The 230,686-nt window shown below is 59.7% G+C and carries 204 protein-coding genes, 2 tRNA genes, 1 other RNA gene and 1 pseudogene (2 of these 208 only partly in view); 115 read left to right on the forward strand and 93 right to left on the reverse strand.

Features of this window, described 5'->3' with window-relative positions; all coding sequences use genetic code 11:
• Positions 1 to 2,189 carry the 3' portion of a GGDEF and EAL domain-containing protein gene (locus tag FEZ21_RS01745; RefSeq protein WP_003438895.1) on the forward strand. Its footprint begins 508 nt before the window's first position, so 2,189 of the gene's 2,697 nt are visible here — the last part of the coding sequence; its start codon lies beyond the left edge, outside the window; it ends in the stop codon at positions 2,187 to 2,189.
• A 67-nt stretch (positions 2,190 to 2,256) separates the two neighbouring features.
• A complete protein-coding gene (gene msrA / locus FEZ21_RS01750; RefSeq protein WP_003438892.1) occupies positions 2,257 to 2,907 on the forward strand; it encodes a peptide-methionine (S)-S-oxide reductase MsrA in 651 nt (216 codons plus the stop codon).
• Positions 2,908 to 3,004: 97 nt separating this feature from the next.
• Here the strand turns inward: msrA and FEZ21_RS01755 are convergent, their stop codons facing one another.
• Both FEZ21_RS01755 and putP read right to left on the reverse strand, forming a co-directional pair.
• Positions 3,005 to 3,841: a 23S rRNA (adenine(2030)-N(6))-methyltransferase RlmJ gene (locus FEZ21_RS01755; RefSeq protein ID WP_003438881.1), complete on the reverse strand. Its 837-nt coding sequence runs from the start codon at positions 3,839 to 3,841 to the stop codon at positions 3,005 to 3,007.
• A gap of 188 nt (positions 3,842 to 4,029) precedes the next feature.
• Positions 4,030 to 5,517: a sodium/proline symporter PutP gene (gene putP / locus FEZ21_RS01760; RefSeq protein WP_003438880.1), complete on the reverse strand. Its 1,488-nt coding sequence runs from the start codon at positions 5,515 to 5,517 to the stop codon at positions 4,030 to 4,032.
• 510 nt (positions 5,518 to 6,027) lie between these two features.
• On the opposite strand from putP, the gene putA reads away from it, so the two are divergent.
• Positions 6,028 to 9,981, forward strand: a complete 3,954-nt coding sequence (putA, locus tag FEZ21_RS01765) for a trifunctional transcriptional regulator/proline dehydrogenase/L-glutamate gamma-semialdehyde dehydrogenase (protein WP_160626313.1) — start codon at positions 6,028 to 6,030, stop codon at positions 9,979 to 9,981.
• An 80-nt stretch (positions 9,982 to 10,061) separates the two neighbouring features.
• On the opposite strand, the gene FEZ21_RS01770 is transcribed toward putA, so the two are convergent.
• Positions 10,062 to 10,643: a hypothetical protein gene (locus tag FEZ21_RS01770; protein WP_003438878.1), complete on the reverse strand. Its 582-nt coding sequence runs from the start codon at positions 10,641 to 10,643 to the stop codon at positions 10,062 to 10,064.
• Positions 10,644 to 10,910: 267 nt separating this feature from the next.
• On the opposite strand from FEZ21_RS01770, the gene FEZ21_RS01775 reads away from it, so the two are divergent.
• The 4 genes from FEZ21_RS01775 to trxC all read left to right on the forward strand — a co-directional run bounded on the left by FEZ21_RS01775 (position 10,911) and on the right by trxC (position 18,203).
• A complete protein-coding gene (locus tag FEZ21_RS01775) occupies positions 10,911 to 12,653 on the forward strand; it encodes a potassium/proton antiporter (RefSeq protein ID WP_003438877.1) in 1,743 nt (580 codons plus the stop codon).
• Between the two features lie 35 nt (positions 12,654 to 12,688).
• Positions 12,689 to 16,030, forward strand: a complete 3,342-nt coding sequence (mscK, locus tag FEZ21_RS01780; RefSeq protein WP_029612537.1) for a mechanosensitive channel MscK — start codon at positions 12,689 to 12,691, stop codon at positions 16,028 to 16,030.
• A 94-nt stretch (positions 16,031 to 16,124) separates the two neighbouring features.
• Positions 16,125 to 17,588 (forward strand): protein adenylyltransferase SelO, encoded by a 1,464-nt coding sequence (gene selO / locus FEZ21_RS01785; RefSeq protein ID WP_160626315.1) that lies wholly within the window; start codon positions 16,125 to 16,127, stop codon positions 17,586 to 17,588.
• Between the two features lie 174 nt (positions 17,589 to 17,762).
• Positions 17,763 to 18,203, forward strand: coding sequence for a thioredoxin TrxC (trxC, locus tag FEZ21_RS01790; RefSeq protein ID WP_003438874.1), 441 nt, complete (start codon positions 17,763 to 17,765; stop codon positions 18,201 to 18,203).
• Here the strand turns inward: trxC and FEZ21_RS01795 are convergent.
• Positions 18,200 to 18,973: a ParA family protein gene (locus tag FEZ21_RS01795; protein WP_003438872.1), complete on the reverse strand. Its 774-nt coding sequence runs from the start codon at positions 18,971 to 18,973 to the stop codon at positions 18,200 to 18,202. The two genes, trxC and FEZ21_RS01795, sit on opposite strands and share 4 nt — an antisense overlap.
• A 314-nt stretch (positions 18,974 to 19,287) precedes the next feature.
• Here FEZ21_RS01795 and FEZ21_RS01800 point away from each other — a divergent pair, with 314 nt between their 5' ends.
• The 21 genes from FEZ21_RS01800 to FEZ21_RS01900 are packed head-to-tail and all read left to right on the forward strand — an operon-like array spanning position 19,288 to position 37,807.
• Positions 19,288 to 20,007, forward strand: coding sequence for a beta-ketoacyl synthase chain length factor (locus tag FEZ21_RS01800; RefSeq protein WP_160626317.1), 720 nt, complete (start codon positions 19,288 to 19,290; stop codon positions 20,005 to 20,007).
• Entirely contained in the window at positions 19,983 to 20,789 is an 807-nt protein-coding gene (locus tag FEZ21_RS01805) for a 1-acyl-sn-glycerol-3-phosphate acyltransferase (RefSeq protein ID WP_165439536.1), read from the forward strand. The genes FEZ21_RS01800 and FEZ21_RS01805 overlap by 25 nt, the downstream gene beginning before the upstream one ends.
• A complete protein-coding gene (locus tag FEZ21_RS01810; RefSeq protein WP_003438866.1) occupies positions 20,770 to 21,030 on the forward strand; it encodes a phosphopantetheine-binding protein in 261 nt (86 codons plus the stop codon). Before FEZ21_RS01805 ends, FEZ21_RS01810 begins: the two co-directional genes overlap by 20 nt.
• 9 nt (positions 21,031 to 21,039) lie before the next feature.
• The gene (locus FEZ21_RS01815) at positions 21,040 to 21,294 is read left to right on the forward strand and encodes an acyl carrier protein (protein ID WP_003438863.1); all 255 of its coding nucleotides are present in this window, start codon (positions 21,040 to 21,042) and stop codon (positions 21,292 to 21,294) included.
• Positions 21,291 to 21,836 (forward strand): hypothetical protein, encoded by a 546-nt coding sequence (locus tag FEZ21_RS01820; RefSeq protein WP_003438860.1) that lies wholly within the window; start codon positions 21,291 to 21,293, stop codon positions 21,834 to 21,836. Before FEZ21_RS01815 ends, FEZ21_RS01820 begins: the two co-directional genes overlap by 4 nt.
• Positions 21,833 to 23,542, forward strand: coding sequence for an AMP-binding protein (locus FEZ21_RS01825; RefSeq protein ID WP_160626320.1), 1,710 nt, complete (start codon positions 21,833 to 21,835; stop codon positions 23,540 to 23,542). The genes FEZ21_RS01820 and FEZ21_RS01825 overlap by 4 nt, the downstream gene beginning before the upstream one ends.
• The gene (locus tag FEZ21_RS01830) at positions 23,535 to 24,269 is read left to right on the forward strand and encodes a glycosyltransferase family 2 protein (RefSeq protein WP_160626323.1); all 735 of its coding nucleotides are present in this window, start codon (positions 23,535 to 23,537) and stop codon (positions 24,267 to 24,269) included. The genes FEZ21_RS01825 and FEZ21_RS01830 overlap by 8 nt, the downstream gene beginning before the upstream one ends.
• Positions 24,266 to 25,204, forward strand: coding sequence for a glycosyl transferase (locus tag FEZ21_RS01835; RefSeq protein ID WP_010656276.1), 939 nt, complete (start codon positions 24,266 to 24,268; stop codon positions 25,202 to 25,204). The genes FEZ21_RS01830 and FEZ21_RS01835 overlap by 4 nt, the downstream gene beginning before the upstream one ends.
• On the forward strand, positions 25,185 to 26,729 hold the full coding sequence (hutH, locus tag FEZ21_RS01840) for a histidine ammonia-lyase (RefSeq protein WP_003438851.1): 1,545 nt from the start codon (positions 25,185 to 25,187) through the stop codon (positions 26,727 to 26,729). The genes FEZ21_RS01835 and hutH (FEZ21_RS01840) overlap by 20 nt, the downstream gene beginning before the upstream one ends.
• A complete protein-coding gene (locus FEZ21_RS01845; RefSeq protein WP_003438849.1) occupies positions 26,722 to 27,147 on the forward strand; it encodes a thioesterase family protein in 426 nt (141 codons plus the stop codon). The genes hutH (FEZ21_RS01840) and FEZ21_RS01845 overlap by 8 nt, the downstream gene beginning before the upstream one ends.
• Positions 27,144 to 27,803 carry an outer membrane lipoprotein carrier protein LolA gene (locus FEZ21_RS01850; RefSeq protein ID WP_160626325.1) on the forward strand — a complete coding sequence of 220 codons (660 nt, stop codon included), beginning with the start codon at positions 27,144 to 27,146 and terminating at the stop codon, positions 27,801 to 27,803. The genes FEZ21_RS01845 and FEZ21_RS01850 overlap by 4 nt, the downstream gene beginning before the upstream one ends.
• Positions 27,793 to 30,108 (forward strand): MMPL family transporter, encoded by a 2,316-nt coding sequence (locus tag FEZ21_RS01855; protein ID WP_160626327.1) that lies wholly within the window; start codon positions 27,793 to 27,795, stop codon positions 30,106 to 30,108. The genes FEZ21_RS01850 and FEZ21_RS01855 overlap by 11 nt, the downstream gene beginning before the upstream one ends.
• Positions 30,102 to 31,262 carry a sodium:proton antiporter gene (locus tag FEZ21_RS01860; RefSeq protein WP_160626329.1) on the forward strand — a complete coding sequence of 387 codons (1,161 nt, stop codon included), beginning with the start codon at positions 30,102 to 30,104 and terminating at the stop codon, positions 31,260 to 31,262. The genes FEZ21_RS01855 and FEZ21_RS01860 overlap by 7 nt, the downstream gene beginning before the upstream one ends.
• Before the next feature lie 5 nt (positions 31,263 to 31,267).
• A complete protein-coding gene (locus tag FEZ21_RS01865; RefSeq protein WP_165439537.1) occupies positions 31,268 to 32,500 on the forward strand; it encodes an NAD(P)/FAD-dependent oxidoreductase in 1,233 nt (410 codons plus the stop codon).
• Positions 32,497 to 33,222 carry a class I SAM-dependent methyltransferase gene (locus tag FEZ21_RS01870; RefSeq protein ID WP_003438837.1) on the forward strand — a complete coding sequence of 242 codons (726 nt, stop codon included), beginning with the start codon at positions 32,497 to 32,499 and terminating at the stop codon, positions 33,220 to 33,222. Before FEZ21_RS01865 ends, FEZ21_RS01870 begins: the two co-directional genes overlap by 4 nt.
• Positions 33,219 to 33,761: a DUF3261 domain-containing protein gene (locus FEZ21_RS01875; RefSeq protein ID WP_160626331.1), complete on the forward strand. Its 543-nt coding sequence runs from the start codon at positions 33,219 to 33,221 to the stop codon at positions 33,759 to 33,761. Before FEZ21_RS01870 ends, FEZ21_RS01875 begins: the two co-directional genes overlap by 4 nt.
• Positions 33,758 to 34,945, forward strand: coding sequence for a beta-ketoacyl-[acyl-carrier-protein] synthase family protein (locus FEZ21_RS01880; protein WP_160626333.1), 1,188 nt, complete (start codon positions 33,758 to 33,760; stop codon positions 34,943 to 34,945). Before FEZ21_RS01875 ends, FEZ21_RS01880 begins: the two co-directional genes overlap by 4 nt.
• The gene (locus FEZ21_RS01885) at positions 34,942 to 35,409 is read left to right on the forward strand and encodes a hotdog family protein (protein ID WP_003438831.1); all 468 of its coding nucleotides are present in this window, start codon (positions 34,942 to 34,944) and stop codon (positions 35,407 to 35,409) included. Before FEZ21_RS01880 ends, FEZ21_RS01885 begins: the two co-directional genes overlap by 4 nt.
• The gene (gene fabG, locus FEZ21_RS01890) at positions 35,402 to 36,130 is read left to right on the forward strand and encodes a 3-oxoacyl-ACP reductase FabG (protein WP_003438827.1); all 729 of its coding nucleotides are present in this window, start codon (positions 35,402 to 35,404) and stop codon (positions 36,128 to 36,130) included. Before FEZ21_RS01885 ends, fabG begins: the two co-directional genes overlap by 8 nt.
• A complete protein-coding gene (locus tag FEZ21_RS01895) occupies positions 36,130 to 37,356 on the forward strand; it encodes a beta-ketoacyl-ACP synthase (protein WP_010656284.1) in 1,227 nt (408 codons plus the stop codon). Before fabG ends, FEZ21_RS01895 begins: the two co-directional genes overlap by 1 nt.
• A gap of 19 nt (positions 37,357 to 37,375) precedes the next feature.
• Entirely contained in the window at positions 37,376 to 37,807 is a 432-nt protein-coding gene (locus tag FEZ21_RS01900) for a hypothetical protein (protein ID WP_160626335.1), read from the forward strand.
• A 28-nt stretch (positions 37,808 to 37,835) separates the two neighbouring features.
• Here FEZ21_RS01900 and FEZ21_RS01905 read toward each other — a convergent pair whose 3' ends face one another.
• The gene (locus FEZ21_RS01905; RefSeq protein WP_003438822.1) at positions 37,836 to 38,738 is read right to left on the reverse strand and encodes a LysR family transcriptional regulator; all 903 of its coding nucleotides are present in this window, start codon (positions 38,736 to 38,738) and stop codon (positions 37,836 to 37,838) included.
• 176 nt (positions 38,739 to 38,914) lie between these two features.
• On the opposite strand from FEZ21_RS01905, the gene FEZ21_RS01910 reads away from it, so the two are divergent.
• The gene (locus FEZ21_RS01910; RefSeq protein WP_003438820.1) at positions 38,915 to 40,138 is read left to right on the forward strand and encodes an MFS transporter; all 1,224 of its coding nucleotides are present in this window, start codon (positions 38,915 to 38,917) and stop codon (positions 40,136 to 40,138) included.
• A 64-nt stretch (positions 40,139 to 40,202) separates the two neighbouring features.
• On the opposite strand, the gene hemE is transcribed toward FEZ21_RS01910, so the two are convergent.
• From hemE to pilM, 11 genes and pseudogenes are all read right to left on the reverse strand, one after another.
• Positions 40,203 to 41,270: a uroporphyrinogen decarboxylase gene (gene hemE, locus FEZ21_RS01915; RefSeq protein WP_060695964.1), complete on the reverse strand. Its 1,068-nt coding sequence runs from the start codon at positions 41,268 to 41,270 to the stop codon at positions 40,203 to 40,205.
• A 266-nt stretch (positions 41,271 to 41,536) separates the two neighbouring features.
• Positions 41,537 to 42,955 (reverse strand): FAD-dependent oxidoreductase, encoded by a 1,419-nt coding sequence (locus FEZ21_RS01920; protein WP_003438817.1) that lies wholly within the window; start codon positions 42,953 to 42,955, stop codon positions 41,537 to 41,539.
• A gap of 121 nt (positions 42,956 to 43,076) precedes the next feature.
• The gene (gltB, locus tag FEZ21_RS01925) at positions 43,077 to 47,525 is read right to left on the reverse strand and encodes a glutamate synthase large subunit (RefSeq protein WP_010656285.1); all 4,449 of its coding nucleotides are present in this window, start codon (positions 47,523 to 47,525) and stop codon (positions 43,077 to 43,079) included.
• Between the two features lie 330 nt (positions 47,526 to 47,855).
• Complete coding sequence (locus FEZ21_RS01930; protein ID WP_010656286.1) at positions 47,856 to 49,427, reverse strand: AAA family ATPase; 1,572 nt, start codon at positions 49,425 to 49,427, stop codon at positions 47,856 to 47,858.
• 10 nt (positions 49,428 to 49,437) lie between these two features.
• Positions 49,438 to 50,538, reverse strand: a complete 1,101-nt coding sequence (gene aroB, locus FEZ21_RS01935) for a 3-dehydroquinate synthase (protein WP_003438810.1) — start codon at positions 50,536 to 50,538, stop codon at positions 49,438 to 49,440.
• A gap of 341 nt (positions 50,539 to 50,879) precedes the next feature.
• Complete coding sequence (gene aroK / locus FEZ21_RS01940) at positions 50,880 to 51,398, reverse strand: shikimate kinase AroK (protein ID WP_003438807.1); 519 nt, start codon at positions 51,396 to 51,398, stop codon at positions 50,880 to 50,882.
• Between the two features lie 4 nt (positions 51,399 to 51,402).
• Positions 51,403 to 52,641, reverse strand: a pseudogene (locus FEZ21_RS01945) (type IV pilus secretin PilQ); the annotation flags it as partial.
• Positions 52,642 to 52,776: 135 nt separating this feature from the next.
• Positions 52,777 to 53,307: a pilus assembly protein PilP gene (locus FEZ21_RS01950; RefSeq protein ID WP_160626339.1), complete on the reverse strand. Its 531-nt coding sequence runs from the start codon at positions 53,305 to 53,307 to the stop codon at positions 52,777 to 52,779.
• Positions 53,304 to 53,924: a type 4a pilus biogenesis protein PilO gene (locus FEZ21_RS01955; RefSeq protein WP_160626341.1), complete on the reverse strand. Its 621-nt coding sequence runs from the start codon at positions 53,922 to 53,924 to the stop codon at positions 53,304 to 53,306. The genes FEZ21_RS01950 and FEZ21_RS01955 overlap by 4 nt, the downstream gene beginning before the upstream one ends.
• On the reverse strand, positions 53,924 to 54,487 hold the full coding sequence (locus FEZ21_RS01960; protein WP_003438796.1) for a PilN domain-containing protein: 564 nt from the start codon (positions 54,485 to 54,487) through the stop codon (positions 53,924 to 53,926). Before FEZ21_RS01960 ends, FEZ21_RS01955 begins: the two co-directional genes overlap by 1 nt.
• Complete coding sequence (gene pilM / locus FEZ21_RS01965) at positions 54,487 to 55,458, reverse strand: type IV pilus assembly protein PilM (protein ID WP_160626343.1); 972 nt, start codon at positions 55,456 to 55,458, stop codon at positions 54,487 to 54,489. Before pilM ends, FEZ21_RS01960 begins: the two co-directional genes overlap by 1 nt.
• 207 nt (positions 55,459 to 55,665) lie before the next feature.
• On the opposite strand from pilM, the gene FEZ21_RS01970 reads away from it, so the two are divergent.
• On the forward strand, positions 55,666 to 58,089 hold the full coding sequence (locus tag FEZ21_RS01970) for a penicillin-binding protein 1A (RefSeq protein WP_369826397.1): 2,424 nt from the start codon (positions 55,666 to 55,668) through the stop codon (positions 58,087 to 58,089).
• A gap of 278 nt (positions 58,090 to 58,367) precedes the next feature.
• Here FEZ21_RS01970 and FEZ21_RS01975 read toward each other — a convergent pair whose 3' ends face one another.
• From FEZ21_RS01975 to rpmE, 3 genes are all read right to left on the reverse strand, one after another.
• The gene (locus FEZ21_RS01975; protein ID WP_003438767.1) at positions 58,368 to 59,636 is read right to left on the reverse strand and encodes a malic enzyme-like NAD(P)-binding protein; all 1,269 of its coding nucleotides are present in this window, start codon (positions 59,634 to 59,636) and stop codon (positions 58,368 to 58,370) included.
• 181 nt (positions 59,637 to 59,817) lie between these two features.
• Positions 59,818 to 60,645, reverse strand: a complete 828-nt coding sequence (locus FEZ21_RS01980) for a thermonuclease family protein (RefSeq protein ID WP_160626345.1) — start codon at positions 60,643 to 60,645, stop codon at positions 59,818 to 59,820.
• A 5-nt stretch (positions 60,646 to 60,650) separates the two neighbouring features.
• Complete coding sequence (gene rpmE, locus FEZ21_RS01985; protein ID WP_003438761.1) at positions 60,651 to 60,899, reverse strand: 50S ribosomal protein L31; 249 nt, start codon at positions 60,897 to 60,899, stop codon at positions 60,651 to 60,653.
• A 219-nt stretch (positions 60,900 to 61,118) separates the two neighbouring features.
• Between rpmE and FEZ21_RS01990 the strand changes: the two genes are divergently transcribed.
• The 6 genes from FEZ21_RS01990 (at position 61,119) to FEZ21_RS02015 (ending at position 68,557) form a co-directional block, all read left to right on the forward strand.
• Positions 61,119 to 63,338 (forward strand): primosomal protein N', encoded by a 2,220-nt coding sequence (locus FEZ21_RS01990; protein WP_003438759.1) that lies wholly within the window; start codon positions 61,119 to 61,121, stop codon positions 63,336 to 63,338.
• A gap of 134 nt (positions 63,339 to 63,472) precedes the next feature.
• Complete coding sequence (gene argS, locus FEZ21_RS01995) at positions 63,473 to 65,209, forward strand: arginine--tRNA ligase (RefSeq protein ID WP_010656291.1); 1,737 nt, start codon at positions 63,473 to 63,475, stop codon at positions 65,207 to 65,209.
• A 1-nt stretch (position 65,210) separates the two neighbouring features.
• On the forward strand, positions 65,211 to 65,903 hold the full coding sequence (locus tag FEZ21_RS02000) for an SPOR domain-containing protein (protein WP_010656292.1): 693 nt from the start codon (positions 65,211 to 65,213) through the stop codon (positions 65,901 to 65,903).
• Positions 65,904 to 66,127: 224 nt separating this feature from the next.
• Positions 66,128 to 66,658 (forward strand): ATP-dependent protease subunit HslV, encoded by a 531-nt coding sequence (gene hslV / locus FEZ21_RS02005; RefSeq protein ID WP_003438754.1) that lies wholly within the window; start codon positions 66,128 to 66,130, stop codon positions 66,656 to 66,658.
• A gap of 63 nt (positions 66,659 to 66,721) precedes the next feature.
• Positions 66,722 to 68,056: an ATP-dependent protease ATPase subunit HslU gene (gene hslU, locus FEZ21_RS02010; RefSeq protein ID WP_003438752.1), complete on the forward strand. Its 1,335-nt coding sequence runs from the start codon at positions 66,722 to 66,724 to the stop codon at positions 68,054 to 68,056.
• Between the two features lie 111 nt (positions 68,057 to 68,167).
• The gene (locus tag FEZ21_RS02015) at positions 68,168 to 68,557 is read left to right on the forward strand and encodes a gamma-butyrobetaine hydroxylase-like domain-containing protein (protein ID WP_127195703.1); all 390 of its coding nucleotides are present in this window, start codon (positions 68,168 to 68,170) and stop codon (positions 68,555 to 68,557) included.
• 76 nt (positions 68,558 to 68,633) lie between these two features.
• Here FEZ21_RS02015 and FEZ21_RS02020 read toward each other — a convergent pair whose 3' ends face one another.
• Together FEZ21_RS02020 and FEZ21_RS02025 are read right to left on the reverse strand one after the other, a co-directional pair.
• Positions 68,634 to 69,365: a phasin family protein gene (locus FEZ21_RS02020; RefSeq protein WP_127195702.1), complete on the reverse strand. Its 732-nt coding sequence runs from the start codon at positions 69,363 to 69,365 to the stop codon at positions 68,634 to 68,636.
• A gap of 149 nt (positions 69,366 to 69,514) precedes the next feature.
• Positions 69,515 to 69,790 (reverse strand): polyhydroxyalkanoic acid system family protein, encoded by a 276-nt coding sequence (locus FEZ21_RS02025; RefSeq protein ID WP_003438745.1) that lies wholly within the window; start codon positions 69,788 to 69,790, stop codon positions 69,515 to 69,517.
• A 110-nt stretch (positions 69,791 to 69,900) separates the two neighbouring features.
• Between FEZ21_RS02025 and ubiE the strand changes: the two genes are divergently transcribed.
• The 10 genes from ubiE (at position 69,901) to FEZ21_RS02075 (ending at position 78,116) form a co-directional block, all read left to right on the forward strand.
• The gene (gene ubiE, locus FEZ21_RS02030) at positions 69,901 to 70,671 is read left to right on the forward strand and encodes a bifunctional demethylmenaquinone methyltransferase/2-methoxy-6-polyprenyl-1,4-benzoquinol methylase UbiE (protein ID WP_003438744.1); all 771 of its coding nucleotides are present in this window, start codon (positions 69,901 to 69,903) and stop codon (positions 70,669 to 70,671) included.
• The gene (locus FEZ21_RS02035; protein ID WP_003438742.1) at positions 70,671 to 71,294 is read left to right on the forward strand and encodes an SCP2 domain-containing protein; all 624 of its coding nucleotides are present in this window, start codon (positions 70,671 to 70,673) and stop codon (positions 71,292 to 71,294) included. The genes ubiE and FEZ21_RS02035 overlap by 1 nt, the downstream gene beginning before the upstream one ends.
• Positions 71,291 to 72,895, forward strand: coding sequence for a ubiquinone biosynthesis regulatory protein kinase UbiB (gene ubiB / locus FEZ21_RS02040; protein ID WP_003438740.1), 1,605 nt, complete (start codon positions 71,291 to 71,293; stop codon positions 72,893 to 72,895). The genes FEZ21_RS02035 and ubiB overlap by 4 nt, the downstream gene beginning before the upstream one ends.
• Before the next feature lie 89 nt (positions 72,896 to 72,984).
• Positions 72,985 to 73,386 carry a phosphoribosyl-AMP cyclohydrolase gene (hisI, locus tag FEZ21_RS02045; RefSeq protein ID WP_003438738.1) on the forward strand — a complete coding sequence of 134 codons (402 nt, stop codon included), beginning with the start codon at positions 72,985 to 72,987 and terminating at the stop codon, positions 73,384 to 73,386.
• Entirely contained in the window at positions 73,379 to 73,711 is a 333-nt protein-coding gene (locus FEZ21_RS02050; RefSeq protein ID WP_003438737.1) for a phosphoribosyl-ATP diphosphatase, read from the forward strand. Before hisI ends, FEZ21_RS02050 begins: the two co-directional genes overlap by 8 nt.
• Before the next feature lie 22 nt (positions 73,712 to 73,733).
• The gene (locus FEZ21_RS02055) at positions 73,734 to 74,012 is read left to right on the forward strand and encodes a twin-arginine translocase TatA/TatE family subunit (protein WP_003438734.1); all 279 of its coding nucleotides are present in this window, start codon (positions 73,734 to 73,736) and stop codon (positions 74,010 to 74,012) included.
• A gap of 10 nt (positions 74,013 to 74,022) precedes the next feature.
• Positions 74,023 to 74,439 (forward strand): Sec-independent protein translocase protein TatB, encoded by a 417-nt coding sequence (tatB, locus tag FEZ21_RS02060; protein WP_127195699.1) that lies wholly within the window; start codon positions 74,023 to 74,025, stop codon positions 74,437 to 74,439.
• 4 nt (positions 74,440 to 74,443) lie between these two features.
• The gene (gene tatC / locus FEZ21_RS02065; protein ID WP_003438731.1) at positions 74,444 to 75,244 is read left to right on the forward strand and encodes a twin-arginine translocase subunit TatC; all 801 of its coding nucleotides are present in this window, start codon (positions 74,444 to 74,446) and stop codon (positions 75,242 to 75,244) included.
• Positions 75,241 to 75,951, forward strand: a complete 711-nt coding sequence (locus FEZ21_RS02070) for a 16S rRNA (uracil(1498)-N(3))-methyltransferase (protein ID WP_160626347.1) — start codon at positions 75,241 to 75,243, stop codon at positions 75,949 to 75,951. The genes tatC and FEZ21_RS02070 overlap by 4 nt, the downstream gene beginning before the upstream one ends.
• A 248-nt stretch (positions 75,952 to 76,199) precedes the next feature.
• The gene (locus FEZ21_RS02075) at positions 76,200 to 78,116 is read left to right on the forward strand and encodes a methyl-accepting chemotaxis protein (protein ID WP_160626349.1); all 1,917 of its coding nucleotides are present in this window, start codon (positions 76,200 to 76,202) and stop codon (positions 78,114 to 78,116) included.
• 44 nt (positions 78,117 to 78,160) lie between these two features.
• On the opposite strand, the gene FEZ21_RS02080 is transcribed toward FEZ21_RS02075, so the two are convergent.
• The 15 genes from FEZ21_RS02080 to hutC all read right to left on the reverse strand — a co-directional run bounded on the left by FEZ21_RS02080 (position 78,161) and on the right by hutC (position 97,137).
• On the reverse strand, positions 78,161 to 78,895 hold the full coding sequence (locus tag FEZ21_RS02080) for an amino acid ABC transporter ATP-binding protein (protein WP_003438721.1): 735 nt from the start codon (positions 78,893 to 78,895) through the stop codon (positions 78,161 to 78,163).
• The gene (locus FEZ21_RS02085; RefSeq protein WP_373683713.1) at positions 78,888 to 79,847 is read right to left on the reverse strand and encodes an amino acid ABC transporter permease; all 960 of its coding nucleotides are present in this window, start codon (positions 79,845 to 79,847) and stop codon (positions 78,888 to 78,890) included. The genes FEZ21_RS02080 and FEZ21_RS02085 overlap by 8 nt, the downstream gene beginning before the upstream one ends.
• A gap of 103 nt (positions 79,848 to 79,950) precedes the next feature.
• Positions 79,951 to 80,748 carry a transporter substrate-binding domain-containing protein gene (locus FEZ21_RS02090; protein WP_003438717.1) on the reverse strand — a complete coding sequence of 266 codons (798 nt, stop codon included), beginning with the start codon at positions 80,746 to 80,748 and terminating at the stop codon, positions 79,951 to 79,953.
• Between the two features lie 275 nt (positions 80,749 to 81,023).
• A complete protein-coding gene (gene mdoH, locus FEZ21_RS02095; RefSeq protein ID WP_003438715.1) occupies positions 81,024 to 83,576 on the reverse strand; it encodes a glucans biosynthesis glucosyltransferase MdoH in 2,553 nt (850 codons plus the stop codon).
• Entirely contained in the window at positions 83,569 to 85,290 is a 1,722-nt protein-coding gene (locus tag FEZ21_RS02100; protein WP_010656299.1) for a glucan biosynthesis protein G, read from the reverse strand. The genes mdoH and FEZ21_RS02100 overlap by 8 nt, the downstream gene beginning before the upstream one ends.
• 231 nt (positions 85,291 to 85,521) lie before the next feature.
• The gene (dtd, locus tag FEZ21_RS02105; RefSeq protein ID WP_010656300.1) at positions 85,522 to 85,959 is read right to left on the reverse strand and encodes a D-aminoacyl-tRNA deacylase; all 438 of its coding nucleotides are present in this window, start codon (positions 85,957 to 85,959) and stop codon (positions 85,522 to 85,524) included.
• Positions 85,956 to 86,927 carry a prolyl aminopeptidase gene (gene pip / locus FEZ21_RS02110; protein WP_003438707.1) on the reverse strand — a complete coding sequence of 324 codons (972 nt, stop codon included), beginning with the start codon at positions 86,925 to 86,927 and terminating at the stop codon, positions 85,956 to 85,958. Before pip ends, dtd begins: the two co-directional genes overlap by 4 nt.
• A 148-nt stretch (positions 86,928 to 87,075) precedes the next feature.
• Positions 87,076 to 87,876 (reverse strand): N-formylglutamate deformylase, encoded by an 801-nt coding sequence (gene hutG / locus FEZ21_RS02115; RefSeq protein WP_160626350.1) that lies wholly within the window; start codon positions 87,874 to 87,876, stop codon positions 87,076 to 87,078.
• Positions 87,877 to 87,887: 11 nt separating this feature from the next.
• Positions 87,888 to 89,093, reverse strand: coding sequence for an imidazolonepropionase (hutI, locus tag FEZ21_RS02120; protein ID WP_003438703.1), 1,206 nt, complete (start codon positions 89,091 to 89,093; stop codon positions 87,888 to 87,890).
• Between the two features lie 27 nt (positions 89,094 to 89,120).
• Positions 89,121 to 90,521 (reverse strand): amino acid permease, encoded by a 1,401-nt coding sequence (locus FEZ21_RS02125; protein ID WP_010656302.1) that lies wholly within the window; start codon positions 90,519 to 90,521, stop codon positions 89,121 to 89,123.
• A 74-nt stretch (positions 90,522 to 90,595) separates the two neighbouring features.
• Complete coding sequence (gene hutH, locus FEZ21_RS02130) at positions 90,596 to 92,128, reverse strand: histidine ammonia-lyase (protein ID WP_003438698.1); 1,533 nt, start codon at positions 92,126 to 92,128, stop codon at positions 90,596 to 90,598.
• 69 nt (positions 92,129 to 92,197) lie between these two features.
• Complete coding sequence (locus FEZ21_RS02135; protein WP_160626352.1) at positions 92,198 to 93,667, reverse strand: cytosine permease; 1,470 nt, start codon at positions 93,665 to 93,667, stop codon at positions 92,198 to 92,200.
• 140 nt (positions 93,668 to 93,807) lie between these two features.
• Complete coding sequence (gene hutU / locus FEZ21_RS02140; RefSeq protein WP_060781838.1) at positions 93,808 to 95,505, reverse strand: urocanate hydratase; 1,698 nt, start codon at positions 95,503 to 95,505, stop codon at positions 93,808 to 93,810.
• A 346-nt stretch (positions 95,506 to 95,851) separates the two neighbouring features.
• Entirely contained in the window at positions 95,852 to 96,430 is a 579-nt protein-coding gene (locus tag FEZ21_RS02145; protein WP_003438691.1) for a HutD family protein, read from the reverse strand.
• Positions 96,427 to 97,137 (reverse strand): histidine utilization repressor, encoded by a 711-nt coding sequence (hutC, locus tag FEZ21_RS02150; protein WP_165439545.1) that lies wholly within the window; start codon positions 97,135 to 97,137, stop codon positions 96,427 to 96,429. Before hutC ends, FEZ21_RS02145 begins: the two co-directional genes overlap by 4 nt.
• 145 nt (positions 97,138 to 97,282) lie before the next feature.
• Between hutC and FEZ21_RS02155 the strand changes: the two genes are divergently transcribed.
• Entirely contained in the window at positions 97,283 to 98,647 is a 1,365-nt protein-coding gene (locus FEZ21_RS02155) for a formimidoylglutamate deiminase (RefSeq protein ID WP_127195693.1), read from the forward strand.
• A 65-nt stretch (positions 98,648 to 98,712) separates the two neighbouring features.
• Here FEZ21_RS02155 and FEZ21_RS02160 read toward each other — a convergent pair whose 3' ends face one another.
• A complete protein-coding gene (locus FEZ21_RS02160) occupies positions 98,713 to 100,656 on the reverse strand; it encodes an ATP-dependent DNA helicase RecQ (RefSeq protein ID WP_160626354.1) in 1,944 nt (647 codons plus the stop codon).
• A 260-nt stretch (positions 100,657 to 100,916) separates the two neighbouring features.
• On the opposite strand from FEZ21_RS02160, the gene FEZ21_RS02165 reads away from it, so the two are divergent.
• Together FEZ21_RS02165 and FEZ21_RS02170 are read left to right on the forward strand one after the other, a co-directional pair.
• Positions 100,917 to 101,954, forward strand: coding sequence for a S8 family peptidase (locus tag FEZ21_RS02165; RefSeq protein WP_127195766.1), 1,038 nt, complete (start codon positions 100,917 to 100,919; stop codon positions 101,952 to 101,954).
• Between the two features lie 114 nt (positions 101,955 to 102,068).
• On the forward strand, positions 102,069 to 102,419 hold the full coding sequence (locus FEZ21_RS02170; protein ID WP_160626356.1) for a DUF1493 family protein: 351 nt from the start codon (positions 102,069 to 102,071) through the stop codon (positions 102,417 to 102,419).
• A gap of 66 nt (positions 102,420 to 102,485) precedes the next feature.
• Here the strand turns inward: FEZ21_RS02170 and FEZ21_RS02175 are convergent, their stop codons facing one another.
• From FEZ21_RS02175 to FEZ21_RS02185, 3 genes are all read right to left on the reverse strand, one after another.
• A complete protein-coding gene (locus tag FEZ21_RS02175) occupies positions 102,486 to 104,027 on the reverse strand; it encodes a phosphoenolpyruvate carboxykinase (RefSeq protein WP_003438681.1) in 1,542 nt (513 codons plus the stop codon).
• 179 nt (positions 104,028 to 104,206) lie between these two features.
• Complete coding sequence (gene hslO / locus FEZ21_RS02180; protein ID WP_160626358.1) at positions 104,207 to 105,109, reverse strand: Hsp33 family molecular chaperone HslO; 903 nt, start codon at positions 105,107 to 105,109, stop codon at positions 104,207 to 104,209.
• A gap of 208 nt (positions 105,110 to 105,317) precedes the next feature.
• The gene (locus tag FEZ21_RS02185; protein WP_160626360.1) at positions 105,318 to 105,725 is read right to left on the reverse strand and encodes an RNA-binding S4 domain-containing protein; all 408 of its coding nucleotides are present in this window, start codon (positions 105,723 to 105,725) and stop codon (positions 105,318 to 105,320) included.
• Between the two features lie 256 nt (positions 105,726 to 105,981).
• Here FEZ21_RS02185 and FEZ21_RS02190 point away from each other — a divergent pair, with 256 nt between their 5' ends.
• On the forward strand, positions 105,982 to 106,464 hold the full coding sequence (locus tag FEZ21_RS02190) for an ATP-dependent zinc protease (RefSeq protein WP_003438674.1): 483 nt from the start codon (positions 105,982 to 105,984) through the stop codon (positions 106,462 to 106,464).
• Entirely contained in the window at positions 106,461 to 107,366 is a 906-nt protein-coding gene (gene rimK / locus FEZ21_RS02195) for a 30S ribosomal protein S6--L-glutamate ligase (RefSeq protein WP_003438671.1), read from the forward strand. The genes FEZ21_RS02190 and rimK overlap by 4 nt, the downstream gene beginning before the upstream one ends.
• Before the next feature lie 95 nt (positions 107,367 to 107,461).
• On the opposite strand, the gene FEZ21_RS02200 is transcribed toward rimK, so the two are convergent.
• Both FEZ21_RS02200 and ompR read right to left on the reverse strand, forming a co-directional pair.
• Entirely contained in the window at positions 107,462 to 108,775 is a 1,314-nt protein-coding gene (locus FEZ21_RS02200; RefSeq protein WP_003438670.1) for an ATP-binding protein, read from the reverse strand.
• Positions 108,776 to 108,886: 111 nt separating this feature from the next.
• A complete protein-coding gene (gene ompR, locus FEZ21_RS02205; RefSeq protein ID WP_003438667.1) occupies positions 108,887 to 109,627 on the reverse strand; it encodes a two-component system response regulator OmpR in 741 nt (246 codons plus the stop codon).
• Positions 109,628 to 109,984: 357 nt separating this feature from the next.
• Here ompR and FEZ21_RS02210 point away from each other — a divergent pair, with 357 nt between their 5' ends.
• The 3 genes from FEZ21_RS02210 to gshA all read left to right on the forward strand — a co-directional run bounded on the left by FEZ21_RS02210 (position 109,985) and on the right by gshA (position 114,479).
• Positions 109,985 to 112,309 carry a Tex family protein gene (locus FEZ21_RS02210; RefSeq protein ID WP_003438664.1) on the forward strand — a complete coding sequence of 775 codons (2,325 nt, stop codon included), beginning with the start codon at positions 109,985 to 109,987 and terminating at the stop codon, positions 112,307 to 112,309.
• Positions 112,306 to 112,689, forward strand: a complete 384-nt coding sequence (locus FEZ21_RS02215) for a PaaI family thioesterase (protein ID WP_003438660.1) — start codon at positions 112,306 to 112,308, stop codon at positions 112,687 to 112,689. The genes FEZ21_RS02210 and FEZ21_RS02215 overlap by 4 nt, the downstream gene beginning before the upstream one ends.
• Positions 112,690 to 112,895: 206 nt before the next feature.
• Positions 112,896 to 114,479 carry a glutamate--cysteine ligase gene (gshA, locus tag FEZ21_RS02220; protein ID WP_003438657.1) on the forward strand — a complete coding sequence of 528 codons (1,584 nt, stop codon included), beginning with the start codon at positions 112,896 to 112,898 and terminating at the stop codon, positions 114,477 to 114,479.
• A gap of 54 nt (positions 114,480 to 114,533) precedes the next feature.
• Here gshA and argA read toward each other — a convergent pair whose 3' ends face one another.
• Positions 114,534 to 115,832 carry an amino-acid N-acetyltransferase gene (gene argA / locus FEZ21_RS02225; RefSeq protein WP_003438654.1) on the reverse strand — a complete coding sequence of 433 codons (1,299 nt, stop codon included), beginning with the start codon at positions 115,830 to 115,832 and terminating at the stop codon, positions 114,534 to 114,536.
• A 156-nt stretch (positions 115,833 to 115,988) separates the two neighbouring features.
• Positions 115,989 to 117,131 carry an acetylornithine deacetylase gene (gene argE, locus FEZ21_RS02230; protein ID WP_003438651.1) on the reverse strand — a complete coding sequence of 381 codons (1,143 nt, stop codon included), beginning with the start codon at positions 117,129 to 117,131 and terminating at the stop codon, positions 115,989 to 115,991.
• A 156-nt stretch (positions 117,132 to 117,287) separates the two neighbouring features.
• Between argE and FEZ21_RS02235 the strand changes: the two genes are divergently transcribed.
• Positions 117,288 to 118,676 carry an inorganic triphosphatase gene (locus FEZ21_RS02235; protein WP_003438648.1) on the forward strand — a complete coding sequence of 463 codons (1,389 nt, stop codon included), beginning with the start codon at positions 117,288 to 117,290 and terminating at the stop codon, positions 118,674 to 118,676.
• 49 nt (positions 118,677 to 118,725) lie between these two features.
• On the opposite strand, the gene FEZ21_RS02240 is transcribed toward FEZ21_RS02235, so the two are convergent.
• From FEZ21_RS02240 to FEZ21_RS02255, 4 genes are all read right to left on the reverse strand, one after another.
• Complete coding sequence (locus tag FEZ21_RS02240; protein ID WP_003438640.1) at positions 118,726 to 119,295, reverse strand: lipocalin family protein; 570 nt, start codon at positions 119,293 to 119,295, stop codon at positions 118,726 to 118,728.
• Between the two features lie 19 nt (positions 119,296 to 119,314).
• Positions 119,315 to 119,569 (reverse strand): outer membrane protein assembly factor BamE, encoded by a 255-nt coding sequence (gene bamE / locus FEZ21_RS02245; protein WP_003438636.1) that lies wholly within the window; start codon positions 119,567 to 119,569, stop codon positions 119,315 to 119,317.
• 190 nt (positions 119,570 to 119,759) lie between these two features.
• Positions 119,760 to 120,770, reverse strand: coding sequence for a class 1 fructose-bisphosphatase (locus tag FEZ21_RS02250; RefSeq protein WP_003438633.1), 1,011 nt, complete (start codon positions 120,768 to 120,770; stop codon positions 119,760 to 119,762).
• Positions 120,771 to 121,004: 234 nt separating this feature from the next.
• A complete protein-coding gene (locus tag FEZ21_RS02255; protein WP_003438630.1) occupies positions 121,005 to 123,452 on the reverse strand; it encodes a glycogen/starch/alpha-glucan phosphorylase in 2,448 nt (815 codons plus the stop codon).
• A 265-nt stretch (positions 123,453 to 123,717) separates the two neighbouring features.
• On the opposite strand from FEZ21_RS02255, the gene FEZ21_RS02260 reads away from it, so the two are divergent.
• On the forward strand, positions 123,718 to 124,155 hold the full coding sequence (locus FEZ21_RS02260; RefSeq protein WP_029612548.1) for a YkgJ family cysteine cluster protein: 438 nt from the start codon (positions 123,718 to 123,720) through the stop codon (positions 124,153 to 124,155).
• 905 nt (positions 124,156 to 125,060) lie between these two features.
• Here the strand turns inward: FEZ21_RS02260 and typA are convergent.
• Positions 125,061 to 126,881: a translational GTPase TypA gene (gene typA, locus FEZ21_RS02265; protein ID WP_003438614.1), complete on the reverse strand. Its 1,821-nt coding sequence runs from the start codon at positions 126,879 to 126,881 to the stop codon at positions 125,061 to 125,063.
• Positions 126,882 to 127,020: 139 nt separating this feature from the next.
• Positions 127,021 to 128,475, reverse strand: coding sequence for a tRNA uracil 4-sulfurtransferase ThiI (gene thiI / locus FEZ21_RS02270; protein WP_029612550.1), 1,455 nt, complete (start codon positions 128,473 to 128,475; stop codon positions 127,021 to 127,023).
• A gap of 333 nt (positions 128,476 to 128,808) precedes the next feature.
• Here thiI and glnA point away from each other — a divergent pair, with 333 nt between their 5' ends.
• From glnA to ntrC, 4 genes are all read left to right on the forward strand, one after another.
• A complete protein-coding gene (gene glnA, locus FEZ21_RS02275; protein ID WP_003438610.1) occupies positions 128,809 to 130,215 on the forward strand; it encodes a glutamate--ammonia ligase in 1,407 nt (468 codons plus the stop codon).
• A 218-nt stretch (positions 130,216 to 130,433) separates the two neighbouring features.
• Positions 130,434 to 130,721: a hypothetical protein gene (locus tag FEZ21_RS02280; RefSeq protein ID WP_003438607.1), complete on the forward strand. Its 288-nt coding sequence runs from the start codon at positions 130,434 to 130,436 to the stop codon at positions 130,719 to 130,721.
• Between the two features lie 224 nt (positions 130,722 to 130,945).
• Positions 130,946 to 132,031, forward strand: a complete 1,086-nt coding sequence (gene glnL, locus FEZ21_RS02285) for a nitrogen regulation protein NR(II) (RefSeq protein WP_003438604.1) — start codon at positions 130,946 to 130,948, stop codon at positions 132,029 to 132,031.
• Positions 132,028 to 133,461 carry a nitrogen regulation protein NR(I) gene (gene ntrC, locus FEZ21_RS02290; RefSeq protein ID WP_010656315.1) on the forward strand — a complete coding sequence of 478 codons (1,434 nt, stop codon included), beginning with the start codon at positions 132,028 to 132,030 and terminating at the stop codon, positions 133,459 to 133,461. Before glnL ends, ntrC begins: the two co-directional genes overlap by 4 nt.
• Positions 133,462 to 133,867: 406 nt before the next feature.
• Here the strand turns inward: ntrC and FEZ21_RS02295 are convergent, their stop codons facing one another.
• The gene (locus FEZ21_RS02295; protein ID WP_010656316.1) at positions 133,868 to 134,305 is read right to left on the reverse strand and encodes a hypothetical protein; all 438 of its coding nucleotides are present in this window, start codon (positions 134,303 to 134,305) and stop codon (positions 133,868 to 133,870) included.
• On the opposite strand from FEZ21_RS02295, the gene FEZ21_RS02300 reads away from it, so the two are divergent.
• Positions 134,304 to 134,759, forward strand: coding sequence for a tRNA (cytidine(34)-2'-O)-methyltransferase (locus tag FEZ21_RS02300; protein WP_003438595.1), 456 nt, complete (start codon positions 134,304 to 134,306; stop codon positions 134,757 to 134,759). The two genes, FEZ21_RS02295 and FEZ21_RS02300, sit on opposite strands and share 2 nt — an antisense overlap.
• A 148-nt stretch (positions 134,760 to 134,907) precedes the next feature.
• On the opposite strand, the gene secB is transcribed toward FEZ21_RS02300, so the two are convergent.
• From secB to FEZ21_RS02315, 3 genes are read right to left on the reverse strand one after another with little or no spacing between them, the layout of a single operon-like run.
• Positions 134,908 to 135,393 (reverse strand): protein-export chaperone SecB, encoded by a 486-nt coding sequence (secB, locus tag FEZ21_RS02305; RefSeq protein WP_003438592.1) that lies wholly within the window; start codon positions 135,391 to 135,393, stop codon positions 134,908 to 134,910.
• 41 nt (positions 135,394 to 135,434) lie between these two features.
• The gene (grxC, locus tag FEZ21_RS02310; RefSeq protein WP_003438589.1) at positions 135,435 to 135,689 is read right to left on the reverse strand and encodes a glutaredoxin 3; all 255 of its coding nucleotides are present in this window, start codon (positions 135,687 to 135,689) and stop codon (positions 135,435 to 135,437) included.
• Positions 135,690 to 135,691: 2 nt separating this feature from the next.
• The gene (locus tag FEZ21_RS02315; RefSeq protein ID WP_003438586.1) at positions 135,692 to 136,105 is read right to left on the reverse strand and encodes a rhodanese-like domain-containing protein; all 414 of its coding nucleotides are present in this window, start codon (positions 136,103 to 136,105) and stop codon (positions 135,692 to 135,694) included.
• Positions 136,106 to 136,253: 148 nt separating this feature from the next.
• On the opposite strand from FEZ21_RS02315, the gene gpmI reads away from it, so the two are divergent.
• The 4 genes from gpmI (at position 136,254) to FEZ21_RS02335 (ending at position 141,374) form a co-directional block, all read left to right on the forward strand.
• Positions 136,254 to 137,789 carry a 2,3-bisphosphoglycerate-independent phosphoglycerate mutase gene (gene gpmI, locus FEZ21_RS02320; RefSeq protein ID WP_003438583.1) on the forward strand — a complete coding sequence of 512 codons (1,536 nt, stop codon included), beginning with the start codon at positions 136,254 to 136,256 and terminating at the stop codon, positions 137,787 to 137,789.
• 165 nt (positions 137,790 to 137,954) lie between these two features.
• Positions 137,955 to 139,241: a murein hydrolase activator EnvC gene (locus tag FEZ21_RS02325; RefSeq protein ID WP_003438581.1), complete on the forward strand. Its 1,287-nt coding sequence runs from the start codon at positions 137,955 to 137,957 to the stop codon at positions 139,239 to 139,241.
• A gap of 35 nt (positions 139,242 to 139,276) precedes the next feature.
• Positions 139,277 to 140,590: a S41 family peptidase gene (locus FEZ21_RS02330; RefSeq protein ID WP_003438574.1), complete on the forward strand. Its 1,314-nt coding sequence runs from the start codon at positions 139,277 to 139,279 to the stop codon at positions 140,588 to 140,590.
• Position 140,591: 1 nt separating this feature from the next.
• Positions 140,592 to 141,374: a divergent polysaccharide deacetylase family protein gene (locus FEZ21_RS02335; protein ID WP_003438572.1), complete on the forward strand. Its 783-nt coding sequence runs from the start codon at positions 140,592 to 140,594 to the stop codon at positions 141,372 to 141,374.
• A 127-nt stretch (positions 141,375 to 141,501) separates the two neighbouring features.
• On the opposite strand, the gene FEZ21_RS02340 is transcribed toward FEZ21_RS02335, so the two are convergent.
• From FEZ21_RS02340 to FEZ21_RS02370, 7 genes are all read right to left on the reverse strand, one after another.
• Positions 141,502 to 142,257 carry an ABC transporter substrate-binding protein gene (locus FEZ21_RS02340; RefSeq protein ID WP_010656320.1) on the reverse strand — a complete coding sequence of 252 codons (756 nt, stop codon included), beginning with the start codon at positions 142,255 to 142,257 and terminating at the stop codon, positions 141,502 to 141,504.
• Positions 142,258 to 142,320: 63 nt separating this feature from the next.
• Positions 142,321 to 143,091, reverse strand: a complete 771-nt coding sequence (gene hisF / locus FEZ21_RS02345; protein ID WP_003438568.1) for an imidazole glycerol phosphate synthase subunit HisF — start codon at positions 143,089 to 143,091, stop codon at positions 142,321 to 142,323.
• Between the two features lie 10 nt (positions 143,092 to 143,101).
• Positions 143,102 to 143,839, reverse strand: coding sequence for a 1-(5-phosphoribosyl)-5-[(5-phosphoribosylamino)methylideneamino]imidazole-4-carboxamide isomerase (hisA, locus tag FEZ21_RS02350; RefSeq protein ID WP_003438566.1), 738 nt, complete (start codon positions 143,837 to 143,839; stop codon positions 143,102 to 143,104).
• A gap of 111 nt (positions 143,840 to 143,950) precedes the next feature.
• A complete protein-coding gene (locus FEZ21_RS02355) occupies positions 143,951 to 144,208 on the reverse strand; it encodes a DUF2164 domain-containing protein (RefSeq protein ID WP_003438564.1) in 258 nt (85 codons plus the stop codon).
• On the reverse strand, positions 144,208 to 144,846 hold the full coding sequence (gene hisH / locus FEZ21_RS02360) for an imidazole glycerol phosphate synthase subunit HisH (RefSeq protein ID WP_160626362.1): 639 nt from the start codon (positions 144,844 to 144,846) through the stop codon (positions 144,208 to 144,210). The genes FEZ21_RS02355 and hisH overlap by 1 nt, the downstream gene beginning before the upstream one ends.
• Entirely contained in the window at positions 144,846 to 145,439 is a 594-nt protein-coding gene (gene hisB / locus FEZ21_RS02365) for an imidazoleglycerol-phosphate dehydratase HisB (RefSeq protein WP_003438561.1), read from the reverse strand. The genes hisH and hisB overlap by 1 nt, the downstream gene beginning before the upstream one ends.
• 177 nt (positions 145,440 to 145,616) lie before the next feature.
• Complete coding sequence (locus tag FEZ21_RS02370; RefSeq protein ID WP_003438560.1) at positions 145,617 to 147,278, reverse strand: OFA family MFS transporter; 1,662 nt, start codon at positions 147,276 to 147,278, stop codon at positions 145,617 to 145,619.
• Positions 147,279 to 147,572: 294 nt separating this feature from the next.
• On the opposite strand from FEZ21_RS02370, the gene FEZ21_RS02375 reads away from it, so the two are divergent.
• The 6 genes from FEZ21_RS02375 (at position 147,573) to FEZ21_RS02400 (ending at position 152,870) form a co-directional block, all read left to right on the forward strand.
• On the forward strand, positions 147,573 to 149,786 hold the full coding sequence (locus tag FEZ21_RS02375) for an AsmA family protein (protein ID WP_003438559.1): 2,214 nt from the start codon (positions 147,573 to 147,575) through the stop codon (positions 149,784 to 149,786).
• Positions 149,783 to 150,850 carry an A/G-specific adenine glycosylase gene (gene mutY, locus FEZ21_RS02380; protein WP_003438558.1) on the forward strand — a complete coding sequence of 356 codons (1,068 nt, stop codon included), beginning with the start codon at positions 149,783 to 149,785 and terminating at the stop codon, positions 150,848 to 150,850. The genes FEZ21_RS02375 and mutY overlap by 4 nt, the downstream gene beginning before the upstream one ends.
• Entirely contained in the window at positions 150,847 to 151,119 is a 273-nt protein-coding gene (locus FEZ21_RS02385; protein ID WP_003438557.1) for an oxidative damage protection protein, read from the forward strand. Before mutY ends, FEZ21_RS02385 begins: the two co-directional genes overlap by 4 nt.
• A 104-nt stretch (positions 151,120 to 151,223) precedes the next feature.
• Positions 151,224 to 151,299 (forward strand) — tRNA-Phe (locus FEZ21_RS02390).
• A 165-nt stretch (positions 151,300 to 151,464) separates the two neighbouring features.
• The gene (locus FEZ21_RS02395; protein WP_003438556.1) at positions 151,465 to 151,935 is read left to right on the forward strand and encodes a hypothetical protein; all 471 of its coding nucleotides are present in this window, start codon (positions 151,465 to 151,467) and stop codon (positions 151,933 to 151,935) included.
• 59 nt (positions 151,936 to 151,994) lie between these two features.
• Entirely contained in the window at positions 151,995 to 152,870 is an 876-nt protein-coding gene (locus FEZ21_RS02400) for an alpha/beta fold hydrolase (protein ID WP_160626364.1), read from the forward strand.
• A 246-nt stretch (positions 152,871 to 153,116) separates the two neighbouring features.
• Here FEZ21_RS02400 and FEZ21_RS02405 read toward each other — a convergent pair whose 3' ends face one another.
• The 3 genes from FEZ21_RS02405 to FEZ21_RS02415 form a co-directional block, all read right to left on the reverse strand.
• Entirely contained in the window at positions 153,117 to 154,409 is a 1,293-nt protein-coding gene (locus FEZ21_RS02405; protein WP_003438542.1) for an arsenic transporter, read from the reverse strand.
• Between the two features lie 19 nt (positions 154,410 to 154,428).
• A complete protein-coding gene (locus FEZ21_RS02410) occupies positions 154,429 to 154,782 on the reverse strand; it encodes a metalloregulator ArsR/SmtB family transcription factor (protein ID WP_003438539.1) in 354 nt (117 codons plus the stop codon).
• 76 nt (positions 154,783 to 154,858) lie between these two features.
• Positions 154,859 to 155,107: a DUF1272 domain-containing protein gene (locus tag FEZ21_RS02415; protein ID WP_160626366.1), complete on the reverse strand. Its 249-nt coding sequence runs from the start codon at positions 155,105 to 155,107 to the stop codon at positions 154,859 to 154,861.
• A 207-nt stretch (positions 155,108 to 155,314) separates the two neighbouring features.
• Between FEZ21_RS02415 and FEZ21_RS02420 the strand changes: the two genes are divergently transcribed.
• The gene (locus FEZ21_RS02420; protein WP_160626368.1) at positions 155,315 to 155,920 is read left to right on the forward strand and encodes a biliverdin-producing heme oxygenase; all 606 of its coding nucleotides are present in this window, start codon (positions 155,315 to 155,317) and stop codon (positions 155,918 to 155,920) included.
• Entirely contained in the window at positions 155,917 to 158,190 is a 2,274-nt protein-coding gene (locus tag FEZ21_RS02425; protein ID WP_003438530.1) for an ATP-binding protein, read from the forward strand. The genes FEZ21_RS02420 and FEZ21_RS02425 overlap by 4 nt, the downstream gene beginning before the upstream one ends.
• Before the next feature lie 12 nt (positions 158,191 to 158,202).
• On the opposite strand, the gene gltS is transcribed toward FEZ21_RS02425, so the two are convergent.
• The 4 genes from gltS to gabP all read right to left on the reverse strand — a co-directional run bounded on the left by gltS (position 158,203) and on the right by gabP (position 162,736).
• Complete coding sequence (gene gltS, locus FEZ21_RS02430) at positions 158,203 to 159,411, reverse strand: sodium/glutamate symporter (protein ID WP_003438528.1); 1,209 nt, start codon at positions 159,409 to 159,411, stop codon at positions 158,203 to 158,205.
• A gap of 58 nt (positions 159,412 to 159,469) precedes the next feature.
• Entirely contained in the window at positions 159,470 to 160,408 is a 939-nt protein-coding gene (gene hutG, locus FEZ21_RS02435; RefSeq protein WP_127195685.1) for a formimidoylglutamase, read from the reverse strand.
• Between the two features lie 20 nt (positions 160,409 to 160,428).
• Positions 160,429 to 161,154 (reverse strand): IclR family transcriptional regulator, encoded by a 726-nt coding sequence (locus FEZ21_RS02440; RefSeq protein ID WP_160626370.1) that lies wholly within the window; start codon positions 161,152 to 161,154, stop codon positions 160,429 to 160,431.
• Between the two features lie 190 nt (positions 161,155 to 161,344).
• Positions 161,345 to 162,736: a GABA permease gene (gene gabP, locus FEZ21_RS02445; RefSeq protein WP_010656840.1), complete on the reverse strand. Its 1,392-nt coding sequence runs from the start codon at positions 162,734 to 162,736 to the stop codon at positions 161,345 to 161,347.
• Positions 162,737 to 163,271: 535 nt separating this feature from the next.
• Here gabP and FEZ21_RS02450 point away from each other — a divergent pair.
• From FEZ21_RS02450 to FEZ21_RS02470, 5 genes are read left to right on the forward strand one after another with little or no spacing between them, the layout of a single operon-like run.
• A complete protein-coding gene (locus FEZ21_RS02450; protein ID WP_003438521.1) occupies positions 163,272 to 164,045 on the forward strand; it encodes an ABC transporter ATP-binding protein in 774 nt (257 codons plus the stop codon).
• Between the two features lie 13 nt (positions 164,046 to 164,058).
• Positions 164,059 to 164,811 (forward strand): transporter substrate-binding domain-containing protein, encoded by a 753-nt coding sequence (locus tag FEZ21_RS02455; RefSeq protein WP_003438520.1) that lies wholly within the window; start codon positions 164,059 to 164,061, stop codon positions 164,809 to 164,811.
• Between the two features lie 58 nt (positions 164,812 to 164,869).
• A complete protein-coding gene (locus FEZ21_RS02460; RefSeq protein WP_003438519.1) occupies positions 164,870 to 165,562 on the forward strand; it encodes an ABC transporter permease in 693 nt (230 codons plus the stop codon).
• Positions 165,562 to 166,251, forward strand: coding sequence for an ABC transporter permease (locus FEZ21_RS02465; protein ID WP_003438518.1), 690 nt, complete (start codon positions 165,562 to 165,564; stop codon positions 166,249 to 166,251). Before FEZ21_RS02460 ends, FEZ21_RS02465 begins: the two co-directional genes overlap by 1 nt.
• The gene (locus FEZ21_RS02470) at positions 166,232 to 167,455 is read left to right on the forward strand and encodes a methyltransferase (protein WP_160626373.1); all 1,224 of its coding nucleotides are present in this window, start codon (positions 166,232 to 166,234) and stop codon (positions 167,453 to 167,455) included. Before FEZ21_RS02465 ends, FEZ21_RS02470 begins: the two co-directional genes overlap by 20 nt.
• 38 nt (positions 167,456 to 167,493) lie before the next feature.
• Here the strand turns inward: FEZ21_RS02470 and uraH are convergent, their stop codons facing one another.
• Positions 167,494 to 167,904, reverse strand: coding sequence for a hydroxyisourate hydrolase (uraH, locus tag FEZ21_RS02475; protein WP_160626375.1), 411 nt, complete (start codon positions 167,902 to 167,904; stop codon positions 167,494 to 167,496).
• A gap of 32 nt (positions 167,905 to 167,936) precedes the next feature.
• Entirely contained in the window at positions 167,937 to 168,416 is a 480-nt protein-coding gene (locus tag FEZ21_RS02480; RefSeq protein ID WP_003438506.1) for a heme-binding protein, read from the reverse strand.
• Positions 168,417 to 168,551: 135 nt separating this feature from the next.
• On the opposite strand from FEZ21_RS02480, the gene FEZ21_RS02485 reads away from it, so the two are divergent.
• Both FEZ21_RS02485 and FEZ21_RS02490 read left to right on the forward strand, forming a co-directional pair.
• Positions 168,552 to 169,226, forward strand: a complete 675-nt coding sequence (locus FEZ21_RS02485) for a heavy metal response regulator transcription factor (RefSeq protein WP_010656843.1) — start codon at positions 168,552 to 168,554, stop codon at positions 169,224 to 169,226.
• The gene (locus FEZ21_RS02490) at positions 169,219 to 170,598 is read left to right on the forward strand and encodes a heavy metal sensor histidine kinase (RefSeq protein ID WP_003438498.1); all 1,380 of its coding nucleotides are present in this window, start codon (positions 169,219 to 169,221) and stop codon (positions 170,596 to 170,598) included. The genes FEZ21_RS02485 and FEZ21_RS02490 overlap by 8 nt, the downstream gene beginning before the upstream one ends.
• Here FEZ21_RS02490 and FEZ21_RS02495 read toward each other — a convergent pair.
• Together FEZ21_RS02495 and FEZ21_RS02500 are read right to left on the reverse strand one after the other, a co-directional pair.
• A complete protein-coding gene (locus FEZ21_RS02495) occupies positions 170,547 to 171,290 on the reverse strand; it encodes a DUF72 domain-containing protein (RefSeq protein WP_373683714.1) in 744 nt (247 codons plus the stop codon). The two genes, FEZ21_RS02490 and FEZ21_RS02495, sit on opposite strands and share 52 nt — an antisense overlap.
• A gap of 5 nt (positions 171,291 to 171,295) precedes the next feature.
• Complete coding sequence (locus FEZ21_RS02500; protein ID WP_010656846.1) at positions 171,296 to 171,727, reverse strand: DNA methylase; 432 nt, start codon at positions 171,725 to 171,727, stop codon at positions 171,296 to 171,298.
• A 147-nt stretch (positions 171,728 to 171,874) separates the two neighbouring features.
• Here FEZ21_RS02500 and FEZ21_RS02505 point away from each other — a divergent pair.
• Positions 171,875 to 171,950 (forward strand) — tRNA-Thr (locus tag FEZ21_RS02505).
• Between the two features lie 116 nt (positions 171,951 to 172,066).
• Here the strand turns inward: FEZ21_RS02505 and FEZ21_RS02510 are convergent.
• The 5 genes from FEZ21_RS02510 to FEZ21_RS02530 form a co-directional block, all read right to left on the reverse strand.
• Complete coding sequence (locus FEZ21_RS02510; RefSeq protein WP_003438455.1) at positions 172,067 to 172,834, reverse strand: amino acid ABC transporter ATP-binding protein; 768 nt, start codon at positions 172,832 to 172,834, stop codon at positions 172,067 to 172,069.
• Complete coding sequence (locus FEZ21_RS02515; RefSeq protein ID WP_160626380.1) at positions 172,831 to 173,490, reverse strand: amino acid ABC transporter permease; 660 nt, start codon at positions 173,488 to 173,490, stop codon at positions 172,831 to 172,833. Before FEZ21_RS02515 ends, FEZ21_RS02510 begins: the two co-directional genes overlap by 4 nt.
• A 10-nt stretch (positions 173,491 to 173,500) precedes the next feature.
• Positions 173,501 to 174,148 carry an amino acid ABC transporter permease gene (locus FEZ21_RS02520; protein WP_003438446.1) on the reverse strand — a complete coding sequence of 216 codons (648 nt, stop codon included), beginning with the start codon at positions 174,146 to 174,148 and terminating at the stop codon, positions 173,501 to 173,503.
• 62 nt (positions 174,149 to 174,210) lie between these two features.
• Positions 174,211 to 174,999: an ABC transporter substrate-binding protein gene (locus FEZ21_RS02525; RefSeq protein WP_160626383.1), complete on the reverse strand. Its 789-nt coding sequence runs from the start codon at positions 174,997 to 174,999 to the stop codon at positions 174,211 to 174,213.
• A gap of 156 nt (positions 175,000 to 175,155) precedes the next feature.
• Positions 175,156 to 178,203 (reverse strand): aminotransferase class III-fold pyridoxal phosphate-dependent enzyme, encoded by a 3,048-nt coding sequence (locus FEZ21_RS02530; RefSeq protein ID WP_160626385.1) that lies wholly within the window; start codon positions 178,201 to 178,203, stop codon positions 175,156 to 175,158.
• A gap of 139 nt (positions 178,204 to 178,342) precedes the next feature.
• Between FEZ21_RS02530 and FEZ21_RS02535 the strand changes: the two genes are divergently transcribed.
• The 8 genes from FEZ21_RS02535 (at position 178,343) to FEZ21_RS22570 (ending at position 187,313) form a co-directional block, all read left to right on the forward strand.
• Entirely contained in the window at positions 178,343 to 178,780 is a 438-nt protein-coding gene (locus FEZ21_RS02535) for an Lrp/AsnC family transcriptional regulator (protein WP_003438435.1), read from the forward strand.
• Between the two features lie 174 nt (positions 178,781 to 178,954).
• Entirely contained in the window at positions 178,955 to 180,295 is a 1,341-nt protein-coding gene (locus tag FEZ21_RS02540) for a gluconate:H+ symporter (RefSeq protein ID WP_160626387.1), read from the forward strand.
• A 44-nt stretch (positions 180,296 to 180,339) separates the two neighbouring features.
• Positions 180,340 to 181,692 carry a D-serine ammonia-lyase gene (dsdA, locus tag FEZ21_RS02545; RefSeq protein ID WP_003438432.1) on the forward strand — a complete coding sequence of 451 codons (1,353 nt, stop codon included), beginning with the start codon at positions 180,340 to 180,342 and terminating at the stop codon, positions 181,690 to 181,692.
• Positions 181,693 to 181,792: 100 nt separating this feature from the next.
• Positions 181,793 to 182,743, forward strand: a complete 951-nt coding sequence (dsdC, locus tag FEZ21_RS02550) for a DNA-binding transcriptional regulator DsdC (RefSeq protein WP_003438430.1) — start codon at positions 181,793 to 181,795, stop codon at positions 182,741 to 182,743.
• Positions 182,744 to 182,919: 176 nt separating this feature from the next.
• Positions 182,920 to 183,420, forward strand: a complete 501-nt coding sequence (locus tag FEZ21_RS02555; protein ID WP_003438428.1) for a sigma-70 family RNA polymerase sigma factor — start codon at positions 182,920 to 182,922, stop codon at positions 183,418 to 183,420.
• The gene (locus tag FEZ21_RS02560; RefSeq protein WP_003438427.1) at positions 183,420 to 184,367 is read left to right on the forward strand and encodes a FecR domain-containing protein; all 948 of its coding nucleotides are present in this window, start codon (positions 183,420 to 183,422) and stop codon (positions 184,365 to 184,367) included. Before FEZ21_RS02555 ends, FEZ21_RS02560 begins: the two co-directional genes overlap by 1 nt.
• Before the next feature lie 112 nt (positions 184,368 to 184,479).
• A complete protein-coding gene (locus tag FEZ21_RS02565) occupies positions 184,480 to 186,918 on the forward strand; it encodes a TonB-dependent siderophore receptor (protein ID WP_003438425.1) in 2,439 nt (812 codons plus the stop codon).
• 5 nt (positions 186,919 to 186,923) lie between these two features.
• Positions 186,924 to 187,313 carry a TagA domain-containing protein gene (locus tag FEZ21_RS22570; protein ID WP_238839865.1) on the forward strand — a complete coding sequence of 130 codons (390 nt, stop codon included), beginning with the start codon at positions 186,924 to 186,926 and terminating at the stop codon, positions 187,311 to 187,313.
• Positions 187,314 to 187,406: 93 nt separating this feature from the next.
• On the opposite strand, the gene FEZ21_RS02575 is transcribed toward FEZ21_RS22570, so the two are convergent.
• Positions 187,407 to 188,690: an OprD family porin gene (locus FEZ21_RS02575; protein ID WP_010656855.1), complete on the reverse strand. Its 1,284-nt coding sequence runs from the start codon at positions 188,688 to 188,690 to the stop codon at positions 187,407 to 187,409.
• Positions 188,691 to 188,938: 248 nt separating this feature from the next.
• Complete coding sequence (locus FEZ21_RS02580) at positions 188,939 to 189,637, reverse strand: DsbA family protein (RefSeq protein ID WP_160626389.1); 699 nt, start codon at positions 189,635 to 189,637, stop codon at positions 188,939 to 188,941.
• A gap of 259 nt (positions 189,638 to 189,896) precedes the next feature.
• On the opposite strand from FEZ21_RS02580, the gene FEZ21_RS02585 reads away from it, so the two are divergent.
• Positions 189,897 to 191,969 (forward strand): TonB-dependent siderophore receptor, encoded by a 2,073-nt coding sequence (locus tag FEZ21_RS02585; protein ID WP_003438412.1) that lies wholly within the window; start codon positions 189,897 to 189,899, stop codon positions 191,967 to 191,969.
• A 60-nt stretch (positions 191,970 to 192,029) separates the two neighbouring features.
• Here FEZ21_RS02585 and aguA read toward each other — a convergent pair whose 3' ends face one another.
• Positions 192,030 to 193,136: an agmatine deiminase gene (aguA, locus tag FEZ21_RS02590; RefSeq protein ID WP_003438411.1), complete on the reverse strand. Its 1,107-nt coding sequence runs from the start codon at positions 193,134 to 193,136 to the stop codon at positions 192,030 to 192,032.
• A 459-nt stretch (positions 193,137 to 193,595) separates the two neighbouring features.
• Between aguA and rfbB the strand changes: the two genes are divergently transcribed.
• The 5 genes from rfbB to FEZ21_RS02620 all read left to right on the forward strand — a co-directional run bounded on the left by rfbB (position 193,596) and on the right by FEZ21_RS02620 (position 199,757).
• Positions 193,596 to 194,678, forward strand: a complete 1,083-nt coding sequence (gene rfbB, locus FEZ21_RS02600) for a dTDP-glucose 4,6-dehydratase (RefSeq protein ID WP_010656858.1) — start codon at positions 193,596 to 193,598, stop codon at positions 194,676 to 194,678.
• A 17-nt stretch (positions 194,679 to 194,695) separates the two neighbouring features.
• Positions 194,696 to 195,565: a dTDP-4-dehydrorhamnose reductase gene (gene rfbD / locus FEZ21_RS02605; protein ID WP_003438405.1), complete on the forward strand. Its 870-nt coding sequence runs from the start codon at positions 194,696 to 194,698 to the stop codon at positions 195,563 to 195,565.
• A gap of 518 nt (positions 195,566 to 196,083) precedes the next feature.
• Positions 196,084 to 197,898: a sensor histidine kinase gene (locus FEZ21_RS02610; RefSeq protein ID WP_160626393.1), complete on the forward strand. Its 1,815-nt coding sequence runs from the start codon at positions 196,084 to 196,086 to the stop codon at positions 197,896 to 197,898.
• Positions 197,895 to 199,289 (forward strand): sigma-54 dependent transcriptional regulator, encoded by a 1,395-nt coding sequence (locus tag FEZ21_RS02615; RefSeq protein WP_003438400.1) that lies wholly within the window; start codon positions 197,895 to 197,897, stop codon positions 199,287 to 199,289. The genes FEZ21_RS02610 and FEZ21_RS02615 overlap by 4 nt, the downstream gene beginning before the upstream one ends.
• 12 nt (positions 199,290 to 199,301) lie before the next feature.
• On the forward strand, positions 199,302 to 199,757 hold the full coding sequence (locus FEZ21_RS02620; protein ID WP_010656861.1) for a YiiD C-terminal domain-containing protein: 456 nt from the start codon (positions 199,302 to 199,304) through the stop codon (positions 199,755 to 199,757).
• Positions 199,758 to 199,821: 64 nt separating this feature from the next.
• Here the strand turns inward: FEZ21_RS02620 and cysQ are convergent, their stop codons facing one another.
• Both cysQ and nudE read right to left on the reverse strand, forming a co-directional pair.
• The gene (gene cysQ, locus FEZ21_RS02625) at positions 199,822 to 200,655 is read right to left on the reverse strand and encodes a 3'(2'),5'-bisphosphate nucleotidase CysQ (RefSeq protein WP_010656862.1); all 834 of its coding nucleotides are present in this window, start codon (positions 200,653 to 200,655) and stop codon (positions 199,822 to 199,824) included.
• Positions 200,652 to 201,218, reverse strand: coding sequence for an ADP compounds hydrolase NudE (nudE, locus tag FEZ21_RS02630; RefSeq protein WP_003438392.1), 567 nt, complete (start codon positions 201,216 to 201,218; stop codon positions 200,652 to 200,654). The genes cysQ and nudE overlap by 4 nt, the downstream gene beginning before the upstream one ends.
• Before the next feature lie 88 nt (positions 201,219 to 201,306).
• Here nudE and yrfG point away from each other — a divergent pair, with 88 nt between their 5' ends.
• Positions 201,307 to 201,969 (forward strand): GMP/IMP nucleotidase, encoded by a 663-nt coding sequence (yrfG, locus tag FEZ21_RS02635; RefSeq protein ID WP_003438390.1) that lies wholly within the window; start codon positions 201,307 to 201,309, stop codon positions 201,967 to 201,969.
• 78 nt (positions 201,970 to 202,047) lie between these two features.
• On the opposite strand, the gene lysM is transcribed toward yrfG, so the two are convergent.
• The gene (gene lysM / locus FEZ21_RS02640) at positions 202,048 to 202,488 is read right to left on the reverse strand and encodes a peptidoglycan-binding protein LysM (protein WP_003438388.1); all 441 of its coding nucleotides are present in this window, start codon (positions 202,486 to 202,488) and stop codon (positions 202,048 to 202,050) included.
• Positions 202,489 to 202,603: 115 nt separating this feature from the next.
• Here lysM and FEZ21_RS02645 point away from each other — a divergent pair, with 115 nt between their 5' ends.
• The 5 genes from FEZ21_RS02645 to FEZ21_RS02665 all read left to right on the forward strand — a co-directional run bounded on the left by FEZ21_RS02645 (position 202,604) and on the right by FEZ21_RS02665 (position 208,675).
• Positions 202,604 to 203,491, forward strand: a complete 888-nt coding sequence (locus tag FEZ21_RS02645; protein WP_003438386.1) for a LysR family transcriptional regulator — start codon at positions 202,604 to 202,606, stop codon at positions 203,489 to 203,491.
• 93 nt (positions 203,492 to 203,584) lie between these two features.
• Positions 203,585 to 204,418: a formate dehydrogenase accessory sulfurtransferase FdhD gene (fdhD, locus tag FEZ21_RS02650; protein ID WP_003438382.1), complete on the forward strand. Its 834-nt coding sequence runs from the start codon at positions 203,585 to 203,587 to the stop codon at positions 204,416 to 204,418.
• Positions 204,415 to 206,763: an FdhF/YdeP family oxidoreductase gene (locus FEZ21_RS02655; protein WP_160626395.1), complete on the forward strand. Its 2,349-nt coding sequence runs from the start codon at positions 204,415 to 204,417 to the stop codon at positions 206,761 to 206,763. The genes fdhD and FEZ21_RS02655 overlap by 4 nt, the downstream gene beginning before the upstream one ends.
• A 252-nt stretch (positions 206,764 to 207,015) precedes the next feature.
• Complete coding sequence (locus FEZ21_RS02660) at positions 207,016 to 207,492, forward strand: glycine zipper domain-containing protein (protein WP_003438376.1); 477 nt, start codon at positions 207,016 to 207,018, stop codon at positions 207,490 to 207,492.
• 250 nt (positions 207,493 to 207,742) lie between these two features.
• Positions 207,743 to 208,675, forward strand: a complete 933-nt coding sequence (locus FEZ21_RS02665; RefSeq protein WP_010656864.1) for a hypothetical protein — start codon at positions 207,743 to 207,745, stop codon at positions 208,673 to 208,675.
• A gap of 151 nt (positions 208,676 to 208,826) precedes the next feature.
• Here the strand turns inward: FEZ21_RS02665 and FEZ21_RS02670 are convergent, their stop codons facing one another.
• Entirely contained in the window at positions 208,827 to 209,291 is a 465-nt protein-coding gene (locus FEZ21_RS02670; RefSeq protein WP_003438371.1) for an Lrp/AsnC family transcriptional regulator, read from the reverse strand.
• Positions 209,292 to 209,418: 127 nt separating this feature from the next.
• On the opposite strand from FEZ21_RS02670, the gene FEZ21_RS02675 reads away from it, so the two are divergent.
• The 6 genes from FEZ21_RS02675 to FEZ21_RS02700 all read left to right on the forward strand — a co-directional run bounded on the left by FEZ21_RS02675 (position 209,419) and on the right by FEZ21_RS02700 (position 214,865).
• Positions 209,419 to 209,775, forward strand: a complete 357-nt coding sequence (locus FEZ21_RS02675; RefSeq protein WP_003438368.1) for a hypothetical protein — start codon at positions 209,419 to 209,421, stop codon at positions 209,773 to 209,775.
• A 111-nt stretch (positions 209,776 to 209,886) separates the two neighbouring features.
• Positions 209,887 to 211,650, forward strand: a complete 1,764-nt coding sequence (locus FEZ21_RS02680) for a GspE/PulE family protein (RefSeq protein WP_003438365.1) — start codon at positions 209,887 to 209,889, stop codon at positions 211,648 to 211,650.
• 128 nt (positions 211,651 to 211,778) lie between these two features.
• On the forward strand, positions 211,779 to 212,699 hold the full coding sequence (locus FEZ21_RS02685) for an SPFH domain-containing protein (RefSeq protein WP_003438363.1): 921 nt from the start codon (positions 211,779 to 211,781) through the stop codon (positions 212,697 to 212,699).
• Positions 212,700 to 212,702: 3 nt separating this feature from the next.
• Entirely contained in the window at positions 212,703 to 213,152 is a 450-nt protein-coding gene (locus tag FEZ21_RS02690; protein ID WP_160626397.1) for an NfeD family protein, read from the forward strand.
• Positions 213,153 to 213,218: 66 nt separating this feature from the next.
• Positions 213,219 to 213,533 carry a DUF2388 domain-containing protein gene (locus tag FEZ21_RS02695; protein WP_003438359.1) on the forward strand — a complete coding sequence of 105 codons (315 nt, stop codon included), beginning with the start codon at positions 213,219 to 213,221 and terminating at the stop codon, positions 213,531 to 213,533.
• 189 nt (positions 213,534 to 213,722) lie between these two features.
• Complete coding sequence (locus FEZ21_RS02700) at positions 213,723 to 214,865, forward strand: DegT/DnrJ/EryC1/StrS aminotransferase family protein (protein WP_127195663.1); 1,143 nt, start codon at positions 213,723 to 213,725, stop codon at positions 214,863 to 214,865.
• Between the two features lie 95 nt (positions 214,866 to 214,960).
• Here FEZ21_RS02700 and gcvH read toward each other — a convergent pair whose 3' ends face one another.
• From gcvH to FEZ21_RS02740, 8 genes are all read right to left on the reverse strand, one after another.
• Positions 214,961 to 215,344, reverse strand: coding sequence for a glycine cleavage system protein GcvH (gcvH, locus tag FEZ21_RS02705; RefSeq protein ID WP_003438354.1), 384 nt, complete (start codon positions 215,342 to 215,344; stop codon positions 214,961 to 214,963).
• A 62-nt stretch (positions 215,345 to 215,406) separates the two neighbouring features.
• Complete coding sequence (gene gcvT / locus FEZ21_RS02710; RefSeq protein WP_010656869.1) at positions 215,407 to 216,489, reverse strand: glycine cleavage system aminomethyltransferase GcvT; 1,083 nt, start codon at positions 216,487 to 216,489, stop codon at positions 215,407 to 215,409.
• Positions 216,490 to 216,645: 156 nt separating this feature from the next.
• Complete coding sequence (locus tag FEZ21_RS02715; RefSeq protein WP_003438348.1) at positions 216,646 to 218,262, reverse strand: iron ABC transporter permease; 1,617 nt, start codon at positions 218,260 to 218,262, stop codon at positions 216,646 to 216,648.
• A gap of 147 nt (positions 218,263 to 218,409) precedes the next feature.
• Positions 218,410 to 219,411 (reverse strand): extracellular solute-binding protein, encoded by a 1,002-nt coding sequence (locus FEZ21_RS02720; protein WP_010656871.1) that lies wholly within the window; start codon positions 219,409 to 219,411, stop codon positions 218,410 to 218,412.
• Positions 219,412 to 219,530: 119 nt separating this feature from the next.
• Positions 219,531 to 220,748: a 2-octaprenyl-3-methyl-6-methoxy-1,4-benzoquinol hydroxylase gene (locus tag FEZ21_RS02725; RefSeq protein WP_178092360.1), complete on the reverse strand. Its 1,218-nt coding sequence runs from the start codon at positions 220,746 to 220,748 to the stop codon at positions 219,531 to 219,533.
• Between the two features lie 84 nt (positions 220,749 to 220,832).
• On the reverse strand, positions 220,833 to 222,020 hold the full coding sequence (ubiH, locus tag FEZ21_RS02730) for a 2-octaprenyl-6-methoxyphenyl hydroxylase (protein ID WP_160626401.1): 1,188 nt from the start codon (positions 222,018 to 222,020) through the stop codon (positions 220,833 to 220,835).
• Positions 222,017 to 223,351 (reverse strand): Xaa-Pro aminopeptidase, encoded by a 1,335-nt coding sequence (pepP, locus tag FEZ21_RS02735; RefSeq protein ID WP_003438337.1) that lies wholly within the window; start codon positions 223,349 to 223,351, stop codon positions 222,017 to 222,019. Before pepP ends, ubiH begins: the two co-directional genes overlap by 4 nt.
• 29 nt (positions 223,352 to 223,380) lie before the next feature.
• Complete coding sequence (locus FEZ21_RS02740) at positions 223,381 to 223,944, reverse strand: YecA family protein (RefSeq protein WP_003438334.1); 564 nt, start codon at positions 223,942 to 223,944, stop codon at positions 223,381 to 223,383.
• Positions 223,945 to 224,078: 134 nt separating this feature from the next.
• Between FEZ21_RS02740 and FEZ21_RS02745 the strand changes: the two genes are divergently transcribed.
• From FEZ21_RS02745 to FEZ21_RS02760, 4 genes are all read left to right on the forward strand, one after another.
• Entirely contained in the window at positions 224,079 to 224,288 is a 210-nt protein-coding gene (locus FEZ21_RS02745; RefSeq protein ID WP_003438332.1) for a TIGR02449 family protein, read from the forward strand.
• Positions 224,285 to 224,602, forward strand: a complete 318-nt coding sequence (locus FEZ21_RS02750; RefSeq protein ID WP_003438329.1) for a cell division protein ZapA — start codon at positions 224,285 to 224,287, stop codon at positions 224,600 to 224,602. The genes FEZ21_RS02745 and FEZ21_RS02750 overlap by 4 nt, the downstream gene beginning before the upstream one ends.
• A gap of 31 nt (positions 224,603 to 224,633) precedes the next feature.
• A non-coding RNA gene (gene ssrS, locus FEZ21_RS02755) (6S RNA) lies at positions 224,634 to 224,811 on the forward strand.
• Between the two features lie 82 nt (positions 224,812 to 224,893).
• On the forward strand, positions 224,894 to 225,493 hold the full coding sequence (locus tag FEZ21_RS02760) for a 5-formyltetrahydrofolate cyclo-ligase (RefSeq protein WP_010656874.1): 600 nt from the start codon (positions 224,894 to 224,896) through the stop codon (positions 225,491 to 225,493).
• A 36-nt stretch (positions 225,494 to 225,529) separates the two neighbouring features.
• Here the strand turns inward: FEZ21_RS02760 and FEZ21_RS02765 are convergent, their stop codons facing one another.
• On the reverse strand, positions 225,530 to 225,679 hold the full coding sequence (locus FEZ21_RS02765; protein ID WP_003438323.1) for a hypothetical protein: 150 nt from the start codon (positions 225,677 to 225,679) through the stop codon (positions 225,530 to 225,532).
• Between the two features lie 196 nt (positions 225,680 to 225,875).
• On the opposite strand from FEZ21_RS02765, the gene FEZ21_RS02770 reads away from it, so the two are divergent.
• The 4 genes from FEZ21_RS02770 to FEZ21_RS02785 all read left to right on the forward strand — a co-directional run.
• Positions 225,876 to 226,325 carry an EVE domain-containing protein gene (locus FEZ21_RS02770; RefSeq protein WP_003438320.1) on the forward strand — a complete coding sequence of 150 codons (450 nt, stop codon included), beginning with the start codon at positions 225,876 to 225,878 and terminating at the stop codon, positions 226,323 to 226,325.
• A 146-nt stretch (positions 226,326 to 226,471) separates the two neighbouring features.
• Complete coding sequence (locus FEZ21_RS02775) at positions 226,472 to 227,437, forward strand: HlyD family secretion protein (protein WP_003438317.1); 966 nt, start codon at positions 226,472 to 226,474, stop codon at positions 227,435 to 227,437.
• The gene (gene rbbA, locus FEZ21_RS02780; protein WP_003438315.1) at positions 227,434 to 230,166 is read left to right on the forward strand and encodes a ribosome-associated ATPase/putative transporter RbbA; all 2,733 of its coding nucleotides are present in this window, start codon (positions 227,434 to 227,436) and stop codon (positions 230,164 to 230,166) included. The genes FEZ21_RS02775 and rbbA overlap by 4 nt, the downstream gene beginning before the upstream one ends.
• Positions 230,166 to 230,686 carry the 5' end (the start) of an ABC transporter permease gene (locus FEZ21_RS02785; protein WP_010656875.1) on the forward strand. The gene runs 598 nt beyond the window's last position, so 521 of the gene's 1,119 nt are visible here — the first part of the coding sequence; the start codon lies at positions 230,166 to 230,168; its stop codon lies beyond the right edge, outside the window. Before rbbA ends, FEZ21_RS02785 begins: the two co-directional genes overlap by 1 nt.

Here is a 230,686-nt window from a genome sequence, read left to right on the forward strand (position 1 = left end):
TGGAGCGGGTGCGGGCGCAACAGGATCTGATCCTGCTGCTGGCCCGCCACCGGTATAGCCAGCACAACTCGCTGCAAGAGGCAGCGGAACTGATTACCCGTAGCGCCTGCGAGATTTATCAAGTGGACGGCGCCAGCCTGTGGAACCTTGAAGGCAACCAGCTGCTGCCTATCTCTGCGTATCAGCGCGAAAGCCAGGCCTTTGTCGAGCAGGGAATTTTCGACGCCAGCGCGTTTCCGGACTATCTCGAAGCCCTGCACACCAGTCGCTCCATCGATGCCCAGAATGCCAACCATGACCCGCGCACCCGCGAGCTGATGGCGAGCCCGGGTCGACGCGATGCCAACGCCATGCTCGATGCCAGTATCCGCATCGACGGCCAGGTGGTCGGCGTGCTGTGCCTGGAGCAAACCGGCAAAACCCGGGTCTGGCAGGCGGATGAAATTGCCTTTGCCGGCGAACTGGCTGACCAGTTCGCCCAAGTCATCAACAACCACAACCGACGTACCGCCACCAACGCCCTGCACCTGTTCCAGCGGGCGGTGGAACAAAGCGCCAACGCTTTCCTGCTGGTCAACTGCATGGGAGTGGTCGAATACGTCAACCCCAGCTTTACCGCCATCACCCAGTACAGTTCCGACGAAGTGCAGGGGCACAAGCTGTCGGAACTGCCCGCACTGGAGAACCTCAGCGATCTGCTGTTTGATGCGCACTCAAGCCTGAGCAAAGGCAATAGCTGGCAAGGCGAATTCAAAAGCCGGCGCAAAAACCTGGAGCCCTACTGGGGCCAGATGTCGATCTCCAAGGTCTATGGCGACAACCGTGAACTGACCCATTACATCGGCATTTACGAAGACATCACCGACTCCAAACTGGCACAGCAGCGCATCGAGCGTCTGGCCTACACCGACAACCTGACCAATCTGGGCAACCGCCCGGCGTTCATTCGCAACCTCGATGAGCGCTTCGCCCGCAACAGCACCACCCAGGTATGCCTGCTGCTGGTAGACATCGACAACTTCAAGCGCATCAATGACAGCCTCGGCCACCAGACTGGCGACAAACTGCTGATCAGCCTGGCCAGGCGGTTGCGCAACAGCCTCAACCCCAGCGACAACCTGGCGCGCTTCGCCAGTAACGAATTCGCTGTACTGCTCGATGACACGGGCCTGGAGACCGGGCAGAAAATCGCCAGCCAGCTGCTGATGACCCTCGACAAGCCGATGTTCGTCGACAACCAGCTAATCAGCGTTACGGGCTCGGTCGGCGTCGCCTGCTCGCCCTTGCACGGGCGCGACCCGCAAACCCTGATGCGCAACGCCGGGCTGGCACTGCACAAGGCCAAAGCCAACGGCAAGCACCAGGTGCAAGTGTTCACCGAAGCCCTGAACGCCGAAGCCAGCTACAAGCTCTTCGTCGAAAACAATCTGCGCCGGGCCCTGACGCAAAATGAACTCGACGTGTTCTACCAGCCCAAACTCTGCCTGCGCAGCGGCCGGCTGCTGGGCATGGAAGCCCTGCTGCGCTGGAACCACCCGGAAAAAGGCATGATCCGCCCTGACCAGTTCATCAGCGTGGCCGAAGAAACCGGGTTGATCATTCCGATTGGCAAATGGGTCGCTCGCCAGGCCTGCCGCATGAGCAAACAGCTGGCCGGCGAAGGCCTGGGCAACCTGCAGGTGGCAATCAATTTGTCGCCCAAGCAGTTTTCCGACCCGGATCTGGTGGCCTCGATTGCCAGCATCCTCAAGGAAGAACGGCTGCCCGCCTCGCTGCTGGAGCTCGAACTGACCGAAGGCCTGCTGCTGGAAGCCACCGATGACACGCGCCTGCAACTCGATCAGCTCAAAAAGCTCGGCCTGACCCTGGCCATGGACGATTTTGGCACCGGTTATTCATCGCTCAGCTACCTGAAAAAATTCCCGATCGACATCCTCAAGATCGACCGCAGCTTTATCAATGACATCCCGGACAACCAGAACGACATGGAGATCACCTCTGCCGTGATCGCCATGGCCCACAACCTCAAACTCAAAGTGGTTGCCGAAGGCATCGAAACCGCTGCACAGTTGGCGTTCCTGCGCCGCCATCGTTGCGATGTGGGCCAGGGTTACCTGTTCGACCGCCCGATCCCCGGCAGCGAACTGGTGACCCGACTCAAACGCTATCCGCGTGGCCCCCTGGCCTGACAACGACGTAACACTGGGGCAAACTGCAGATCTTAATTCCTACAATCTGACTGAGAGGACTTGCAACATGGTCTTACGCTCGGAAATCCTGGTGAATAAAAACGTGCTACCTACTCAAGAACAGGCCCTGCCGGGCCGCGAAACGCCAATGGTGTTGCCGGACTACCACTTCGTACACAAAGACACCCCGCTGCTGGGCCCCTTTATCGGCAATGTCGGCTTTGCCATTTTCGGCCTGGGTTGTTTCTGGGGCGCAGAACGCAAGTTCTGGCAGCGTGAAGGCGTAGTCAGCACCGTCGTGGGCTACGCCGGCGGCTTCACCCCGAACCCGACCTATGAAGAAGTCTGCTCGGGCCTGACCGGCCATACCGAAGTGGTTCTGGTGGTCTACGACCAGGACAAAGTCAGCTACGCAGAACTGTTGAAAATGTTCTGGGAGCTGCACAACCCGACCCAGGGCATGCGCCAGGGCAACGACATCGGTACCCAGTACCGGTCGGTTATCTACTGCACCACACCGGAACAGCTGGATGAGGCACTGGCCAGCAAAGCCGCATTCCAGGCCGAGCTGACCAAAGCTGGCCTGGGCACCATTACCACCGAAATCGACCAGGCCCCTACGGTCTACTTCGCCGAGGCCTATCACCAGCAATACCTGGCGAAAAACCCGGAAGGCTACTGCGGTATCGGTGGCACCGGCGTGACCTGCCCGATTTGAGGTGACACAAACAACATCGCGAGCAAGCTCGCTCCTACAGGTTTAGTTGATACCTGTAGGAGCGAGCTTGCTCGCGATTGGTTTTGCCTGATGCCAATTACTCTGCGATCAACCATTCCATCTGAAAGCCGCCCTGGGTCTGCCCCAGATGCTTGGCCAGCCACGGCATCAACTCACGCAGCTCTTCTTCCAGCCCCCACGGCGGATTGGCAATGGCCAGGCCGGAGCCATTGAGGCTGCCAGGGGTGTCCAGAGGGTGCACGAACAACTCGACCTGAAGCAATTTCGGCGCACCTGAACCTGCCAGGTCCTGATAGAAGCGACGCAACTGGCGCTTGTCCTTGATCGGGTACCAGATCGCCACCACGGTTTGACGCATACGGCTGATCGCATCTTTCAGCGATTCGGCGCAGCGCTTCATCTCATCGAGCTTTTCAAACGGCGGGTCGATCAGCATCAGTCCGCGCTTCTCGGCCACTGGCAGCAGTGCCCGCGGCACATGCCAGCCTTCACCCAGATGCACCGCCACCCGCCGATCGCCTTTCATGTTGTCTTTGAGCAACACACCGTCTTCCGGGTGCTTCTCGTTCAGCAACACGCGATCCTGGGAACGGGTCAAACACCGCGCCAGCTCAGGCGAACCCGGGTAGTAGCGCAACTCGCCATCCGGGTTCATTTTGTTCAGCACCTGCATGTAATCGGCAGTCACCGCCGGCAAATTCTTCTTGCCCCACAACCGCGCAATCCCTTCCAGGTACTCACCCGTGCGATTGGCCTGGTCGCCCTTGAGGTCGTACAAGCCGATCCCGGCGTGGGTATCGAGGTAGGCAAAAGGTTGATCTTTACGCGACATCAGGGCGATGAGGCGGGTCAAGACAATGTGTTTAAAGACGTCGGCGTGGTTGCCGGCGTGGAAGGCGTGACGATAGTTCATGGTTGCTCCTGCGCAGGGGGCGAAGTTTACCCTGTGCAGCGAATAACGTCAGGGGTTAAGCCCGTGGCCGCGCCAAACGGTGCAGCCAGGCAGGGCCAGCGGTGCCGCGCAATGCAAAAAAAAGGCCCGCCTCCAAAGGAGACGGGCCTTTTCTCAAGGCCGGCAGAGCTGGCCCTGGCTCAAAACACTTAGCTGTTTTGCTGGAAATCTTTCTCGGCAGCGTCGAAGCGCTCGATCATCTTCTTGCTTGGGCCTTTGCCCATGGAGCTGACCAGCACAATGGCAATGCTGGCAAAGATGAAGCCCGGGATGATTTCGTACAGACCGAACAGGGAGAACTGCTTCCACACGATCACAGTGACTGCACCCACCAGAATACCGGCCAGCGCGCCATTGCGAGTCATGCCTTTCCACAGTACCGAGATCAGTACCACTGGACCGAAAGCAGCACCGAAGCCTGCCCAGGCATAGCTAACCAGGCCCAGAACGCGGTTCTCGGGGTTGGCAGCCAGCGCGATTGCGATCAACGCAACGGCCAGCACCATCAGACGACCGACCCACACCAGCTCTTTCTGGGAAGCATTCTTGCGCAGGAAAGATTTGTAGAAGTCCTCGGTCAGGGCGCTGGAGCACACCAGCAGCTGGCAGCTCAAGGTACTCATCACGGCCGCCAGAATGGCCGACAGCAGGACACCGGCAATCCAGGGGTTGAACAGCAGCTTGGCCAGTTCGATGAACACACGCTCAGGGTTTTCATTCACAGGACCTGCCACTTCCGGGTGTGCCGAGAAGTAAGCAATACCAAAGAAGCCCACGGCGACGGTACCGGCCAGGCACAGGATCATCCAGGTCATGGAAATGCGACGTGCCTTGGCGATCGACTTCACCGAATCGGCGGCCATGAAACGCGCCAGAATGTGCGGTTGACCGAAGTAACCCAGACCCCAGCCCATCAGCGAGATGATGCCGATGAAGGAAGTGCCCTTGAGCATGTCGAAGTTGCTTGGATCGTTGGCTTCGATTGCCAGGAAGGTGGTATCAACGCCACCCGTGGCCAGCAGCACGATAATCGGCGTCAGGATCAGCGCGAAGATCATCAGGGTTGCTTGTACGGTGTCTGTCCAGCTGACCGCCAGAAAACCACCGACGAAGGTGTAAGCGATGGTCGCTGCAGCACCGGCCCACAGCGCAGTCTCGTAAGACATGCCGAAGGTGCTTTCAAACAGGCGGGCACCGGCCACGATGCCGGAAGCGCAGTAGATGGTGAAGAACACCAGAATCACGATTGCCGAGATAATTCGCAACAGTCCGCTTTGGTCTTCAAAACGGCTGGAGAAGTAATCCGGCAGGGTCAGCGCATCACCGTTGTGCTCGGTCTGCACCCGCAGACGGCCGGCAACAAACAGCCAGTTCAGGTAGGCACCGGTCACCAGACCGATGGCAATCCAGCTTTCCGACAGCCCGGACATATAGATCGCGCCCGGCAAACCCATCAACAACCAGCCGCTCATGTCGGAGGCGCCAGCGGACAATGCAGTCACTACGCTGCCCAGGCTACGGCCACCGAGAATATAGTCAGAAAGGTTGTTGGTGGAGCGATAGGCCATAAAGCCGATCAGCACCATTGCCGAGATATAGATCACGAACGTGATCAGGGTTGGGTTACTTACAATCATTGAGTTAAGCCCTGGCATTGTTTTTATGTTTAGCGGCGGTCTGGCCGTACGCTCACAAACGTCCTGTCTGAGACGATTAACCTGGCCGCGCATTTATGACTGATGTTTCCCCAGAAAATCCACCAGCCGATGAACCAATCTGTATTTCGAGGTTGCACCTTAACCGCGGATGCTATGCAACAAAGCAAATAAGGTGCAACCAGTTTTTGCCGTCCTAGTTGCACCTTGTCGCATTTTCAACTCAATTGAGCTTTTTTGCTCCTTTTCGGAGCAAGAAGTCCCTGTTACTGCCTAAATACAACCCACCCTGTAGGAGCGAGCTTGCTCGCGAGTTTTTCCTCACAAGCCCTCAAGATCTCGCGAGCAAGCTCGCTCCTACATTCGGGTTAGACACACCGCCGATTTTTTCCGACAGAAAACGGGTTGCACTAGGTTGCACCTGCTTCAGCGCAGCGCTAATCTTGCCGCCAGCTGCTGCCACGCAAATGTGGCACCCATGAGGATAAAAATATGGCTACCACCACCCTTGGGGTCAAACTCGACGACCCAACCCGCGAGCGCCTCAAAGCCGCCGCGACCTCGATTGATCGCACGCCACACTGGCTGATCAAGCAGGCAATCTTCAATTACCTGGAAAAACTCGAGGGTGGTGCAACCCTGAATGAGTTGAGCGGCATCCCTGGCATTACCAGCGATGACGCCGACGACGCGCACGCCGATCACGCGCATCAGTGCTTCCTGGAGTTCGCAGAAAGCATCCTGCCGCAATCCGTGTTGCGCGCAGCCATCACCTCGGCCTACCGCCGTCCGGAACCGGAAGTGGTACCCATGCTGCTGGAGCAGGCACGCCTGCCCGCGCCAATGGCTGAAGCGACCCAGACCCTGGCGGCCTCGATTGCCGAAAAACTGCGCAATCAGAAGAGCGCCGGTGGCCGTGCCGGGATCGTCCAGGGCCTGCTGCAAGAGTTTTCCCTGTCGTCCCAGGAAGGCGTGGCACTGATGTGTCTGGCCGAAGCGCTGCTGCGGATCCCGGACAAAGGCACCCGTGACGCCCTGATCCGCGACAAGATCAGCACCGGCAACTGGCACCCGCACCTGGGCAACAGCCCGTCGCTGTTCGTTAACGCCGCGACCTGGGGCTTGCTGCTGACCGGCAAGCTGGTCTCGACCCATAACGAAGCAGGCCTGACCTCCTCCCTGAGCCGCATCATCGGCAAAAGCGGCGAGCCGATGATCCGCAAGGGCGTCGACATGGCCATGCGCCTGATGGGCGAACAGTTTGTAACCGGCGAAACCATCGCCGAAGCCCTGGCCAACGCCACGCGCTTTGAAGCCAAAGGCTTCCGCTATTCCTACGACATGCTCGGCGAAGCGGCCCTGACCGCCCATGACGCGCAAAAGTACCTCGCGTCTTACGAGCAGGCCATCCACTCGATCGGCAAAGCCTCCAACGGTCGCGGCATTTACGAAGGCCCGGGCATTTCGATCAAGCTGTCGGCCCTGCACCCGCGCTACAGCCGCGCCCAGTACGAACGCGTAATGGACGAGCTGTACCCGATCCTGCTGTCGCTGACCCTGCTGGCCAAACAATATGACATCGGCCTCAACATCGACGCCGAAGAAGCCGACCGTCTTGAACTGTCGCTCGACCTGCTGGAGCGTCTGTGCTTCGAGCCACAACTGAGCGGCTGGAACGGTATCGGGTTCGTGATCCAGGCTTACCAGAAGCGTTGCCCGTACGTGATCGACTACGTGATCGACCTGGCACGCCGCAGCCGTCACCGCCTGATGATCCGCCTGGTAAAAGGCGCGTACTGGGACAGCGAAATCAAGCGCGCCCAGGTCGAAGGCCTGGAAGGCTATCCGGTCTACACCCGCAAGGTGTACACCGACGTTTCCTACATTGCTTGCGCGAAAAAACTGCTGGCCGTACCTGAGGCCATCTACCCGCAGTTCGCCACGCACAACGCCCACACCCTGTCGGCCATCTACCACCTCGCCGGTCAGAACTACTACCCGGGTCAGTACGAGTTCCAGTGCCTGCACGGCATGGGCGAACCTCTGTACGAGCAAGTGGTAGGCAAGGTTTCCGAAGGCAAGCTGAACCGTCCGTGCCGCGTGTACGCACCGGTCGGCACCCACGAAACCCTGCTGGCGTACCTGGTACGTCGCCTGCTGGAAAACGGCGCGAACACCTCGTTCGTCAACCGCATCGCCGACCACTCGATTTCGATCCACCAGTTGGTGGCCGATCCAGTGAGCCAGATCGAGCAGATGGCGACCGCGGAAGGCGGCTTCGGCTTGCCGCACCCGCGCATCCCGCTGCCGCGTGACCTGTACGGTAGCGAACGCGCCAACTCCAGCGGCATCGACATGGCCAACGAACACCGTCTGGCGTCGCTGTCCTGCGCCCTGCTGGCCTCGGCCCATAACGACTGGAAAGCCGCGCCAATGCTCGGCTGCCCGTCGAGCAACGAAGTGGCTGCAGCGGTACTCAACCCGTCCGACCTGCGTGACATCGTCGGTTACGTGCAAGAAGCCACGATTGAAGACGCCGACAACGCCATCCAGTGTGCCCTGAGCACAGCCCCGATCTGGCAGGCCACCCCGCCCGCCGAGCGCGCGGCGATTCTGGAGCGTGCTGCCGACCTGATGGAAGCCGAGATCCAGCCACTGATGGGCCTGCTGGCCCGTGAAGCCGGCAAGACCTTCGCCAACGCCATCGCCGAAGTCCGTGAAGCGGTCGACTTCCTGCGTTACTACGCAGTGCAGGCACGCAACGATCTGACCAACGACGCCCACCGCCCGCTGGGCCCGGTGGTCTGCATCAGCCCGTGGAACTTCCCGCTGGCCATCTTCAGCGGCCAGGTGGCTGCAGCGCTGGCTGCCGGCAACCCGGTACTGGCCAAGCCTGCGGAACAAACGCCGCTGGTGGCTGCCCAGGCGGTACGCATTCTGCTCGAAGCCGGTATTCCCGAGGGCGTGCTGCAATTGCTGCCGGGCCGTGGCGAAACCGTAGGTGCCCGTCTGGTCGGTGACGATCGGGTCAAGGGTGTGATGTTCACCGGCTCCACCGAAGTCGCACGCTTGCTGCAACGCAACGTGGCCGGCCGCCTGGATGCCCAGGGCCGTCCAATCCCGCTGATCGCCGAAACCGGCGGCCAGAACGCCATGATCGTCGACTCCTCGGCACTCACCGAACAAGTGGTCATCGACGTGGTGTCCTCGGCCTTCGACAGCGCCGGTCAGCGTTGCTCTGCCCTGCGCGTACTGTGCCTGCAGGAAGACTCGGCAGACCGCGTCATCGAAATGCTCAAAGGTGCCATGGCCGAATCGCGCATGGGCAACCCGGAACGTCTGAACGTGGACATTGGCCCGGTGATCGACGCCGAAGCCAAGGCCGGAATCGAACAGCACATCCAGGGCATGCGTGATAAAGGGCGCAATGTCTACCAGATGGCCATTGCCGACATCGAAGAGTGCAAACGCGGCACCTTCGTGATGCCGACCCTGATTGAGCTGGAAAGCTTTGACGAGCTGGAACGCGAAATCTTCGGCCCGGTCCTGCACGTGGTGCGCTACAAGCGCAAAGACATCGACCAGCTGATCGCACAGATCAACGCTTCGGGTTACGGCCTGACGCTGGGCGTGCACACCCGTATCGACGAAACCATCGCCAAGGTGGTCAACAACGTCAATGCCGGTAACGTCTACGTCAACCGCAACATCGTAGGCGCCGTGGTCGGCGTGCAACCCTTTGGCGGTGAAGGCCTGTCCGGCACCGGCCCGAAAGCCGGCGGCCCGCTGTACCTGTACCGCCTGCTGTCGACCCGTCCGGCCAACGCGATCGAACAATCGTTCGCCAAAGTCGACGCCATCACCGTACCGGACACCCAGGCCCGCGAAGCGCTGAGCAAACCGCTGCACGCCCTGCAAGCCTGGGCCAGCAGCAACCAGCAAGCGGCGCTGGCTGAACTGTGCGCCGAGTACGAGGCTCACTCGCAAAGCGGCATCACCCGCCTGCTCAACGGCCCGACCGGCGAACGCAACAGCTACGCCATCCTGCCGCGCGAGCACGTACTGTGCCTGGCCGAAGTTGAAACTGACCTGCTGACCCAGCTGGCTGCGGTCCTGGCCGTAGGCAGCTCGGCAGTCCTGCCGGAAAGCGAACTGGCCAAAGCACTGGTTGCACGCCTGCCAAAAGAAGTGAAGGCGCGCATTACCCTGGTGCCTGACTGGACCAAGGACGATGTCATCTTCGACGCCGTTGTCCATCACGGCGACTGCGATCAGCTGCGTGACGTCTGCCAGCAAGTGGCAAAACGTCCGGGCGCCATCGTTGGCGTACAGGGTCTGTCCCAAGGCGAAACCAGCATCGCCCTGGAACGCCTGGTGATCGAGCGCGCACTGAGCGTCAACACCGCTGCCGCTGGCGGTAACGCAAGCTTGATGACAATCGGCTGATAGCAGGCTGAAACGCGAAAACCGGACGCCCTCACAGGGGTCCGGTTTTTTTATGTCTGCATAAACCTGCGGGTGGCCGTTCAGGCCCGGACGGCGAACACGATATAAACCACCAGCGCCATGCACATCCCGCCCAAGAGCGTCCACAGCACATCGCCGCTGCTGAAACCGTGATTACCCAGGCCCTGCGGGTCATCGGCCAATATATTGATTGCGCGCTGGGCGCCGATGAACAGGAACAGGCTACCTGCCATCAGCACGGCATCCACCACCAACACAAAAACCGTGTCCGAAGGACGATCAAAGAATAAAGACAGCAGAATGCAAATCATGACCACCAGCATGATCAGCAACCCTCTGGCCTCGCAATACCAGAAATACCCCCGCCCCCTGATATCCAGGCTTCGCTGGATGTTGTCAAACAGCTCGAGAATGAAAAAGGGCCAGAACAGGCCGCGCATGACCGGCATGATAGGGGCCCCGCCAATACCTTTGAAGCACGCCCAGTTGCGGTAAGACCAATAGAAAATGTACCCGCCACCGGTCAGAAGATATAACAGTACAAACTTGGTAACTGACACGACGTACAGCGGGTACGGGCCGTCAAACAGTGCCCGCTTTCCATCCGGCGCACACGTGTTATGCGCAGTGGTGGGTTTCATGACTGTGCCACTCCTTAATAAAAAAGAGATGTACAGATACAACCCGCCCAGCCAAAAAAATGCAGGACTTTTCCATTTCTTCCGTATGCAAGTTCCTCTGAGCCGGATGTAAAAGATTTATCAGGTCCTGCCCGCCTCAACCCCTGGCGCAATCATGCCCGGCAAAACCTTTTTGACAGCCCGCCAAGAACGCAGGTTAGAATCGCTGGCACGCAGACTGCATAAGCCGTTTGCGCCCTGTCTTGTAGGTTTCCTGGAGTACTGCCTTTGAATGCGACGACCATCAACAGCCTGTTCTTGATCGGCGCGTTGCTGGTAGGTGCAAGCATTCTGGTGAGCTCACTGTCCTCGCGTCTGGGCATCCCGATTCTGGTCATCATCCTTGCGGTGGGCATGACAGCGGGGGTCGATGGCGGCGGGATTATTTTCGACAATTACCCCACTGCGTATCTGGTAGGCAACCTCGCCCTGGCGGTGATCCTGCTCGACGGCGGCCTGCGCACCCGGGTCTCGAGTTTCCGGGTGGCGTTATGGCCCGCACTCTCGCTGGCCACGGTCGGGGTAATGATCACCACCGGCCTGACCGGCATGATGGCGGCCTGGCTGTTCAACCTGAACATGATTCAAGGCCTGTTGATCGGCGCCATTGTCGGCTCCACCGATGCGGCTGCAGTGTTCTCGCTACTGGGCGGCAAAGGCCTGAACGAACGGGTCTCGGCCAGTCTCGAAATCGAGTCCGGCAGCAACGACCCGATGGCGGTGTTCCTCACCGTGACCCTGATCGACATGCTCGCCAGCGGCGAAACCAGCCTGCACTGGAGCCTGCTGCTCAACTTGCTGCGCGAATTCGCCATCGGCGGCGCGGTGGGCCTGGCGGGTGGCTGGCTGCTGCTGCAAATGGTCAACCGCATCCATCTGGCCAACGGCCTGTACCCGATTCTGGTGGTAGCGGGCGGGCTGGTGGTCTTCGCCCTGACCAACGCCCTGCATGGCAGCGGCTTCCTCGCGGTTTACCTGTGCGGTCTGGTGATCGGCAACAGCCCGATTCGCAGCCGCCACGGCATTTTGCACATGCTCGACGGCATGGCCTGGCTGGCCCAGATCGGCATGTTCCTGGTACTGGGTTTGCTGGTCACCCCCCACGACTTGCTGCCCATCGCGGTACCGGCCCTGGCCCTGGCATTGTGGATGATTCTGTTCGCACGCCCGCTGTCGGTGATGGTCGGCCTGCTGCCCTTCAAGGCCTTCCACGGGCGCGAAAAAGCCTTTATCTCCTGGGTTGGCCTGCGCGGCGCGGTACCCATCATTCTGGCGGTGTTCCCGCTGATGGCCGGCTTGCCCAATGCACAGCTGTATTTCAACCTGGCGTTCTTTATCGTACTGGTGTCCCTTCTGGTGCAAGGCACCAGCCTGCCCTGGGTCGCCAAACTGCTGAAGGTCACGGTTCCGCCGGATCTGGCTCCCGTGTCCCGCGCAGCACTTGAGGTCCACCCCACCAGTGAGTGGGAACTGTTCGTTTACCGGCTCGACGCACAAAACTGGTGCATCGGTGCCGCCCTGCGGGAACTGAAAATGCCGGAGGGCACCCGTATCGCTGCCCTGTTCCGCGATCAGAAATTGCTCCATCCGTCGGGCAGTACCACCCTCGAAATCGGCGATCTGCTCTGTGTGATCGGTCACGAACACAACTTGCCGGCCCTGGGCAAGCTGTTCAGCCTGCCGCCGACCCGAGGCCTGGATCTGCGTTTCTTCGGCGACTTTGTGCTCGAAGGCGACGCCCGGCTGGGTGCTGTGTCGGCGCTGTACGGTCTCAAGCTCGACGGCATCGATCCCGACCTGCCCCTCAGCAGCTTCATTGCCCAGAAAGTCGGCGGCGCTCCGGTGGTCGGCGACCAGGTGGAGTGGAACAACACCATTTGGACAGTGGCCGTCATGGACGGGAACAAGATAGGCAAAGTAGGCGTCAGATTCCCCGAAGGAAGTGCCCCGGGACCGGGGTTGTTCCTCTAAACTCCAACTTTTCGCCCCTTGTCTGACCGGTATCTATGCCAACTCTGCGCACGTTTTTCGCAACAGTCCTGCTCGGCCTGAGCCTTAGTGTCGGGATGCTCCAGGCCGCCGAGCCGCCCTCCGCCGAGGCGGTACAGCAAAGCCTGGACAAAATAGCTGATCGCAAACTGCCAGAGGCCGACCAGAAAGCCTTGCAGACGGTGCTGCAGCAGACCCTCAGTCTGCTGGCCAACAAAGCCGATTACGAACAGCGCCTGAACGATGTCAAAGAACTGCTGGCCAATGCACCACGCCAAACCACTGAAAACCAGCGGGAACTGGCGCGGCTCAAGGCCACCAAACCCCTGCCGGTAGCCCAGCGCTACAGTGGCCTGAGCGTGCCGCAGCTGGAGCAGATGCTGGCGGACCGCACCACACAACAGGGCGAGCTGCAAAAGGCCCTGGCCAGCGCCAACAGCCAGAGCATCGCGGCGCAAACCCGGCCGGAGCGGGCCCAGGCTGAAATCAGCAACAGTCAGACCCGCATCCAGGAAATCAGTAACATCCTTAAACTCGGTCGCGACAATGGCAAATTGCTCAACGCCGACCAGCGCAACCAGCTCAACGCCGAATCCGCTTCGCTCACCGCATTGATTGCCCTGCGCCGTCAGGAACTGGCGGGCAACAGCCAGCTGCAAGACCTGAGCGGTAGCCAGCATGATCTATTGCTGGAAAAAACCACGCGTCAGGATCAGGAAATCCAGGAGCTGCAAACCCTGATCAACCAGAAGCGTCTGGCCTACTCCCAGCAGACCGTGACCGAACAGTCCATCGAAGCGCAAAAATCAGGCAGCAGCAGCCTGCTGGCGACCGAAAGCGCGATCAACCTCAAGCTCTCGGACTACCTGTTACGCAGCACCGACCGTCTCAACGAAGTCACCCAACAGAACCTCGAAACCAAGCAACTGCTCGATAGCGTCACCCAGAGCGATCAGGCGCTGGATGAACAGATCAGCGTGCTCAAAGGCAGCCTGTTGCTGTCCAAGATTCTCTACAAACAAAAGCAGGCCCTGCCCCGCCTGCAGAAAATGGACAAAAACCTGGCGGATGAAATTGCCGATATTCGCCTGTATCAGTTCGAGATCAATCAGCAGCGCGAGATGATCAGCAACCCGACGACCTACGTCGACAACCTGCTGTCGACTCAACCTGCCGATCAGGTAACCCCGCAACTGCGTAAAACCCTGCTGGAGCTGGTCAACACCCGCGGCGACCTGCTGGACCGCCTGAACCGCGAATTGAGCTCGCTGCTCAACGAGTCGATCACCCTGCAACTCAACCAGAAGCAACTGCTCAGCACCTCCCAGAGCCTGCGCGCCACACTCGATGAGCAGATGTTCTGGATCCCCAGCAATAAACCGCTGGACCTGGAATGGCTGCAAGGTGCGCCACGGCAACTGGAGCGGCAGGTCATTACCCTGCCCTGGACTTCAAGCTTCAGCGAAGTCGCCGAGGGTTTGTCCAAGCGCCCGCTGCTGTTCCTGCCATTTTTGCTGCTGATGGTGGCCTTGCTGTGGAAGCGCAGATACCTGTACGGCAAGCTGAATAAAATCCACCAGGACATCGGTCACTTCAAACGCGACAGTCAATGGCACACGCCACTGGCGATCCTGATCAACATCCTGCTGGCGATGCCGGTCTCCCTGGCGCTGGCCCTGTGCGGTTATGCCCTGCAGATTGATGCCCGGGGAATGAACAGCAACACCGGCGCGGCCCTGATTCAAATGGCCGAAGCCTGGTTGGTGTTCTACACCGCGTACCGCATCCTGGCCCCCGGCGGCGTGGCCGAGCTGCATTTCCGCTGGGACAAACCGCTGGTTGAATTCCTCCAGAACTGGATCCGCAAGCTCGGCTTTGTGGTGCTGGCACTGGTGGCCGTGGTCGCCTTTGCCGAACAACAACCGGCCGCACTGGCCGAAGACGTGCTGGGCATTCTCGTGGTCCTGAGCTGCTACGCCGCCATGGCCTGGCTGCTGATGCGCCTGCTACTCAACGACAAGACCGAGAAAAAAGCCTATCGGCTGCGCAAATTCCTCGGTTTTCTGTTTGCCATCCTGCCCATCGCCCTGTTTGTGGCCGTGTGCTTTGGCTATTACTACACCGCCCTCAAACTCAGCGACCGCCTGATCAACACCCTGTACCTGCTGATGCTGTGGATGGTGGTCGAGGCCGCCTTCGTTCGCGGTCTGGCCGTGGCGGCGCGACGCCTGGCCTATCAGCGTGCGCTGGCAAAACGCCAGGCCGCCAAGGAAGCCGGCGAAGGCAATGACATCATCATTGAAGAACCGACCCTGGACATCGAACAGGTCAATCAGCAGTCGCTACGCCTGATTCGCCTGGCCTTGCTCGCGGCCTTTATCGGCGTGCTGTATTGGGTGTGGGCCGACCTGATCTCGGTCTTTTCCTACCTCGACAACATCACCCTCTACGAGTACACCAGCGGCACCGGTGCCAACATGAGCATGGTGCCCATCAGTATTGGCGATATGGTCGGTGCGCTGATCATCATCGGCATCAGCATTGCACTGGCGCGCAACCTGCCCGGCCTGCTTGAAGTACTGGTGCTGTCGCGGCTCGATCTGGGCCAGGGTAGCGCCTATGCCACCACCACCTTGCTGACCTACGTGATCATCGGCATCGGCTTTGTGTCCACCCTGTCGACCCTCGGCGTGAGCTGGGACAAGTTGCAATGGCTGGTGGCCGCACTCTCGGTGGGCCTGGGGTTCGGCATGCAGGAAATCTTCGCCAACTTTATCTCCGGCATCATGATCCTGTTCGAGCGCCCGGTGCGCATTGGCGACACCATCACCATCGGCAACCTGTCGGGCACCGTGAGCAAGATCCGCATCCGTGCGACCACCATCACCGACTTCGACCGCAAGGACATCATCGTCCCGAACAAGACCTTCATCACCGGGCAACTGATCAACTGGTCGCTGACCGACACCATCACCCGCGTCACCCTCAAGCTCGGTGTCGACTACGGCTCAGACCTGGATCTGGTGAAACACCTGCTGCTCAAGGCCGCCCAGGAAAACCCGCGAGTGCTCAAAGAGCCGGAGCCTCACGTGTACTTCCTCAATTTCGGCGCCAGCACCCTGGACCACGAACTGCGCATGCACGTGCGGGACCTGGGTGACCGCAACCCGGTAATCGACGAAGTGAACCGCTTTATCAACCGCGAGTTCAAGAACCATCACATCAACATCTCGTTCCAGCAGATGGAGGTGTACCTGAAAAACCTCCAGGGCCAGGAGTACAAACTGGTACCGGTCGGCCCGGAAGCACCGCCCGAGCCGCCACCGCCGCAAAAGCCGCAACTGGGCAAGCTGGACTGATCACTGCCCCCTGCAGGAGCGAGCTTTTCCATATAGCCGCACAGAGCTCGCTCCTACAGACGACACGCCCCCCATTTCTCACTGGAGACGGTCATTGAAAGCCCTCGACGAACTGACCTTCGATAACCGTTTCGCCCGCCTGGGTGACGCCTTTTCGACCCATGTGCTGCCAGAACCCATCGACGCGCCACGCCTGGTAGTTGCCAGCGATGCGGCCATGGCCCTGCTCGACCTTGATCCGGCTGTCGCCCAGGACCCGGTATTCGCCCGGCTGTTTGGCGGCCACACCCTGTGGGCCGACGCCGAACCCCGCGCCATGGTCTATTCCGGCCACCAGTTCGGTTCCTACAACCCGCGCCTGGGTGACGGTCGCGGGCTGCTGCTGGGCGAGGTATACAACCAGGCCGGCGAGCATTGGGACTTGCACCTCAAAGGCGCCGGCATGACACCCTGGTCGCGTATGGGCGATGGCCGCGCCGTGCTGCGTTCATCGATCCGCGAATTCCTCGCCAGCGAAGCGCTGCATGCACTGGGCATCCCGAGCAGCCGTGCCCTGTGCGTGATCGGTTCCGACACCCCGGTGTGGCGCGAGAAACAGGAGCGCGCGGCCATGGTCCTGCGTCTGGCGCAGAGCCACATACGCTTCGGGCATTTCGAGTATTTCTACTACACCAAGCAACCCGAGCAGCAGAAGCAGCTAGGCGAACACGTCCTGGCGCTGCACTTCCCCGAGTGCCTGGAGCAGCCGGAGCCGTATCTGGCGATGTTCCGCGAGATTGTCGAGCGCAACGCCGAACTGATTGCCAAATGGCAGGCCTACGGCTTTTGCCACGGGGTGATGAACACCGACAACATGTCGATTCTGGGCATCACCTTCGACTTCGGCCCCTTCGCCTTCCTCGACGACTTCGACGCCAACTTCATCTGCAACCATTCCGACCATGAAGGGCGTTACTCCTTCAGCAACCAGGTGCCCATCGGCCAATGGAACCTCAGTGCACTGGCCCAGGCGCTGACGCCGTTCATCAGTGTCGAAGCACTGCGAGAAACCCTGGGCCTGTTCCTGCCGCTGTACCAGGCCCATTACACCGACCTGATGCGCCGCCGCCTGGGTCTGACCAGCGCTGAAGAGGGTGATCAAAAACTGATCGAAACCCTGCTGCAGCGCATGCAAGGCAGCGCCATCGACTACAGCTTGTTCTTCCGTCGCCTGGGTGATGAACCCGCTGCACAGGCCGTAGCCCGGCTGCGTGACGAGTTTGTCGACCTCAAGGGCTTTGACGAGTGGGCGGCGCAGTATGTTGACCGGGTGGCGCGTGACGGCTCGAACGATCAACACGCCCGGCGTGAGCGCATGCACGGGGTGAATCCGCTGTACATCCTGCGCAACTATCTGGCGCAAAAGGCCATCGATGCGGCTGAAGCGGGGGACTACAGCGAAGTACGGCGCCTGCACCAGGTGCTGACCCAACCGTTCACCGAACAACCGGGCATGCAGGGTTATGCCGAACGCCCGCCCGAATGGGGCAAGCATCTGGAGATCAGTTGTTCGTCATGAAATCCATGGGAATGCCCCTGCCCCCGGATTGTGTGCAGATAGATCATGGCCAGTGGCGTGCCAGACCATCATCTGCTGAACTGCACCTTCCAAAGACATGCACATGACCTGTGGCAGCTGGCTTGCCAGCGATTGGTTGGCACCTGCAACCATCCCGATTCCGGAGTATTTGAAATGACAGACCCGCTACTCATCCCCTGCCCCCACTGCAACGGCCTGAACCGCATTCCCGCTGCGCGCGTGGGCGAACAGCCAAAGTGCGGACGCTGCAAGAACGAGATTCTGCTCACCCGGCCTTTCGACTTGAAGCAAGCCGACTACAGCAGTCAGATCAAGGGCGATCTGCCGTTATTGGTGGATGTGTGGGCTGAGTGGTGCGGGCCGTGCAAGGCGTTTGCGCCCGTATTTGAACAGGCCGCCAGCCAGTTGCTGGGGAAATGCCGTCTGGCCAAACTCGACAGCGAAGCCAATCAGCAATTGGCCACGCAACTGGGGATTCGCTCGATCCCCAGTCTGATCCTGTACAAAAACGGCCAGGAGGTTGCCCGTCAAAGCGGCGCCTTCCCCTTGCAGCAACTCAAGGCTTGGCTGCAAAGCCACGGCATCAGCGCTTAAGCGTTCTGGTCCAGGTAGTCGTGCAACTCGACAAATTGCTGGGTCAGTTTGTGTCGCGGATCAAAGTAGACCAGCGGTTGACTGGCCTGATGGGATTCGCGCATACGCACTGAGTTGCTCAGGTACACCGGCAGCACGGGCAGGCCTTCAGCAATCAGCTCATCGAGCATTTGCTGGGGCAGGCTGGCACGGGCCTGGAACTGGTTGACCACTATGCCTTCAACCAGCAGGTCTGGATTGTGGTCTTCTTTCAACTCTTCGATTTCCGCCAGCAGGCCGTACAGGGCCTGACGCGAAAAGCTGTCACAGTCGAAAGGGATCAGTACCCGATCGCAGGCGATCAGCGCCGATACGGCATAGAAATTCAAGGCTGGCGGAGTATCGACATAAATCCGGTCATAGTCTTCGGCCAGTTCATCGAGCAACTTTCGCAACTTGTTGATCTTGTGCTTGGCTTCCAGCTTTGGTTGCAGGTCAGCCAGTTCGCAAGTGGCGGTAATGACATGCAAGTTGTCGAACGGGGTTTCGTAAATATCGACCCGGTTTTTCTTGCTGCCCACACCGGCTGACAAACTGTGCTTAAAGAAGTCGGCGATCCCCATGGGGATGTCCTCGCCCGTGAGCCCGGTAAGGTATTGAGTGGAGTTGGCCTGAGCATCCAGGTCCACCAATAGTGTGCGATAGCCCTCACTGGCGCTGACTGCAGCCAGGTTGCAGGCGATGCTGGACTTGCCCACACCACCCTTTTGATTGAACACCACGCGACGCATTTCAAAACCTCCGTGTATCAATAAGTGCCCGAGTGTAGATGTCATTTGTGACGCTTCGCTACCTTGCAGCGAAATGAGCTACGACTCCAGCGAACATATCTCTGTTTTGGAAGTCATAAACACTATCCCTGGCTCAATAATGGCAAAAAGACAGCTTCTCTCCCGAACTGCGGAAAAAACCCTGCCCAAACTGCAAGGGATGTTTGCTACGAGCCAACTGCACCGGGATAATGCTGCCACTCTGTAATAGGTGCCGCATTGATCGCTGCCTACCTTCGCATCAAGGAAGCCCGCAAGGGCGGGATAGACCTCCAGTGATTAATTTCAATATTGCCGCATGGCGCGCCTGGGCTCCGGGCCTCGACAGCGTGGCCGATTGGCAGGCCTGGAGCCAGCAACCCCGCCTGCTCGACGCCAGCGATAGCGCCCCCGACGTCTCGTTTCTACCCGCCATGCAGCGCCGTCGCCTCAGCCGTCTGGCACGCATGGCGTTCAGCGTCGGCTGGCCCCTGGCAGAAGGTCTCGAAGCCTTGCCACTGGTGTTTGTCTCGCGTCACGGCGAAACCCCGCGCACCTTCGACATTCTCAGCGACCTTGGCGCGGGGCAGCCGCTGTCGCCCACTCAGTTCAGCCTCTCGGTGCACAACGCCGTGATTGGCCTGTGGTCGATCATGCGTGGCGAGACCAGCGAAATGACAGCCGTCGCCGCTGCCGGCGACGGCCTGGAACACGGCCTGATCGAAGCCTGCGCACTGCTGCATGAGGGCGCCCCCGCCGTATTGCTGGTGATCACCGAAGAGCAGCCTCCCGAGGCCTATGCCCGCTGGATCGACGATGTACCCTTTCCCTATGCCGTGGGCCTGCTGCTGACGCCGGGCGAACAATGGCAGGTGTCACTCAGCGCCGCCCCTCCCGGCGCCCCCCGAACCCGCTGGCCCCACGCCCTGGAACTGTTGCGTCACCTGCTCGCCGGGCACACCTCGTTCCAACACGCCTGGAAAAGCCGTGTCTGGAACTGGCAACGCACTCCGTGAGCCCGCGCAGCGACGGATATTACTCGCGCCTGTTTGCCACCGCGGTGAGCTTCACGCTGTTCGGGCTCGGCGGCCTGAGCCTGCGCCTGGTGGTATTCCCGCTTCTGAGTTGCCTGCCCGGCGATGCCGTGCGCCACCGGCAACGTGCGCGTTACACCGTCAGCCGACTGTTCTGGCTGTTTATCCGCTTTATGACGCGCACCGGCGTGCTGAGCTATGAAGTCCATGGCGCAGAGCGCCTGGGCCGGCCCGGGCAGATGATCATTGCCAACCATCCGTCGCTTATTGACGTGGTGTTTTTGATCGGCCTTATGCGCGACACCAACTGCGTGGTCAAACAAAGCCTGTGGCAAAACCCGTTCACCCGCAGCCCGGTGCGGGCCACGCAATACATCAGCAATGACGGCAGTGTCGACATGCTCGACAACGCCGCCGGGGCGCTCAAAGAAGGCCAGACCCTGATTATTTTCCCGGAAGGGACGCGCACCCGGCCCGGCCACGCACCTGCCTTTCATCGCGGCGCCGCCGCCATTGCGCTGCGGGGTGCGAAGATCCTCACCCCGGTGGTGATAACGGTCAATCCAACCTCGCTGACCAAGGCTGAACCCTGGTATCGGATCCCCAATCGACGCATGCACTTCAGCTTTCGGGTCGGGGCCGATATAGATCCACAAACCTTTGCCGCACTTGGCCCGCCGCCCAAAGCGTCGCGCCTGCTAAACGACTTCGTGCATAACTATTTCATTAAGGAGCTCGCCATAGATGAGCGATCTGAACCGTGACATCAAACAGCTGATCATTGACGCCCTGGGTCTGGAAGACATCAGCGTCAGCGATATTGGCGACGAGCAAACCCTGTTTGGCGAAGGCCTGGGGCTGGACTCGGTCGACGCCCTGGAACTGGGCCTGGCGATTCAAAAAACCTACGGCATCAAAATAGACGCCGACGCCAAAGACACGCGCAATCACTTTTCCAACGTGGCCAGCCTTGCGGCTTTTGTCACCGCCAAACAGGCTGCCTGAGACCGAACCATGCAAACCCGTGAAGACATTTTCAATACCCTGCGCGACTCCCTGGTCGAACTCTTTGAACTCGAGCCCGAGCGCGTCACCCTGGACGCCAACCTGTACCAGGACCTGGAAATCGACAGCATCGACGCCGTTGACCTGATCGACCATATCAAGCGCAAAACCGGCAAAAAGATCGCGGCCGATGAATTCAAATCGGTGCGTACCGTCAACGACGTGGTTGAAGCGGTTTACCGTCTGGTTCACCCGGACGCATGAGGCGACTGATTGCCCCGGCACTGCTGCTGGCCGGCCTGCTGTACCCCTTTGCGGTGTATTTCGGCATGGCCCGTTTCGCCCCGTGGCAGTTTGCGCTGCTGCTCGGCGGCCTGTGGCTGGCACGCGCCCTGACCGGCGGACGACGCCCGGCCGATCTGTGGATGGCCGGTCTGGCGCTGGTGTTCTGCGGGTTGCTGGCGCTGTTCAACAGCCCGCTTCTGCTGCGCTGGTACCCGGTACTGATCAGCACGTTCATGCTCAGCCTGTTCGGTCTGAGCCTGAAGTTCGGCCCGCCGGTGATCGAGCGTCTGGCGCGACTGCGCGAACCGGAACTGCCCGCCATCGCAATTCATTACACACGACAGGTGACCAAAGTCTGGTGCCTGTTTTTTCTGTTCAACGGGTTAGTCGCAGCCGGCCTGACCCTGTGGGCACCGCTGAGCTGGTGGACGTTGTACAACGGCCTGATCGCCTACGGGTTGATGGGCCTGTTGTTTGCCATTGAATGGCTGGTACGACAAAAAGTAAGAGGCAGGGCATGAACTGGATAAAACTTGAGCAGCTATTGCTCAAGGGGCACAGCGGCCGAGCGGTCAGTTTCGACCCGGCACTGGATCACGACACCCTGCGCGGGCAGGCATTGAGCCTGGCAGGCGGGCTGCAACAGCGCGGCGTGCAACGTATTGCGCTGCATCTGGAAGATGCCGCCGAGCTGGCGGTCGCCCTGCTCGGTGCCTGGCGGGCCGGCGTCAGCGTACTGCTGCCCGCCGACCTGCAAGCGCAAACCCGGCAACGCTGGGACCCGCAGGTTGACCTGTGGATAACCCAAAGCAGCGAACTGCAGGCCCTTTATGCAAACCCCCTGCCCGGCGCCGGGCTCGATCTCGATGCCTGCCGGCTGAGCCTGTGTACTTCGGGCTCCAGCGGTGAACCCAAGCGCATCGACAAAACCCTGCGCCAGATGGCCAATGAAGTTGAGGCCCTGGAGCAACTGTGGGGCAACGAGCTGGGCGAGGCCTGCATCATCGCCAGCGTCGCTGCCCAGCATATTTATGGCCTGTTGTTCCGGGTGCTCTGGCCGCTGTGTGCCGGCCGCAGCTTTGTGCGCCAGCAACTGGCGTTCCCCGAAGACATGCAGCGCGTCAGCCGCGAGCACCCGGCATTTGCCTGGATTGCCAGCCCTGCGCTGCTCAAGCGCATGGGCGACAACCTCGACTGGCCGGCGCTGAGCCCGGTGCGCCGGGTATTTTCCTCTGGCGGTGCCTTGCCGGCCGAAGCCGCCCAAGCCTTGCACCAGCGCCTGGGCCAATGGCCTACGGAAATTTTCGGCAGCTCCGAAACCGGCGGCATTGCCTGGCGTCAGGGCCCGGGCCTGTGGCAACCCTTTGCCGAAGTACAACTCAGCCAGGGCGAAGACGGGGCCCTGTGCATTGCCTCGGCTTACTTGCCCCCAGGCCATGTCGAACATAGCGCCGATGCGGCACGCATCGAAGCCGACGGGCGCTTTGAATTGCTCGCACGCCTGGACCGCATCGTCAAACTCGAAGAAAAACGTATCTCCCTGCCAATGCTGGAACAGGCACTGGAGGCACACGACTGGGTGCTTGAAGCTCGCTTGGGTGTAGTGCGGGAAAACCGGGCGTCACTCGGCGCCTTGCTGGTCCTGAGCGACAGCGGCCTGTTTGCCTTGCGTGAACATGGCCGGCGCACGCTGACCCAGACCCTGCGCCAGCACCTGAGCCAGCACTGCGAAGCCCTGGCCTTGCCGCGCCGCTGGCGCTTGCTGCGCCAGTTGCCGCTCACCAGCCAGGGCAAACTGCCCCAGGCGCAGGTCGATGCACTGTTATTGGCACCACGGCCCAAACAGCCTGAAGTCCTGAGTCAGAACCAGCTCGATGGTGTTTGGACCCTGAGACTGGCGGTGCCCCCGGACCTGGCATTCTTTAGCGGTCACTTCCCCACAACCCCGGTGCTGCCGGGCGTGGTGCAAATAGACTGGGCCATCAGTCTGGGCCAGCAACTGCTCGACCTGCCACCGCGATTTGGCGGGATGGAAGTCCTCAAGTTCCAGCAACTGGTGCGCCCCGGCGACGAGATTGAGCTGACCCTGGGTTTCGACCCGCAGCGCAGCAAATTGCACTTTGCCTATCGCCATGGCGACGCCGCCTGCTCCAGCGGGCGCATTGTCTGGGCCGCCAATGACAACCTCGGTGGGAGCAGCGACATCAAGGAGCCTCCCCATGCATAACCCCTGCGCCGTGATCCCGGTTTACAACCACGAAACCGCCGTGCCTGACGTGGTCCAAGCGCTGCTCGCTGCCGGCTTGCCCTGCGTACTGGTGGACGATGCCAGCAGCTCCGCGTGCAGTGCCGTCCTGGAACAACTGGCGCAAGGCCCAGGCATCCATCTGATCCGCCTGGCGATCAACCAGGGCAAGGGCGGCGCAGTCATGGCCGGCCTGCGCGAAGCCGAGCGCCTGGGCTTTAGCCACGCCCTGCAGGTGGACGCCGATGGCCAGCACGACCTGCGTGATGTGGCGACCTTTATCCAGGTCTCGCAACTCAATCCCGAAGCGCTGATTTGCGGGTATCCGCAATATGACGCCAGCGTGCCCAAAGGCCGCTTGTACGCGCGTTACCTGACCCACGTCTGGGTGTGGATCAACAGCCTGTCGCTGCAAATTCCCGACTCGATGTGCGGTTTCCGGGTCTACCCGCTGACCCCGACCCTGGCCCTGATCAACTCGGCCCGACTGGGCAGGCGCATGGACTTCGACCCAGAAATCCTGGTGCGTCTGGCGTGGCGCAATCAACCGATGCGCTGGCTGCCGACCAAGGTCCATTACCCGCAAGACGGCCTGTCGCACTTTCGCCTGTTCCATGACAACGCATTGATCAGCGCCATGCATACCCGGCTGTTCTTCGGCATGCTCCTGCGTTTTCCGGTCATTCTCTGGAGGCGCTGGCAGGCATGAGCGAAGCACAACAGCATTGGGCCGAGCACAAGGAGCGCGGCAGTTTCTGGCTGATGAAACTCACCGCCTTCGGCATCAAATTGCTCGGCCGCCGCCTGCTGGCCCCGGTGCTGTACGGCATCGTGCTGTACTTCTTTGTCTTCGGCCGCAGCGCCCGCCGCAGCATCTGGTGCTACCAGCAGCGGCTGGCCGACTGGAGCGGCCAGACCGCCCCGGGCCCTTCCCACAGGCGGGTATTCGGGCAATTCATGGCCTTCGCCGACGCCCTGCTGGACAAGCTCGACATGTGGAATGGCCGCCTGAAGATTGCCGACATCGAAATCGTCGACCCGGCCGGCCTGCGCGATCAACTGCGCGGCGAACGCGGGCAAATGCTGGTGGGGGCGCATCTGGGCAACCTTGAGGTCTGCCGCGCGCTCGCCGAACTGGGCGAAAAGGTCACCATGAACGTGCTGGTGCACACCAAGCATGCCGAGCAATTCAACCGCCTGCTGGGGGAAGCCGGGGCCACCAACCTGCGACTGATCCAGGTCAGCGAGCTCAACCCGGCGGTCATGCTGCAACTGAGTCAGCGTCTGGAAAACGGCGAGTGGCTGGCGATCGCCGGTGATCGCGTACCGCTGCATGGCGGGCGCAATGTGCGGGTCGATTTTCTCGGCCACCCGGCGCCCTTCCCCCAGGGCCCATGGCTACTGGCCGGACTGCTCAAGTGCCCGGTCAATTTACTGTTTTGCCTGAAACGCGAAGGCCGTTACCGGGTCATCCTCGAACCCTTCGCCGACGCCGTGCAGTGGCGGCGCAGCGACCGCGAGCAGGTCATCGCCGAATGGACGACACGCTACGCCGAACGCCTGGGCCATTACTGCCTGGAAGCGCCACAACAGTGGTTCAACTTTTACCCTTTCTGGAAAACCGATGACGACGCAACCCCATGAGCCAGTAACCTTCGGCCAAACCCCGTTGCGCATTGAAGACGTGCTGGCGCTGGCCAATCGTCAGGTGCCGACCCGCCTGCAAGACGACGCCGAGTATCGCGAGCGCATCGCCAAAGGCGCGCGTTTTCTCGATTCGTTGCTGGACAAGGAAGGCGTGATCTATGGCGTGACCACCGGTTACGGCGACTCATGCGTGGTGGCGGTGCCGCTGGAGCATGTCGAAGCGCTGCCCCGTCATCTCTATACCTTCCATGGCTGCGGGCTGGGCAAACTGCTCGATGCCCAGGCCACCCGCGCCGTGCTGGCGGCGCGTTTGCAGTCGCTGTGCCATGGCGTCTCCGGGGTACGGGTCGAGCTGCTGGAGCGGCTGCAGGCTTTCATCGCCCACGACATCCTGCCGCTGATCCCGGAAGAGGGCTCGGTCGGCGCCAGCGGTGATCTGACCCCGCTGTCCTACGTCGCCGCGACCCTGTCCGGCGAGCGCGAAGTGCTGTTCAACGGTGAACGCCGCCTGGCCGCTGACGTCCACCGCGAACTGGGCTGGACCCCGCTGGTACTGCGACCCAAGGAAGCGCTGGCGCTGATGAACGGCACCGCGGTGATGACCGGCCTGGCGTGCCTGGCCTATGCCCGCGCCGATTACCTGCTCAAACTGGCGACCCGCATCACCGCTCTCAACGTGGTCGCGCTGCAGGGCAACCCCGAGCATTTCGACGAACGCCTGTTCGCTGCCAAGCCGCATCCGGGGCAAATGCAGGTCGCCGCATGGATTCGCCAGGACCTGGCCATCGACGCCCCGACCGCACCCTTGCATCGTCTGCAAGACCGCTACTCGCTGCGTTGTGCGCCCCACGTCCTGGGGGTGCTGGCCGACAGCCTGAACTGGCTGCGCGGGTTTATCGAGATCGAACTCAACAGTGCCAACGACAACCCCATCATCGACGCCGAAGAAGAGCGCGTGCTCCACGGCGGTCACTTCTACGGCGGCCATATTGCCTTCGCCATGGACAGCCTCAAGACCCTGGTCGCCAACGTCGCCGACCTGCTGGACCGCCAGCTCGCGCTGCTGGTGGACGTGCGCTACAACCACGGCCTGCCGAGCAACCTGTCGGGTGCGACAGCGCAACGGGCGATGCTCAACCATGGTTTCAAGGCCGTACAGATCGGCACCAGCGCCTGGACCGCCGAGGCCTTGAAAAACACCATGCCGGCCAGCGTGTTCTCGCGCTCCACCGAGTGCCACAACCAGGACAAAGTGAGCATGGGCACCATCGCCGCCCGCGATGCGATCCGCGTGCTGGAGCTGACCGAACAAGTGGCCGCCGCAACCTTGCTCGCCGCCAATCAGGGCGTGTGGCTGCGCAGTCGTGCCGAAGATGCCCGCCCGCTGCCGCCTGCGCTGGCCGCGATGCACACCGAACTGAGCAAAGACTTCCCGCCCGTGGTTGAAGACCGCGCCCTCGAAGCCGAACTGCGCCTGTGCCTGGCCCGGATCGCCCAACAACACTGGAGGCTGCATGCGTAGCAAAGGCGTTCTGCACGTTGACACTGAAATTCTGGTGCCGTTTTTCGACATCGATACCATGCACGTGGTGTGGCACGGGCATTACGTCAAATACCTGGAAGTGGCGCGCTGCGCGCTGCTGGACCACATCGGCCACAACTACACCCACATGCTCGCCGCGGGCTACGCCTGGCCGGTGATCGACATGCAGCTGCGTTATGTGCGCGGCGCCACCTTTGGCCAGCGGATCAATGTACGCGCCAGCCTGGTGGAGTGGGAGAACCGCTTGAAGATCAACTATCTGATCAGCGACCTGGCCAGCGGCGAACGCCTGACCCGGGCCAGCACCGTGCAAGTGGCGGTGGAAATTGCCAGCCGCGAAATGCAACTGGCGTCGCCCGCCTGCTTTACCGAAGCCGTCGCCAGGGTGCTGCCATGAGCCCGAAATCCTGTAGCAGCGAGCTGGCTCGCGAGATGTCTGGCCGCTTTAAAAAGCTCGCGAGCAAACTCGCTGCTACAGGGTTTGTGCTGATGTTTTTATGTTCAACAGCCCAGGCCTTCGACCTGCAACAACTCAGCACACAGCTGGCCAGGCCACAGGTTATCCACGGCGATTTCATCCAGGAAAAACACCTGCGCGCCCTGCCCAAACCACTGATCAGCACCGGTACTTTTGTACTGGCCAAGGACCACGGCCTGCTCTGGCAACTCAAGACCCCGTTGCAACAGGACTACCGCATCACCGCCCAGGGCATAGCCCGGCGCAACGGTTCTGAATGGCAAATGCTCCCCGGCAAGAGTGCCGGAGCCGAGCAGAACCGGCTGTTCCTCGCCGTCCTGCAGGGCGACAGCAGCGGCCTGCAGCGCGACTTCGAGCTGCAACTGCAAGGCGAAGCCAGCCACTGGCAACTGACCCTGACCCCGCGTTCAGTGCTGCTCAAACAGATCTTCACCCGGATCAATATCGACGGCGGCGAACTGGTGCAACGCATCGAGCTGCAAGAAACCCAGGGCGACAGCACCTTGCTCAAGCTGCAAAACAGCGTCAGCAATCAACCCTTGAGCGATGCGGAGCAGCACGACTTTGCCCAGTGAACGCTGGTTGCCCCGTGGCTTTCTGATCCTGCTGCTGGCCGTGCTCGCACTGGCTGCCTGGCAATGGCGTCACGGCGCTCCGCTGTCGGCCAACCTGATGGAACTGGTGCCCGGTGAATCGCCGGACGCCCTGGAACTGAGCGCCGAACAGCGCATGCAAGAACCGCTGAACCGCGAGATGCTGGTACTGGTGGGCAGCGCCGATCGCCAGCAGGCAATCGCCACTGCCCGGCAACTGGGCGAAGCCTGGCAAGCCAGCGGCCTGTTCGAGAAGGTGCAGTGGAACCTGCAAGCCGACCTGCCGGCCCTGCGCCAACAACTGCTGCGCGGACGTCTGGCGATGCTGGCCGAAGCTGATCGTACGCAACTGATCCAGCATCCCGATGCGTTCATCCAGCAGCGGGTGCAGTCGCTGTTCGACCCCTTTACCGGGTTCAGCCTGGTGCCGAGCCAGGACGACTGGCTGGGCCTGACCGGACGCATTCAGAACAGTCAGCCGGCCCGTGGCAGCGTGCAGCTGGATATTGGTAGCGGAGCCCTGATCGCCGATGCCGACGGTAAAAGCTGGGTGCTGCTGCGGGCGCGTACCCTGGGCAATGCCTTTGACATGCAGCTGCCGCTGCAAGTGGCCGGGCTGCTCGAACAAAGCCGCCAGCAAGCGGCCAGCCACGATATGCAATTGCTGGCCGCCAGCGGCCTGCTGTATGCGGCCAGCGGGCAACAGCAAGCGAGCCGCGAAATCACCTGGGTCGGCGGCGGTGCCACCCTTGGCATTCTTCTGCTGTTGCTGTTGGCCTTTCGCCGCTGGCGAGTATTGCTGGCCTTTGTCCCGGTGTTGGTGGGCATGCTGTTTGGCGCCGTGGCCTGCGTCGCCTGGTTTGGCAGCATGCACGTGATGACGCTGGTGCTGGGCTCCAGCCTGATCGGGGTGGCAGTGGATTACCCGCTGCACTACCTGTCCAAAAGCTGGAGCCTGAAACCCTGGCGCAGCTGGCCCGCCTTGCGCCTGACCTTGCCCGGGTTGAGCCTGAGCCTGGCCACCAGCTGCATCGGTTATCTGGCCCTGGCCTTTACCCCGTTCCCGGCCCTCACCCAAATCGCCATTTTCTCCGCCGCCGGCCTGGTGGGTGCTTACCTGAGCGCCGTGTGCTTGCTGCCCGCCTTGCTCAAGGGTGTCGAGCTGCGCCCGGCGCAATGGCCGCTGAGCATTGCGCAAACCCTGCTGGATATCCGTGAAGCCTTGCTCAGAAAGATTCCCACCCCGGCATTGCTGGCCCTGTTGCTGGCGTTTTGCGCCGCCGGGTTGTGGCAACTGACCAGCAAGAACGACATCCGCCAATGGGTCGGCGCACCGCCGCAGTTAATGGCCGAAGCCCAGGCCATTGCGCGAATCACCGGCTACCAGCCCACCAGTCAGTTTTTTCTGGTGCGCGCCGACAATCAACAGCAGTTGCTGGAGCGCCAGGCCGCCCTCAGTGAGCGCCTCGATCAGTTGGTCAACATGGGCAAACTGCAGGGCTATCTGGCGCTCAACCAACTGGTCAACCAGCCTGGCGCGCAACAGCAACTGCGGGCCGCCCTGGATCAACTGCCACACCACTGGCAGCCGCTGCTGGAACTCGGCGTCAGCGAGGCTGCCCTGCAAAATGAGCTGGCCCAACTCCAGGCCTTGCCCGAGCAGCAGATTGACGATGCCTTGAGCGGGCCGCTGGCCGAACCGTGGCGCCCGCTGTGGCTGGGTAACAACCCCGAGGGCGTGGCCGCGATGGTCAGCCTGCAAGGGCTGAACAATGCCAGTCTGCTGCGGGTGCAGGCGCAGGACCTGCCCGGTGTGCAACTGGTGGACCGGCTGGGGGATTTGAACCGGGTGTTCGCCGCCACCCAAATCAGCGCCGCCGAATTGAAGCTGCTGTCCTGCGTCCTGATCGTGCTGCTGTTGATCGCGCCATTCGGTTTTCGCGGCGCGCTGCGCATCGTCGCCCTGCCGTTGCTGGCCGCGCTGTGCAGCCTGGCCAGCCTTGGCTGGCTGGGTCAGCCGCTGACCCTGTTCAGCCTGTTCGGTTTATTGCTGGTGACGGCCATCAGCGTCGATTACGCCATTCTGATGCGCGAGCAGATTGGTGGCGCTGCGGTCAGTCTGCTTGGCACCTTGCTGGCGGCACTGACTACCTGGCTGTCATTCGGCCTGCTGGCCGTATCCAGCACCCCGGCGGTGAGCAACTTCGGGCTGTCGGTGAGCCTGGGGCTGGCGTTCAGCTTCATCCTCGCGCCATGGGCCGGGAAGCAGGAGCACAAACCATGCTGACCCTGCTGTTCTGGCTGATGGCCCTGGCCCTGTTTGCCGGGGCCACCCGGCTGGGCCGCCACTTCGGGGTGATCCCGATTGTCAGCCAGTTATTGTTGGCGTCCATCGGTTTGCCGCTGCTGATGCTGCTGTGGGTCGAACCCCACTGGCAGCTAAGCGGCGCGCAGCTGGTCACGCCAGGGTGGCTGAAAACCCTGTACAGCCTGAGTTTCGCCCTGTTGCTGGGGCATATCCTGAGTGATGTGATTGACCTGCGCATCGACCGCCAGAGCCTGAAAATCGCCCTGCCCAGTTTTGCCATTCCCTTTGTCTGCGGGCTGGCCTGCGCGGTGTGGCTGCTGCCCGCACAACCCTGGCTGAGCTCGCTGGCGGTGGGCCTGGTGTTTGCGATCACCGCGATCCCGGTGCTGTATCTGTATCTGCGCCATATCGACTACCCGCCCGCCGCTGCCCGCCGCCTGGTACAAAGCGCGATCCTGATCGACCTGACCTGCTGGAGCCTGTTCGGCCTGGCCCAGGGCAGCCTCAACCTCAGCAGCCTGCTCCTGCCGCTGGTGGGCGCCCTGCTGCCGTTGTTGCTGCGCGGACTGCGGATTCGCCAACCCCTGTGTTACAGCCTGGGTTTTCTCGCCCTGCTGGTGGTAGCCGAGCATTACCGGCTCAATGCGCTGGTTTTCGGCGTCGGTTACCTGTTGTGCATGGCGTGGCTCAAAGTCCCGCTGGTGATGCCGTTGAAAGCCGCCTGGCTGGAAAGCCTGCAAACCCGCCTGGCGGTGCCGTTGATCCTCACCTTCGGCATTGTGCAGATCAACCTGCACAGCGCCCTGAACAGCATCAGCGCCTTGCAGATAGCGGCACTGTTGCTGCTGCCGATGGCCAGCAAGCTGCTGGGCAACTGGCTGGGGTTGAGCTGGGCCACGCCTTCGTTTACCGGCGCCAGCAAGTGGCGTGAAAGCCTGCTGCTGAATATTCGCGGCTTGAGTGAAATCGTCTTTCTCAACCTGCTGCTGCAACAACAGCTCATCAGCCCCGCACTGTACTTCGCGCTGATGCTGATGGGCCTGATCGCCACGCTGTTACCGGCGCTGGCGGGCATCAACAAAACCCCTGTGAAGTCTGCCGTCCCCCCCGGCAAGGAGCCCGTGTGTCAGTAATAGATATGGAACGTCGTCAGGTCGTGGTGATTGGTGCCGGGCCGTCCGGTGCAATCGCGGCGGCCTTGCTCAAACGCAAAGGGCACGATGTATTGATCGTCGAGCGCCAGCACTTCCCGCGCTTTTCCATTGGTGAAAGCCTGCTGTCGCACTGCCTGGATTTCATCGAGGAAGCCGGCATGCTCGAGGCGGTGCAAGCCGCCGGTTTTCAACTGAAGAACGGCGCCGCCTTCGCCTGGGGCGAGCAGTACAGCGCCTTCGATTTTGGCGACACCTTCAGCAACGGCAAGCCGACCACGTTCCAGGTCCAGCGGGCCGATTTCGACAAGCTGCTGGCTGACCAGGCTGCACTGCAAGGCGTCGAAATCCGCTATGGCGAAACCGTGACCGCAGTGGATATCGAGCGCAGCAAGCCGCTGCTGGATGTGGTGCGCGAAGACGCCAGCAGCTACCGGATCGAGGCCGACTTTATCCTCGACGCCAGCGGTTACGGACGAGTTCTGCCGCGCCTGCTCGATCTCGAAGCGCCCTCCGGTTTCCCGGTGCGCCAGGCGGTGTTCACCCATGTCGAGGACCGGATTGACTGCACGGGTTTCGAGCGCGAAAAAATCCTCATCACCACCCACCCGACCCAGCGCGATATCTGGTTCTGGACCATCCCCTTCAGCAATGGCCGAAGTTCGGTGGGCGTGGTGGCGGCGGCGGAACACTTTGTGGGACGCAGCCAGAACCCCGACCAGTGCCTGCGCAGTTTTATCGAGCAAACCCCAAGCCTGGGCCGGGTACTGGCCAATGCCGTGTGGGACACCCCGGCACGCACCCTCGGCGGTTACTCGGCCAACGTCAAAACCCTGCACGGGCCGGGTTTTGCCTTGCTGGGCAATGCCGCCGAGTTCCTCGACCCGGTGTTCTCTTCGGGCGTGACCATTGCCATGCGCTCGGCCAGCATGGCCGCCGCAGTGCTGCACCGCCAGCTACAAGGCGAAGCCGTAGACTGGCAAACCGAGTTTGCCGAACCGCTCAAACGTGGAGTCGACACCTTCCGCTGCTACGTCGAAGGCTGGTACGCCGGCACTTTCCAGGACGTGATCTTCCACCCCGACAGCTCGCCACAAATACGGCGCATGATCAGCGCGATTCTGGCCGGCTATGCCTGGGATGAAAGCAACCCCTTTGTCAGCGAACCCCGGCGCCGCCTGCGCATGCTGTCGGACATCTGCGCCACGGAGACCCCATGAAACCTCTGAGCGATACCTACGTCGAAGAAACCCGTTTCGGGTTCTGGTTTTTACGCAGTCACACCTGGCAGCATCACGTACTGCGCGTGGCCATCAACGACCTGCGCAGTCTGTTCAGCGCTGAGCTGCCAACGGCGCCGGTCATCCTCGATGCCGGTTGCGGGCAGGGCAAGTCGTTCCAGTACCTGCAACAAACCTTCGCCCCCAGGCGCCTGATCGGCCTCGACGCCGACCCGCTGAGCCTGACCCTGAGCCGCGAAGAAGCGCGGCGTCAGGGCATCGACATTGAACTGATCGGCAGCGACTGCGCCGAACTTGAAATCGCGGACGCCAGCGTCGACATCCTGTTTTGCCATCAGACTTTCCATCACCTGGTGCAACAGGATCGCGCACTGGCCGAGTTTTATCGGGTGCTCAAGCCCGGCGGCTATTTGCTGTTTGCCGAATCTACCGAGGCTTACATCGATACCTGGGTGATTCGCTGGCTGTTCCGCCACCCGATGCACGTGCAGAAAAGTGCCGCGCAGTATCTGGAGATGATCCGCGATCAGGGCTTCGAGTTTACAGCGCAGAACGTGTCATACCCGTATCTGTGGTGGAGCCGCTCCAAAGACTTCGGGCTGCTGGAACGCCTGGGCCTGCGTCGCGCGAAACCGGTGGGCGAGCGCGAGGAAACCCTGGTCAACCTGGTGGCCCGTAAACCTGCAGGACCTGCGCAGTGAGCCTGGCGATGCACAAAACCTGCAGGAGCGAGCTTGCTCGCGAGATTTTTAAAAAGATCAAACAGCTCGCTCCTGCAGGTTTGCTGGCGTGCCTGCTATTGGGCGGCTGCGCGAGCCTGCCACTGCCAGAACAGACCCCGACCCTGGCGCTGCCGATGCAATTGCACATTCAGCGCGAACAGGCCGACCAGCGCCAGGACTGGCTGCTGGTGATTCAACAGCAAGGCGCAGGCTTGCGCTGGTCGTTGATGGACCCGCTGGGGATTCCCCTGGCGCGTCAGGTGTTGCAGGACGGAAGCTGGCATGCCGACGGTTTGCTGCCTCCCAACCCCGAGGCCCGGGAGCTGTTTGCCGCCCTGCTGTTTGCACTTACGCCCCAGGCCGAACTGGCGGCCAATTATCCACAGGCAGAATCGGCGGCCGACGCGCGGTTTCTGAAACCACGCTGGCAAGTCCATTATCAACAGCCACAGGTATTGCGCATTGATATCAAGGGCGATGTGCATTACGCCATCAGCCCGCTGGAGGCGGCACCATGACCGCGTATCTGAATGCCTTGGGCATCATCTGCTCCCTGGGCCGCAGCCCCGATGAAGTGGCGCGCCGGCTGTTTGCCGGTGACTGCTCGGGCATACAGCACGCCAGCGGCCTGGTACCCGGACGCAAGGTGTCGGTGGCCGGTGTGCAGGGCGAACTGGCGGCGATCCCGGCGCAATTGAGTGCGCACGCCAGCCGCAATAACCAGTTGCTGCTCGAAGCGGCATTGCAGATTCGCGAGCCCATTGAACAGGCAATCCGCACCTGGGGCCGTGACCGCATCGCCATTGTGCTGGGCACCAGCACCTCGGGGATCGATGAAGCCAGCCAGGGTATTGCCCACTACTTGCAGCATCAGCAGTTCCCCGAAAATTACGACTATCAGCAACAAGAACTGGGGGCGCCGGCCAGTTTCCTGGCTGACTGGCTGAATGTCAGCGGCCCGGCCTATGTCATTTCTACCGCCTGCACCTCCAGCGCCCGGGCCCTGATGAGCGCCCAGCGCCTGCTGGACATGAACCTGTGTGACGCGGTGCTGTGCGGCGGTGTGGACAGTTTGTGCAAGCTGACCCTCAATGGTTTTTCGGCCCTTGAAGCGGTGTCCGATGAACGCTGCAACCCGTTCTCGGCAAACCGCTGCGGAATCAATATTGGCGAAGCCGGCGTACTGTTCTTGATGAGCCGTCAGCCCGCCGCAGAGCATTCGATAGCCCTGCTCGGCGCCGGTGCCAGTTCGGACGCGCACCATATCTCGGCCCCCGAGCCCACTGGCCGGGGTGCGGTGCAGGCCATGCACAAGGCTTTGCACCGGGCCAGTCTGCAAGCCGGCCAGATCGGTTACCTGAACCTGCATGGCACTGCCACCCGGCACAATGACGCCATGGAAAGCCACGCCGTGGCCCAGGTGTTCCCCCAGGCGGTGCCATGCTCGTCGACCAAGCCCATGACCGGCCATACGCTGGGTGCAGCAGGCGCACTGGAAGCTGCGTTTTGCTGGTTGAGCCTGACCCGCGGCAACCTGCTGCCACCCCATGTCTGGGACGGCCAGGGCGATCCGCAACTTCCGGTACTGAATTGGGTGACGCCCGGCCAGACCCTGGCATCTACACAACAGCGCTGCCTGATGAGCAACTCGTTTGCTTTCGGTGGCAATAACGTCAGCCTGATTATCGGAGACGCCCCATGATTGCTTGGCCGCTCGCCGAATTGCTGCCCCACGCCGGCGACATGATCCTGATCGATCAGGTGCTGGAGTTTGACCAGGAACAGATTCATACCCGTCTCACCGTGCGCCCCGGCGGCTTGTTCAACCGTGAAGACGGCAGCCTCCCGGCATGGGTGGGCATCGAGTTGATGGCGCAAAGCGTGGCGGCCTATGCCGGTTGCCGCGCCCGCAGTGAAGGCAACCCCGTCGAGCTGGGCTTTTTGCTCGGCACGCGCAAATTTGAATGCAATGTCGAACACTTTCCGGCGGGCGCCGAGTTGCAGATTCACGCCCTGCGCTCACTGGAAGACGACAACGGCATGGGGGTTTTCGAGTGTCATCTCACCGCCCCCGGCATTCATGCCAGCGCCCGCCTGAACGTGTTCCGTCCACCCCAGGCACAAAACTATCTTGCTCAAGCCTCCCGGGAGACCCGCCATGACTGAGTCCATTCTGGTTACCGGTTCCAGCCGTGGCATCGGCCGCGCCATCGCCCTGCGCCTGGCCCGGGCCGGTTTCGATCTGGTGCTGCACTGCCGCAGTGGCCGCAGCGAAGCCGACGCCGTGATGGCCGAGGTCCAGGCCCTGGGGCGCACTGCCCGGGTACTGCAATTTGACGTCTCGGATCGCGCCCGCTGCCGGGAGATTCTTGAAGCCGACGTAGAAGCCTTTGGCGCCTATTACGGCGTGGTGCTCAATGCCGGCCTGACCCGCGATGGCGCCTTCCCGGCGTTGAGTGAAGACGACTGGGACGAGGTGATGCGCACCAACCTGGACGGTTTTTACAACGTGCTGCACCCGGTGATGATGCCGATGATTCGCCGCCGCAAGGCCGGGCGCATTGTGTGCATTACCTCGGTGTCGGGCCTGATCGGCAATCGCGGGCAGGTCAACTACAGCGCCTCCAAGGCCGGTCTGATCGGTGCCGCCAAAGCGCTGGCCATCGAACTGGGCAAACGCAAGATCACCGTTAACTGCGTCGCTCCGGGCCTGATCGACACCGCCATGCTCGACGAAAACGTCCCCGTGGAAGAACTGATGAAAATGATCCCCGCACAACGCATGGGCACCCCGGAAGAAGTGGCGGGCGCGGTCAACTTTTTGATGTCCGGCGAAGCCGGCTACATCACCCGCCAGGTCCTGGCGGTCAATGGAGGCCTGTGCTGATGAAGCGCGTTGTCGTCACCGGCATGGCCGGCATCACCTCGCTGGGCAGTGACTGGGCCAGTATCGAAGCCAATTTTTTAGCCGGTCGCAGCGGCATCCGGCGTATGGACGAGTGGGACCGGTTCACCGAGCTCAACACCCGTCTGGCCGGCCCCATCGATGACTTTGTGGTGCCAAAGCACTGGACCCGCAAACAACTGCGCAGCATGGGCCGGGTCTCGCGCCTGGCGGTTGGCGCCGCCGAACTGGCCTTGCAGGACGCCGGCTTGCTGGGCAACCCGATCATTCGTGACGGACGCATGGGCGTGGCCTGCGGCTCGTCCACCGGCAGCACCGACGAGATCAAGGCCTTTGGCAACATGCTGCTCAACTCGGTGGCCGACGGTCTGAACGCCAACAGCTACGTGCGCATGATGCCCCACACCACCGCGGCCAATATCAGCATCTTTTTTGGTCTCACCGGGCGCCTGATCCCCACCTCCAGCGCCTGCACCAGTGGCAGCCAGGGCATCGGCTATGCCTACGAATCGATCAAGTTCGGACGCTTGCCCCTGATGCTCGCCGGCGGTGCCGAAGAACTCTGCCCCACCGAAGCCATGGTGTTTGACGCGCTGTACGCCACCAGCCTGAAAAACGACGCACCGCACACCAGCCCGCGCCCCTACGACCAGGACCGGGACGGCCTGGTGATCGGCGAAGGCGGCGGCATGCTGGTGCTCGAAGAGCTGGAACACGCCCTGGCCCGTGGCGCCCATATCCATGCCGAGATCGTCGGTTTCGGCAGCAATGCCGACGGCCAGCACACCACCCGCCCGGAAGTCAGCACCATGCGCCGGGCCATGGAGCTGGCGCTGGAAGACGCAGGCATCGCCGCGCAGGCCATCGGCTATGTCAACGGACACGGCACCGCCACCGAACAGGGCGACATTGCCGAAACCCTGGCCACCAGTGAATTGTTCGGCAAGCACATGCCCATCAGCTCGCAGAAGAGTTTTCTGGGCCACACCTTGGGTGCCTGCGGGGCACTGGAATCGTGGTTCTGTATCGAAATGATGAACCGCGACCGCTATGTACCGACGCTCAACCTGGACCAGGTCGACCCGCGCTGCGGCGAGCTGGATTATCTGCGGGGCGGGTTTCGCGAGATGCACAACGATTACGTGATGAACAACAACTTTGCCTTTGGCGGGGTCAACACATCGTTGATCTTGCGCCGCTGGTCGTAACGCTTCTGGAGCCAATGGAATGTCTTACCTGCTACGCGTAACCCTGATCGCCCTTGCCCTGCTGAGCACCGTGTCGTGCAGCAGCAAACCCATGCAGACCCCCGACCGCACGCTGCACGCTTCGATTCATGCCGACCGGGCGCAGATGCAGCAGGCGATCGTCAAATCCCTGGTGGGCCGTGGCTGGACAGTGCAAAAAATCACCCCTGACCTGGTGCAGGCGCAAATCACCGTGCGCGAGCAATACCACGCCGAAATCGACATCCCCTACAGCGCCAGCCACTACCAGATCATTTACCGCAACAGCAGCGGTCTGGACTACAAGGACGGCAAGATCCACAAAAACTACATCCGCTGGGTGCGCCTGCTGGACCGCGACATCGTGCGCGATCTCAAGGACAAGCAGAACGAGCGTACGGCGCAACAGCTGTCGGAAGCGGCTACAAAGTGACAATCACCCCCCCTGTAGGAGCTCGCTCCTACAGGGGTTGGTTAACGGTTTTACGCGTCAGCAGTTCGGCAAATGCCGTGGCCATCGGCGAGCTTTGGCCCTTGCGCTGCACCAGCCACACGGCTGTATGGGCGTCGGCATCCAGCAGCGGTCGATACACCACCCCCTTGATCCGCATGTGCTGGAACGACGCAGGTAGCACCGATACGCCCAGCCCTGCCGAGACCAGGCCAATGATGGTCATGGCCTCACCCGCTTCCTGGGAAAAATGCGGGCTGAAACCCGCCTGGCGGGCCAGGCTCATCAGCTGTGCATACAATCCGCTGCCGTAACTGCGCGGGAAAAATACAAAAGGCTCTTCGGCCAGGGCCGCCAGCTGCAAACCTTCTTCGCTGCCTGCAGCCAGCGGGTGATCGGCCTGGATCACAGCCACCAGAGGCTCGCTGAACAGTTCCACCACCGTCAATGACTCCGGCAATGCCAGCGGGCGGATCATCCCGACCTCGATGGACTCGTCCACCAACCCTTCGGCCACTTCGCGGCTGCTCATTTCCTTGAGGTTTAAATGCACCGCCGGGAACGCCTGGCGAAAGGCAAAAATGGCCTGGGGAATGCTCGAGCTGAATGGCGCCGATGAGGTAAAGCCGATCTTCAGTTCCCCCAGCTCCCCCAGCTGTGCGCGCCGGGCCACGTCGGCTGCCTTGTCGACCTGGGCCAGCACCAGTCGCGCCTCCTCCAGAAACAACCGGCCCGCTTCACTGAGCTCGACCCGACGGTTGGTCCGGTCGAACAGGCGAGCCCCCAGCTCTTGCTCCAGGGCCTGTATTTGCTGGCTCAGGGGCGGCTGGGAAATACCCAGCAACTGGGCCGCGCGACCAAAGTGCAGTTCTTCGGCAACAGCGATGAAGTAACGTAAATGACGCAATTCCATAGGAACCCCATTGAGTCGTAAAACCTATCAAACAGGTCGAACAATATATTGGAAAGAATCGTTAGCCACCTATATTCTTTTGCCATTGCCGCTCGGCTTTATGTTTGTCTGAGGTCCCCGTGAAAACTGCTGTCGCCCCTCTCGCCCACGAAATCCCGCCGCCCGCGCAGGATGATATGGGCACGCAACTGAATGACATTTTCATCGAGAAAGGCACACCGCTGTTTATGCGCACGGTGCTGGCACTGTTCTCCGGGGGCTTCGCCACCTTTGCCTTGCTGTATTGCGTGCAGCCGATGATGCCGGTGCTGTCCCATGAATACGGGATCAACGCGGCGCAGAGCAGTCTGATCCTGTCGGTAGCCACAGGGATGCTGGCCATAGGTTTGCTGATCACCGGGCCCATTTCCGATACGTTCGGGCGTAAACCGGTGATGGTGTTTGCATTGTTTTCGGCGGCTGCGTTTACCCTCCTCAGCGCGCTGATGCCCACCTGGGAAGGTGTGCTGATCACCCGGGCGCTGGTGGGTTTGTCACTGAGCGGACTGGCCGCCGTGGCCATGACCTATTTGAGTGAAGAAATTCACCCGCAGCACATCGGTCTGGCGATGGGTCTGTACATTGGCGGCAATGCCATTGGTGGCATGAGCGGACGCCTGATCAGCGGCGTGTTGATCGACTTTGTGAGCTGGCATACGGCGATGCTGGTGATCGGCGGCCTGGCACTGGTGGCCGCCCTGGTGTTTGTGAAGATCCTGCCCGAGTCGCGCAACTTCCGCCCCCGCACCATGAACCCGCGCAGCCTGCTGGACGGGTTCACCATGCACTTTCGCGATGCCGGCCTGCCATGGCTGTTTCTTGAGGCGTTCTTGCTGATGGGCAGCTTCGTGACGCTGTTCAACTACATCGGTTATCGCTTGCTGGCAGAGCCGTACAACATGAATCAGGCGCTGGTGGGCTTGCTGTCAGTGGTGTACCTGTCCGGTATTTACAGCTCGGCGCAAATTGGCGCGCTGGCCGACAAGCTGGGGCGGCGCAGGGTGTTGTGGGCCGTGATCGTGCTGATGCTGGCCGGGATCGCACTGACCATGTTCGAGCCTGTGGCGCTGGTGATCATCGGCATGTTGCTGTTCACCTTCGGCTTCTTCGGCGCGCATTCGGTGGCCAGCAGCTGGATCGGCCGGCGCGCCACCAAAGCCAAGGGCCAGGCGTCGTCGTTGTACCTGTTCAGTTACTACGCCGGATCGAGCATCGCCGGGACCGCCGGCGGTTTCTTCTGGCATTACGCCGGGTGGAACGGCATTGGTTCGTTTATCGTCGCGCTGCTGGTGATTGCATTGTTGGTAGCGTTGCACCTGGCCCGATTGCCGGTGCTGCCGAGGAACGTGAAGAGCATTTGATCCAGGGCCTCGCGCAAGCCAAAAAAAACCCGGCACTGGCCGGGTTTTTTTATAAGGCTTGAGCTTACTCGTGATACTGGCCCGAGAACTCGTGCACGGCGCTGATAAAGGCACCCGCATGTTCCGGTTTCACTTCCGGGGTAATGCCATGCCCCAGGTTGAATACATGGCCCGAACCCTTGCCGTAGCTGGCCAGGATGCGCTTGACCTCGGTGCGGATTGCCTCGGGGTTGGCGTAAAGCACAGTCGGGTCCATGTTGCCTTGCAGCGCAACCTTGTTACCGACGCGCTGACGGGCTTCACCCAGGTCGCAGGTCCAGTCCAGGCCCAGGGCATCAGCGCCGGCATCGGCAATGCTTTCGAGCCACAGGCCGCCATTTTTGGTGAACAGGATCACCGGTACTTTGCGCCCTTCATGCTCGCGGATAAGACCGCTGACGATTTTGCGCATGTAGGCCAGGGAAAATTCCTGATAAGCCGCAGACGACAGGTTACCGCCCCAGGTATCGAAGATTTGTACGGCCTGTGCGCCGGCCAGAATCTGACCGTTGAGGTAGGACGTTACCGACTGCGCGAGCTTGTCGAGCAACAGGTGCATGGCATGGGGGGTGTCGTAGAGCATGGCCTTGGTTTTGCGGAAGTCTTTCGACGAGCCGCCTTCAACCATGTAGGTGGCCAGGGTCCACGGGCTGCCGGAGAAGCCGATCAGCGGCACACGACCGTTAAGCTCGCGGCGGATGGTGCTGACCGCGTTCATCACGTAGCCGAGGTCTTTTTGCGGGTCCGGGATCGGCAGGGCTTCGATGTCAGCCAGGGTGCTGACCACCTTTTTGAAGCGCGGGCCTTCGCCGGTTTCAAAGTACAGGCCCTGGCCCATGGCGTCAGGGATGGTCAGGATATCGGAGAAAAGGATGGCCGCATCCAGCTGAGGGAAGCGGTCCAGAGGCTGCATGGTGACTTCACAGGCGAACTCGGCGTTCTTGCACAGGCTCATGAAATCGCCGGCCTTGGCACGGCTCGCGCGGTACTCCGGCAGATAGCGACCGGCCTGACGCATCATCCAGACAGGCGTGACATCTACGGGTTGCTTGAGCAAAGCGCGAAGGAAACGGTCATTCTTGAGATCAGTCATGTCTGCATCCGGAAAAAAAGTGGGGGCATTTTCTCAGAGACGGACGCAAAAGGCACGGCAAGAGCCGTGCCTTTTATCTATCGGGGCGATTTGTCGCGGGGATTTTGATTTGGCGCAGCCCACAAACCTCATTCTGGAATGAGGTTTGTGTGGGCGCTGGCTTGCCGGCGATGCTGACAACTCGGTCTTTGATCAAGACCGAGGTGATGCTATCGCTGGCAAGCCAGCTCCTACATTTTGATCATGTTTCAAAAATTACAACCGCATCACACGCCCAGGTAATCCATGATCCCTTCAGCCGCGGTGCGGCCTTCGAAGATCGCGGTGACCACCAGGTCGGAGCCGCGCACCATGTCACCACCGGCAAAGATCTTCGGGTGGCTGGTCTGGTGCTTGAACTGCGACTGCTCGGGCGCAATGACACGGCCCTGACTGTCGGTCTGGATCTCGAACTGCTCAAACCATGACGCCGGGCTCGGACGGAAACCAAAGGCGATGATCACGGCGTCCGCCGGGATGATCTCTTCAGAACCCGGGATCGGCTCCGGGCTGCGACGGCCGCGGGCATCGGGTTCGCCGAGACGGGTCTCGACCACCTTCACGCCTTCAACCCGGCCTTCGCCGACAATGGCAATCGGCTGGCGGTTGTAGAGGAATTTCACGCCTTCTTCTTTGGCGTTCTTCACCTCTTTGCGCGAGCCGGGCATGTTGGCTTCGTCACGACGATAGGCACAGGTCACCGACTTGGCACCCTGACGGATCGAAGTACGGTTGCAGTCCATGGCCGTGTCGCCACCACCGAGCACCACAATCTTTTTGCCTTTCATGTCGACGAAGTCTTCCGGCGACTTTTCAAAGCCCAGGTTGCGGTTGACGTTGGCAATCAGGAAGTCCAGCGCGTCATGCACACCCGGCAAGTCCTCACCGGCAAAGCCGCCCTTCATGTAGGTGTAAGTGCCCATGCCCATGAATACCGCGTCGTACTCGGCCAGCAGCTGCTCCATGCTGATGTCCTTGCCGATTTCGGTATTGAGACGGAACTCGATACCCATGCCGGTGAAGACTTCGCGACGGTGGCTCAGCACGGTTTTTTCGAGCTTGAACTCCGGGATGCCGAAGGTCAGCAGACCGCCGATTTCCGGGTTTTTATCGAAGACCACCGGGGTCACGCCACCACGCACCAGCACGTCGGCACAGCCCAGGCCCGCAGGCCCGGCACCGATGATCGCCACACGCTTGCCGGTCGGCACCACCCGCGACATGTCCGGGCGCCAGCCCATGGCAAAGGCGGTATCGGTGATGTACTTCTCCACCGAGCCGATGGTGACCGCGCCAAAACCGTCGTTGAGGGTGCAGGCACCCTCGCACAGACGGTCTTGCGGGCACACCCGGCCGCACACTTCGGGCAGGGTGTTGGTCTGGTGCGACAGCTCGGCGGCGGCGAGGATGTTGCCCTCGGCCACCAGCTTGAGCCAGTTGGGAATGAAGTTATGCACCGGGCATTTCCATTCACAGTACGGGTTACCGCAACCCAGGCAGCGGTGGGCCTGCTCGGCCGACTGCTGGGGTTTGAAAGGTTCGTAGATTTCCACGAACTCTTTTTTGCGTTGACGTAACAGTTTCTTCTTCGGATCTTTGCGCCCGACATCGATAAATTGGAAGTCGTTACTCAGACGTTCAGCCATCTTCAAAACCTCTTTACGACAGCTGCAAGCTTCAAGCTTACAGCTGCAAGAACACGTTTACCGGAACACCCCTGACTGCTTCGAGCTTGCGGCCTGAAGCTTGCCGCCTGCCGCTGCGTCGTCACTGCGGACTACCCAAAGTACTGGCCAGCAGAGATTTCAAGCTCGCCGCCTTGGGTTTGACGAGCCAGAAACGACGCAGGTAATCATCGAGGTTTTCCGAGAGGTTGCGGCCCCACTCGCTGTTGGTTTCCTGAACGTATTCGTCCAGCACGTGTTGCAGATGGTTGCGGTAGGCCTCCATCGCTTCGCCACTGATACGCTGGATTTCCACCAGTTCGTGGTTAACCCGGTCGACAAAGCTGTTGTCCTGATCCAGCACGTAGGCGAAACCGCCGGTCATGCCCGAGCCGAAGTTGTAACCGGTTTTGCCCAGTACGCAGACGAAACCACCAGTCATGTATTCGCAGCAGTGATCGCCCGTGCCTTCAACCACGGTGTGGGCACCGGAGTTACGCACGGCGAAACGCTCGCCCGCCGTGCCCGCCGCAAACAGCTTGCCGCCGGTGGCGCCGTACAGGCAGGTGTTGCCGATAATCGCGCTGTCCTGGGTTTTGTAGACGCTGCCCGCAGGCGGCACTATCACCAGCTTGCCGCCGGTCATGCCCTTGCCCACGTAGTCGTTGGCATCGCCTTCGAGGTACAGGTTCAGGCCGCCGGCGTTCCACACACCAAAGCTCTGGCCTGCAGTGCCTTTGAAGCGGAACGTGATCGGCGCCTTGGCCATGCCCTGGTTGCCGTGGGCACGGGCGATTTCACCCGAGATCCGGGCACCGATCGAGCGGTCACAGTTACAGATGTCCAGGGCGAACTCCGCGCCACTCAGGTCGTTGATGGCAGAAGTGGCCATGTCGACCATCTTCTCGGCCAGCAGGCCTTTGTCGAACGGCGGGTTGCGCTCTACCTGACAGAACTGCGGCTTGTCGGCCGGGATATGGTCGCTGCCCAGCAGTGGCGTCAGGTCGAGGTGGTGCTGCTTGGCGGTTTCGCCCTGCAGGATTTCCAGCAGGTCAGTACGCCCGATCAGCTCTTCGAGGGTGCGCACACCGAGTCTGGCCAGCCACTCGCGGGTTTCTTCAGCCACGTAGGTGAAGAAGTTGACCACCATGTCGACCGTGCCGATGTAGTGGTTTTTACGCAGCGATTCGTTCTGGGTCGCCACGCCGGTGGCGCAGTTGTTGAGGTGGCAAATACGCAGGTATTTGCAGCCCAGGGCGATCATTGGCGCGGTGCCGAAGCCGAAGCTTTCAGCGCCGAGGATCGCGGCCTTGATCACGTCGAGGCCGGTTTTCAGGCCGCCGTCGGTTTGTACCCGCACCTTGCCGCGCAGGTCGTTGCCGCGCAGGGTCTGGTGGGTTTCAGCCAGGCCCAGCTCCCACGGCGCGCCCGCGTATTTGATCGAAGTCAGGGGCGATGCACCGGTGCCGCCGTCATAACCGGAGATCGTAATCAGGTCGGCATAGGCCTTGGCCACGCCTGCGGCGATGGTGCCTACGCCCGCTTCCGCCACCAGCTTGACCGAAACCAGCGCCTTGGGATTGACCTGTTTGAGGTCAAAAATCAGCTGCGACAAGTCTTCGATGGAGTAGATGTCGTGGTGCGGCGGTGGCGAGATCAGGGTCACGCCGGGTACTGCGTAACGCAGTTTGGCGATCAGACCGTTGACCTTGCCGCCCGGCAGTTGCCCGCCCTCGCCCGGCTTGGCGCCCTGGGCCACCTTGATCTGCAGCACTTCGGCGTTGACCAGGTATTCCGGGGTCACACCGAAACGGCCGGTGGCCACCTGTTTGATTTTCGAGCTTTTGATGGTGCCGTAACGCGCCGGGTCTTCGCCGCCTTCACCGGAGTTGGAGCGTGCGCCCAAACGGTTCATGGCTTCGGCCAGGGCTTCGTGGGCCTCCGGCGACAGTGCGCCAAGGGAGATGCCCGCCGAGTCGAAACGCTTGAGGATCGACTCCAGGGGTTCGATCTGGTCAATGGACAGCGGCGTGTCGAGGGTTTTGACCTTGAACAGATCGCGGATCATCGACACCGGGCGCTTGTCGACCAGTGCCGTGTATTCCTTGAACTTGCTGTAGTCGCCCTGCTGTACAGCCGCCTGCAGGGTGGCAACCACGTCCGGGTTGTAGGCGTGGTATTCGCCACCGTGCACGTACTTGAGCAAACCGCCTTGCTGAATCGGCTTGCGCGCGCTCCAGGCTTCGGCAGCCAGCAATTTTTGCTCGGCTTCAAGGTCAACGAAACGTGCGCCCTTGATCCGGCTTGGTACGCCGCGGAAGCTCAGGTCGCAGATTTCTTCAGACAAGCCAATGGCCTCGAACAACTGCGCTCCGCGGTACGAGGCAATGGTCGAGATGCCCATCTTCGAGAGGATCTTGAGCAGGCCCTTGGTGATGCCCTTACGGTAGTTTTTGAAGACTTCGTAAAGGTCGCCCAGCACTTCGCCGGTGCGGATCAGATCACCCAGCACTTCGTAGGCCAGGAACGGGTAGACCGCCGAAGCGCCGAAGCCGATCAGCACCGCGAAGTGATGCGGGTCGCGGGCAGTAGCGGTTTCTACCAGGATGTTGCTGTCGCAGCGCAGACCTTTTTCGGTCAGGCGGTGGTGCACCGCGCCCACAGCCAGCGAGGCGTGAACCGGCAGCTTGCCCGGCGCGATATGGCGGTCGGTCAGGACAATTTGCGTACGGCCGGCACGGGCGGCTTCTTCAGCCTGATCGGCAATGTTGCGCACCGCCGCTTCCAGGCCAACCGACTGGTCGTAGTTGAGGTCGATGATCTGACGCTCAAAGCCCGGCAGGTCGAGGTTCATCAGCGAGCGCCATTTGGCAGGCGAGATAACCGGTGAACTGAGGATCACGCGCGAAGCGTGCTCTGGCGATTCTTGGAAGATGTTGCGCTCGGCACCGAGGCAGATTTCCAGCGACATGACGATGGCTTCACGCAGCGGATCGATCGGCGGGTTGGTGACCTGCGCGAACTGCTGACGGAAGTAGTCGTATGGCGTGCGCACTCGTTGGGACAGCACCGCCATTGGCGTGTCGTCCCCCATCGAGCCCACGGCTTCGTAGCCCTGTTCGCCCAATGGACGCAGCACCTGATCGCGCTCTTCGAACGTGACCTGGTACATCTTCATGTATTGCTTGAGCTGGTCAACGTCGTAAAACGCCGAACCATGGTCATTGTCGTCGATGGTGGCCTGAATGCGCAGGGCATTCTTGCGCAGCCACTGCTTGTACGGGTGGCGCGACTTCAAGCGGTTGTCGATGGAGTCGGTGTCCAGCACCTGGCCAGTTTCGGTGTCAACGGCGAGGATCTGCCCAGGGCCCACACGGCCTTTGGCAATCACGTCCTGTGGCTGGTAGTTCCACACGCCGATTTCCGAGGCGATGGTGATATAGCCGTTGGTGGTGGTAACCCAGCGCGCCGGGCGCAGGCCGTTGCGGTCGAGCAGGCAGACAGCGTAACGACCATCGGTCATTACCACGCCCGCCGGGCCGTCCCACGGCTCCATGTGCATCGAGTTGTACTCATAGAACGCCCGCAGGTCGGGGTCCATGGTTTCAACGTTCTGCCACGCCGGTGGAATCAGCATGCGCACGCCACGGAACAGGTCGATGCCACCGGTGACCATCAGCTCCAGCATGTTGTCCATGCTGGAGGAGTCAGAACCCACGCGGTTGACCAGCGGGCCGAGCTCGTCGAGGTCGCCGATCAGGTCGTTGGCGAACTTGGTGCGACGGGCCAGGGCCCAGTTGCGGTTGCCGGTGATGGTGTTGATCTCGCCGTTGTGGGCGAGAAAGCGGAATGGCTGGGCCAGTGGCCATTTCGGCAAGGTGTTGGTCGAAAAGCGCTGGTGGAACACGCAGATCGCGGTTTGCAGGCGCTCATCGCTCAGGTCCGGATAGAAGGCGGTGAGATCCGCCGGCATCATCAGGCCTTTATAAATGATGGTCTTGTGGGAAAAGCTGCAGATGTAATGGTCGGTATCAGCGGCGTTGGCCACCGACGATCGACGACGGGCGCTGAACAGCTTGATCGCCATGTCCTGATCGCTCAGGCCGGCACCGGCAATGAACACTTGCTCGATCTGCGGCAGACGATCCAGGGCCAGACGGCCCAGCACGCTGGTATCGATCGGCACTTTGCGCCAGCCCACCAGTTGCAGGCCCGCCGCGAGGATTTCGCGGTTCATGTTGTTACGGGCCGCTTCAGCCTTGATCGGGTCCTGGTTGAAAAACACCATGCCGACCGCGTACTGCTTGGGCAAATCACTGCCGAACTGTTCTTTGGCCACGGCACGCAAGAACAGATCAGGTTTTTGAATCAGCAGGCCACAACCGTCACCGGTCTTGCCGTCTGCGTTGATCCCACCGCGGTGGGTCATGCAGGTCAGGGCCTCAATGGCGGTTTGCAGAAGGGTATGACTGGGCTCGCCCTGCATATGGGCAATCAGGCCGAAACCACAGTTATCCTTGAATTCATCGGGGTGGTACAGACCTGCTTTCATAGACACTTTCTCACCAGGCTGCCCCATAAAGGGGCAAATTTCTTTTAATTCAACCACTTGGTCCCCGCGCTGAACGTACGCCAGCTTGGCAGGGCAAAAGGGTGGTCATTCTACACACCGACGTAAGAGCTCACAAATTAAGCGGCGAATTGCCGTAAATTCATGTCGCATTTATGAAGGTTTAAAGCGATTGCCTGTGCTAGTCAAAACATTTTTGATGTTGACCGCCACACGGCGCAGACACCACAAGGCATACGGCCTATTTAGCCGCATGCTCAAGCTGGAATTTTGATGTACGAGAACGGCGGCCTGGGTAAGGCCGCCGGAGCATCAGCGAGCTGCTGCCAGTTCTTGTTGGACGCTGGCGACAGTGCGAGGCCAAGGTTTACCAGCCTGAATCTTCGCTGGCAAGTTCTTGATTGCCGCAGTTGCTGCGGCATGGTTCGGGAAATTGCCGTAGGTGACGACAAACAGGGGCTTGCCGTTGAGCGATTTCTTGAAGTAGCGGGCTTGGCCACCTACTTCCTTGACGACGTTTTGTGCAGAGGCTTCGGAGCTGGTGCCGACAATCTGCACCACGTAGTTAGTTGCTGGCTGGCTGGAATACCAGCTACCGCCCGGTGCCGCCTTGGCCAGTGTGACCGGCTTCTCGGCCGGTTTCACCACAGGCTTTGGAGCCGGGGCCGGAGCAGGCTTGGCAACCGGAGCAGGTGCAGGTTTGGCTGCTGCTACGGCCGGTGCCGGCGCAGGACGTGGTGCTGCCACTGGTGCCGGGCCCGATGCCACGCCTGGAGGCGGCGCAGTGGTGGTTACGGTTGGCGGCTGGGCCACACCACCGTCGACTGCAGGTACGCCGCCGTCATCGCCTTCAGCAATGCCGCCAGCGGCTTCAGCCAGAGGCCCGCGCATGACCGGCTGCGATTGACCCACCAGCGGCAATGGCATTGGCTGCGAAGAACCGGCGAAATCTATCGACGGATTGGCGCCGCCATTCGGCGTGGCCTGGCCCAATTGTGTCTGCTCAGCAGCGGGTGCGGTTGGTGCTTTGCTGCGACCCGGAATCAGAATGGCAGCGGCTACTGCCACCACCACTACGGCACCAATGGCCAATACGTGTTTCTTAGGCATGTTGAACCCCATACTTGGACGTTTGACCGCAGAACGGCTAGCAATCATGGCTTCGATCATTGCATCGCGGGCGACCTGATTGATGATGCCAGGCCAGCCTTCGGAGCTCTCGTGTATATCTGAGATCTGTTGTGCGCTAAAGAGTTCGATTCCACGCCCGGCACCTTCAAGGCGTTGCGCCAGGTACTCGCGGGTTTCTTCCTCGGTATAGGGCTGCAGCTCGATCACATGGAAGCGCTCTTCATCAGCGCTCAACTGCTCAAGCCCGTCAATCATTGACGGCTCGCCAAACAGGAAGACATGCGGCCGGCCTTCCGGCGCACCCGCCGCCAGGGCCAGCAGGGCCTCAAGAGCAGACTCGTCGAGCTGCTCGGCGTCGTCGACCAGCAGGTAGACTTCCTGCCCGGTCAGCGCCAGCTGTACCACTTGCGCCAGAATCGCGCCCACATCGGCCCGGGCAGCGTTCAGGGTCTGCGCCACCTGGCGCAAGATGCCAGCAGCGTCACCGGCACCCCGTGCCGACACCACCACGCTCTGTACTGACTGCTTGTTGGTGCTGGCGACCAGTGCCTGACGCAGCAAGGTCTTGCCGCTGCCCTCAGGCCCGGTCACCACCAACAGCAACTGGCTGTAGCGGGCAAGGTGGTGCAATTGCCCCAGCACCGGCTTGCGCTGGGCAGGGAAAAACTTGAACCCCGGCACCCGTGGTGCAAAGGGGTCATGGTTCAGCTGGAAGTGACCGAGGAACGCCTCGTCGGCATGCAAACTAGTCATCAGGATCTTATTAACCTTTAAGCTGAGCCAGTGCGCGGTAATCCGCACCCAGCGTGGCTTGTAGAACCTCTTGTGGATAATCGTCAGTCACTGTGGCTTCGCCAAGACGGCGCAACAGCACCAGTCGCATACGACCGTCGATCACTTTTTTATCAACTGCCATGTGTTGCATGAAGTCGGCTTCGCTCATGTCGGCAGGCGGCACAACCGGCAAACCTGCACGCTGGAACAAACGGATACCGCGATCACGCTCGGCCTGGTCGATCCAGCCTAAACGGAAAGACATTTCCAGCGCCATCACCGTACCTGTCGCAACCGCCTCGCCATGCAGCCACACGCCATAGCCCATATGGGTTTCGATGGCGTGGCCAAAGGTGTGTCCAAGGTTGAGGGTGGCACGCACACCCGACTCGCGTTCATCGGCGCCGACCACTTCGGCCTTGGCCGAGCACGAACGCTGAATGGCGGCAGTCAGGGCAACCTGATCGAGGCCACGCAGAGCGTCCATGTTGTCTTCCAGCCAGGTCAGGAAAGGCTCGTCGCAAATCAGCCCGTACTTGATGACTTCCGCCAGCCCTGCGGACAATTCGCGGGGCGCAAGGGTATTGAGGGTTTGCGTATCGATCAGCACCAGATTGGGCTGATAGAAGGCACCGACCATGTTCTTGCCCAGCGGATGGTTGATCCCGGTTTTGCCGCCCACGGACGAATCAACCTGCGAGAGCAAGGTGGTTGGCACCTGGATAAAGTCGACACCGCGCTGATAGCAAGCGGCGGCAAACCCGGCCATGTCACCAATCACGCCACCACCAAGGGCAATCACCGTGGTGCGCCGGTCATGGCGGGCTGTGAGCAGGCCATCGAAAATCAGCTGCAGGGTTTCCCAGTTTTTGAACGATTCGCCATCGGGCAGGATGATCGGCAGCACCGAATACCCCGCCAGGCTGCGGGTCAGGCGCTCAAGATAGAGGGGAGCCACGGTGGTGTTGGTCACAATCGCCACCTGGCGACCGGCGATGTGCGGAGCCAGCAGCAGGGGCTGATCCAACAAACCTTCGCCAATGTGAATCGGGTAGCTACGCTCGCCTAGATCAACCTTCAGTGTTTGCATGAATCCCCGCATTGAAAAAGGACAGCCGGCGCCCTGTCTCACAATTATCAAGTGTGGGTCGCGCCGGGAAGTGACACAACCCTATAGCCTTTGGCCATACCGCTGAAGCAAAACAAGCTCTGTCGGAGCGGGCCTGGCGGCGGCTGCATGAACCTGGTCAAACCTTGTGACCGCGGCACCTGCATCGCTGGCAAGCCAGTTCCCTCAATACCTTTGACTGCCTGGCAGCACGCCATGGCCGGCGCCGAGGATAGCGCATTTCGCAACGCACTTTAATGGCCCGGACATGGATACACCGTCAAGGGTGCGATGGTTTTTTGTAACCGCTGTCGAAGCAGCGACTACCGTGGGGCAAGTTGAGCCAGACGTTCGAGAATATTCAGAACCACCATCCGCGGCGGTCGCTCATCGGTTTCGACCACCAGATCGGCGATTTCCCGATAGAGCGGGTCGCGAACAGCCAGCAGGTCCCGCAGAATTTTCTCCGGATTGGCATTGCGCAGCAGAGGTCGGTTGCGGTCACGCGCGGTACGTGCAACCTGCTGCTCGATGGAGGCATGCAAGTACACCACCCGCCCGCCATTACGCAGCGCAAGCCGGTTTTCCGGGCGCATGACCGCGCCACCACCGGTTGCCAGTACCACGCCATCGGCTTCGCAAAGCTCGGCAATCATCGCCGCTTCACGATCACGAAAGCCCGGTTCGCCTTCTTTATCGAAGATCCACGGGATATTGGCACCGGTGCGCAATTCAATTTCCTTGTCGGAATCTTTGAACGGCAGGTGCAGCTCTTTGGCCAGCAAACGTCCGATGGTGCTTTTTCCAGCCCCCATTGGCCCAACAAGAATCAAATTTCGCACAGAATCAATGACTCACAGCAATCGCCTGGTTGTTCATGATACGCGGAGTCAGGAACACCAGCAGTTCGGATTTTTTTTCCTGGACAACGTCTCTCCGGAAAAGTCGGCCAACATACGGCAGATCGCCAAAAAATGGCACTTTATCTATTACTTTGCTTTGAGTATTTGAGAACACGCCCCCAATCACAATGGTTTCTCCGTCTTTAACCAGCACCTTGGCCTTGACCTCGTTCTTTTTGATCGGCGGCACCTCGTTGACCATATTGATGTAGTCAGGCTCGTCCTTGGTCACCACAACTTCCATCAGGACGCTGTTGTCCGGAGTGATTTGCGGCGTCACCTGGAGAGACAAGGAGGCCTCCTTGAATGACACCGAGGTTGCCCCGCTGCCGCTGGTCTGCTGATAGGGAATTTCGGAGCCCTTGAGGATTTTGGCGGTTTCCTTGTCTGAGGTAACGACCTTGGGTTGAGAGATGATTTCACCGTTTCCGGTCTTTTCCATGGCACTGAGTTCCAGATCAAGCAACAGGTTGTTGCTGATGAAGGCGACACCCAACCCCGAGGTATTGCCCCTGACACCGAGATCGACGAAGGGTGAATTCAAGTCTGCAGCCCCGCCTGCTGCATCAATACCTCCTGCGCTCAACCTGCCACCCTGATTGACCGCCCCGCCCCAGCGCACCCCAAGATTCCTTTCAAAGTCCACCCCGGCCTCAACAATACGGGCCTCGATCATGACCTGGCGCACCGGCACATCCAGCTGAGCCACGATGCGCCGCAACTCTTGCAGTTGCTCGCCGGTCTGCAAGGCAATGATGTGATTGGTGCGTTCATCAACCGTGAGCGAGCCTCGCCCCTGGGCGCCGGGCTGAGCAGCGGTCACTGACTGAAACAGGCTGGCAATGTCTGCCGCCCGGGCATGCTTGATCTGCACCAGCTCCCGACGCAACGGTGCATGTTCGGCCAGTTGATTGCGCAGATCCTGCTCATACTGCTGGCGGGCAGCCATTTCTTCGGCAGGCGCTACCAACAGCACATTGCCTTCAAGGCGTTTGTCGAGATCCTTGCTTTTAAGCACCAGGTCCAGTGCCTGGTCCCAGGGCACGTCCTGCAAATTGAGGGTCACACTGCCTTGCACGGCATCACTGACCACCAGATTGAACCCGGTAAAATCTGCCAGCAACTGCAGCACCGTGCGCACTTCGACGCCCTGGAAGTTAAGGGATATGGTTTCGCCCACATAGACCGCCCCGGGCGCTTTTGAGCCTGGGGACTCAAGAGGGCCGGCTGGCACGACCGCCAGTAACTGCTGCGAATTCAGCGCGCTGCATAGCGCCAGTACACACACCGGGAAAGTCCTTTTCATGGCGTAGTTCCGTCAAGACTGCTGTTTTAAAGGGATCGTCAGGGACCGCTCCAGCCAACCGCCCCGACCATCGGAAATAACCTCAAACACCTCAACCCGGGCGTTATTGATCGAGGCAATCTGACCGTTGTTGCGACCCAGGTAATCGCCGATTTTCAACCGATGGACAACACCCTTGGCTCGCAACAAGGCATTGATTCGCAGAGCACTGGAAAGCGTGCCGACCATTTCGAATTGTTCAAGGTCAATGCCTTCCAGAAACTGCCGGGGCCGGTTGCCGTCAAGTTCATCATCGCGCAGAAGACTTGTTTGCCAACTACCGGCGCCAGCTTCTCCTGCAGCCTGAAAAGGGCTGCGCAGAGCCTGGGCCGTGTAGACAAACGGCGGCCGGTCACCAGCCTGCGCAACCGTTACAACCGCATCCCCCCCATGCGTCCGGACTTCCTGAAGCCAGGCCTGCAACTGCACAGGGCTTTGCCCGTTGTCGCATCCCGCCAGGGCCACCGCCCACCCCATGACCCATAACCGGGCCAGAACACTCACGGGGCAGATTCCTGATCGTGGGTGCGGTAAGTACTGGCCAGCAGGGTCATGCGCAATTGGCCGTTTCCCGCATCATTGAGCGGGGCAAGGGTAAAATCCTGCACCGTCACAATGCGCGGCAAGCCAGCAAGGCCGCTGACGAAAAGACCAAAGTCGTGATAAGCCCCGACCAGCGACAACTGCAATGGCAGCTCGCTATAAAAAGGTTGAAGAACTTCGGGCAACCACTGGATGCGTTCGATCATCAGGCCGCTGGTCAGGCCCAGTAGTGAGATCTGGTCAAGCAGCGCGGGGACTTCTGCCTTGCGGGGCAGTTGCGCCATCAAGTGCCTGAAAGAGCTTTCCAGCACCTGCACTTGCTGCAGGTGAGCATCAAGCCCCGAAACATGCGCGGCCATGGACTCAAAACCGGCCTTGAGCACAGTCTCTGTCGCACGTTCCTGCTCGAGCCTGGTGAGCGCAGAATGAATCTGCAGCAGATACCCCGCCAGCAACACAAACCCCACCAACGCCAGCGCCACCAGCGATTTTCGCCGCAGTGACCAGTCACCCGACTGAGCCGGGTTCAACTCGTGCAGCTCAAGGACGCGCAGGCTCTGCAGCCAGTGCGCAGCCATCAGAGCACCCCACCGGCGGGCGCATGCCGGCTGCGTACGGTCATCTGAAATAACCGCTCATTGCCTCCGGTGTGCACCGGCCCCGCTTTAACATCGATCAGTACGGGGGTTTCCAGCCAGTGCGACGCATCCAGGTTGCGCATCAACTCGGCGACCAGTTTATTGGACAGGGCAACCCCCGTGATGACGATGGTGCGCTCGGTCATTTTTACGTCGGTGAAATACACCCCCACCGGCAAGCTACGGGCCAGTTGCTCGAGGATAATCCCGCTGTCCGAGCGGTTGCCCTGAAGCGTCTCGATCGTTTGCATGCGCTCAAGCAATTGCTCGCGGCGCACCTTCAACTGATCGATTTGCCGGGCTCGCCCATCCAGCTGCACCGTGGCGCTGCGGATCAAGTCATTGCGCGCCAGCTGCCGCTCCACGGCGCGGTCGATGAAGCGATCGATCACCAGCAGGCCACCTGCTGCTGCCACAGCCAGGGCGAGCAGTACAATCAAAAAAACCCGGCTGCGCTTTTCACGCAGCAATGCGCGCCAGGGCAGCAAGTTGATTCTCGCCATTAATCAAACCCCCTCAAGGCCAGACCACAGGCAGTCAACAACAGCGGAGCATCGCAGAACAAGGCTTCAGGCGCGAGTGCAGGATTGAGATCCATGAGCGCAAACGGGTTGGCCACCCGCGTCGGTATACCCGTTTGCGCCTCAACCCGCTGATCCAGCCCCGGGCGCGACGCCCCAGCACCCGCCAACAGGATCGAGACCACCCCAGGGCCACTGCCGGACTCGGCAAACTGCGCAAACCCGCGCTGCAGATGCTCAGCCCCAGCGGTGCTCAAGGCTTCATTGCAAAAATCAGCGGAGCCAAACGGCAGCTCTGCGCAGTGGATCACAAGGCCTTGCCGGACGATGCTTAACCCCGTCGTTGCCGCGGCGAAGTCCAGCACGGCCACTGTGCCCGTCACGTCCAAGGGCTGAGGCGGACCAGGGGCCCAGACCGCTCCACGGGCCAGGGCATGGGCCTGAACATCAACCACTCGCGCCTTCAGTCCGGCACCGCTCAACAGTGCCTGGTACCAGGCCAGGGTCTCTTGCCGGCAGGCTACCAGCAATACGCTGACCTGACCCGGGCTGCTGGATACATGCTCTTGAACCTCGAAGTCCAGTGCCGCATCTTCAAGGGCATAGGGCAGATATTGCTCGGCCTCCAACCAGACATGAAGCTCCAGATCTTCCCGGCTCAGCCCCGCTTGCACCTCAAAGGTTTTACCTATGACCAGCGCGTCAGGCACCGCCACGACAGCATCACGGGCCTCTACCCCCGCCCTGCCCAATGCCCCGAGCAGCGCTTGTGCGACACTTTTCGGATCCGCGCCGGTCTGATCATCTGCACCCGGGATCGCCAGCGGTTGAACGGCATATGCCTGCAACCTGAACCTGCCGTGCGCACGGCTCAGTTCGACGATTTTTATCCCGTGCGAACAGATGTCGATTCCCACATATCGCTGGCCGGACTTGTTGAATAATCCGCTCACTGATGTTTTCCCTAATGCAATCCGTGACTTACGGAGGGGTAAAAAATGAGATCCGCTCAAAACCCGTTCTGACATGTGGCCCATGACGCCCATGAGCGAAAAATGCTTATAATGCCGGGCGTTTTTTTCCGTATCGTCGACCCGGCGCACTTGCGCATTACCCTGACGTGCAAACCCATTTCTCAATCTGGAAATCCAAAAGCCTTGATTCGTCTGCTGAAGTTTTTCGGGTGGTCTTTCGTTGCTGTGTTCTGCGGGCTCCTGCTCGTGCTGAGCGGCGCGTTTCTCTATCTTAGTCCTGGCTTGCCGTCCGTAGAGTCGTTGAGAAGCATCCAGTTGCAGATTCCTTTGCGGGTCTTCACCAGCGACGGCAAATTAATCGCAGAGTTCGGCGAAATGCGCCGCTCCCCGATCAAGTTCGCCGACATTCCACCCAATTTCATCAATGCCTTGTTGTCTGCAGAAGATGACAACTTCGCCAATCATTACGGGGTTGATCCCAGCAGCCTGATGCGTGCCGCCACCCAGCTGGTAAAAAGCGGACACATTCAATCGGGTGGCAGCACCATCACGATGCAGGTGGCGAAGAACTATTTCCTCTCCAGCGAGCGCAGCTTTTCGCGCAAAACCAATGAAATCCTGTTGGCTCTGGAGATCGAGCGCGAACTGACCAAGGACGAAATCCTTGAGCTGTACGTGAACAAAATCTACCTGGGCAACCGCGCTTACGGCATCGAGGCCGCGGCGCAGGTGTACTACGGCAAGTCGATCCGCGACCTGAGCCTGGCGCAGATGGCCATGATTGCCGGTCTGCCCAAAGCCCCTTCGCGCTTTAACCCGCTGGCCAACCCGGTGCGCAGTAAAGAGCGGCGCGACTGGATTCTGGGCCGCATGTACAAGCTCGGGAAAATCGACCAGGCCAGCTACGAAGCCGCAATTGCCGAGCCGGTCAACGCCAGCTACCACGTGCCCACTCCGGAAGTCAGCGCACCGTATATCGCCGAGATGGCCCGCGCCGAAATGGTCGGGCGCTATGGCAGCGCTGCCTACACCGAGGGCTACCGCGTCACCACCACCGTGCCGAGCAATCTTCAGGAACTGGCCAACACCGCCGTACATGAAGGCCTGATCGCCTATGACCAGCGCCACGGCTATCGCGGTCCGGAGTCCCGCTTGCCGGGCAAAACCCCGGCGGCCTGGGCTCAAGAGCTGGCCAAGCAACGCCCGTTCAGCGGTCTGGAGCCGGCCATCGTGACCCAGGTCGACAAAAACGGCCTGCAAGTGCTGACCCGCACCGGAGAAGGCCACGTGGCCTGGGACAGCATGAAATGGGCGCGCAAGTTCCTCAATACCAACAGCATGGGCCCCATGCCCAAGCAGCCTTCCGATGTGGCGCAAGTCGGCGACCTGATTCGCGTACAGCCACAAGCCGATGGCAGCCTCAAGTTCAGCCAGGTGCCAAACGTACAAGGCGCTCTGGTTTCCCTTGATCCGGACAACGGCGCCATTCGTGCCCTGGTCGGTGGTTTTGCGTTCGAGCAGAGCAACTACAACCGCGCGATGCAGGCCAAGCGCCAACCGGGTTCAAGCTTCAAACCTTTCATCTATAGCGCCGCGCTGGATAACGGCTACACCGCCGCCACCCTGGTCAACGACGCGCCGATCGTGTTTGTCGACGAGTACCTGGACAAAGTCTGGCGCCCGAAGAACGACACCAATACCTTCCTCGGCCCGATCCGTGTGCGTGAGGCGCTGTACAAGTCGCGCAACCTGGTCTCGATCCGCTTGCTGCAAAGCCTGGGCATCGACCGCACCATCGACTACATCAGCAAGTTCGGCTTCAACAAACAGGACCTGCCGCGCAACCTGTCGCTGGCCCTGGGCACGGCAACCCTGACCCCGATGGAGATTGCCACCGGCTGGAGCACCTTCGCCAACGGCGGTTACAAGATCACGCCGTACCTGATCGACAAGATCGAAAGCCGCAACAGCGAAACCCTGTTCGTGGCCAACCCGCCAAGCGTGCCGAAAGACGCCAGCAAAGATGTGCCGAAAGAAGCCGCAGCGCTGACCATCGACACCATCAACGCCGCACCGGGCTTGCCGACGACTGAAACCCAGGCGGTCGCCGAGCGCATCGTTGACGGGCGTACCACTTACATCCTCACCAGCATGCTGCAGGACGTGATCAAGCTCGGCACCGGGCGCCGCGCCCTGGCGCTGGGCCGTACCGATCTGTCGGGCAAAACCGGTACTACCAACGAATCCAAGGATGCGTGGTTCTCCGGGTACAACGCCGATTACGTGACGACCGTGTGGACCGGTTTCGACCAGCCGGAAAGCCTCGGACGTCGCGAGTACGGTGGCACCGTCGCCCTGCCGATCTGGATCACCTATATGGGCGGCGCACTCAAAGGCAAGCCTGCTCACAGCCAGGCCGAACCCGAAGGCATCCTCAGCCTGCGCATAGACCCGGCAAGCGGCCGTATCGCTTCCCCCGGCACCCCTGGCGCCTACTTTGAGCTGTTCAAGAGCGAAGACACACCACCTACCAACAGCGAACTGGGCAATGGCGTAGCGCCAGGCAGTCCGCTGCCGGCAGATGATGGCGCGCCGATCGATCTCTTCTAACGAGATCGCCAGCCGCAAGCGCCCCGTAACAGGCGCTTGCGGCCAGCCCAGAGTGGCATTGATCCAGGCCAGCGTTCAAAAAGTCATAAACCTGCATGGCTGCTTGCCTGAAGCCAGGTCAAACGGGCAATTGCCCAACGTCGCCAGCTGATAGTGGTCCAGTGCGCAAGATTGCGGGCTGCCTGAGCGCATCGGACACAACGCCCCCAAGCACCCCGAAAACCAAAAAGCCCCGATGCTTCGCAGCATCGGGGCTTCAGGTTTGACGCTAAACGGAATTAGCCGTTAAACACGTCATCCACGCTTTTGAGCGGGTAGTTTTTCGGGTATGGCAGGGTAGCAACACCGGTCTCGATCGCAGCTTTGGCCACGGCATCGGAGATCAGGGTGATCAGGCGGGCATCCATTGGTTTCGGGATGATGTACTCACGACCGAACTCCAGCTTGATACCGCCGTAGGCGTCGCACACTTCCTGTGGCACTGGCAGTTTGGCCAGTTCACGCAAGGCGTTGGCCGCTGCGATTTTCATTTCTTCGTTGATACGCTTGGCACGGACGTCCAGAGCACCACGGAAGATGAAAGGGAAACCCAGTACGTTGTTGACCTGGTTCGGGTAGTCCGAACGACCTGTGGCCATGATCACGTCGTTACGAGTGGCGTGGGCCAGCTCCGGAGAAATTTCCGGATCCGGGTTGGAGCACGCGAACACGATCGGGTTAGGCGCCATGCGCAGCAGGTTTTCAGCGCTCAGCAGGTTCGGACCCGACAGGCCAACGAACACGTCTGCGCCTTCCATGGCGTCAGCCAGGGTGCGCTTCTCGGTAGCGTGGGCAAATACCGCCTTGTACTGGTTCAGGTCGTCACGGCCGGAGTGAATCACCCCGGTACGGTCGATCATGTAGATGTTCTCGATGGCCGCGCCCATGCTCACCAGCAATTTCATGCAGGAGATGGCTGCAGCGCCGGCGCCCAGGCAAACGATTTTGGCATCGGCCAGGGTTTTACCGGCGATTTCCAGGGCGTTGATCATGCCGGCCGCGGTCACGATGGCGGTACCGTGCTGGTCATCGTGGAATACCGGAATATCGCACTGCTCGATCAGGGCACGTTCGATCTCAAAGCACTCAGGTGCCTTGATGTCTTCGAGGTTGATGCCGCCGAAGGTGATGGAAATGCGTTTAACGGTGTCGATGAAGGCTTGCGGGCTTTCGGAGTCAACTTCGATGTCAAAAACATCGATACCGGCAAAGCGCTTGAACAACACGCCTTTGCCTTCCATAACAGGTTTGGAGGCCAATGGGCCGAGGTTACCCAGGCCCAGAATCGCGGTACCGTCAGAAATTACGGCTACCAGGTTGCCCTTGCCGGTGTACTTGTAGGCAAGTTCAGGGTCGCGGGCGATTTCGCGCACTGGTTCGGCTACACCCGGGCTGTAAGCCAGCGCTAGATCGCGGGCAGTAGCGGTAGGTTTGGTGAGCTCGACACTCAGTTTCCCTGGACGGGGCTGGGCATGGTATTCGAGAGCGGCGGTTTTCAAATCAGACATGTGGGCAATCCGCTTTTATGCTGTTGGACAGACGGATCGCCGAGCATACGCGTGTCGCAAAGTCCCGACAAGACTGACCAGTCAGCAGTGTCAAGGGCTTTACCTTAAGACTTTGGGCCAAGAGCCGCGCCCTGCAAGGGCTAGAGTGTTCACAATCACCATTAAAAATTGTCTACAACTTTTAATGCGCAATGACTTTAAACATCCCCGGATCAGTCAAAGGCAGCATCCAGCGCGCCTGCCCGCCTTGCAAACCGCCACGCCTGGCGCGGTCCAGAACCCAGCCACGGGCCTCAATCTGCGCGCCCTGCAGCCTGAGGAGGGCCTTGTGATCAAAGCCGCCCAGCTGATTGGGTGCAATATGCAATACCAGACCGCCCTGCAGATCGATCCAGAGTCCACCGCGATTGCGCTGCACCTTACTGACCGTTGCGCTGACCAGAACGAAACCCGAGCGGGTGATTTGCTGCGGCGTCAGCACCGGCGACTGCCGCCATAGCCCCAGCCCGGATGCCCGGGCGCTTTGCTCGGCCGCTTGCTGGCAATCGAGTAACCGGGTATTCGGGGCGATTGCCACCTGATAGGCCAGGCCATCGGCCAGCAACCGGGCTTCAAGATTACTGCCATCGGCGCCAAACACATGGGCAAGGGTGCGCCCGTAACGGTCCTGAGCCTGCTTGCCCGCGAGCAATCCGACCCGGCCATCGCTTTGCGCCACCAAGTCTTGCAGGCGCTTGCGCGCAGCGTCGGCAAAAGGCTCGGCGGACTGGCCTTGCTTCCCCGTCTCCGGGGCATTGAGGCCGATCATGCGCACGCTGCGGCCGTCCTTGAGGCGCAGGGTGTCGCCATCGACCACCCGCTGCACCTGTGCGTATGACAAGGCTGCCGGTGCAGGGCACAGAGGCTCGGCAGAAACGTCAGCCAGCCAAATCCCGGACACAAAAAAGGCGCCCGCAAGGGACGCCTTTTTCAATAACCCGGCCAGACCAGAAAGCCTGCCCAAGGTCATCAGCCTTACTCGGCTGCTTTGTCTGCTTCTGCTGCTGGAGCTGCTTTAGCGCCGAAAGCACCAAAACGAGTCTTGAAGCGATCAACACGACCGCCAATGTCCAGAGTTTTCTGCTTACCGGTGTAGAACGGGTGGCACTCGTTGCATACGTCAGTGCCCAGTGGCTTGCACAGGTTCGAACGGGTTTCGAACTTGTTGCCGCAGCTGCAAGTTACCAGGATTGTTTCGTACGCTGGATGGATATCGGCTTTCATGGGGTATTCCTCAGGCTAGCGTGCCGCCACTCAACACCATTGTTGAATACCGCACGTAAATTTAGGGCGCCGATAATACCAGACCTTTGCATTGACGCAAGTGACCAATCATGCTCTCCCCAAATTCTTTCACCATTCATTGACCTGCCTTTTAGTCCCGGACCGCGTTGTCTGCTAGGCTCCGGGCCATCTTTGCCGTTCATCACTTGAGAGCCCCGCGTGCCCGACGCCATTTTGCGCCTTGCCCTGCCTTCCCCCTTGCGCCGCCTGTTTGATTACCGGGCGCCTGCGGGCGTGCTGCGCAGTCAATTACAGCCCGGGATGCGCCTGCGGGTACCGTTCGGGCGGCGGGAAATGATCGGGATTCTGGTGGAAGTGGTCGACCACAGCGAAGTGCCGGCCGACAAGCTGAAACCGGCAATCGCACTGCTCGATGCCACACCGCCGCTGCCGGCCTCCCTGTTCAAGCTCTGTTTATGGACCTCGCAGTATTACCAGCACAGCCTGGGCGACACCCTGAGCTGGGCGCTGCCGGTGTTGTTGCGTCAGGGCGAGCTGGCCGAAACCCGCCAGGAGCGGTTCTGGCAGATCGCCCCCGGGGCCAGGCTTGACGACCCGCGTGTCGCCCGGGCCCCGCGCCAGCGCGAGGCGCTGGCCACCCTCGCCCAGCACCCCCACGGCGTGGCCCATCAACTGCTCAGTAAATTGATGTTGAGCAAAGACAGTCTCGACCTGCTGCTGGCCAAAGAACTGGTCACCGTGGAAATCCGCCGTCACGCGCCGAGTGAGCGCCACGAACACTGGCTGGCCCAGCCCGAACTGCCACTCAACAGCGAACAACGGGCCGCCTACGAGGCGATCCGGGCAGGATTCGACCACTTTCATGCCTTTTTGCTGGCTGGGGTGACGGGCAGCGGCAAGACCGAAGTGTATTTGCAACTGATCCGCGAGACGCTCCAGGCAGGTAAACAGGCGCTGGTGCTGATCCCCGAGATCAACCTGGGCCCGCAAACCCTGGCCCGTTTCGAGCAGCGCTTCAACGCGCGCATCGCTCTGGTGCACTCGGCGGTCAACGATCGGGAACGCCTCGAAAGCTGGCTGGCAGCCCGGGATGGCGAAGCCGACATTATTATTGGCACCCGCTCGGCATTGTTCACCCCGATGAAAAACCCCGGGCTGATCATCATCGACGAAGAGCACGACGGCTCTTATAAACAGCAGGAAGGTTTGCGCTATCACGCCCGGGATTTGGCACTGGTACGCGCCCGCCAGGAAAACATCCCGATTGTGCTGGGCTCTGCCACCCCGTCCCTCGAAAGCCTGCACAACGCCTATACCGGTCGCTACGGCCTGCTGCGCCTGAATGAACGCGCCGGCGGGGCCAAACAGCCACGCTTCCTGCGCCTGGATGTGAAAAGCCGTCCACTGGACAGCGGCATTTCCGGGCCGATGCAACAGGCCATCGGCCAGACCCTCGCCGCAGGCCAGCAAGTGCTGGTGTTTCTCAACCGCCGGGGCTTCGCGCCGACCCTGTTGTGCCATGACTGCGGCTGGATGTCGGAATGCCAGCGCTGTGATGCGCGCATGACCGTTCATCAGCGATCCGGCGAACTGCGCTGCCATCACTGCGGCTACGTCGAACCTGTACCGCGCAATTGCCCGCAATGCGGCAAAGTCGATTTACGGCCCGTGGGCGCCGGCACCGAGCGCGCCGAAGAGCGGCTGGGGATTCTGTTTCCGGACTACCCGGTGCTCAGGGTCGATCGCGACAGCACCTCGCGCAAAGACGCGATGAACCAGCTGTTTGCCACGATTCAAAAGGGCCAGCCGTGTATTTTGATCGGCACCCAGATGCTTGCCAAAGGGCATCACTTTCCCCGGGTGACGCTGGTCTCGATCCTCGACGCCGATGGCGGTTTGTTCTCCGGTGACTTCCGCGCCAGTGAGCGCATGGCCCAGCTTATCGTTCAGGTCGCGGGTCGGGCCGGGCGCGCCGAAGAGCCGGGCAAGGTGATCATCCAGACTCACCTGGCCGACCATCCGCTGCTGATCCAACTGACCGAGCAGGGTTACTTCGCCTTCGCCGAACAGGCCCTGAGCGAGCGCCGGGCCGCCGGGCTGCCGCCCTTCGCCCACCTGGCCCTGTTGCGTGCCGAGGCCCACAAGCCGGGACAGGCCGAAGGTTTCCTGGATGAGGCGTGCAGCGAGGCCGAACGTTTACTGGCCGAGCTGAACCTGGGCGGCATCGAACTGCTCGGCCCGGTGCCGGCGCCCATGGAGCGCCGCGCCGGGCGCTATCGTGCTCAGCTATTATTGCAAGCCAATGCCCGCGGCCCCTTGCATCGACTGCTCAGCCAATGGCTGCTGGTGCTGGAGCAAATGCCCAGCGGCCGTCAGGTGCGCTGGTCGCTGGATGTAGACCCGGTGGATTTGTATTGAGCCACCGGCAATTTGCATAAACCCTGAACTACCCGGCCGCCAAGGTTGGCAAGGCTGCTTTCGCAACGGATAATACCCAGTTTTTCCACCTGCGCACTGAGGCGCTACCGCGCTTGCGGTCGACAGAGAAGACCATGAAAGACACCATTCGCCAGCTGATTCAAAAAGCCCTAGCTCAACTCGTCACAGAAGGTGTGTTGCCTGAAGGCCTGACGCCAGCGATTCAGGTGGAAAACGCCCGTGACAAGACCCACGGCGACTTCGCCAGCAACATCGCCATGATGCTGGCCAAACCTGCCGGCATGAAGCCCCGGGATCTGGCTGAAAAAATCATCGCGGCCCTGCCTGCCGATGAGCAAATCAGCAAGACCGAGATCGCCGGCCCCGGCTTCCTGAACTTCTTTCAGAACACCCAGGCCCTGGCTTCGCGCCTGGACGCAGCCCTGGCTGACCCGAAAATCGGCGTGCACAAGGCCACCAGGCCAATGCGCACCGTCGTGGACATGTCCGCCCCCAACCTGGCCAAAGAGATGCATGTGGGCCACTTGCGCTCAACCATCATCGGCGACGGCGTTGCACGGGTCCTGGAATTCCTCGGCGACGAGGTGATTCGCCAGAACCACGTGGGCGACTGGGGCACCCAGTTCGGCATGTTGATGGCGTACCTGGAAGAAAACCCGATCACCAGCGACGAGCTGTCCGATCTCGAGAACTTCTACCGCGCCGCTAAAAAACGCTTCGACGAGTCTCCTGAATTTGCCGACCGCGCCCGCGGCCTGGTGGTCAAGCTGCAAGCCGGCGACCCGGATTGCCTGGCGCTGTGGACCAAGTTCAAAGATATCTCGCTGTCCCACTGCCAGAAAATTTACGAGCAGTTGAACGTCAAACTGACCATGGCTGACGTTATGGGCGAAAGCGCCTACAACGACGACCTGATCAACGTGGTCAACGACCTCAAGGCCAAGGGCATGCTGGTGGAGAGCAACGGCGCCCAGTGCGTGTTCCTCGACGAGTTCAAGAACGCTGAAGGCGAACCGCTGCCGGTGATCATCGTCAAAGCCGATGGCGGCTATCTGTATGCCACCACTGACTTGGCAGCCATTCGCTATCGCAGCGGCGTGTTGAAAGCCGATCGGGCCTTGTACTTCGTCGATCAGCGCCAGGCATTGCACTTCCAGCAAGTGTTTGCAGTTGCCCGCAAGGCCGGCTTTGTAACCCATCCGATGGAAATGGAGCACATGGGCTTCGGCACCATGAACGGGGCCGACGGTCGTCCGTTCAAGACCCGTGATGGCGGTACGGTGAAGCTGGTCGACCTGCTGACCGAAGCCAAGGAACGCGCCTACACCCTGGTCAAAGAGAAAAACCCGGAACTGGCGGAAGACGAGCTGCGCGCAATCGCCAAGGTCGTCGGCATTGGCGCGGTGAAATACGCGGATCTGTCCAAACACCGCACCAGCGACTACAGCTTCAACTTCGACCTGATGCTGAACTTTGAAGGCAATACCGCACCTTATCTGCTGTATGCCTACACCCGGGTCGCGGGCGTGTTCCGCAAACTGGGCAAGAACTTCGACGAAGTTGAAGGTCAAATCGTCCTGGAGGCACCGCAAGAACAAGACCTGGCCGCCAAATTGGCGCAGTTCGGTGAAGTGCTGAACAACGTTGCCGAAAAAGGCACCCCGCACACCCTGTGTACCTATCTGTACGAAGTGGCCGGGTTGTTCTCCAGCTTCTACGAAAACTGCCCGATCCTGACGGCCGAAGACGAAGCGCAAAAACACAGCCGTCTGCGCCTGGCAGCTCTGGCGGGTCGTACCCTCAAGCAAGGCCTGGAACTGCTGGGCCTGGAAACTCTGGAGCGCATGTAAGTTGGCCGCCAAGAAAAAACCTGCACCCAAGCGAGGCGCCAGCCGCTATCAGGCGCCTGCAAAGAAGCCGATCCCGGGCTGGCTATGGATGGCCATCGGCCTCACCGTGGGTGCGTTTATTGTGTTTCTGATGAAACTCGAGCCCGGCAAGGGCGACGATGTAAAACGGGTCAAGCAGGAGCAGCAGAAAGCGGCGCAAGTCGCCGAGGCCAACAAAACTGCGCCTAGCCCGACCCAGCCGGTCAAGCCCAAGTACGACTTCTACACCTTGCTGCCGGAGTCGGAAGTGATAGTGCCGCCGGAGGCCGTACCGGAGAAAACTCCGCCTACGCCGCAAACGGCGCCACTGGCACCGGTGACGCCTGCCGAAGCTGCAAAAATCGATACTGCCCGCGCCCAGGCGGCCTTGAGCGGCATTACCCCGCCTCCTGCGCCACCCGTCGCCAAAGCTGCACCTGTTACCAGATTTTTCCTGCAAGCCGGTTCGTTCCGCAAACAGGCCGATGCTGAACGGGTGCGCGCGCAAATCATTTTGCTGGGCCAGACCGCCACGGTTGAAGCCGGCACGGTGAAAGATGAAACCTGGTATCGGGTACTGGTCGGCCCGTTCAGCAACCGCGAACAGCTGACCGTCGCCCAGAAACAGCTGGCCGGTAGCGGCTTCAACAACCTGTTGTTGCAACAACGCCGCTGACCAAAGGCGGCTCCCACAGAAACTGCAAACAATCTGTGGGAGCCGGCTTGCCGGCGATGGCAGCACCCCATCATCCAATTCGCTGGCAAGCCGGCGCCCGCCCAATTCCCCCTCGTATCCGCGTTCCATTCATCTGCATTCCCTCTGCGCTGTTGAAAAACCGTCTACAACCCCCATATGTATTTCCATCAGGCATTTTCGCCCCGCTGCGTGGAGACTCTCCCTTGACCACCATCGTTTCAGTACGCCGTCACGGCAAAGTCGTTATGGCTGGCGACGGCCAGGTTTCTCTTGGCAATACCGTGATGAAAGGCAACGCGAAAAAAGTCCGCCGTCTCTATCACGGCCAGGTCATTGCCGGTTTTGCCGGTGCTACCGCTGATGCATTTACCCTGTTTGAACGCTTCGAAGGCCAGCTGGAAAAACACCAGGGCCATCTGGTTCGTGCAGCTGTCGAGTTGGCCAAAGAATGGCGTACCGACCGCTCGCTGAGCCGCCTTGAGGCGATGCTGGCTGTCGCCAACAAAGACGCGTCCCTGATCATCACCGGTAACGGTGACGTGGTTGAGCCGGAAGACGGCTTGATCGCCATGGGCTCCGGTGGTGCATTCGCCCAGGCTGCAGCCCGCGCCTTGCTGATGAAAACCGATCTGTCGGCCCGCGAAATCGCCGAAACCGCCCTCGGTATCGCCGGCGACATCTGCGTATTCACCAACCACAACATCACTATTGAGGAGCAGGACCTCGCTGAATAAGCCAACTGCCGGGCCGGCTCACCGGCCCGTTTGCTTGATTCTGCTAGAGGAACGCCAATTACTATGTCCATGACTCCCCGCGAAATTGTCCACGAACTCAATCGCCACATCATCGGCCAGGACGACGCCAAGCGCGCCGTTGCCATCGCCCTGCGTAACCGCTGGCGCCGGATGCAACTGCCTGAAGAACTGCGAGTTGAAGTCACCCCGAAAAACATTCTGATGATCGGTCCGACCGGCGTCGGTAAAACCGAAATCGCCCGCCGCCTGGCCAAACTGGCCAACGCGCCGTTCATCAAGGTTGAAGCAACCAAGTTCACCGAAGTGGGCTATGTCGGCCGCGACGTTGAATCGATCATTCGTGATCTGGCTGATGCAGCGATCAAGCTGCTGCGCGAGCAGGAAATCGTCAAGGTTCGCCATCGCGCCGAAGATGCAGCCGAAGAGCGCATCCTCGACGCCCTGTTGCCGCCTGCCCGTACGTTTGGCGAAGAAGCCGCCACGCCGCAGGACTCCAACACCCGTCAGCTGTTCCGCAAGCGCCTGCGTGAAGGCCAGCTGGACGACAAGGAAATCGAAATCGAAGTCGCAGACATTGCCGGCGTCGATATTTCCGCGCCGCCAGGCATGGAAGAAATGACCAACCAGCTGCAAAGCCTGTTTGCCAACATGGGCAAAGGCAAGCGCAAGAACCGCAAGCTGAAAGTCAAAGAAGCACTGAAAATGGTGCGTGACGAAGAAGCCGGTCGCCTGGTCAATGACGAAGAACTCAAGGCCAAAGCCCTTGAAGCCGTTGAGCAACACGGCATCGTGTTCATCGACGAAATCGACAAGGTTGCCAAGCGCGGCAATGTCGGCGGTGCCGATGTGTCCCGTGAGGGTGTACAGCGTGACCTGCTGCCGCTGATCGAAGGCTGCACCGTGAACACCAAGCTGGGCATGGTCAAAACAGACCACATCCTGTTTATCGCTTCGGGGGCATTCCACCTGAGCAAGCCAAGCGATCTGGTGCCGGAGCTACAAGGCCGCCTGCCAATCCGGGTCGAGCTCAAGGCACTGACGCCGCAAGACTTCGAGCGCATCCTCAGCGAGCCGCATGCGTCCCTGACCGAGCAATATCGCGAGTTGCTGAAAACCGAAGGCCTGAACATCGAGTTCATGCCCGAAGGCATCAAACGCCTGGCCGAAATTGCCTGGCAGGTGAACGAAAAAACCGAGAACATCGGTGCTCGCCGCCTGCACACACTGCTTGAGCGCTTGCTGGAAGAGGTGTCTTTCAGCGCCGGCGATATCGCCAGCGCACAAAAAGACGAGCCTATCCGGATTGATGCTGAATACGTGAACAGCCACCTGGGCGAACTGGCCGAGAACGAAGACCTCTCGCGCTATATCTTGTAAACCCTCACACAACCTGTAGCCGCTGGCGCAGGCAGCGATCGCCGACTCCGTTGCCGATCGCTGCCCGTGGCAGCGGCTACGGTGTGTGTGATGAGAAAAAGGTTTTGTCCCATGAGCTCTACTCCAGCGCCAATCCCCAGCGCCATCAACCTGCACAAAGCCTCAAAAACCCTCACCCTCAAATATCCCTCTGGCGAGCAATACCACCTGCCTGCGGAATTTCTGCGCGTGCACTCCCCGTCCGCCGAAGTTCAGGGCCATGGCAACCCCATTCTGCAATTCGGGAAAATCAACGTAGGTCTGAGCAAGGTAGAACCGGCGGGGCAATATGCGCTGAAAATAACCTTTGATGATGGCCACGACAGCGGCCTGTTCACCTGGGAATACCTCTATCAGCTCGGGGTTCGCCAGGAAGAGCTGTGGGCTGATTATCTGCAGCAACTGAAGGAAGCCGGCAAGTCCCGCGACCCGTCAGAATCCATCGTCAAGTTGATGCTGTAACGCCAGCCCCGGTGGGAGCCGGCTTGCCAGCGATGGCATTGGCATCGCTGGCAAGCAAGCCCAGAGTTGCTATGGACTAAAGCGCTGCGTCAGGTTTTGGCTCTGGAGTAACCACAGAAGACTTGGCGGCGGCCGGCTTTTTGGCTGCGGCCGGTTTTTTAACCGCCGGTTTGGCTGCTGCAGGTTTAGCTGCGGGCTTGCTCGCAGCAGTTGCTGGCTTGGTTGCCGGCTTGGCCGCTGGTTTTGCCTTTGGCTTGGCGGCTGACTTGGCGACTGCTTTAACAGCCGGTTTTGCCACTGGCTTGGCCGCTGCGGGTTTGGCAGCGGGTTTGGCTGCAGCTTTGGCAGCTGCCGGCTTGCTGGCAGACGAAGCCTTGGTGGCAGCAACTTTGGCTGCCGCCGCGGTGAGCTTCTCGATATGTTTGGTCAGGGTCTCGACCTTGGTGTGTAAGGTTTTGACCTCTTCACGGCTCGGAACACCCAAACGTGAAATCGCGCTGTTCAGGCGTTTATCAAACGCCTCTTCGAACTCGCTCCACTTGCCCATGGCCAGGTCTTTAACATCCTCGACCCGGGTACGGGCAGAAGAGGTGGTCGATTTGGCGCTGTCAGCCAGTTTACCGACTGCAGCCTTGGACAGTTTTTCGGCCTTCTCCCCATCTTTGACTAACGAATCAAATAGCTTGCTGCCGTCTGTATCGATCTTCGAGTACACACCCAAACCTGCCAGCCAGATTTTGCGCGAGTACTCTTCGACCTTGCCTACCCATGAATTGCTGTCTTTGGCAGTCGGTTTTTTAGCAGCCATCGTGTTCCCCTCAATGTTAAGTCGCGACGTCAGTGAGCAAGATCGTCGAATCATCAAGATGAACAGAGTGCTCACCTGCATCAGGTTTAGACGCTAAGTGGCCTTGCTGCCAGTCAGAAGCCCATCGGGGCAGGCACAACAGTGCTACTTCACGACAACGCCTTGTCCAGCGAGCGCTCGATTTCCGATTGAATCATGCCGCTCATCGCAGACATCAGCATGCCCAGCTCAACGTCGACCCGAATGGTTTTCTCGCCGATTGCCAGGGTGCCGTTAACCCCCGAACGCTTGAGCTTTACTGTATCTCCGGACCAGTCAGGGGTCAGCCCATACTGCCCCGCCAGCTTCTCAACCAGGGGTAGAGCTTTTTCACGTGCTGCCTCAAGGCCCAGGGTATGGGTCCGTTCAACGCTGATACGAGCCATTGGTTCACTCCGAGTAAATAAGGCCGACACTATACTTACCTTCAGCCTCGCCAAGACAAAGCCGGCCACCGGGATTAGAATGGCCAGCATTCTCTTTTGGTGACAGCGATATGACTGATCAGCGCAAAGGCAGCGATGCCGAACCCACCACCCACTTCGGCTTCAAAAATGTGCCGGAAAGCCAAAAGGCGGAAAAAGTCGCCGAGGTTTTTCACTCTGTAGCCGCTAAATACGACCTGATGAACGACGTACTGTCGGGCGGCATGCACCGCCTGTGGAAGCGTTTCACCATCGAACTGTCCGGCGTTCGCCCTGGCAACAAGGTGCTGGACATCGCAGGCGGCACCGGTGACCTGGCCCGCAAGTTTTCCCATCTGGTTGGCCCGACCGGCCAGGTAGTGCTGGCAGATATCAACGCCTCCATGCTCAAGGTTGGCCGTGACCGCCTGCTGGACAAAGGTGTGGCCGGCAATATCGAGTTCGTTCAGGCCGACGCTGAAAAGCTGCCGTTCCCGGACAACCACTTCGATTGCGTGACCATCGCCTTCGGCCTGCGCAACGTGACCCACAAGGAAGACGCATTGCGCTCCATGCTGCGGGTACTCAAGCCGGGCGGGCGCTTGCTGGTGCTGGAGTTCTCCAAACCGACCAACCCATTGATGTCCAAGGTTTACGATGCTTATTCGTTCGCCTTCATGCCGATGGTGGGCAAGCTGATCCTCAATGACCCGGAGAGCTATCGCTACCTGGCCGAGTCGATCCGCATGCACCCGAACCAGGAAACACTGAAGTCGATGATGGTCGAGGCCGGGTTTGACCGGGTGACCTATCACAACATGACTTCAGGCATCGTTGCGCTGCACCGCGGCATCAAGCCCTGATGTTGCTCCGCGGCCTTCTCGCCAGCGTCGAAAACGGCGTCAATCGCATTTTGCGGCTGGACAGCACGGCCATGGCGCGCTTGCAGCCTTTGACCGGCAAAGTGATTGCTGTCGAATGCGCGGCTCCGGCATTGCAGCTGTTTATCCTGCCCAGCGATGAAGGCCTGCTGCTGGCCACCCAATGGGCTGCAGATGCCGATTGCACCCTGCGTGCACCTGCTGCCAGCTTGATGCGTCTGGTCCTGAGCAAAGACAAGACCGCCGTGCTGCACAGCCCTGAAGTAGACCTTGAGGGCGACAGCCACGTGTTGATGGCGCTTGCCCAGGTGCTGCAAGACCTGGAGCTGGACTGGGAGTATGAACTCTCGCGCTGGCTCGGACCGGTTGCCACGGCACTGATCGGCGGTCATTTGCGCAGCCGCGCCAACTGGTATCAGCAAGGGTTCGCCAGCCTTAATCAGAATCTGGCCGAATACCTCAGCGAAGAAGCCCGCACCTTGGTCGGAGAACGTGAAGCGCAAGCGCGTTTTGACGAACTCGACCAACTCAAACTCGACCTGGACCGCCTTGAGGCGCGCTTTGAGCGCCTTGGCCGATCCCTCAATTCCAGCGATAACGCATGAAGCTGCTTGCCATACGCCGTTTGTTCCGCATCCAGCGCGTCGTCATTCGCTACCGCCTTGATGACTTGCTGTTCGCCCTGCCCTTGCCATGGTGGATGCTCTCGCTGCGCTACGCGCTGCCGTGGCGCTGGTTCCCGCGCAAGAAGCTGGAGCTGAGCCGGGGCGCTGCGCTGCGCCTGGCGCTGCAGGATCTGGGACCGATCTTTATCAAGTTCGGGCAAATTCTCTCGACCCGTCGCGACTTGCTGCCCGAAGACATCGCCGACGAACTGATGCTGTTGCAGGATCGCGTACCGCCGTTCGACCCGCAGGTAGCGGTCAAGCTGATCGAAGAGCAACTTGGCGCCACCATCGGCGAAGTGTTCAGCCGTTTCGACATCGAACCCCTGGCCTCGGCCTCGGTGGCCCAGGTGCACTCGGCCAAGCTCAAGACCGGCGAAGAAGTTGTGGTCAAGGTCGTACGCCCGGGCCTCAAGCCAATCATCGGTTCAGACCTGGCCTGGCTGTTCATTCTGGCCAGGGTTGCCGAACGCCTGAGCGCTGACGCCCGCCTGCTGCACCCGGTGGATGTAGTCAGCGATTACGAAAAAACCATTTACGACGAGCTCGACCTGTTACGTGAAGCGGCCAACGCCAGCCAGCTCAAGCGCAACTTCGAAGGCTCGCCGATGCTTTACGTGCCGCAGATCTACTGGGACTGGTGCCGGCCCAAGGTTCTGGTCATGGAGCGCATCTACGGGGTTCAGGTCACTGACCTGAAAACCCTCGCCGATCAGCGCACCGACATGAAGATGCTGGCCGAACGCGGGGTCGAGATTTTCTTCACCCAGGTTTTTCGTGACAGTTTCTTTCACGCCGACATGCACCCCGGCAACATTTTTGTCAGCACAGTCAGCCCGTGGAGCCCGCAATACATCGCCATCGACTGCGGCATTGTCGGCAGCCTGACCCCCGAGGACCAGGACTACCTGGCGCGCAACCTGTTTGCCTTCTTCAAGCGTGATTACCGGCGGGTGGCGCAGTTGCACATTGATTCGGGCTGGGTACCGGCGCACACCAAGCTCAACGAGTTTGAAGCGGCGATCCGTACCGTATGCGAGCCGATTTTTGAAAAACCGCTGAAAGAAATTTCCTTTGGCCAGGTGCTGATGCGCCTGTTCCAGACCGCGCGGCGCTTCAACATGGAAGTCCAGCCACAGCTGGTGCTGCTGCAAAAAACCCTGCTCAACATTGAAGGGCTGGGGCGTCAGCTGTACCCCGACCTCGACCTGTGGAGCACCGCGCAGCCGTTCCTTGAACGCTGGATGCGTGAACGGGTGAGCCCGAAAACCCTGTTGCGCAACCTGCACAGCCAGGTCGAGCAGATCCCGCATCTGGCGGGCATGACCCGCGACCTGCTGGAGCGCATGTCGCAGCCCCATAGCAAAAATCAGCGGCTGGTGGTCAGCGAACCCCGGGACAGCTGGTTCCTGCGTCTGCTGGGTGCCGGGCATCTGGCCGCCGGGGCCCTGCTGGCCAGTGTCGGGCCGCTGCACACCCTCAGCTACTGGCCGGCCGGTATCTTGCTGGCAGTGGGCCTGTATCTGATCGTACGCAGATAACCTGCAGGAGCTAGCTCTGTCCTGCAGGAGTTCTAGCCACTCTCTGGCGAGGCTGGCAAACTGTTAAATCGCTACGCGCGGAGTCGAACATGAACAACTGGCTGGACGAGATCAAATGGGACAGCGACGGCCTGGTGCCGGCGATTGCCCAGGACCATAAAACCGGGCGCGTTTTGATGATGGCCTGGATGAACCGCGAAGCCCTGAGCCTGACCGCCACCGAGAACCGTGCCATTTACTGGTCACGTTCCCGTGGCAAGCTGTGGCGCAAGGGTGAAGAGTCGGGCCACGTACAAAAGCTGCATGAAATGCGCCTGGACTGCGACGCTGACGTCATTATCCTGATGGTCGAACAAATCGGTGACATCGCCTGCCATACAGGTCGTCAGAGCTGCTTCTACCGCGTGTACGAAAACTCCGGATGGAAGACCGTCGATCCGGTGCTTAAAGACCCGCACGCCATTTATCACGCAGGACACTCCAATGACTGACACCTTGAGCCGCGTAGCCCGGGTACTCGAAGAGCGCAAAGGCGCCTCGCCGGACAGTTCGTATGTCGCCAGCCTGTACCACAAGGGTCTGAACAAGATTCTGGAGAAGGTCGGCGAAGAGTCGGTCGAAACCATCATCGCAGCCAAAGATGCGGCCATCAGCGGAGATTGCAGCGATGTCATCTACGAAACCGCCGATCTATGGTTCCACAGCATGATCATGCTCGCCCAGCTGGGTCAGCATCCTCAGGCCGTACTGGATGAACTGGAGCGTCGCATCGGTACCTCCGGCCACGTGGAAAAAGCCTCACGGCCATCCGCTTAAACTTTTTTGCAAGGAACTCATCATGGGCATTTTTGACTGGAAACACTGGGTCGTCATTCTGGTAGTTGTGGTCCTGGTCTTCGGCACCAAAAAACTGAAAAACCTGGGCACTGACGTGGGCGAATCGATCAAGGGCTTTCGCAAAGCCATGAACGACGACGAGAAGCCTGCCGAACCGGTAGTGCCGCCTGCACAGCCAACGGCCGCACCGCAGCCACACACCACTTCGACCCTCAACGAGCCGCACACCATTGACGTGCAGGCCCAGAAAGTCGAAGAGCCGACCCGCAAAGACGTGTGAGCCAAAAATAATGTTCGGTATCAGCTTCAGTGAACTGCTGCTCGTCGGCCTGGTGGCCCTGTTGGTGCTCGGCCCCGAGCGCCTGCCGGGAGCAGCACGCACGGCGGGGCTGTGGATCGGCCGCTTGAAACGCAGCTTCAATGCGATCAAACAGGAAGTTGAGCGTGAAATCGGCGCCGACGAAATTCGTCGGCAACTGCACAACGAGCACATCCTGTCGATGGAAGAAGAAGCCAAGAAGATTCTGGCCCCGCTCCAGCCGCCTGTGCCGCCTGTGATGCCGACCCAGCCTTTGGCCGCACCTGCGCAGCCGGAGCCCGCAGAGCCGCCGGCCCCTGCTCCGGTCAGCCTGAGCAAGACCGAGTCCGGGCCTGCGCCTCAACCGGCAGTGCCACACGACCCTACCCTGCCACCGCGAGCCCCCTAAGCGCATGAGCGATAAGCCTGAACACGACCAGCCAATGCCGCTGGTTTCGCATCTGACCGAGCTGCGCACCCGCCTGCTGCGCTGCATCGCCGCGATTTTTCTGATCTTCATCGGGTTGTTCGCCTTCACCCAGCAGATCTACACCCTGGTTTCCACGCCATTGCGTGAATACCTGCCGGTGGGCGCCACGATGATCGCCACCGACGTGGCATCGCCGTTCCTCACACCGCTCAAGCTGACCATGATGGTGTCGCTGTTTATAGCGATCCCGGTGATCCTGCATCAGATCTGGGGCTTTATCGCCCCCGGCCTGTACAAGCACGAAAAGCGCATTGCCGTGCCGCTGCTGATCTCCAGCATCTTCCTGTTCTACGCCGGCATGGCGTTCGCCTATTTCCTGGTGTTCCCGCTGGTGTTCAAGTTCTTCGCCTCCGCGACACCGGAAGGCGTGGCCATGATGACCGACATCAGTAGCTACCTTGATTTCGTCATGACCCTGTTTTTTGCCTTTGGCGTAGCCTTTGAAATCCCGGTGGCAGTGGTGCTGCTGGTATGGATCGGAATTGTCGACGTCAAATACCTGCGCAAAATCCGGCCGTACGTGATTATCGGCTGCTTTGTAGTCGGCATGATCCTGACCCCGCCGGACATCTTCTCCCAGACCCTGCTGGCGATTCCGATGTGGATGCTGTTTGAAATCGGCATTCTGTTCGGCAGCCTGATCAGCAAAAACAAGCGTGGCGATCACCCGGACGAACAGCCCGAGAACGACAGCAACGCCCAGCCGCCAGCACCGCAAGCGTGAACCTGCTGCTCCTCGAAGAGGCTGATTTCATTGCCGCCGATCGCGTGATCCTGCGCGATCGGCGCCTGACTCACATGCAGGAAGTGCACCGTGCGGCAGTGGGCGACAACCTGCGGGTCGGACGCATCGGCGGTTTAATGGGCAGCGCCGAACTGGTGCGCCTGGAGGCCAAAGAAGCCGAACTGGTTATCCACAACCTCGACCAGGCGCCGCCCGACAAACTGCCCCTGACCCTGTTACTGGCCCTGCCGCGCCCGAAGATGTTGCGCCGGGTCCTGCAGACAGTTGCCTCGATGGGCGTGCCCAGGGTGGTTCTGGTCAACAGTTACCGGGTCGAAAAAAGCTTTTGGCAGACCCCGTTTCTGGAGCCCGAAGCGATTCGCGAACAGCTGATTCTGGGGCTGGAGCAGTCCCGCGACAGCGTGCTGCCTGAAATCATCATCGAAAAACGTTTCAAGCCGTTTGTCGAAGACCGCCTGCCACAGGTGGTCGAAGGCACACTGGGCCTGGTTGGCCACCCCGGTGATTACCCCGCGTGCCCACGCGGCCTGGATCAAGCCGTGACCCTGGCTATCGGCCCGGAAGGCGGCTGGATTCCGTACGAAATCGACCTGCTGGCCAAAGCCGGCCTGCAACCGGTGCAACTCGGCGCGCGCATCCTGCGGGTCGAAACCGCCGTCACCGCCCTTCTCGCCCGGCTGTTCTGAGCCCTGCCACCTAGTCGCTGACGAGGAGCGAGCCTGCGACAAGCCCCCCGGGGCCAGCTTCGCAGGCCATCGCAACCTCGCTCCTCGGCGACTACGAAGTTGCGCTGCGGGTTTGAGGCCTCGGTCACACATTCAACACCCCCCGCTTCAGTTCCCCTGCGCCACGCCGATGCCCTGATACCCGTGAAGAACGCAAAGCAATGGACGGCTTCCCGTCAGGCTGCTCGCGTCATAAAAGGAGTTTCATCATGTACCGTCAACTGGCCAGACTACTGGGCAATATCGGTGTTAATCGCAAGCTGGGCCTGGGATTTGGTCTGGTGCTGGTTTTAACAGTGCTGATAAGCGCAATCGGTTGGAAGGGTCTGGTTTCAGTGATCGACCGCGGTGACAAGCTGGCCAACATATCAAAGACCATCGAGCTGACCAAAGACTTGCGCATTGCACGTCTGGACTACGAGCGGGACAAGGGTGAAAAAGGCAACGCCGAGGTAAATGGCCAGTTGACCGCCCTGGACCAGACGCTGGACCTGTCGCGCCGCCAGCTCACCGATCCTGCGGAGCTGGCCCTGGTCGAGCAACAGCTCGCCGCGGTGGCCGAATACAAAAGCGCATTCGCCGACTCCGGGCTGGCCACTCAAGCACGTGAAGCCAACCGCGTACTGCTCGGCAGTACCGCCGACAGCGCCGTCGCCAGCGTTGCAGACATTGAGCAGACCTTGCTGCAAAGCGACAGCCTGGCGCAGTACAAGAGCGTCATCGAACTGCAAAAACTGCTTCAGCAAGCCAGGTTCCAGGTGCGTGGCTACACCTATAGCGCCAGCCCCGAGGCCGAGCAGCCCGCCCTGGATGCCATCGACCATGCGCTCAAAGAACTCGACAGCCTGCCCGCCAGGCTCCCCGACGAACATCTGAGCCACTTGCAGCAAGCCACGCTGGCCATGCAAAACTATCGGGCCGCCGTGACCGGCTTTCGCGATGCTCAAGTCGCCAGTGCCCGGGCGCTGACGCGCATGCAGCAGCAAGGCAGCACCCTGATCGATCTGAGCCAGAAGCTTTCGACCCTGCAAACCGAAAAACGCGACCAGGACAGCCAGCAGGCCGAGAACCTGCTCATAGGTTGTACATTACTGGCGCTGGTACTGGGCATCATTGCTGCCTGGGTTATTACCCGGCAGATAGTCATCCCGCTGCAGCGCACGCTCAAGACCGTTGAGTGGATCGCCGCAGGCGACCTGAGCCATGACAACCCCACCGCTCGCCGCGACGAGCTGGGGCAATTGCAGCAAGCCGTGCAAAGGATGACCGAAGGTCTGCGCGAACTGATCGGGGGCATCAGCGATGGCGTGACCCAGATTGCCAGCGCGGCCGAAGAACTCTCAGCCGTGACCGAACAGACCAGTGCCGGGGTCAACAGCCAGAAAGTCGAAACCGATCAAGTCGCTACCGCCATGCACGAAATGGCGGCAACGGTGCAGGAAGTGGCGCGCAATGCCGAAGAGGCCTCAGAAGCCGCTGTTGTTGCCGACCAGCAGTCCCGTGAAGGCGACAAAGTGGTCGGTGAAGCCATTGCCCAGATCGAGAAACTGGCGATTGAAGTGGGCCACTCCACCGAAGCCATGGACCATCTCAAGCGCGAAAGTGACAAGATCGGCAGCGTGCTCGATGTGATCAAGTCGGTGGCCCAGCAAACCAACCTGCTGGCGCTCAATGCCGCCATCGAGGCCGCCCGCGCCGGTGAGGCAGGCCGTGGCTTTGCGGTGGTAGCCGACGAGGTACGCAGCCTGGCGCAACGCACGCAAAAATCCACCGAAGAGATCGAAGAGCTCATTGAAGGCCTGCAAAGCGGTACCCGGCAGGCCTCCAGCAGCATGGACAGCAGCCGTATCCTGACCGACAGCAGCGTTGAACTCACCCGTCGTGCAGGCGAAGCGCTGGGCAGCATCACCCGCACGGTGTCGACCATTCAGGGCATGAACCAACAGATTGCGGCGGCCGCCGAACAACAAAGCGCCGTAGCTGAAGAGATCAACCGCAGCGTGCTGAATGTGCGTGACGTGTCAGAGCAGACGGCAGCGGCAAGCGAAGAGACCGCGGCGTCCAGCGTTGAGCTGGCGCGCCTGGGTGCGCACCTGCAGGCGCTGGTGGCACGCTTCAAGGTCTGAAGTCTGATAACCCTGCAGGAGCGAGCCCCTGCAGGGTTGGGGTTTTACAGCACCTGACGCAGGAACGCCTGGGCCCGCAGGTCTTTGGGCGAGTTGAAGAAGTCTTCCGGGGCGGAATCCTCCAACAGCTTGCCGTGATCAAAGAACAGCACGCGATTGGCCACTTCACGGGCAAAGCCCATCTCGTGGGTCACACAGACCATGGTCATGCCTTCACGGGCCAGGGTCTTCATCACGTCCAGCACTTCGCCGACCATTTCCGGGTCAAGCGCCGAAGTCGGCTCGTCGAACAGCATCACCTTGGGTTCCATCGCCAGGGCACGGGCAATCGCCACCCGTTGCTGCTGGCCGCCCGATAGCCGCGACGGATACTCGTCAGCCTTCTGCCCGATCCCGACCTTCTCCAGCAGAGCCCGGGCCTTGGCCTCGCGCTCGGCCTTGCCGCGCTTGCGCACGACCTTCTGCGCCAGACACAGGTTTTCGAGCACGGTCATGTGCGGGAACAGGTTGAAATGCTGGAACACCATGCCGACTTCACGCCGATAGGCGTTGACGTCAGTTTTCGGGTCGGCCAGGTCCAGACCGTCGATGCTGACCGAACCGGAGTCGAACTCTTCCAGGCCGTTGAGGCAGCGTAGAAAGGTCGATTTACCTGAGCCCGAAGGCCCAATCACCACCAGCACTTCGCCTTTGGCCACTGTGGTGCTGACATTGTCTACCGCACGGACGACTTGCCCGCGGGTATCGAAGACTTTTACCAGTTCGCGAACTTCAATCACTTTGCGCAAGCCTCCGCTCAAGCCGGCTGGCCAAATGCGACAGCGGCAGGTTGATCAACAGGTACAGGCCCGCCACGCAGAACAGAATCTCGAACGGCGAAAACGAAGTGGTGATGACTTCACGGCCACTTTTAAGCAACTCGGTAATCGCAATCACCGACACCAGAGAGGTGTCTTTTACCAGACTGATAAATTGCCCGGCCAAGGGTGGCAGCACGCGCTTGAAGGCTTGTGGCAGAACCACGTGACGCATCGACTGGCTGGCATTGAGACCCAGCGAGCGCGCCGCTTCGTCTTGCCCGCGGGCTATGGATTGCACGCCCGAGCGGATGATTTCGGCCACATAGGCACCGGTAAACAGCGACAACGCGGCAATACCGGCAAACTCGCGGGACAGGTTGAGCACGGTGCCGATAAAGAAGTAAAAGATAAAAATCTGTACCAGCAGCGGCGTGCCACGAACCAGTTCCACGTACAGGGTCGACAGATCGCGCAGGGTCGGGTTTTTCGACAACCGGCAGAGCCCGGTGACCAGGCCGATCAGCAACCCCAGCACACCGGATACCAGTGACAGCCAGACGGTGGTCCACAAGCCCCAGAGCAGCGGGCCTGCCGCCCAATGACGATTGACCCCCACCACATCGCCTTCGGCAACATCGTCACCTTCGGCCAGTTGCAGGCTGTTGTCGGCCACGGTCAGACGCTGTTCGGCGCCATCGTCACCTTTCAACACCACTTCGGTATTGTCGCCCTTGCGCACCAGCTCAATCACGGTGGAGGTTTCGGCTGCCCGCTGGGCTTCTTCAGCCTGGTAGGCGAAGTACTGCGGGACTCGATTCCAGCGCCATTCGTAGGACATCAGCGAGGTGGCGTAGTACAGACCGCCCGCCAGACCGATGAGCACCAGCACGGTCAATACGTGCCAGGGCCACTGGGGTTTTTTTTGTTTGATCACTTTCAGGTTCCACGTTTTGTGTCGCTAGGGAGGCCGTCAATCGCGGGCAGGCTCGCTCCTGCAGGAGTTAACGCAAATGCTCGCGATTGAAGAGTCGGCCTTATTCCATGTCTTTGAGCCAGGCAGTGTCTTTGAACCACTTGTCATGGATGCGATCGTAGGTGCCGTCTTCGTGGATCTGGTGCAGAAAGTTGTTGATGTAGTTGATGCTGTCGTAGTCGCCTTTCTTCAGACCGAAGGCCAGCGGCTCGTAGGTGAATGGCTTGTCGAGGAACACCAGCTTGCCGTTACCGAACTTGTTGACGGCCACAACGTTGTACGGGGCGTCATAGATAAACGCATCGGCCTTGCCGTTTACCACGTCCAGTACCGCTTCCGGTTCGTTGTCATAGCCGTGGTACTGGGCTTTTGACATCAGTTTGCGGGCGACGATTTCACCCGTGGTGCCGATCTTCGAAGTCAGGCGGTATTGCGGGTCGTTGAGGTCTTTGTAGGACTTGACCTTGTCTTCCAGTTCTTTGCGAATCAGCAGGGTCTGGCCCACAACAATGAAGGGTTCGCTGAAATTGAGGCGCAGGTTGCGCTCCTGGGTCAGGGTCATGCCGCTGCCGATCATGTCGAACTTGTTGGTCATCAGGGCCGGGATGATGCCGTCATAGCCGGTGGACACCAGTTCCAGTTTGACGCCCATGGACTTGGCCATGGCTTTGAGCAGATCGACTTCGAAGCCAATGATCTGACCGCGTTTGTTAGTCATTTCGAACGGCATGTAGGTCGGGTCCATGCCCACTTTCAACGTACCGCGCTTGACCGCGTCCTCGATTGCGCCTGCATGAGCGGCGCTCACCGCCAGCAGTGCAGTGACACCGCACAGCAGTTTTGACAGAAACTTCTTCATCATCAACTCCCCTCGACCTGCTTATAAAGGTGTTGGCCAGCGGCGGGCTCGATTCAAAAAGCCAATAAAGCCGGGCACTCACCCATTCGGAGACGGATGCTAACTCACAGAAGGGTTATGAGACGAGTTTTGCGATAGAAAAGCGCGACAGGCGGGGGGGGGGTGCAGGCAGGTGTGATTTATAGCGGGTGATCTGTGTGGCAGCCGGCTTGCTGGCGATGCTATCGCGGACAAGCCTGCTCCCACAAAAGCAGGAGCAGGTTGCTCGCGTTAGATCATGCTGCCGGTTGCAGGGGCAGCAACGGCGCGTGAGGATCGGCCGCAACCGATTCACGCCAGGCGTTCAGCCAGTCTTCGTGGCCTTCGCTCCATACCAGCGCATGCAGGCGGCCCAGTGCAACCGGGTCGCTCAACAACGCCATGCGCTCGTTATTGTTCAGACCCTGAGGCCCGACCTTGAGAGCATGCCGCACGCGCTCGGCCCGCAGCCATTCAATCGGCTCGGCGGCACGGTGACGCGAGGTCGCCAGGCCACAGGCCAGGGCGTTCTGCTGCGGATCAACCACGGCCCGGACAAAGCCGTCATGCAGCGCGCGGTAGCGGTTCTCGTGGGTGTACTCGGCGGTAGCCGACAACTCACGGGGCGGCGCGTATTCCTCAGGAATCAGGAACAGGCTTTCGTCACGGGACTTGAGGCCCAGCTTGACCCGGCTGGAAATCACCGACACCGGAATCGACAGCATCAGCGAACCGACAATCGGCACCAGCCACCACAGAAAACTCGGGTTCAACCACAGTACCAACCCGGCCCAGGCCGCACCCAGCAGGGTTTGCGGGCCATGCCGGCGAACGGCTTCGCTCCATGGGGTGGAGTCGTCGTCGCGTTGTGGCGAGTTCCAGGTCGCAGCCCAGCCAAGGAACGCAGCCAGTACAAAGCGGGTGTGGAAGATCATGCGCACCGGTGCCAGCAGCATCGAGAACAGCATTTCCAGCAACATCGACAACGTGACCTTGAACTTGCCACCGAACTCTTTGGCGCCCTTGGCCCAGATCAGAATGATGCTGAGCAATTTAGGCAGGAACAGCAGCACGATGGTGGTCGAAAACAGCGCCACAGCCTTGTCCGGGTGCCATTGTGGCCACAGCGGATACAACTGGCGCGGTTCCATGAAGTACTGCGGTTCCATCAGCGTGTTGACCGCCAGCAAGGCCGTCGACAGCAACAGGAAGAAGAACCACAACGGTGCTGACAGATACGACATCACACCCGTCAGGAACACCGCGCGATGCACCGGGTGCATACCCTTGACCAGGAACAGGCGGAAGTTCATCAGGTTACCGTGACACCAGCGACGGTCACGCTTGAGTTCGTCCAGCAGGTTTGGCGGCAGTTCTTCGTAGCTGCCCGGCAAGTCGTAGGCAATCCATACGCCCCAACCGGCACGACGCATCAACGCGGCTTCAACGAAGTCGTGGGACAGGATCGCCCCCGCAAAAGCCCCTTTACCCGGCAGCGGCGCCAGGGCGCAGTGCTCGATAAAAGGTTTCATGCGGATGATTGCGTTGTGGCCCCAGTAGTGGGATTCACCCAACTGCCAGAAGTGCAAACCGGCAGTAAACAGCGGCCCGTATACCCGCGTCGCAAACTGCTGCATGCGTGCATACAGGGTATCCATACCCGACGCCCGTGGCGCGGTCTGGATGATGCCGGCGTCTGGCGTGGCTTCCATCAAGCGCACCAGGCTGGTCAGGCATTCGCCGCTCATGACGCTGTCGGCGTCGAGCACCACCATGTACTTGTAATCGCCGCCCCAGCGACGGCAGAAGTCGTCGAGGTTGCCGCTTTTACGTTTCACACGACGGCGCCGACGGCGATAGAAAATCCGCCCGAAGCCTTCTGTTTCGCGGCACACATCCAGCCAGGCCTGTTGTTCGGCAACACAGATATCAGGATCGTTACTGTCGCTGAGCACGAAGAAGTCGAAGCGATCCAGATCACCGGTGGCGGCGACCGACTCGTACGTAGCCCGCAGGCCCGCAAACACGCGGGTCACGTCTTCGTTACAGATCGGCATCACCAGCGCCGTACGCGCCTGCTCCGGGATCGGCTCATTGCCGGCACTTTTACCGGAAATGCGGTATTTGTCATGCCCGGTCAGCAATTCCAGAAAGCCCATCAAGGCCGTCCAGAAACCCGCCGAAACCCAGCAGAACAGAATCCCGAACAAGATCAGGATGCTGGTCTGCAAGGCATACGGCAGCACTTGCTGCGCGGTCTGCATCAATGGCTGGTGCAGCACCTCATCAAGGTCGACGAAGGCCCAGCCCTGATACGGCATGATCCCTTTCATGTACCAGCCGGCGACGATGGTCTGACCCAGCATCAGGACCAGCAGGATGTAACGGCGGATCGAACCCACCGTACGCCAGCGGGCCTTGGGCAGCACCCGCTCGTCGATTACCGGCTTGGGCGGATTGCTGCGCCCGGTCAAACGACGCCAGCCACGCACCAGAATATTGGTCCGCCACGGCTCGGGCACCACTTTGGTACGGCGAATCGGCGGCGTGGCCTTGAGCATCACCCGGCCGCTGGCGTCGAGGGCGAGCATTTCTGCTTCCTCGAGCTCAGCTGCCGAACTCAGGTTAAGCCGCGTGCCCACCGAAGCCTGGGCGGCCTCGGCAGCATCGATGTCCGATTGCGCCGACAAACGCGCGTGCAACTCGGCGAACGAGGTGCAGCTCGCCAGTTCGGCGCGCTGCTCATCGTTCAGTGGCAAGTGCGCCAGATACTCGCCGAGCGAGTCTGGCCGGGCTTGAGCGTTACTCATCGGCGGGCAACTGGTAGCTCCAGGTCTCGGTCAACACTTTCTCAGTCTTGACCGGTTCTGGCGTGGCCGGTGCAGCTTCGGCTTCAGGCGCCTTGGCGTTGTGCTCTTGCTTGTCCTTGACCTTGGCCGCAGCTTTTTCAGCTTTGGTGACAGGCGCTGCAGGTTTGGCCGCCGGGGTTTCTACATCCTGGACCAGTGCCGCACGCATTTCCGTGGCCTTGCTCGGGTCTTTGATCTTCATCCGCAGGGTCAGGCGCCAGCCTTTGGTCTCAGGGTTGTAACGTACGTTGTTTTCAACCAGGTCGGCATTGTCGCCGACACTGACCTGGCTACGCACAGGGGTATTTTCAGGCAGTTTTGCAAGCGACGGGCCTTCGAAATCGACCAGGTACGCCACACTGCCATCCGGCTGACGGATCAGGTTGGACTGCTTGACGTCACCAGTGGAACGCAAGGTCTGCTTGACCCACGCGCTGTCCGTCGGGTGCAGGGCAGCCTCATCCAGGGTCCAGTGCATGCGGTAGGCGAAATCAAACGGCTTGAGCGGCTCTGGCTGTGTTTCCGGGCTCCAGAACGCAACGATGTTGTCGTTGGTTTCGTCGGCAGTCGGAATTTCCACCAGGTTTACAGTGCCCTTGCCCCAATCACCCTGTGGCTCGATCCAGGCGCTCGGGCGCTTGTCGTAGCGGTCATCAAGGTCTTCGTAGTGGCTGAAGTCGCGACCACGTTGCAGCAAGCCAAAGCCCAGCGGGTTTTCAACCGAGAAGTTGCTCACCGACAGGTGTTTCGGGTTGTTCAGTGGACGCCAGATCCACTCGCCATTGCCGGCATGGATCGCCAGGCCCGACGAATCGTGCAGTTCGCGACGATAGTTGAGGACCTTGGACGGCTGGTTGGCGCCGAACAGGTACATGCTGGTCAGCGGAGCGATGCCCAGCTTGCCCACTTTGTCACGCAGGAACATTTGCGCCTTGACGTCCACCACTGTGTCCATGCCCGGACGCAGGGTAAAGCGGTAAGCACCGGTCGCACGCGGCGAGTCAAGCAAGGCGAAGATCACCAGATGCTTGTCGTTCGGCTTGGGCTTCTCGATCCAGAATTCGGTGAAACGCGGGAACTCTTCGCCCGATGGCAATGCAGTGTCGATTGCCATGCCACGCGCCGACAGACCATAGATCTGGTCTTTGCCCACTACGCGAAAGTAGCTCGCGCCGAGCATGGTCATGATTTCGTCCTGCTTGTCCGCCTTGTTGATCGGATACAGCACGCGGAAACCGGCCCAGCCGAGATTTTCGGTGGCCTTGGGGTCGAACTTGACGTCACCGAAGGAGAAACGGCTCGGGTCGTACTTGATCTCTTCGACCTTGGTGGCAGTCACTTCATTGATTTTCACCGGCGTGTCGAAATGCATGCCCTGGTGATAGAAGGACAACTTGAACGGGGTTTTATCCCCGGCCCACTGGGCTTTGTCGCGGTTGAACTGAATTTTTTGGTAGTCCGCGAACTTCATGTCACGGAACTCATTAGGCAAATTGCTGCGTGGCGCTTGGTATTTCTGTTCAGCCAGGGTCTTCGCCTCGGCCGCCACGTCATCCAGACTGAATGCCCACAGTTGACCCGCACCGAACAAGCAAAAGAGCGCAGAGCCCGTCACCAGTGCGTTGCGTAACCGCTTGGCAGACATTTTTGGTGCATTAATTGGACTAACAATCACGAGCAAACCTCGCCGAAAACAGATGATGAAACCAACGGCCAGCGATCTAAATGCCAGGTTGGCGAGCACTCTTCCGACAGCCAAAGGGATGAATGATTCCCCAAGACAGTAGGACAAGACTCTATGTAGCGCAGGATTATCTAGTAGGCCGCGTTACAACGCATCTAGTCTCAGCAAGTATTTATCGCTAAAACCCCCTGTTTTCGGACGAAAACGAGGTTTTTCGGGTTTTTATGTATGTAACAAAAATGTAACCGGGCCGTCGTTGACCAAATGCACCTGCATATCGGCTCCAAAGCGGCCCGATTCGACATTTGGATGCAGACGTTTGGCATCGTTTAACAGGTGATTGAACAGCGCCTCGGCCTGCGCAGGGGGCGCTGCCGTGGAGAAGCTCGGGCGCAGGCCGCTTTTGGTATCGGCCGCCAGGGTGAACTGCGAAACCAGCAGCAAACCGCCGCCGATATCGGCCAGCGACAGGTTCATTTTGCCCTCGGCATCACTGAACACCCGGTAGTTGAGCAATTTGTGCAGCAACTTGGCGGCATTGGCTTCGGTGTCACCCGGCTCGACGGCGACCAGCACCAGCAAGCCCTGATCGATGGCACCGACAGTTTCTCCGCCAACCTCTACCCGTGCGCTGCTGACCCGCTGTAACAGCCCCTTCATGCTTCGTCGGGCTGCAAGCGCAGCAGACGGCGGGCCATTTGCTCGGTGGCACGCACCAGCGCGTCAGTAATACCGGGTTCGGAGGCCACATGCCCGGCCTCCCGAATCACTTGCAGCTCGCTGTCGGGCCAGTTCTTGTGCAGCTCCCAGGCATTGTCCAGCGGGCAGATCATGTCGTAACGACCGTGCACTATTACACCCGGCAGGTGGGCAATCTTGTGCATGTCGCGGATCAGCTGGTTGGACTCCAGAAACGCATTGTTCATGAAGTAATGGCACTCGATCCGGGCAATCGACAGGGCCCGGTGCGGATCGCAGAAGCGGTCGACCACTTGCGGGTTGGGGCGCAAGGTAGCAGCACGCCCCTCCCAGGCCGCCCACGCCTTGGCCGCATGCATCTGGGCAATCTGGTCATTACCGGTCAGGCGCTTATGGAAAGCCGTCAGCAGGTCATGACGCTCTTCTTCGGGGATCGGCGCGACATACTCTTCCCAGTAATCCGGGAAAATCCGGCTGGCACCCGACTGATAGAACCATTCGATTTCTTGTGGGCGGGCCAGAAATATTCCGCGCAGGATCAGGCCCTGTACGCGTTCGGGATGGGTCTGCGCGTACGCCAGCGACAGGGTCGAGCCCCATGAGCCGCCAAACACCACCCACTGCTCGATACCCAGGTACAGACGGATGCGCTCCATATCTGTGACCAGATCCCAGGTGGTGTTGTTTTCGAGGCTGGCGTGAGGGGTCGAACGCCCGCAACCGCGCTGATCGAAGGTAATGATGCGGTACAGGTTGGGATCGAAATAGGAGCGGCTATTGGCATCGCAGCCCGACCCTGGCCCGCCGTGGACAAACAGCACCGGCAAGCCGTCCGGGGAGCCACTTTCATCAATGTAGAGCACATGCGGCTCGTCCACCGCCAGTTCATGCCGGGCGTAGGGTTTGATCTGCGGGAACAAGGTCTGCATTACGCACTCCATGTGGGGCTGAAAAAATGTTGCCGTCTGGCATCATAAACCCGATTGCTGGAATGAGCATGCGCAGATGAATACGCCGAAAAACTCGCAGCAGCGAGCTTTTCCATCCATTGGCAAGCTCGCTCCTGCAGGGTTCAGGTCAAGCGTAGCGCTGCTGGCCCCACTGGATAATCCGCGCCAGCAATTGCTTGAGCACTTCCTGAGTCGGCGCTGCCAGATCCTGGCGATATTTGAACGGCTCGAACTCTTCCATGTAGGTGCTCTGCGCCAGCTCCAGCTGCACGGCGTGGATGTTATCCACAGGGCTACCGTAATGACGGGTGATGTGGCCGCCCTTGAAGCGCCCGTTCAGCACGTGACTGTAGGCCGGATGCTCGGCGCAGATCGCTTGCAGATCGCTGGCCAGGGTCGGGTCGCAACTGGCGCCATTGAAGGTCCCCAGGTTGAAGTCCGGCAGGCGACCGTCAAACAGGTGCGGCACCCGGGAGCGGATCGAGTGCGCGTCGAACAGCAGTGCATAGCCAAACTCATCCTTGAGGCGCTTGAGCTCCTGCTGCAAGGTCTGGTGGTAAGGCTTCCAGATGTGCTCCAGATAGGTCGCCCGTTCTGCCGCCGACGGCACCTGCCCCTCGCGAAACAAGGGTACTCCGTCGAACAGTGTGGCCGGGAACAGACCGGTGGTTGCCCCCACGTACATCGGCGCATCGTCTTCGGGGCGATTGAGGTCAATCACAAAGCGCGAATACTCGGCCGCCAGGGTGCTGGCCCCCAGATCGGCAGCAAAGTCGTAAAGCTGCGGGATATGCCAGTCGGTATCCGGCAGGCTTTGTGCTTCGGGAATCAGACCGGCTTTAACGGCCGGGGTCAGCTTCAGGCCGGCGTGGGGCATGCTGATCAGCAATGGCACGCGACCCTGTTTGAATGTCAGAACCTTATCCACAAGCGTTTCTCCTAAAGCTCAACGTCGGCGCCATTGCGCACGACGCGTTTATCCAGATCACCACCCAGCCAATAGGCCAGGTCTGCCGGCCGATCGATGTTCCAGGCCACAAAATCGGCCACTTTGCCCGGTTCCAGCGAACCGTGGGTCTGGCCCATGCCCAATGCCGTTGCAGCGTGCTGTGTAACCCCGGCCAGAGCTTCTTCAGGGGTCATGCGGAACAGGGTGCAGGCCATGTTCAGCATCAGGCGCAGCGACAGACCTGGCGACGTGCCGGGGTTGAGGTCGCTGGCGATGGCGATTTTAACCCCGTGTTTGCGCAAGGCATCCATGGGCGGCAGTTGAGTTTCGCGCAGGAAATAGAACGCACCCGGCAACAGCACCGCCACAGTGCCCGATTTGGCCATGGCGATGGCGTCGTCTTCGGTCATGAACTCCAGATGATCCGCCGACAGCGCCTGATAGCGTGCCGCCAGACTGGAACCGTGCAAGGACGACAGTTGCTCGGCATGCAGCTTGACCGGCAACTCCAGCGCCTGCGCCACCTTGAACACCCGCTCCACCTGTTCAGGGGAAAACGCCAGGTATTCGCAGAACGCATCCACCGCATCCACCAGCCCTTCAGCTGCCAGCGCCGGGAGCATTTCGCTGCAGATATGCTCGATGTAGTCATCAGCCCGGTCTTTGTATTCCGGCGGCAAGGCGTGGGCCGCCAGACAGGTGCTGCGCACCGTCACCGGCAACTCCTGGCCGAGGCGACGAATCACCCGCAGGATTTTGCGTTCGCTCTCAAGGCTCAGGCCGTAACCGGACTTGATCTCGACGCTGGTCACACCGTCTCGCAACAGACAGGTCAGACGCTGACGGGCACTGGCAAACAACTCATCTTCACTGGCAGCACGGGTCGCCCGCACGGTACTGGCAATGCCACCACCGGCCGCGGCGATTTCGGCATAGCTCACACCTTGCAGGCGCTGCTCGAACTCGCCGCTGCGGTTACCGCCAAAGACCGTATGCGTGTGGCAATCGATCAGCCCCGGGGTGACCCAGGCGCCTTGCAGTTCTTCGGTCCGGGCGTACTCGCCCACTGGCAATTGCAGACGCGGGCCGATCCACTCAATGAAGCCCTCACGGGTCACGATGGCCGCATCCTCGATGATTGAGTACGTGCCATTGGCCATGGTCGCGACATTGCAGTGTTGCCACAGGGTTTTCATTCGCTCACTCCGTCAATGATCAAAAACTCAGGAAAGCTCGGGAGCTTCTTCAACCGCAGCGCCGGCAGCCGGTTTTACCCACAGCAGGTAAGCCACCACCAACAGCACAATCCAGACCGCACCCACCATCAGCGCCGCCTGAGTTTCAGGGAAGTAGCCCAGCACGCCGAAGATAAACACCATGAACACGATGGCGGCAATGGGTGCATAGGGCCAGAACGGCACCGGAAACTTGAGCTCGGCCACTTGTTCACGGGTCATGGAGCGGCGCATGGCTACCTGGGTCACCAGAATCATCAACCATACCCACACGGTGGCGAAGGTCGCAATCGAGGCGATAACCAGGAAGATGTTTTCCGGGATCAGGTAGTTAAGCAGCACCCCGGCCAAAAGTGTGACCCCCATGACCAGAACGGTCATCCACGGCACACCGTGACGGGAGATTTTGGCAAAGCCTTTAGGCGCCTGCCCCTGCTGGGCCAGACCGAACATCATGCGGCCTGCGCCGAAGATGTCGCTGTTGATTGCCGACACGGCTGCCGAAATCACCACGATGTTGAGGATGGTAGCCGCCGAACTGATGCCCAGGCTGTCGAAAATCTGCACAAACGGACTGCCCTGGCTGCCAATCTGGGTCCATGGGTAAATGGCCATCAGCACAAACAGGGTCAGCACGTAGAACAGCAAAATCCGCAACGGGACCGCGTTGATTGCCTTGGGAATGACGCGCTGCGGGTCTTTGGCTTCGCCGGCAGTGATGCCGATAATTTCAATGCCGCCAAACGCAAACATCACCACTGCAAACGAAGCGATCAAACCGCCGATGCCGTTGGGCATAAAGCCGCCATAGGCCCAGAGATTGCTGATCCCGGTTGCTGCTGCGTCCGTGCTGGAGGTTCCGATGCCAAACAGCATGATGCCGAAACCGCCCAGAATCATTGCCACAATGGCGGCAACTTTGAGCAGCGACAGCCAGAACTCCATTTCACCGAAGACTTTGACGCTGCACAAATTCAACCCGCCGATCAGCAGCACGATGCCCAGCACCCAGATCCAGCGCGCCACTTCGGGAAACCAGAAGCCCATATAGATACCGAAGGCGGTGATATCGGCCAGACACACGATGATCATCTCGAAGGCATAGGTCCAGCCGAGGATAAAGCCGGACATCGGCCCCAGGTAGGTACTGGCGTAATGACCGAACGAGCCGGACACCGGATCGCGCACGGCCATTTCCCCCAGTGCGCGCATCACCATGAAGACCGCGGCGCCACCAATCAGGTACGCCAGCAGCACAGCAGGTCCAGCCATTTGGATGGCAGCGGCTGAACCATAAAAAAGACCCGTTCCGATCGCTGAACCCAGCGCCATAAAACGGATGTGACGGGCCGATAGCCCGCGCTTCAAACCTTGAGTTTGACTTTGCATTTCGCGTCCCTAGTTATTTTTGTCGGCGAAAACAGATACGCAGAGCGCTCAACGAGCGCTCTGCGTTTTTTGGGTTACAGGCTTGGAAGAACGTTGGCAGGCACCAGCTCATTCAGACAGCGCGAGGCCAGCAACTGCATGGCGGCTTCGATATCCGGGGCGAAGAAGCGGTCTTTTTCGTAGAACGCGACCTTGCTACGCAAAGTGGTACGGGCAATTTCAAGCTTGACCGAGGTTTTCAGTCCATCACGCAGATCAAGCCCCTGGCACGCCGCCAGCCACTCGACCGCCAGCACGCCACGGGTGTTCTCGGCCATTTCCCACAGACGCTTGCCTGCAGCCGGAGCCATCGAGACGTGGTCTTCCTGGTTGGCCGAGGTGGGAATGCTGTCGACGCTATGGGGATGGGCCAGTGCCTTGTTCTCGCTGGCCAGGGCCGCAGCCGTTACCTGAGCGATCATGAAGCCGGAGTTGACGCCGCCATTGGCCACCAGGAACGGCGGCAGTTGCGACATGTGCTTGTCCATCATCAACGAGATACGGCGCTCGCTCAGCGAACCGATTTCTGCAATGGCCAGGGCCATGTTGTCGGCCGCCATGGCAACCGGCTCGGCGTGGAAGTTGCCGCCCGAGATCACGTCGCCCTGCTCGGCAAACACCAGCGGGTTGTCCGATACGGCGTTGGCCTCAATGCCCAGCACTTCGGCGGCCTGGCGGAACTGGGTCAGGCAGGCACCCATCACTTGCGGCTGGCAACGCAGGGAGTACGGGTCTTGCACCTTGTCGCAGTTTTTGTGCGACTCGGACACTTCGCTGCTGGTGCCCAGCAGATCACGGTAGATCGCAGCGGCGTCGATTTGCCCGCGCTGGCCACGTGCGGCATGAATGCGCGGGTCGAACGGCGAGCGCGAACCCAGTACCGCTTCCACCGTCAGGCCGCCGCAGGCCATGGCGGCGGCAAACAGGTCTTCACCTTCAAACAGGCCGCGCAGCGCGTAGGCAGTCGACACCTGAGTGCCGTTGAGCAAGGCCAGCCCTTCCTTGGCCGCCAGGGTCAGCGGCTCAAGGCCAGCCTGCTTCAAGGCCGCAACGGCATCCAGCCATTGACCTTTGTAGCGCGCCTTGCCTTCGCCCAGCAGCACCAGGGACATATGGGCCAAAGGCGCCAGATCGCCCGATGCACCCACCGAGCCTTTTAGCGGGATGTGCGGATAAACCTGGGCATTGATCAAGGCGATCAAGGCGTCGATCACTACGCGGCGAATACCGGAGAAACCACGGCTCAGGCTGTTGACCTTGAGCACCATGATCAGGCGCACCATGTCATCGCTCAACGGCTCGCCGATACCGGCCGCATGGGACAGCACCAGCGAGCGCTGGAGGTTTTCCAGGTCTTCGCTGGCAATTTTTGTCGAAGCCAACAAACCAAAACCGGTATTGATGCCATAGGTGGTGCGGTTCTCGGCAAGGATTTGCTCGACGCAGGCCACGCTGGCATCAATCTGCGCCGAAGCGCTTTCGTCCAGACTGAGGGTTACCGGCTGCTGATAAATGTCACGCAGTTGGGCAAGGCTCAGTTGACCGGGGATCAGGTTTAAACGGTTCACATTAATGCTCCTTTGAAATTCTTGTTGGCTGCCAGTCACTGCGGGCTTTTTCAAATTGATGTTTGCAGGCTAAATCGTCGCCGGCACTACGGGCAGCACAGCTGCCGTATGGGCGGGCGCATGGGTTTGGGCCGGTAAAATCAGGTGCTCGGGAACCGGCCGCGCCCACTTCCTTGCAGCCCAGTAATACAGGGCTGCAGGCACGACCAGACCGATGATCCAGGAGATATCGGTGCCGCCCAGGCTATCCACCAGCGGGCCGGTGTAAAAATGGGTCGACATAAAAGGCATTTGAATCAGCACGCCAAACACATAGACGCTCAAGCCAACCCGGTTCCAGCGGCCATATCGACCCTCGGGGTTGGACAGCGCCGGGATGTCGTAGCGTTCTTTGGTAATGCAGTAGAAATCCACCAGGTTGATCGCGCTCCAGGGCGTAAAAAACGCCAGCAGGAACAGGATAAAAGCGGAGAAATCCTTGAGGAACGAGTCTTTGCCCAACAGAGCCAGGGTGGTGGCCATGGCGACCATCACCAGGATGTAGAGCAGGCGCACGCCACCGGGAATCCGCCGGCTGCCGCGAAAGCCGCTGACGATGGTGGCGATGGACATGAAACTGCCGTAGGCATTGAGCGTGGTGATCGTCACCTTGCCGAAGGCCACGGCGAAATACAGCAACGCCGCCACAATGCCGGTGCCGCCCAGTCCGACAATGAACGACACTTCGTGGTGGGCGAATTGCGAGCCCGCCAGAGCGGCAGCCAGAACGCCGAACACCATGGCAATCTGGGCACCAATGACGGAACCCAGACTGATCGCCCAAAAGGTTTTGACCGGTGAAGTTTTGCTCGGCAGGTAGCGCGAGTAATCCGCCACATAGGGGCCAAACGCAATTTGCCACGAGGCGGACAACGAGATCGCCAGCAAAAAGCTACTGATGGAGAAATGCTTGTTGGCCAACAGCGCGCCAATGTCATTGCCGGCCAGCAGTTTGTAGAACAGATAGATGAAGGCAATCACCCCCAGCACACTGGCGATCCGGCCAATGCCGTGAATCACCCGGTAACCGAAGATGGTCAGGATCACGATAAAACCGGCAAAGGCGACAATGCCGATCCAGTCTTCAACATGCAGCAACTGGGCAATCGCTTGACCGGCCAGCAGCGAGCCGCTGGCCGAAAACCCGATATACATCAGGCACACCAGCACCAGCGGCACCACCGCGCCATACACCCCGAACTGCACACGGCTGGAGATCATCTGCGGCAAACCCAGTTGCGGACCCTGGGCACCGTGCAGCGCCATTACCGCGCCACCGAGCAATTGCCCGACAAACAGGCCGATCAGCGACCAGAACACATCGCCGCCCAGCACCACGGCCAGCGCGCCCGTCACAATCGCCGTGATCTGCAAGTTGGCTCCCAGCCACAAAGTGAATTGACTGATGAGCCGACCATGACGCTCGGACTCGGGAATGTAGTCGATCGAGCGTTTTTCGATCAGCGGTGTTGCGCCTGCACGATCATCATTAACAGCCATGTGCCCCACCTCAAATAAAGGAAAACGGGATGTGCTCTGAATTTGGCTCGCCAGCGATGCAAACACCTCACTGCATCAGTCATTGCGAGGTGCTCTGATCGCTGGCAAGCCAGCGCCCACATTTATTGCTGCCAGCCGGATCAGCCGTTAATCATCGGCAGGTTCAGGCCCTGTTCGTTGGCGCAGTCGATGGCGATGTCGTAGCCGGCATCGGCATGGCGCATCACGCCGGTGGCCGGGTCGTTGTGCAACACGCGGGCAATGCGCTCAGCGGCTTCGTCGGTGCCATCACACACAATCACCATGCCCGAGTGCTGCGAGAAGCCCATGCCTACGCCGCCGCCGTGGTGCAAGGACACCCAGGTCGCGCCACTGGCGGTGTTGAGCAAGGCGTTGAGCAGTGGCCAGTCGGATACGGCATCCGAGCCATCTTTCATCGATTCGGTTTCGCGGTTCGGGCTCGACACTGAACCGGAGTCCAGGTGATCGCGGCCGATCACGATCGGCGCTTTCAGTTCGCCGCTACGCACCATTTCGTTGAACGCCAGGCCCAGCTTGGCGCGCTGGCCCAGGCCAACCCAGCAGATACGCGCCGGCAGACCCTGGAAGCTGATGCGTTCGCGTGCCATGTCCAGCCAGTTATGCAGATGCGCGTCGTCGGCGATCAGCTCTTTGACCTTGGCATCGGTCTTGTAGATGTCTTCTGCATCGCCAGACAGAGCAACCCAACGGAACGGGCCTACACCGCGGCAGAACAGTGGACGTATATAGGCCGGTACGAATCCCGGGAAGTCGAAGGCGTTTTCAACGCCGACTTCTTTGGCCATTTGACGAATGTTGTTGCCGTAGTCGAAGGTTGGAATGCCGGCCTTCTGGAACGCCAGCATGGCTTCAACGTGTTCGCCCATCGAAGCCTTGGCGGCTTTGACCACGGCAGCCGGATCGGTCACGGCGCGGTCGCGGTACTGTTCCCAGGTCCAGCCTTTTGGCAGGTAGCCATTGAGCGGATCGTGGGCGCTGGTCTGGTCGGTGACCATGTCCGGGCGCACACCACGACGGACCATTTCGGGCAGCAGTTCGGCAGCATTCCCGCACAGGGCTATGGAGATGGCCTTGCCTTCAGCGGTGTATTTCGCGATACGGACCAAGGCGTCGTCCAGGTCGACGGCTTGCTCGTCGACATAGCGGGTGGCCAGACGGAAGTCGATGCGGCTCTGCTGGCATTCGATGTTCAACGAGCAGGCACCCGCCAGGGTCGCGGCCAGTGGCTGCGCACCACCCATGCCGCCCAGGCCTGCGGTCAGTACCCACTTGCCTTTAAGGCTGCCGTTGTAATGCTGACGGCCGGCTTCGACGAAGGTTTCGTAGGTGCCTTGCACGATGCCCTGGCTGCCGATGTAGATCCAGCTGCCGGCGGTCATCTGGCCGTACATGGCCAGGCCTTTGGCGTCGAGTTCGTTGAAGTGTTCCCAGGTGGCCCAGTGCGGTACCAGGTTGGAGTTGGCGATCAGTACCCGCGGCGCGTTGCTGTGGGTCTTGAACACGCCGACCGGCTTGCCCGACTGCACCAGCAGGGTTTCGTCGTCGTTGAGGTTGGTCAGGCTTTCGACGATTTTGTCGTAGCACTCCCAGTTACGCGCTGCACGCCCAATACCGCCATATACCACCAGTTCGGTCGGGTTCTCGGCCACTTGCGGGTCGAGGTTGTTCATCAACATCCGCAGCGGAGCTTCGGTCATCCAGCTTTTGGCAGTGAGCTGGGTACCGCGGGCGGCGCGGATTTCACCATCACGATGACGGGTAAACGCAGCTGGCGATTTAGGGGTAGTTGAAGTCACGGGTAACTCCTCAGCGATGGGCAGATGCGTCGGGGACAAGAGGGTCGACGCACACTTATGTACTTGTACATACAAGCATATGCAAGTAAGCGGCCAAGGTGCGATATCAGCCCGTGAAATTTCAGTATTCAAAGCTGCAAGCCACGAAAATCAAGGCGATGAGGGACGAAGGATTTTTTTGCAGGGAGTAAAGGGCAAAGCGCAGGGATGTTACTGAAGCGGGGGTTTTGCGTCTTTTTGGGGCGTTCGGTAACAAGATGGGGCGCAGCAATGACTCAAACCTTGCAGGAGCGAGCTCTTGGTGGCCGCATTCAAGAGCTCGCTCCTACAGAGGTGTATGTGCGGCTTAGATCCCGCTCAACTCAATCACACAGCAGCGGCCGGTTACCGTGATTTCCAGCAGTTCACTGTTGTCGTTCAGCTGCAGGCAGTCATAACGCCCCAGATGTTGCTGCTGAGTGTTACCCGGGCAGACATGGACTTGCTCATCGACAGCGAAAACCAGCAGGGTCCGGGCCGAGCTGAAGAAACGCTGCGGTGTTACCGCGTCCAGCCACTGCAGGCGCGCACTGTAACGATCCGGGGCGTAGATCAGGTTGAAGTCGCGGATTGGTCCGTCAATCAAGGTGCAACTGACCGCGCTGTCACCTTTGAATGCATAGGCATCGAACGGCAACAGGGCCCGGGTGCTGGCGCCATCGACCTGCAGGTTCATGCCCGCGCCTTGCAGCACGCTGATAATTCGCTGATAGCCATCGAAGCGGGAAAATCCGCCCGACTCACCAATATCGGCAATCGACAGGCGCCAGCCGAAACCTTCAAGGCCTTCCCCGGCGTCACGGGTAATTTCTTCGGTGCTGCCGCCGCCGTTTTTCCACGGCATGCGCGGGTAATCAACAGCGCGTAAAACTTTCAATTCATTCATTTACTGAAGCGTCCTTCCAGGCGATGGCGGGAACCGGGGTGGATCAACCGGGCGGCGGTAACAGGCTGACGCCCGGACCAGGTGCGGCGGCGGATCAGCAAGCAGGGTTCGCCGGGTTCGATTTGCAGCAGTTTGCACTCTTGGGAGTCAGCCAGAATCGCTTCGACAATGTGCTCACCCTCGGTCAGGGGTGCGACCTGGGACAGGTAGGCGTAGGGCGTTTGCAAAGTGAAGTCTTGCTTCAAGTAGTCCGGCGCCACCTGGGCATTGACGAAACGGTCCTCAATTTGCACGGCAATTTCGTTTTCGTAATGCACGATCAATGAGTGAAACACCTTCTGCCCTTCGCGCATGTCGAGCACGGCCGCGCGCTCTGAACCGGCAAGCTCTTCACCCAGGCTGATCACCTTGCAGGAGTGCCGGTGCCCGCGAGCGGCGATTTCATCGGCAATGTTATTCACTTCAAACAAGGCCGACTGGGTTTTGGGCTCGGCGACAAAGGTGCCGACACCTTGCATGCGCACCAGCAGGCCGTCGGCGGTCATTTCACGCAGCGCACGGTTGATGGTCATGCGGCTGAAGCCCAACTGGCTGACCAGTTCGCTTTCAGAGGGCACGCGGTAATGCGGAGGCCAGTTCCCGCTCTGGATTTGCTGGGTGATCATCTGCTTTACACGGGCGTATAGCGGGGCCGGGCTATCGCCCATGTGGGCGGCCAGCGGGGACACGACAGGCGGAGTCGACACAGGCAATCCTTGTTTATGAGTTAGGGGCTTAGATTGCCGGAGTTTACCGAGCAGGCAAACGTCTGTATATGTATATACAAATAACAAACCATGGGATGCCGAACCAATGTCCGTCTTCTTTGCCGAGCGTGCGCTGTTACCTACAGGCTGGGCGACCAATGTCCGAATCGAGGTGGGTGCCGATGGCCGCCTGACCCGCATCCAGGCCAATGCCGACGCCCACGGCGCCGAACGCTTGAGTGGCCCGCTGCTGCCGGGCATGCCGAACCTGCACTCGCACGCGTTCCAGCGCGCCATGGCCGGGCTGGCCGAAGTCGCGGGCAATCCCGATGACAGTTTCTGGACCTGGCGCGACCTGATGTATCGGCTGGTCGGCAAAATCAGCCCCGAACAGCTCGGCGTCATTGCCCGGCAGCTGTATATAGAAATGCTCAAGGCCGGCTACACCTCGGTTGCCGAGTTTCATTACGTTCACCATGACCTCACGGGCCAGCCCTATGCCAACCCGGCAGAGCTGGCACTGCGCATCAGCGAAGCGGCCCGTTCGAGCGGGATTGGCCTGACCCTGCTCCCTGTGCTGTACAGCCACGCCGGTTTCGGCGGCCAGGCGCCCAATGAGGGTCAGCGACGCTTTATCAACAGCACCGAGCAATACCTGCAACTTCAGCAACAGTTAAAGCCGCTGCTGGCACAACAACCGGCCCAGAACCTGGGCCTGTGTTTCCACTCGTTGCGCGCCGTGACCCCGCAACAGATCCACGATGTACTGGCTGCCAGCGACACCACCTGCCCGGTGCATATCCATATCGCCGAGCAGCAAAAGGAAGTCGACGACTGCCTGGTCTGGAGCGGCAAGCGCCCTATCCAGTGGCTGTATGACAACGTCGAGGTTGACCAGCGCTGGTGCCTGGTACACGCCACCCATGCCGATGCGGATGAAGTACGTCTGATGGCACAAAGCAAAGCGGTGGCTGGTTTGTGCCTGACCACTGAAGCCAACCTGGGTGACGGGATCTTTCCGGCGGTGGATTACCTGGCCCGGGGCGGTCGCCTGGGGATTGGCTCGGACAGCCACGTGTCATTGAGTGTGGTCGAAGAGTTGCGCTGGCTGGAATACGGCCAGCGCTTGCGTGACCAACGCCGCAACCGGCTGTATCGCAGCGATCAGCCCATGGTCGGGCGCACACTGTACGACGCGGCCCTGGCTGGCGGCGCCCAGGCGATGGGCCAGCCGGTAGCAGGTCTGGCCGTAGGCCAGCGCGCAGACTGGCTGGTGCTCGACGGCAAAGACCCGTACCTGGCCACTGCCCAGGACGACGCCATTCTCAATCGCTGGTTGTTTGCCGGTGGCGACCGCCAGGTGCGCGACGTACTGGTGAATGGCCAGTGGGTGGTCCGCGACGGCCATCACGCCGATGAAGAAGCCAGCTGCCGCGACTTCACCCGGGTATTGCGCGAGCTGTTGGGCTGACGGAGCGAGGTTGCCTGTAGGAGCGAGCTTGCTCGCGAGCTCTTTCAACCGCCGACAGCTCGCTCCTACAATGACTCTGGGCCTTGATGTTGTGCGGCCCATTCCCGCACCTCGGCATAGGGGTAGTTTTCCAATGCCGCAAACCCGGTAATCCCCCGGGCTTTCATTTTGGTAAACAACGGCACGCTGATCCCGCATAAAAACCGGGTCAGGCGTTCCGGCGGGGGATAACTTGCGGTGAATTCCTGATGCCTGTGGATAAAAGCAGCGCACAGCGCTTCAAAGTTTTTATCCACAAGCGGCGCCAGCGCGGGGGGTTCAGGCAAGTGCGCGACCTGCCCGGCACACACCGAGCAATGCCCGCATTGTTGCGGTGCCTGCCCGTCACCGAAGTAGTGCGCCAGGCGATAGCTCAGGCAGGTGTCACTGGCGAACAATGCCAACATGGCGTGAATGCGCACAATCTCGCCACGCTCATGGGCTGTGAAGTACTCATGCAGCTCCAGGCTCAGCGCCTCGACGTCAAACTCTGTCAGCAACAGGCTGTAAACCTCGGTCATCTGTTTGCTTTCAAGCTCGATCCAGCCCTTTTCCTGGAAATAATCCAGCGCTTTGACCACCCGGTTACGGTCGGCCTGATGCTGGCTGTACAGGGTGTCGAAATTGACCGTGGCCCAGGTGCGGGCACGACTGGAGGTCTGGATAATGGCCGAGACAAACTGCTGGCGCTCACCCTCGAATCTGGCCAGCAGTGCATCGGGCTCAATCAGGAACTTGAAACGGTACTCGGCAAAATACGCATAGCGCGGAGCAATCAGGCCACGCAATTCCAGCTGCACCAGCAGGGTCTTGAGCGGAAGCTGGCGAATATTGCTCTGATCGGCCAAAGGCCCCAGCAAGAATTCCCACTGCCCTTCGGGGATGGCTGCACGCAGTTCTTCAAGCACACAGCGGATGCCCTGCAACTCTGGGGTGTCGCCGTACACAAAATTTTCCAGCACGTTGAGACTGTCACGATTGGCCAGAACCAGGCAGTCCGATGGCTGGCCATCACGCCCGGCGCGACCGATTTCCTGACTGTAGTTTTCGATCGACTTGGGCAAGTCGAAATGCACTACGTTGCGGATGTCGCTTTTATCGATGCCCATGCCAAAGGCGATGGTGGCCACGATGCAATTCAATTGCCCGCCCATGAACTGACGTTGAATGCCCTCGCGCTGATCGTGGGGCAAACCGGCGTGATAAGCGTTGGCGCTGATGCCGTTCTGGTTCAGATGCGCGGCGATCTGCTCCGCAGTCTTTTGCAGGGTGACGTAGACAATGCTCGGCTGGCCGCTGCGCTCGCCCATCCATTGCACCAGGCGCTGGCGCTTGGCGGCCCCGGTGACCGGCTCGACCCACAGGTTGAGGTTGGCGCGATAGAAACCGGTGGTGATCACATCCGCCTCGGCGATCGCGAATTTGCTCTGCATGTCGGCAATCACGTTGGGCGTGGCCGTTGCCGTGAGCAGCAAGGCTTGCGGGATGTTGAACTGACGCTGGTAGTCCGGCAGCTTCAAGTAGTCCGGGCGAAAGTTATGCCCCCACTCGGAGATACAGTGGGCCTCGTCCACAACCAGTAACGAAATCGGCACCTGCTGCAAAAAATTGCGAAAACGCTCGTTCTTCAGGCGCTCAACCGAAATCATCAGGATCTTCAATTCGCCCGCTTTGGCCCGGGCCATGACCGCACTGGCGTCATAACGGCTTTGCGCCGAATCAATGCTGGCGGCGGCAATGCCATGGCGCTGTAAAAACGCCAACTGGTCCTGCATCAGCGCCAGCAGCGGCGACACCACCAGCGTCAGGTGCGGCAGCAGCAAGGCCGGCAGCTGGTAGCACAGCGACTTGCCCGAGCCCGTCGGAAAAATCGCGGCCGCAGAACGCCCGGCCAGCACGGCACTGATCGCCGCCTCTTGCCCGTCACGAAACTGTGGATAACCGAAAACCTGTTCCAGGGTGTTGTGCATAACTGTCACTCCATTGACCGCTGCAAAGCGCAAAACTCTAACCCGAGCCGTGCAGTCGATCGAGAAAAGGCAGCAGGCTTGACGCCACAAATTGATACAGAGAAAACCTGCACGCCTGGACAAAACCACAGACATTAACACGCCTGACCCGACCTGCCGCACGCAGCGACACCACGGGTATTAACCATGGAATTTATCTACAAAAGGACCCACCCATGCCTGAGGCGTTACCCCATCACCGGAATAAAGCATCGGTTTCCATGCTGCAGCGCACCACTCTGCTCGTCCTGCCCGTGCTCCTTTTGGGCTGCGTCACACCAGCGCCCGCGCCGCCGGAACTGGACACAAGTGTCTTTGAAACAACTGAATACCTCGCACAGAAAGCCCTGCCGGTGGTCAAGGCCTCGACGCTCTATGCCCGGGGCGGCACCGGCCAGAACGTCAAGGTTGCCTTGATTGACTCGGGCATGAACGACACCCTTTCCGAGTTCCGGGGGCGTATTGCCGACCCCGGCCATGACTTTGTGCGCAAGCAACCGGGCACCGTCGACATCAAGGGCCACGGGACACAAATGGCCGGCATTATCGCCGCCAACAAAGACGACAAAGGCATGCATGGCATTGCCTTCAACGCCCAACTGATCCCCATGCGCTTTGGCGACGACAAGGAGCCGTTCTATTTCGACACTGAAATTGCCCGGGCGTGGCAACTCAGCCATGACAAGGGCGCACAAATCATCAGCAACTCATGGGCCAACCCGATTGAAGCCAACACCAATGAAGCCATTATTTATGAACGCCTGATGGGCGACTCCCTGGCGGCTGCCAAAAAGCTGGTGGCGGACGGCGCCGTCTTGGTGTTTTCCACCGGTAATGAAGTCAAGCGCGAACCCCTCGCCGAACCGGGCCTGCCCGCGCTGTACCCCGAACTGGAACCCGGCTGGATTGCGGTAATGGCCCTCAAGAGCGACGGCACTGCCATCAACCAGAAATCCAACTACTGCGGTCTGGCAGCACGCTGGTGTATTGCAGTACCCGGGGGCGACAGCGGGGATGGCTTGCTCACCACACGCGAGGACGGCAGCTATGGACCGACTATCGGAACCTCTCCTGCCGCGGCGCTGGTCAGCGGCGCCCTGGCAGCCCTGCAAAGCCGTTACCCGCAGATGACCCCGCAACAGTTGCGCGAGCGCTTGCTCAGCACGGCCAATCGCAGCGGCATCTATGCCAACAGCGAAGCTTACGGGCAAGGCTTGATGGATCTGGAGGCCGCTTCGCGTCCCGCCCCCGGCCAGTAAAGTGAGGACGTCGGCCCACTGGCTAAAGACCCATGGGCCTGCGTACCGTCTTGAGGTATTTTGCTGCTCACCCAAAGCCGATCTCGCCCAAACTGCCATACGGAGACTGCCGCCATGAAACTCGCCGCCGACCTGCCAGATAACCCGACCTTGCGCGAGCTGGTGCAACTGCTGCATGAAGAAATCGGCCTGCCGGAACACAAGACTGTCAGCCTGAAGACATCGATCAACCTTGACCTGGGCTGTAACGGCAGCGACGCCCTGCATTTGATGGAAGTCCTCGAGGAGCACTTCGGTCTGGACCTGGCGGACTACGATGCCTACCGCTATTTCCAGCCGGCAGGCAACGATCCGCGTTTCAAGCGCGATGCCAAGGGCCGGGGCAATAAAGTGCCCCTGACCATCGGCATGCTGTACGCGGCGATAAACAGCGGGCAGTGGGACACGCACACCCTGGAAGGCTAAATTCCAGGCAGAAAAAAGCCGCCCTTGCAGGCGGCTTTTTCGTGGATCAAACAGCTGACCGCAAGCTTACAGCTTAGGGCCGGCAGCCTTGATCGCGTCGCTGACGTCGAACTTCTTGAAGTTCTCTACGAACAGGCCGGCCAGGGCTTTGGCAGCTTCGTCGTAGGCAGCTTTGTCAGCCCAGGTGTTACGCGGGTTGAGCAGCTCGGTGTCAACGCCCGGTACGGTCAATGGCACGTCGAGGTTGATGGTGTCCAGGTGCTCGGTTTCTGCACCGATCAGAGCGCCGCTCTGGATTGCTGCAATCACGCCGCGGGTAGTCGGGATGTTGAAACGCTTGCCAACGCCGTAGCCGCCGCCGGTCCAGCCGGTGTTAACCAGGTAAACCTTGGAGCCGAAGCCACGGATGCGCTTGATCAGCAGCTCTGCGTATTCGCCAGCCGGACGCGGGAAGAACGGTGCGCCGAAGCAGGTGGAGAAAGTCGACTTGATGCCGCTGCCCGAACCCATTTCAGTCGAGCCCACCAGCGCGGTGTAGCCGGACAGGAAGTGGTAAGCCGCCTGCTCTTCGCTGAGGATCGAAACCGGAGGCAGTACGCCAGTCAGGTCGCAGGTCAGGAAGATCACAGCGTTTGGCTCGCCGCCCAGGTTCTTCTCGGAACGCTTGGCAACGTGCTCCAGCGGGTAGGCTGCACGGCTGTTCTGGGTCAGGCTGACGTCGGCATAGTCAGGGTGCTTGGCGTCGTCGATGACAACGTTTTCCAGCACCGCACCGTGCTTGATGGCTTTCCAGATAACCGGCTCGTTCTTCTCGGACAGGTCGATGCACTTGGCATAGCAACCGCCTTCGATGTTGAACACCACGCCTTCGCCCCAGCCGTGTTCGTCGTCACCGATCAGGTAACGGCTTTCATCGGCGGACAGGGTGGTTTTACCGGTACCGGACAGGCCGAAGAACAGAGTCACGTCGCCTGCTTCACCGATGTTGGCGGCGCAGTGCATCGGCAGCACGTCGGCAGCCGGCAACAGGAAGTTCTGTACCGAGAACATGGCTTTCTTCATTTCACCGGCGTAACGCATACCGGCGATCAGCACTTTTTTCTGGGCGAAGTTGAGGATCACGCAACCGTCGGAGTTGGTGCCGTCACGCTCTGGCACGCATTCGAAGTTGGCCACATTGAGCACTTGCCATTCTTCACGACCGGCCGGGTTGTACTGAGCCGGGTTGATGAACAGGCAACGACCGAACAGGTTCTGCCAGGCAGTCTGGGTGGTCATCTTCACGGCCAGGTAGTGGTCTTCGGAAGCACCTACATGAACGTGGGAAACGAAGTGTTCCTGCGCATTGTTGAACGCCTCGACGCGGTCCCACAGAGCATCGAACTTGTCAGCCGGGAACTTGCGGTTGATCGCGCCCCAGGCAATGGCAGCCTGAGTAGTCGGCTCTTCAACAATGAAGCGGTCAGCTGGCGAACGGCCTGTACGGTGGCCTGTTTTAACTACCAGTGCGCCATTGTCGGCAAGCTCGCCTTCACCACGGCTCAGGGCTTCTTTGACCAGATCGTCGATGCTCAGATCGGTGTACACGGCGTTATTAGCTTGCGTCATGAGGTTCCCCGTCGGCCATTGGCCGAGTGCGCCAAACGTTTTGTAGTAGAAAAGTTTGCACTACTACCGCGAAAAAAGTGGGGCGGATTATGCCAGAAATGCCCAAAAAAAGTAGGGCCCACCTGTCAGAACCGCGCAAGAACGGGGTTTGACAGGTGTTTCACCTGGGCTGAAACGTTTTAGTGATGAGTGTCGGAAGGCGACTTTATACCGGCACCGGAGAACAATTGGTCCACATCGGCAGCATCGAACAGGTAGCGCTCATTGCAGAACTGGCAGTCGATTTCGATATGGCCGCCATGTTCGGTGACCAGATTCTGCGCATCTTCAAGACCCAGGCTGGTCAATGCAGTGCCCGAGCGCTCACGGGAGCAGCTGCATTTGAAAACAACGGTTTCGTCGTCAAACAGGCGCACGGTTTCTTCGTGGTACAGGCGATGCAGGATGGTTTCGTTGTCCAGACTCAACAATTCTTCAGCCTTGAGGGTATCGCCCAGCGCCAGCAATGTGTTCCAGCTGTCTACGCGCTCATCTTCATCTTTGGTTTTGTCGGCCGGCAGTTGCTGCAGGAACATGCCGCGGGCACGTTTGCCATCCGCGACCAGCCAGAAGCGGGTCGGCACTTGCTCGGACATGACAAAGTAGTTGGTGAAACAATCCGCCAGGGTTTCGCCGTTCAGATCCACAATGCCCTGGTAACGCTTGCCAACGGTCGGATCGATAGTAATGGCCAGTACGCCGTTGGGCAGCAGGTCTGCAAGGGTCGCATCCGGGGCAATCCGCTCGGCGTCAAAACGGGCAATACCGCGAATTTCACGGTCGCTGGTGCACTCGATCATCAGCAGTGGTACCGGACCTTCAGAGCGCGCCTGCAGGCTCAGAAGACCATCGATTTTCTGGTTGCCCACCAGCAACGCAGCCGCTGCCATCAGCTCACCCAGCAACTGCTGGACCGGCAGCGGATAATTATGTTTGGCCAGCACTTCAGCGTAACTGTGCTCCAGCGAAGCCAGCTCGCCGCGGGCATCACAGGTGTCGAACATGAAGCGTTGGGTGGCATCGGTTTTGTTTAAGTCGGACATAGGAATAAGATTCTAAAAGTGGTTACTAAATGTGTTCGAGCCTGTAAACAGACTGCAGATATTAAGGCTAATAGCCCTATATGGCGTCACACATGAATGGTTACAAGCCCCCGGCTAGCCAGACACGACGCACGGTCGGTGAGCCATTGACGGCCAGGCAGCCCTTGCGGGAGCCAGGCTCCCACAAGGATTGATATAGGGCACAGAGCTAATCCGCGGTGCCAGAATCATGAAACTGATGCAACTGGCGGCGTTGTTTCTTGGTTGGTTTACCATCGCTGATAATGCCCATCGCCCCCGATTTTCGCATCGCTGCCAGGCTTTCGCGCTTGGCAATGCTCTGCCCGGTTTCGGCGTACAGCAGTTGCGCTTCAGGAGCGCCGCGGCGCACCACCGACAAGGCTTTGACCTCCACAGTCCGCTCTTCGAGCCCTACACGGATTTGCAGCTCGTCGCCAATCCGTGGCTCTTTGCTCGGTTTGCAGCGCTCACCACGGCAGTGCACCTTGCCGCTCTCAATGGCGGTCTTGGCCAATGCACGGGTCTTGTAAAAACGTGCAGCCCATAGCCACTTGTCCAGACGGACCTTGTCGTCCTCTTCCTGTTTCTGCGCCATTGGAACCCCCTTCACCAGATATTCGGAACTGTACTACGTCTTTTGATGATCCAAAGAAGGAACCCGCTCGATAGAATTCCGTCTGCTGCAATACCTGTGCTGAAAACACAGCACAGCGTACGCGCAGATAACTGTCGCCATTTACCGGATATTCTGCGTGAATACCGACTTTATGCTTTCGAATCGGCGTTCGCCGATTGTTTTACCTGCAGGGTCTGCCCTGCGGCCTGGATACGTTAATCGCCGGTTACTTATATTGAAGACTTTTGACCATTTGACCGTTGTCGGTCTGCGCGAGTGGGTGGCGCTTCCCGATCTGGGAGTCGCGGGCCTGCGGGCGAAAATCGACACCGGTGCCAGTACCTCCAGCCTGCACGCCACTGAAATCGAGCCGTTTGTGCGTGATGGTGTCGAGTGGGTACGTTTCAATGCCCATTTGGGAACGCTGGTACAACTACGCCACCGCCGGTGCGAAGCGCCGCTGGTGGCGATAAAAACCATTAAAAGCTCCAACGGCCATACCCAAGTGCGTTATGTGATCCGCACCGGCCTGGCACTGGGTGATCGGGTGTGGTCGGTGGAGTTCACCCTCGCCTGCCGCAAATCCATGCGTTACCGCTTGCTGCTGGGCTCAAAAGCGCTGATCGACGGCCAGTTGGTGGTCAATCCAGAGCTTAAATACGTACAAGACAAGCCGGTGTTTCCGGTCACTACTACCTCTGCCACAGGTGTTGCATGAAGATCGCTGTGCTGTCGCGTAACCCGCGTCTGTATTCCACTCGTCGTCTGGTTGAAGCCGGTATCGCACGAGGCCATGAAATGGTAGTGATCGATACCCTGCGCGCCTATATGAACATTGCCAGTCATAAGCCGCAGATCCATTACCGTGGCAAGCCGCTGGAAGGCTTTGATGCGGTGATCCCGCGCATTGGTGCGTCAGTCACGTTTTATGGCTGCGCGGTATTGCGCCAGTTCGAAATGATGGGGGTTTTCCCGCTCAACGAATCGGTGGCAATCGCCCGCTCGCGAGACAAGTTGCGCTCGCTGCAACTGTTGTCGCGCCGCGGCCTGGGCTTGCCGGTGACAGGCTTTGCCCACTCGCCGGATGATATTCCGGACCTGATCGAGATGGTCAATGGTGCACCGCTGGTGATCAAGGTCCTGGAAGGCACCCAGGGTATCGGCGTGGTGTTGTGTGAAACCGCCACCGCGGCCGAGTCTGTGATCGAGGCTTTCATGGGCCTCAAACAGAACATCATGGTGCAGGAGTACATCAAGGAAGCCGGCGGTGCGGATATCCGCTGCTTCGTGGTGGGTGACAAGGTGATTGCGGCCATGAAGCGCCAGGCCAAGCCCGGTGAATTCCGCTCCAACCTGCACCGCGGAGGCAGTGCCAGCCTGATCAAGATCACCCCGCAAGAACGCATGACCGCCATTCGTGCGGCCAAGGTCATGGGGTTGAGTGTGGCCGGGGTCGATATCCTGCGCTCCAACCACGGCCCGCTGGTGCTGGAAGTGAATTCCTCGCCCGGGCTGGAGGGGATCGAAACCACCACTGGCAAGGATGTGGCCGGGCTCATCATTGAGCATCTGGAAAAAAACAGCACGCCGCACATGACCCGGACCAAAGGGAAAGGTTGAAAGCAGCCACCCCTGACAACTCTGCAGGAGCGAGCTTGCTCGCGAGCGGTTAGAAGCTCGCGAGCAAACTCGCTCCTGCAGACAGGCCGAAGGCTTTAAACCGCCCCTCTGGGCAACATCAGGCCCAGCGGCAATCGCACCCGGGCCTCAAGGCCTCCGCCGGCACGGTTACGCAGTTCAACATTGCCGCCGTGCATGGAGGCGATGCGCTTGACGATGGCAAGGCCCAAACCTGTCCCCTTGCCGCCACGCGCACGGTCACCGCGGATAAACGGATTGAAGATGTCTTCAAGCTCTGAAGGGTCGATGCCCGCCCCCCGGTCCATCACACTCAGCACCACATACGGCGCACTGGTGTCGCCGGAGACGTAGGCGGCCACTTCCACGTTATCCCCCGCATGGTGCAAGGCATTGCCGATCAGGTTATTGAGCAAGCGCTTCATCGAGACCCGACGCAGCGCAAACGGCTGAATCGGCTGCAGGCGCAAACTCACTTGATGTTCGTTCTGGTTGTAAGGCGCCACGACTTCGCGAATCAGTTCACACAAATCGACCTCTTCGACCGGCTCATCGCGCCCGTCACGGATAAAGGCCAGGAACTGATCAAGAATCGCGTCCATATCTTCAATGTCGCGCACCATGTCGTCGGACAGGTCGCTGTGGTTGCCCATCAGCTCCAGAGACAGGCGCAAGCGGGTCAACGGCGTTCGCAGGTCGTGGGACACCCCGGCGAGCATCAGCTCGCGTTCACGGCCAGCCTGTTCCACATCTTCTGCCATTTGATTGAAGGCGCTGTACACCTCGGTCATTTCGCTCGGTGTATCACTGATCGGCAGCCGTACACTGCGCCCCTGCCCCAGTTGCCGGGCGGCATAAACCAGACGCTTGAGCGGCTGGTTGAGCTGACTGACGAATATCCATGCCGACGCCGTCGATAACAGGCCGATGGCCAGGAACCAGCCCAGCACACTCCAGATTTTCTGTCCGCGTAACGGATGCGGGTACAGCGGCACTTTCAGCCAGCCATCGCCAAGGCTCGGGGCACGTACCCACAGCGCGGGCGGCGCATGCATGCGCAAGCGAACTTCGGTATCGGCACCCAGCTCTGCCTGCATCTGGCGCTCATAAATCTCACTGTACGGCCAGTGCTGCTCGCCTTCAGGTACGCCACCGCCGACCACCCGGATCAAACCGGCCGCATCGGCAATTTTTTCGCGATTTTCTTCATCGGCTGCCCAATAGGCGCGCAGGGTCAAAGCCACGCCATGGCTGTACTGGCGGTCGACCAGCATGTCTTCGTTCATCAGCAGATAAACCAGGGTCAGGGCCTTGGAGAACAGTACGACAATGAGGACCAGCCACAGGGTGCGGGAGAAAAAACTTTGGGGGAACCACAGAGGGGTTTTCATAGACAGCCGTCTTAACACTTTGCAGGAGCGAGTTGTGAGGCTCGCAAAATTTGGAATCGCGAGCCTTCGGGCATCCGGGTACCGGAAAGGCTCGCTCCTACAAATGATCCGTCACTTGGTCGCGTTGCCGTCCGGCACGAACACATAGCCTACGCCCCAGACAGTCTGGATATAGCGCGGTTTGGACGGGTCAGGTTCGATCATGCGGCGCAAGCGGGAAATCTGAACGTCGATGGAACGCTCCAGGGCATCCCATTCACGGCCACGGGCCAGGTTCATCAGCTTGTCGCGGGTCAACGGCTCGCGGGCATGCATGACCAGCGCTTTAAGCACGGCGAACTCGCCGGTGGTGAGCATGTGAACTTCATCGCCACGCTTGAGTTCGCGGGTTGCCAGCGACAACTCGTAATCACCAAAGGTAACGCTTTCGTCTTCGCTGCCCGGTGCACCCGGTACCGGCGCTGCCTGACGACGCAATACCGCACGCACCCGCGCCATCAGCTCGTCAGGGTTGAACGGCTTGGCCAGATAATCGTCCGCGCCCAGTTCCAGGCCCTTGATGCGGCTCAGTTCGTCACCTTTGGCGGTCAGCATGATGATCGGCACACGGTTGCCCGCAGCACGCAGGCGGCGGCAAGCGGACAGCCCGTCTTCACCGGGCAGCATCAGGTCCAGCACCACCAGGTTGAATACCTCGCGGGCCAGCAAACGGTCCATTTGTTCCACGTTCGGCACAGCGCGGGCGCGATAGCCCTTGCTGACGAAGAAACGTTCCAGCAGGCTGCTCAGCCCCGGATCGTCGTCAACGATGAGAATTTTTTCGCCTTCTGCCGCTTGTGCAATGCTGCTCATTAGATGCTCCTGTGATCTCGGCGCGCATTATGGCTTAGCTGCTGTCATGCGCATGGAGTGCATTGTTAGCAGATTTTTCCTCCGCGAACAGCACGCAGACCAATGTGCGCCGTAGCGTAGCCCCCTGAATTCGGGAACGCTGGTTATAATGCGCCGCCTTTTGTGTCGGGCAACCTTGGATTTTCAAAGATCGCGCCAGAATTTATTTTTTCAAGTCCTGGCGTAATGTGCTGATTTCGCGGGTCAACAGGCCGCCCTTTTGGCCCAGGCAGCGGCCCCGTTAAGGTCGCTCAACCAGCCTCGCAAGCCAAGAAACCCGGGCATGCGAGCCTGCTTCACAATTTGTCAGGTGGTTTTATGGACAGCATCAACAGCCGCATCGCCGAAGAACTTGGCGTGCGCCCGCAGCAGGTCGAAGCGGCCGTCGCGCTTCTGGATGAAGGCTCCACCGTACCCTTCATTTCCCGCTACCGTAAGGAAGTGACCGGCAGCCTGGATGACACCCAGTTACGTCATCTGGAAGAACGCCTGCGCTACCTGCGTGAACTCGACGAACGGCGTATCAGCATCCTCGCCAGCATCGAAGAACAAGGCAAATTAACCCCGGAACTGGCCCGCGACATCAAACTCGCCGAGACCAAGACCCGCCTTGAAGACCTGTACCTGCCGTACAAACAGAAGCGCCGCACCAAGGGTCAGATCGCCCTGGAAGCGGGCCTGGGTGAACTGGCAGACGGCCTGTTCAACGACCCGACGCAAACCCCTGAAATCGAAGCAGCACGTTTTGTCGATGCTGAAAAAGGCGTGGCAGACGTCAAGGCAGCACTCGACGGCGCCAAGTACATCCTCATGGAGCGCTTCGCCGAAGACGCCAGCCTGCTGGATAAACTGCGCAGTTTCCTGAAACAGGAAGCGATCCTCAGCGCCCGGGTGATTCCCGGCAAAGAAGAGGAAGGCGCCAAGTTCCGCGATTACTTCGAACACGACGAGCCGCTCAAAAGCATGCCGTCGCACCGCGCGCTGGCGATTTTCCGTGGCCGCAACGAAGGCATTCTCAGCTCCTCGCTTAAAGTCGGCGAAGAGCTGCCGGGCACCATGCACCCCGGCGAAATGATGATCAGCGAGCGTTTCGGCCTGCAAAACCAGAACCGCCCGGCTGACAAATGGCTGGGCGAAGTGGTGCGCTGGACCTGGAAGGTCAAGCTTTACACCCACCTTGAAACCGACTTGCTGGGTGAGTTGCGCGACGGGGCAGAAACCGAAGCCATCAACGTGTTCGCCCACAACCTGCATGACTTGCTGCTGGCCGCACCTGCCGGCCCGCGCGCAACCCTGGGCCTGGACCCGGGCCTGCGTACCGGCTGCAAGATTGCCGTGGTCGATGCCACCGGCAAAATGCTCGAATACGCCACCGTGTACCCGCACGTGCCGCACAACAAGTGGGATCAAACCATCGCCGTCATGGCCGCCCTGTGCGCCAAGCACTCGGTCGAACTGATCGCCATCGGTAACGGTACCGCCAGCCGCGAAAGCGACAAGCTGGTGATTGATCTGATCAAAAAATACCCGGCTCTGAAAGTCACCAAAGTGATGGTGTCTGAAGCCGGTGCTTCGGTGTACTCGGCGTCAGAACTGGCCGCCAAGGAATTCCCCGACCTCGACGTATCGATCCGTGGCGCGGTGTCGATTGCCCGCCGCCTGCAGGATCCGCTGGCAGAGCTGGTGAAAATCGATCCTAAATCCATCGGTGTCGGCCAGTACCAGCACGACGTATCCCAGCTCAAGCTGGCACGCGGCCTGGACGCCGTGGTTGAAGACTGCGTAAACGCCGTGGGCGTTGACGTGAACACCGCATCGGTGGCGCTGCTGGCCCGCATCTCGGGGCTCAATGCCACACTGGCGCAAAACATCGTCAGCCATCGCGATGAAAACGGCGCGTTCAAAACCCGCGCGGCACTGAAAAAAGTCAGCCGTCTGGGCGAAAAAACCTTCGAACAGGCTGCCGGTTTCCTGCGGGTAATGAATGGCGACAACCCGCTGGACGCTTCTGCGGTTCACCCCGAGGCCTACCCGCTGGTCAAGCGCATTGCCTCGGACACCGAGCGCGACATTCGCTCGCTGATCGGCGACGCGAGCTTTCTCAAGCGTCTTGATCCGAAGAAATTCACTGACGAAACCTTCGGCCTGCCGACGGTCACCGACATTCTCCAGGAGCTGGAGAAACCTGGCCGCGATCCGCGTCCCGAGTTCAAGACTGCCGAGTTCCAGGAAGGCGTCGAAGACCTCAAGGACCTGCAACTGGGGATGATTCTGGAAGGCGTGGTGACCAACGTGACCAACTTCGGTGCCTTCGTCGATATCGGCGTCCATCAGGACGGCCTGGTGCATATTTCGGCCCTGTCCGAGAAATTCATCAAGGACCCGCGTGAAGCCGTAAAAGCCGGTGACGTGGTCAAGGTCAAGGTCATGGAAATCGACATTCCACGTAAACGCGTGGGTCTGTCGATGCGCATGAGCGACACCCCCGGCGAGAAGATCGACGGGGCTCGTGGCGCGCGTCCGGGTTCGGCACCGCGCCAGCAAAACACTGCGCCGCGTAAGGAAACCGTGGCTGCGGCCCCGGCCAATAACGCGATGGCATCGCTGTTTGCCAACGCCAAACAGTTGAAAAAACGCCCATGACGCTCCCCGACGGCCTGACCCAAAGCGCCTTCAGCGAGCTGATCGGTTGCCGCGTGCAGTCGGTGCAAGACGGTATTGCGCAGGTTGCACTAAGCCTGGAACCGCAACTGCGCAACCGGGGCGGCAAACTGCACGGCGGGGTTTTGTTCAGCCTGGTGGATATCAGCATGGGGCTGGCGTGTTCCAGCGTCCATGGCTTTGACCAGCAGAGCGTGACCATCGAGTGCAAAATCAACTACATCCGGGCAGTGTCCGAAGGCGAAGTACTGTGCATCGCCAAAGTCATTCACCCCGGAAGGCGCACCCTGGTCGTCGAGGCAGACGTGCTGCAAGGCGACAAACTGGTGGCGAAAGCCCAAGGCACCTTCGCCGTCCTGTAGCCGCCGGCAGGTGAATTGAGTTAATTTCGGCGCTGCAAGGGGCAACAGGCCCTGATGCAGTGCCGGAATTCGCTTGAAGCGCCGGGACCGAAACAAAGACGGGCGACACATTACAAGCCAGGCGACAACGCCAGTTTCAACTTCACCCTTGTAGACCGTCCTGACCACCCCCATATTGGGGCGACTGACGCGTGAAGGAATCCAACTTGAGCCAACTTCTCAACCGCCGCCTGGCTCTGCTCAGCGAGCGCGCTAACCTCTCACTGCTGGAGCAGTGCCTGCACGGTATCGAGCGCGAATGCCTGCGCGTTACGGCCAATGCCCGCCTGGCGCAGACCCCGCACCCCGAAGAACTGGGCTCGGCACTGACCAACGATCAAATCACCACCGACTATTCCGAGTCGCTGCTGGAGTTCATCACCCCGGCCCTGCCTGATCCGGCAGAGACGCTGGCCAGCCTCGACAAGATTCACCGTTTTGCCTACAGCAAACTCGGCAACGAGTACCTGTGGAGTCCTTCGATGCCGTGCCCGTTGCCGGCCGAAGAAGATATTCCGATTGCCTACTACGGCACCTCCAACATCGGACAGCTCAAGTACGTGTACCGCAAGGGCCTGGCTCTGCGTTACGGCAAGACCATGCAGTGCATCGCCGGCATTCATTACAACTTCTCCCTGCCTGAAACACTGTGGCCGGTGCTGATGAAGGATGAAGGCTTTGTTGGCACCGATCGCGACTACCAGTCCAACGCCTACATCGCGTTGATTCGTAATTTCCGTCGTTACAACTGGCTGCTGATGTACCTGTTTGGCGCTTCCCCTGCGCTGGATGCGGGTTTCCTGCGCGGCCGTTCCCATCAGCTGGAACAGCTGGATGCCGATACGCTGTACCTGCCCTACGCCACCAGCCTGCGCATGAGCGACCTGGGTTACCAGAGCAACGCCCAGGCCGGTCTGACGCCCTGCTACAACGACCTCAACAGCTACACCGACAGCCTGCGCAAAGCTGTGGCCACGCCTTACGCGCCCTATGTCGAGATCGGCACCCACAAAGATGGCGAATGGGTGCAGCTCAATACCAACATCCTGCAAATCGAAAACGAGTACTACTCCAACATCCGCCCCAAGCGCGTGACCTACACCGGCGAACGGCCGATTCAGGCCCTGGTGTCCCGTGGCGTGCAGTATGTAGAAGTGCGCTTGCTCGACATCAACCCGTTCCTGCCCGTGGGCATCGATTTGCCTGAAGCACGTTTTCTGGATGCGTTCCTGCTGTATTGCGCGTTCCAGGAAAGCCCGCAATTCGACACTACGACCTGCAGTGATTGCTCATCGAACTTCCTCAGCGTGGTCAAGGAAGGTCGCCGTCCGGGCCTGCAATTGCAGCGCAATGGCCAGCCGGTCGACATGAAGGAATGGGCGGCAGAACTGCTGGAACAGATTGCGCCACTGGCCGCACTGCTCGATGCAAGCCATGGCGGCGACGCCCACAGCAAGGCGCTGGACGAACAGCTGGCGAAGGTCAATGACGTGTCACTGACGCCTTCAGCCAAAGTCCTGGCCAGCATGATCGAGCACAAGGAAAGCTTCTCCCAGTTCTCGATGCGCCAAAGCCTGGCCCATGCCGAGTTCTTCCGTAACGAGCCGCTGAGTGCTGAAGACCAGGCGGCATTCGAAGAAAAGGCCCGCAGTTCGCTGGTACAGCAAACCGAACTGGAACAGAACGAAGTCGGGGATTTTGATTTGTTCGTCGCCTCGTATCAGGCGAGCATTCTGGCGATCAGTAACTAAAAGCCCTTACCCGGCCCTGTCCTTTGAGACGGGGCCGGGGTGAGGGAGCGCGGGTTACAGCGCCTTCTCGAATATCTTGGAATTACGCTGAAAGTTGTATAGCGACGCACGCGCTGCCGGCAGTCGCTCGACGCTGCTCGGCTCAAAGCCACGTTCGCGGAACCAGTGGGCCGTGCGGGTGGTCAGCACGAACAGGGTTTTTAGCCCCTGGGCCCGGGCACGGTTTTCGATGCGTTCCAGCAGCTCGTCGCCACGACGGCCATGGCGATACTCAGGATTCACCGCCAGACACGCCAGCTCCCCCGCATCCGAATCGGCAATCTGATACAGCGCCGCACAGGCGATGATCATGCCTTCACGCTCAACCACACTGAACTGCTCGATCTCGCGCTCCAGCACTTCGCGCGAGCGGCGTACCAGAATGCCCTGCTCTTCCAGCGGGCTGATCAGGTCGAGCAAACCACCCACGTCTTCAATCGCCGCTTCGCGGGTCACTTCGAATTGTTCCTGGGCCACCAGCGTACCGCCGCCGTGACGGGTAAACAGTTCGGTCAGCAACGCGCCATCTTCGGCGTAGCTGACGATATGGCTACGGGCCACGCCGCCACTGCAGGCCTCGGCAGCCGCCTCCAGCAGTTCGGCCTGGTAATCGCTACCCAGACGCTTCATGTGCGCCGGTACCTGTTGCGGACGCAACTCACGGACCAGATGCCCGGTCTCGTCGAGCAGGCCCGATTCGGCACCGAACAACAGCAGCTTGTCAGCCCCCAGGTCGATAGCGGCGCGGGTAGCGACGTCTTCGCAAGCCAGGTTGAAAATCTCCCCTGTCGGCGAGTAGCCCAACGGTGACAACAGCACGATCGAGCGCTCGTCCAGCAGGCGGTTGATGCCCTTGCGGTCGACCCGGCGCACTTCGCCGGTGTGATGATAATCCACACCCTCGAGCACACCGATCGGGCGCGCCGTGACCAGGTTGCCGCTCGCCACCCGCAGGCGTGAACCCTGCATCGGCGAAGAGGCCATGTCCATCGACAGGCGCGCTTCAATGGCAATTCGCAGCTGGCCGACGGCGTCGATTACACACTCCAGGGTCGGCGCATCGGTAATGCGCATGCCTTGGTGGTAACGCGGCACCAGGCCACGGGCTTCAAGCCGGCTTTCGATTTGCGGGCGCGAGCCATGGACCAGCACCAGCCGCACGCCCAGGCTGTGCAACAGCACCAGGTCGTGAACTATGTTGCCAAAATTGGAATGCGCCACACCGTCGCCGGGGAGCATGACGACGAATGTGCAGTCGCGGTGAGCATTGATGTAAGGGGAAGCATGACGCAGCCAGTTAACGTAATCGTGCATAACCAGAGCCTGTAAAAAAATGAGCAGCCTGAAAAGGGCAAAAACAGCGAACGCACAACGGGCTGGTGGTTATCGTCGAAACATACTTGGCAACACGCGTGTTCTCCTTGTGTATGGAAATGGCGAGAAGCTGGCTTGCCAGCCCCCACCTTTTTGCTAGGTCAGGCAATAGTGTCCGATCAGCTGACTCAATAGACGAACTGTCGGCTGCAAACGTGACATTTCCAGGTGTTCTCCCGGTTGATGGGCGCAGGCGATGTCGCCGGGGCCCAGCACTATGGTTTCGCAGCCAAGTTGCTGAAGATAAGGCGCTTCGGTACCAAACGCCACTGCTTGCGCGCGATGCCCGGTGAGGCGCTCGGCTACCCGCACCAATTCAGCGTCGGCAGCCTGTTCAAATGGCGGCACACCACCGGCAATCGGCGCGAAGTCGATCTGCACTTGATGCCGCTCCGCCAATGGCTGCAGCTTGCTGCGAATGATTGCCCGCAGCTCGTTCGGGTTCATGCCCGGTAAAGGCCGCAGGTCAAACTCCAGCGAACACTGACCGCAAATCCGGTTGGGATTGTCGCCACCGTGAATGCAGCCAAAGTTCAGGGTCGGTTGCGGCACGCTGAACTGCGGGTTGCGAAACTCGTTGAGCCATTGCTGGCGCAGGCCTTTAAGCTCGCTGATGGCATCGTGCATGGCTTCCAGCGCACTGTGGCCCAGGTCAGGGTCCGATGAATGGCCGCTGCGCCCCAGAATATCGATGCGTTCCATCATCACGCCCTTGTGCATGCGGATCGGCTTGAGCCCGGTAGGCTCCCCGATCACGGCAGCGCGCCCGAGGGGACGTCCGGCTTCGACCAATGCCCGGGCGCCTGCCATCGACGTTTCTTCGTCACACGTGACCAAAATCAGCAGTGGCTGTTTGAACGGCTGATCAAGCAGCGGACGCACAGCCTCGATCACCAGCGCAAAAAAACCTTTCATGTCACAACTGCCAAGGCCTACCCAGCGATTGTCGACTTCCGTCAGCTTCAGTGGATCGGTCTGCCACAACGCTTCGTCGTAGGGCACGGTGTCGCTATGCCCCGCCAGTACCAGCCCGCCGGGGCCGCTGCCAAAGCTGGCGAGCAAATTGAACTTGCCCGGATTGACCTGCTGGATATCGCAGTTGAAACCCAGCTCGGCGAGCCAGGTCGCCAGCAAGTCGATCACCCCTCGATTGGATTGATCCAGATGGGGCTGGGTGCAACTGACCGACGCGGTGCCGATCAAGGCAGCGAACTGCTCTTTCATGGAAGGTAAAGGCATGCGCTGACTTCCTGTTGGCTGGGCGAGGCCCATCATAGAGCCATCCAGCAGGCAGAATAAACCCGTGCGACGCGCCGGGGCGGCTTGTCCTGTACACTGCACGGCCTTGGCAGCCACACTTTTCCCGGCTGCGCACCGATCCTGGATTTTCCGGCCATGCAAAAAGAAACTGAAATCAAACTCCGCGTCAGCCGCGAAACCCTCGCCGCCTTGCGCGAGCACCCACTGCTGAAAAAGCGCAACAAAAGTGGCTGGGAAAGCCGTGAGTTGTTGAACCAGTACTTCGACACGCCTGAGCGCGACCTGGCCAAGGCCAAGGTTGCCCTGCGCCTGCGCCGTGATGGCGAAGAAGTTATCCAGACCCTCAAGACCCGCGGCCAGAGCATTGCCGGGCTGTCGGAGCGTAACGAATACGACTGGAAGCTGGCGAAAGCCAAGCTCGACACCAAAAAACTCGACGGCGAATGCTGGCCCGAAGAGTTGGCCGAGCTGGACAAGAAAACCCTGAAACCGATCTTCACCACAGATTTTGTCCGCGAACGCGCTGAAATTTCCTGGGGCCGCGGCAAAGCCAAAGTCGTGATCGAAGCGGCGCTGGACTTCGGCCATGTGATTGCCGGCAAGCAGAAAGAAGAAATCTGCGAGCTGGAACTCGAACTGCGCGAAGGCGAGCCGGCTGCATTGCTGGAACTGGCAGCCGAGCTGGCCGAGAAGCTGGCCCTGATGCCATGCGACATCAGCAAGGCAGAACGCGGCTATCGCCTGTTCGACGCCAACAGCTATGCCGTCAGCCTGCCGGCACCTGTTCTGACCCCGCAAACACCGCTGGACGACGCCTTTGCTGCGCTGGCCTGGCACCTGTTGGGCAGCAGCCAGCGTCTGGCCGAGCAGTACCGTTTCAATGGCCACTGGCGTTTGCTGCAAGACTGGGTTCAGCAACTGACTGACCTGCGGGCACTGGTCAGCAGCCTGGGTCAGGCCGCACCACGTCAGTCCACCAGCGCGTTGCGTGCCGAGCTCGATGCCTTGCTTGAAGACTGGCGCCCGCTGGTACAAATCGGCCAGGACGACGAAGACGTGCGTAAAGCCGCGCCGGAGCAGTTCCTGGAAGAGCTGGAAGATCCACGCTGGGGTCAGTTCTCGCTGAACACCTCGCGCTGGTTGATGGCCCGCAGCTGGACCATTGATCGCGGCACAACCCGTGGCAATCGCCAGGGTGCTGCGCAGCTGGCCAGCTGGTTGCCGCGTCTGCTGTCGGACGAAGCCATCGCCCTGCGTCTGAACCGCTACCAGCAACAACCCGAAGATCTGGCCGAGCAACTGCCACGCATCGAACGGATTCAGGCATGGCTGCGCCTGGCGCGTAACGTGCTGGAAATCCCGGAAATCGATCGTTTGTACGGCGAAATGAACAAACTGCAGGAACTGGCCAACCAGCCAATCTCTGAAGATGCCGAGAGCAACGACTTGCTGCTCAACGCTCGCAAGCAGCAAGCGATTGCGGTGTACCAGAACCGCGCCTGGAAAACCCTGCTGCGCGGCTAAGTACCCGGCCCCTGCAGGAGCGAGCTTGCTCGCTCCTGCAGCTGCAGCCCTACTTCGTGCCTTTGGGCATGTCCGCGTCAGGGGTACGCCAGATCAGCCGTGTGGTGTCATAGCCCTGTTGTTGAGCCTTGTTCAGCAACTCCTCACGGGTTTGCTGATCGATCTGCGGCTTGCGTGACAGCAGCCACAAATAACGCCGGTCCGGATTACCCACCAGCGCCGTGCTGTAGCCATCCCCCAGGTACAACACCCAGTAATCGCCCTTGGTCACCCCCGGCAGCAGGGATGACACCCAGTTGTCGAACTCGACCCACAGCTTGTCGGTTTTCCCCGCAACCTGGGGCGTCGCTGTGCCCGTGGCTTCTTCCCACTTGCCTTCTGCAGTCCGGCAACGGTTCAGTACTGCAACGTTACCGTCCGGCTTGAGACTGTAGTGCGCCTCGGATTGTGCACAGTTGCGCTGGAAGAACATCGGCAACCTTGCCTGTTCGTACCAGGTGCCCTGATAACGCTTGAGATCGACGCTTTCGACGGTTTTGGGGGCCAGCGAATCAGTGTCGGAAGTGGCGCATCCGGCCAACAGCAGCGCAGCGCCGAGCGAAGCTAAAAGACCTTTCATCGCAAACGCTCCTTAATCCTTACTTCAGACCCTGACCCGAGAAGATCAGTACTTTATCGCCCGCATATTGCACGCTGATAAAGCTGGTCTTGTCACCCCAGGTGCAGCTCGACATACCCAGTGCACCGGAACAATCGGTCGGGCTACCCAAGAGTTTTTCGACCTCGGCCTTGGTCATGCCGGCCGACAGTTTTGCGTAATTTTCCTGATTGACCTTGCTGCATGCCGCCAGCAAAACGCAGAACGACAACATCGCCAAAGAACGCAACTTCATGGAAAAGCTCCTGATTGAGAAAGTCGGCCGAGCCGCCTGATGCAAGCTTAGAAGAGAAAAGTGCGGGGTGGTTCCCGGAGGGCGGGGGATTTGTTCCAGGGCCGGAAACAACTGTAGGAGCGAGCTTGCTCGCGAGCTGTTTGAAAAGCTCGCGAGCAGGCTCGCTCCTACAGGAGGGTAACGCGGGGTTTTACTTGGCGTGGTACGAGGTCACGCGCGCCACTTCTTCTTTCGAACCCAGGAACACTGCTACACGCTGGTGCAGGCCTTCCGGCTGGATGTCGAGGATGCGCTGGTGGCCGTCAGTGGACGCACCACCCGCCTGCTCCACCAGGAACGACATCGGGTTGGCTTCGTACATCAGACGCAATTTACCCGGCTTGGACGGCTCGCGGCTGTCGCGCGGGTACATGAACAGACCGCCACGGGTCAGGATCCGGTGTACGTCAGCAACCATCGCGGCAACCCAGCGCATGTTGTAGTTCTTTTCCAGCGGCCCTTCTTCGCCAGCCAGCAACTCGTCGACGTAGCGCTGTACCGGAGCTTCCCAGTGACGCTGGTTGGACATGTTGATGGCGAATTCCTGAGTGGTTTCAGGAATGGTGATGTCTTCGTGGGTCAGCACGAAGCTGCCCATTTCGCGATCCAGAGTGAAGCCTTTGACGCCGTCACCCAGGGTCAGTACCAGCATGGTCTGAGGGCCGTAAATGGCATAACCGGCCGCTACCTGTTGTGTACCTGGCTGCAGGAAGGCCTTTTCATTCAAAGGCTCGTTCTGGGTCAGATATTCGTTCGGGCAACGCAGTACCGAGAAGATAGTGCCGACCGGCGCGTTGATGTCGATGTTCGACGAACCATCCAGCGGGTCGAAAACCAGCAGGTAGGCGCCTTTCGGGTATTTGCCCGGAATCTGGTAGGCATTGTCCATTTCTTCGGACGCCATGCCGGCCAGGTGACCGCCCCATTCGTTGGCTTCGAGCAGGATTTCGTTGGAAATCACGTCGAGTTTCTTCTGCACTTCACCTTGTACGTTTTCAGTGCCCATGCTGCCCAGAACACCACCCAGGGCGCCTTTGGACACGGCGTGGTTGATCTCTTTGCAAGCACGCGCCACCACTTCGATGAGGAAACGCAAATCAGCAGGAGTGTTGTTGCTGCGGGTCTGCTCGATCAAATAGCGACTCAGGGTAACGCGGGACATGTAAGGCTCCGAACAATGGGGAGGGGGCGAAAAACCCGCGCAGTTTAACGCGTGTTGCCGTGCAAATCTTCTAATCAGACTCAGAACCGGCCGAGCGGGTTCAGCTGAATCCTTAAATCAGGCAAAAATCTGTAGCCGCTGCCGCAGGCTGCGATACGTCCCGCAGGGGCCTGGCTCTTGAAAGCACGGGCCCGGCGGTCTCGATCGCAGCCTGCGGCAGCGACTGCAAGCGCTCTACATGGCTTTCCAGATTTCAGTCGCATACTCGCGAATGGTCCGGTCCGAGGAGAACCAGCCCATGCGCGCCGTGTTCAGTACCGCCTTGCGCCACCAGGCGTCCGTGTCATGCCACAGGGTTTCGACCCGCATCTGGGCCGCCCAGTACGCATCGAAATCGGCACAGACCAGAAACCGGTCGTAATCAATCAGCGAATCGACAAAACCGGTGTATCGCGCCGGATCATCGTGGGAGAAGACCCCGCCGCGTATGGCCTGCAATACATCATCAAGTCGATGTGAGGCTGCAATATCGGGCCCGGCGTGAAACTCGCCATTACGCTTGCGGGCTTCGACCTGCTCCGCACTGAGGCCGAAAATAAACATGTTATCGGCCCCCACCCGTTCGCACATTTCCACGTTGGCTCCGTCCATGGTGCCGATGGTCAGCGCCCCGTTGAGACCGAACTTCATATTGCTGGTACCCGATGCCTCGTAGCCCGCAGTGGATATCTGCTCGGACAAGTCAGCTGCCGGAATGATGCTCTCGGCCAGGCTGACGTTGTAGTTGGGGATAAATACCACTTTGAGCAGGCCGCGCACGGTCGGGTCGTTGTTCACAGTACGGGCAATATCATTGGCCAGTTTAATGATGAGCTTGGCCTGCTCATAACTGGCCGCCGCCTTGCCCGCGAAAATCTTGACCCGGGGTACCCAGTGGTTGCCCGGTTCGGCACGAATGGCCTGGTACAGCGCAACGGTGTGCAACAGGTTGAGCAGTTGGCGCTTGTACTCGTGAATCCGTTTGACCTGCACATCGAACATCGCTTCAGGATTGACCACCACCCCCAGCCGCTCATATATGAGCGCTGCCAACGTGCATTTGCTTTGCAGACGCTGCTCGGCGAATTGCTTGCGGAAATCTGCGCGCTCGGCAAAAGGCTCCAGCTTGATCAGCTTGTGCTCGGTTTCATCGAGGACATCAGGCCCCAGCGCGTTAACCAGCATAACGGTCAATGGCGGATTGGCCTGAAACAGCCAGCGGCGGAAAGTAACGCCATTGGTCTTGTTGTTGATCCGGTCCGGGTAAAGCTTGTGCAACTCGGAGAACACCGTGCTGCGCATCAACTGGGTGTGCAGTCCGGAAACGCCGTTGACACTGTGGGAACCGAGAAACGCCAGATTGCCCATCCGCACCCGGCGGCCATGCTCTTCTTCAATCAGGGACACGGCACGCAGCACATCGAAATCATGCACCCCCTGGTTGCGCAGTGAGTCGATGTGATAGCCGTTGATCAAGTAGATGATCTGCATATGACGCGGCAACATGCGCTCCATCAACCCCACAGGCCAGGTTTCAAGCGCTTCGGGGAGCAGGGTGTGATTGGTGTACGACAAGGTATCGACGGTGACTTTCCAGGCCGTCGGCCACTCGATGCCGTGTTCATCAACCAGGATGCGCATCAGTTCCGCAACGGCGATCGAGGGATGAGTGTCGTTGAGCTGGATGGAAACATGCTCGGCCAGATTCAGCAGCGTGTCGTGAACGTGCAGGTGTCTGCGCAACAGATCCTGCAGCGAAGCCGAGACGAAGAAAAACTCCTGGCGCAAGCGCAGTTCCTGCCCGGCCTCGTTGCTGTCTGCCGGATACAGCACACGGGAGATGCTTTCGGCACGCACCACCTCGGCCACTGCACCCAAATGGTCACCGGCATTGAAACGCCCCAGGTTCAAGTCATGCAGGGCCCTGGCCCGCCACAGGCGCAAGGTGTTGACACTGGCACCGCGCCAGCCGACGACGGGTGTGTCATAGGCGATGGCCCGCACCGTCTCGCTGGGTTCCCAGACCTGGCGTGACTGGCCGTGTTCATCCTGCCGGGTTTCAACCGCTCCGCCAAAACCTATCAAGTACGTCACTTCGGCGCGCTCAAACTCCCACGGGTTGCCGAAGTCCAGCCAGTTCTCGGTTTGCTCTTGCTGCCAGCCGTCGACGATGCTCTGGCGGAACAGTCCGTGCTCATAACGGATGCCGTAGCCGTGGGCGGCAACGCTCAGGGTGGACATGCTTTCCATGAAACAGGCAGCCAGCCGACCCAGCCCGCCGTTGCCAAGCGCCGCATCGGGCTCCAGCAGGCGGATACGTTCCAGATCGACCCCAAGCCCGGTCATCGCCTCACGCGCCACCTCCAGCAGCCCCAGATTGTTCAGGCTGTCATAAAGCAGGCGACCGATCAGAAACTCCAGCGACAGGTAATACACCCGCTTCTGATCCTTGCGATAAATCTGCCGCGTGTGGTCCATCCAGTGCTCGACCATATGGTCGCGGGCAGCCAGTGCAATGGCTTCAAACCAGTCATGGTCAAACGCGTGTTCCGGGTCCTTGCCCACCGCGTAAGTCAGTTTGGCTACTACGGCGGCCCGAAAAGCCGCCACCTGTGCGTCACGAACAAGCGGTTCCTGGGGCATCGATACAACCTCGAGCGAGATGGAGCGATTTGAAGAACGGGTGGATTCAGCCTAGACCTTTCGACAGGAACTAAACGCTTTGATTCGGGCTTTTATGGCGGTTTCCATAAAAAAAACTGACGAAATGAACATTGCCCCAAAACGATGCGCATACGAGAAAGGGCGCCTTAAAACATGGCCCTGATCGAAAAACCGGCAAATGGTTGTTCACAGATTCACCAACCCCGGTATGATCGCGCGCCCTGATGCACGCCGGAAAACAAGCCTGATGAAGTCCAACCTGATCGCCGCCGCGGAAATCGACCGTATCGATACCTGGGCCAAATACTCCGCGCCCATGTGCGGCTCCTGCATTTCCAGCTGCTGCACGCTGCCGGTGGAGGTCAAGATCAAAGACCTGATCCGTATCGGCATCGTCGATGAGTTCGAGATGGGCGATCCGCCGAAGAACATTGCCAAGCGCCTGCAGAAAGAAGGGATCGTGGAGCGCTTCAACCAGAAGTCCGGGATTTTCACCCTGCAGCGCATGAGCAATAACGACTGCCTGTACCTGGATCGCAAGTCGCGCATGTGCACCATTTACGAGAAGCGCCCGGACACTTGCCGCAATCACCCGCGGATAGGCCCGCGCCCGGGGTATTGCGCCTATGTGCCCAAAGCGGTTGAACGCAAAAACAGCAGCGAGAAGCTGATGGTGTTTTGACCCGAAGGGGCGGCTTGCGGCGATGATAATCCTGCAACCTGCCCCATCCCTGGCAAGCCAGCTCCCACAAGGCCTGCACTGCACCCAATACCTGTGGGAGCCGGCAGCCGGCGATGCTGACCCTGCAACCTGCCCCATCCCTGGCCTGTGCTGCACCCGATACCTGTGGGAGCCGGCTTGCCGGCGATGCTTACCCTGCAACCCGCCCCATCCCTGGCAAGCCAGCTCCCATCAGGCCTGCACTGCACCCGATACCTGTGGGAGCCGGCTTACCGGCGATGCTGACCCTGCAACCTGCCCCATCCCTGGCAAGCCAGCTCCCACAAGGCCTGCACTGCACCCACTATCTGTGGGAGCCGGCTTGCCGGCGATGCTGACCCTGCAACCCGCCCCATCCCTGGCAAGCCAGCTCCCACAAGGCCTGCACTGCACCCATTACCTGTGGGAGCCGGCAGCCGGCGATGCTGACCCTGCAACCCGCCCCATCCCTGGCAAGCCATCTCCCATCAGGCCTGCACTGCACCCATTACCTGTGGGAGCCGGCTTGCCGGCGATGCTGACCCTGCACCTGCCCCATCACTGGCCTGCACTGCACCCAATATCTGTGGGAGCCGGCTGCCGGCGATGCTGACTCTGCAACCTGCCCCATCCCTGGCCTGCACTGCACCCAATATCTGTGGGAGCCGGCTTGCCGGCGATGCTGACCCTGCAACCCGCCCCATCCCTGGCAAGCCATCTCCCACAAGGCCTGCACTGCACCCATTACCTGTGGGAGCCGGCTTGCCGGCGATGCTGACTCTGCAACCCGCCCCATCCCTGGCCTGCGCTGCACCCAAATCCCGGACACAAAAAAACGCCCCCGACCGCAAGGCCGGGGGCGTTTTTTATTCAGCTAAATAAATAGCTTATTTGCTGCTTTTCTTGCTGGCGCGGGTACGCTCGCTTTCGCCCAGGATCTTCTTACGAAGACGGATGGACTTAGGAGTCACTTCGCACAATTCGTCTTCTTGAACGAATTCCAGAGCTTGCTCCAGGGTGAAGCGGATAGGCGGAACCAAAGCGATGGTTTCGTCTTTACCCGAAGCACGCATGTTGTCGAGCTTCTTGCCTTTGGTTGGGTTAACGCCCAGGTCGTTGTCGCGGCTGTTGATGCCGACGATTTGACCTTCGTACACGTCTTCACCGTGACCCAGGAACAGTTTGCCGCGAGCCTGCAGGGTTTCCAGCGAGTAAGTCAGAGCCTTACCGGTAGCAACCGAAACCAGAACGCCGTTCTGACGGCCGGACATGTCGCCCGACTTCATCACGTCGTAACGGTCGAAGATCGAGGTCAGGATGCCAGCGCCCGAAGTCAGAGTCAGGAACTCGTTACGGAAACCGATCAGGCCACGTGCAGGGATGTTGTATTCAAGACGAACACGGCCCTTGCCATCCGGAACCATGTTGGTCAGATCGCCTTTACGGATACCGATCTGTTCCATGATTGCGCCCTGCGATTCTTCCGGCAGGTCGATGGTTACGTTTTCGTACGGTTCGTGCTTAACGCCGTCAACCATGCGGATGATTACTTCCGGACGACCAACACCCATTTCGAAGCCTTCGCGACGCATGGTTTCGATCAGTACCGACAAGTGCAGCTCACCACGACCCGACACTTTGAACTTGTCAGCGGTGTCGCCTTCTTCAACGCGCAGAGCAACGTTGTAGAGCAGTTCTTTGTCCAGACGTTCCTTGATGTTACGGCTGGTTACGAACTTGCCTTCACGGCCGCAGAACGGCGAGTCGTTAACCTGGAAGGTCATCGAAACGGTAGGTTCGTCAACAGTCAGCGGCTTCATCGCTTCGACGTTCAGTGGGTCGCACAGAGTGTCGGAGATGAACAGCTGGTCGAAGCCGCTGATGCAGACGATGTCGCCGGCAGCTGCTTCTTCAACGTCGATACGGTGCAGACCGTGGTGACCCATCAGCTTCAGGATACGACCGTTACGGCGCTTGCCGTCAGCATCGATAGCCACAACCTGGGTGTTCGGCTTGACGCGACCACGAGCGATACGGCCAACGCCGATGATGCCCAGGAAGCTGTTGTAGTCCAGTGCCGAGATTTGCATCTGGAAAGGACCGTCACGGTCAACTTTTGGAGCCGGAACGTGGTCAACAATCGCCTGGTACAGCGGGGTCATGTCTTCAGCCATATCGGTGTGGTCAAGACCAGCAATACCGTTCAGGGCAGAGGCGTAAACCACTTTGAAGTCCAGCTGTTCTTCGGTAGCACCCAGGTTGTCGAACAGGTCGAAGATTTGATCCAGAACCCAGTCCGGACGCGCGCCTGGACGGTCAACCTTGTTGATAACCACGATTGGACGCAGGCCGGCTTCGAAAGCCTTCTTGGTCACGAAACGGGTTTGCGGCATAGGGCCGTCTTGAGCGTCAACCAGCAGCAGAACGGAGTCAACCATCGACATCACGCGCTCTACTTCACCGCCGAAGTCGGCGTGGCCCGGGGTATCCACGATGTTGATGTGGTAGCCGTTCCAGTTGATAGCGGTGTTCTTGGCAAGAATGGTAATGCCGCGCTCTTTTTCCTGGTCGTTGGAGTCCATCACGCGCTCGTCGTTGAGCTCGCCGCGTTCCAGAGTGCCGGATTGACGCAAGAGTTTGTCTACCAGGGTGGTTTTACCGTGGTCAACGTGAGCAATGATGGCGATGTTACGTAGATTTTCGATCACTTGTGTATCTCGATCAGAGGATTCGGTGTGCTGACAGGTCGTGGCAGCGATTAACAGTAGAGTCAGGTCAAGTCGTTACAACTTGACCTCGGCGTCGGGGGGCCGGTGACGCAGGCCACAGGCATACAGCCCCGGGCTCTTAGCTCGGTCGATAAACGCGCACATTGGCATGCCCCTCACTGAGCAAATGGTGAGCATGCAGGCGACTCATCACGCCTTTGTCGCAATACAACAGGTACTGACGGGTGTCATCCAGTTCCTTGAAGCGGCTGTTCAAAGCATAAAACGGCAACGCTTGTACTTCGATGCCAGCCAGTTCCAGCGGTTGATCTTCCTGAGCATCCGGGTGACGGATGTCAATCACGATCTGGCCCGCCAGCACTTCGCTGACTTCTTCGACTTGCAAGTCCTGGCCCAATTCATCGATCACCCGATCAATCGGCACCAGTTTGGCCCGCTCCAGCGCACGCTCGAGCACGGCCATATCGAACTGTTGTTCTTCGTACTCCACGCGATTGCGTTTGGCGTGGGTCTTGGGGTTGACCGAAATCACCCCGCAATATTCAGGCATGTGCTTGGCAAAATCGGCCGTACCGATTTCAACCGCCTGATCAATGATGTCCTGCTTGTGGCTAGCGATCAGCGGACGCAGAACCAATTTGTCAGTAGCCGAGTCGATCAGCGACAAATTGGGCAGGGTCTGGCTCGAAACCTGGGAAATCGCTTCACCGGTAACCAGCACTTCGATATCGAGCCGCTCAGCGATACGGGTTGCAGCGCGCAACATCATACGCTTCAAAATGACGCCCATATGACTGTTATCGACTTTGCCGAGAATTTCCCCCAAAACTTCTTCGAAAGGAACGCTGACAAACAGCACGCGCTGGGAGCTGCCGTACTTCTTCCATATATAGTGCGCGACTTCCATCACGCCCAGTTCGTGGGCACGCCCGCCGAGGTTGAAGAAGCAAAAGTGGCTCATCAGGCCGCGGCGCATGATCTGGTAGGCGGCAACGGTGGAGTCGAAACCACCGGACATCAACACCAGGGTCTGCTCCAGCGAGCCCAGCGGGAAACCGCCGATGCTGTCGTGCTGGCTGTGAATCACAAACAACCGTTGGTCGCGAATTTCGAAGCGGACTTCGATTTCCGGTTTTTTCAGGTCGATTCCTGCCGCACCGCATTCACGACGCAGCTTGCTGCCGACGTATTTCTCGATTTCCATCGAGGTAAACGGGTGCTTGCCGCCGCGTTTGCAACGCACAGAAAAAATCTTGCCTGCCAGCGCATCGCCGAAGTGCAGTTTGCACTTCTCGACCACGTCATCGAAGTCACCCAACGGGTACTCGTCGACCTGCAGGAAATGCGTGATGCCCGGCATGCAGCTCAGGCGCGCAGTCATCTCCTTCAAGGCTTTGGGGTCGGTCACGCGCGTTTGCAGCTCGATGTTGTCCCACACGCCCGTCACCACCACAGCCGGGTCCAGATCGCGGAGCACAGCGCGGATGTTTTTAGCCAATTGGCGGACGAAACGCATCCGAACCGGACGGCTCTTAATAGTGATTTCGGGGAAGACTTTAACGATTAGTTTCATGAAAACAGCGCGCGAGCAGCCTGCCAAAAAAGGGGGGCGCGGATTATAGCGGAAATTGCTCAAGGTTTAACCAGTTATCGTACAAACGGTTTTCGATGCACCAAAACAGGTCAAAAGCGTCGGTTTTCGCTTCATTTGAGTGCGGCAAGACGCCTTAATCGGTAGTCTGCGGCCCTTATCTGCTTGAGATTGGGGCATTACGCCCAAGTCGGGGCACTGGCATGCAATTTGCTCCCTTGTGAGGCAGGTTGCCTTGGCAGAGTATTCGCGCCGGCATCAACCACCTTTAACGGGCTCTCCACTACCTAGCCCGAAGCCACCCCGGAGGACACTATGTCGAAGTCGGTTCAACTCATCAAAGATCATGACGTCAAGTGGATTGATCTGCGCTTCACTGACACTAAAGGCACTCAGCACCACGTGACCATGCCGGCCCGTGATGCGCTGGATGAAAACTTCTTCACCGACGGCAAAATGTTCGACGGCTCCTCCATTGCTGGCTGGAAAGGCATCGAAGCGTCCGACATGATTCTGCTGCCGGACGACAGCACTGCCGTTCTGGACCCGTTCACCGAACAGCCAACCCTGATTCTGGTGTGCGACATCATCGAACCCTCGACCATGCAAGGCTACGATCGCGACCCGCGCGCCATCGCCACCCGTGCCGAGGAATACCTGAAGTCCACCGGTATCGGCGACACCGTATTTGTAGGTCCGGAGCCAGAGTTCTTCATCTTCGACGAAGTGAAGTTCAAATCCGACATCTCCGGTTCCATGTTCAAGATCTACTCCGAACAAGGTTCGTGGATGTCCGACCAGGACGTGGAAGGCGGCAACCGTGGCCACCGTCCAGGTATCAAGGGCGGCTACTTCCCGGTTCCTCCGTTCGACCACGACCACGAAATCCGTACCTCCATGTGCAACGCCATGGAAGAAATGGGCCTGGTCATCGAAGTGCACCACCACGAAGTGGCAACTGCCGGCCAGAACGAAATCGGCGTGCAGTTCAACACCCTGGTGAAAAAGGCTGACGAAGTTCAGACCCTGAAGTACTGCGTACACAACGTGGCAGACGCCTACGGCCGTACCGCTACTTTCATGCCCAAGCCTCTGTACGGCGATAACGGCTCGGGTATGCACGTTCACATGTCCATCTCCAAAGATGGCAAGAACACCTTCGCAGGCGAAGGTTATGCCGGCCTGTCCGACACCGCCCTGTACTTCATCGGCGGCATCATCAAGCACGGTAAGGCCCTGAACGGCTTCACCAACCCGGCCACCAACTCCTACAAGCGTCTGGTACCAGGCTTCGAAGCTCCGGTAATGCTGGCCTACTCGGCTCGCAACCGTTCCGCTTCGATCCGTATTCCTTACGTGTCGAGCCCTAAGGCGCGCCGTATCGAAGCACGTTTCCCGGACCCGGCAGCCAACCCGTACCTGTGCTTCGCAGCACTGATGATGGCTGGCCTGGACGGTATCCAGAACAAGATCCACCCAGGCGACGCAGCTGACAAAAACCTGTACGACCTGCCGCCTGAAGAGGCCAAAGAGATCCCGCAGGTTTGTGGCAGCCTGAAAGAAGCCCTGGAAGAGCTGGATAAAGGTCGTGCGTTCCTGACCAAAGGCGGCGTTTTCAGCGACGACTTCATCGACGCTTACATCGCACTGAAAAGCGAAGAAGAAATCAAGGTTCGCACCTTCGTACACCCACTGGAATACGAGCTGTACTACAGCTGCTGATCCAGCAACGCCTGCCCGTGCAGGCGTTACCAAGAGGCCTCCTTCGGGAGGCCTTTTTTATGCCCGGCACTTTATCCCTGGCGCCGATTGCGCGGTCACAAAAATTCCGACAGGAACGGCTGCCATTGACCCGGCCGAGAAAGGCCCCGCCCTACATTAAAGCCATCAGCACTGCCCCAGAATGACCGCCTTTTCTTCCCACGGGATGGCGGCCTGCGATGATGCCGAAAGTACTGTTGCTGCTTGTTTTTGCCCACCCGGCTGGCGCGCAGGTCTATCGCCAGGCCCCCGACAACGCCAGCTTGATCTTCAGCAACGTACCCCTGGCAGGAGTCCAGGCAGAGCCGATATCCGTGCAACCCGCAAACCGGATCGCAGCATTCAAGTATTCGTCGACCTTGATCCCCTCCTCCATGCTGTTGCCCGAACAAGAGCCCGGGCCGGCAATCAAACCTGATCGCGACCCGCATCGTCAGGCGGCACAAGACCGTCTCGCAGAGAACTGAATCTATTCAGCAAATCTGCACTATATTGGTGCAACAACAGAGCGAAGACACACTTGCCAGCCCAATTTGGTTCAAAACGACTCACTCCAAGCGCATAAACGCCATCTAAAAGGGCTGCAACCCCCTATTTCAGGCGAATAACGCTTCTTTTCGGAGCCTTGGTTTGTTTTTTGCATTTTCCTAGTCTCAGCGCCTCACCCGCGCATGCAATCCGGGATCGGCCCATGACCATCAGTGATGCCCTGCACCGACTGCTACTCGATAATCTGACCACCGCCACACTGCTGCTCAATGCCGACCTGCGTCTTGAGTACATGAACCCGGCGGCGGAAATGCTGCTGGCCATCAGTGGCCAACGCAGTCATGGGCAATTCATCAGTGAACTGTTCACTGAGTCCACCGAAGCCTTGCACTCGCTGCGCCAGGCGGTTGAGCAAGCGCACCCGTTCACCAAGCGCGAAGCCATGCTGACTTCGCTCACCGGCCAGAACCTGACGGTGGACTACGCCGTGACCCCGATCCTGAGCCACGGCAGCACCATGTTGCTGCTTGAAGTGCACCCCCGCGACCGGCTGCTGCGCATCACCAAGGAAGAAGCCCAGCTGTCCAAGCAGGAAACCAGCAAGATGCTGGTGCGCGGCCTGGCCCATGAAATCAAGAATCCGCTGGGCGGCATTCGCGGGGCGGCCCAGTTGCTGGCCCGCCAGCTACCCGATGAAAGCCTGCGGGACTACACCAACGTCATCATCGAAGAAGCCGATCGCCTGCGTAATCTGGTAGATCGCATGCTGGGCTCCAACAAGCTGCCATCGCTGGCCATGACCAATGTGCATGAAGTGCTGGAGCGGGTGTGCAATCTGGTCGAGGCCGAAACACAGGGCAGCATCACGCTGGTGCGCGACTACGACCCGAGCCTGCCCGACCTACTGATCGACCGTGAACAGATGATTCAGGCAGTGCTCAATATTGTGCGTAACGCCATGCAGGCCATTGGCAGCCAGAACGAGCTGCGCCTGGGCCGCATCAGCCTGCGTACCCGGGCCATGCGCCAGTTCACCATCGGCCATATCCGCCATCGACTGGTGACCAAAATCGAAATTATCGACAACGGCCCGGGCATCCCTCCCGAGCTGCAAGACACTCTGTTCTTTCCAATGGTCAGCGGCCGCCCTGACGGCACCGGGCTGGGACTGGCCATTACCCAGAACATCATCAGTCAGCACCAGGGATTGATCGAGTGTGAGAGCCACCCCGGCCACACACTCTTCTCGATCTTTCTACCACTGGAACAAGGAGCCGCATCGACATGAGCCGAAGTGAAACCGTGTGGATCGTCGACGACGACCGTTCTATCCGTTGGGTCCTGGAAAAAGCCTTGCAACAGGAAGGCATGACCACACAAAGTTTCGACAGCGCCGACGGGGTGATGAGCCGCCTCGCCCGCCAGCAGCCCGACGTGATCATTTCGGACATTCGCATGCCCGGCGCCAGCGGTCTGGACTTGCTGGCCAAGATTCGCGAACAGCACCCCCGCCTGCCCGTGATTATCATGACCGCCCACTCCGACCTCGACAGTGCGGTGGCGTCCTATCAGGGCGGCGCGTTCGAATACCTGCCCAAGCCGTTCGACGTCGACGAAGCCGTGTCCCTGGTCAAGCGTGCCAACCAGCACGCCCAGGAACAACAAGGCCTGGCCGTCCCTCCAGCGCTGGCACGCACGCCGGAAATCATCGGTGAAGCCCCGGCGATGCAAGAGGTGTTTCGCGCCATTGGCCGGCTTAGCCACTCCAACATCACGGTGTTGATCAATGGCGAGTCGGGCACCGGTAAAGAGCTGGTGGCCCACGCCCTGCATCGCCATAGTCCGCGCGCAGCATCGCCTTTTATTGCGTTGAATATGGCGGCCATCCCCAAGGACCTGATGGAGTCCGAGCTGTTCGGCCACGAGAAAGGTGCCTTCACCGGAGCCGCCAACCTGCGGCGCGGCCGGTTCGAGCAAGCCGATGGCGGAACCCTGTTTCTGGACGAAATCGGCGACATGCCCGCCGACACCCAAACGCGCCTGCTGCGGGTTTTGGCCGATGGCGAGTTCTACCGGGTCGGCGGTCATACGCCGGTCAAGGTCGATGTGCGGATCATTGCCGCCACCCACCAGAACCTCGAAACCCTGGTCCAGGCCGGCAAATTCCGTGAAGACCTGTTCCACCGTCTGAACGTGATCCGCATTCATATCCCGCGCCTGTCGGACCGTCGCGAGGATATCCCGACCCTGACCCGCCACTTTCTCAGCAGCGCCGCGCAAGAGCTGTCTGTCGAGCCCAAGCTGCTCAAGGCCGAGACCGAGCAATACCTGAAAAACCTGCCATGGCCGGGCAACGTGCGCCAGCTGGAGAACACCTGCCGCTGGATCACGGTGATGGCCTCGGGCCGCGAAGTGCATATCAGCGACTTGCCACCCGAGCTGCTGAACCTGCAGCAGGACACGTCGCCGGTCACCAACTGGGAACAGGCCCTGCGTCAGTGGGCTGATCAGGCGCTGGGCCGGGGTCAGTCCAACCTGCTCGACAGTGCCGTGCCGACGTTTGAACGGATCATGATCGAGACCGCCCTCAAGCACACCGCAGGCCGTCGTCGCGATGCAGCCGTGCTGCTGGGCTGGGGCCGCAACACCCTGACCCGCAAGATCAAGGAGCTGGGGATGAAGATTGATAGCGACGAGGATGACAGCGACGAGGCATGACTCGGCGGCGCGATGATGGGGGAGCCGGCTGGCCAGCGATGGCACCCCTGTGATCGGCCTGAACGATCGCGAGCAAGCTCGCTCCTGCAGGACCGCACCAGCTTCAGGCAACACGCACTATTTGTGTGCACAGCTCTGGATCAATGGTTACAGCAACATCGACAACCCAAAACAGCAGTCCCAGAAAAGCCCCGGATTCCGGGGCTTTTGCATATCAAGGAAAAAAATCAGGCAGAAAAACCAGAACTGGCATGCACCCTGCAATAACCCTGATAACGCTTTAGGGGACCTTGATACAGGCAGGTCAAGACTCCCCACTTTTACACCCGCAGCCTGATGCCTTATGCATCGAGGCGCACAACGATTTTGGGGAACCGGTACAGGCAGGCCGCAATTCCCTCTTTTATTACTCCCGCAGGTTTACCTGCAGTCGCCAGCGCCCGTCCCGGGACGCTCCGGCCCAGTCGCCCTGCAGCGCACGGGCCGCCACCAAGGTCAGCAGCAACCCGCCATCGGTATGCCGTAGCCGCCAGTTCACCACCTTGTCACCCAGCTTTAACTGGCCGTTCTGCGGCTTGCCCCTGGCATCGAACAGCAACCCCAGCGTGCCATCAACCAGCTCGCCATGCAGCTTGGGCTCATCGCTGAACCACACCACCAGCGCACCGGGCAACACCTCCACTTGCTGCAGCTCAACCGGCACAGGCGCGGTCAAACGCCCGATCATCATGCCCACCATTACACCGACTATCACCAAAGAACCTAAAACCCGTGGCCATAGTTTCGGCCGCGGGTCTTCTTCAGGCGTAGAATGCTGCCTATCTTTAAGTTCGGAGCCGTGCATGTTTCACGTCATCCTTTTTCAACCAGAAATTCCGCCGAATACCGGCAACATTATCAGGCTGTGCGCCAACAGCGGCTGCCACCTGCATTTGATCGAGCCTATCGGTTTTGAGCTGGACGACAAGCGCTTGCGCCGGGCCGGGCTCGATTACCACGAGTACGCGCCGCTCAAGCGCCATGCCGATCTGGCCAGTTGCCTCGAAAGCCTGGGCCATCCGCGACTGTTCGCCTTTACCACCAAAGGTTCACGGCCGTTCCACGACGCCCGGTTTGCCGAAGGTGATGCCTTTATCTTCGGCCCGGAAAGCCGGGGCCTGCCGCCAGAAGTGCTGGATGCGCTGGACGGCGACCACCGCCTGCGTCTGCCGATGCGTGAAGGTTGCCGCAGCCTGAACCTGTCCAACACCGTGGCCGTGGCTGTGTACGAGGCCTGGCGCCAGCTGGACTTCAAGTAATACGCAAAAAAACCTGTAGGAGCGAGCTTGCCTCGCGAGCTGCTGGCGCATGGAAAAGCTCGCGAGCAAGCTCGCTCCTACAGATAGCCTTTGGACAAGGGCAATAAAAAAGCGCCATCAAGGCGCTTTTTTATTGGGCATCGACTGTTTATTGAACAGTCGGGCTGCCTTCTTCCTGCATGCGCTGCAATTCTTGCGCGTACAGGGCATCGAAGTTCACCGGAGCCAGCATCAACGCCGGGAACGAGCCACGGGTAACCAGGCTGTCCAGGGTTTCACGGGCGTACGGGAACAGGATGTTCGGGCAGAACGCGCCCAGAGTGTGGTTCATCGACGCCGGATCAAGGTTTTTGATCAGGAAGATGCCAGCCTGCTGAACTTCAGCAATGAACGCCACTTCGTCACCGTTTTTCACGGTAACCGACAAGGTCAGGACCACTTCGTGGAAGTCGCCTTCCAGCGGCTTTTGACGGGTGTTCAGATCCAGGCCAACGCTCGGCTCCCACTGCTGACGGAAGATCGCCGGGCTTTTAGGGGCCTCGAACGACAGGTCGCGCACGTAGATACGCTGCAGGGAAAATTGTGGAGCGGTGTCTTCATCGCTAACAGCAGCGGTGTTCTGTTGGTCAGTCATCACAGATCCTTGTTGATCTTGGGGCTTATAGAGAATGAGAGTCAGACGTTCAGCAGCGCATCCAATTTACCTGCGCGCTCCAGGGCAAACAGGTCATCGCATCCGCCAACGTGTTTCTCGCCAATCCAGATTTGCGGCACCGACGTACGACCTGCCTTCTGAGCCATTTCGGCCCGTACTTGAGGCTTGCCGTCGACCTTGATTTCTTCAAAGGCTACACCCTTGTTTTCAAGCAAAGCCTTGGCTCGGATGCAGTAAGGGCAATAATCGCTGGAGTAAACGGTGACCTTGGACATTTTTACTTCACCACTGGCAGGTTGTCGGCGCGCCAGCTGCCAATGCCGCCGGACAGTTTGGCAGCGTTGTAGCCGGCCTTGAGCAGCTCACGGGCGTGGGAGCCTGAATGCTGGCCCTGGGCATCAACCAGGATAATGGTCTTGCCCTTGTGCTTGTCCAGCTCGGCAATGCGCGCCATCAACTTGTCTTGCGGGATATTCAGCGAACCCACGATGTGGCCGGCGGCAAAGTCTTTTACCGGGCGAATATCAATCACCACGCCTTCGTCGCGATTGACCAGGCCGGTCAGTTCGCCCGTGCTGATGCTGCGCCCGCCTCGGCTCATCTCGTGGGCGATCAACAGCGCCAACAGGATGACAAACGCGCCTACAAGCAGGTAGTGAGAAGTCGCAAATGCAATCAGGTGCTCAACCATCAGAAGGTTCCAGGGTCGTAAAATGTGGGCCAGTATACACAGCCGCCTTGGTCGGCCAAACCCCGCCCGGCGGTGACGTCACATGAACTTCGCTTTAAACTGCGCGTCTTCTTCACACCTTCCAATAAACCAGCCACAAGTGGGATCTATGACTACCACGCCTAAACCTTTGGTCCTGATCATCCTGGATGGCTTCGGTCACAGTGAAAGCCACAAGGGCAACGCCGTCTATGCGGCCAAAAAACCGGTGCTCGACCGTCTTTGCGCGAGCATGCCAAACGGCCTGATTTCAGGCTCGGGCATGGATGTCGGTCTGCCAGACGGCCAAATGGGCAACTCCGAGGTTGGCCACATGAACCTCGGCGCCGGCCGCGTGGTGTATCAGGATTTCACCCGCGTCACCAAGTCGATCCGCGACGGTGAGTTCTTCGAGAACCCGACCATTTGCGCCGCGGTCGACAAAGCCGTGGCTGCAGACAAGGCCGTGCACATCATGGGCCTGCTGTCCGAAGGCGGCGTTCACAGCCACCAGGACCACCTCGTGGCAATGGCCGAACTGGCTTTCAAGCGCGGCGCCGAAAAAATCTACCTGCACGCGTTTCTCGATGGTCGCGACACTCCGCCAAAAAGTGCAGGTTCGTCCATCGAACTGCTAGACACGGCCTTCAAGGCCCTGGGCAAAGGCCGTATCGCCAGCCTGATCGGGCGCTACTTCGCCATGGACCGCGACAACCGCTGGGACCGCGTATCCCAGGCCTACAACCTGATTGTCGACGGCAAGGGCGAGTTCAACGCCGCCACCGCCCAGGAGGGCCTGGAAGCTGCCTACGCCCGTGGCGAGAGCGACGAATTCGTCAAAGCCACCACCATTGGTGAGCCGGTCAAGGTCGAAGACGGCGACGCCGTGGTCTTCATGAACTTCCGTGCCGACCGGGCCCGCGAACTGACCCGCGTATTCGTTGAAGACGACTTCAAGGAATTCGAACGTGCACGCCAGCCGAAACTGGCCGGCTTCGTGATGCTGACCCAATACGCCGCCAGCATCCCGGCGCCTAGCGCATTTGCTCCCGGCAGCCTGGAAAACGTACTCGGCGACTATCTGGCGAAAAACGGCAAAACCCAGCTGCGCATTGCCGAAACCGAAAAATACGCCCACGTGACCTTCTTCTTCTCCGGTGGCCGCGAAGAACCGTTCCCGGGTGAAGAGCGCATTCTGATCCCGTCGCCGAAAGTGGCGACCTACGACCTGCAACCGGAAATGAGCGCACCCGAAGTCACCGACAGGATCGTCGATGCCATCGAGCACCAGCGTTACGACGTGATTGTCGTTAACTACGCCAACGGCGACATGGTCGGCCACAGCGGTGTATTCGATGCTGCGGTCAAGGCTGTTGAATGCCTGGATGCCTGTGTCGGCCGCATCGTCGAAGCGCTGGACAAGGTCGGTGGCGAAGCCCTGATCACCGCCGACCACGGCAACGTGGAGCAGATGTCCGACGACACCACTGGCCAGGCGCACACCGCCCACACCTGTGAACCGGTCCCGTTCATCTATGTAGGCAAGCGTGCATTCGAGGTCCGTGAAGGTGGCGTATTGGCCGACGTGGCACCGACCATGCTCAAGCTGCTGGGCCTGGCGCAGCCGCAAGAAATGACCGGCAAGAGCATTTTGCTCGACGCTTAAAGCCATGCACCTGCAGGAGCGAGCTTTCAAGGCTCGCGAGCAAGCTCGCTCCTGCAGGAATTTCGCGTACAGGATCTGCAGCTACTATTTCACTTCCATCCATTTCTTATAGGTAACGATGGCGGGCATACTAGGCCGTCCCGTTCCCCAGGTGTCGCCCGCCCCATGCTTCGCGCCCTTATAGCCCTGACCCTCGCATGCCTGCTCCAACCGGCGTTTGCCGACGAGCGCGCACAAACCCAACAACAGCTGGAAGCTACCCGCCAGGATATTGGCGAGCTAAAAAAACGCCTTGGCCAGCTTCAGCAAGAACAATCCGGCGTGCAAAAAGACCTGCGCGGTACCGAAACCGAAATCGGCAAGCTGGAGAAGCAGGTAGAAACCCTGCAAAAAGAACTAAAAAAGAGTGAAGGCGAGCTGCTGCGCCTAGATAGCGAGAAAAAAAAACTCCACAGCGCAAAACTTGAACAGCAACGCCTGATCGCCATTCAGGCCCGTGCCGCCTATCAGGGCGGACGTCAGGAATACCTGAAGATGCTGCTCAACCAGCAAAACCCCGAGAAGTTCGCCCGAACCCTCACCTATTACGACTACCTGAGCCAGGCCCGCCTGGAGCAGCTCAAGAGTTTCAACGAAACCCTGCGCCAACTGGCCAATGTCGAAGCCGACATCAACTTGCAACAGGCCCAGTTGCTGACCCAGAAAAGCAGCCTCGATGAGCAGCGCGCCGCACTGGATAAAGTCCGCGCAGAGCGCCAGCAAGTGCTGGCCAAACTGAATTCCGACGTTAAAGACCGCGATCAAAAGCTGCAGGCTCGCGAGCAGGATCAGGCCGATCTGGCTAAAGTCCTCAAGACCATTGAAGAGACCCTCGCCCGCCAGGCCCGTGAAGCCGAGGCAGCGCGGCAAAAAGCCCTGATCGCCCAGCAGGAAGCAGAGAAGAAACGTCAACGGGAGGCTGAAGCGGTTGCCACCGACGCCCCGCGCAAACCGGTCAAATCGACGCCGGGCGCCCTGGTTTCGAGTGCCGGTGTGTCCTACGGCGGACCTTTTTCTCAGGCACGGGGCAAACTTCCATGGCCAGTTGATGGTCGATTGCTTGCGCGCTTCGGTGAAAGCCGTGGTGATGATGCCCGTACCAAGTGGGACGGGGTGATGATAAGCGCCGGTGCAGGCACCCCGGTGCATGCGGTACATGGTGGTCGCGTAGTGTTTGCCGACTGGCTGCGCGGCGCCGGCCAGCTGGTGATTCTGGACCACGGCAACGGCTACTTGAGCCTGTATGGCCACAACCAGACACTGCTCAAGTCGGCCGGCGATATCGTTAAAGCCGGAGAGGTGATTTCTACCGTCGGTAACAGCGGTGGTCAGGCGACCCCCGCACTGTATTTTGCTATTCGTCAGCAGGGCCGCCCCAGCGACCCTGCACAATGGTGTCGCGCTCAAGGATGAGCCCATCACTTTTAAAACGTAGGAGTTCGTTCAACATGCAGCATTTGTCCCGCCTCAACTCGCTGGCCCTGATGATCGCTCTGGTGATCGGCTCGCCTCTGGCATTTGCTGCCGAGCCGGCTGCTCATCCGGTGCCTGCCAACAGCGCCAAGGCGCCACTGCCGCTGGACGAGCTGCGCACATTTGCCGAGGTCATGGACCGGATCAAGGCTGCGTATGTTGAACCTGTGGATGACAAGACCCTGCTCGAAAACGCCATCAAGGGCATGCTCAGCAACCTTGACCCGCACTCCGCGTACCTGGGCCCTGAAGACTTTGCCGAGCTGCAAGAGAGCACCAGCGGCGAATTCGGCGGGCTTGGCATCGAAGTCGGCTCCGAAGACGGCAATATCAAGATCGTCTCGCCAATCGACGACACCCCGGCGAGCAAGGCCGGGATTCAGGCCGGCGACTTTATCGTCAAGATCAACGGCCAGCCCACCCGTGGCCTGAGCATGACCGAGGCGGTCGACCTGATGCGCGGCAAGATCGGTCAGAAAATCACCCTGACCCTGGTGCGTAATGGCGGCACGCCGTTCGACGTGACCCTGACCCGCGCCAACATTCAGGTCAAAAGCGTCAAGAGCCAGCTGCTTGAAGACGGCTACGGCTATATCCGCATTACCCAGTTCCAGGTCAAGACCGGCGAAGAAGTCGCCGCCGCGCTGTCCAAGCTGCGTCGGGACAACGGCAACAAAAAACTCAAGGGCATCATTCTCGACCTGCGCAACAACCCGGGCGGAGTCCTGCAATCGGCCGTTGAAGTGGTGGATCACTTCATCACCAAGGGCCTGATCGTTTACACCAAAGGCCGCATCGCCAACTCCGAGCTGCGCTTCTCCGCGACCGGCAAAGACCTGAGCGAGGGCGTTCCGCTGGTGGTGTTGATCAACGGCGGCAGCGCCTCGGCATCAGAAATCGTCGCCGGTGCCCTGCAGGACCAGAAACGTGGCGTGGTGATGGGTACCACCAGTTTCGGCAAAGGCTCGGTGCAAACCGTACTGCCACTGAACAATGACCGCGCACTGAAGATCACCACCGCGCTGTACTTCACCCCCAACGGTCGTTCGATCCAGGCCCAGGGCATCGTGCCGGACATCGAAGTCAGCCGCGCCAAGATTACCCGCGAGCAAGACACCGAGTACTACAAAGAGGCCGACCTGCAAGGTCACCTCGGCAACGGTAACGGCGGTGCAGACAAGCCCAGCGGTTCGGGCCCCAAAGCCAAGCCGATGCCGCAGGATGACGACTTCCAGCTGAGCCAGGCCCTGAGCCTGCTCAAAGGCCTGAGCATTACGCGCGGCAACTGAGATGCGTTTTTCGTCGCTGCTTGCCCTGCTCTGCTGCCTGACCGGTGCCGCCCACGCGGCGCCGGCCAGCCCGGCCGCAACACCGCACAAGGCTTACCTGAGCCTGATCATTGATGACCTTGGGCAAAACCTGCCACGGGACCGCCGCGTGCTGGCGTTGCCCGGCCCGGTCACCACCGCCGTGATGCCCGACACCCCCCATGCCGCCGAATTTGCCCGTGAAGCCCACAAGGCCGGCAAGATCGTCATCTTGCACATGCCCATGGACCCGGCGACCGGCCCGTTTGCCTGGCACCCCGACTTGCCGATCGATGAACTGGCAAAGCGCCTCGAGGCTGCCTTCAAGGCCGTGCCCTACACCAGTGGAATCAACAACCACATGGGCAGCCGCATGACCTCACAGCCGCAGGCCATGGCCTGGCTGATGGAAAACCTGCAGCAACGGCACAAGTTCTTCGTCGACAGCCGCACCAGCGCCCAGACGGTCGCCGCGGCCCAGGCGCAGAAGATTGGCCTGGCCAGCGTGTCGCGGGATGTATTTCTGGACGATGTGCGGACCGAAGAGGCGATTGCCGTTCAACTGCAAACTGCGATCAAGCTGGCGCATAAACAAGGATCGGCAGTGATGATCGGTCATCCCTACCCCCAGACCCTTGCCGTACTTGAACGCGAATTGCCCAAGCTCAAGGCCCAGGGCATTGAGTGGATCGATATCAGGCAAATGATCGGCGTGCGCAGCAACAAGGCCATGGCCGGACACGGCAAGGACGGGGTTTACCGCTAAGCCCCCTGCCCTGCCTCCCTCCCTCCCTACCTGTAGGAGCGAGCTTGCTCGCGAGCTCTTAAATGCAAAGCTCGCGAGCAAGCTCGCTCCTACAGATCAGATCAGATCAGGTCAGGTCAGGTCAGGCTCAGAGGTATTTGTCGCTGATCTTGTCGACCACACCTTCGGCCCGCAACTGATCCAGGGCCTTCTGCAACCTGGCCACCACCTCATCCGGCACCTCTTTATTCAACGCCAGATAAAGCTGCGCCTGATTGAAACGCAGTACGGTCTTGAACCCCGAAATACCTACCTGACGCGCCAGAAATCGGCCTGCCGGATCACCTGTGGCCCACAGGTCAATCTGACCGGCCTGCAGCTTTCTGGCGTTGTCCTGATCGCGCAGCACAATCACCGGCGCCATCCCTTTTTCTTCCAGGGCCAGGGCAATGGCATCACCCTTATAGGCGCCTACCTTGTACTGCCGGGCCTGCTCAAGGGAGGTCAGGGTAATAGGGCTATTGGCCCGGGCTAGCAACACCCAGTCATCCGGGCCGATGGGCCCGACCCATTTGAACAAGGCTTCGCGCTCGGGGATCCGGGCCGTGACGAACACGCCATAATCGGGATTATCCAGGGCAAGGTGATAGATGCGCTCCCAGGGGAAACGCAGGGTCATGCTGTAACCGATATCGGCCCGTTTGAAGGTTTCGCGCAGAACTTCGACGGCAATGCCTTCAAGGTTCTGGTTCTGGGCAAAGTTCTTGCCGTTCTTGGCCATGTTGTACGGCGGGAAGTTTTCAGTCAGCAGCACCAGCGAGTAACGCGAAGTATCAGCTGCAAAAACAGCACTCGTCAGGCACAGGGCAGAAGTGGCGAGAGCGAGCAACAAAGGTTTGAACATGACAGACGACCTAAATCCATGGCGTGCCCAAGAGTGCCGTGGGCCCGCCATGCTGTCCAGTGCCTAGCGCACCACAATCCCGCGCTCAGCCATGTAGGCCTTGGCCTCTGGCACGGTGTATTCGCCAAAGTGGAAAATACTCGCCGCCAGTACCGCGCTGGCATGGCCCTCGAGGATGCCGTCCGCCAGGTGCTGCAGGTTGCCGACACCGCCCGAAGCGATCACGGGAATACCCAGCGCATCGCTGATGGCACGGGTCACGCCCAGGTCGAAGCCGCTTTTCATGCCGTCCTGATCCATACTGGTCAGCAGGATCTCACCGGCCCCCAGGCCTTCCATCTTCATCGCCCACTCGACTGCATCGAGCCCGGTCGGCTTGCGCCCGCCATGGGTGAAGATTTCCCAGCGCGGGGTTTCGCCCGGCAAGGAAACCTTCTTCGCATCAATCGCCACCACGATGCACTGGGAACCAAAATGCTGCGCCGCCTCCCCCACGAACTCGGGGTTGAACACCGCTGCAGTATTGATCGAGACCTTGTCGGCACCGGCATTGAGCAAGTTGCGAATGTCTTGAATGCAACGCACGCCACCGCCCACGGTCAGCGGGATAAACACCTGGCTGGCCATGCGCTCGACGGTATGCAACGTGGTGTCACGGCCGTCGACGCTGGCAGTGATGTCGAGAAAGGTAATCTCGTCGGCACCCTGCTCGTCATAGCGACGGGCAATTTCCACCGGGTCACCGGCATCGCGAATGTTCTCGAACTTGACGCCCTTGACGACCCGGCCGTTATCCACGTCCAGGCAAGGGATGATGCGTTTGGCCAGCGCCATGCCGTTCTCCTCAGGCCTTGTAGGCGTCGCAGAAGGCTTGCGCCTCAGCCACGTCCAGGGTGCCTTCGTAAATCGCACGGCCGGTGATGGCACCGACGATACCGGGCGCTTTGGCGTCCATCAGGGCTTTGATATCACCCAGGTTATGGATACCGCCCGAAGCGATCACAGGAATGCTGGTGGCTGCTGCCAGGGCCGCGGTGTAGCTCACGTTGCAGCCCTGCATCATGCCGTCTTTGGCAATGTCGGTATAAACGATGGCCGATACGCCGTCAGCTTCAAAACGCTTGGCCAGGTCGATGACCTGAATGGTGCTCACTTCAGCCCAGCCATCAGTGGCGACGAAGCCGTCCTTGGCGTCCATGCCGACAATGATTTTGCCGGGGAAGGCGCGGCAGGCTTCAGCCACAAACTCAGGGTTCTTCACCGCTTTGGTGCCCAGAATCACGTAGCTGACGCCAGCCTTGACGTAATGCTCGATGGTTTCCAGCGAGCGGATGCCGCCACCGATCTGGATCGGCAACTGCGGGTAGCGCCTGGCGATGGCAGTCACCACCTCGCCATTGACCGGCATGCCTTCGAAGGCGCCGTTCAGGTCAACCAGGTGCAGGCGGCGGCAACCGCCCTCTACCCATTTGGCGGCCATGCTCACCGGGTCATCGGAGAACACGGTGGAGTCTTCCATACGGCCCTGGCGCAGACGTACACAGGCACCGTCTTTAAGATCGATAGCGGGGATAATCAGCATGCTTTTTCCTTCGTCAAAAGAGCTGCAAGCGTTGAGCTTGAAGCTGCAAGAAAGAGCGGAGTGCGATCTTGCCCCTAACTTGCAGCTATAAGCCTGGAACTTGCAACTGACTCAATTCTTTTCGAGTGCCCACAGGTCGCTTTCGATGCTCTCGAACCTCTCTTTGAGGTGCGTCTGCACATCGAAAATCGCGCGATTGTAGTAATGCGGCGCGATTTCGCGGGTGAACAGTTCAAGGATTTCAGCCGCTTCAAATGAACCCAGGTCCAGTTCGAAGCGGTCCTGCATAAAGCGTTTGATCTTGCTGTTGGCTTCGTTCTCTTGCTCGGGGGTGAGCGTGAGAATCGGCGGCTTCTTGCGAGGCGCCATTACCAGCGTCCGTCCCAGGCCGCGAAATTTTCCAGCAGTTGCAAGCCGTGGGTATGGCTCTTCTCTGGATGGAATTGCACCGCGAAACGCGAGCCGTCAGCCAGCGCGGCCGCAAAATCGACGCCGTAGTGCCCGCTACCGACCACCTGGCGAGGATTGCCCGCCGCAATGTAGTAGCTGTGGACGAAATAGAAGCGCGACATGTCAGGGATACCATGCCACAGAGGGTGATCGACCTTCTGCTGCACTTCGTTCCAGCCCATGTGCGGCACCTTGAGGTGCTCGCCGTCTTCGTGCAGATCCTTGCCGAAAAACTTCACCTGACCGGGAAACAGGCCGATGCAATCAACCCCACCGTTCTCTTCGCTGCTGTCGAGCATGGCTTGCATGCCGACGCAAATCCCGAGAAAAGGACGGTCCTGGCTGACTTCACGCACCAGCGAGTCGAAACCCAGGCGACGGATTTCGGCCATGCAATCCCGAATGGCGCCCACACCGGGGAACACCACGCGGTCAGCTTCGCGAATCACATTGGCATCGCTGGTAATCAATACCTTCCCGGCGCCAACGTGCTCCAGCGCCTTGGCCACCGAGTGCAAGTTACCCATGCCGTAATCGATCACCGCCACTGTCTGCATCAGAGCACGCCCTTGGTCGACGGCATTTGCCCGGCCATACGTTCGTCCAGCGCGACAGCCATGCGCAGCGCGCGGCCGAATGCCTTGAACACGGTTTCGATCTGGTGGTGGGTGTTGGTGCCGCGCAGGTTGTCGATGTGCAGGCTGACGTTGGCGTGGTTCACGAAGCCCTGGAAGAACTCCTGAAACAGATCGACATCGAAGCCGCCCACGGTGGCGCGGGTGTATGGCACGTGCATTTGCAGGCCCGGACGGCCCGAAAAGTCGATGACCACGCGCGACAGCGCTTCGTCCAGCGGCACGTAGGCGTGACCGTAACGGGTCATGCCTTTTTTATCGCCGACGGCCTGGCTGAAGGCCTTGCCCAGGGTAATGCCAACATCCTCGACGGTATGGTGATCGTCGATATGCAGGTCGCCTTTGCACTCGATGTCCAGGTCGATCAGCCCGTGTCGGGCGATCTGGTCGAGCATGTGCTCAAGAAAAGGAACGCCGATATCGAATCGGGCCTTACCGGTACCATCCAAGTTGATCGAGGCTTTGATCTGGGTTTCCAGAGTATCGCGCTCGACTGACGCCTTACGTTCGGCCATCACCAGCTCCGCAAAATCATTGGGCGAAAAAGGTGGCCATTATAGGCACGGGTCAGGCAAACAGAAACATGGAAGGGAATATGACTGACGGACTGAGTCATTCGGTAGGAGCGAGCGTGCTCGCGAGCCCTTTAAAAGCTCGCGAGCACGCTCGTTCCTGCGGGTCAGGCAGCGGTATTAATGGAACAACACCGCAGTCTTCTGCACTGTCACCCACACGCCCCACAGCAGCGGAATGCCCACTGCCAGCCAGGCGGCGATGACCAGCGGCAGACTGCCGGAGGCCGCTTTCCACTCCAGCGAGGTGCTGGCATCGGCGCCCTTGTCGTGCCCCAGCGCCTGTTCGGCCGCCAGTTGCGCGTCAGTCATGAAGTACTTGTCAGCCACCGGGCGTACCAGCAAGTTGCAGATAAAGCCCAGTACCAGCAGGCCGGCGAGGATATACAGGGTGATGTCGTAGGCCGCCGCACGCTCGACGCCGATGCTGAGCTGGTACTCACGCAAATAGTTGACCAGCACCGGCCCCAGCACACCTGCCGCAGCCCACGCAGTCAACAGCCGACCGTGAATCGCCCCCACCATCTGCGTACCGAACAGATCCGCCAGGTAAGCCGGCACTGTGGCAAAGCCGCCGCCGTACATCGACAGGATGATGCAGAACGCGGCCACAAACAGTGACACGTTGCCCAGATGGCCCAGGTTCGGGATCAGCGCATACAAGGCAAAACCCAGGGCAAAGAACACAAAGTAGGTGTTTTTACGCCCCAGGTAATCGGAGAACGAAGCCCAGAAGAAGCGCCCGCCAATGTTGAACAGGCTCAACAGACCGGTAAAGCCGGCCGCAATCGCCGCGATTTGCGCCAGCTGCGCCGCATCCAGCTGGCTGAATGTCAGGTCATTACCCAGCAATTTGCCCGCGAACACTTCCTGCAACAACGGCGAAGCCATACCCAGAATGCCGATACCGGCAGACACGTTCAGGCACAGCACCAGCCACACCAGTGCAAACTGCGGGGTTTTCCAGGCAACACTCACATGTACATGGCGCTGGGTAATCATCGCATTGGCGGCTTTTTTCGCCGGCGCAGTCCAGCCCTCAGGCTTCCAGCCGGTAGGCGGCACGCGGTACGACAAGGCGCCACCAATCATGAACACGAAGTAAATCGCGGCCATGACTACAAAGCTCTGCCACACGCCCACGCCGTCCGGGCCGGCAAAATGGCCCATCAGCGCAGCGGCCAACGGCGCGCCCACCATGGCGCCACCGCCAAAACCCATGATCGCCATGCCGGTCGCCATGCCGCGCTTGTCCGGGAACCACTTGATCAGCGTCGACACCGGCGAGATATAGCCCAGACCCAGACCGATACCGCCAATTACCCCCGAGCCCAGCCACATCAGCCAGATCTGGTGGGTATAAATGCCCAGTGCGGAAACCAGCAGGCCACCACACCAGCACAATGCCGAAACCACACCGGCCTTGCGCGGCCCGGCATGTTCAAGCCAGCCGCCCCATACAGCTGCCGAGCAGCCGAGGAAGATGAAAAACAGGGTGTAGATCCAGCCGAGCATGGAGATCGGCCAGTCACATTGCGAAGAGAACACCTGGGCGATAAAACTCATGTCCGGCGCACAAGCCACTGGCGCAGTCACGCCCAGGGCTTTGGACAGCGGCAGCCAGAACACGGAAAACCCGTAGGCCATGCCGATACACAAGTGAATGGCCAAGGCGGCCGGCGGAACCAGCCAGCGGTTGAAACCGGGCCTGGCGATGATGCGCTCCTTTGACAGGAACGCAGGCTTTGAGGCAAGACTGCCTTCAGCGGTGCTGGTACTCATTATTGTTTCCCCCATGGATGAAGTGCTCCCCGGACGCGCGGAACCCCCGACTTTGGTGCCCTGCAGCACGAGTCATTTTTTGTAGGATTCATTTCAAGGCGCGACAATGCGCCGCAGAAGGCCCGAAAAACAGCCGAAGATTACCACTTGAACACAGGAAAATGCCCACGCTGATGCCGTGTTTGCTCAGCGGACCGATCCGGCACTATCCACCCCCAGTCGGCCTGCCCGTGACGCTATACTCTGCGACCAACTTTAAAACTTCCCTTCACTCAGACTTACAAGGACTCGCCCATGAAAGCGTTCGGCAAAATCCTGGGTCTGGTGCTTCTCGGGTTGTTGCTGATCATCGTGGCTCTGGGCTTTGCTCTGAGCCATCTGTTCGATCCCAACGACTATAAAGACGAGATCCGCCAGATAGCCCGCGACAAAGCCCACATTGAGCTCACGCTCAATGGCGACATCGGCTGGAGCCTCTTCCCCTGGCTCGGTCTGGAACTGCACGACGCCAGCGTCGCCACCCTGGCGGCACCTGATAAACCTTTTGCCGACCTGCAAATGCTGGGTCTGTCAGTGCGCGTACTGCCACTGCTGCGCAAAGAAGTGCAGATGAGCGATGTGCGGGTCGAAGGCCTGAACCTGCGCCTGACCCGGGACAAGGACGGCCACGGCAACTGGCAGGACATCGGCAAGCCGGCACCTGCGGGCGTGAGTACCGAGACCCCGGTCGCCAGCACTGAAACCGTGAGCAAGCCGGACAGCGTCAGCCAGCCGCTGAAACTGGATATCGACAGCCTGACCGTGAACAACGCCCGGGTTGAGTACAACGATGAGCAAAACGGCCAGCAATTCAGCGCCGAAAGCATCCAGTTGAGTACCGGCCCGGTTCACGAAGCCACCAGCACCCCGGTCAAACTCACTGCGTTTCTGGGCACCAACAAGCCGGTGATGCGGGTCAAAACCGAAGTCGACGGCAAGCTGCGGTTTGACCGTGTGCTCAAGCGCTATCAGATCGAAGACCTGAAAGTGGTGGGCGAAGCCTCAGGCGAGCCGCTGCAAGGCAAGACCATGACCTTCGCTGCCCAAGGGCAGATACTGGTGGATCTGGCAGCCAACGTCGCCGAATGGAGCGGCCTGAAGATATCAGCCAACCAACTGCGCGCCCTGGGTGAACTCAAGGCCAATAATCTGGACAGCACGCCACAGATCAGCGGCGGCGTGTCGATTGCCCAGCTCAACCTGGCCACCTTCCTCGACAGCATCGGCCACACTCTGCCGCCAATGGCACCGGGTAGCCTGAGCAAAGTCGAACTGGTCAGCCGCCTCTCCGGCAGCCCCACCAGCCTGGCCTTCGACGAACTCAACCTGAAAGTCGATGACAGCAGCTTCACCGGCCGTATCGCCATTGAAGACTTCGCCAAACAAGCCCTGCGCATTCAGCTCAAAGGCGACACGTTCGACGCTGATCGCTACCTGCCGCCCAAATCGGCCGAGGCCAGCAGCGCCAGCGCCGCACGTAAAACAGAAGTGCAAGGCAACGAAGCCGGCGCATTGGCCGCATCAGGCGATACGCCATTGCCAGAGGCTCCAACCAAAAGCGGCTGGAGCACGACCAGGATCATTCCTGTCACGCGCCTCAAGACACTGGACCTGGATGCCGATCTCAGCTTTGGCCAGCTGACCGTAACGAAACTGCCGATCCAGAACGCAGCCCTCAAGGTCAGTAGCAAAGACGGCCTGCTCACTCTGCAGAACCTCAGCGGCAACCTCTACAAAGGCACGTTCGCCGCCAACGGCAGCCTCGATGTACGTCCGATGCTGCCACTGGCCAACCTGCAAACCCGGATCAACAACGTACCGGTGGAAAAAATCCTCCAGAGCCAGGGTCAAAAACCGCCGGTGACCGGCCTGTTGACCCTCAACAGCAACGTTACAGGCAGCGGCGACAACCAGAACGCACTGGTTCAAAGCCTCAACGGCACGGCAAGCTTTGTGCTCAACAACGGCGTGCTGCTCAACGCCAACCTTGAACAACAGCTGTGCAAAGGCATCTCCGTGCTTAACCGCAAAACCCTGAGCGGCACGCCACCGGGCAAAGACACTCCGTTCAAGGAACTCAAGGGCAGCCTGGTATTCCGGAACGGCGTGGCCAGCAACCCGGACATGATCGTGCGCATTCCCGGCATGAGCGTAAAAGGTGATGGCGACATCGACCTGCGCGTGCTGGGCATGGATTACCGCATCGGTATCACCATTGAAGGCGACACCCGCGCCATGCCGGACCCGGCGTGTCAGGTCGGCAAGAACTTTGTCGGCATCGAACTGCCATTGCGCTGTCGCGGTCCGCTGGAGCTGGGCGCCAAGGCCTGCCGTCTGGACAAGGAAGGCCTGGGCAAAGTCGCCGCCAAAGTGGCGGGCAATAAAATCAGCGAGAAGCTTGAAGAGAAACTCGGCGACAAGGTCAGCCCGGAACTCAAAAACGCCCTCAAGGGGCTGTTTAACCGATGAGAGACGAGCAATTTTCTGTGGCGGTACTGGACTGGTATGACCGCCACGGCCGCCACGACCTGCCCTGGCAACAGGGCATCACCCCATACCGGGTATGGGTCTCGGAAATCATGTTGCAGCAGACCCAGGTCAGCACCGTGCTCAACTACTTCGACCGGTTCATGGCCTCTCTGCCTACGGTCCAGGCCCTGGCCGCCGCCCCGGAAGACGAAGTGCTGCACCTGTGGACCGGGCTGGGCTACTACACCCGTGCGCGCAATTTGCAGAAGACCGCGAAAATCGTTGTCGCTGAATATGGCGGCGAATTCCCGCGGGATGTCGAAAAACTGGTGGAGCTGCCCGGCATTGGCCTGTCCACTGCCGGTGCGATCGCCAGCCTGAGCATGGGCCTGCGTGCACCGATCCTCGACGGCAACGTCAAGCGGGTGCTGGCGCGCTATACGGCGCAAGAGGGATATCCCGGCGAACCCAAGGTTGCCAAACAGCTGTGGGCCACCGCAGAGCGCTTCACTCCCCAGGACCGGGTCAACGCCTATACCCAGGCGATGATGGACATGGGCGCCACGCTTTGCACTCGCAGCAAGCCCAGCTGCCTGCTGTGCCCCCTCGAAAGCGGCTGTGAAGCGCACTTGCTGGGCCTGGAGACCCGCTACCCGATCCCCAAGCCACGCAAGACCATCCCGCAAAAACGCACCCTGATGCCAATGCTGGCCAATGCCCAGGGGGCGATTCTGCTGTACCGCCGCCCCTCAACCGGGCTGTGGGGCGGACTCTGGAGCCTGCCCGAACTGGATGACCTTAAAGACATCGAACATCTGGCACTGCAGCACGCCCTTACGCTGGGGCTGCAACAGGAACTGCCCGGCCTGACCCACACCTTTAGCCATTTCCAGCTGGCCATCGAACCCTGGCTGGTCCACGTCGAAGAGTCCGGCCATCACGTGGCCGAGGCCGACTGGCTCTGGTATAACCTCGCCACCCCGCCGCGCCTGGGCCTTGCCGCCCCGGTCAAGAAGCTGCTCAAACGCGCAGCCGAGCTATTGAATCCAGGAGAGTCGTCATGACCCGCACCATCATCTGCCGCAAGTACAAAGAAGAACTGCCCGCTCTTGAGCGCGCTCCGTTTCCGGGCGCCAAAGGCCAGGACATTTTCGATCACGTCTCGGCCAAGGCATGGGCAGACTGGCAAAAACACCAAACGCTGCTCATCAACGAGAAGCGTTTGAACATGATGAACGCCGAAGACCGAAAATATTTGCAGGGCGAAATGGATAAGTTCTTCAGCGGCGAGGAATACGCACAAGCTGAAGGCTATGTTCCGCCGACCGAATAATCCCCGGTTTTATTGGGTTTGGCCCGTAAGCGACGGTAATAGTTAAATATTTTTCAAAAAAGTGTTTGACGGATAATCGAAAAAGGCTTCTAATGCGCCCCGTTGCCCAGATAGCTCAGTCGGTAGAGCAGGGGATTGAAAATCCCCGTGTCGGCGGTTCGATTCCGTCTCTGGGCACCACATTCAGCATTGATGTGGTGTTCGCACCACCTCAAAGCAAACAAGAAACCCGCCTAGTGCGGGTTTTTTGTTGGGCGCGATTTATACCCGGTGGCGCCACCTCTCTTGGCGATTGCAAAGAGATGGGGTTCAATCCTCTCCTCAGCCTGCAAAGGACACACCTTCATGGCAACGCCAAAGAAACAGCAAAAGCACGCGCAGCGGGCCAAATCCAAAGCCAAACAGAACCGCGTCGGCAAACCGGCCAAAGCTTCGGCTGCGACCCTGATCGACAATCCGTTCGATGACGTAAAAATCGACCTCAGCACCTTCAACTTCCAGGACATCCTCGACAACGGCTTTGACCCGGCCGATTACGACGATCTGTTCCAGGTCATGAAGGCCGCCGAAGCCATCAACCTGCAAACCATGTGCACGGTGTTCCTGCAATACCCGGTACTGGAGCTGGTGATCTCGGAAGAGGAAGAAGAACCGGCGACCGACTTCCTGATGGGCCTGCTGATCGAGTACCGGATTGCCATCCATGGCGACGATGAAGACAGTGCCGTGGCCTGGATCGAAACCCCGGCATTCCACAAAGCCTACGTCGAAGCTTCGCGCCTGCTGCAGGAACGCAGCACCCGGAGCGCCCACTGACAGCTGCCCTGCCCCGACCTGTCAGCCGGGCATTCACCGAGCCTGCTGCTGACGGTTACTTGCTGGGCGGTCTTGAATGGCGCCAGCCCGCGGCGGATGCCACGCGCGCCGTCGTCATCATCAACGCCGCCACCTCGGTGCGCTGCAGCTACTACGCGCGCTTTGCCGAGTATCTGTTCAGCCATGGCATGGACGTGATGCTGTTTGACTACCGCGGCATCGGGGCTTCGCGCACAGGATCACTGCGCGGCTTCAAGGCCTCATGGTCGGACTGGGGGTCGCTGGACTTTGAAGCCCTCCTCAAGCGCGCACAGCGCGAATGCCCGGGCCAGCCGATCGATGTGGTCGGTCACAGCTTTGGCGGCTGTGCAGTGGGCCTGGCGGCCTCAGGAGCGGTTATTCGCCACGTAGTGACAGTGGGGGCGCAATTTGCCTGCTGGCGCGACTATGCGCCGGCACAGCGCTGGCAGATGTTCGCCAAGTGGCACGGGGTCATGCCGCTGCTCACCCGGCTCTGCGGCTTTTTCCCCGGTACCCGCCTGGGCTGGCTCGAAGATACCCCGGCAGGCGTGGTGCGGGACTGGGTGACCTGCAGCACGCACTACGGACAACTCCCCAGCGCTCGCCAGCTTGCCACCCTGCCCTTTGCCTCAGTAAGCGCCAGAACCCTCGCCATCAGCCTTAGCGACGATCCGTTCGGCACCGTAGCGGCCATCGAGCGCCTGCTCAGCCATTTCAGCGCCAGCTCCCGCACACATTTGCGCATCAGCCCCGAAGATATCGGTGTAACAGAGATCGGCCATTTCGCGTATTTCCATAGCCGATTCCAGGACAGCCTGTGGCCGATTGCCCTGCAATGGTTACAGGCCGGAGAGTTGGCGAACGATGTACCCGGCGCCATACAACACCCCTTCCGGACGCCAAAAAACCTGTAGGAGCGAGCTTGCTCGCGAGCTGTTGGCAGACTGAAAAGCTCGCGAGCAAGCTCGCTCCTACAGCGCCAGCCCCGCATACATTTGCGCATCAGCCCCGAAGATATCGGTAATGGTTACAGGCCGGAGAGCTGGCGAACGATGTACCCGGCGCCATACAACACCCCCTCCGGACGCCAAAAAACCTGTAGGAGCGAGCTTGCCTCGCGAGCTGTTGGCGGACTGAAAAGCTCGCGAGCAAGCTCGCGCCTACAGGGGGCTGCCTCCCAATCGCACGGCCAGTGCCGCCAAAGTGATCAAGAGCACCGGTAACGTCAGCACGATCCCGACCTTGAAGTAGTAACCCCAGCTAATGCGGATCCCCTTGCGCGCCAGTACGTGCAGCCACAAAAGAGTGGCCAGACTGCCGATCGGGGTGATTTTTGGCCCCAGGTCGCTGCCGATCACGTTGGCGTAGATCATGGCGTCCCTGATCACCCCGCTAGCGTTGCTGGCGTCAATGGACAGGGCTCCGATCAGTACGGTTGGCAGGTTGTTCATCACCGATGACAGCAACGCTGCCAGCAGCCCCGTCCCCAGGGTCGCGCCCCACACACCGTAGCGGGCGAAGCCGTCGAGCCAGCCCGCGAGGTAATCGGTGAGCCCGGCGTTACGCAGGCCGTAGACCACCAGGTACATGCCCAGGGAAAAAATCACGATTTGCCAGGGGGCTTCCCTGAGCACTTTGCGGGTGGAGATTTTGTGCCCGCGAGCCGCGATGCCCAGCAACAAAGCCGCGCACAGGGCCGAGATGGCACTGATGGGAATCCCCAGCGGTTCCAGGGCGAAACAGCCCGCCAACAGGATCCCCAGTACCCACCAGCCCGCCACGAAGGTGGCTTTGTCATTGATGGCGCTGGCCGGATCAGCCAGCTGCGCAGGGTCGTAGGCGGCGGGAATGTCGCGCCGGAAATACCACAGCAGCATGCCCAGCGTGGCAGCCACGCTCACCAGGTTGACCGGCACCATCACCGCGGCGTACTGGTTGAAGCCGATTTTGAAGTAATCCGCCGAGACGATATTGACCAGGTTCGACACCACCAGCGGCAAGCTCGCGGTGTCGGCAATGAAGCCGGCCCCCATCACAAATGCCAGGGTCGCCGCCGGTGAAAATCGCAGCGCCAACAACATGGCGACCACGATCGGGGTGAGGATCAGCGCCGCGCCGTCGTTGGCAAACAATGCCGAAACCAGGGCCCCAAGCAACACCATGCAAGCGAACAAACCTTTACCGCGGCCCCTGCCCCAGCGCGCCACATGCAAGGCCGCCCAGGCAAAGAACCCGGCTTCATCGAGCAACAGGCTGATGATGATCAGCGCCACGAAAGTGCCCGTGGCATTCCAGATGATCGCCCATACAACAGGCACATCGCCCGGCTGCACCACACCAAAGATCAGGGCCAGCAACGCACCCAGAGAAGCGCTCCAGCCCACCCCGAGCCCTCGGGGCTGCCAGATGACCAGCACAATCGTGAACACAAAAATTGCAACTGCAGCCAACATAAAACTCTCCCGACCCGGCTTAGCAGCAGCGGTTGCGTTGAGGGCGATCGCCCATGGCTGCAAGGCGCAGCATATCGTCGCGCAGCCATTGGCCGTTGGCGTTCAGGGTGGTGTCGAGAACCGCCACGACCCACTGCGGCAGCGCCGGATTCAGCCGGTAATAAACCCACTGGCCCTGACGCCGGTCCAGCAGCAGCCCGCTGCTGCGCAATTGCGCCAGATGCCTTGAGATTTTGGGCTGGCTGTCATTCAGCGCGCACATCAGCTCACACACGCACAGCTCACCTTCTTGCACGATGAGCAGCGCCGAGCGCATGCGGGTGGCATCAGCCAGACATTTAAAAATCGCCGGAGGGGAAAAATCGTCCGTCATCTCGCATCGCCTTGCATATGGGAATCCGAATATATGAATTTCCATATGTAATAACAACCAGGATAAACCGCACAGGTCAGTTGCGGGTGCTGCATCCTTCAGGCTTGTTCACTCGGGTTTTGGATGCAGGCTTGTTGCCCAGCTTGTTGTCCGGCCGACGCGGCCGCACCACCAACTCGCCGCCGCAGTTAGGACAAAGCCCGCCCAGCTTTTGCTCCGAACAGGAGGCGCAAAACGTGCATTCGAATGAACAGATCCGCGCAAGGGACGAATCAGGCGGAAGGTCACAATCACAGCATTCGCAATTGGGGCGTAATTCGAGCATGAGCACCTCGGCTGGACGAAAACATTCGTTGTTGCAGTTAAGACGCTTCCAACAAAAAGCCAATCGTTAATTTGCGCGTAAAAATGCCGGAGCTGTGCGTGAGATCAAAACCTTCTATCTGAATGAATGGCACTTTTTGATTTTCACGCCTTCATATCTTGATCAGCGCTCCTTTCAAAGCGTACACAGAGAGCCCCGTCACACGGCATGCCATACGAATCCAGCTCCCCGCCAACGCCTTCGGTTTTGCACGAGCTCCGCTCCGGCACCCAGACCCTGCATGTCGCGCTTGAGAAGCGCCTGCCGTTTTTCTCGGACAGTCTTGACCTGCAACGTTACACACGCTTGCTGGCGGCCTATTACGGGTTCTACCAGGCCATGGAGAGCAGGCTTGCAAACAGCCCCTTGATCCCGCCGGGCTTTGACCTGCACGCACGCCTCAAGACTCAGGCCCTGGAGCAAGATCTGCAGGCCCTGGGCATCAATCCCGGGACACTCTCGCTGTGCCCGTCCCTGCCGCAGTTGAACAGCGAAGCCAGTGTGCTTGGGGTTTTATATGTGCTTGAGGGTGCCACGCTGGGCGGCAATATCTTGCGCAAACAAATATCCGAGCGCCTGGGGCTGCAAGCCCATGACGGTGGCGCCTTTCTCTATGTATATGGCGAAGCCACCGGCCGCAACTGGAAATCGTTCCTGGAGTTTCTCTGCGCAATGCCGCTGGACGCCGGGGCACGCGCCGAGGCCGTCAAGGCGGCCTGTTTTACTTTCAGCTGTTTCGAGCAATGGTTAGAACGTCAGGAGGTGTTGTTATGAACCCACTGGATACTGAAGCTTTTGAAGTCTTGCTGGCCAACTGCGCTGACGAGCCCATTCGTTTTCCGGGGGCCATTCAGCCCCACGGTATTTTGGTGACCCTCTGCGGTCCCGAGCTGCTCATCCAGCAGGTCAGTGCCAATGTCGAGACGCTGTTCGGCATGCTGCCTGCAGCCCTGTTGAATCAACCGCTGTCGATGCTGACCGGCCCGCAGGCAGCCGCCGCGGTGCAACAAGCCAGCCACTTCGTCGAGCAAATCGATATGCCGCCACTGGAGCTGAATCTGCAGGGGCTGACCTGGGAGGGCTTGTTACACCGCAGCAACGGCACCCTGATTCTGGAACTTGAGTTAAAGCCCGATGAAACCGAGCTCAACAGCACGATGGCCAAAGTGCGCAACCTGAGCCGCGTACTGCAACGCCTGCAGGCGGCCAGGACACTGCCCGCGCTGTACGAAATCTGCGTCAGCGAGATTCAGGCCCTGACCGGGTATGACCGGGTACTGATTTACCACTTTCATGAAGAGGGTCACGGCCAGGTCATCGCCGAAGCCTCAGCCCCTGCGATGGAGCTGTTCAACGGCATGTTCTTTCCGGCCTCGGACATCCCGGTGCAGGCGCGCGAGCTGTATCGCACCCATTGGCTGCGCATCATTCCCGACGCGGCCTATGAGCCGGTACAGCTGGTCCCCAAACTGCGCCCAGACACGGGGCAAGCCCTGGACCTCAGCGGAGCGGCCTTGCGCAGCGTGTCGCCGATCCACTGCCAATACATGCAGAACATGGGCGTACTGTCTTCGATGAGTATCTCCCTGATGGATGGCGAACGGCTCTGGGGCCTGATCAGTTGCGGTCATCGCACCCCCCTGCATGTGCCGCACGAGCTGCGCATGGCGTGCCAGACTATTGGCCAGGTCCTGTCCTTACAGATCAGTGCCTTGCAAACCCTGGAAATCAGCCGCCAGCGAGAAGCAAAAATAGACGCTCTGGTGCACCTGAACAGCGCCATGGAGCAAGGCCCGGAAAATGTGTTCGACGGTCTGGCACTGGAGCCACGGTTGTTGATGGAACTGACCCGGGCCAGCGGTGTAGCCATCATCGAAGACAAAGTGCTGCACCGTTATGGCCAATGCCCGCACCCCGAACAAATCCGTGATCTGTACCGATGGTTCAAGCAATCCGGCGACCCTGTATTTTCCACCCACAGCCTGTCGACGGTTTATGCCCCGGCCACCGAGTACAAGGACGTCGCCAGCGGCCTGTTGGCCATGTGCCTGCCCAAGCCTGTGGACAATGCCGTGCTGTGGTTTCGCAGCGAGATCAAAGAAAGCATCCCGTGGAGTGGCGACCCGAATAAACCTCTGAACCTGGAACACAGCGCTACCGGTTTGCGACTGAGCCCGCGCACCTCGTTCGAGCTGTGGAAAGTCGAGGTGGACGGTATCTGCGAAAAATGGAGCCACGGCGATTTGTTCGCCGCCAACGACCTGCGTCGCTCGGCACTGGAAAACGACCTGAGCCGTCAGGTTCTGCGCGAGCAGCAGGCAGTACGGGCGCGGGATGAGTTGGTGGCGGTGGTGTCACACGACTTGCGCAACCCCATGACCATCATCTCCATGCTGTGCGGGATGATGCAGAAAACCTTCAGCAGTGACGGCTCCCATGCTTCACGGCGCATCACAACCGCCATCGACACCATGCAACAGGCCACCAGCCGCATGAACATCCTGCTCGAAGATTTGCTCGATACGTCCAAGATAGAAGCCGGGCGCTACACGATCTCCCCCCAGTCACTGGACGTGACCCAGATCTTTGAAGAAGCGCTGTCGTTGCTGACGCCATTGGCCACCGACAAGGGGCTCGAGCTGACCTTCCACTCAGAGCCCGATCTGAAAATCCATGCCGACCCCGAGCGTCTGTTCCAGGTGCTGTCGAACTTGATCAGCAACGCGATCAAGTTCACCCCTGCTCAAGGCACCATCAAAGTGGCCGCCATAACCAGCGGAGACGACATTGTGTTCAGCGTACGCGACTCCGGCAAAGGCATCCCGGCCGAGCAACTGCCGCACATCTTTGAACGCTACTGGACGGCGAAGGAAGGAAATACCTCTGGCACTGGCCTTGGGCTGTACATCTCTCAAGGGATCATCAAGGCCCACGGCGGCCTGTTGAGTGCACAAAGCACCCTGGGCCAAGGCAGTGAATTCCGCTTTACCGTGCGCCGCGTAGAGCCTGTCGAAGGCAGCCAGCTCCCACAAGAGCTGGCCTGACATCACCTGACCTTAGCTGAACGCGTTGATAAACCAGGTGATCATGGGGATGGCCACAATGTCGATCAGCACTGCGCCGCATAACGGCACGATGATGAAGGCTTTGTAGGAGAACACTTTGTAGTGGTCACAGATGGCACCCATGTTGGCCACGGCATTGGGTGTCGCTCCCAGACCGTGCCCCATGAAGCCTGCACACAGGACTGCAGCGTCGTAGTTGCGGCCAAACAGGCGGAACAGGACGAACACGCAGAGCAGGATCATGATCACCACTTGCACCACCAGGATCACCAGCAGCGGCAACCCCAGCTTCTCCAGTTCCCAGAACTTGAGACTCATCATGGCCATGGTCAGGAACATGCCCAGGCTCACGTCGCCAATGGTGCTCACGGCATGATCGGGCATCTCTACAGCCTGGGTGCGGTCATTGATATTGCGCAGAATGATGGCCACGAACATCGCGCCCACATAGCTCGGCAGTACGATGCCCAAATGCTGCTGCAAGCTGCCGCCCAGCCAGAAGCCCAGGACCATGATCACCACGATGCAGGTCAGCAACCGCAGCAAGGTCGCAGCATCCAGAGCCGCCGGCGGGGTGTGGACCACTTCTTCGAAAGCCTTGAGGTTGCCCACTTCCTCCGCCTTGACCGTCAATTTGTTGCGCTCGATCAACCAGCGCGCCAGCGGACTGCCCAGCAAACCGCCGGCCACCATGCCGAAGGTCGCGGCCGCCAGAGCGGCAGTGGTCGCGCCTACCGCACCGAGGTTCTCGGCAATCGGGCCGAACGCGGCCGCGGCACCGAAACCACCTTCCAGCGACACCGCACCGGCCATGATCCCCAGCAACGGGTCGATACCCAGCAGCTTGGCTACGCTGACACCCACCACGTTTTGCACCAGGGCCAGGCCCCAGCACGCACCCAGGTAGATAAACAGCAACTTGCCGCCCTTGCGCAGCAGCCCCAGGCTTCCCCCCAGGCCGACGGTGGTGAAAAACGCCACCATCAACGGCGTTTGCAGGCTGGTATCGAGGGTCAGGTCGAGCAGTTGCCGATCACGTAACAGCCAGATCACCAAGGCAAAACCAAAGCCGCCAATCACCGGTGCCGGAACACAGAGTTGGCGCAGCCAGTAGCTGCGTTTTTTCAATTGGGCACCCAGGCCCAGCAGGAGCAGCGCGAGAGCAAGGGTGCTCAACGCATCCAGTTCGAATGTCAGCATGGCGAATTTCTCTTTTTCTTATGATTCAACAAGCGGTTTCAGGGATATACGGAAAAACTCAATCAATCAGGCTGGCGAGCAGACGCGCGCCGATACGGGCGGTTCGGTTATCGGTGTCCAGGCTCGGATTGAGCTCGGCAATGTCGGCCATGCGCAATTTGCCGCTGGCTTTGGCATGGCGTACCAGATGCTCGACGATCTGCATGTCCACCCCATGGGCAGACGGCGCGCTGACCCCGGGCGCCTGGCTGGCGGGCAAAACGTCAAGACAGATGGTCATGTAGAGGTGGTCGACCTCTTGCAAAAATTCGTCGATCAGGGCTTCGCAGGCAGAGATGTCCCAGCTGTTCATCTGCCGGTCGAGGCGGTAACGCACCTTCAGTTGCTCGGCCTGTTCAAACAGCGCAGCGGTGTTATTCAGCTGGCTGACGCCCAGGCAACAGTAGGTAAAGGGCATGTCGGCACGCTGGCAATACTCGGCAATCTGCCGGAAAGGAGTGCCCGAGCTGCTTTGCCCGGCATGCCGCAAATCAAAGTGGGCATCGAAGTTCAGAACCCCGATCCGCGCCTGCGGACTGCGCTGACGCAAGTGATCGGCCAGACCGCTGAAGCTGGCAAAGGCGATTTCATGGCCGCCACCCAACCCCAACGGCAAGTGCCCCTGGTCGAGCAGGAAGCTGACGTGGGAGGCGTAGATCTGCTGTGCGCCTTCAAGGTCGCTGTCGGTACAGCCCACATCGCCCGCGTCATACAGCGGCGCCTGGCCGTGCCAGGCCAGATTGGCCAGGGCCTTGCGCAAGGCCGGCGGCCCCAGGCGGGCACCGGTGCGGCCTTGATTGCGCTTGACCCCTTCATCGCAGGCCAGTCCGATCAGTGCCGCGCCCGCAGGCTGGCTCCGGGCAAAGGGCTTGACCCATTGATGCCAGCGCAGTGCGCCCTGCCCTTCGGCAGCGTCTACGCGGCCTGTCCACACCTGCATCTCGGGAACCATGGTCATGCTTGAAACTCCAGTCAAATTCAGTCGAGCCGGGCGCTCAGGCGCAGCGCTACATCCTGGGTCCAGCGGATCAGGCGTTCACTGCGGTGTTGTGCCCGGATGGCCGGGGCCATGAGGCTGATAGCACCCAGCAGGCGGTTGCGGCTGTCGACCACCGGCGCACTGACGCCCCAGATGCCATCGTCAATTTCACTCAGGCTCACGGCATAGCCGGTCGCGCGAATCTCGGCAAAATTGCGCTGATAAGTGGCGATTTCTTCACTTTCGATGCCCTGCGCCTGAAGAATCGACAGGCTTTGTGCCTCATCCATGTACGCCAGTAACACCCGTGCCGAAGCACCGACCAACAGCGGCTGGGCCAGCCCTTTCTGGTAACAGCAGCGCAGCGGTTGCGGGCTGTCGACCAGCTCTATGCAAATCGCCTGGCCATTACTCGGCACCATCAATGCCACGCTTTCCTGGCTCTGTTCGGCCAGGCGCTTGAGTTCAGCCTTGGCCAGCGTCACCAGCACGGCTTCGCGATCGAACTTCTTGGCCAGCTGCAAACAGGCAGGCCCCGGCAAATAGCGGCCCTGACCGTTTTCTTCGGCCAGGCCCCAGCGCAACAGGGTCTTGAGGTGTCGATAGGTGCTGCTGAGCGGCTGTGACAGCTGCTCGGACAGTTCTTTGGCGGAGATCGCCTCGCCGGATTGCCCCAGGGTGACGAGGATCTGCAGCAAACGATCAGTGGGCGTGTTGTAGTTCATATCGGCCTCATGCTCTTGCGGGCATGGTGCACGGAGTTTCCCATTAGCTGAAACTTGATTCCCACTGAGTGGGAAAAATCCGCCAGATAACGATCAGCGGTAAGCAATTCACCTGCTTGCGCCCACAAAAAAGGCCGCCATCCTGAGGGATGGCGGCCCGCTGTACTGAAGGTGGAACGCCGTCCTGGCGTCAGTTCAGTACGGGTGCCCCCAACTTCTCGATACGTCGGCGACGTGCCACCAACAGGCCCGCCACTACCACCAGAATGCTCAGCAAACCGGTGGCCATGATTTCAACTCGATGCGCTTCCTGGAACAGCATGATGGTCAGGATGGCGACGATAAACACGATGACCGCCCAGGTCAGGCCCGGGAACAGCCACATTTTGAAGGAGATGGTCTCACCCTGCGCCGTACGCTTCTGACGCATGCGCAGTTGCGAGATGGCAATCACCAGGTACACCAGCAGCGCAATGGCGCCGGAGCTGGCCAGCAGGAACTCGAACACGGCTGCCGGTGCGACATAGTTGGCAAACACGGCCAGGAAGGCTGCACCGGTAGACATCATCACCGCCCAGTAAGGGGTGCCGCTGGCGTTGGTACGCTTGGCAGCCGCCGGCGCATCACCGCGTTTGCTCAGGGAGTAGAGCATGCGCGACGAGGTGTAGAGGGCCGAGTTCAGGCAGCTGGTAACCGCGATCAGAACCACGATATCGACGATCAGCTTGGCATTCGGAATGCCCATGCGATCAAGCACGGTCTGATAGGAGCCGAACTGGGCCAGGCCCGGATCGTTCCACGGCACCAGTGCCACAACGATGAAGATCGACACCAGGTAGAACAAGCCGATACGCCAGATCACCGAGTTGGTGGCCTTGGTGATCTGCTTGCTCGGGTCTTTGGATTCAGCCGCCGCGATGGTCACGATTTCCGTGCCCATGAACGAGAACATGGTGGTCAGCATGGCGGCCAGCACAGCGCCCATGCCGTTGGGCATAAAGCCCATATTGTCCACCAGATGCGAAACGCCGCTGACCTGACTGTTTGGCAGCAGGCCGAAAATCGCCATTAGCCCCAAAATGATGAAGCCGATAATCGCCAGCACTTTGACCAGCGCAAACCAGAACTCGAATTCGCCGTAGTTCTTGACGCTGAACAGGTTGGTCGCGGTCAGCAACAGAGTGATGACCAGGGTAAATACCCAGATCTCCGTACCGGGGAACCACGCATGCAGGATGGTGCCGGCGGCGACGGCTTCCAGCGGGATGACCAGCACCCAGAACCACCAGTACAGCCAGCCAATGGTGAAGCCGGCCCAATGCCCGATGGCACGGTCGGCGTAGGTGGAGAACGAACCGGTGTCAGGGGATGCGACGGCCATTTCGGCCAGCATGCGCATCACCAGCACCACCAACGTACCCGCTGCGGCGTATGCCAGCAGCACTGCAGGACCCGCCTGTGCAATCGCGTGTCCGGAGCCGACAAACAGACCGGCACCGATGACCCCGGCAATCGACAGCATGGTCACATGCCGTGGTTTGAGCCCTTGCTCCAGGCCGTTAGGAGTTTGCGTATTGCTCATTGGGACTACCTTTGCAGTGAAAGCCATTCCGAGCGCCGCGCCTGCTTACCTTCTCGTAAAAAGTAACCAACGGGGCGTTTAGAATTATTTACGCAATAAATGAGCCAAAATGTGACAAGTGCACGGTTTGCGCGGGCTGCATCGATTCATCTCTGGCGTTGCAACCCGTTGAGAGTAATGGCTTTTTGCCAAAGCGTTACCGTAACACTCAGTCACAAGCACCAAAACGCACCAAAAATACTCAAAACTGCCCGTATGGCCCAAAAGCGGTGCGCATCTGTGCCCTTTAGTAGGTTCACGCTTCCAACACAGGGCCAAAGCTGGCAACATCGCGACCTTTTTTAAGCGACACCTGTCTGGCCGAGCGGCAAATTACAGGGTCGGTTGTTGTCCGCGCGACAGTCTGCTGTCGGGATGCGACAAACGGCCACCCTCTCGCCTTTTGTTCCTTTAGAGCAGCTGGTTGCCTTTGTGGCCCTATGCTAGCTTGGCCGCCACACAGCAGGATCGCTCCCGAACACAATGAGGAACGCACATGGCTTTGGCCACGCCCGCGCTTGAAATCCGCAACTTGCATAAACGCTACGGCGAGCTTGAGGTACTTAAAGGTATCTCGCTGACCGCACGCGACGGTGACGTGATCTCGATCCTGGGTTCTTCCGGCTCCGGCAAGTCGACCCTGCTGCGCTGCATCAACCTGCTGGAAAACCCCCATGAGGGCCAGATCCTGGTCGCAGGCGAAGAACTCAAGCTCAAGAAAGCCAAAAATGGCGAACTGGTCGCAGCCGACGGCAAGCAGATCAATCGCATGCGCAGTGAATTGGGTTTTGTATTTCAAAACTTTAATCTGTGGCCGCACATGACCATCCTCGACAACATTATCGAGGCTCCCCGTCGTGTCCTGGGCCAGAGCAAGGCTGAGGCAATCGAAGTTGCCGAAGCGTTGCTGGCCAAGGTCGGCATCGCCGAAAAACGCCATGCCTATCCGTCAGAATTGTCCGGCGGCCAGCAACAACGTGCCGCAATTGCCCGCACATTGGCCATGCAGCCCAAAGTAATCCTGTTCGATGAACCCACATCGGCACTTGACCCGGAAATGGTCCAGGAAGTACTTAGTGTTATCCGCGCGCTCGCCGAAGAAGGTCGCACCATGCTGCTGGTCACCCACGAAATGGGCTTTGCCCGTCAGGTGTCTTCGCAAGTCGTGTTTTTGCACCAGGGCCTGATCGAAGAGCAAGGGTCGCCAGAACAGGTGTTCGACAACCCGGTTTCAGCGCGCTGTAAACAATTCATGTCCAGCAACCGCTAACGGAGCAACACGAATGCAAAACTATAAAAAGCTTCTCCTGGCCGCTGCCGCCAGCCTGGTATTCAGTGCCAATGCCCTGGCTGTTGATAAGTACAAAGTGGGGATCGAAGGGGCCTACCCTCCGTTCAACAACAAGAACGCCAGCGGGCAAGTGGTCGGTTTTGACTACGACATTGCCATGGCCCTGTGCGCCAAGATGAAAGCCGAGTGCGAAGTTGTGACCTCGGATTGGGACGGCATCATTCCCGCACTGAACGCCAAGAAGTACGACTTTATTGTCTCTTCCCTGTCGATCACTGACGACCGCAAACAGGCTGTCGACTTCACAGACCCGTACTACTCCAACAAACAGCAGTTCGTAGCCAAGAAAGGTGTCGATTTCAAAACCGACATTGAATCGCTGAAAAGCAAAAAACTGGGCACCCAGCGCTCAACCCAGGCCGCAACGTGGCTGGAAGATAACGTGGGTGGGGACATCGCCTTGTACGATACCCAGGAAAACGCCTATCTCGACTTGTCCTCGGGCCGTGTAGACGCACTGCTGGCTGACAAGTACGCCATCTATGGCTGGTTGAAGGATGATCCGGCGGGCAAGGACTATGAGTTCAAGGGCAACCCGATCAACGAAGACGACAAGGTCGGCATTGCTTTGCGTAAAGGCGAAAGCGACTTGCGTACCAAGTTGAACCTCGCGCTCAAAGAAATCAAAGAAGACGGCACCTACAAAAAGATCAACGACAAGTATTTCCCATTCAGCATTGAATGACCTGCCTGACCGGCGCGCCGCAAGGCTGCGCCGGTCCCTAGCAAAGCCTGCCTAATTTATGACTATCGACTTATACGGATTCGGCCCGGCGCTTGCCGCTGGCGCGCTGATGACCGTCAAACTGGCACTCACTGCGTTGTGTCTGGGCCTGGTGCTCGGGTTGCTCGGAGCACTGGCCAAAACTTCGTCCTACAAACCATTGCGATGGCTGGGCGGCGCGTATTCGACTCTGGTGCGCGGCGTTCCGGAGCTGCTGTGGGTCTTGCTGATTTACTTCGGCAGCGTGAATGCCGTACGTGCCCTCGGCGAATTCATCGGCATGCCCGACCTCACCCTCAGTGCCTTCGCGGCGGGTGTGCTGGCTCTGGGACTGTGCTTTGGCGCTTACGCCACTGAGGTTTTCCGCGGTGCCATTCTGGCCATCCCCAAAGGCCACCGCGAAGCGGGCCTGGCGCTGGGCCTGTCGAGGCCGCGGATTTTCAGCAAGCTGGTGCTGCCGCAAATGTGGCGTATTGCCCTGCCCGGCCTGGGCAACCTGTTCATGATCCTGATGAAAGACACCGCGCTGGTATCGGTCATCGGTCTGGAAGAAATCATGCGTCAGGCACAGAACGCCGTGACCTTCGCCAAACACCCGTTCACCTTCTACATGGTGGCTGCCGTGATGTACCTGGGCCTGACCGTACTGGCCATGGGTACCATGCATGTGCTTGAAAAACGCGCGGCGCGCGGCTTTGTGAGGAGAACGTAATGCTCCTGGAACTCTTCATCAAGTGGCTGCCCAAGCTGATTCAGGGCGCAACCCTGACACTGGAGCTGACTGCCCTTTCGGTCATCGCCGGTCTGATTGTCGCCATTCCACTGGGTATCGCCCGCTCATCCAGCCTGTGGTACGTGCGTTCGCTGCCCTATGCCTACATCTTTTTCTTCCGTGGCACGCCGCTGCTGATCCAGCTGTTTCTGGTCTATTACGGCCTGTCGCAGTTCGATGTAGTGCGTGAAAGCGTGTTGTGGCCGTACCTGCGCAGCCCGTTCTGGTGTGCGGTGATCACCATGACCCTGCACACCGCAGCGTACATCGCCGAGATCCTGCGCGGTGCAATCCAGGCCATCCCGCCGGGTGAAATCGAAGCCGCACGCGCCCTGGGCATGTCGCGCTTCAAGACCCTGGTGCATATCGTGCTGCCCCGTGCTGCGCGTATCGGCCTGCCGGCCTACAGCAACGAAGTGATCCTGATGCTCAAGGCCAGCTCGCTGGCGAGCACCGTGACCCTGCTGGAACTGACCGGCATGACCCGCACCATCATTTCCCGCACCTACCAGACGGTGGACATGTTCCTGATAGCCGGTGTGATCTATCTGGTGATGTCGTTTGTGCTGATTCAGGGCTTCAAATTGCTGGAGCGCTGGTTGCGCGTCGATGCCTGCCAGGGGCGTTAATCACAAGGGCGAGCCCCTGCTCGCCCGCTTCGAGGCACTGGACAGGTTTTTGCGCGACCACCAGCACCTGTGGCGCCCACGGCCATTCACCGAACTGAATATGCCGTGGGAAGCGCAACATCCCGAATTGGCCCTATGGCTGCGCGGGCGCTCCCTACAAGACGCCGAAGCCAGTCACAACCAGCCCCAATACCTGTCTGCCCCCGCGCCGTTCCCGCAACTGGCCGCCACCTCCCTCGCCCTCGGCAGCGTCGAGCGCCTGCCCGGGCAAGCCCTGGCACCGGCCCCCCAGCGCTTGCAAGTGGACGTCCCGGGCCGCAAATGGCAGCAAATAGAAGCCTTTGCCCAAAGCCTTGACTTCAGGCAGGCCCCCGTTCACTGGCTGGACTGGTGCGCGGGCAAAGGCCATTTGGGACGCCGGTTGTTAACCGGTGAGCAGCAGCTGACGTGTCTGGAATACGACCCGGCCCTGATCGACGCAGGTCAGGCACTGAGCCAGCGTCACCACTTGCCGGCCCGGCACGTACAACAGGACGTCCTCGCCCCTGACGTCGAATTACACCTGCGGGCCGACATGACCCCCGTCGCCCTGCATGCCTGTGGTGATCTGCATGTGCGCCTGCTGCAACTGGCCAGCGCCGCGGGTTGTGCACAACTGGCGATCTCGCCCTGCTGCTACAACCGTATCAGCGCCACCCACTATCAGCCGTTATCCACAGCGGCCCGCACCTCGACCCTGCGCCTGTCACTGCAGGACCTGAGCTTGCCGATGAGCGAAACCGTGACCGCCGGCAGCCGGGTGCGGCGCCAGCGCGATGAGTCAATGGCGCGACGCCTGAGCTTCGACCTGTGGCAACGCCAGCACCGTCAGTGCGACCAGTACTTATCCACACCCTCGCTGCCCGGCACCTGGCTCAATAAGCCTTTCGCTCAATACTGCCAAGACCTGGCGCAGCTGAAGAACTTATCCACAAACGGCGAAGAAGACTGGCCTGCACTTCAGGCAGCAGGCTGGAAACGGCTGGCACAGGTGCGCAATCTGGAGCTGGTACGCGGGCTGTTCCGCCGCCCGATGGAACTGTGGCTGGTGCTGGATCGGGCCTTGTACCTGAGTGAGCGCGGCTATGAGGTGCAGCTTGGGGAGTTCTGCGACAGCCACCTGACCCCGCGCAATCTGATGTTGCTGGCCCAGCGCTGTGGATAACTTGTGGGAGCCCCGCTCCCACAATGATTGGCTGCGGTTTACGATCCGCGATAGGTCGAGAACCCGTAAGGGCTCAGCAGCAACGGAATGTGATAGTGCTGATGCGCATTTTTCACTTCGAAAATCACCGGAATTTCCGGAAAGAAAGTATCCCGCCCCGCTTTTTTGAAGTACTCGCCGGTTTTGAAAACCACCCGGTACTGACCCGCTTCCATTGCCTGTTTCTCCGGGAACAACTCGCCGATGCGCCCCTGTTCGTTGGTCACACCCTGTGCCAGCGGCTGCCAGTTCTGGCCAACGTGTTTTTCCAGGGTTACGTTAACCCCTGGCGAAGGCAGGCCGTTTTCAAGGTTGAGCACATGCACGCTCAAAGGGTTGCCAGCCGCCAGTGCCAGGCTCGATATTGCACTCAGGCTCAAGGCCGTCAAAGTGATTCGCAAAGCTTTCATCGGTCTTCCTCAATGGTTAATAAACACTCAACTCAGCGTTGAGTCGTCAGGCCAATCTGTTCGGCGGCCTTGATTGCGCAGGCCTCGTCCTGCTCCGCACCACCGGCCCCCGCCACACCCAGCGCGCCCACCAGCTCACCGTCTGCAAACAGCGGCACACCACCGCCCAGCAGCAACAATTCAGCAATGGAGTTGAGGTTCGCAGCTTCGGGATTGCTGCGCGCACGCTCGGCAAACAGACGGGTCGGGGTTTTGCTCGACAGCGCGGTAAAGGCTTTACGCTGGCTGGCCAGCAGGTTGTGCGGGCCTACCGCCTCGGGGCGCATGGCCGTCAGTACGTTGCCACCGCGATCCAGCACGCTCAGCGCACCGGAGCAGTGCTGGAGCGTGGCATCGGCCAGCTGGCGGGCGGTGGCCAGGTCCAGATCAGCATGACGCGCCAGGTTTGGCGCAGCCTGGGCCGCACCGGCAACGCCCATCGCAGTCCATAACAGCAAAGTTTTCAGCATCATCGGCAAGCTCCTTAACGAGTGCCGACACCTTAGCCAGAGTGCTCCGTCAAAACCCCGTCAGTTGCATTACAAGTTTGTAATAGGCAACGCCACAGAAGACGCCTAGCCTGTGCAGACGATTGATCGAGGTGTGCGATGCGTTTGTTACTGGTTGAAGATGAAGCCAAGACGGCCGATTTCCTGGCCAAAGGCCTGGGCGAGTCAGGATTTGCGGTAGATGTGGCGCTGAACGGGCTGGACGGACGCTATTTTGTTGAGCAGCAGGAATACGACCTGATCATCCTGGACGTGATGCTGCCGGGGCTCAACGGCTGGCAACTGCTGCAGTTGATCCGTCAGCGTGGCGCCACCCCGGTACTGTTTCTGACCGCCAAGGACGCCATCGAAGACCGGGTTCGCGGCCTGGAACTGGGGGCCGACGATTACTTGCTCAAACCCTTCGCCTTTGCCGAATTACTGGCCCGGGTGCGCACCCTGCTGCGTCGCGGGCCGTTGCGCGAGGCCGAGTCTTACACCATTGCCGACCTCGAAATCGATGTTCTGCGCCGGCGCGTCAGCCGTGGCGGTCAACGCATCAGCCTGACCAACAAGGAGTTCGCATTGCTGCACCTGCTGGCCAGCCGCCAGGGTGAAGTGTTATCGCGCACCTTGATCGCCTCCCAGGTCTGGAACCTCAACTTCGACAGTGACACCAACATGGTTGAAGTCGCCGTACGCCGCCTGCGCTCCAAGGTCGACGACCCGTACATGCCAAAACTTATCCACACCGTACGCGGTGTCGGCTACCAGCTCGAAGCCCCGGATGAATAGATCCATCGCCTGGCGTCTGGCCCTGGCGATTGCCTTGACCTGCGCTCTGGTGCTGAGTGTGATCGGAGTGTTTCTGTATCGCTCGCTGGCCTCGGAGCTGACCTTTCGCGACGATCAGGCACTGCTCGGTCGTCTCGAGCAGGTCCGGGCCCTGCTGCACGACAGCGACAGCCTCGAAGCCCTGCAGGAGCGTCCGCGCCTGTATCAAAACATGCTGGGCAATCTGGACAGTGTGTTGCTGGTCAAACGTAGCGATGGGGGTCGGGTCATCGCCATCAATCCGCATCAGCAAGCACTGCCCGAACTGACACCCATTGCTCAGGATTCGTCGCCGCTACGGTCTGACATCCAGACTGTGGATAACATCGCCTTGCTCACAGGGGTGGCACAAGGCCCGGGTGACGAGCGCTTGATTGTCACCGTCGGCAAACGCCTGCAAGAGCGTGAGCAAATGCTCGCCAGCTACCGGGGGCGTCTGTACATGGCGGTAGGCTTTGGCGCAGTACTCGCCTTCGGCCTTGGCTTGCTGCTGTTGCGACGCGGTCTGGTGCCTCTGCGTGAACTGGCGCAGGCCATGCGCGACATCACCCCCCGCAGCCTCGATCAGCGCATGCCCGCCGACAATGTTCCGGCAGAGCTGAAAGAGCCCGTACAGGCACTTAACGCAATGCTGGTTCGCCTCGAAGACAGCTTTGGCCGACTGTCACAGTTCTCTGCCGACCTGGCCCACGAAATTCGCACGCCGCTGCACAACTTGCTGGGCAGTAACAGCCTGGCACTGAACCAGCCACGCAGCCCGGACGAGTATCAGGAACTGCTGGCGTCGAATATCGAAGAGTACGAACGGCTGAACCGCATGGTCGAAAACCTGATTTTCCTGGCCCGTGCCGATCACGGCCAACGGCCCCTGCAACTGCAAACCCTGGACTTGCAGACCGTGGGCGAGGAGTTGTGCGATTACTTTGAGGCCTTGGCAGAAGACCGTCAGTTACAGCTGAACAACTCACTGACAGGGGTGCTGAACGTCGACCAGCAGTTGCTGCAACGGGCCCTGGGTAACTTGCTGGCCAATGCCGTGCGCCATGCCGAAGCCGGGACAACCATCACCTTGCAACGCCGTGATGACGCCCAATATTGCTGGGTTGGCGTACATAACCAGGGCCCGCCCATCGACCCGCAACATCTGGACAGACTGTTCGACCGGTTTTACCGCGTCGATCCCTCCCGTGCAGAACCCGGTGACAGCGGCGGGCTGGGGCTGGCGATCGTACGCTCGATCATGCTGTTGCATCACGGACAGGTGCGGGTACGCAGCGACGCTCAGGGAACGTTGTTTGAGCTGGGGTTCCCGGCGTTGCCCATGAGCGCTTGAAAGGTCAGCGCGTCGTTGATGGCGAAACCGCTGGCCGTGTTATCGAAAATGAACCAGTACTCGGTCGTAGACGCTGCGCCCATGAGCACCTGTTCTGCCAGCGCCCTGAGTCGGGCTACGCCATATTCACTGTGATAAATGTGCGGCGAGCCATGCAGGCGCCAATATTGCACCCCAGGCCACCCGCCCGTTTGAAAGCCCGTGCTTAATACCGCCGGATCAGCGGCAACCTGTCCGATATGCAATGTCTGTAACAGCTCATCGGCCGCCAGCCATGAGTCGTTACGCGGCTCCAGCACCAATGAACCTTTGTACCGAAGGCGCACCTCCTGGAAAAACGCCCGTGCAATCTGCGGTTCATACATCAACCCGGGCGGTAATTGCACCAACACACAGCCCAGGCGATCGCCCAACTGCGTGCATTGCGCAAAAAAACTGTCCAGCTCCTCTTCGCAGCTCTGCAAGCGCCGATCATGGGTGATCGATTTGGCTAATTTGACCGAGAATCGAAAGTCCGGCCCTACGCTGTCAGCCCACCGCTGGTAAGTCTGCGCACGGTGGGGCCGGTAAAATGAACTGTTGATTTCCGTGGCCGAAAAGCGCCCGGCGTAACGCTGCAAATGCGTACCGTCACTGGCAAAACGTGGCCAGTATTCACGGCCGATGCTCCATCCGGCGCAGCCCACGAATATGCGGTTCAAAACAACACCGCAGCGGCATCGCGCATGAAGATTTCCACAGTCTTGGGCCCCACACCGTCGAATTCCAGCAAGCGACGTTCCAAGGTGTGGCGATCTTTACCGGTACTACAGAGGGCGGCGAATTTACCGTCATATTCATCGAGCAGTTTCCTGGCCAGGGCAGACAGACGGGTGGCGGTAGTTTCGTCGTAACGCACGTAATGTGCCTTACCGAGAATCGACACCAGTTCCCGATGGGAAAGCTGCGCCAGACGCCGGGCCGAGTCACAGCCGTGCTCTTCGACCAGAACCTGATAAGCCCTGGCGGCAATCGGTGCCTGTATTCGCTTGCCCATCAAAAAACTGGCAACGAACCATTTGAACAGGGCGGTCTCATCGCTGGCCTGCAACCTGATGCCCAGATCGTTGGCGGTGATCACTTCAGTCATGACGCGCTCCCTCATCAGCCCTGTGTAGATATGAAAAACACCAGGTGCGGAAGTTCGTTTTTTCGGGTCCGCTGACGCGCGCGTAAAAATAGTCAGTTATCAGGGGTTTACAACTAAAAACATCCGGGTATACTCGTCGCCCATAACGCCGGTATAGCTCAGTTGGTAGAGCAACTGACTTGTAATCAGTAGGTCCCGAGTTCGACTCTTGGTGCCGGCACCATACAAGGTTCCAAAGACAGCCAACACAGTCTTTGAAACCACCGAAAAACCCGCCTTCTGGCGGGTTTTTTCGTTTTGGGGTTCCAGGCCTGGCGCTAAAAGGACGCCCGTTAACTGCTAGCTATTGTGCAGATGCTTTTTCAGGAACGACCGGGTTCGCTCCTGAACCGGGTTTTGCAGGATCTCGCCCGGCGCCCCTTCCTCGACCACAACCCCGCCGTCCATAAAGATAATCCGGTCTGCAACTTCGCCTGCAAAACGCATTTCATGGGTGACGATCAACATGGTCATGTTCTCCGCGGCGAGCTGCTTCATGACCAGGTTGACCTCTTCGACCAGCTCGGGGTCCAGCGCCGATGTGGCCTCATCGAACAACATGACTTTGGGCTGCATTGCCAGTGCCCTTGCGATGGCAACCCGCTGTTTCTGTCCGCCAGAGAGGCGGGAGGGATATTCATCAAATTTGTCGGCCAGTCCGACTTTTGCCAAATATTCCAGCGCCAGTTCACGCGCGGCTTTTTTCGTCAGCCCCTTGAGCTTTAGCGGGCCCAGCGCAATGTTTTCATATACGGTCAAATGCGGAAATAAATTGAAGTGCTGGAAGACCATGCCCATTTGCTGACGCACGGCATTTATATGCTGTTCATAGGCACGGCCTTTCAATGGCCGGTTAACTTGTTCTCCATCTAACCAGACCTCGCCATCATTCAGCACTTCCAGGTGATTGATGGAGCGCAGCAGTGTGCTTTTGCCAGATCCACTGGGGCCGATGATGGCGATGATTTGCCCGCGAGCGACACAAAGATCTATGCCCTTGAGTACTTCTAGTGCTCCATATGCCTTACGGGCACCCTTGACCTCAACCATATATGTATTATTGATCATCGTGACATCTCTACTTTCTTTTCGAGAAGATGCAGGCCGGCTTCGAGAACAAGATTGGCCGCGTAATAGATAACCGCAACAGTCAGATAAAACTCGAACGGGCTATAAGTTTCGCTGACTGCCAGTTGCGCGCTGTATACCAGCTCTGCAATCCCGATCATTGACACCAGTGAAGTGTCCTTTAACAGGACAATCAGATTATTTCCCAGCGGCGCAAGGGTCCTGCGCAGTGCTTGCGGCACTATGACGTAACACTGGGTCTGTCCACGGCTGAGACCGATAGAACGGGCACCTTCAATCTGACCGGGGTCAACCGAGACCACGCCGGCACGTATCACGTCGGCATTGTAGACAGCGAAGTGCAGGCTAAGGCCAATGATCCCGGCCACCGGTGCAGGAATATCGATGCCCACTTGCACCAGACCATAATAAATCACGTACAACTGCAAAAGCAGTGGCGTGCCCATGAGCAGCCACGTCATAAAACGCACGGGAAATGCCACAACTTTGGGGGCATAAAGAACGATCAGTGCAAAGGCGATCCCGGCCAGCAGACTTATTACGCTGGACGTTACAAACATTATTAGCGTCCACCACAGCCCCATCGCCAGCATCTCGGAATAGGGTGTAACGATACTCAGATCCAGGCTTTGCATATGAATGCTCTCACCTTGCCGCGAAGCGATTGTCGAGATAATCCACAATAAATCTGACCGAGTAGACCATCACAATATAAAGCAGTGCCGACACCATAAAGATTTCGAATGGCTTGTAGGTTGAACTGATAAAGCGTTGCGCCGTATATGAAAGTTCAACCACAGAGATCGTCGACACCAGTGCAGACCCTTTAATCAGTGCGACAGCGTTAACCCCCAGCGGCCGGATCATTAACTTTGCAGCTTGTGGCAGGGTGATGAACCATAACGTCTGGCTGCGCCCGAAACCAATTGAACGTGCAGCCTCTTCCTGGCCAGGGTCCACGTTGGAGATGGCGCCACGAATGGATTCCGCCATATAAGCGGCGATGTTCAGGCCCAAACCTATGACACCTGCCGCAAACGGCTCCAGTTCAATTCCGATCTGCGGGCCGCCGAAGTAGATGATGAACAGCTGAACCAGGCAGGGGGTGCCACGAAAAACACTGATGTAGAGCCTTGCCAGCCAGCGAAATATGAGGACTGTGGATAACCGCGCAGCCACCAGCACGATGGCCACCAGAAAACCAAGCAACAGTGCGAGCACGGAGATTTGCACCGTAATCCAGGCCGCCTCCAGGAAAAACGGAAATGTGCGCTGTATGAGAGTCAAATCCATGGGCACGCTCAGAAAAGTCAGATGACTGGCCCGACGACGAGTCGGGCCAGGCTAACGCCGAATCAGCGGATATCTTTGCCAATCCACTGCATCGAGATCTTTTCGTAAGTACCATCGGCGAGCATGTCTGCAAGCGCGCCCTGCAGCGCCGCCTTGAGCTCGGGGTTATTTTTGCGCAGTGCAATGCCCATGCCTTCAATCCCGCCATCGCTCTGCGGTGGCGTAATGATGCGCACCTTCTGCCCGGTTTCCTTGACTGCGACCAGCACCGGAACGCTGTCCATCACTATCGCATCGATACGCCCGGCATCCAGATCGACCAGCATTTCGGGCAGACCTTTATAGGCTCGCACCTTCAGGTTGCCGCGCGCCCTGGCCCATTTATCGTGGGCATCCCCGAGCGTGACGCCAACCACCACATCTTTAAGGTCATCAAGGCCTGTGATCGAAGAGTCATCCTTCACCACGATCGTGCGGCCCGCATGGTAATAAGGCCCCACGAAATCCACGGCCCTCTGGCGTTCCGGGGTAATGGTCATGGAGGCGATAATGGCGTCATATTTTTTCGCCAGCAGACCGGCAATTATCCCGTCGAACGGCGTGGTAATAATCTTCACCTTTACCCCCAGACGCTCGGCCAGGGCCTCGCTGATGGAGGCATCGAAGCCGACAATCTGGTTCTGCTCGTTGGCAAAGCTGAAGGGAGAGTATTGGCCGCTCATCGCGATACGGATTTCTTTGGAGTCCTGGACCGACGCCAAATCATCGGCCTGAACAGCTGACGTGCAAAACAGGGCCGCAGCCGCAACTGTGGACGCGGCAATCAATTGCTTGAGCTTTGTAGTTAGCATTGGAGGCACCTTGGAAGAATTGTTTTTTATTTTTCTTGGGATTACTCACCCAGCCTTCACCAAAGCTTTGCATAGGTCATTGCGCAAAGCACCCTGCAAGGTGTCAGCCTGACTGACACATTGCCGGAGTTGGCCGACACAATGTCGGCCGAGGATTTACTCAAGTGCAGCCTTAAAGCTTTCGTCCAGAACCTCAAGCAAAAAATCAGCATTGGTCTGACTGAAAATCATCGCCGGGCGCATTTTCAGAACATTGTCATGGGGGCCTTCCGTACCGATCAAAATGCCTCGCTCCCGGGCACCGTCGGCGACTTTCCTGGCCAGCGCGGTGGCGGGAACCCTGGTTTTTCGATCCGTGACCAGTTCGATGCCGAGGAACAGCCCCTGGCCGCGCACATCGCCTATGGCCTCGTAGCGTAGCTGCAGCTTGCGAAAGCCATCGAGCAGATAGTTACCCATGGTCAGTGCGTTGAGCTTCAAGTTATCGCGCTCGATCACCTCCAGCACCGAGAGCCCTATGGCGCATGAAACCGGGCTGCCGGCAAAGGTATTGAAGTACTCCATGCCGTTGTTGAAGCTGTCGGCAATTTCACGGGTGGTCACCACCGCCGACATGGGATGCCCGTTGCCAATGGGTTTGCCCATGGAGACTGCATCGGGAACCACACCCTGGGTTTCAAACGCCCACCAGTGGCTGCCGACCCGACCAAAGCCGACCTGGACTTCGTCAGCCAGGCACAGACCGCCCTCTGCACGCACCATGGCATAGACTTCTTTGAGGTAGTTTTCCGGGAAGAACAGTTGCCCGGCGACGCTGGGAATGGACTCCGCCAAAAAGAACGCCGGGGCTCTGCCCTGCTTGCGCATGATCTCGATCTGGTCCGCCACGCTTTCAGCGAAACGTTTGCCCAGCTCCTCGAACGGCCAGTCAGCCGCAGCACGGTACGCATCCGGCACAACCGCCTCAAACACATGCTCTGCACGGCCCTTGCCGGCTTTACGCTTGTACTTGTAAGGGCTGAGGTCGATCAGTTCCTGGGTCGTGCCGTGGTAAGCCCAGTCCAACACAATCGCATCGTTGCGACCCGTGTGATTGCGCGCCATACGGAGCATCAGGCTGTTGGCTTCACTGCCTGAACAACCGAAGGAAGCAACCGCCAGACCTGCGGGTAACGTGGCGGTGAGCCGCTCTGCATACTCCACAATATTGTCGTGCAGGTAACGGGTGTTGGTATTGAGCCGGGCGGCTTGTTGCGACAGCGCTTGCACCACATCCGGATGGGAATGGCCGAGGTGGCAGACGTTATTGAAGCAATCCAGGTAGGCCCTGCCGAAGTTATCTATCAACCAGACCCCGTCCCCGCGTACGAACTTGATCGGATCTGAATACGAAATCGACAAGTTAGGCAGCAGCAGCTCTTTACGCTTCGCCACAATCTCGGCCTTGCTGCGCCCTTCCTGGCTGTAGGTTTCCGGAGGAATGCCGGCGAGCGCCGACGGGTCGGGGAACACGTCAGCCCAGACCTCAAGATAAGCCCGCTCACCTACGCCGATGAACTCACTGGCTTGCAACCCGGTGTCAGTGGACATCTGAAAATGCACATGGGGGATCCAGCCACCATTTTCCGCATCCGTGCCCATATACCCCACAAGCGCACCCGCCTCCAGGCGATCACCGGGTTTGAGCCGCGCCAGCGCTTCATGGGCCATGTGCCCCCACAGCGTCAGGAATGGCGGACAGGCTTCTGGCGAATGCTCGAGCATGATCAAACCACCGTAGCCCAGCGGGTCGCCCTCGACTTCGACGCTGCGCACCACCCCGGCAACAGGGGTATACAGAGGCGTCCCCGCGGGCATGAGCAAGTCGACACCAACGTGAATGATCCGACGCTGCCCTTCAATGAACCGCGATTCGAACGCCGTATCGGTATAGATGGTTCTGGCCTCGCCCCATGGCCCGATGCCCAGCGGCACCTTATGCCCGGCAGAAAATTCATTCCACCACCTGGCGGCCTCTGCAGGACGCTGCTCGGCGGAAGCGATGGTCATCACGTGGGATGCATCTGCAAACGGCGCAATGGCCTTGTTCATGGTCGCCGCAGACGGATGCACGATATCCGCGAAGGATTTGCTGTTTTCGCCCATCCAGCGGCGAACCGCACCGGCGCCCTCGATCGCATCAAACCCGCAGGCTTTGCGCAGTATCGCCGTCGCCAGGCGCGGGTTCATCCGGTCCATTCGCTCCAGAAGGCGCCAGGCCGGCGCTTCGCTGATGGCCAGGTAGGGATTGTCCTCGGTCTGGCCGCAGCGCAAAGCCGACAAGGTGACGCTTGTCACCAGGCGCATGGCAATCAGATTGAAGAGAACATCAAGCTCTTGCGGTTGCAGCGGGTACTTCTCATGGAAACCGGCAGTCAGGGCAGCTGCTGCGCCGACCGGATCTTCCATGTCGAGAATGGAATACGCGCAGGTGATGGCGACTTCGGCAATCAGAATGGTATGGACCGCATCGCCAAAGTCGATGATGCCTGAGACCTTCTGCGGGTTCCGCGGATCGACCAGGATGTTCCAGTCATTACCGTCGTTGTGAATGACCTGGGTGCGCAGACGCGCAAGCCGGGGTTGCACGGAGTGTTCAAAACGATCGATGAAGCGTTCCAGAATGGCTCTTCTGGCAGGGTCCTTGATGAAGTGCAGGCGTGAACGCGAACGTGCGGCGTGACGCAGATCCCAGTCCAGATCCCGTACCGCGCCGGGATGGATGAAGCCTTGAAGGGCCCGGTCTATATCACCGAACGATTGGCCCAGGCTGCGCATCAATTCGAACGTGCGCGGAACCTCGGCCAGGGGCGTGCCGTGCAACCAGCTAACCATGCGCACTGCATGGGTTTCACCGGAGGGCGCCACTACAGAGGCCAGAAAGTCACCTGTCAGGCTTTTCTTGAGTGAAGGCACGGTGAGTTCAGGGCTGTAGCTGGCGAGGTGGCTGAGAATGGCGGCCTGAAACTCGCTTTCGACTCGCGGTTCAGTCGAGTTGACCACTTTCAGAATCCATCCCGCACCGGTTCCTGTCTGCAACCGGTAGTTGCGGTCGCGCTCGCCGTCCAGAGGCGCAGCCGTACCTGTAACGTTGAAAAGCTGCTCGCCGAGCTTTTCGGCGTCAGCCATCGAGAACCGGGGGGCGGGATGGGAAAGATTAGTCATGGTAATTGTTTTCCAGGCCATTTTTTTCAGATAGCTTGGCATGCGAAACCTTGCAGGACAGTAGGTATGCGGTCGGCTTTGGCCTGCATATTGCCGGAATCAACCGGCACAAATTCGGTAGCAGAATCGGGGAGTTCCAATGCGCGAGCTGGACACGAAAGATCGCGAAATACTCGAAATTCTTTCTAAAGAAGCTCGAATTGCCCTGAAGGCCCTGGCAGCGAGAATCGGTCTTTCAAGAAGTGCTACCAGCGAGCGGGTCATCAACCTTGAACGCAACGGGGTGATCAGAGGCTACCGGGCCGATATCGGCGAAATCGATGCCAACGTGATTCGCGCAATCCTCCTGGTGTGCCTCAAGCGCACGCCTGCAATGGGCCTGCTTGACCTGCTTGCACAAAACTCCCAGGTGCGACGCATCTCTTCGGTCAGCGGTCAGCTCGACCTGGTGATTGAGGTCGAGTCACGCACCATTGATGATCTGAACCGGGTGCGGGATGCAGTCGCCAGCCATGAATCCGTTGAAGACATCACCACCGCCGTGGTGCTTCGCCGCGATATTGACCGGCAGTCCTGAGGCGTCAGCGACTCCAGATTGAAACCGTTATCCGGGGTCTCATAGATGACCCCACGTCATCTGTCCCTTGAGGATCCATCCTTTGTCAGCCCCCTGAGATGTAACTTCTAATTGCTGGAAGCAAAGTGACTCCGATCACTGATTTCAACAATAAAAGCGCTTCCAGGAGATTCCATGCACAGTGCTACCACTCTATTGCTGGTGTTGTTTTGTGCCATTGCTCTGATTGTTTTTCTGATCGTCAAAGTCCGCGTCCACGCCTTTCTGGCCCTGACTGCCGCCAGCTTTGTGGTGGGTATTGGTTCAGGCATGCCGCTGACGCAAATGGCTGCTTCCTATGAAAAAGGTGTCGGCGGCACGCTCGGGTTTCTGGCAACCATCATTGGTCTGGGCGGGATTCTCGGCAAGATGCTGGAAGAGTCAGGCGGCGCCGAGCGCATCGCTCAGACACTGCTCAAGGCCCTGGGTAAGGAGCGCGCCTCCTGGGCCATGATGCTCGTAGGATTCATAGCCGGCATCCCGGTGTTCTTTGAAGTGGGTTTTGTTCTGTTGATTCCGTTGATCTATGTGGTCGCGAAAGAAACCAGAATCAATCTTTTGTATCTGGGCGTGCCCCTGGCCGTGTCGCTGATGGCCGTGCATTGCATGTTGCCGCCCCACCCGGCCGCGATGGCAATTACCGGGTTGCTGGGTGCCGATGTCGGCAAAGTGATCATCTATGGCCTGATTGTCGCCCTGCCGACCGCCATGATCGCCGGACCGCTGTGGGTCAAGCTGGTCTGCAAGCGCGATGCGCCGGACTCTCAGGAAGCGTTTTTGAACGAGCACTGCGATGACAGCAAAACCCGGGAGCTGCCAGGCCTTGGCCTGACCCTGCTGACCATTATGTTGCCCCTGCTGCTGATGGTGGGGAAAACCTTCGCTGCCGGGCTGCCCCACGACTCCATGGCATTCAGCGTCATATCATTTCTGGGCACTCCCCTGATCGCCCTGTCCATTGCCGTGGTGTTTGCCTATTGGTCGCTGGGCTTGCGCCGCGGGCTGAGCATGGCTGAGCTGCTGGCTCACACTCAGAAGAGCTTCCCGCCTCTGGCCAGCATTCTGCTGATCATCGGTGCCGGCGGGGCCTTCAACGGCATTCTGGTGGACAGCGGCGTGGGTGACGCACTGTCCGCCACCCTGACCCAATTGAATATGAACCCCATCGTTCTGGCATGGCTGGTGGCCGGCCTGATGCACTTCGCCGTCGGTTCGGCAACGGTGGCCATGATCAGTGCGGCGGGCATGATCCTGCCCATGCTCGGTGCCCATCCCACGGTGAGCAAGGAAATCATCTGCGTAGCCATCGGCGCCGGTGCCATGGGCTGGACCCATGTCACGGACTCGGCCTTCTGGGTGGTCAAGGAGTACCTGGGGGTCTCGCTGACCGACGCACTGAAGATATTTACCACCGCCACGGTACTGGCCTCGTTGATCGCACTGGGCCTGACCCTGGTGCTGTCGCACTTTGTTTGATCCAACCCGTATTTTTCAGCCTTATTGTTTAAAGGGACCACGTCATGATTTTGGGAAAAACCCTTGAAAGCTGGTGTGCCAGCTACCCTCTGATTCGCGATCTGGTCGCGCTGCAAGAAACCACCTGGTTCAATCCCGGCGTGGCCCCGGTCGCCCAGGCCATTGGCGATGTGGGACTGACCGAAGCCGATGTCGCCGATGCCAGCGCCCGGCTCACGCGATTTGCTTCTTACCTGCGCCAGGCGTTCCCGGAAACGGCCAGCAGTGGCGGGATTATCGAGTCGGACATTGTGCCGGTGAGCCATCTGCAGCAACTGCTCGGCGAGCGCTACAACCAGGTATTGACGGGCTCGCTGTGGCTCAAGCGCGACAGCCATCTGCCCATCTCGGGTTCGATCAAGGCGCGCGGCGGGATCTATGAAGTGCTCAAACATGCCGAAGATCTGGCACTGGCCGAGAATTTCCTGACCCTCGAAGACGACTACGCGGTGCTGCACAGCGACAAGGCCCGGGCGTTTTTCGGGCAGTACAAAATAGCCGTCGGCTCCACCGGAAACCTCGGCATGTCGATCGGGATCATGGGCGCAGCCCTGGGCTTCCAGGTCACCGTGCACATGTCGGCCGATGCCCGCCAATGGAAGAAAGACAAATTGCGCGCTCACGGCGTAACCGTCATCGAATACGCCAGCGATTACAGCGTGGCCGTGGCCCAGGGCCGTGAACAGGCAGAGGCCGACCCGGCCTGCCATTTCGTCGACGATGAAAACTCGGTCAATCTGTTTCTGGGTTACGCCGTCGCCGCCGAGCGTCTGAAGCAACAATTGGCAGCAGCGCAAATTACCGTAGATGCGCAACATCCGCTGTTTGTGTATTTGCCCTGTGGCGTGGGCGGCGCACCGGGTGGTGTGGCTTTCGGCCTGAAGCTGGCGTTCGGTGATGCCGTGCACTGCATCTTCGCCGAACCCACCCATTCACCCTGCATGATGCTGGGCGTCTATACCGGCCTGCACGATGAAGTCAGCGTGCAAGACTTCGGCATTGATAACGTAACCGCTGCAGACGGCCTGGCGGTTGGCCGCGCTTCCGGCTTTGTGGGCAAGGCCATGCAGCGCCTGCTTGATGGCTTTTACACCGTCAGCGATGAAGAAATGTACAGCCTGCTGGCACTGATGGAGCGCAGCGAAGGTCTGCGCCTTGAGCCCTCCGCGCTCGCCGGCGTACCCGGGATTGCCAGGGTGCAGGCCGATCAGCAGGGCTACCTGGCCCGCGCAGGCCTGGACGCCCATGCCATGGCCAACGCCACTCACCTGATCTGGGCTACGGGCGGCAACATGGTGCCTGGCGACGAGATGGACGCTTATCTGGGCAAGGGCCGTGAATTGCTCGCCAGGGGCTGATCCTGCCCGCTGACTCAAAGGCTGGACCGGATGTGGCAAAATGCACCCATTGCCACATCCGGCAAGCCTTACCGGTCTTTTGGCTTGAGGGGAAACAGCCGTGCTCAACCTTCCGCCCCGCATCAGTTCCAGACTCAACAGCAGCCAGTTCGCCAATTTGCATACGTTTCTGGTTGCCGCACGCCATCTGAGCTTCGCCCGCGCCGCAGAGGAACTGTGCCTGACCGCCAGCGCCGTCAGCCACCGTATCAGCCGGCTGGAAACAGCCCTGAACATGAAGCTGTTCCAGCGCCTGACCCGCCAGGTCAGTCTGACCGACGAAGGCGAACGCATCTTCGAAATACTGCAGAACGCGATGGGCGAACTGTCCGAGGCCCTTGAACAATCGTCACAGGCAGAAATTGCCGGCTCCATTGCGCTTTATGTCCGGCCTTCGGTCGCCCAATGCTGGCTGGTGCCCAGACTGGCGGATTTCGTCGAGCGTTACCCGCTGGTCTCACTGGATCTGCGGGTGGGCAATGACAATGTCGACTTCCGCACCCGCAAAATTGATCTGGCCCTGTATTACGCCAACGGTGAATTTCCCGGCCTGACCAGTCACCGCCTGATGCAGGAACGTCTGGCCCCGGTATGCAGCCCGCAATACGCGCAACGCCACGGCCTGCTGCAAAGCCCGGAGAACTTGAGACACTGCACGACCCTGCACGACTCCTTGGCCTGGGATCATGCCGCATTCGATGCCGAGTGGACGTTGTGGGCCGAACAACACAACATGCTTGCAGCCCTGCCCAAGCGAACCCTGACCTTCGATCGCTCCGACCTGAGCGTGACCGCAGCCATGAACCACGCCGGCATCGCCATCGGCCGCCAGCAGCTGGTCCAAAAACGCGTTGATCGTGGCGAACTGGTGCTGCCCTTCGCCGACTTCAGCGTGTGCGGCCACTACGATTATTATCTGGTTCACCCTCCCCTCAGCACCCTCCCCAAGCGCTTGCTGGTGTTTATGAACTGGCTCAAAGAATGTGCGCGGCAGTCATCGCCACCACTCTGAGCCGGGCGCCGGGCTCGCGCATCATGGCGCCCGTCCTGAATCGAAGGACGCCGAGCCGCTGTCTGCAAGCGCCGCCACACAGCGACCCGATCCATCCCGTCAAAAACGCCCTTGCATAAACAGCGTGCCATCACGACAATGCGATCGATTACCATTTACTCACTGGTGGCATTCTCATGTCGGCGCTCGATCGCTCAGCTCTTCATCAGTTGTACAACGACCACAACAGTTGGTTGAAGGGCTGGTTGCGCGTGCGCCTGGGCAATGCTGCCGACGCCTCTGATCTGGCTCAGGATACGTTCCTGCGGGTCATGACCGCTCGTAACGCGGCCCCGATTCGCGAACCACGAGGCTACCTGTGTGCTATCGCACGTTCACTTTTGATTGATAAATCTCGCCGGCGCACCATTGAGCAGGCTTACCTTCACGCGCTGTCGCAAAGGCCGGAGCCCATGGATGTTTCACCAGAGATCCGTTTGTCGATCATCGAAATGCTGGTCTCCATCGATCGCCTGCTCGATGAACTGGGTGCCCGTACCCGGGAGATTTTCCTCGCGGTCCAGCTTGAGGGATTGACCTATGTAGCCGCGGCCGAACGGTTCGGTGTGTCGGTCACGACGGTGAAAAATCATTTGATTCGCGCCATGACCCGGTGCCTGTTGCTGGTTGATAACTGATGAGCGGTAGCCTGGACCTGAAAACACTTGAGGCTGCCGCCACGTGGTACGTGCAGCTCAATGACGGTGAACTCAGCGAAGCCAGGATCCGTGCCTGGCAAGTGTGGATGCAATCCGGTCCACAGAACGCGGCAGCCTGGGCCCGGGTCGAGAAGCTCCAGCAGCAATGGGCCCTGATACCCCGCCGGGCAGCCTTGTCCAGCCTCGGTGCAGCCAGTACGCAACGCCGCGATGTATTGAAAATACTTGGCCTGCTGCTGGCCACCGGCGCCTGTTCATGGCTGGCCGTTGAACAATTGCCCTACCGCCCGATGCTGGCTCAGCAACGCACGGGCTTGGGCGAACGTCGCTCGCTGCAACTGGAAGATGGCTCGCAACTGCAGCTGAACGCGGACACGGCGCTGGATATCCGCTTCGACGCAGAGCAACGGCTTATCCAGCTGTGGCGTGGCGAAATTCTGATCGAGACCGCCAGGGACCCCGCACGGCGTCCATTCATCGTGGATACCGGCGAAGGGCGCGTGCGGGCACTTGGCACCCGGTTCAGCGTCCGCCAATTGGCCGGGCGCACGCGAGTCGGGGTGCTGCAAGCCGCGGTACAGGTCTGTGCAAACCGGCATCCCGATCGGGTCGTGCGGCTGGAGGCAGGCCAGCAAGTCTCGTTTGACCGCGATGCGGTGCATGACATTCACCTTTTACCCGCCGGCTCGACCGCGTGGGTACAAGGCATGCTGAGTGTCGACAACTGGCGCCTGGGCGACTTTATCGAGGAGCTGGACCGCTATCGGCCGGGTGTTGTGCGCTGTGCGCCAGGGGTGCAGAACTTGAACATATCAGGCGCTTTTCGTCTCGATGACACGCAAACAGTGCTGGATAACCTGAGCAAAACCCTGCCGGTGAAGGTCCGCTACCTGACCCGCTACTGGGCAAGTATCGAACCGGCGTAAGCCCGGCGACAAATGACTGGACGGTTAACCTTGCTGATTTAGATTCTCATCCGTCAATGACATAAGCCGCGATCGCAGCGAGTTTCTGACATGACAACGCAAGGATCCCCGAATGCCCCTGCTCGCCCCCAGCCCCACAACTAAAATAACCCGCGCTGTTCGCCTGGCGGTGTTTGGCGTAACCCTTGCCAGCCTGTCCGGCCTGGCGCTGGTGCCCACCCGGGTTTGTGCCCAGAGCCAGGCGACGTACCAGATCAGCGCCGGCCCGCTGGGTAGCGCCCTTACCCAATTTGGCATACAGGCGGGGGTCACGATTTCGTTCGATCCCAAACAGACCGGCCACCTCAATAGCGCCGGCCTGCAGGGCCAATACAGCGTCGATGAAGGCCTGCAACGGTTGCTCGCCAACAGCGGATTGCAAGCAGAGCGCCAGAGTAACGGAGGCTATGTGCTGGTCGCCGGCAGCCCTGAAACGGCACTGGAACTGGGGGCGACTCAAGTTTCCACCAACCAGCTGGGCACTGTTACCGAAGGCACCGGTTCTTACACGCCGGGCTACATCGCCACCGCCACCCGCATGGTGCTCAAGCCCCGGGAGACGCCGCAATCGATCAGCGTGATCACCCGTCAGCACATGGATGACTTCGCGCTCGACAATGTCGACGACGTGATGCGCCACACACCGGGCATTACCGTATCGGCCTACGACACTGACCGCACCAACTACTACTCCCGCGGTTTTTCGATCAACAACTTCCAGTACGACGGCATTCCCTCTGCCGTGCGCAACGTCGCCTATTCAGCGGGCAACACCCTGAGCGACATGGCGATCTATGACCGTATCGAGGTGCTCAAGGGCGCTTCAGGCCTGCTCAGCGGAGCAGGTTCGCTGGGTGGCACCATCAACCTGGTACGCAAGAAACCGACCAGCGATTTTCACGGCCATATCACCACGGGAGCAGGCTCCTGGAACAATTACCGCACTGAAGCGGACGTCAGTGGCCCCTTGACCGAATCCGGTAATGTGCGCGGGCGCGCAGTGGCGGCCTATCAGGACCGACAGTCGTATATCGACCGCTACTCGAATCAGAGCTCGGTGTTCTACGGCATCCTCGAAGTCGACCTGTCGCCCGACACATTGCTGACCGTGGGCGCCGACTACCAAGACAATAAACCCCAGGGTTCGACCTGGTCAGGCAGCTTTCCGCTCTACAACTATGCGGGTGAGATCAACAGTGCCAAGCGTTCCTTCAGCAACGCCACCGACTGGAGCAGCTGGCAGCAATACACCCGCACCGTCTTCGCCACCCTGGAACAGGATCTGGGCAGTGGCTGGGTAGGCAAGTTGCAGCTGGACCACAAGCTCAATGGCTACGATGCGCAGTTGGGAGCCATCCAGTTCGACCAGCCCGCGGCTGACGGCACCGCCAAAATCAACGCCCAACGTTACAAGGGCGAAACCACCAGCGACGCAGCCGATCTGTATGTCAGCGGCCCCTACGAATTTCTGGGCCGTGAGCACGAACTGGTGCTGGGCGGCTCGATCAGTACCGCGAACTGGAAAGGCAAAGGTTACTGGGACGTGACATTCGGCACGCCGAACATTGTCGATTACTTCAACTGGAACGGGCACCTGGCCAAACCTGACTGGGGCAATGCGTCGCAAATCAGCGATGACACCGTGCGCCAGACGGGCATATACGCGACCACGCGCCTTAACCTTACCGATGAGCTGAAACTCTTTGTGGGCGGGCGGGTAGTCGACTACACACTGACGGGCACCACCAACACTTACCGCGAGTCGGGGCGCCTGATTCCCTACGCCGGCCTCACCTACGACCTCACCGACTACCTGACCGCGTATGCCAGCTACACCGATGTGTTCATGCCCCAGGAGTTCTACAACCTGGACCGCCACAGCAAGATGCTTGACCCGGACCAGGGCGAGAACTATGAAGTCGGGCTCAAGAGCGAGTTTTTCGATGGCCGCCTGAATGCCAGCCTGGCGTATTTCGAGGTCAAGGAAAGCAATCGCCCCATCCCCGACGATGCCTGGAACAACCTGTCACCCACCCCGCCCAATTACGCCTTCAAGGGCACAGCCGCGAGAACCAAGGGCTACGAGCTGGAAATATCCGGAGAGCTGAGCCCTGGCTGGAGCCTGCAGGCCGGGTACACCCACAAGGTGGTGCGCGATGACAGCGGTAAAAAGATTTCGACCTTTGAACCCGAGGATCAACTGAGCTTCTACACCATCTACAAACTCAAGGGCGACCTGAACAAAGTCTCGGTGGGCGGTGGCGCACGCTGGCAGAGCACTGCCTGGCAAGAGATGTACAACAGCCCCAAGGACAGATACGAAGATTTTTCGCAGAAACCCTACTGGGTGGTGGATCTGATGACCCGTTATCAATTCACTGAAAACCTGTCGACCACCCTCAACGTCAACAACGTTTTCGACAAGTATTACTACACCAACATCGGGTTCTATAACTCTGCGATTTATGGTGAACCGCGCAACTTCATGCTGACCACGCGCTGGGACTTCTGACCCCAATGCGTCTGCAGGAGCGAGCTTGCCTTGCGACAGGTGCCAACGACAATCTGTGTGTCGTTGAGAACATCGCGAGGCACGCTCGCTCCTGCAATTTGTGGGTTGAGGAAGAAAACACGACCCATCGTTTCAAATTACACAACTATCGTATCGAATCCGGCCTCATGAACAAATTCCATATCAATATTGCCGAGTCTGATCTACCACGTACTGTTTTGCTGATAAACAATGGCACTGTAATTCTTCGGCAAAGCATTGCCCCCGCCAAGCGCGACCTTACTTATACAATCAATGGCGAACAGGTTTTTTACAACATCTGTACACGGCCCCCCAAAAAAGCAGGATACCTTTCCTCTCGTTGTGAGGGGCTCAAGACTCGACACGCACAATAACTCACGCTGAAACTAAAACGCCCCGAACATCAGGACCTGATGTTCGGGGCATTTCTTGTTCAGATGTCCGGCCTGTTCAGCAGACCGGTGGCATCAGAAAATGCTGATCGGGTAATCAACAAATACCCGTACTTCGTTACCGCCGACGTTGTAGTCGCTGGCGTTGTTCGACACACGCAACCACGAACCGCGCAGACGCACGCTCAGGTCCTTGACCGGGCCGCTTTGTACGACGTACTTGGCCTGGTTGAAGATTTCACGCTCGGTACCACGGCCACGGTCGGAACCGTCGTCGATGTTGGTGCCGCGCACGTAGGCGATGTTGTAGGTCAGGCCTGGAATGCCAACGGCACCGAAGTCGAAACCATAACCCAGCTGCCACGAACGTTCGTCCTTGGCGTTGAAGTCGGACCAGTAGGAGTTGGCCAGCAGGATGGTGTTGCCGCCATCGCCCACGCCGCCTGCATTGCGGTAGCCGCCATACGGGTAGCCGATTTCGCCGGTGCTGCTCTGGTAAGCCAGGGTCAGGGTGTGTGCGCCAAACGCGTAGGTGGTCGCCAGGCTCCAGATCTTGTTGTCCTGACCGTCTACTTTCAGTACGTCGCGAGCGTAGTCCTCTTTGACGTGGGTACGGTAGCCGTTGAAGTCAAACGTCAGGGACTGTTTGTCTTGCAGCGGCATGACGTAGTTAACACCCACGTACTGCTTGTTCAGCTCGTCTTCCATCTGCGAGCCGTACAGCGAAGCCGACAGGTTGTCGGTGAACTTGTAGCTACCGCCGAACACATTGATGCTTTTCAGGTCGCCGCTGTCTCGAGCGTCAGCGCTTTTACGCGATTCGGCGGTGAAACGGCCGACGTTGAGCTCAAGGCCGTTGATTTCCTTGGAGGTCAACAGTGTACCGGTGAAGCTCTCTGGCATCAGACGCGAGTTGTCGTACATCAGTACCGGCAGAGCAGGCATCTGGTCGCCGTACTTGAGCACAGTGTTGGACACCCGGAACTTCACTGCAGCGCCAGCCTTGGAGATATCGTCAGCGGCTTTGCCGTCGGCACCCTGCTTGAAGAAGTCGATGCCGCCCGCGCCGCTTTTGCCACGGCCGCCATCCAGACGCAGTGCGTAAATGCCGAAGGCATCCACACCCACACCCACTGTGCCCTGGGTGAAGCCCGAGCTGAACGTGCCGAGGAAGCCCTGGCCCCATTCAGCCTTGTCCTGTTTATGGTTTTTGTAGTCACGGCTGATGTAGGCGTTGCGCGCCAGTACATTCAGGTGGCTGTCTTCTACAAAACCTTTTGCATCAGCTTGATCGTTAGCCATGGCCTGGGTAGCACTAAGTACGCCCAACGCGAGCAGGCCTATCCGTTTGTTCAACATATTATTTTCCTTATTTCTGAATACGAAGCGCGCTGTGGGTATCAAGCTGAAACATTGAGTGGTGGTTGCTTCACATAAACAAAAAAGACCCGCGCAAAGACTCGTGCGGGTCTTTCGAAAAGTTGGTGTATGGCTAGTCGCCACAGGCGTTGGCGGGAATCCTATCCGGCGTGAAGGCAAAGTGTCAATTTCGTGAAAAATTTGTTAATTGCCAAAGTTTTCCTGAAGTTTGACCAAGACGTCAGCAATTACTCATCACAGCCATTCAGGCCGCAGGCGGGAGCTGAAACGTTTGAGTCGCACACCGCTACGCCATCCAGCTGGCGCAACCAGTCGGCAAAGGCCCGGGGCTGGCCCAGATACTTCCCTGAATCGATCACCTGATACTGACCGGACAGCTCCAGTACGAGCGTCGGGAACCCCTGAGCACCGACCCGCGCCAGCAGCGCCCGACTGTCTTTGAAGTGCGCTTGTGTCATGTCACCCCTGGCCGCAATAAAAGCCGCCTTGAATGCCTCGGCATCCAGTCCGATTTCAGCCGCCAGCGCCAGCAACAGATTTTCATCGGCAATACGCCGGCCTTCCACGTAGTGAGCCGTTTGCAGACGCCCCAACAGCTCAAGTCCGCGCCCTGCCACTTGCTGCGCTGCCAATATGGCGGTGGTCGGCGGCTCTGAATCAAAAACCGCCGTGGTATCACGCAGCAGACCGTCAAAGTACGCCTCGCCAAAGGGCTGGCCAGTCAGTTCGGCAATCCGCCGATCGTGGGGCATCACGTAGTCCCGCAACTGGGCCGTCACCGGGCGGCGATGGGCACCGGTCATCATGCCGCCGCCATGGGCCACAACCGGCAAGATGCCGCGTGCAGCTTCAATCAAGGGTTTGGCGCCATAGCACCAGCCGCACAAAGGGTCGTAGATGTAATGCAAGACAGGGGTGGTGCTCACGGGTCGCTCCAAATGTTCAACAAGACAGGGCGCCAGCTTAGCTTTGGCTCACAAGGGGAAAAACGCCGGTATGGCTTTTAGTGTGTTTCGCGAATCGGGCGAATCAGATACAGCAAGGGCCTGGTGCTGGCGAAACAAATTGATACATATCTGCCGGACGGGTTAATGGCAATAATTAACATTAAGCAACAAGAACCATTACCATTCGCACCCTAAAAAATATAACCCCCGATCCCACCCGCCCGGACACTTCTCAACCATGCTCTCCCCTTGCCGCTTCACGCCTCTGAATCTGGGGCTGTGTGCCTTGCTGTACGCCGGATTTGGCACGGCTGCCACCACCCTCCCCGAGCTGTCGATTAACGCCAGCGAAGCCGAGGCCGATGACCCCCGGGTCAGAGATGTCACCACTGCCACCCGTACCTCGACCCCTGCGCGTTATGTGCCGCAAGCCATCGATTCGGTGAAAACCAGCAATGTGCTGGATTACGGAATCAACACTCTGGGCGAAGCCCTGAGCGGTATTCCCAACGTCAGCAGCACGGCTGATACCCGTTTCGACAGCCTGCGCATTCGCGGATTCGACGCCAGCAACGACTTCTATCTGGATGGTATTCGCGACGACAGCCAGTACGTTCGCGACCTGCATAACATCGAGCGCATTGAAGTGCTCAAAGGCCCGGCAGCGGTACTGTACGGGCGTGGCAGCCAGGGCGGTATCATCAACCGCGTGAGCAAGATGCCGCAATTCGGGCGTCAATCAAGCATTCAGGCCCAAGGTGGCAGCGAAGACTTGCGCAGCCTCTATGCCGACCTCAGCGCGGACCCGAGTGACACCGTCAGCCTGCGTTTGAACATGGGCAACGAAGACAAAAACAGCTTCCGTGATCACGTCAGCGGCAATCGCCAATTGTTCGCGCCATCGATGAACTGGCAGATCACCCCGGACCTGAACTGGCTGGTGCAATACGAATACAGCCGTTACAACCGCACCCCGGATCGCGGCATCCCGAGCATCAACGGCCGGCCGGCAGATGTCAGTCGCGGCACATCCTATGGCGGGCAGAATGATTTTATCGATGACAAAACCCAGAATCTGCGCTCACGCCTGAGCTATGAATTGAGCGACAACTGGCAACTGCGCCACACCTTGGGCGTGTTCAAGCTCGACAGCCAGTTCGAGAACACTTACCTGGTGGGCTACGACCCGAAAACGGACAAGGTCAATCGTCAGAGCTGGCAGCAGGACATGACCACCCGCAACCTTTTCAACAACCTCGAAATCGAAGGCGGTTTTGACACCTTTGGCCTTGAGCACCGCCTGTTGACCGGCCTGGAGATCGGCAGCCAGCGCCGTGACCCGAAGCTCTATAGTGCCAAGGACGTACCCGCAGTTGACGTCTACAACCCGGATCGAAACCTGCGCCCGAGCGGACCGATGCTGATTTCCAGCGACAACCACACCGAAGTCGAAAGCCAGGGCCTCTATGTTCAGGACCAGATTCGTCTCAACGATCAATGGCAAGTGCTGGCAGGCTTGCGCTATGACCGCTTTGAGGTCGAGTCCACCAGCAATCTCAAGGACATCACCGAAGAACGCAAAAGCCACAGCACCAGCCCGCGGCTTGGCGTGGTCTGGACACCGCTGCAAAACCATTCGTTTTACGCCTCCTGGACCAAGACCTTTTCGCCAGTGGGTGGTGGCCTGATCGGCATCACGCCGGGCGCAGCAGGGAACGCCAACGATCTGAGCCCGGAGCTGACCAAGCAGAAGGAAATCGGGGTCAAAAGCGACTGGCTGGATGATCGTTTGAGCACCACGCTGGCCGTCTACGAACTGGAACTCTACAACCGTCGGACCAAGGATCCGGATGACCCGACCATCACCCTGCTCTCGGGCCTGCAACGTTCACGGGGCATTGAGCTGACCGCCAGCGGCAAACTGGGGGGCAACTGGTACATGCGCGGTGGCATTGGCCTGCAGGATGCAACGGTGGTCAAGGACAACAACGGCTTTGAAGGCAAGCGCATCAACGGCGTAGCCAAGCACAATGGCAGCGTGTTTTTGACCTGGAAACCGGAAATGGGCTGGTACGCAGAAACAGGCCTGACCCTGGTGGGCCAGCGTTATGCGGACAACCAGAATACCGTGGTATTGCCGGGGTACGGCCGCTGGGATGCACTGGCGGGCTATCGCGAAAAGGACTGGGATGTAACCGGTGCGCTGACCAACCTCACCGACCGTTACTACTACGCCTCAGCCACCAGCGGCTCCCAGATCATGCCGGGCGAGCCCCGCAGTCTGGTGATGACCGGGACCTATAAGTTTTAAACCCTGTAGTCGCTGACGAGGCTGCGATCGGGCCTCATCCGCGGCTACAGGAGCCGTGCATCAGGCCTTGCGCGGCGCCGGTTGTTGCTGGGTCAGGCAATGGATATTGCCACCGCCCAGCAGCAATTCGCGGCCCGGCACCATCACTACTTCGTGTTGCGGGAAGAGGTTTTGCAGGATGACTTTGGCCGGCGCGTCCATCGGGTCGTCAAAGCTGGGGGCGATGATGCCGCCGTTGACGATCAGGAAGTTCACGTAAGACCCGGCCAGACGTTCTGACGGGTTGCGGTCCTGACTGCCTGCCACTTTATCCACGCCGTCGCATTCTTCCTGGGTCGCATACATCGGGCCCGGGATCGGCATTTTGTGCACGACAAAAGGGCGACCCTTGGCATCGGTACTGCTTGCCAGTACGTCCATTGCGGCGTGGCAGCGCGCATAGTTGGGGTTCTGTTCATCGTCAGTCCAGGCCAGCAACACTTCGCCCGGAGCAACGTAGCAGCAGAAGTTATCCACATGGCCGTCGGTTTCGTCGTTGAACAGACCGTCCGGCAGCCAGATGATCTTGTCCACCGCCAGATGCGAGCGCAGCACGTCTTCGATCTCTTCACGGGACAGGTGCGGGTTGCGGTTACGGTTCATCAGGCACTCGGTCGTGGTGATCAGCGTGCCTTCACCATCCACGTGGATCGAGCCGCCCTCAAGCACGAAACCTTCGGTGTAATAACGCGCACTGCGTTCGATTTCGAGGATCTTGCTACCCACCTGGCGGTCGCGGTTCCACGGGGAGTACAAACCGCCATCAAACCCGCCCCAGGCATTGAAGTCCCAGTTAACGCCGCGCACTTCACCGCTGTCATTGATGACAAAGGTTGGCCCGCTGTCACGCACCCAGGCGTCGTCGCTGGACATCTCCACCACTCGAATATTCGGCACATCGAGGTGCGCGCAAGCATTTTCGTACTGGCCGGCCGACACGCCGACGGTCACCGGCTCGAAACGCGCAATGGCCTTGGCCACGGCGACGTGTGCCGCCTGTGCCGGTTTGCCTCCCAACCGCCAGTTGTCCGGACGCTCGGGCCAGATCATCCAGGTCTGGGTTTGCGGAGCCCATTCGGCCGGCATGTGAAAACCATCAGCGCGGGGCGAACTGTGCAAAGTGGTCATCGGGATCAGGACTCCAGGGAGGCGGTATAGGGGAAATCGAACACGACTAATTCTGAAACAGTGGACACAGGGCAACCATGCGTCAACCACAGGTGCTTTTATAATCGATAAATATCGGCAATAAAACGTTTATTTAATTATTTTCAAAAACCTCGATAGGCGGTTCATCCGGGGCTTTGGCCCTCCCCTGGTCGCGCTCTGCAGGCCAATGCCACCAAGCACGTAGCCATTGCCACCCAGTTTGTGGGCGGCGCTCAGCGCCATGCCCCGTGAATGTTGCTGGCCAGAGAACAGGATTAGACATAAATACCGATATAAATCGATATTTATAAATACCTCCCTTTCAGGCGCGGCCCTGCCCGCAATGACTGCTGTCAACTTGTACTTGCACCACCTCGCACCTGCCCACAAGCTACGCGCCATACGTTTGAAGTCCATCTGGGAATAAGGGATATCCACATGCGCATTTTAGTCACCGGCGGCGCCGGATTTATTGGTTCGGCACTGATCCGTCATCTGATCCGGAACACTGCGCACGAAGTGCTCAACCTCGATAAGTTGACCTACGCCGGTAACCTTGAATCGCTGCAAAGCATTGCCACCGACAGCCGCTACGAATTCGTCCAGGCCGACATCGTCGACCAGGCCGCGGTCAGTGCAATCATCGAACGTTTCCAGCCCCAGGCCATCATGCACCTGGCTGCGGAGTCCCACGTTGACCGCTCCATCGACGGCCCGTCGGATTTCATCCAGACCAACATTGTCGGTACTTACAGCCTGCTGGAAGCCACCCGCGCCTACTGGCTGACCCTCCCGGAGCCGGCCAGGAGCGAATTTCGTTTCCACCATATTTCGACTGACGAAGTGTATGGCGACCTGCATGGCGTCGACGATCTGTTCACCGAAACCACGCCTTATGCGCCAAGCTCGCCGTACTCGGCCAGCAAAGCGGCCTCCGACCACCTGGTCCGCGCCTGGAACCGCACTTACGGCTTGCCGGTGTTGCTGACCAACTGTTCTAACAACTACGGTCCTTTCCATTTCCCGGAAAAACTGATTCCGCTGGTCATTCTCAATGCGCTGGCCGGTAAACCGCTGCCGGTGTATGGCAACGGCCTGCAAGTGCGTGACTGGCTGTTCGTTGAAGACCACGCCCGCGCCCTGCTTAAAGTGGTGACCGAAGGTGTGGTCGGCGAGACTTACAACATCGGCGGCCACAACGAGCAAAAGAACATCGACGTGGTGCGCAGTATTTGTGCCCTGCTCGAGGAACTGGCGCCAGAGCATCCGCCAGGGGTTGCACAGTTTGCCGACCTGATTACCTTCGTGACTGACCGCCCTGGCCACGATCAGCGCTACGCCATCGATGCCAGCAAAATCGAACGTGAACTGGGCTGGGTTCCTGAAGAAACGTTCGAAACCGGCTTGCGCAAAACCGTGCAGTGGTACCTGGATAACCTGGAGTGGTGCCAGCGCGTTCAGGATGGCAGCTACCAGGGCCAGCGCCTGGGGTTCACCGAGGCCAAGGATCTGCTGGCATGAGTAACGGCGCAGCGCCCTTGAAAATCCTGATCAGCGGCAAAACCGGTCAGGTCGCCATCGAACTGCAGAAGCACCTTGCCGGCCTGGGCCAGCTGATAGTGCTGGGTCGTGACGAGCTTGATCTGAGCAAGCCCGAGCAAATCCGCGCGCAGGTTCGGGCCCACCAGCCTGACCTGATCATCAATGCGGCCGCGCACACCGCGGTGGATCTGGCCGAAAGCGAGCCTGAGCTGGCATTTGCCATCAATGGCATCGCGCCCGGAGTGTTTGCTGAAGAAGCGGCGGCCCTGGGCATTCCGCTGATTCACTACTCCACTGATTATGTGTTCGACGGCAACAAGCCTGCGCCCTACACCGAAGACGATGTGCCCAACCCGCTGGGTGTCTACGGCAAGAGCAAGCTGGCGGGCGAGCAGGCAATTGCAGCGACCGGTGCTGACTGTCTGATTTTGCGCACCAGCTGGGTGTACTCCACCCACGGCAAGAACTTCCTGCTGACCATGCAGCGCCTGCTGCAAGAAAGGCCGGAGCTGCGGGTGGTGGCGGACCAGGTCGGGGCGCCTACCTGGGCGGGCACCATTGCCCGCAGCACGCGCCTGTTGATTGAGCGCTGGCAAGCCGCAGAAGCCGGAGCATGGGGGATTTACCACCTCACGGCCCAGGGCGAAACCTCGTGGTTTGGTTTTACCCAGGCCATTGCCGAACACCTGTCAGCCCAGGGCAAGCCTTGCGCAACCCTGGAGCCGATCCCGGCCAGCGCCTATCCGACACCGGCTGCCCGGCCACAAAACTCGCGTCTTGATTGCAGCCGCCTTGAGCGCGAGTGGCACGTCGCTCAGCCCGCCTGGCAAAACGCATTACGTGAGTGCCTGGCCGCGCAACACTGACCTGCGCAGAAACTGCTGCCAGCATCGCTGGCAAGCCAGCTCCTACAACAAAGGCCGGGTATAACTGCCCTGCGCAAACCCTGTGGGAGCTGGCGCTACAACAAAGGCTGGGTTTACTGTGGGAGCTGGCTTGCCAGCGATAGCCGCAACACGGTCCGCCAGTTCACCCTCGCCGCCTGCATCGCTACAACAAAGACCGGATATAACTGCCCTGTGCCAACCCTGTGGGAGCTGGCGCTACAACAAAGGCTGGGTTTACTGTGGGAGCTGGCTTGCCAGCGGTAGCCGCAACGCGGTCCGCCAGTGCACCCTCGCCGTCTGCATCGCTACAACAAAGACCGGATATAACTGCCCTGCGCAAACCTGTGGGAGCTGGCGCTACAACAAAGGCTGGGTTTACTGTGGGAGCTGGCTTGCCAGCGATAGCCGCAACGCGGTCCGCCAGTGCACCCTCGCCGTCTGCATCGCTACAACAAAGGCTGGGTATACTGCGCCGTACTCTCGCGGCGCATTATTCGATGATCACGACCCCTTCAGTTCCTCGCAGACCCCGATGGCGCAGCCTGGCCTTGCTGGCATTGTGTCTGGCGCCTTTGCTGTGGCCGCTGCAACACCTGGCCGAGCGCTATTACCGCAGTGAACTGGCCGGGCAAAATCGCCAGACCCTCGATCTCTATGTCGCCAACCTGCTGGGCACCCTGCATCGTTATGAAGTGCTGCCGCAGATCCTCGGCGAGCTGCCTGCGTTGCGTGCCGTGCTGGCAAATCCGGAGGACCCGCGGGCCCAGGCCAGGGCCAATGAGTTGCTCAATGACATCAGCACCCAGACCGGCGCGGTGGTGATGTATCTGCTGGACACCCATGGCGACACCCTGGCCACATCGAACTGGGATAAAAACGACAGTTTTATCGGCCGCAATTTCGCCTTCCGCCCCTATTTCAGCGAAGCGATGGAAGGCAAGCTGGGGCGTTTCTTCGGGCTGGGTACCACCTCCGGCAAACGCGGCTATTACTTTGCCGCACCGGTCCTGGAAGGCGATAAAAAAATCGGTGTGCTGGTGGTCAAGGTCGACCTCGATCACACCGAACAGCTGTGGGGCAAGACCCCCGAGCAACTGCTGATGACCGACCACAACGGTGTGGTCATTCTTACTTCGCGTCCGGAGTGGCGTTTCCGCGCCACCCGCGATCTGTCACCAGAAGAGCGCGAGGCCATTTTCGCCATCCTGCCCTACCCGACCCGCGACCCGCAGCCGCTCAAACTCGACTTGAATGCCTGGCTGGTACAGACCCAGAAAATCGACGAAACCGGCTGGAGCGTCAACATTCTTGCCCCACGTACCCTGATCGACCGGCCGGTACGCACGGCACTGGCCATCGGCGGCGCAACCTTGCTGGTGGTGATGCTGTTGATCAGTTTGATGATGCAGCGCCGTCGCCATTACCTTGAACGCATCGCCTTCGAGGGCAAGGCGCGCCGCGAGCTGGAAATGCGTGTGGCAGAACGCACCAGTGACCTCGAAGGCCTCAACCAGCGGCTGCGCAAGGAAGTGCTGGAGCGCGAACAGGCGCAACAGGAGCTGGTGCGCGCTCAGGACGATCTGGTGCAGGCGGGCAAACTGTCAGCGCTGGGTACCATGTCCGCCAGCATCAGCCACGAACTCAATCAACCGCTGGCGGCCATTCGCAGCTATGCCGAAAACGCTGAAGTGCTGCTCGATCACCAGCGCATCGAAGACGCGCGCGGCAATCTCAAACTGATCAACGAACTGACTGGCCGCATGGCGTCGATTATCGCGCACCTGCGCGCCTTCGCCCGCCGTGATCGGCATGCGCCGGAAAGCGTCGCCCTGCAACCGGCGCTGGACGATGCCCTGGCGTTGCTGGCCAAGCGCCGGCGCAGCATGGAGGTGGAGCTGATTCGCGACTTGCCTGCTGCCACGCTGTGGGTCGAGGCCGGTGAAACACGTTTGCGCCAGGTGCTGGGCAACTTGCTGGCCAACGCGCTCGATGCCCTGACCGAGAAAGGTCCGCCCCGGCGTTTGTGGCTAAGTGCCCAATCCACCCCGGAAGGCGTCACCCTGTACATTCGCGACAATGGCCCGGGGTTTTGCATGGAAGCCCTGGGCCGCGCCGGCGAGCCTTTCTACACCACCAAAACCCGTACTCAGGGGCTGGGGCTGGGGCTGGCCATCTGCGACACGCTGATCCGCGCGTTTGGCGGCGAGTTGTTGTTCGCCAACCACAAGGAAGGCGGTGCCTTAATTACCCTACGTCTGCGCGCAGGTGAGCCGGGCGTCAGCTTGCAAGCTTCCGAGGACTCCAGGTCATGAGCCAGCCCATCGATCCCCACGTACAGATCATCCTGATCGATGATGACCCGCATCTGCGTCAGGCCCTGTATCAAACCCTGGACCTGGCGGGCCTCAAGGTCTTGCCACTGGCACAGGCCAGCGGCCTGGGTGAGCGTATCGGCCGGGACTGGCCCGGAGTGGTGGTCAGCGATATTCGTATGCCGGGCATGGACGGGCTTGAGTTGCTGGCCCAACTCCACGCCCAGGACCCGGAACTTCCAGTGCTGCTGATTACCGGCCACGGTGATGTGCCGCTGGCAGTGCAGGCGATGCGTTCAGGGGCCTATGACTTCCTGGAAAAACCCTTTGCCAGCGATGCACTGCTCGACAGCGTGCGCCGGGCACTGGCCCTGCGCGCCCTGGTGCTGGACAACCGCAGCCTGCGCCTGGCCCTGAGCGATCGCCAGCAACTGAGTACCCGACTGGTGGGCCATTCACCGGCCATGTTGCGCCTGCGCGAGCAAATCGGCGCACTGGCAGCGACCAAAGCCGATGTACTGATTCTGGGCGAAACCGGTTCTGGCAAAGAAGTGGTCGCACGGGCACTGCATGATCTGTCGAGCCGGCGCAATGGACCTTTTGTGGCAATCAACGCCGGCGCACTGGCGGAGTCGGTGGTTGAAAGCGAGCTGTTCGGCCATGAACCCGGGGCGTTTACCGGTGCGCAAAAGCGTCGTATCGGCAAGTTTGAGTTTGCCAATGGCGGCACATTGTTCCTCGATGAAATCGAAAGCATGAGCCTGGACGTGCAAGTCAAACTGCTACGCATGTTGCAGGAACGGGTGGTTGAGCGCGTGGGGGGCAATCAGTTGATCCCGCTGGATATCCGGGTGATCGCCGCCACCAAGGAAGACCTGCGCCAGGCCGCTGACCAGGGCCGGTTCCGCGCCGACCTGTATTACCGGCTCAATGTCGCCCCCTTGCGCATAGCCCCCTTGCGCGAGCGCGGTGAGGACGCCTTGATGCTGTTCCAGCATTTCGCCGACGAATCCAGCAGTCGCCACGGCCTCACACCCAATGTGCTGCAGCCGGCGCAACGCGCACTGTTATTGCGTCACAACTGGCCGGGCAACGTGCGCGAACTGCAAAACGTGGCCGAACGCTTTGCCCTGGGTCTTGAGCTGGCGCTGGACGATGACTCTGCCGATGGCTCGCCCTCGTCCGCCGGTGAAGTTTCGGGAGGCTTGAGCGAGCAGGTCGAACACTTTGAAAGAAGCCTGATCGCCGCCGAACTCGAGCGCTCCCACAGTTCCATGCGCAGCCTGGCTGAAGCGCTGGGTGTACCGCGTAAAACCTTGCACGACAAACTGCGCAAACACGGGCTGAACTTCGAGAGTGGCAGTCACCCGCACACCGATGAACTTGATTGAAGAGGCCATGGCATGAATCGCGACAGTCGTTATCTGGAATCCGTCCTCCATCACGACATTCCGCTTACCCGTGAAATGGGCCTGAAGGTCATAGGCTGGCACCAGCACCAACTGCGCCTGCAGATGCCGCTGGCGGCCAACATTAACCACAAAAGCACCATGTTCGGCGGCAGCCTGTACTGCGGCGCGGTGCTTGCAGGCTGGGGCTGGCTGCACTTGAGCCTGCGCGAGGCGGGGATTGAAGACGGGCATATCGTGATTCAGGAAGGTCACATCAGCTACCCGCTGCCCGTGACCCGGGACGCTATCGTGCTATGCGATGCACCTGCCGATGCGGCCTGGAACAAGTTTCTGGCCATGTACCAACGCCATGGCCGCGCACGCCTGACCCTCGAGACCCGGGTCATCAATGCCGAGGGTGCAGAGGATGCGGTGAGGTTCAGCGGGCAGTATGTGTTGCACCGCTAAATCACTGATCCTGTAAGAGCGGGCTTGCTCGCAAGGTGGCAGAAGATCGCCGGCAAGCTCGCTCCTACAGCTTGTTTTGCGCCAGGGCCAGCAGCTGTTGGCGCCACGGCGCCCTGGCCGGCAATGCCAGAAAATGGTCATTGAGCAGCGACTCACGCGCCGGATAGCAGAACGGTTCGCCATCCAGTTGCAGCACCACCCCTCCTGCACCTTCGAGCACGCCTTGAGCCGCCGCCGTGTCCCACTGTGAAGTCGGCGCCAGACGCGGATAACAATCGGCGGCTCCCTCGGCCAGCAAGCAAAACTTCAACGAACTGCCTACGCTGGTCAGCTGCAACTCGCCCAGCTGCTCGCTTAAACCCGCCAACAAGCGCTCTTGCTGAGGGCTGGAATGCCGGCGACTGGCGACCACCGTTAACGGCTGGCCTGCAGGCGGGGCGTTGCGCACGCTGATGGGCGAGCTCACGCCGCCATCCTCACGCCATGCACCCAGCCCTGCACCACCGTAGTAACAACGACCGCTGGTGGGCATTGAGACCACGCCGAAGACCACACGACCGTGTTCGATCAGCGCAATATTGACGGTGAATTCTTCACTGCCTGAAATAAATTCCTTGGTGCCATCCAGCGGATCAACCAGCCACCAGCTGGTCCAGCCGGCGCGCACGCTCTGTGCAATATTGGCGTCTTCTTCAGACAGTACCGGGATCTGCGGGGCCAGCGCCGTCAAGCCATCGAGCAGCACATGGTGGGCCGCCAGATCGGCAGCGGTAACCGGCGAATCATCCGCCTTGGCGGTCACGGCAACGTCGGCACGCCAGAACGGCAAGATCGCGTCCCCTGCGGCATGGGCCAGGGCGATGACGCCTGCAATCAACGGGTGGGGAAAATCGCTCACGGCACGAATACTCCGCGCTGGGTCAACAAATCCCGCGCCAGATACAGTGCAGCCAGAGCACGGCCTTCGCTGAATTGCGGGTTTTGCACCAGACTCGACAGCTCACGCAGATTGACCCGCTCAACCCGCATCGGCTCGGGTTCATCACCTTCCAGACGCTCTTCATAGAGGTCGGTGGCCAGCACCACCTGGATCTTCTGACTCATGTAACCCGGCGACAGCGACAGCTCGGTGAGGTGTTCCAGCTGGCGGGCGCCATAACCGGCCTCCTCCTTCAGTTCACGCTCGGCGGCGGCCAGCACATCTTCGCCCGGCTCAATCAGGCCTTTGGGTAAAGACACTTCGTACTCATCGGTACCGCCGCAGTACTCTTCAACCAGAATCGCGTGTTCGGAATCGATCATGGCCACAATCATAACCGCGCCATAGCCGTTGCCACGCCCCACCAGCCGCTCGTATGTGCGCTCGACACCATTGGAAAAGCGCAACTGCACTTCTTCGACGCGAAACAATCGGCTACTGGCAACAATTTCACGGGCAAGTACGGTGGGTTTTTGGCGCATAGCGGCTCCTCAATATGAACGGGTTACTATACCCCGGCTTTTCCGATTGTCTGTGTCGGAAGTTTTTCAACTGCGGGAGAAGTTTTGCATGACAGCGTTACCTTGGGGCGACATTGATACCGTACTGCTCGACATGGACGGCACCCTGCTCGACTTGCATTACGACAATCACTTCTGGCTGGAACACCTGCCCCAGCGTTATGCCGAGTTGCATGGCATCAGCCGGGCAATGGCCGACCTGGAGCTGACGCCGCTGTTTGAGCGCAATGCTGGCCAGTTGCAGTGGTATTGCCTGGACTTCTGGAGCACCGAGCTGAAGATCCCGGTGCGCGAACTCAAGCTCGAAACCGCCAACCTGATTGCCTTGCGGCCCGATGCCGACACCTTTCTGGCAGCGACCAGACAGGCCGGCAAGCGGGTGATCATGATCACCAACGCGCACCGCGATTCGTTGTCGTTAAAAATGGAGCGGATAGAGCTGGCGCCTTACTTCGAGCGCCTGATCAGTTCCCACGATTATGGGTTCCCCAAGGAAAGCCCGGCTTTCTGGCATGCCCTGCAAGCCGATATCGGCTTTGACCCATCCCGCAGCCTGTTTATCGATGACACCTTGCCGATCCTGCGCAGTGCCCGTGACTTTGGCGTGGCCCACTTGCTGGCGGTGAAACAGCCGGACAGCAAAAAGGGCCCGAAAGATACCGAGGAGTTTGCTGCGCTGGGGGATTACCGGGATTTGCTGCAAGGGCTTTGAGAAATTACGCCCTGTCCATGCAGGAGCGAGCTGTTAAAGGCTCGCGAGCAAGCTCGCTCCTGCAAATGAGTGACGGGGTTACTCAGGAATCCGCAGTGTCTGCCCCGGATAGATTTTGTTGACGTCTTTGAGCAGTGGCTTGTTGGCTTCAAAAATCTTGTTGTACTGGTTGGCATTGCCATACACCCGCAGCGAAATCGCGCTGAGGGTGTCACCTTTTTCTACCACTACAAATTTGGAAGCCACAACCACCGGCCCGGTGACGGTGATCTTGTCTTCAACACTGGCTACACCGGCAATGTTGCCCGCGGCCAGAATGATTTTTTCTTTCTCTTCCTGAGTGGCCACTTCACCGCTCACCGTGACTTTGTCGCCGTCAACGGTGGCCGTAATGTTCGGGTTGCCCAGACCTACCTGTTCAACGTGTTTCTTGAGCTCTTCACTGGCATTGGCATTGCCCGGGGTCAGCAGGTCGATCAATTTCTCGCCGGCTTCTTTCACAAAGCTAAAAATACTCATGAATCACGCTCCAAGGGTTGAGATATCCAGATCCACTAGCGTAGACCATCATTGGCGAAGCAGGCTGCGAACCAGGCGCGCTAGAATCGGCCCGTGAATAGCGCGTGGAGCGACGATGGACATTAAACAGCTGAAATTCCTCATAGCCCTGGACGAAACCCGGCACTTCGGCCAGGCCGCCGCCCGCTGCCATATCACCCAGCCCACCCTGTCCATGCGCCTGCGCAGCCTTGAGCAAGAACTCGACCTGCAACTGGTCAACCGCGGCCAGCGTTTCGAGAGTTTTACCGCTCCCGGCGAGCGGGTGCTGGCCTGGGCCAGAACTGTTCTGGCCGCCTACGACGGCTTGCAGGCAGAGGCCGCTGCATGTCGCGGCAATTTGATTGGGACGTTGCGTCTGGGGGTGGTGCCGCTCTCAAGTTTTGATCCGCTGCCTTTATTACAGCGCCTGCATCAGGAGCACCCCGAACTGCGTTTTGAGCTGTCAGCCCTGAGCTCCGAGCAAATTCTTGAACAGCTGGCCAGTAACCGGCTGGACGTGGGCGTGTCCTATCTGGACCGCCTGGATCAGGAGCGCTTTGATTTTCAGGCCCTCGGGGAAACACGCATGGGGCTGCTTTACGACCAGCGGCACTTCAACTTCGGCGAGCAACCCCTGAGCTGGGAGGCACTGATTGAATTGCCCCTTGGCCTGCTGAGCAGCGGTATGCACTTTCGCCAGTCCATCGATCACAACTTCCATAGTCGTGGCCTCACGCCCCGGCCCATCCTGCAAACCGATGCCGTTCATCAACTGTTGCAGGCCGTACACGGTGGTTTTTGTTGCGCGGTAATGCCGCTGGAGGGCGGGCTTGAAGCTCTGACCGACAACCTGCGCCTGCACCCGATTCAGGACGCCAATACCTTGTCCCGCCTTGGCCTGATCATGCGCCGGGCCGCCCCCCGTTCGGCGCTGGCCGAGGCCTGCTTCGGGATGTACCAACAATCAGCCAAGCCTTCTTGATCGACGCCATCTATCAATAGATAAGGACTAGCGATTAGACGTGACACTGTGTCGCGCCTAGGCTTGTACTGACCCAAATGTCGGTACTGCCCTATGAACGCCAAGCGCCCCCAGTGCGCGGCACCCGCCTCTGTGACTCCCGCTGCCAGCCAGAACTACCACTACGTCACGCTGGACCACAGCAGCGGCGCTGAAACCGCACTGGCCGAAGAAGTTGCCCTGGCCATCGCCTATAACGGCATCAGCCAGGCCGTGATGCTGGTCACGCCCACTGACCTTGAAGACTTCATCGTCGGCTTCAGCCTGGGCAGCGGAATCATTAAAGACGCCAGCGAAATCTACGACCTCAAGCTCACCGGCGCAGGCCCGGCCCAATACGCACAGGTCGAAATCGCCAGTCGGGCGTTCTGGAATCTCAAGCAGCAGCGCCGGCAACTGGCGGGCACCAGCGGCTGCGGGCTGTGTGGGGTGGAAGCGGTGGAACAGGCCCTGCCCGAGCTCAACGTACTTGCAGGGGCGCCCTTGCCGCCCGCCCAATGGCTTGAGGGTTTGCGCCAGCGCATCAGTGAATTCCAGCCGCTGGGCCAACACTGCGGTGCGGTCCACGCAGCTGTTTATATGGACGCGCGGGGTGAGTTGCTGATGGGTCGCGAGGACATCGGCCGACACAACGCCCTCGACAAATTGATCGGCGCACTGGTACGCCAGAACATCGACTTCAGCGGCGGTGCGGCAATAGTTACCAGCCGTTGCAGCCTTGAACTGATTCAAAAAGTGTTGCGCGCCGGTATCCAGACCCTGATCAGCCTGTCCTCGCCTACCGGCCTGGCGCTGCAATGGGCCCGACGCCACAACCTCAACCTCATTCATCTGCCACAAAAAAGCGCACCACGGGTGTACAGCCCGGCGCAGGAGAGTCAAGCGTGAGCACTCATCATCAAGCCGACCAGACCCCTACCCCACGCTACAAGCCCTACAAAGGCCCGGCAGGTGGCTGGGGCGCGCTGATCAGTGTGGCGCAGGCCTGGTTGACCAGCGACAACGCGCTGAAAAACCTGCGCATGATGCTCAAAACCAACCAGAACGGCGGTTTCGACTGTCCGGGTTGTGCATGGGGCGACTCGCCGGAAAGCGGCCTGGTCAAGTTCTGCGAGAACGGCGCCAAGGCGGTGAACTGGGAAGCCACCAAGCGCCGGGTGGATGCCCCGTTCTTCGCCAAACACAGCGTAACGGCCTTGCTCGAGCAGAGCGATTACTGGCTGGAATACCAGGGTCGTCTGACCGAGCCGATGGCTTACAACGCTGAGACCGACCACTACACGCCCATCAGCTGGGACGCTGCGTTCGCATTGATCGCCAGGCACTTGCTGAATCTCTCCAGCCCCAATCAGGCCGAGTTCTACACCTCGGGCCGGGCCAGCAATGAAGCGGCGTATTTGTATCAACTGTTCGTGCGCGCGTTCGGCACCAACAACTTCCCGGACTGCTCGAACATGTGCCATGAGGCCAGCGGCGTAGCCCTGGCGCAGAGTATCGGGGTGGGCAAAGGTACAGTGACGTTCGACGACTTCGAGCACGCAGACGCTATATTCGTGCTCGGGCAGAATCCGGGCACCAACCACCCGCGCATGCTCGAGCCATTGCGTGAAGCGGTTAAACGCGGTGCCCAGGTGGTCTGCGTCAACCCGCTCAAGGAGCGCGGTCTGGAGCGTTTTCAACATCCGCAGCATCCACTGGAAATGCTCACCAACGGCGACCGGCCAACCAACACCGCCTACCTGCGCCCTGCACTGGGCGGTGATATGGCGCTGTTGCGCGGTATGGCCAAGTTTCTGCTGCAATGGGAGCGCGATGCCCAGGCGGCCGACCTGCCTGCCGTGTTTGATCACGCTTTTCTGAATGAACATACCGATGGCGTGCTCGATTACATCGCCAGCCTGGATGCCACCTCGTGGGATCACATCGTCGAGCAATCGGGCCTGACCCTGGTCGACGTCGAACGTGCTGCGCGCATGTACCTCAAGGGCAAAAACGTAATCATGTGCTGGGCAATGGGTATCACCCAGCACCGGCATTCGGTGCAGACGATCCAGGAAATCGCCAACCTGATGTTGCTGCGCGGCAATATCGGTCGCCCGGGTGCCGGGCTGTGTCCGGTACGTGGCCACAGTAACGTGCAGGGCGACCGCACCATGGGCATCAACGAGCGCCCGCCGGTGGCTTTCCTTGACTCCCTGGAGCGTCGCTTCAAGTTCAAGGTACCCCGTGACAATGGCCACAACGTGGTCGAAGCCATTCACGCCATGCTCGAAGGACGCGCCAAGGTGTTTATCGGGCTGGGCGGCAACTTTGCCCAGGCCACCCCGGACAGCCCGCGCACCGCCGAGGCGCTGCGCAATTGCGACCTGACGGTGCAGATCAGCACCAAGCTCAACCGCAGTCATCTGATGCACGGCAAGCAAGCGCTGATTTTGCCGTGCCTGGGCCGTACCGATATCGACATCCAGGCTGAAGGCCCCCAGGCGGTCACAGTGGAAGACTCATTCAGCATGGTCCACGACTCCAATGGCCAGTTGCAGCCATTGTCGAATCAGATGCGCTCGGAACCTTCGATCATTGCCGGTATCGCTGCCGCCACCCTGGGCACCCATCCGGTTGACTGGAACTGGGTGGTGGCCGACTACAGACGCATTCGGGAACTGATTGCCGACACCATCCCCGGCTTCAAAGATTTCAACACCCGGATTCAGCACCCGGGCGGCTTCTACCTTGGCAACTCTGCCGGGGCGCGGCAGTGGAATACCCCGACCCGGCGCGCCAACTTCCGGCCTAACGAGCTGCCCCAGGATCTGGTGGATGCCCGCACCCGTGCGACCGGGAAACTGCCTGACCTGATCCTGCAATCAATGCGCTCCCACGATCAGTACAACACCACCATTTATGGTCTGGATGACCGCTATCGCGGGGTTAAAGGTCAGCGTGACGTTCTGTTCGTCAACGAAGCCGATATCATCCGCCTGGGCTTCAAGCCGGGGCAGAAAGTCGACATCGTGTCGATCTGGAACGACGACCGTGAGCGCCGGGTCAAAAACTTCACGCTGCTGGCTTTCGATATACCCGCAGGCCAGGCTGCCGCCTACTACCCCGAGGTCAATCCGCTGGTGCCGCTTGAAAGCACGGGGGATGGCAGCCATACGCCGACTTCCAAGTTCGTGGCCATATGCCTTGAAGCAGCGAGCCCGTCGAAGCTGATCATGGCCAGGACGGGTTAACCCGTCCTGAATCTGCAAAGCTGGATTGCTCGCCCCTGCAGAGCGGTTGAGGAATTCCAGGCACAAAAAAGGCCGTTTCCTGTGAAAACGGCCTATGCCAACTAATTAAAAGACCCTCGAAAACCCATTAAGTTCCCGATAAAAAACAACAAGTTATATAATTGTGTACAACTCGTGTTACTGGTCGGAATTCGATTGTCACCACTCCCCGGCAGCCTCAGGATCGCGTCGTCATCCCTTTGAGGCTCACTTATGAAGCTCACCTCGATTCTCTTGTTGTCCCTTGGCCTGGTCAGTGGCGTAGCCTCGGCCGGTGGCACCACCGAAGCCGGTGTAGGCGGCGCATTAGGCGGGGTACTCGGTGCCGTAGTCGGTCAACAACTCGGCGGCTCGACCGGATCAGCGATTGGTGCTGGCGTCGGCGGCGCAGCGGGTAGTGCCGTAGGCGCCGACAAACGCAGCCGTGGCGAAGCGGCCATTGGCGGCGCCCTCGGCGCAGCTGGCGGCAACGTACTGGGCCGCAGTGTCGGCGGCAGCACTGGCGGCCTGGTCGGTGCAGCGGCTGGCGGCGGCGCCGGTGGCGCGCTGGGTAACTACATGGGCAATAAAAGCGACGCCGATGATCGCCGCTACAACAGCCGCGATAACCGCCGTTACTACCGTGACGACAACCGTGGTCGCGGCCATGCCTATGGCCATCGCAAGAAAAACAAGCATCGTCATCATTGATCGACCGCTTGAGAACGGGAGCCGCAAGGCTCCCGTTTTTCGTTTCGGTTCAGCCCTATCCCGCAAAATTGTTTCAATGCATTACGCCCGCCTGTTTACCCCCAATCATGCAACCTGCATGACCGTCCATTTCGTTAAAACTTCTAACTAATTGAAAAATATGAAACTGCTGCCAAATATTTAATTGGCATATCCCCTGCAATCTCTTGAATGAACGCTGCACTTCCTTCCATTCAGGAGCACAACAACAATGATCGGGACAACTGAGCACTATCCCGCTGCCCTGCAAGACTCTTCTGGCCACTCAGGTGTTTCCTGGGCCGCCATTTTTGCCGGCGCAGCAGCAGCTGCCGCACTCTCCTTGCTACTCATCATGCTGGGTGCCGGCCTGGGCTTCTCGGCGGTTTCACCCTGGGCGAATGAGGGAGTGGGAGCAAAAGGTCTGGGCATTACTGCCATCATCTGGCTGGCCGTGACGCAGATCATCGCCTCAGGCATGGGCGGCTATCTGGCAGGTCGGCTGCGGGTCAAATGGGCCAACATGCATGGCGATGAGGTGTACTTTCGCGATACAGCCCACGGCTTTTTGGCCTGGGCAGTAGCCACGCTGGTTACCGCCATGTTAATCGCCAGCTCGGTCAGCAGCGTGATTGGTAGCGGCGTTCAGGCCGGAGCCAGCGTTGCCTCGGGCGCCGCCACCGCCATGAGCAGTGCCGCCGGCAGCGCTGCAGGCAGCAACGCCAGCCACGGTTCGGGCAATAGCTCGGACTATTTCATCGACACGCTGTTTCGCGATGATCGTGGCACCGCCGTCAGCGAAGACGCGGCCCATGGTGTGGTGACCCGCATCTTTGTCCGCAGTCTGGGCAACGACGGCCAACTGAGTGCAGAGGACCGTACTTACCTGGCACAAATTGTCGCCCAGCGTACCAACCTCAGCCAGCCTGAAGCTGAACAACGGGTTGACCAGGTCTATGCCAAGGCCCATCAAGCAGTTGCAGACGCCAAAGTAAAAGCCAAGGAAGCAGCAGACACGGCTGCCAAAGTAGCGGCCTGGACCACCCTGTGGATGTTTATCAGCCTGTTGCTCGGTGCGTTCTTCGCCAGCCTGTGCGCCACCTTTGGCGGCCGTCGCCGCGATGCAGTGACGTATCTGACCACTACCACCACACCCCTTGTTTAACCCCGGACCTTTTGCTTACTGGAGAATAAAATGCGCTCACTTCTGCTGCTATTTCTCGGCATTCCCATCCCGATCATCATCCTGATTGCGCTATTTGTTCACTGATTCAGCGGATCAACCTGACAACGGCCTTCCTTGTGAAGGCCGTTTTTTATACCGGCAAGCAAGTGGTGGATTTGATCTCGGACAAGGCAACAATCGAGTTCACCTCTTGAATGCCGGGCACCATCGACAGCTTTTCGAAGAAAAACCGTTCATAGGCTTCAATGTCAGCGGTGACGATACGCAGTAGAAAATCCACCGCCCCCATCAGCACGTAACACTCCAGGACCTCAGGAAAGCCGCGAATGGCATCGGTAAACTCGGTGAAGTTGGAACGACCGTGGGCGTTGAGTTTGATCTCGGCAAAAATCTGCGTATTGAGGCCGATTTTCTTACGATCGAGCAGGGTCACCTGGCCGCGGATAATCCCTTCGTCTTTCATCCGCTGAATCCGCCTCCAGCAAGGCGATTGCGACAACCCTACCTGCTCCGCGATTTGCGCACTGGACAGCGAGGCGTCCTCTTGCAGCAGCGCCAGAATGCGCCGGTCATAAGCATCCAGCTCGATTCGCATAGAAATACCTCTTTATGACGTATTTAAGACTTGATCCAGTCTTAATTTCGTTTAAATCCTGCATCTTAGATAAAAAATTCCCGCCCTGGCGTGTAAATATTTCTCCAGTCTAATCAGGAGTTTTAGCATGCCGCCTCTGCAAGCCGTCAGCCACTCAGTCCGCCCCGACGTCTGGGCCAGCAACGCCGCCCCATGTCCGGTGCACTTTTATATTCAGGCCGAGGCAGAGGCCGATGTGCTGTGCCGCGTACTGAATCTGTTTGCCTTGCAGCAACTGACTCCCCGATCGGTCAACGTAGAGCGCGACAACGACAGGTTAAGCATTGAAATTCTGAGTGATGAGCAAAGCTGGCACCGGGCTCAGGTGATTGGCGAAAAACTACGCAACCTGGTCAGTGTCTTCGAAGTGCAATTGCTACCGGCCAAATCCCGGGACGCTGATTTCAAGGGTGGCGCCATGAACCACCAGCGCGTTGCCGGGTAATAGCTCGCAACCATTGGCCAGGCCTGGGTGATGGGCCAGCAACTAGGCTTTGGACTTCACGGCCCGGACAGGGATATGTCGGGCCGATGCTTTAAAGCCCAAGGAGCTTGTATGCACTTCGCCCCCGCCCATGACCACTGGCTGGATCTCAACGACCTGGTCACCGCACTCCTCGCCCAGGGCCGCCTGCACAAAGGTGGCGCAGAGCAGGCATTGAACGCTGGCCGCGAGCCTCGTCACAACGCCGTGCACCCGCTGGTGTTGCTGGCCAGCCTGCAGCTCATCGACCCCGGTCGCCCCGGCAAGGCCCTCGACCTTGAGACCCTCACCGCCTGGCTGGCGGAGCAATGCCAGCAGCCTTACATGCGCATAGATCCACTGAAAATTGATGTCGTGACGGTTACCGGACTGATGTCCCTGGCATTTGCCCAACGGCATGAAATCCTCGCGGTGGCGGCAGATCAACAGTCCATTACCATCGCCAGCGCTCAACCCGGGGTCAGCCGCTGGGAAGCGGATCTCAAGCAAGTGCTCAAACGGCCCATCAAGCGTGTGGTTGCCAACCCTCTGGATATCCAGCGCCTGAATGTGGAATTTTTTCAGCTGGCCAGATCGGTCAACGGCGCCACGCTAAATGATCATAAAACCAGCAAGCAGACCAACCTCGAACAACTACTCACCCTCGGCGGCGGCCAGACGCCCGATGCCAACGACGCGCATATTGTGAATATCGTCGACTGGCTGTTTCAGTACGCCTTCGAGCAACGCGCCAGTGACATCCACATCGAGCCGCGTAGTGAGCAGGGCGGCGTACGCTTTCGCATTGATGGCGTGCTACATAACGTTTACCAATTTCCGACACAGGTGACGACGGCCGTTGTCAGCCGCCTCAAGAGCCTGGGCCGGATGAATGTCGCCGAAAAGCGCAAACCCCAGGATGGCCGGATCAAAATCAGAACCCCGGCCGGGGCACAGGTTGAACTGCGGCTCGCCACCTTGCCCACCGCCTTTGGCGAAAAAATGGTGATGCGTATTTTTGACCCGCAGGTGCTGCTCAAGAGTTTCGACCAGCTCGGTTTTACCCCGCAAGACCTGCAACGCTGGCAGCACATGACCCGCCAGCCCCACGGCATTATTTTACTCACCGGCCCCACCGGTTCGGGTAAAACCAGCACCCTCTACGCAACCCTCAAACAGCTGGCCACAGAACAGATCAACCTGTGCACCCTTGAAGACCCCATCGAAATGATTGAGCCGGCGTTCAATCAAATGCAGGTGCAACCCGGCATCGACCTGACTTTCGCCAGTGGCGTACGCGCCCTGATGCGCCAGGATCCGGACATCATCATGCTCGGCGAGATACGCGATCTGGAAACTGCCGAAGTTGCGATTCAGGCCGCCCTGACCGGCCATCTGGTGCTGTCGACCCTGCACACCAACGATGCTCCCAGCGCCATCAGTCGCCTGCAGGAACTGGGCGTCGCGCCTTATTTGATCAAGGCCACGCTGCTGGGGGTCATGGCACAACGACTGGTGAAAACCTTGTGTCCCGAATGTAAAAACGAGGAGCCATTGACGCCGGACGACTGGCAGAGTTTCGTCAAACAATGGCCGGGACCAGCACCGGAGCGTACCTGCAGGGCGACGGGCTGTGCTGTGTGCCGGGATACGGGCTACCGTGGCCGGGCCGGTATCTACGAAATAATGCTGATGAATGACAGCCTCAGAACCCTGATCGATTCCCGGACCGACTTGAACGCCGTACATCGCGCAGCGTGCGCCGCAGGCATGCAGCCCTTGCGACTGGCGGCAGCCCATAAAGTGGCCACAGGCATGACCACGCTGGAGGAAGCTTTGCGCGTTACACCTGCGTGATGATTCGTTTTGACTAAAATCTAAACAGTTGCACCGTTTACATGCAGGAGTGAGCTCACGAGCCTTGGCCGTTGAGTGCATACAATCAGGTCGGTTCTTTCCCCTTACACCTCGAACAAGGAATTGTCATGCAAGTGGGTACAGTGGTCCTGTTATTTGTCGCCTTGGCTATCGCCGTGCTTTTCATGGGGTTCAAGGTCGTGCCCCAAGGTTATCAGTGGACAGTAGAACGCTTCGGCCGCTACACCAACACCCTGAAACCGGGCCTGAATATCATCATTCCGGTCATGGATCGCATCGGACGCAAGATCAACGTGATGGAAAGCGTGCTGGATATCCCGCCTCAGGAAGTCATAACTGCCGACAACGCCACCGTACAAATCGATGCCGTGTGTTTTTTCCAGGTGGTCAACACGGCCCAGGCGGCATATGAGGTCAATAACCTCGAGCATGCCATCCGTAACCTGCTGCAAACCAACATCCGCACGGTGCTCGGCTCCATGGAGCTGGATGCCATGCTCAGCCAGCGGGACGGCATCAATGAAAAACTGCTGCGCACTGTTGATGAAGCCACGGCGCCATGGGGGATCAAGATCACCCGTATCGAGATCAAGGACATCAGCCCGCCCGCAGACCTGATGGCCGCCATGTCCGGCCAGATGAAAGCCGAGCGCATCAAGCGTGCGCAAATCCTTGAGGCTGAAGGCCTTCGGGCCTCGGCAATTTTAACCGCCGAAGGTAAAAAGCAGGCGCAGATCCTCGAAGCTGAAGGCGGCCGCCAGGCGGCTTTTCTCGAGTCCGAAGCCCGGGAGCGCCAGGCCGAAGCCGAAGCCCGGGCGACCCAGGTAGTGTCCGAAGCCATTGCCAATGGCAACGTGCAGGCGATCAACTACTTCGTCGCGCAAAAATACATCGATGCCCTGGGCAAGCTGGCCTCTGCCAATAACAGCAAGGTCATCCTCATGCCGCTGGAGGCCAGCCAGGTCATCGGCGCGGTGGGCGGTATCGGCGAAATCGTTAAAGCCACCTTCGATAACAAAAAGGTCTGAGGCATGTGGGAGTTCCTGCAAAACCTGAACTACTGGGACTGGCTGGCACTGGGTACGGTGCTGCTGATTCTGGAAGTGTTCGGCGCCGGTGGTTATCTGCTTTGGGCAGGCATTGCCGCGATCATCGTCGGGACCGTGACCTTCCTGATACCGGGCCTGGCCTGGACCCTGCAGTTCCCTCTGTTTGGCGTACTGGCGATTCTCACCGCGCTGTACTGGTGGAAACGCCAGCGTGGCGCTATCGCCAGTAGCGATCAACCGGACCTGAATCGCCGGGGACACGAGCTGATCGGTCGCACCTTTGTCGTTCAACAGGCGATAGTCGGGGGAAGGGGTAAAATCAAGGTCGGTGACGGGGTATGGATGGTGACAGGGCCCGATGCTGACGTCGGCACCCGGGTTCGGGTAACAGCCCAGAACGGGACGGTGCTAAGCGTAGAAGTTACTGCATGAGGTTACGGAACTCCCGGCCGTTAACTAGAATCAAAGTTGGTAATTAACCTATTCGGAGTCACTGTCATGCGTCTCAAATATGCTGTCGCCGCGATCGCCCTGCTATCCCTTCCTGTTGGTTCTGCAATGGCCGACACTTTTTGGCGCAATGTGCTGTCTTCCGGCGCGACCACCGGCTCCACCTACCTGACCTTCAAAAAAGACCGCAAAGTAATCGCCGCCCAGGATGACGCCGGGAGCTTTGTTGCCAGCAACGGTTCGATCCGCGGCCCTTATCTGGAATCCGCCATGCAGCAAGTGCGTGCCGATAACCCGCAACTGAAAGTCAGTGACATGGATCTGGCCAACGCCATCCTGGCGAAAAACGCGACTGTCGAGTAACGCCTCTAGCCACTGGCGCTGGTTGCCATGGAATTGCTGGGCCGCTGCCCCCGGCGGCCCTGAAGACCAGGCACCCGGGCCAGGAGCTCAGGACTGGTCATTCAGCCCCTAGACAGAAATTTCACCCGATGTGAGCCATGCTATGGGTATGCTTTGCCCACCCAAACTCACATCGGACGTATTGCTTCCATGAGCTCACTGCCTTTCCTGCCGTTTTCCAAACCCACCATTGATGAAGCCACCATTGCTGCGGTTGGCGACGTGCTGCGCTCAGGCTGGATCACCAGCGGGCCCAAGGTTCAGGCTTTCGAAGCACAGCTGTCCGAGTACTTTGGCGGTCGCCCGGTGCGTACCTTCAACTCCGGCACCTGCACCATGGAAATCGCTCTGCGCATCGCGGGTATCGGTGCCGGTGATGAAGTGATCACCACTTCTATTTCATGGGTCGCCACGGCCAATGTGATCCTCGAAGTGGGCGCCACACCGGTGTTCGCCGATATCGACCCGGTTACGCGCAATATCGACCTGGCCCAGGTCGAGGCCGCCATCACCCCGCGTACCAAGGCCATCATTCCGGTGTATTTGTCGGGCTTGCCGGTGGACATGGACGCGTTGTACGCGCTGGCCAAAAAATACAACCTGCGCGTAGTCGAAGATGCCGCCCAGGCTCTGGGCTCCAGCTGGAACGGGCAACGCATCGGCGCACGCGGCGATTTCGTTTCTTTCAGTTTTCAGGCCAACAAAAACATCACCTCGTCCGAAGGCGGGTGTCTGGTGCTGAACAATGAAGAAGAAGCGCGGCTGGCCGAGAAATATCGCCTGCAAGGGGTTACTCGTACCGGTTTCGACGGTCTGGATGTCGACGTGCTTGGTGGCAAGTTCAACATGACCGATATTGCAGCGGCCATTGGCCTGGGGCAGTTTGCCCATATCGAAGCCATTACCGCCCATCGCCGGCAATTGGCAAAACATTACTTCGAATGTTTTGGCCCTGACTTTGAAGCCGAATACGGCGCGCAACTGCCGGTGGCTGACTTCAACAATACCAACTGGCATTTGTTCCAGCTGGTGCTGGCGGAGCGCAAAGATGGCGAACCTGCCCGTGCCACCTTCATGAAAGACATGCAGGCACTGGGCGTCGGCGTGGGCTATCACTACCCGCCGATTCATTTGCTGAGTTTGTATCGTGCTCAAGGCTTCAAGGAGGGGATGTTGCCGATTGCAGAGCGCGTGGGCCGGCTGATCGTGTCGCTACCGATGTTTACCGCCATGACCAAGGCCGATGTGGAACGCTCTGTAGCGGCGGTTAAAGCGGTGTTGAAAGACGCTTGAGTATTTAGAACAACTGCAGGAGCGAGCTTGCCTTGCGCTCTTTTGATCTTCTGAAAGATCGCGAGCAAGGACGCTCCCACAGGAACAGGCCGGGGTTACTCGCCGATTGCGGCTTTGTAACCGGCAGCATCCAGCAGCTTTTCCAGTTCCGCGGTGTTGCTTGGCTTGAGCTTGAAGATCCAGCTGGCGTAGGGTTCGCTGTTCAGCGACTCAGGGCTATCGGCCAGTGCTTCGTTAACGGCAATGACTTCGCCCGACACCGGCGAGTAGATATCCGAAGCAGCTTTTACCGACTCCACGACTCCCGCAGTATCACCGGCGGCAAACACTTTGCCGACTTCGGCCAGCTCAACAAACACCACATCCCCCAAGGCTTCCTGAGCGTGATCGCTGATGCCGACAGTAACCGTACCATCAGCTTCCAGACGGGCCCACTCATGACTTTCAGCAAAGCGCAGGTCAGCAGGGATATCGCTCATATTCAGTGTCCTCAAGAAGAAATTTCAGCGGCTCACACAGCGTGTTTGCCCGCCAGTAAACATTAGATCAAGGCTTTGCCAAGACGCACAAAAGTCGGTTTAACCACGCGAACCGGATACCACTTACCACGAATTTCGACCTCGGCACGATCGGCCGTTGCCACTGGAACCCGTGCCAAGGCAATCGATTTGCTCAGCGTAGGAGAGAAACTACCACTGGTTATCTCTCCTTCGCCAACATCAGCGATACGAACCACCTGATGAGCCCGCAGGACACCCCGCTCTTCGAGTACCAGACCCACCAGTTTGAGCTTCACTCCGCTGGCCTTTTCGGCCTCCAGCGCTTCGCGGCCAATGAATTTTCGCGAGGACGGTTCCCACGCGATGGTCCAGGCCATGTTGGCGGAAAGTGGCGAGACAGACAGATGAATATCCTGTCCGTAGAGGTTCATGCCGGCTTCAAGACGCAAGGTATCGCGAGCGCCCAGGCCAATAGGCGAGATACCGGCGCCCACCAGGTCGTTAAAGAAAGCCGGGGCCTGATCGGCCGGAAGCAGAATTTCCAGACCGTCTTCGCCGGTATAGCCGGTGCGCGCGATAAACCAGTCACCACAGCTCTGCCCTTCGAAGGGCTTGAGTTGCTGGATCAACTGGCTGCGGGCCTGATTCACCAGCTCGGCCACCTTATGCCGGGCCTGAGGTCCCTGAATTGCCAGCAAAGCCAGTTCGGAACGCTCGTGCAGCTCAACGGCATAGCCTTGAGCCTGAGCCGCCATCCAGGCCAGATCCTGATCACGGGTAGCGGCGTTGACAATAAGCCGATAGCCCTCGGGCATGAGGTAGACAATCATGTCGTCGACCACACCGCCCTGCTCATTGAGCATGGCGCTGTAAAGAGCACGGCCGGGCGTGTTCAGACGTTCGACATCGTTGGCCAATAAATGCTGGAGCCATTCCTTGGCCTGATTACCGGTGACGTCAATCACGGTCATATGCGAGACATCAAAAACTCCACAGTCGCGGCGCACCTCATGGTGTTCCTCGACTTGCGAGCCGTAATGCAAGGGCATATCCCAACCGCCAAAATCGACCATCTTCGCGCCAAGGGCGAGATGCAGGTCATACAGAGGCGTACGCTGTCCCATGGGTTTCTCCTTCCGGGCTTGGCGAAGGTGCGGACAGGCTTGTTTTGGGCCCCAGCCCTCTTAAAGAGGGCTTGATGCGTTTAACAGAGAACCTGGCCTGACAGACAGACCGCACCGAATGCCGCGCATTGTATCCACATGGGGAGGGACTGGCACCTAACCGATTCGATGTGCCGAGCGACGGATCAGCCCGATGACCGGCAATAAACCGACCAGCACCAACGTCAGCGCCGGTAACGAGGCCCGCGCCCACTCACCTTCACTGGTCATCTCAAAGATCCGAACCGCCAGCGTGTCCCACCCGAACGGGCGCATCAGCAAGGTAGCAGGCATCTCTTTGAGCACATCGACAAATACCAGCAGCGCAGCACTCAGGGTGCCCGGCAGCAATAACGGCAGATACACTTTGATAAACAGTCGCGGGCCACTCACCCCCAGGCTGCGGGCCGCTTCAGGCAAAGAAGGCCGGATGCGCGCCAGGCTGTTTTCCAGCGGGCCGTAAGCCACAGCAATAAAGCGCACCAGATATGCCAGCAGCAAGGCCGACAGGCTGCCCAGCAAGAGCGGCTTGCCTGCTCCTCCGAGCCAGCCTGATACCGGGATCACCAGCTCACGATCCAGATAGCTGAAAGCCAGCATGATCGATACCGCCAGCACCGATCCCGGCAATGCATAGCCCAGGTTCGCCAGACTGACCCCGGCGCGGATAGCCGGAGTGGGCGCCTGTCGTCGGGCAAACGCCAGCACCAGCGCCACGCTGACGGTGATCAGGGCGGCCATGGCGCCCAGATACAGGGTGTGCAGAATCAGGCCGGTATAACGCTCATCAAGATCAAAGCGCCCGCGCTGCCAGAACCACACCACCAATTGCAGCATCGGGATCACGAAAGCGCAGGCGAACACCAGCAAGCACCAGCTGCTGGCCAGCCACGCCTTGGCCCCCCGCAAGTGATACAAGGCCTTGGCCCGGGGCCGCTCGTTACTGGCGCGACTGGCACCCCGGGCCCGGCGTTCGCCATAGAGCACGAGCATCACCACCAGCAGCAGCAAACTGGCCAGTTGCGCAGCGGTGGACAGGCTGAAAAAGCCGTACCAGGTTTTGTAGATGGCCGTGGTAAAGGTGTCGAAGTTGAACACCGACACGGCGCCGAAATCGGCCAGGGTCTCCATCAGTGCCAGCGCCACCCCCGCACCAATTGCCGGGCGTGCCATTGGCAGTGCCACACGCCAGAACGCCTGCCACGGACTCTGGCCCAACACCCGGGCCGCTTCCATCAGGCCTTTGCCCTGAGCGAGAAATGCGCTGCGCGCCAACAAGTAAACGTAGGGGTAGAACACCAGAATCAGCACGATAATCACGCCGCCGGTGGAGCGCACCCTTGGCAGCCGCAGGCCCATGCCGAACCATTCCCGCAGCAGGGTTTGCACCGGACCGGCAAAGTCCAGCAGGCCGACAAAAACAAATGCCAGCACATAGGCAGGAATCGCGAACGGCAGCATCAGCGCCCAGTCCAGCCAGCGCCTGCCGGGGAACTCGCACAGGCTGGTTAACCACGCCAGGCTCACGCCCAGCAGCGTCACGCCTATGCCGACCCCCACGATCAGGGTGAGGGTGTTGCCCAGCAGGCGCGGCATCTGCGTATCCCACAGGTGGCTCCAGATCTGTGCGTCAATGCTTTGCCAGGACAACAGCAGAACGCTCAGCGGCAACAGCACCAGAGCGGCAATGACAAAAACCAGTGGATACCAGCGACGTTGGGCAGGATGGGCCACGAAAAACTCTCGGAAGTTGTTTGGAAGTACCGATAACAAATATGGGAGCGGGCTTGCTGGCGATAGCCTCAGCCCGGTCTCCTACAGAAACCACGCTGATGCTATCGCGGGCAAGCCCGCTCCCACAGGTAAAACTTCAGTTTTTTATCAGTTCCAGCCAGCACGATCCATCATGCGGATAGCTTCTGCCTGGCGCTTGCCTGCGACTTCAACCGGCAGTTCATCGGCCTTGAAGTTACCCCAGCTGGCCACTTCGGCTGAAGGTGCAACAGTCGGGTTGGCCGGGAATTCCTGGTTGGTCCCGGCAAAAATCGCCTGGGCTTCAGGGGTGGTCATCCACTCCACCAACGCCTTGGCCGCTTCAGGATGCGGAGCGTATTTGGTCAGGCCAATACCCGACAGGTTGACGTGAACGCCGCGGTCCGCCTGGTTCGGCCAGAACAGTTTCACCGCCAGATCCGGCTTCTGCTTGTGCAGACGGCCATAGTAGTAAGTGTTGACGATGCCGACGTCGCACTGCCCGGCGTTGATCGCCTCCAGCACTGCGATGTCATCCGAGAACACATCGGTAGACAGGTTATTCACCCAGCCCTTGAGGATTTCTTCAGTTTTCTGCGGGCCATTCACTTCGATCATGGTGGCGGTCAGCGACTGGTTATAAACCTTCTTGGCGGTGCGCAGGCACAGGCGGCCTTCCCACTTTTTGTCCGCCAGGGCTTCGTAAGTCGACAGTTCTTCAGGTTTGACCCGGTCAGAGGCGTAGGCAATGGTTCGCGCACGCAAACTCAAGCCTGTCCACTCGTGGGAGGAAGAGCGGTATTGAGGCGGGATATTTTTATCGATCACGTCAGATTTGAGCGGCTGCAAAATGCCCATTTGCTCGGCCTGCCACAGGTTGCCGGCATCCACAGTCAGCAACAGGTCAGCAGTAGCGTTCTGCCCTTCGGCCTTGATGCGCTGCATCAGCGGCGCTTCCTTGTCGGTGATGAACTTGACCTTGACCCCGGTTTTGGCGGTGTAGGCGTCAAATACCGGCTTGATCAGCTCGTCGATGCGCGAGGAGTAGACCACCACTTCATCGGCAGCAAAGGCACTGCTCCCGAAAACAGTAAGGGCCAGGGCAGTCAGTAGACGCTTGGGTACCAACATGGAGGGCGGTCTCTCTTAATGCGAATCGGGCGTAAATGGTAGTGAATCACATTTGCCATCTCAACCTAACTCGCCCTAGAGCCGTTACCAGATGTTGCAAGAAACGCCTTCTGCAGGTCTCAGGCTTTGGCCAGCGGCGGCAAGTCGCCGGTCAGGCCCAGCGCCTGACGCACAAACAGCGCTTTGGCTTCGGGCATTTGATTGACCCATTTCAACCCGCTGTTACGCAGCAAGCGGGCGGTCAACGAATCTGACTGGAACAGGCGCTCAAAACCTTCCATCGCCGCCATCAACGCCAGGTTGTGCGGCATGCGGCGGCGCTCGAAACGGCTCAGTACCCGCACATCCGCCAGCCGTTCGCCACGATCCACCCCGTGCAACAGCACATCTGCCAGCACCGCTGCATCGAGGAAGCCCAGATTCACCCCCTGCCCGGCCAGGGGGTGGATGGTGTGTGCCGCATCGCCGATCAATGCCAGGCCTTCGGCCACATAACGCTTGGCGTGACGCTGGCGCAGAGGCACGCAGACCCGCGGGTCTGCACTCACAACCTTGCCCAGCCGGCCTTCGAAGGCCAGCTCCAGCTCGCGGCAGAATCCGTCGTCATCCAGCGCCATCAGGTGCGCGGCCTGCTCAGGGGTGGTCGACCAGACGATTGAGCACCAATCCTGCTGGCCATCACGCTGCAGTGGCAAAAACGCCAGTGGCCCGTGATCGGTAAAACGCTGCCAGGCGGTCTGCTGATGGGGTTCTGCGCACCGCACGCTGGTGACGATGGCGTGATGCTGGTAATCCCACTCACGGGTCTCACAGCCGGTCAGGCGGCGCACAGCCGAGTTGGCACCGTCGGCGGCAATCACTACCGGTGCCCGCAGGGTGCGTCCATCGGCCAGGGTCAGCAGCCAGTCGTCAGCGGAACGACGCATTTGCTCCAGCCGTGCATTGGCCAGCAGTTGGATATCCGTGGCTTGCAGGCACTCCAGCAGCGCATCCTGGATCACCCGGTTTTCAACGATATGGCCCAGCACCTCGGCATGCACACTGGCCGCCGAGAAGTGGATCTGCCCCGTGCCGCTGCCATCCCACACGTGCATGTGCGAATACGGACTGGTACGCCGCCGGGCAATCCCGTCCCAGGCTCCCAGGCGTTGCAGGATGCGCTGACTGGCGGCCGACAAGGCACTGACCCTGGGTTCGAACGGGGCCTGCGGGCTGAACGGTTTGACATCCAGCGGGCTGCCATCGAGCAGCAGAATTTTCAGTCCGCTGTCCTTGAGCGCCAGTGCCAAAGCACTACCGACCATTCCGGCCCCGACAATCAGCAGATCTGCGCGCATTTCCATGCTTTAAGCCTGTCTCGCTAGCGGCATACGCCGCACTTGAAAAATGGTCCGACACGGGGCATGCCCCGGCCGTCATTATTAACTGTCGGCGCGGGTGCCCAGCCCCATCGCCTGGCGGGCAAACCAGCGTTTGGCCGGCGGCAACAAATCGAGGCCGAGCAAGCCAAGGTTACGCCCCAGCGATACCAATGGCTGCTCACTGCCGAACACCCGTGTTACCTGGTCCGAGAAGCCAATTGTCAGTTGCTGGTCGAGTTTTTGCCGCTGTTGATAACTCAGCAGCGTGGCAAAATCACCGGGCTTTTTTTCGCTCGCCAACAAGGCGTCGGCCAATGCCTGCGCATCGCGCAAGGACAGGTTGAAACCCTGGCCGGCAATCGGGTGCAGACTGTGAGCCGCGTTGCCCAGAATAGTCAGGTGCGGGCGTACCTGCTCTTCGGCTTCGACCAGCGAAAGCGGGTACAAATGCCGTGCGCCGACCTGCTTGAGGGTGCCCAGGCGGTAGCCGAATACAGCCTGCAACTCGCTGAGGAAGCTGCGCTCATCCAGTGCTGCCAGGCGCCGGGCATCCATCCCAAGACGGGTCCATACCAGCGCACAACGGTTGTCGGGCAATGGCAGCAAGGCCATCGGACCTTCATCGGTGAAACGCTCGAACGCCATTCCGGCGTGGGGCTGGCTCGGGGTGATGTTGGCAATTAGCGCACTTTGATCGTATGGCCGCTTGCGCACATGAATCCCCAACTGCTCGCGCAAGCCCGAGCGACCGCCATCGGCCAGCACTGCCAGGTCGCAGTCGAGCGTGGTTTCGTCATTGAGCGTCAAGCGGTAGCCATCTTCGAGCGGCTGCATGTGGATAACTTCAGCCGGGCAACGCCAGCTGATCACGTCCGGGTCCAGACTTTTCCACAGGCTTTGGCCGAGCCAGGTGTTTTCGACCACATACCCGAGCGCCGGAACCCCTTCTTCGCTGGACGACAAACGAGCCGTGGAAAAACGCCCGCGATCGGACACGTGAATGTCCTTGATCGGCTCGGCACGCTCGGCAATGGCTTGCCAAAGCCCCATCCGCTCGTAGATTTGCCGCGCACCATAACTAAGCGCCGACGAGCGGGCATCGTAGCTCGGCTGATAACTGTTGCCGGGAGCAAACGGCTCGATCAATACGATTTTCCAGCCCCGGGCCTTGGCCCCGGCCTGCAGTGCCAAGGCAAGACTGGCACCGACCAGTCCGCCACCGATGATCGCCAGACTGACCCGGTTCATACCGCGCCCGCTCGTGCTGCAGCCATCAAGGCTTCGATATCCGCGACGGTTTTCGGCACGTCGCCGGTCAAGACCTCACAGCCCTGTTTGGTGACCACTACGTCGTCCTCAATGCGCACCCCGATGCCGCGCCATTTTTTGGCGACATTCAGATTATTCGGGCTGATGTAGATGCCGGGCTCAACCGTCAGGGTCATGCCGACTTCCAGCACGCGCCATTCACCGCCCACCTTGTATTCACCCACGTCATGCACATCGAGCCCCAGCCAGTGGCCAGCGCGATGCATGTAAAAGGGTTTATAGGCTTCGCTGGCAATCAGTTGATCCACATCGCCCTGCAACAGGCCCAGTTCGACCAGCCCCGCCGTGATCACCTGAACCGTGGCTTCGTGGGCCTGGTTCCAGTGTTTGTCGGGCGCGATCTGGGCAAACGCGGCTTCCTGGGACGCCAGCACCAGTTCGTATATGGCTTTTTGTTCAGGCGAGTACTTGCCGCCGACCGGGAATGTACGGCTGATATCACTGGCGTAGCAGTCGATCTCACACCCGGCATCAATCAATACCAGGTCGCCATCCTTGAGCAGGGCGTCATTTTCCTGGTAGTGCAGGATGCAGCTGTTATCGCCAGAGGCGACGATCGAGCCATAGGCTGGCATTTTTGCCCCGCTTTTACGGAATTCATAATCCAGTTCGGCCTCGAGGCTGTACTCATGCAAACCGGCACGGCTGGCCTGCATGGCGCGCACATGGGCGCGAGCCGAGATTTGCGCCGCATGGCGCATGACCTTGATCTCTGCCGCCGATTTATACAGGCGCATGTCATGCAGCAGATGATCCAGAGCAACGAATTCGTTGGGCGGCTGAGCACCGAGGTTCGCCTTGGAGCGGATCGTGTTGATCCACTCCATCAGGTTGCGATCAAAATCGGGGTTGCTGCCCATCGCCGAATACACCCGGTCACGACCTTCAATCAGCCCCGGCAGGATGTCGTCAATGTCAGTGATGGGAAACGCATCGTCTGCGCCGAAGTCGCGGATCGCGCCTTCTTGCCCGGCCCGCAAGCCGTCCCACAGCTCACGCTCGGCATTGCGCTCGCGGCAAAACAGTACGTATTCACCGTGGGCCCGGCCCGGAATCAGGACAATCACCGCCTGGGGCTCTGGAAAGCCGCTCAGATACTGGAAATTGCTCTCCTGGCGGTAAACATGTTCGACATCGCGATTACGAATTGCCACTGGCGCAGCAGGAAGAATCGCAATGCTGTTGGGCTCCATCTGCGCCATGAGCGCCTTGCGGCGACGTGTGTATTCCGATTTCGGGATATGGATCATGGGCAGACGGGTTCCCTCTTGACGATCAATCAGTGCAGCGAAGGCTTGGCAGCCGCAGGCTCAGCAGTTTTTTTGGTTTCAGTGAACAGCAACAGCGGCGCGACGCGCAGGTATTCCATCACTTCCATGTAGTCGCTTTCGCCGTCTTCGGATTCTTCCAGGGCATCTTGCACCTGGGAAATGGCCGCCAGATCGTTCAGCACTTCTTTACCTTCAAGACTCAAGGCATTGTCACGGTAGTTCAGGCCGAAACCGGCCAGGAAACCCTGACACCACTCACCCAGGGCGATGGCGCGTTCAGTCAGCGGCGCATCATCGGTAGGCAACAGCAACACGACGGTCATGTCGTCGCCGGTCAGTTCGCCTTTAACCATTTCTTGCAAACCGATCAGGGCATTGCGTACGTTGTCACTGATTTCATTTTCGCTTTGGAACAGCTCTTTGGCATCCGCCAGCCAGCCGTCGTGGTCAAAGCCGGCGCCAGCAGCGCTGCGACCCAACAACAGGCCGTGCAGTTCTGCAGGCGAAACATTATGGCCGCTGGAGGTCAGCAGGGTGGCAAAGGCTTGATACGGGGAATTCTGAATAGGCATGGTCAGCTAGGCGCCAAGCGGCGCTATGTCTAGAATGGAGGCCTTGTATCCTAGCATCGGCAGACGTGCCAGACCATCGAGGCGTCAACTCGTTTGACGGTTACCATCCATCAGAAAATACACAGTAGGACACAATGGAAGACACCGACCTGCATGCACTGATGGCCAGGCTCGAGCTGCTGATCAGCCGCGTCGAGCAACTTAACCGTCAAAACGGACTCTTAGTAGCTCAGGAAAAAACTTGGCGCGAGGAACGCGCGCACCTCATTGAAAAAAACGAAATCGCCCGACACAAGGTGGAATCGATGATTTCGCGCCTCAAAGCCCTGGAGCAAGACTCATGAGTACTAGCAGCAGCGTCACCGTGCACATCCTCGATAAAGAATATTCGATCATGTGCCCCCAGGAAGAACGCACCAATCTGGTGAGTGCCGCCCGCTATCTGGATGGCAAAATGCGGGAAATCCGCAGCAGCGGCAAAGTTATTGGCGCCGACCGTATCGCCGTAATGGCCGCCCTGAATATCACCCACGATCTGTTGCACAGACAGGAAATCGCCGAAGTTCAGCCCAACGGCTCAACTCGCGAACAGGTGCGCGACCTGCTGGAGCGCGTCGATCTGGTGCTCGCCACTGATCCGAACGAACGTCAGAGCTGATTCAAAAGGTTTCTTTGGGGTATACTCGCGCCACTCCCTGGAGTATTCGCCAGTTAGCGATGTCCCTGAGCCGATTCGCACTACCCTGGAGCTTGCACGTTGGACCGGTGTGCATGTCCGCTCGACGGAAAGCCTTAAGGTCTACTGCAACTTCCACCTTGAACTTTCGGGTTCAAGGGCCAAGCCGACAGCGGTACGTCGGGGAGCCTGATTTCCAGCGCAATGCCGGCCATGAGCTGGCATTGCCTTTCACGAGCCAACCGTCCGGTGAACTCGATCTTGAACAGCACCATGACCGAACCTGCGACACGCCCGCAACTTCGACGACTGCTGCGCAAAGCCCGCCGCGAACTTTCGCCCTGCGAGCAACGCCAGGCTGCCCGCGGCCTGTACCGGCAACTGGCGCAACACCCGCTGTTTCGCCGCGCCAGACATATCTCGCTGTACCTTCCCACTGACGGTGAAATCGATCCGCGCCTGCTGCTGCGTGAAGCACAGCGTCGGGGCAAGATTACTTACCTGCCCGTGCTCAGCGCATGGCCACGAACCAAGATGGTGTTTCAGCGCGTTGCACCCGGTGAAAAACTGATCCCCAATCGCTTTCGAATTCTCGAACCCCGAATCAACCGCGCACGCCAGCGCAAGGTCTGGGCACTGGACCTGGTGCTGTTGCCGCTGGTGGGGTTTGATCAAGCCGGGGGACGACTGGGCATGGGCGGCGGCTTTTATGACCGCAGCCTGGCCTATCTGGCCCGTCGCCAAAGCTGGCGCAAGCCGACACTGTTAGGGCTGGCCCACGAATGTCAGAAAGTAGAGAGTCTGGCCCAGGCCAGTTGGGATGTGCCGCTACAGGGTACGGTCTCGGACAAGCAGTGGTACGTAGCCCACTGACTGCCAGGGCGTCTCTGTCAAATTGACTGGAAGTGTCTAGCGCTTGAAAGGTTGTACCTGTTGCTGCGCCAGTTCCATCGAGGTGTCGGTCGAAGTTGACCAGAGGCTTTGCGCATAACCCGTTGTAACCACGCCCAAACCGAACAAAATAACCAAAATCCACAGTAAATCCGGTTTGCGTTTCATCGATTGCCCCCCTTCAGGCAAATCAACACGATGACAGCAACGGTTTTTGTTATAGGCCGTGCAGCAGCGTCAAGCTTAAAATCCCGGCATTCTGAGGCAACACGAACTGACACGCAAACGCTGGCGTCAACCGACTGTCGGTTTACAAATATCTTGCCAGACAAAATGACCAGGCAGCATTTGAGGAGCAGTGAAAATGGCCTATTGGTTGATGAAATCCGAGCCCGACGAGTTCTCTATCAAGGATTTGCAGAAGATTGGCGAAGCGCGCTGGGATGGCGTGCGTAACTATCAGGCGCGCAACTTTATACGGAGCATGAGCACCGGCGACGAGTTCTTCTTCTACCATTCCAGCTGCCCCGAGCCTGGGATTGCCGGGGTTGGCCGAATCGTCCAGTCCGCGTATCCGGACCCCACGGCCCTGGACCCCGAAAGCCACTATTTCGACCCCAAGGCCAGCGCCGAAAAAAACCCGTGGAGTGCATTGCAAGTGGCACACGTGCAAACCTTCCCCAGGGTCATCAAGCTCGACTACCTGAAACAACAAAGCGCGCTGGCCGAAATGCCACTGGTACAAAAAGGCAGCCGCCTCTCAGTCATGCCCGTAACTGCCGAGCAATGGGCAGTGGTGCTGGGCCTGCTTTAGTAACACTCGGCTCCCGGGTTGAATCCGCCCCGGCTCCGGCAACATCCTGTATTAGCGTCTAGGCTCTCAACTTCCTTTGACTGGCATCAAGCCTGCGCGGCCTTGAAACAGTCAAACTAGAGCGCTCTGTGACACAGGATGTCGGCATGTCTAAGAATCACCGTCTTTCCCATTACTTCGTTATTCCTTTGGCAATATTGCTGATTGCCGCAGGCGGGTTCGGTTACTGGAAATCCCTGCACGACCGCCTCCCTGAAGGGATCAGCATGGGCAACGGTCGACTCGAGTCCACGGAAGTGCAGATCGCCGCGAAGATTCCGGGCCGCCTGGCCGAGGTTCTGGTCGATGAAGGTGATCACGTGACCAAGGGCCAGTTACTGGCCCGCATGGACACCCGCACCCTTGAAGCCACCCGCGCCCAGGCCCAGGCCGAAGTACAGCGCGCACGTGAGGCCCTGGCGGCCAATGAAGCCAACGTGCAATTGCGCCAAAGCGAAAAACTGCTGGCCAGTCAGGAGCTCAAACGCTTTCGCCAACTGTCCGAACGCGGTTTTGCCAGCGCCCAGCTGCTAGATCAGCAACAGGCAAAATTCAATACCAGCAACTCCGCGGTGGTTGCCGCACAGGCTCAAGTTGCCGCCGCCAAAGCCGCCATCGTGTCCAGCGAAGCGCACGTCGCGCAACTCACCAGTGAAATAGAAGACAGCAGCCTGCGAGCGCCAATCAACGGGGTGATCCAGTTGCGCCTGGCCGAGCCCGGCGAAGTGCTGGGCTCCGGTGGGCGGGTATTCATGCTGATCGACCCGAGCGACCAGTACATGAATCTGTACTTGCCCGCCTCGGTGGTCGGCAAGCTGGCGGTTGGCGCTCAAGCCCGCATCGTGCTCGACGCCCTGCCCGATCAGCCACTGCCGGCAAAAATCTCCTTTGTCGCCGCCAAATCGCAGTTCACCCCCAAAGAAGTCGAAACCCGTGACGAGCGGCAAAAACTGGTGTTCCGGGTCAAGCTGCGCCTGACCGACCCGGCCGCCGTACCTCAAGCAAAACCGGGCATGCCGGGAGCCGGTTATGTTCGGACCAGCGACGTGAACTGGCCGGCTAACCTGCAATGAGCGACCTGGCGCTCAACGCCAGTGGCATCAGCCACAGGTACGGCAAACAACAAGCTCTGCTAGACATTGCCTTCAGCCTGCCAAAAGGCACGCGCTGCGGGCTGATTGGCCCGGATGGCGCGGGCAAGTCGAGCTTGCTGGGGCTGATTGCCGGGGTCAAAAAACTACAGCAAGGCTCACTGCAAGTGCTTGGCGGCCCCATTGACGACCGCCGCCATCGCAACACCCTGTATCCGCTGATTGCCTTTATGCCCCAGGGCCTGGGCGGCAATCTTTATCCGGAATTGTCGATCAGCGAGAACATCCGTTTTTTTGGCACTCTGTTTGGCTTGTCCAGAGATGACTGCGAACAGCGTATGGCGCAGTTGCTCAAGGCTACCGACCTTGAGCGCTTTGCCGAACGCCCCGCAGGCAAGCTGTCCGGCGGGATGAAGCAAAAGCTCGGGCTATGTTGCGCGCTGATCCACGAGCCGGACCTGCTGATCCTCGACGAACCCACCACCGGTGTCGACCCGCTGTCACGGCGACGTTTCTGGGAGCTGGTGGATGACGTACGCAGTCAACGCCCACAACTCACATTGCTGGTCGCAACGGCCTACATGGAAGAGGCCGAGCAATTCGAACACTGCCTGATGCTGGATCGCGGCAAGTTGATTGCGGCCGGATTGAGCCGGGAACTGGCAGCCGTCACCACTACCGGCAAGCTGGATGAAGCCTTTACCCACTACCAGGGCGACAGCGCTCATAACAATGAACCCCTGGTGATACCGCCACGCACCAGCGACAACAGCGACATCGCCATTGAGGCCCACAACCTGACCCTCAAATTCGGCGACTTCACCGCGGTCAACAACGTCAGCTTTGCCATTGGCCGGGGCGAGATTTTCGGCTTTTTGGGCTCTAACGGCTGCGGCAAGACCACCACCATGAAAGTGCTGACCGGCCTGATGCCCGCCACGCAAGGCAGCGCCAGGCTGCTGGGTAATCCGGTTAACGCCAAAGACCTGGCCACCCGCAAGCGCGTAGGTTTCATGTCGCAGAGCTTCTCGCTGTACGGCGAATTGAGCGTACGCCAGAACCTGGTATTGCATGCCCAACTCTTCGACTTGCCCAAGGCGCAAAGCCAGACCCGGATCGAGGAGCTGATCCAGCGCTTCGACCTCGCAGAGGTTGCCGAGCAACAATCCGGCGAACTGCCATTAGGTCTGCGCCAGCGCTTGTCCCTGGCAGTGGCGGTGTTGCATCGCCCCGAAGTGCTGATCCTCGATGAGCCCACCTCCGGCGTCGACCCCGCCGCGCGGGATGACTTCTGGCGCCTGTTGATCGAACTGTCCCGCGAGCAGGGGGTGACGATCTTTCTGTCCACCCACTTTATGAACGAGGCGCAACGCTGTGACCGGATTTCGCTGATGCACGCAGGCAAGGTACTGGCCTGCGACACCCCGGATGCGCTGCAAAAACAGTTCCACGGCGACACCCTGGAGGCGGCATTTGTCACCTGCCTGGAAGAAGCGCAAAACGATCCGGCCGCCAACGTGGCAACCCAAGCCGAGCCGCCACCGGCAGCTGCCGTGAATGCACCACCGCCACCGGGCAAAACCGGCTTCAGCATGGCCCGGCTGATTGCCGTCGCCAGCCGCGAATCCAAAGAATTACTGCGGGACAAGGTGCGCATGGCATTCGCCCTGCTGGGCGCGGTGTTCATGATGGTCATTTTTGGCTACGGCATTTCCCTGGATGTGGAAAACCTCGCCTTCGCCGTGTACGACCAGGATCAAAGCCCCCAGAGCCGCGCCTACCTTGAAGCCTTTCGCAGTTCGCGTTATTTCGAGGAGCACGCGCCCATCCAGAGCGCAGACCAATTGCACGAACGCCTGCAGCGTTCCGAAATCAAGATCGCCCTGGAAATCCCGCCGGGCTTCGGTCGTGATCTTTACGCCGGACGCCAGCCCACCGTGGCCGCCTGGCTCGACGGCGGCATGCCGTTTCGGGCCGAAACCAGCCGCAACTATGTCGAAGCCGTACACTCGGCCAACCTTGAGCAACTGGCCGCACAAAGCAGCCTGGCGCAAAACAAGCAGGTAATGGCCAGGCTGGAAACCCGGTTCCGCTATAACCAGGACGTGATCAGCGTGAATGCCATCGGCCCCGGGGTGATGGCGCTGATTCTCGCGTTTATCCCGGCGATGCTCACGGCACTGGGCATCGTGCGGGAAAAAGAACTGGGCTCGATCACCAACTTTTACGCCACGCCACTGACCCGGCTGGAATTTCTGCTAGGCAAACAGGCTCCCTACCTGGCGGTGAGCCTGGTCAACCTGGCATTGCTGGTGGCGATGAACCGCTGGCTGTTCGGCGTGCCGTTTAAAGGCAGCGGACTCACACTGGCATTGGGCGGACTCTTGTATGTACTGGCCACCACCAGCATGGGCCTGCTGATCTCCGCATTCACCCGCACCCAGATCGCGGCAATCCTGGGCACCATGATCATCACCAGCCTGCCGACCATTCAGTTCTCCGGGCTGATCGTGCCGCGCTCCTCCCTCGACGGATCTGCGGCGCTGATGGGCATGCTGTTCCCGGCCGGACACTTTCTCGACATAGCCGTAGGCACCTTCACCAAAGCCCTGGACCTTCGTCAGCTGTGGCCGCAATGCCTGGCACTGTTGGGGTTCTTTGTCGTGTTCACCGGACTGAGCCTGATCATGCTCAAGAAGCAGGAGGTTTGATGCACAAGCTCTCGCACATCCTGCGCCTGGGTCTTAAAGAACTCACCAGCCTGCGTCACGACAGTGTCTTGCTCCTGTTTTTGCTCTATGCCTTCACCGTAGCTATCTATATGCCAGCGGCCGGCTCGATCATCGGCGTGCATAACGCCAGCGTGGCCATCGTCGATGAAGACCACAGCCAGTTATCGCGCAAACTGGCGGAGTCGCTGCTACCGCCCGAATTCCAGGCACCGCAGGACTTGCCTTACGATCAGCTGGACCAGTCGATGGACAGCGGCCGCTACACCTTTGTGATCAACCTGCCGGCCAACTTCCAGGCCGACTTGCTGGCCGGACGCGAACCGGGCGTACAGGTCAACGTTGATGCCACGGCCATGAGCCAGGCATTTATGGGGGCGGGGTATATCGGCCGGATCTTCCAGCGCGAACTGCTCAACTACACCGGGCAGGCCGATGCCGCGGCCAATACGCCGGCGCTGCTCAGCAGCCGCGCGTTGTTCAACCCCAACCTGGAGGGCGG

It is taken from the genome of Pseudomonas sp. 9.1(2019) (assembly GCF_009910445.1).
GTDB classification, from domain to species: Bacteria; Pseudomonadota; Gammaproteobacteria; order Pseudomonadales; family Pseudomonadaceae; genus Aquipseudomonas; species Aquipseudomonas paraversuta.

Bases quoted from the DNA above. Each gene is read 5' to 3' on its own strand.
- msrA (WP_003438892.1), top strand. From the start codon at position 2,257: ATGGTCTTACGCTCGGAAATCCTGGTGAATAAAAACGTGCTACCTACT.
- FEZ21_RS01755 (WP_003438881.1), bottom strand. From the start codon at position 3,841: ATGAACTATCGTCACGCCTTCCACGCCGGCAACCACGCCGACGTCTTT.
- putP (WP_003438880.1), bottom strand. From the start codon at position 5,517: ATGATTGTAAGTAACCCAACCCTGATCACGTTCGTGATCTATATCTCG.
- putA (WP_160626313.1), top strand. From the start codon at position 6,028: ATGGCTACCACCACCCTTGGGGTCAAACTCGACGACCCAACCCGCGAG.
- FEZ21_RS01770 (WP_003438878.1), bottom strand. From the start codon at position 10,643: ATGAAACCCACCACTGCGCATAACACGTGTGCGCCGGATGGAAAGCGG.
- mscK (WP_029612537.1), top strand. From the start codon at position 12,689: ATGCCAACTCTGCGCACGTTTTTCGCAACAGTCCTGCTCGGCCTGAGC.
- trxC (WP_003438874.1), top strand. From the start codon at position 17,763: ATGACAGACCCGCTACTCATCCCCTGCCCCCACTGCAACGGCCTGAAC.
- FEZ21_RS01795 (WP_003438872.1), bottom strand. From the start codon at position 18,973: ATGCGTCGCGTGGTGTTCAATCAAAAGGGTGGTGTGGGCAAGTCCAGC.
- FEZ21_RS01810 (WP_003438866.1), top strand. From the start codon at position 20,770: ATGAGCGATCTGAACCGTGACATCAAACAGCTGATCATTGACGCCCTG.
- FEZ21_RS01815 (WP_003438863.1), top strand. From the start codon at position 21,040: ATGCAAACCCGTGAAGACATTTTCAATACCCTGCGCGACTCCCTGGTC.
- FEZ21_RS01820 (WP_003438860.1), top strand. From the start codon at position 21,291: ATGAGGCGACTGATTGCCCCGGCACTGCTGCTGGCCGGCCTGCTGTAC.
- FEZ21_RS01825 (WP_160626320.1), top strand. From the start codon at position 21,833: ATGAACTGGATAAAACTTGAGCAGCTATTGCTCAAGGGGCACAGCGGC.
- FEZ21_RS01830 (WP_160626323.1), top strand. From the start codon at position 23,535: ATGCATAACCCCTGCGCCGTGATCCCGGTTTACAACCACGAAACCGCC.
- FEZ21_RS01835 (WP_010656276.1), top strand. From the start codon at position 24,266: ATGAGCGAAGCACAACAGCATTGGGCCGAGCACAAGGAGCGCGGCAGT.
- hutH (WP_003438851.1), top strand. From the start codon at position 25,185: ATGACGACGCAACCCCATGAGCCAGTAACCTTCGGCCAAACCCCGTTG.
- FEZ21_RS01845 (WP_003438849.1), top strand. From the start codon at position 26,722: ATGCGTAGCAAAGGCGTTCTGCACGTTGACACTGAAATTCTGGTGCCG.
- FEZ21_RS01850 (WP_160626325.1), top strand. From the start codon at position 27,144: ATGAGCCCGAAATCCTGTAGCAGCGAGCTGGCTCGCGAGATGTCTGGC.
- FEZ21_RS01860 (WP_160626329.1), top strand. From the start codon at position 30,102: ATGCTGACCCTGCTGTTCTGGCTGATGGCCCTGGCCCTGTTTGCCGGG.
- FEZ21_RS01865 (WP_165439537.1), top strand. From the start codon at position 31,268: ATGGAACGTCGTCAGGTCGTGGTGATTGGTGCCGGGCCGTCCGGTGCA.
- FEZ21_RS01870 (WP_003438837.1), top strand. From the start codon at position 32,497: ATGAAACCTCTGAGCGATACCTACGTCGAAGAAACCCGTTTCGGGTTC.
- FEZ21_RS01880 (WP_160626333.1), top strand. From the start codon at position 33,758: ATGACCGCGTATCTGAATGCCTTGGGCATCATCTGCTCCCTGGGCCGC.
- FEZ21_RS01885 (WP_003438831.1), top strand. From the start codon at position 34,942: ATGATTGCTTGGCCGCTCGCCGAATTGCTGCCCCACGCCGGCGACATG.
- fabG (WP_003438827.1), top strand. From the start codon at position 35,402: ATGACTGAGTCCATTCTGGTTACCGGTTCCAGCCGTGGCATCGGCCGC.
- FEZ21_RS01895 (WP_010656284.1), top strand. From the start codon at position 36,130: ATGAAGCGCGTTGTCGTCACCGGCATGGCCGGCATCACCTCGCTGGGC.
- FEZ21_RS01900 (WP_160626335.1), top strand. From the start codon at position 37,376: ATGTCTTACCTGCTACGCGTAACCCTGATCGCCCTTGCCCTGCTGAGC.
- FEZ21_RS01905 (WP_003438822.1), bottom strand. From the start codon at position 38,738: ATGGAATTGCGTCATTTACGTTACTTCATCGCTGTTGCCGAAGAACTG.
- FEZ21_RS01910 (WP_003438820.1), top strand. From the start codon at position 38,915: ATGGGCACGCAACTGAATGACATTTTCATCGAGAAAGGCACACCGCTG.
- hemE (WP_060695964.1), bottom strand. From the start codon at position 41,270: ATGACTGATCTCAAGAATGACCGTTTCCTTCGCGCTTTGCTCAAGCAA.
- FEZ21_RS01920 (WP_003438817.1), bottom strand. From the start codon at position 42,955: ATGGCTGAACGTCTGAGTAACGACTTCCAATTTATCGATGTCGGGCGC.
- gltB (WP_010656285.1), bottom strand. From the start codon at position 47,525: ATGAAAGCAGGTCTGTACCACCCCGATGAATTCAAGGATAACTGTGGT.
- FEZ21_RS01930 (WP_010656286.1), bottom strand. From the start codon at position 49,427: ATGACTAGTTTGCATGCCGACGAGGCGTTCCTCGGTCACTTCCAGCTG.
- aroB (WP_003438810.1), bottom strand. From the start codon at position 50,538: ATGCAAACACTGAAGGTTGATCTAGGCGAGCGTAGCTACCCGATTCAC.
- FEZ21_RS01955 (WP_160626341.1), bottom strand. From the start codon at position 53,924: ATGGCTGCGCACTGGCTGCAGAGCCTGCGCGTCCTTGAGCTGCACGAG.
- FEZ21_RS01960 (WP_003438796.1), bottom strand. From the start codon at position 54,487: ATGGCGAGAATCAACTTGCTGCCCTGGCGCGCATTGCTGCGTGAAAAG.
- FEZ21_RS01975 (WP_003438767.1), bottom strand. From the start codon at position 59,636: ATGTCTGATTTGAAAACCGCCGCTCTCGAATACCATGCCCAGCCCCGT.
- FEZ21_RS01980 (WP_160626345.1), bottom strand. From the start codon at position 60,645: ATGACCTTGGGCAGGCTTTCTGGTCTGGCCGGGTTATTGAAAAAGGCG.
- rpmE (WP_003438761.1), bottom strand. From the start codon at position 60,899: ATGAAAGCCGATATCCATCCAGCGTACGAAACAATCCTGGTAACTTGC.
- argS (WP_010656291.1), top strand. From the start codon at position 63,473: ATGAAAGACACCATTCGCCAGCTGATTCAAAAAGCCCTAGCTCAACTC.
- hslU (WP_003438752.1), top strand. From the start codon at position 66,722: ATGTCCATGACTCCCCGCGAAATTGTCCACGAACTCAATCGCCACATC.
- FEZ21_RS02015 (WP_127195703.1), top strand. From the start codon at position 68,168: ATGAGCTCTACTCCAGCGCCAATCCCCAGCGCCATCAACCTGCACAAA.
- FEZ21_RS02020 (WP_127195702.1), bottom strand. From the start codon at position 69,365: ATGGCTGCTAAAAAACCGACTGCCAAAGACAGCAATTCATGGGTAGGC.
- FEZ21_RS02025 (WP_003438745.1), bottom strand. From the start codon at position 69,790: ATGGCTCGTATCAGCGTTGAACGGACCCATACCCTGGGCCTTGAGGCA.
- ubiE (WP_003438744.1), top strand. From the start codon at position 69,901: ATGACTGATCAGCGCAAAGGCAGCGATGCCGAACCCACCACCCACTTC.
- FEZ21_RS02035 (WP_003438742.1), top strand. From the start codon at position 70,671: ATGTTGCTCCGCGGCCTTCTCGCCAGCGTCGAAAACGGCGTCAATCGC.
- ubiB (WP_003438740.1), top strand. From the start codon at position 71,291: ATGAAGCTGCTTGCCATACGCCGTTTGTTCCGCATCCAGCGCGTCGTC.
- hisI (WP_003438738.1), top strand. From the start codon at position 72,985: ATGAACAACTGGCTGGACGAGATCAAATGGGACAGCGACGGCCTGGTG.
- FEZ21_RS02050 (WP_003438737.1), top strand. From the start codon at position 73,379: ATGACTGACACCTTGAGCCGCGTAGCCCGGGTACTCGAAGAGCGCAAA.
- FEZ21_RS02055 (WP_003438734.1), top strand. From the start codon at position 73,734: ATGGGCATTTTTGACTGGAAACACTGGGTCGTCATTCTGGTAGTTGTG.
- tatB (WP_127195699.1), top strand. From the start codon at position 74,023: ATGTTCGGTATCAGCTTCAGTGAACTGCTGCTCGTCGGCCTGGTGGCC.
- tatC (WP_003438731.1), top strand. From the start codon at position 74,444: ATGAGCGATAAGCCTGAACACGACCAGCCAATGCCGCTGGTTTCGCAT.
- FEZ21_RS02075 (WP_160626349.1), top strand. From the start codon at position 76,200: ATGTACCGTCAACTGGCCAGACTACTGGGCAATATCGGTGTTAATCGC.
- FEZ21_RS02090 (WP_003438717.1), bottom strand. From the start codon at position 80,748: ATGAAGAAGTTTCTGTCAAAACTGCTGTGCGGTGTCACTGCACTGCTG.
- mdoH (WP_003438715.1), bottom strand. From the start codon at position 83,576: ATGAGTAACGCTCAAGCCCGGCCAGACTCGCTCGGCGAGTATCTGGCG.
- dtd (WP_010656300.1), bottom strand. From the start codon at position 85,959: ATGAAGGGGCTGTTACAGCGGGTCAGCAGCGCACGGGTAGAGGTTGGC.
- pip (WP_003438707.1), bottom strand. From the start codon at position 86,927: ATGCAGACCTTGTTCCCGCAGATCAAACCCTACGCCCGGCATGAACTG.
- hutI (WP_003438703.1), bottom strand. From the start codon at position 89,093: ATGAAAACCCTGTGGCAACACTGCAATGTCGCGACCATGGCCAATGGC.
- FEZ21_RS02125 (WP_010656302.1), bottom strand. From the start codon at position 90,521: ATGCAAAGTCAAACTCAAGGTTTGAAGCGCGGGCTATCGGCCCGTCAC.
- FEZ21_RS02135 (WP_160626352.1), bottom strand. From the start codon at position 93,667: ATGGCTGTTAATGATGATCGTGCAGGCGCAACACCGCTGATCGAAAAA.
- FEZ21_RS02145 (WP_003438691.1), bottom strand. From the start codon at position 96,430: ATGAATGAATTGAAAGTTTTACGCGCTGTTGATTACCCGCGCATGCCG.
- hutC (WP_165439545.1), bottom strand. From the start codon at position 97,137: ATGGGCGATAGCCCGGCCCCGCTATACGCCCGTGTAAAGCAGATGATC.
- FEZ21_RS02155 (WP_127195693.1), top strand. From the start codon at position 97,283: ATGTCCGTCTTCTTTGCCGAGCGTGCGCTGTTACCTACAGGCTGGGCG.
- FEZ21_RS02160 (WP_160626354.1), bottom strand. From the start codon at position 100,656: ATGCACAACACCCTGGAACAGGTTTTCGGTTATCCACAGTTTCGTGAC.
- FEZ21_RS02165 (WP_127195766.1), top strand. From the start codon at position 100,917: ATGCTGCAGCGCACCACTCTGCTCGTCCTGCCCGTGCTCCTTTTGGGC.
- FEZ21_RS02170 (WP_160626356.1), top strand. From the start codon at position 102,069: ATGAAACTCGCCGCCGACCTGCCAGATAACCCGACCTTGCGCGAGCTG.
- FEZ21_RS02175 (WP_003438681.1), bottom strand. From the start codon at position 104,027: ATGACGCAAGCTAATAACGCCGTGTACACCGATCTGAGCATCGACGAT.
- hslO (WP_160626358.1), bottom strand. From the start codon at position 105,109: ATGTCCGACTTAAACAAAACCGATGCCACCCAACGCTTCATGTTCGAC.
- FEZ21_RS02185 (WP_160626360.1), bottom strand. From the start codon at position 105,725: ATGGCGCAGAAACAGGAAGAGGACGACAAGGTCCGTCTGGACAAGTGG.
- rimK (WP_003438671.1), top strand. From the start codon at position 106,461: ATGAAGATCGCTGTGCTGTCGCGTAACCCGCGTCTGTATTCCACTCGT.
- FEZ21_RS02200 (WP_003438670.1), bottom strand. From the start codon at position 108,775: ATGAAAACCCCTCTGTGGTTCCCCCAAAGTTTTTTCTCCCGCACCCTG.
- ompR (WP_003438667.1), bottom strand. From the start codon at position 109,627: ATGAGCAGCATTGCACAAGCGGCAGAAGGCGAAAAAATTCTCATCGTT.
- FEZ21_RS02210 (WP_003438664.1), top strand. From the start codon at position 109,985: ATGGACAGCATCAACAGCCGCATCGCCGAAGAACTTGGCGTGCGCCCG.
- FEZ21_RS02215 (WP_003438660.1), top strand. From the start codon at position 112,306: ATGACGCTCCCCGACGGCCTGACCCAAAGCGCCTTCAGCGAGCTGATC.
- argA (WP_003438654.1), bottom strand. From the start codon at position 115,832: ATGCACGATTACGTTAACTGGCTGCGTCATGCTTCCCCTTACATCAAT.
- argE (WP_003438651.1), bottom strand. From the start codon at position 117,131: ATGCCTTTACCTTCCATGAAAGAGCAGTTCGCTGCCTTGATCGGCACC.
- FEZ21_RS02235 (WP_003438648.1), top strand. From the start codon at position 117,288: ATGCAAAAAGAAACTGAAATCAAACTCCGCGTCAGCCGCGAAACCCTC.
- FEZ21_RS02240 (WP_003438640.1), bottom strand. From the start codon at position 119,295: ATGAAAGGTCTTTTAGCTTCGCTCGGCGCTGCGCTGCTGTTGGCCGGA.
- bamE (WP_003438636.1), bottom strand. From the start codon at position 119,569: ATGAAGTTGCGTTCTTTGGCGATGTTGTCGTTCTGCGTTTTGCTGGCG.
- FEZ21_RS02250 (WP_003438633.1), bottom strand. From the start codon at position 120,770: ATGTCCCGCGTTACCCTGAGTCGCTATTTGATCGAGCAGACCCGCAGC.
- FEZ21_RS02255 (WP_003438630.1), bottom strand. From the start codon at position 123,452: ATGCCCCAGGAACCGCTTGTTCGTGACGCACAGGTGGCGGCTTTTCGG.
- thiI (WP_029612550.1), bottom strand. From the start codon at position 128,475: ATGAAACTAATCGTTAAAGTCTTCCCCGAAATCACTATTAAGAGCCGT.
- glnA (WP_003438610.1), top strand. From the start codon at position 128,809: ATGTCGAAGTCGGTTCAACTCATCAAAGATCATGACGTCAAGTGGATT.
- FEZ21_RS02280 (WP_003438607.1), top strand. From the start codon at position 130,434: ATGATGCCGAAAGTACTGTTGCTGCTTGTTTTTGCCCACCCGGCTGGC.
- glnL (WP_003438604.1), top strand. From the start codon at position 130,946: ATGACCATCAGTGATGCCCTGCACCGACTGCTACTCGATAATCTGACC.
- ntrC (WP_010656315.1), top strand. From the start codon at position 132,028: ATGAGCCGAAGTGAAACCGTGTGGATCGTCGACGACGACCGTTCTATC.
- FEZ21_RS02300 (WP_003438595.1), top strand. From the start codon at position 134,304: ATGTTTCACGTCATCCTTTTTCAACCAGAAATTCCGCCGAATACCGGC.
- FEZ21_RS02295 (WP_010656316.1), bottom strand. From the start codon at position 134,305: ATGCACGGCTCCGAACTTAAAGATAGGCAGCATTCTACGCCTGAAGAA.
- secB (WP_003438592.1), bottom strand. From the start codon at position 135,393: ATGACTGACCAACAGAACACCGCTGCTGTTAGCGATGAAGACACCGCT.
- grxC (WP_003438589.1), bottom strand. From the start codon at position 135,689: ATGTCCAAGGTCACCGTTTACTCCAGCGATTATTGCCCTTACTGCATC.
- FEZ21_RS02315 (WP_003438586.1), bottom strand. From the start codon at position 136,105: ATGGTTGAGCACCTGATTGCATTTGCGACTTCTCACTACCTGCTTGTA.
- gpmI (WP_003438583.1), top strand. From the start codon at position 136,254: ATGACTACCACGCCTAAACCTTTGGTCCTGATCATCCTGGATGGCTTC.
- FEZ21_RS02325 (WP_003438581.1), top strand. From the start codon at position 137,955: ATGCTTCGCGCCCTTATAGCCCTGACCCTCGCATGCCTGCTCCAACCG.
- FEZ21_RS02330 (WP_003438574.1), top strand. From the start codon at position 139,277: ATGCAGCATTTGTCCCGCCTCAACTCGCTGGCCCTGATGATCGCTCTG.
- FEZ21_RS02335 (WP_003438572.1), top strand. From the start codon at position 140,592: ATGCGTTTTTCGTCGCTGCTTGCCCTGCTCTGCTGCCTGACCGGTGCC.
- FEZ21_RS02340 (WP_010656320.1), bottom strand. From the start codon at position 142,257: ATGTTCAAACCTTTGTTGCTCGCTCTCGCCACTTCTGCCCTGTGCCTG.
- hisF (WP_003438568.1), bottom strand. From the start codon at position 143,091: ATGGCGCTGGCCAAACGCATCATCCCTTGCCTGGACGTGGATAACGGC.
- hisA (WP_003438566.1), bottom strand. From the start codon at position 143,839: ATGCTGATTATCCCCGCTATCGATCTTAAAGACGGTGCCTGTGTACGT.
- FEZ21_RS02355 (WP_003438564.1), bottom strand. From the start codon at position 144,208: ATGGCGCCTCGCAAGAAGCCGCCGATTCTCACGCTCACCCCCGAGCAA.
- hisH (WP_160626362.1), bottom strand. From the start codon at position 144,846: ATGCAGACAGTGGCGGTGATCGATTACGGCATGGGTAACTTGCACTCG.
- hisB (WP_003438561.1), bottom strand. From the start codon at position 145,439: ATGGCCGAACGTAAGGCGTCAGTCGAGCGCGATACTCTGGAAACCCAG.
- FEZ21_RS02370 (WP_003438560.1), bottom strand. From the start codon at position 147,278: ATGAGTACCAGCACCGCTGAAGGCAGTCTTGCCTCAAAGCCTGCGTTC.
- FEZ21_RS02375 (WP_003438559.1), top strand. From the start codon at position 147,573: ATGAAAGCGTTCGGCAAAATCCTGGGTCTGGTGCTTCTCGGGTTGTTG.
- mutY (WP_003438558.1), top strand. From the start codon at position 149,783: ATGAGAGACGAGCAATTTTCTGTGGCGGTACTGGACTGGTATGACCGC.
- FEZ21_RS02385 (WP_003438557.1), top strand. From the start codon at position 150,847: ATGACCCGCACCATCATCTGCCGCAAGTACAAAGAAGAACTGCCCGCT.
- FEZ21_RS02395 (WP_003438556.1), top strand. From the start codon at position 151,465: ATGGCAACGCCAAAGAAACAGCAAAAGCACGCGCAGCGGGCCAAATCC.
- FEZ21_RS02405 (WP_003438542.1), bottom strand. From the start codon at position 154,409: ATGTTGGCTGCAGTTGCAATTTTTGTGTTCACGATTGTGCTGGTCATC.
- FEZ21_RS02410 (WP_003438539.1), bottom strand. From the start codon at position 154,782: ATGACGGACGATTTTTCCCCTCCGGCGATTTTTAAATGTCTGGCTGAT.
- FEZ21_RS02415 (WP_160626366.1), bottom strand. From the start codon at position 155,107: ATGCTCGAATTACGCCCCAATTGCGAATGCTGTGATTGTGACCTTCCG.
- FEZ21_RS02420 (WP_160626368.1), top strand. From the start codon at position 155,315: ATGCCATACGAATCCAGCTCCCCGCCAACGCCTTCGGTTTTGCACGAG.
- FEZ21_RS02425 (WP_003438530.1), top strand. From the start codon at position 155,917: ATGAACCCACTGGATACTGAAGCTTTTGAAGTCTTGCTGGCCAACTGC.
- gltS (WP_003438528.1), bottom strand. From the start codon at position 159,411: ATGCTGACATTCGAACTGGATGCGTTGAGCACCCTTGCTCTCGCGCTG.
- hutG (WP_127195685.1), bottom strand. From the start codon at position 160,408: ATGACCATGGTTCCCGAGATGCAGGTGTGGACAGGCCGCGTAGACGCT.
- FEZ21_RS02440 (WP_160626370.1), bottom strand. From the start codon at position 161,154: ATGAACTACAACACGCCCACTGATCGTTTGCTGCAGATCCTCGTCACC.
- gabP (WP_010656840.1), bottom strand. From the start codon at position 162,736: ATGAGCAATACGCAAACTCCTAACGGCCTGGAGCAAGGGCTCAAACCA.
- FEZ21_RS02450 (WP_003438521.1), top strand. From the start codon at position 163,272: ATGGCTTTGGCCACGCCCGCGCTTGAAATCCGCAACTTGCATAAACGC.
- FEZ21_RS02455 (WP_003438520.1), top strand. From the start codon at position 164,059: ATGCAAAACTATAAAAAGCTTCTCCTGGCCGCTGCCGCCAGCCTGGTA.
- FEZ21_RS02460 (WP_003438519.1), top strand. From the start codon at position 164,870: ATGACTATCGACTTATACGGATTCGGCCCGGCGCTTGCCGCTGGCGCG.
- FEZ21_RS02465 (WP_003438518.1), top strand. From the start codon at position 165,562: ATGCTCCTGGAACTCTTCATCAAGTGGCTGCCCAAGCTGATTCAGGGC.
- FEZ21_RS02470 (WP_160626373.1), top strand. From the start codon at position 166,232: ATGCCTGCCAGGGGCGTTAATCACAAGGGCGAGCCCCTGCTCGCCCGC.
- uraH (WP_160626375.1), bottom strand. From the start codon at position 167,904: ATGAAAGCTTTGCGAATCACTTTGACGGCCTTGAGCCTGAGTGCAATA.
- FEZ21_RS02480 (WP_003438506.1), bottom strand. From the start codon at position 168,416: ATGATGCTGAAAACTTTGCTGTTATGGACTGCGATGGGCGTTGCCGGT.
- FEZ21_RS02485 (WP_010656843.1), top strand. From the start codon at position 168,552: ATGCGTTTGTTACTGGTTGAAGATGAAGCCAAGACGGCCGATTTCCTG.
- FEZ21_RS02490 (WP_003438498.1), top strand. From the start codon at position 169,219: ATGAATAGATCCATCGCCTGGCGTCTGGCCCTGGCGATTGCCTTGACC.
- FEZ21_RS02500 (WP_010656846.1), bottom strand. From the start codon at position 171,727: ATGACTGAAGTGATCACCGCCAACGATCTGGGCATCAGGTTGCAGGCC.
- FEZ21_RS02510 (WP_003438455.1), bottom strand. From the start codon at position 172,834: ATGATCAATAATACATATATGGTTGAGGTCAAGGGTGCCCGTAAGGCA.
- FEZ21_RS02515 (WP_160626380.1), bottom strand. From the start codon at position 173,490: ATGCAAAGCCTGGATCTGAGTATCGTTACACCCTATTCCGAGATGCTG.
- FEZ21_RS02520 (WP_003438446.1), bottom strand. From the start codon at position 174,148: ATGGATTTGACTCTCATACAGCGCACATTTCCGTTTTTCCTGGAGGCG.
- FEZ21_RS02525 (WP_160626383.1), bottom strand. From the start codon at position 174,999: ATGCTAACTACAAAGCTCAAGCAATTGATTGCCGCGTCCACAGTTGCG.
- FEZ21_RS02530 (WP_160626385.1), bottom strand. From the start codon at position 178,203: ATGACTAATCTTTCCCATCCCGCCCCCCGGTTCTCGATGGCTGACGCC.
- FEZ21_RS02535 (WP_003438435.1), top strand. From the start codon at position 178,343: ATGCGCGAGCTGGACACGAAAGATCGCGAAATACTCGAAATTCTTTCT.
- FEZ21_RS02540 (WP_160626387.1), top strand. From the start codon at position 178,955: ATGCACAGTGCTACCACTCTATTGCTGGTGTTGTTTTGTGCCATTGCT.
- dsdA (WP_003438432.1), top strand. From the start codon at position 180,340: ATGATTTTGGGAAAAACCCTTGAAAGCTGGTGTGCCAGCTACCCTCTG.
- FEZ21_RS02555 (WP_003438428.1), top strand. From the start codon at position 182,920: ATGTCGGCGCTCGATCGCTCAGCTCTTCATCAGTTGTACAACGACCAC.
- FEZ21_RS02560 (WP_003438427.1), top strand. From the start codon at position 183,420: ATGAGCGGTAGCCTGGACCTGAAAACACTTGAGGCTGCCGCCACGTGG.
- FEZ21_RS02565 (WP_003438425.1), top strand. From the start codon at position 184,480: ATGCCCCTGCTCGCCCCCAGCCCCACAACTAAAATAACCCGCGCTGTT.
- FEZ21_RS22570 (WP_238839865.1), top strand. From the start codon at position 186,924: ATGCGTCTGCAGGAGCGAGCTTGCCTTGCGACAGGTGCCAACGACAAT.
- FEZ21_RS02575 (WP_010656855.1), bottom strand. From the start codon at position 188,690: ATGTTGAACAAACGGATAGGCCTGCTCGCGTTGGGCGTACTTAGTGCT.
- FEZ21_RS02585 (WP_003438412.1), top strand. From the start codon at position 189,897: ATGCTCTCCCCTTGCCGCTTCACGCCTCTGAATCTGGGGCTGTGTGCC.
- aguA (WP_003438411.1), bottom strand. From the start codon at position 193,136: ATGACCACTTTGCACAGTTCGCCCCGCGCTGATGGTTTTCACATGCCG.
- rfbB (WP_010656858.1), top strand. From the start codon at position 193,596: ATGCGCATTTTAGTCACCGGCGGCGCCGGATTTATTGGTTCGGCACTG.
- FEZ21_RS02610 (WP_160626393.1), top strand. From the start codon at position 196,084: ATGATCACGACCCCTTCAGTTCCTCGCAGACCCCGATGGCGCAGCCTG.
- FEZ21_RS02615 (WP_003438400.1), top strand. From the start codon at position 197,895: ATGAGCCAGCCCATCGATCCCCACGTACAGATCATCCTGATCGATGAT.
- FEZ21_RS02620 (WP_010656861.1), top strand. From the start codon at position 199,302: ATGAATCGCGACAGTCGTTATCTGGAATCCGTCCTCCATCACGACATT.
- nudE (WP_003438392.1), bottom strand. From the start codon at position 201,218: ATGCGCCAAAAACCCACCGTACTTGCCCGTGAAATTGTTGCCAGTAGC.
- yrfG (WP_003438390.1), top strand. From the start codon at position 201,307: ATGACAGCGTTACCTTGGGGCGACATTGATACCGTACTGCTCGACATG.
- lysM (WP_003438388.1), bottom strand. From the start codon at position 202,488: ATGAGTATTTTTAGCTTTGTGAAAGAAGCCGGCGAGAAATTGATCGAC.
- FEZ21_RS02645 (WP_003438386.1), top strand. From the start codon at position 202,604: ATGGACATTAAACAGCTGAAATTCCTCATAGCCCTGGACGAAACCCGG.
- fdhD (WP_003438382.1), top strand. From the start codon at position 203,585: ATGAACGCCAAGCGCCCCCAGTGCGCGGCACCCGCCTCTGTGACTCCC.
- FEZ21_RS02660 (WP_003438376.1), top strand. From the start codon at position 207,016: ATGAAGCTCACCTCGATTCTCTTGTTGTCCCTTGGCCTGGTCAGTGGC.
- FEZ21_RS02665 (WP_010656864.1), top strand. From the start codon at position 207,743: ATGATCGGGACAACTGAGCACTATCCCGCTGCCCTGCAAGACTCTTCT.
- FEZ21_RS02670 (WP_003438371.1), bottom strand. From the start codon at position 209,291: ATGCGAATCGAGCTGGATGCTTATGACCGGCGCATTCTGGCGCTGCTG.
- FEZ21_RS02675 (WP_003438368.1), top strand. From the start codon at position 209,419: ATGCCGCCTCTGCAAGCCGTCAGCCACTCAGTCCGCCCCGACGTCTGG.
- FEZ21_RS02680 (WP_003438365.1), top strand. From the start codon at position 209,887: ATGCACTTCGCCCCCGCCCATGACCACTGGCTGGATCTCAACGACCTG.
- FEZ21_RS02685 (WP_003438363.1), top strand. From the start codon at position 211,779: ATGCAAGTGGGTACAGTGGTCCTGTTATTTGTCGCCTTGGCTATCGCC.
- FEZ21_RS02690 (WP_160626397.1), top strand. From the start codon at position 212,703: ATGTGGGAGTTCCTGCAAAACCTGAACTACTGGGACTGGCTGGCACTG.
- FEZ21_RS02695 (WP_003438359.1), top strand. From the start codon at position 213,219: ATGCGTCTCAAATATGCTGTCGCCGCGATCGCCCTGCTATCCCTTCCT.
- FEZ21_RS02700 (WP_127195663.1), top strand. From the start codon at position 213,723: ATGAGCTCACTGCCTTTCCTGCCGTTTTCCAAACCCACCATTGATGAA.
- gcvH (WP_003438354.1), bottom strand. From the start codon at position 215,344: ATGAGCGATATCCCTGCTGACCTGCGCTTTGCTGAAAGTCATGAGTGG.
- gcvT (WP_010656869.1), bottom strand. From the start codon at position 216,489: ATGGGACAGCGTACGCCTCTGTATGACCTGCATCTCGCCCTTGGCGCG.
- FEZ21_RS02720 (WP_010656871.1), bottom strand. From the start codon at position 219,411: ATGTTGGTACCCAAGCGTCTACTGACTGCCCTGGCCCTTACTGTTTTC.
- FEZ21_RS02725 (WP_178092360.1), bottom strand. From the start codon at position 220,748: ATGCGCGCAGATCTGCTGATTGTCGGGGCCGGAATGGTCGGTAGTGCT.
- ubiH (WP_160626401.1), bottom strand. From the start codon at position 222,020: ATGAACCGGGTCAGTCTGGCGATCATCGGTGGCGGACTGGTCGGTGCC.
- pepP (WP_003438337.1), bottom strand. From the start codon at position 223,351: ATGATCCATATCCCGAAATCGGAATACACACGTCGCCGCAAGGCGCTC.
- FEZ21_RS02740 (WP_003438334.1), bottom strand. From the start codon at position 223,944: ATGCCTATTCAGAATTCCCCGTATCAAGCCTTTGCCACCCTGCTGACC.
- FEZ21_RS02745 (WP_003438332.1), top strand. From the start codon at position 224,079: ATGGAAGACACCGACCTGCATGCACTGATGGCCAGGCTCGAGCTGCTG.
- FEZ21_RS02750 (WP_003438329.1), top strand. From the start codon at position 224,285: ATGAGTACTAGCAGCAGCGTCACCGTGCACATCCTCGATAAAGAATAT.
- FEZ21_RS02760 (WP_010656874.1), top strand. From the start codon at position 224,894: ATGACCGAACCTGCGACACGCCCGCAACTTCGACGACTGCTGCGCAAA.
- FEZ21_RS02765 (WP_003438323.1), bottom strand. From the start codon at position 225,679: ATGAAACGCAAACCGGATTTACTGTGGATTTTGGTTATTTTGTTCGGT.
- FEZ21_RS02770 (WP_003438320.1), top strand. From the start codon at position 225,876: ATGGCCTATTGGTTGATGAAATCCGAGCCCGACGAGTTCTCTATCAAG.
- FEZ21_RS02775 (WP_003438317.1), top strand. From the start codon at position 226,472: ATGTCTAAGAATCACCGTCTTTCCCATTACTTCGTTATTCCTTTGGCA.
- rbbA (WP_003438315.1), top strand. From the start codon at position 227,434: ATGAGCGACCTGGCGCTCAACGCCAGTGGCATCAGCCACAGGTACGGC.